This is a genomic window from Pseudomonas sp. NPDC089743 (assembly GCF_044748785.1).
GTDB lineage: Bacteria > Pseudomonadota > Gammaproteobacteria > Pseudomonadales > Pseudomonadaceae > Aquipseudomonas > Aquipseudomonas putida_X.
Map to the genome: position 1 here is coordinate 449,982 of NZ_JBIVGS010000002.1, position 225,019 is coordinate 675,000.

215 protein-coding genes, 3 tRNA genes, 5 pseudogenes and 1 riboswitch (2 of these 224 only partly in view) are annotated in these 225,019 nt (G+C 62.0%); of the genes and pseudogenes, 118 read left to right on the forward strand and 105 right to left on the reverse strand.

Annotation, left to right across the window (positions count from 1 at the left end; all coding sequences use genetic code 11):
* The 7 genes from ACIPZC_RS05520 to ACIPZC_RS05550 form a co-directional block, all read right to left on the reverse strand.
* On the reverse strand, positions 1-722 hold the 5' portion of the coding sequence (locus ACIPZC_RS05520) for a carboxymuconolactone decarboxylase family protein (protein ID WP_400625402.1). The gene continues 22 nt to the left of window position 1, outside the view; 722 of the gene's 744 nt are visible here — the first part of the coding sequence; the start codon lies at positions 720-722; its stop codon lies off the left edge, out of view.
* A gap of 7 nt (positions 723-729) precedes the next feature.
* On the reverse strand, positions 730-1,224 hold the full coding sequence (locus ACIPZC_RS05525) for a cupin domain-containing protein (protein ID WP_400625404.1): 495 nt from the start codon (positions 1,222-1,224) through the stop codon (positions 730-732).
* Positions 1,225-1,243: 19 nt separating this feature from the next.
* Positions 1,244-2,014 (reverse strand): glucose 1-dehydrogenase, encoded by a 771-nt coding sequence (locus tag ACIPZC_RS05530; protein WP_400625406.1) that lies wholly within the window; start codon positions 2,012-2,014, stop codon positions 1,244-1,246.
* Positions 2,015-2,048: 34 nt separating this feature from the next.
* A complete protein-coding gene (locus ACIPZC_RS05535) occupies positions 2,049-2,684 on the reverse strand; it encodes an NADPH-dependent F420 reductase (RefSeq protein WP_400625408.1) in 636 nt (211 codons plus the stop codon).
* Positions 2,685-2,790: 106 nt separating this feature from the next.
* Positions 2,791-3,948, reverse strand: coding sequence for an iron-containing alcohol dehydrogenase (locus ACIPZC_RS05540; protein ID WP_400625410.1), 1,158 nt, complete (start codon positions 3,946-3,948; stop codon positions 2,791-2,793).
* Positions 3,949-3,999: 51 nt separating this feature from the next.
* Positions 4,000-4,944, reverse strand: a complete 945-nt coding sequence (locus ACIPZC_RS05545) for an alpha/beta hydrolase (protein WP_400625412.1) — start codon at positions 4,942-4,944, stop codon at positions 4,000-4,002.
* Between the two features lie 42 nt (positions 4,945-4,986).
* Positions 4,987-5,430: a cupin domain-containing protein gene (locus ACIPZC_RS05550; RefSeq protein WP_400625414.1), complete on the reverse strand. Its 444-nt coding sequence runs from the start codon at positions 5,428-5,430 to the stop codon at positions 4,987-4,989.
* Positions 5,431-5,531: 101 nt separating this feature from the next.
* Here ACIPZC_RS05550 and ACIPZC_RS05555 point away from each other — a divergent pair, with 101 nt between their 5' ends.
* Positions 5,532-6,440 (forward strand): LysR family transcriptional regulator, encoded by a 909-nt coding sequence (locus ACIPZC_RS05555; protein ID WP_400625416.1) that lies wholly within the window; start codon positions 5,532-5,534, stop codon positions 6,438-6,440.
* Positions 6,441-6,500: 60 nt separating this feature from the next.
* Here the strand turns inward: ACIPZC_RS05555 and ACIPZC_RS05560 are convergent, their stop codons facing one another.
* Positions 6,501-7,706, reverse strand: coding sequence for an MFS transporter (locus ACIPZC_RS05560; RefSeq protein ID WP_400625418.1), 1,206 nt, complete (start codon positions 7,704-7,706; stop codon positions 6,501-6,503).
* 121 nt (positions 7,707-7,827) lie between these two features.
* Positions 7,828-8,724, reverse strand: a complete 897-nt coding sequence (locus ACIPZC_RS05565) for a LysR substrate-binding domain-containing protein (protein ID WP_400625420.1) — start codon at positions 8,722-8,724, stop codon at positions 7,828-7,830.
* A 124-nt stretch (positions 8,725-8,848) separates the two neighbouring features.
* Here ACIPZC_RS05565 and ACIPZC_RS05570 point away from each other — a divergent pair, with 124 nt between their 5' ends.
* Both ACIPZC_RS05570 and ACIPZC_RS05575 read left to right on the forward strand, forming a co-directional pair.
* Positions 8,849-9,673 (forward strand): dihydrofolate reductase family protein, encoded by an 825-nt coding sequence (locus tag ACIPZC_RS05570; RefSeq protein ID WP_400625422.1) that lies wholly within the window; start codon positions 8,849-8,851, stop codon positions 9,671-9,673.
* Between the two features lie 5 nt (positions 9,674-9,678).
* Positions 9,679-10,029 (forward strand): cyclophilin-like fold protein, encoded by a 351-nt coding sequence (locus ACIPZC_RS05575; RefSeq protein WP_400625424.1) that lies wholly within the window; start codon positions 9,679-9,681, stop codon positions 10,027-10,029.
* Between the two features lie 51 nt (positions 10,030-10,080).
* On the opposite strand, the gene ACIPZC_RS05580 is transcribed toward ACIPZC_RS05575, so the two are convergent.
* The 15 genes from ACIPZC_RS05580 to ACIPZC_RS05650 form a co-directional block, all read right to left on the reverse strand.
* Positions 10,081-11,025 (reverse strand): electron transfer flavoprotein subunit alpha/FixB family protein, encoded by a 945-nt coding sequence (locus ACIPZC_RS05580; RefSeq protein WP_400625426.1) that lies wholly within the window; start codon positions 11,023-11,025, stop codon positions 10,081-10,083.
* 16 nt (positions 11,026-11,041) lie between these two features.
* Positions 11,042-11,791: an electron transfer flavoprotein subunit beta/FixA family protein gene (locus ACIPZC_RS05585; RefSeq protein ID WP_400625428.1), complete on the reverse strand. Its 750-nt coding sequence runs from the start codon at positions 11,789-11,791 to the stop codon at positions 11,042-11,044.
* Positions 11,792-11,842: 51 nt separating this feature from the next.
* Positions 11,843-13,264, reverse strand: coding sequence for an aldehyde dehydrogenase family protein (locus ACIPZC_RS05590; protein ID WP_400625430.1), 1,422 nt, complete (start codon positions 13,262-13,264; stop codon positions 11,843-11,845).
* 19 nt (positions 13,265-13,283) lie between these two features.
* Positions 13,284-14,327 (reverse strand): TRAP transporter substrate-binding protein DctP, encoded by a 1,044-nt coding sequence (gene dctP / locus ACIPZC_RS05595; protein ID WP_400625432.1) that lies wholly within the window; start codon positions 14,325-14,327, stop codon positions 13,284-13,286.
* Positions 14,328-14,393: 66 nt separating this feature from the next.
* Positions 14,394-15,683, reverse strand: a complete 1,290-nt coding sequence (locus tag ACIPZC_RS05600) for a TRAP transporter large permease (RefSeq protein ID WP_400625434.1) — start codon at positions 15,681-15,683, stop codon at positions 14,394-14,396.
* Positions 15,680-16,360, reverse strand: a complete 681-nt coding sequence (locus ACIPZC_RS05605; protein WP_400625436.1) for a TRAP transporter small permease subunit — start codon at positions 16,358-16,360, stop codon at positions 15,680-15,682. The genes ACIPZC_RS05600 and ACIPZC_RS05605 overlap by 4 nt, the downstream gene beginning before the upstream one ends.
* 220 nt (positions 16,361-16,580) lie before the next feature.
* Complete coding sequence (locus ACIPZC_RS05610) at positions 16,581-18,065, reverse strand: aldehyde dehydrogenase family protein (RefSeq protein WP_400625438.1); 1,485 nt, start codon at positions 18,063-18,065, stop codon at positions 16,581-16,583.
* Positions 18,066-18,121: 56 nt separating this feature from the next.
* A complete protein-coding gene (locus ACIPZC_RS05615; protein ID WP_400625440.1) occupies positions 18,122-19,894 on the reverse strand; it encodes an NAD(P)-binding domain-containing protein in 1,773 nt (590 codons plus the stop codon).
* A gap of 119 nt (positions 19,895-20,013) precedes the next feature.
* Positions 20,014-21,117, reverse strand: a complete 1,104-nt coding sequence (locus ACIPZC_RS05620; RefSeq protein ID WP_400625442.1) for an amidohydrolase family protein — start codon at positions 21,115-21,117, stop codon at positions 20,014-20,016.
* A 64-nt stretch (positions 21,118-21,181) separates the two neighbouring features.
* Complete coding sequence (locus ACIPZC_RS05625) at positions 21,182-22,021, reverse strand: oxidoreductase (protein ID WP_400625444.1); 840 nt, start codon at positions 22,019-22,021, stop codon at positions 21,182-21,184.
* A 15-nt stretch (positions 22,022-22,036) separates the two neighbouring features.
* Positions 22,037-23,053: a branched-chain amino acid ABC transporter permease gene (locus ACIPZC_RS05630; protein ID WP_400625446.1), complete on the reverse strand. Its 1,017-nt coding sequence runs from the start codon at positions 23,051-23,053 to the stop codon at positions 22,037-22,039.
* A gap of 1 nt (position 23,054) precedes the next feature.
* Positions 23,055-23,918: a branched-chain amino acid ABC transporter permease gene (locus ACIPZC_RS05635; RefSeq protein ID WP_400625448.1), complete on the reverse strand. Its 864-nt coding sequence runs from the start codon at positions 23,916-23,918 to the stop codon at positions 23,055-23,057.
* A 2-nt stretch (positions 23,919-23,920) separates the two neighbouring features.
* The gene (locus ACIPZC_RS05640; RefSeq protein WP_400625450.1) at positions 23,921-24,631 is read right to left on the reverse strand and encodes an ABC transporter ATP-binding protein; all 711 of its coding nucleotides are present in this window, start codon (positions 24,629-24,631) and stop codon (positions 23,921-23,923) included.
* Positions 24,631-25,404, reverse strand: a complete 774-nt coding sequence (locus ACIPZC_RS05645) for an ABC transporter ATP-binding protein (RefSeq protein WP_400625452.1) — start codon at positions 25,402-25,404, stop codon at positions 24,631-24,633. Before ACIPZC_RS05645 ends, ACIPZC_RS05640 begins: the two co-directional genes overlap by 1 nt.
* Positions 25,397-26,659 carry an ABC transporter substrate-binding protein gene (locus ACIPZC_RS05650; protein WP_400625454.1) on the reverse strand — a complete coding sequence of 421 codons (1,263 nt, stop codon included), beginning with the start codon at positions 26,657-26,659 and terminating at the stop codon, positions 25,397-25,399. The genes ACIPZC_RS05645 and ACIPZC_RS05650 overlap by 8 nt, the downstream gene beginning before the upstream one ends.
* 131 nt (positions 26,660-26,790) lie before the next feature.
* Here ACIPZC_RS05650 and ACIPZC_RS05655 point away from each other — a divergent pair, with 131 nt between their 5' ends.
* Positions 26,791-27,666, forward strand: coding sequence for a LysR family transcriptional regulator (locus ACIPZC_RS05655; RefSeq protein ID WP_400625456.1), 876 nt, complete (start codon positions 26,791-26,793; stop codon positions 27,664-27,666).
* A gap of 94 nt (positions 27,667-27,760) precedes the next feature.
* Here the strand turns inward: ACIPZC_RS05655 and ACIPZC_RS05660 are convergent, their stop codons facing one another.
* From ACIPZC_RS05660 to ACIPZC_RS05670, 3 genes are read right to left on the reverse strand one after another with little or no spacing between them, the layout of a single operon-like run.
* Positions 27,761-29,833: an acetate--CoA ligase family protein gene (locus tag ACIPZC_RS05660; RefSeq protein WP_400625457.1), complete on the reverse strand. Its 2,073-nt coding sequence runs from the start codon at positions 29,831-29,833 to the stop codon at positions 27,761-27,763.
* Between the two features lie 28 nt (positions 29,834-29,861).
* Entirely contained in the window at positions 29,862-30,650 is a 789-nt protein-coding gene (locus ACIPZC_RS05665; protein ID WP_400625459.1) for an enoyl-CoA hydratase/isomerase family protein, read from the reverse strand.
* Positions 30,651-30,660: 10 nt separating this feature from the next.
* The gene (locus ACIPZC_RS05670; RefSeq protein WP_400625461.1) at positions 30,661-31,884 is read right to left on the reverse strand and encodes an acyl-CoA dehydrogenase family protein; all 1,224 of its coding nucleotides are present in this window, start codon (positions 31,882-31,884) and stop codon (positions 30,661-30,663) included.
* Between the two features lie 392 nt (positions 31,885-32,276).
* On the opposite strand from ACIPZC_RS05670, the gene ACIPZC_RS05675 reads away from it, so the two are divergent.
* The 5 genes from ACIPZC_RS05675 (at position 32,277) to ACIPZC_RS05695 (ending at position 37,065) form a co-directional block, all read left to right on the forward strand.
* Positions 32,277-33,932 carry a sigma-54 interaction domain-containing protein gene (locus tag ACIPZC_RS05675; RefSeq protein WP_400625463.1) on the forward strand — a complete coding sequence of 552 codons (1,656 nt, stop codon included), beginning with the start codon at positions 32,277-32,279 and terminating at the stop codon, positions 33,930-33,932.
* 236 nt (positions 33,933-34,168) lie between these two features.
* Complete coding sequence (locus ACIPZC_RS05680) at positions 34,169-34,573, forward strand: Zn-ribbon domain-containing OB-fold protein (RefSeq protein WP_400625465.1); 405 nt, start codon at positions 34,169-34,171, stop codon at positions 34,571-34,573.
* 14 nt (positions 34,574-34,587) lie between these two features.
* Entirely contained in the window at positions 34,588-35,751 is a 1,164-nt protein-coding gene (locus ACIPZC_RS05685; RefSeq protein WP_400625466.1) for a thiolase C-terminal domain-containing protein, read from the forward strand.
* Between the two features lie 35 nt (positions 35,752-35,786).
* Positions 35,787-36,251, forward strand: a complete 465-nt coding sequence (locus tag ACIPZC_RS05690; RefSeq protein WP_400625467.1) for a MaoC/PaaZ C-terminal domain-containing protein — start codon at positions 35,787-35,789, stop codon at positions 36,249-36,251.
* A 34-nt stretch (positions 36,252-36,285) separates the two neighbouring features.
* Positions 36,286-37,065 (forward strand): SDR family oxidoreductase, encoded by a 780-nt coding sequence (locus ACIPZC_RS05695; RefSeq protein WP_400625469.1) that lies wholly within the window; start codon positions 36,286-36,288, stop codon positions 37,063-37,065.
* Between the two features lie 117 nt (positions 37,066-37,182).
* Here ACIPZC_RS05695 and ACIPZC_RS05700 read toward each other — a convergent pair whose 3' ends face one another.
* Positions 37,183-37,995 (reverse strand): enoyl-CoA hydratase/isomerase family protein, encoded by an 813-nt coding sequence (locus ACIPZC_RS05700; RefSeq protein WP_400625470.1) that lies wholly within the window; start codon positions 37,993-37,995, stop codon positions 37,183-37,185.
* Positions 37,996-38,127: 132 nt separating this feature from the next.
* On the opposite strand from ACIPZC_RS05700, the gene ACIPZC_RS05705 reads away from it, so the two are divergent.
* The 18 genes from ACIPZC_RS05705 to ACIPZC_RS05790 all read left to right on the forward strand — a co-directional run bounded on the left by ACIPZC_RS05705 (position 38,128) and on the right by ACIPZC_RS05790 (position 59,254).
* A complete protein-coding gene (locus ACIPZC_RS05705; RefSeq protein WP_400625472.1) occupies positions 38,128-38,682 on the forward strand; it encodes a carboxymuconolactone decarboxylase family protein in 555 nt (184 codons plus the stop codon).
* Between the two features lie 163 nt (positions 38,683-38,845).
* On the forward strand, positions 38,846-39,409 hold the full coding sequence (locus tag ACIPZC_RS05710; RefSeq protein WP_400625474.1) for a DUF2889 domain-containing protein: 564 nt from the start codon (positions 38,846-38,848) through the stop codon (positions 39,407-39,409).
* Positions 39,406-40,635, forward strand: coding sequence for a multidrug effflux MFS transporter (locus ACIPZC_RS05715; RefSeq protein WP_400625476.1), 1,230 nt, complete (start codon positions 39,406-39,408; stop codon positions 40,633-40,635). The genes ACIPZC_RS05710 and ACIPZC_RS05715 overlap by 4 nt, the downstream gene beginning before the upstream one ends.
* A gap of 171 nt (positions 40,636-40,806) precedes the next feature.
* On the forward strand, positions 40,807-42,030 hold the full coding sequence (locus ACIPZC_RS05720) for a CaiB/BaiF CoA transferase family protein (protein WP_400625478.1): 1,224 nt from the start codon (positions 40,807-40,809) through the stop codon (positions 42,028-42,030).
* Positions 42,031-42,046: 16 nt separating this feature from the next.
* Positions 42,047-42,826 carry an enoyl-CoA hydratase-related protein gene (locus ACIPZC_RS05725; RefSeq protein ID WP_400625480.1) on the forward strand — a complete coding sequence of 260 codons (780 nt, stop codon included), beginning with the start codon at positions 42,047-42,049 and terminating at the stop codon, positions 42,824-42,826.
* Positions 42,827-42,881: 55 nt separating this feature from the next.
* Positions 42,882-43,649, forward strand: coding sequence for an enoyl-CoA hydratase/isomerase family protein (locus ACIPZC_RS05730; RefSeq protein ID WP_400625482.1), 768 nt, complete (start codon positions 42,882-42,884; stop codon positions 43,647-43,649).
* A gap of 1 nt (position 43,650) precedes the next feature.
* Positions 43,651-44,394: an SDR family NAD(P)-dependent oxidoreductase gene (locus ACIPZC_RS05735; RefSeq protein ID WP_400625484.1), complete on the forward strand. Its 744-nt coding sequence runs from the start codon at positions 43,651-43,653 to the stop codon at positions 44,392-44,394.
* Positions 44,395-44,406: 12 nt separating this feature from the next.
* Positions 44,407-45,573, forward strand: a complete 1,167-nt coding sequence (locus tag ACIPZC_RS05740) for an acyl-CoA dehydrogenase family protein (RefSeq protein ID WP_400625486.1) — start codon at positions 44,407-44,409, stop codon at positions 45,571-45,573.
* Between the two features lie 26 nt (positions 45,574-45,599).
* Positions 45,600-46,472, forward strand: coding sequence for a 3-hydroxyacyl-CoA dehydrogenase family protein (locus ACIPZC_RS05745; protein ID WP_400625488.1), 873 nt, complete (start codon positions 45,600-45,602; stop codon positions 46,470-46,472).
* Positions 46,473-46,475: 3 nt separating this feature from the next.
* A complete protein-coding gene (locus ACIPZC_RS05750) occupies positions 46,476-47,123 on the forward strand; it encodes a 3-hydroxyacyl-CoA dehydrogenase family protein (RefSeq protein ID WP_400625490.1) in 648 nt (215 codons plus the stop codon).
* Between the two features lie 7 nt (positions 47,124-47,130).
* Entirely contained in the window at positions 47,131-48,243 is a 1,113-nt protein-coding gene (locus tag ACIPZC_RS05755; protein WP_400625492.1) for a CaiB/BaiF CoA transferase family protein, read from the forward strand.
* A 154-nt stretch (positions 48,244-48,397) separates the two neighbouring features.
* Positions 48,398-49,918, forward strand: a complete 1,521-nt coding sequence (gene paaH, locus ACIPZC_RS05760) for a 3-hydroxyacyl-CoA dehydrogenase PaaH (RefSeq protein ID WP_400625494.1) — start codon at positions 48,398-48,400, stop codon at positions 49,916-49,918.
* Between the two features lie 49 nt (positions 49,919-49,967).
* Positions 49,968-51,665, forward strand: coding sequence for a class I adenylate-forming enzyme family protein (locus ACIPZC_RS05765; protein WP_400625496.1), 1,698 nt, complete (start codon positions 49,968-49,970; stop codon positions 51,663-51,665).
* A 244-nt stretch (positions 51,666-51,909) separates the two neighbouring features.
* Positions 51,910-53,262 carry an MFS transporter gene (locus ACIPZC_RS05770; protein ID WP_400625498.1) on the forward strand — a complete coding sequence of 451 codons (1,353 nt, stop codon included), beginning with the start codon at positions 51,910-51,912 and terminating at the stop codon, positions 53,260-53,262.
* A gap of 32 nt (positions 53,263-53,294) precedes the next feature.
* Positions 53,295-54,506, forward strand: coding sequence for a 3-oxoadipyl-CoA thiolase (gene pcaF / locus ACIPZC_RS05775; protein WP_400625500.1), 1,212 nt, complete (start codon positions 53,295-53,297; stop codon positions 54,504-54,506).
* Between the two features lie 27 nt (positions 54,507-54,533).
* Positions 54,534-55,760 carry an OprD family porin gene (locus ACIPZC_RS05780; RefSeq protein WP_400625785.1) on the forward strand — a complete coding sequence of 409 codons (1,227 nt, stop codon included), beginning with the start codon at positions 54,534-54,536 and terminating at the stop codon, positions 55,758-55,760.
* Positions 55,761-55,805: 45 nt separating this feature from the next.
* Positions 55,806-56,822, forward strand: coding sequence for an SMP-30/gluconolactonase/LRE family protein (locus tag ACIPZC_RS05785; protein WP_400625502.1), 1,017 nt, complete (start codon positions 55,806-55,808; stop codon positions 56,820-56,822).
* A gap of 38 nt (positions 56,823-56,860) precedes the next feature.
* Positions 56,861-59,254 carry a membrane-bound PQQ-dependent dehydrogenase, glucose/quinate/shikimate family gene (locus tag ACIPZC_RS05790; protein WP_400625503.1) on the forward strand — a complete coding sequence of 798 codons (2,394 nt, stop codon included), beginning with the start codon at positions 56,861-56,863 and terminating at the stop codon, positions 59,252-59,254.
* Between the two features lie 74 nt (positions 59,255-59,328).
* On the opposite strand, the gene ACIPZC_RS05795 is transcribed toward ACIPZC_RS05790, so the two are convergent.
* Positions 59,329-59,640: a winged helix-turn-helix domain-containing protein gene (locus ACIPZC_RS05795; protein ID WP_400625505.1), complete on the reverse strand. Its 312-nt coding sequence runs from the start codon at positions 59,638-59,640 to the stop codon at positions 59,329-59,331.
* Positions 59,641-59,894: 254 nt separating this feature from the next.
* Between ACIPZC_RS05795 and ACIPZC_RS05800 the strand changes: the two genes are divergently transcribed.
* Positions 59,895-60,995: an alkene reductase gene (locus tag ACIPZC_RS05800; protein WP_400625787.1), complete on the forward strand. Its 1,101-nt coding sequence runs from the start codon at positions 59,895-59,897 to the stop codon at positions 60,993-60,995.
* Between the two features lie 95 nt (positions 60,996-61,090).
* Here ACIPZC_RS05800 and ACIPZC_RS05805 read toward each other — a convergent pair whose 3' ends face one another.
* From ACIPZC_RS05805 to ACIPZC_RS05860, 12 genes are all read right to left on the reverse strand, one after another.
* On the reverse strand, positions 61,091-62,011 hold the full coding sequence (locus tag ACIPZC_RS05805; RefSeq protein ID WP_400625507.1) for a LysR family transcriptional regulator: 921 nt from the start codon (positions 62,009-62,011) through the stop codon (positions 61,091-61,093).
* A 56-nt stretch (positions 62,012-62,067) separates the two neighbouring features.
* Complete coding sequence (locus tag ACIPZC_RS05810; protein ID WP_400625509.1) at positions 62,068-63,240, reverse strand: MFS transporter; 1,173 nt, start codon at positions 63,238-63,240, stop codon at positions 62,068-62,070.
* A 236-nt stretch (positions 63,241-63,476) separates the two neighbouring features.
* Positions 63,477-64,901 carry an efflux transporter outer membrane subunit gene (locus ACIPZC_RS05815; RefSeq protein WP_400625511.1) on the reverse strand — a complete coding sequence of 475 codons (1,425 nt, stop codon included), beginning with the start codon at positions 64,899-64,901 and terminating at the stop codon, positions 63,477-63,479.
* Complete coding sequence (locus tag ACIPZC_RS05820; protein ID WP_400625513.1) at positions 64,891-68,043, reverse strand: efflux RND transporter permease subunit; 3,153 nt, start codon at positions 68,041-68,043, stop codon at positions 64,891-64,893. Before ACIPZC_RS05820 ends, ACIPZC_RS05815 begins: the two co-directional genes overlap by 11 nt.
* Before the next feature lie 10 nt (positions 68,044-68,053).
* Entirely contained in the window at positions 68,054-69,181 is a 1,128-nt protein-coding gene (locus ACIPZC_RS05825) for an efflux RND transporter periplasmic adaptor subunit (RefSeq protein WP_400625515.1), read from the reverse strand.
* A 312-nt stretch (positions 69,182-69,493) separates the two neighbouring features.
* Positions 69,494-70,204: a hypothetical protein gene (locus ACIPZC_RS05830; RefSeq protein ID WP_400625517.1), complete on the reverse strand. Its 711-nt coding sequence runs from the start codon at positions 70,202-70,204 to the stop codon at positions 69,494-69,496.
* On the reverse strand, positions 70,197-71,267 hold the full coding sequence (locus tag ACIPZC_RS05835) for an MsnO8 family LLM class oxidoreductase (RefSeq protein ID WP_400625519.1): 1,071 nt from the start codon (positions 71,265-71,267) through the stop codon (positions 70,197-70,199). The genes ACIPZC_RS05830 and ACIPZC_RS05835 overlap by 8 nt, the downstream gene beginning before the upstream one ends.
* A gap of 3 nt (positions 71,268-71,270) precedes the next feature.
* Positions 71,271-71,744 (reverse strand): nuclear transport factor 2 family protein, encoded by a 474-nt coding sequence (locus tag ACIPZC_RS05840; RefSeq protein WP_400625521.1) that lies wholly within the window; start codon positions 71,742-71,744, stop codon positions 71,271-71,273.
* A 250-nt stretch (positions 71,745-71,994) separates the two neighbouring features.
* Positions 71,995-74,382 (reverse strand): membrane-bound PQQ-dependent dehydrogenase, glucose/quinate/shikimate family, encoded by a 2,388-nt coding sequence (locus tag ACIPZC_RS05845; protein ID WP_400625523.1) that lies wholly within the window; start codon positions 74,380-74,382, stop codon positions 71,995-71,997.
* Between the two features lie 138 nt (positions 74,383-74,520).
* Positions 74,521-76,035, reverse strand: coding sequence for an aldehyde dehydrogenase family protein (locus ACIPZC_RS05850; protein ID WP_400625525.1), 1,515 nt, complete (start codon positions 76,033-76,035; stop codon positions 74,521-74,523).
* A 246-nt stretch (positions 76,036-76,281) separates the two neighbouring features.
* Positions 76,282-77,379 (reverse strand): alkene reductase, encoded by a 1,098-nt coding sequence (locus tag ACIPZC_RS05855; protein ID WP_400625527.1) that lies wholly within the window; start codon positions 77,377-77,379, stop codon positions 76,282-76,284.
* Between the two features lie 38 nt (positions 77,380-77,417).
* A complete protein-coding gene (locus ACIPZC_RS05860) occupies positions 77,418-77,924 on the reverse strand; it encodes a nuclear transport factor 2 family protein (protein WP_400625528.1) in 507 nt (168 codons plus the stop codon).
* Positions 77,925-78,114: 190 nt separating this feature from the next.
* Here ACIPZC_RS05860 and ACIPZC_RS05865 point away from each other — a divergent pair, with 190 nt between their 5' ends.
* The gene (locus ACIPZC_RS05865; protein WP_400625530.1) at positions 78,115-79,074 is read left to right on the forward strand and encodes a LysR family transcriptional regulator; all 960 of its coding nucleotides are present in this window, start codon (positions 78,115-78,117) and stop codon (positions 79,072-79,074) included.
* A 72-nt stretch (positions 79,075-79,146) separates the two neighbouring features.
* Here ACIPZC_RS05865 and ACIPZC_RS05870 read toward each other — a convergent pair whose 3' ends face one another.
* The 4 genes from ACIPZC_RS05870 to ACIPZC_RS05885 form a co-directional block, all read right to left on the reverse strand.
* Entirely contained in the window at positions 79,147-80,484 is a 1,338-nt protein-coding gene (locus tag ACIPZC_RS05870) for a carbohydrate porin (protein WP_400625532.1), read from the reverse strand.
* A 125-nt stretch (positions 80,485-80,609) separates the two neighbouring features.
* A complete protein-coding gene (locus tag ACIPZC_RS05875) occupies positions 80,610-81,464 on the reverse strand; it encodes an acyl-CoA thioesterase (RefSeq protein ID WP_400625533.1) in 855 nt (284 codons plus the stop codon).
* A 94-nt stretch (positions 81,465-81,558) separates the two neighbouring features.
* Complete coding sequence (locus tag ACIPZC_RS05880) at positions 81,559-82,335, reverse strand: enoyl-CoA hydratase/isomerase family protein (protein ID WP_400625535.1); 777 nt, start codon at positions 82,333-82,335, stop codon at positions 81,559-81,561.
* Between the two features lie 8 nt (positions 82,336-82,343).
* Positions 82,344-83,867, reverse strand: a complete 1,524-nt coding sequence (locus ACIPZC_RS05885; RefSeq protein WP_400625537.1) for a class I adenylate-forming enzyme family protein — start codon at positions 83,865-83,867, stop codon at positions 82,344-82,346.
* Between the two features lie 264 nt (positions 83,868-84,131).
* Here ACIPZC_RS05885 and ACIPZC_RS05890 point away from each other — a divergent pair, with 264 nt between their 5' ends.
* Positions 84,132-84,899, forward strand: coding sequence for an SDR family NAD(P)-dependent oxidoreductase (locus tag ACIPZC_RS05890; RefSeq protein ID WP_400625539.1), 768 nt, complete (start codon positions 84,132-84,134; stop codon positions 84,897-84,899).
* 34 nt (positions 84,900-84,933) lie between these two features.
* A complete protein-coding gene (locus ACIPZC_RS05895; protein ID WP_400625541.1) occupies positions 84,934-85,530 on the forward strand; it encodes a TetR/AcrR family transcriptional regulator in 597 nt (198 codons plus the stop codon).
* 42 nt (positions 85,531-85,572) lie between these two features.
* On the opposite strand, the gene ACIPZC_RS05900 is transcribed toward ACIPZC_RS05895, so the two are convergent.
* Genes ACIPZC_RS05900 through ACIPZC_RS05910 form a run of 3 tightly spaced genes read right to left on the reverse strand, consistent with a single transcriptional unit; the run spans position 85,573 to position 88,326 of the window.
* Positions 85,573-86,520 (reverse strand): hydroxymethylglutaryl-CoA lyase, encoded by a 948-nt coding sequence (locus ACIPZC_RS05900; RefSeq protein ID WP_400625543.1) that lies wholly within the window; start codon positions 86,518-86,520, stop codon positions 85,573-85,575.
* A 3-nt stretch (positions 86,521-86,523) separates the two neighbouring features.
* Entirely contained in the window at positions 86,524-86,925 is a 402-nt protein-coding gene (locus ACIPZC_RS05905) for a cupin domain-containing protein (protein ID WP_387530742.1), read from the reverse strand.
* 12 nt (positions 86,926-86,937) lie between these two features.
* Positions 86,938-88,326 carry an acetyl/propionyl/methylcrotonyl-CoA carboxylase subunit alpha gene (locus ACIPZC_RS05910; protein ID WP_400625545.1) on the reverse strand — a complete coding sequence of 463 codons (1,389 nt, stop codon included), beginning with the start codon at positions 88,324-88,326 and terminating at the stop codon, positions 86,938-86,940.
* Positions 88,327-88,511: 185 nt separating this feature from the next.
* Between ACIPZC_RS05910 and ACIPZC_RS05915 the strand changes: the two genes are divergently transcribed.
* The 8 genes from ACIPZC_RS05915 (at position 88,512) to ACIPZC_RS05950 (ending at position 96,631) form a co-directional block, all read left to right on the forward strand.
* Entirely contained in the window at positions 88,512-89,288 is a 777-nt protein-coding gene (locus ACIPZC_RS05915; protein WP_400625547.1) for an enoyl-CoA hydratase/isomerase family protein, read from the forward strand.
* On the forward strand, positions 89,225-90,817 hold the full coding sequence (locus ACIPZC_RS05920; RefSeq protein ID WP_400625549.1) for an acyl-CoA carboxylase subunit beta: 1,593 nt from the start codon (positions 89,225-89,227) through the stop codon (positions 90,815-90,817). The genes ACIPZC_RS05915 and ACIPZC_RS05920 overlap by 64 nt, the downstream gene beginning before the upstream one ends.
* Before the next feature lie 29 nt (positions 90,818-90,846).
* Entirely contained in the window at positions 90,847-91,059 is a 213-nt protein-coding gene (locus ACIPZC_RS05925; protein ID WP_243055284.1) for a biotin/lipoyl-containing protein, read from the forward strand.
* A gap of 18 nt (positions 91,060-91,077) precedes the next feature.
* Positions 91,078-91,923, forward strand: a complete 846-nt coding sequence (locus tag ACIPZC_RS05930; protein WP_400625551.1) for a fumarylacetoacetate hydrolase family protein — start codon at positions 91,078-91,080, stop codon at positions 91,921-91,923.
* Positions 91,924-91,995: 72 nt separating this feature from the next.
* Positions 91,996-93,345 (forward strand): MFS transporter, encoded by a 1,350-nt coding sequence (locus ACIPZC_RS05935; RefSeq protein WP_400625553.1) that lies wholly within the window; start codon positions 91,996-91,998, stop codon positions 93,343-93,345.
* Positions 93,346-93,423: 78 nt separating this feature from the next.
* Positions 93,424-94,578, forward strand: a complete 1,155-nt coding sequence (locus tag ACIPZC_RS05940; RefSeq protein WP_400625555.1) for an acyl-CoA dehydrogenase family protein — start codon at positions 93,424-93,426, stop codon at positions 94,576-94,578.
* 192 nt (positions 94,579-94,770) lie between these two features.
* Positions 94,771-96,123: an OprD family porin gene (locus tag ACIPZC_RS05945; protein WP_400625557.1), complete on the forward strand. Its 1,353-nt coding sequence runs from the start codon at positions 94,771-94,773 to the stop codon at positions 96,121-96,123.
* A gap of 247 nt (positions 96,124-96,370) precedes the next feature.
* Positions 96,371-96,631, forward strand: a complete 261-nt coding sequence (locus ACIPZC_RS05950; RefSeq protein ID WP_400625559.1) for an OprD family outer membrane porin — start codon at positions 96,371-96,373, stop codon at positions 96,629-96,631.
* 229 nt (positions 96,632-96,860) lie between these two features.
* Here ACIPZC_RS05950 and ACIPZC_RS05955 read toward each other — a convergent pair.
* Together ACIPZC_RS05955 and ACIPZC_RS05960 are read right to left on the reverse strand one after the other, a co-directional pair.
* Positions 96,861-98,080: pseudogene (locus ACIPZC_RS05955) on the reverse strand (MFS transporter).
* 68 nt (positions 98,081-98,148) lie between these two features.
* Positions 98,149-99,207, reverse strand: coding sequence for an alpha/beta hydrolase (locus ACIPZC_RS05960; protein WP_400625561.1), 1,059 nt, complete (start codon positions 99,205-99,207; stop codon positions 98,149-98,151).
* 238 nt (positions 99,208-99,445) lie between these two features.
* Between ACIPZC_RS05960 and ACIPZC_RS05965 the strand changes: the two are divergent.
* From ACIPZC_RS05965 to ACIPZC_RS05975, 3 genes and pseudogenes are all read left to right on the forward strand, one after another.
* Positions 99,446-100,003, forward strand: a pseudogene (locus tag ACIPZC_RS05965) (LysR family transcriptional regulator); the annotation flags it as partial.
* Between the two features lie 82 nt (positions 100,004-100,085).
* Entirely contained in the window at positions 100,086-101,069 is a 984-nt protein-coding gene (locus tag ACIPZC_RS05970) for an IS5-like element IS2000 family transposase (RefSeq protein WP_400625563.1), read from the forward strand.
* A gap of 334 nt (positions 101,070-101,403) precedes the next feature.
* Positions 101,404-101,775: a P-loop NTPase fold protein gene (locus tag ACIPZC_RS05975; RefSeq protein ID WP_400625565.1), complete on the forward strand. Its 372-nt coding sequence runs from the start codon at positions 101,404-101,406 to the stop codon at positions 101,773-101,775.
* Here ACIPZC_RS05975 and ACIPZC_RS05980 read toward each other — a convergent pair.
* The 4 genes and pseudogenes from ACIPZC_RS05980 to ACIPZC_RS05995 all read right to left on the reverse strand — a co-directional run bounded on the left by ACIPZC_RS05980 (position 101,658) and on the right by ACIPZC_RS05995 (position 105,675).
* Positions 101,658-102,520: pseudogene (locus tag ACIPZC_RS05980) on the reverse strand (branched-chain amino acid ABC transporter permease). The gene ACIPZC_RS05975 and the pseudogene ACIPZC_RS05980 sit on opposite strands and share 118 nt — an antisense overlap.
* A pseudogene (locus ACIPZC_RS05985) lies at positions 102,520-103,286 on the reverse strand (ABC transporter ATP-binding protein). Before ACIPZC_RS05985 ends, ACIPZC_RS05980 begins: the two co-directional pseudogenes overlap by 1 nt.
* On the reverse strand, positions 103,283-104,248 hold the full coding sequence (locus ACIPZC_RS05990) for an AMP-binding protein (RefSeq protein WP_400625567.1): 966 nt from the start codon (positions 104,246-104,248) through the stop codon (positions 103,283-103,285). Before ACIPZC_RS05990 ends, ACIPZC_RS05985 begins: the two are co-directional and overlap by 4 nt.
* A 20-nt stretch (positions 104,249-104,268) precedes the next feature.
* On the reverse strand, positions 104,269-105,675 hold the full coding sequence (locus ACIPZC_RS05995; protein WP_400625789.1) for an LLM class flavin-dependent oxidoreductase: 1,407 nt from the start codon (positions 105,673-105,675) through the stop codon (positions 104,269-104,271).
* A 407-nt stretch (positions 105,676-106,082) separates the two neighbouring features.
* Between ACIPZC_RS05995 and tauA (ACIPZC_RS06000) the strand changes: the two genes are divergently transcribed.
* From tauA (ACIPZC_RS06000) to ACIPZC_RS06025, 6 genes are read left to right on the forward strand one after another with little or no spacing between them, the layout of a single operon-like run.
* Positions 106,083-107,063 (forward strand): taurine ABC transporter substrate-binding protein, encoded by a 981-nt coding sequence (gene tauA / locus ACIPZC_RS06000; protein ID WP_400625569.1) that lies wholly within the window; start codon positions 106,083-106,085, stop codon positions 107,061-107,063.
* A gap of 58 nt (positions 107,064-107,121) precedes the next feature.
* Complete coding sequence (tauA, locus tag ACIPZC_RS06005; protein WP_400625571.1) at positions 107,122-108,093, forward strand: taurine ABC transporter substrate-binding protein; 972 nt, start codon at positions 107,122-107,124, stop codon at positions 108,091-108,093.
* A 30-nt stretch (positions 108,094-108,123) separates the two neighbouring features.
* A complete protein-coding gene (gene tauB, locus ACIPZC_RS06010) occupies positions 108,124-108,906 on the forward strand; it encodes a taurine ABC transporter ATP-binding subunit (protein ID WP_400625573.1) in 783 nt (260 codons plus the stop codon).
* On the forward strand, positions 108,903-109,736 hold the full coding sequence (tauC, locus tag ACIPZC_RS06015) for a taurine ABC transporter permease TauC (protein ID WP_400625575.1): 834 nt from the start codon (positions 108,903-108,905) through the stop codon (positions 109,734-109,736). Before tauB ends, tauC begins: the two co-directional genes overlap by 4 nt.
* A gap of 14 nt (positions 109,737-109,750) precedes the next feature.
* Positions 109,751-110,584 carry a taurine dioxygenase gene (tauD, locus tag ACIPZC_RS06020; protein ID WP_400625577.1) on the forward strand — a complete coding sequence of 278 codons (834 nt, stop codon included), beginning with the start codon at positions 109,751-109,753 and terminating at the stop codon, positions 110,582-110,584.
* A 10-nt stretch (positions 110,585-110,594) separates the two neighbouring features.
* Positions 110,595-110,819, forward strand: a complete 225-nt coding sequence (locus tag ACIPZC_RS06025; RefSeq protein WP_400625579.1) for a rhodanese-like domain-containing protein — start codon at positions 110,595-110,597, stop codon at positions 110,817-110,819.
* Positions 110,820-110,920: 101 nt separating this feature from the next.
* Here the strand turns inward: ACIPZC_RS06025 and ACIPZC_RS06030 are convergent, their stop codons facing one another.
* The 11 genes and pseudogenes from ACIPZC_RS06030 to thrS all read right to left on the reverse strand — a co-directional run bounded on the left by ACIPZC_RS06030 (position 110,921) and on the right by thrS (position 119,660).
* A complete protein-coding gene (locus tag ACIPZC_RS06030; protein WP_400625581.1) occupies positions 110,921-111,367 on the reverse strand; it encodes a GNAT family N-acetyltransferase in 447 nt (148 codons plus the stop codon).
* 10 nt (positions 111,368-111,377) lie between these two features.
* Positions 111,378-111,932: pseudogene (gene tnpC, locus ACIPZC_RS06035) on the reverse strand (IS66 family transposase); the annotation flags it as partial.
* A gap of 256 nt (positions 111,933-112,188) precedes the next feature.
* Positions 112,189-112,265 (reverse strand) — tRNA-Pro (locus ACIPZC_RS06040).
* A gap of 97 nt (positions 112,266-112,362) precedes the next feature.
* Positions 112,363-112,719 (reverse strand): MerR family transcriptional regulator, encoded by a 357-nt coding sequence (locus ACIPZC_RS06045; RefSeq protein WP_008100384.1) that lies wholly within the window; start codon positions 112,717-112,719, stop codon positions 112,363-112,365.
* A complete protein-coding gene (gene ihfA / locus ACIPZC_RS06050; RefSeq protein ID WP_003250679.1) occupies positions 112,700-113,002 on the reverse strand; it encodes an integration host factor subunit alpha in 303 nt (100 codons plus the stop codon). Before ihfA ends, ACIPZC_RS06045 begins: the two co-directional genes overlap by 20 nt.
* 4 nt (positions 113,003-113,006) lie before the next feature.
* On the reverse strand, positions 113,007-115,388 hold the full coding sequence (gene pheT / locus ACIPZC_RS06055; RefSeq protein WP_349974440.1) for a phenylalanine--tRNA ligase subunit beta: 2,382 nt from the start codon (positions 115,386-115,388) through the stop codon (positions 113,007-113,009).
* A gap of 31 nt (positions 115,389-115,419) precedes the next feature.
* Positions 115,420-116,436, reverse strand: coding sequence for a phenylalanine--tRNA ligase subunit alpha (pheS, locus tag ACIPZC_RS06060; protein ID WP_012313866.1), 1,017 nt, complete (start codon positions 116,434-116,436; stop codon positions 115,420-115,422).
* Between the two features lie 110 nt (positions 116,437-116,546).
* A complete protein-coding gene (gene rplT, locus ACIPZC_RS06065; protein WP_003250671.1) occupies positions 116,547-116,903 on the reverse strand; it encodes a 50S ribosomal protein L20 in 357 nt (118 codons plus the stop codon).
* Between the two features lie 28 nt (positions 116,904-116,931).
* Positions 116,932-117,126, reverse strand: coding sequence for a 50S ribosomal protein L35 (gene rpmI, locus ACIPZC_RS06070; protein ID WP_012313865.1), 195 nt, complete (start codon positions 117,124-117,126; stop codon positions 116,932-116,934).
* Between the two features lie 60 nt (positions 117,127-117,186).
* The gene (infC, locus tag ACIPZC_RS06075) at positions 117,187-117,738 is read right to left on the reverse strand and encodes a translation initiation factor IF-3 (protein ID WP_012313864.1); all 552 of its coding nucleotides are present in this window, start codon (positions 117,736-117,738) and stop codon (positions 117,187-117,189) included.
* Positions 117,738-119,660, reverse strand: coding sequence for a threonine--tRNA ligase (thrS, locus tag ACIPZC_RS06080; protein ID WP_241806482.1), 1,923 nt, complete (start codon positions 119,658-119,660; stop codon positions 117,738-117,740). The genes infC and thrS overlap by 1 nt, the downstream gene beginning before the upstream one ends.
* A gap of 334 nt (positions 119,661-119,994) precedes the next feature.
* Here thrS and ACIPZC_RS06085 point away from each other — a divergent pair, with 334 nt between their 5' ends.
* Complete coding sequence (locus ACIPZC_RS06085; RefSeq protein ID WP_400625586.1) at positions 119,995-120,297, forward strand: hypothetical protein; 303 nt, start codon at positions 119,995-119,997, stop codon at positions 120,295-120,297.
* A gap of 159 nt (positions 120,298-120,456) precedes the next feature.
* Positions 120,457-120,669 carry a cold-shock protein gene (locus ACIPZC_RS06090; RefSeq protein WP_012313861.1) on the forward strand — a complete coding sequence of 71 codons (213 nt, stop codon included), beginning with the start codon at positions 120,457-120,459 and terminating at the stop codon, positions 120,667-120,669.
* 101 nt (positions 120,670-120,770) lie between these two features.
* Here the strand turns inward: ACIPZC_RS06090 and ACIPZC_RS06095 are convergent, their stop codons facing one another.
* Positions 120,771-121,091: an I78 family peptidase inhibitor gene (locus ACIPZC_RS06095; RefSeq protein WP_267822791.1), complete on the reverse strand. Its 321-nt coding sequence runs from the start codon at positions 121,089-121,091 to the stop codon at positions 120,771-120,773.
* 285 nt (positions 121,092-121,376) lie between these two features.
* Here ACIPZC_RS06095 and ACIPZC_RS06100 point away from each other — a divergent pair, with 285 nt between their 5' ends.
* Entirely contained in the window at positions 121,377-121,589 is a 213-nt protein-coding gene (locus ACIPZC_RS06100; RefSeq protein ID WP_241806485.1) for a hypothetical protein, read from the forward strand.
* Here the strand turns inward: ACIPZC_RS06100 and ACIPZC_RS06105 are convergent.
* The 7 genes from ACIPZC_RS06105 to ACIPZC_RS06135 form a co-directional block, all read right to left on the reverse strand.
* Complete coding sequence (locus ACIPZC_RS06105; RefSeq protein WP_400625589.1) at positions 121,561-122,568, reverse strand: nucleoside hydrolase; 1,008 nt, start codon at positions 122,566-122,568, stop codon at positions 121,561-121,563. The genes ACIPZC_RS06100 and ACIPZC_RS06105 overlap by 29 nt on opposite strands.
* Positions 122,569-122,725: 157 nt before the next feature.
* Positions 122,726-123,124 (reverse strand): D-ribose pyranase, encoded by a 399-nt coding sequence (gene rbsD / locus ACIPZC_RS06110; protein ID WP_241806487.1) that lies wholly within the window; start codon positions 123,122-123,124, stop codon positions 122,726-122,728.
* Entirely contained in the window at positions 123,121-124,029 is a 909-nt protein-coding gene (gene rbsK, locus ACIPZC_RS06115) for a ribokinase (RefSeq protein ID WP_400625592.1), read from the reverse strand. Before rbsK ends, rbsD begins: the two co-directional genes overlap by 4 nt.
* Positions 124,030-124,038: 9 nt before the next feature.
* Positions 124,039-125,061 (reverse strand): LacI family DNA-binding transcriptional regulator, encoded by a 1,023-nt coding sequence (locus ACIPZC_RS06120; protein WP_400625594.1) that lies wholly within the window; start codon positions 125,059-125,061, stop codon positions 124,039-124,041.
* Positions 125,062-125,065: 4 nt separating this feature from the next.
* Positions 125,066-126,061 carry an ABC transporter permease gene (locus tag ACIPZC_RS06125; protein ID WP_400625596.1) on the reverse strand — a complete coding sequence of 332 codons (996 nt, stop codon included), beginning with the start codon at positions 126,059-126,061 and terminating at the stop codon, positions 125,066-125,068.
* Positions 126,058-127,611 carry a sugar ABC transporter ATP-binding protein gene (locus ACIPZC_RS06130; RefSeq protein ID WP_400625598.1) on the reverse strand — a complete coding sequence of 518 codons (1,554 nt, stop codon included), beginning with the start codon at positions 127,609-127,611 and terminating at the stop codon, positions 126,058-126,060. The genes ACIPZC_RS06125 and ACIPZC_RS06130 overlap by 4 nt, the downstream gene beginning before the upstream one ends.
* An 18-nt stretch (positions 127,612-127,629) precedes the next feature.
* Positions 127,630-128,586: a sugar ABC transporter substrate-binding protein gene (locus ACIPZC_RS06135; protein ID WP_400625600.1), complete on the reverse strand. Its 957-nt coding sequence runs from the start codon at positions 128,584-128,586 to the stop codon at positions 127,630-127,632.
* A gap of 342 nt (positions 128,587-128,928) precedes the next feature.
* Here ACIPZC_RS06135 and ACIPZC_RS06140 point away from each other — a divergent pair, with 342 nt between their 5' ends.
* Positions 128,929-130,017: an asparaginase gene (locus ACIPZC_RS06140; RefSeq protein ID WP_241806493.1), complete on the forward strand. Its 1,089-nt coding sequence runs from the start codon at positions 128,929-128,931 to the stop codon at positions 130,015-130,017.
* A 167-nt stretch (positions 130,018-130,184) separates the two neighbouring features.
* Positions 130,185-130,427: a DUF1654 domain-containing protein gene (locus ACIPZC_RS06145; protein ID WP_241806494.1), complete on the forward strand. Its 243-nt coding sequence runs from the start codon at positions 130,185-130,187 to the stop codon at positions 130,425-130,427.
* Between the two features lie 32 nt (positions 130,428-130,459).
* Here the strand turns inward: ACIPZC_RS06145 and ACIPZC_RS06150 are convergent, their stop codons facing one another.
* The 4 genes from ACIPZC_RS06150 to ACIPZC_RS06165 form a co-directional block, all read right to left on the reverse strand.
* Positions 130,460-130,885: a GTP pyrophosphokinase gene (locus ACIPZC_RS06150; protein ID WP_241806495.1), complete on the reverse strand. Its 426-nt coding sequence runs from the start codon at positions 130,883-130,885 to the stop codon at positions 130,460-130,462.
* Between the two features lie 216 nt (positions 130,886-131,101).
* On the reverse strand, positions 131,102-131,674 hold the full coding sequence (locus ACIPZC_RS06155) for an SPOR domain-containing protein (protein WP_400625603.1): 573 nt from the start codon (positions 131,672-131,674) through the stop codon (positions 131,102-131,104).
* Between the two features lie 152 nt (positions 131,675-131,826).
* A tRNA-Val gene (locus ACIPZC_RS06160) sits at positions 131,827-131,903 on the reverse strand.
* A gap of 160 nt (positions 131,904-132,063) precedes the next feature.
* Positions 132,064-132,140: transfer RNA gene (locus tag ACIPZC_RS06165), tRNA-Val, on the reverse strand.
* A gap of 201 nt (positions 132,141-132,341) precedes the next feature.
* On the opposite strand from ACIPZC_RS06165, the gene ACIPZC_RS06170 reads away from it, so the two are divergent.
* A complete protein-coding gene (locus tag ACIPZC_RS06170) occupies positions 132,342-133,625 on the forward strand; it encodes an FAD-binding oxidoreductase (protein ID WP_012313845.1) in 1,284 nt (427 codons plus the stop codon).
* Positions 133,626-133,685: 60 nt separating this feature from the next.
* Here the strand turns inward: ACIPZC_RS06170 and ACIPZC_RS06175 are convergent, their stop codons facing one another.
* Positions 133,686-134,429 carry a peptidase C39 family protein gene (locus ACIPZC_RS06175; RefSeq protein WP_400625605.1) on the reverse strand — a complete coding sequence of 248 codons (744 nt, stop codon included), beginning with the start codon at positions 134,427-134,429 and terminating at the stop codon, positions 133,686-133,688.
* Between the two features lie 156 nt (positions 134,430-134,585).
* Here ACIPZC_RS06175 and ACIPZC_RS06180 point away from each other — a divergent pair, with 156 nt between their 5' ends.
* Positions 134,586-134,765, forward strand: a complete 180-nt coding sequence (locus ACIPZC_RS06180; protein ID WP_241806497.1) for a hypothetical protein — start codon at positions 134,586-134,588, stop codon at positions 134,763-134,765.
* A gap of 252 nt (positions 134,766-135,017) precedes the next feature.
* On the opposite strand, the gene pobA is transcribed toward ACIPZC_RS06180, so the two are convergent.
* Positions 135,018-136,205: a 4-hydroxybenzoate 3-monooxygenase gene (gene pobA, locus ACIPZC_RS06185; protein WP_400625607.1), complete on the reverse strand. Its 1,188-nt coding sequence runs from the start codon at positions 136,203-136,205 to the stop codon at positions 135,018-135,020.
* Between the two features lie 130 nt (positions 136,206-136,335).
* Between pobA and ACIPZC_RS06190 the strand changes: the two genes are divergently transcribed.
* The 3 genes from ACIPZC_RS06190 to ACIPZC_RS06200 all read left to right on the forward strand — a co-directional run bounded on the left by ACIPZC_RS06190 (position 136,336) and on the right by ACIPZC_RS06200 (position 138,643).
* Positions 136,336-137,214 (forward strand): helix-turn-helix domain-containing protein, encoded by an 879-nt coding sequence (locus ACIPZC_RS06190; RefSeq protein WP_400625609.1) that lies wholly within the window; start codon positions 136,336-136,338, stop codon positions 137,212-137,214.
* A gap of 110 nt (positions 137,215-137,324) precedes the next feature.
* Entirely contained in the window at positions 137,325-137,723 is a 399-nt protein-coding gene (locus tag ACIPZC_RS06195; protein WP_012313840.1) for a MerR family DNA-binding transcriptional regulator, read from the forward strand.
* Positions 137,724-137,743: 20 nt separating this feature from the next.
* Positions 137,744-138,643 (forward strand): hydroxymethylglutaryl-CoA lyase, encoded by a 900-nt coding sequence (locus tag ACIPZC_RS06200; RefSeq protein WP_241806500.1) that lies wholly within the window; start codon positions 137,744-137,746, stop codon positions 138,641-138,643.
* 532 nt (positions 138,644-139,175) lie between these two features.
* Here the strand turns inward: ACIPZC_RS06200 and ACIPZC_RS06205 are convergent.
* The gene (locus tag ACIPZC_RS06205) at positions 139,176-139,694 is read right to left on the reverse strand and encodes an MgtC/SapB family protein (protein ID WP_241806501.1); all 519 of its coding nucleotides are present in this window, start codon (positions 139,692-139,694) and stop codon (positions 139,176-139,178) included.
* Between the two features lie 212 nt (positions 139,695-139,906).
* Between ACIPZC_RS06205 and ACIPZC_RS06210 the strand changes: the two genes are divergently transcribed.
* The 3 genes from ACIPZC_RS06210 to ACIPZC_RS06220 all read left to right on the forward strand — a co-directional run bounded on the left by ACIPZC_RS06210 (position 139,907) and on the right by ACIPZC_RS06220 (position 143,853).
* A complete protein-coding gene (locus ACIPZC_RS06210; protein ID WP_241806502.1) occupies positions 139,907-140,146 on the forward strand; it encodes a DUF3203 family protein in 240 nt (79 codons plus the stop codon).
* Positions 140,147-140,269: 123 nt separating this feature from the next.
* On the forward strand, positions 140,270-141,679 hold the full coding sequence (gene mapR / locus ACIPZC_RS06215) for a GntR family transcriptional regulator MpaR (protein ID WP_349974456.1): 1,410 nt from the start codon (positions 140,270-140,272) through the stop codon (positions 141,677-141,679).
* Between the two features lie 101 nt (positions 141,680-141,780).
* Positions 141,781-143,853 (forward strand): PAS domain-containing protein, encoded by a 2,073-nt coding sequence (locus tag ACIPZC_RS06220; protein WP_400625613.1) that lies wholly within the window; start codon positions 141,781-141,783, stop codon positions 143,851-143,853.
* Here ACIPZC_RS06220 and ACIPZC_RS06225 read toward each other — a convergent pair.
* Both ACIPZC_RS06225 and ACIPZC_RS06230 read right to left on the reverse strand, forming a co-directional pair.
* Positions 143,850-144,596, reverse strand: coding sequence for an SDR family oxidoreductase (locus tag ACIPZC_RS06225; RefSeq protein ID WP_400625615.1), 747 nt, complete (start codon positions 144,594-144,596; stop codon positions 143,850-143,852). The two genes, ACIPZC_RS06220 and ACIPZC_RS06225, sit on opposite strands and share 4 nt — an antisense overlap.
* Positions 144,597-144,696: 100 nt before the next feature.
* Complete coding sequence (locus ACIPZC_RS06230; RefSeq protein WP_400625617.1) at positions 144,697-144,990, reverse strand: DUF1330 domain-containing protein; 294 nt, start codon at positions 144,988-144,990, stop codon at positions 144,697-144,699.
* Positions 144,991-145,068: 78 nt separating this feature from the next.
* Here ACIPZC_RS06230 and ribBA point away from each other — a divergent pair, with 78 nt between their 5' ends.
* The 10 genes from ribBA (at position 145,069) to ACIPZC_RS06280 (ending at position 155,449) form a co-directional block, all read left to right on the forward strand.
* On the forward strand, positions 145,069-146,184 hold the full coding sequence (gene ribBA, locus ACIPZC_RS06235; protein ID WP_400625619.1) for a bifunctional 3,4-dihydroxy-2-butanone-4-phosphate synthase/GTP cyclohydrolase II: 1,116 nt from the start codon (positions 145,069-145,071) through the stop codon (positions 146,182-146,184).
* Between the two features lie 371 nt (positions 146,185-146,555).
* Positions 146,556-147,581, forward strand: coding sequence for a polyamine ABC transporter substrate-binding protein (locus ACIPZC_RS06240; RefSeq protein ID WP_241806508.1), 1,026 nt, complete (start codon positions 146,556-146,558; stop codon positions 147,579-147,581).
* Positions 147,578-148,495, forward strand: a complete 918-nt coding sequence (locus ACIPZC_RS06245; RefSeq protein ID WP_400625621.1) for an ABC transporter permease — start codon at positions 147,578-147,580, stop codon at positions 148,493-148,495. The genes ACIPZC_RS06240 and ACIPZC_RS06245 overlap by 4 nt, the downstream gene beginning before the upstream one ends.
* Positions 148,496-148,501: 6 nt before the next feature.
* Positions 148,502-149,311, forward strand: a complete 810-nt coding sequence (locus tag ACIPZC_RS06250) for an ABC transporter permease (protein WP_012313829.1) — start codon at positions 148,502-148,504, stop codon at positions 149,309-149,311.
* 19 nt (positions 149,312-149,330) lie between these two features.
* Entirely contained in the window at positions 149,331-150,479 is a 1,149-nt protein-coding gene (locus ACIPZC_RS06255) for an ABC transporter ATP-binding protein (RefSeq protein WP_400625624.1), read from the forward strand.
* Positions 150,480-150,667: 188 nt separating this feature from the next.
* Positions 150,668-151,834: a DUF1624 domain-containing protein gene (locus ACIPZC_RS06260; RefSeq protein WP_400625626.1), complete on the forward strand. Its 1,167-nt coding sequence runs from the start codon at positions 150,668-150,670 to the stop codon at positions 151,832-151,834.
* A gap of 28 nt (positions 151,835-151,862) precedes the next feature.
* Positions 151,863-152,077, forward strand: a riboswitch (cobalamin riboswitch).
* Between the two features lie 109 nt (positions 152,078-152,186).
* Positions 152,187-153,197, forward strand: coding sequence for an ABC transporter substrate-binding protein (locus ACIPZC_RS06265; protein WP_400625628.1), 1,011 nt, complete (start codon positions 152,187-152,189; stop codon positions 153,195-153,197).
* The gene (locus ACIPZC_RS06270; protein ID WP_400625630.1) at positions 153,197-154,213 is read left to right on the forward strand and encodes a FecCD family ABC transporter permease; all 1,017 of its coding nucleotides are present in this window, start codon (positions 153,197-153,199) and stop codon (positions 154,211-154,213) included. The genes ACIPZC_RS06265 and ACIPZC_RS06270 overlap by 1 nt, the downstream gene beginning before the upstream one ends.
* Positions 154,210-154,998, forward strand: coding sequence for an ABC transporter ATP-binding protein (locus tag ACIPZC_RS06275; protein WP_400625632.1), 789 nt, complete (start codon positions 154,210-154,212; stop codon positions 154,996-154,998). The genes ACIPZC_RS06270 and ACIPZC_RS06275 overlap by 4 nt, the downstream gene beginning before the upstream one ends.
* Before the next feature lie 16 nt (positions 154,999-155,014).
* Positions 155,015-155,449 (forward strand): pseudoazurin, encoded by a 435-nt coding sequence (locus ACIPZC_RS06280; protein ID WP_400625634.1) that lies wholly within the window; start codon positions 155,015-155,017, stop codon positions 155,447-155,449.
* A gap of 7 nt (positions 155,450-155,456) precedes the next feature.
* On the opposite strand, the gene ACIPZC_RS06285 is transcribed toward ACIPZC_RS06280, so the two are convergent.
* The gene (locus tag ACIPZC_RS06285; protein ID WP_400625636.1) at positions 155,457-155,957 is read right to left on the reverse strand and encodes a GNAT family N-acetyltransferase; all 501 of its coding nucleotides are present in this window, start codon (positions 155,955-155,957) and stop codon (positions 155,457-155,459) included.
* 117 nt (positions 155,958-156,074) lie between these two features.
* On the opposite strand from ACIPZC_RS06285, the gene ACIPZC_RS06290 reads away from it, so the two are divergent.
* From ACIPZC_RS06290 to ACIPZC_RS06300, 3 genes are all read left to right on the forward strand, one after another.
* The gene (locus ACIPZC_RS06290) at positions 156,075-156,539 is read left to right on the forward strand and encodes a hypothetical protein (protein WP_241803381.1); all 465 of its coding nucleotides are present in this window, start codon (positions 156,075-156,077) and stop codon (positions 156,537-156,539) included.
* 158 nt (positions 156,540-156,697) lie between these two features.
* A complete protein-coding gene (locus ACIPZC_RS06295) occupies positions 156,698-157,084 on the forward strand; it encodes a hypothetical protein (protein WP_400625639.1) in 387 nt (128 codons plus the stop codon).
* 123 nt (positions 157,085-157,207) lie between these two features.
* Positions 157,208-157,984, forward strand: a complete 777-nt coding sequence (locus ACIPZC_RS06300; RefSeq protein WP_267822727.1) for a ParA family protein — start codon at positions 157,208-157,210, stop codon at positions 157,982-157,984.
* A gap of 21 nt (positions 157,985-158,005) precedes the next feature.
* On the opposite strand, the gene ACIPZC_RS06305 is transcribed toward ACIPZC_RS06300, so the two are convergent.
* From ACIPZC_RS06305 to ACIPZC_RS06320, 4 genes are read right to left on the reverse strand one after another with little or no spacing between them, the layout of a single operon-like run.
* Entirely contained in the window at positions 158,006-158,740 is a 735-nt protein-coding gene (locus tag ACIPZC_RS06305) for an amino acid ABC transporter ATP-binding protein (RefSeq protein ID WP_400625641.1), read from the reverse strand.
* Positions 158,727-159,374, reverse strand: coding sequence for an amino acid ABC transporter permease (locus ACIPZC_RS06310; RefSeq protein WP_400625643.1), 648 nt, complete (start codon positions 159,372-159,374; stop codon positions 158,727-158,729). Before ACIPZC_RS06310 ends, ACIPZC_RS06305 begins: the two co-directional genes overlap by 14 nt.
* The gene (locus ACIPZC_RS06315; RefSeq protein ID WP_349974465.1) at positions 159,374-160,039 is read right to left on the reverse strand and encodes an amino acid ABC transporter permease; all 666 of its coding nucleotides are present in this window, start codon (positions 160,037-160,039) and stop codon (positions 159,374-159,376) included. Before ACIPZC_RS06315 ends, ACIPZC_RS06310 begins: the two co-directional genes overlap by 1 nt.
* A 22-nt stretch (positions 160,040-160,061) precedes the next feature.
* Positions 160,062-160,847, reverse strand: a complete 786-nt coding sequence (locus ACIPZC_RS06320; protein ID WP_400625791.1) for a transporter substrate-binding domain-containing protein — start codon at positions 160,845-160,847, stop codon at positions 160,062-160,064.
* A 277-nt stretch (positions 160,848-161,124) separates the two neighbouring features.
* Between ACIPZC_RS06320 and ACIPZC_RS06325 the strand changes: the two genes are divergently transcribed.
* From ACIPZC_RS06325 to ACIPZC_RS06340, 4 genes are all read left to right on the forward strand, one after another.
* Positions 161,125-161,808, forward strand: a complete 684-nt coding sequence (locus ACIPZC_RS06325) for a FadR/GntR family transcriptional regulator (protein WP_267822721.1) — start codon at positions 161,125-161,127, stop codon at positions 161,806-161,808.
* A gap of 184 nt (positions 161,809-161,992) precedes the next feature.
* On the forward strand, positions 161,993-163,330 hold the full coding sequence (locus ACIPZC_RS06330; RefSeq protein WP_400625646.1) for an MFS transporter: 1,338 nt from the start codon (positions 161,993-161,995) through the stop codon (positions 163,328-163,330).
* 191 nt (positions 163,331-163,521) lie between these two features.
* Positions 163,522-163,971: a type II 3-dehydroquinate dehydratase gene (gene aroQ / locus ACIPZC_RS06335; RefSeq protein WP_241803372.1), complete on the forward strand. Its 450-nt coding sequence runs from the start codon at positions 163,522-163,524 to the stop codon at positions 163,969-163,971.
* Positions 163,968-164,816, forward strand: coding sequence for a shikimate dehydrogenase (locus ACIPZC_RS06340; protein WP_349974466.1), 849 nt, complete (start codon positions 163,968-163,970; stop codon positions 164,814-164,816). Before aroQ ends, ACIPZC_RS06340 begins: the two co-directional genes overlap by 4 nt.
* A gap of 53 nt (positions 164,817-164,869) precedes the next feature.
* Here the strand turns inward: ACIPZC_RS06340 and ACIPZC_RS06345 are convergent, their stop codons facing one another.
* A complete protein-coding gene (locus ACIPZC_RS06345; protein WP_400625648.1) occupies positions 164,870-165,406 on the reverse strand; it encodes a thioredoxin family protein in 537 nt (178 codons plus the stop codon).
* Complete coding sequence (locus tag ACIPZC_RS06350) at positions 165,396-165,671, reverse strand: DUF2790 domain-containing protein (RefSeq protein WP_400625650.1); 276 nt, start codon at positions 165,669-165,671, stop codon at positions 165,396-165,398. Before ACIPZC_RS06350 ends, ACIPZC_RS06345 begins: the two co-directional genes overlap by 11 nt.
* A gap of 216 nt (positions 165,672-165,887) precedes the next feature.
* Here ACIPZC_RS06350 and ACIPZC_RS06355 point away from each other — a divergent pair, with 216 nt between their 5' ends.
* The 4 genes from ACIPZC_RS06355 to ACIPZC_RS06370 all read left to right on the forward strand — a co-directional run bounded on the left by ACIPZC_RS06355 (position 165,888) and on the right by ACIPZC_RS06370 (position 168,735).
* Positions 165,888-166,628 carry a response regulator gene (locus tag ACIPZC_RS06355; protein WP_400625652.1) on the forward strand — a complete coding sequence of 247 codons (741 nt, stop codon included), beginning with the start codon at positions 165,888-165,890 and terminating at the stop codon, positions 166,626-166,628.
* Positions 166,625-167,911 carry a sensor histidine kinase gene (locus tag ACIPZC_RS06360; RefSeq protein ID WP_400625654.1) on the forward strand — a complete coding sequence of 429 codons (1,287 nt, stop codon included), beginning with the start codon at positions 166,625-166,627 and terminating at the stop codon, positions 167,909-167,911. The genes ACIPZC_RS06355 and ACIPZC_RS06360 overlap by 4 nt, the downstream gene beginning before the upstream one ends.
* Positions 167,912-168,080: 169 nt before the next feature.
* A complete protein-coding gene (locus tag ACIPZC_RS06365; protein WP_400625656.1) occupies positions 168,081-168,215 on the forward strand; it encodes a hypothetical protein in 135 nt (44 codons plus the stop codon).
* A 16-nt stretch (positions 168,216-168,231) separates the two neighbouring features.
* Entirely contained in the window at positions 168,232-168,735 is a 504-nt protein-coding gene (locus ACIPZC_RS06370) for a DoxX family protein (protein ID WP_400625658.1), read from the forward strand.
* 72 nt (positions 168,736-168,807) lie between these two features.
* On the opposite strand, the gene ACIPZC_RS06375 is transcribed toward ACIPZC_RS06370, so the two are convergent.
* From ACIPZC_RS06375 to ACIPZC_RS06385, 3 genes are all read right to left on the reverse strand, one after another.
* Entirely contained in the window at positions 168,808-169,359 is a 552-nt protein-coding gene (locus ACIPZC_RS06375) for a DUF4174 domain-containing protein (protein WP_400625660.1), read from the reverse strand.
* A 247-nt stretch (positions 169,360-169,606) separates the two neighbouring features.
* On the reverse strand, positions 169,607-171,967 hold the full coding sequence (locus ACIPZC_RS06380) for a DNA polymerase II (protein ID WP_400625662.1): 2,361 nt from the start codon (positions 171,965-171,967) through the stop codon (positions 169,607-169,609).
* A 73-nt stretch (positions 171,968-172,040) separates the two neighbouring features.
* Positions 172,041-172,961, reverse strand: a complete 921-nt coding sequence (locus ACIPZC_RS06385) for a LysR substrate-binding domain-containing protein (protein ID WP_400625664.1) — start codon at positions 172,959-172,961, stop codon at positions 172,041-172,043.
* Positions 172,962-173,121: 160 nt separating this feature from the next.
* On the opposite strand from ACIPZC_RS06385, the gene ACIPZC_RS06390 reads away from it, so the two are divergent.
* The 8 genes from ACIPZC_RS06390 (at position 173,122) to ACIPZC_RS06425 (ending at position 178,727) form a co-directional block, all read left to right on the forward strand.
* Entirely contained in the window at positions 173,122-173,904 is a 783-nt protein-coding gene (locus ACIPZC_RS06390) for a YqcI/YcgG family protein (protein ID WP_400625666.1), read from the forward strand.
* Positions 173,905-173,906: 2 nt separating this feature from the next.
* Positions 173,907-174,533, forward strand: a complete 627-nt coding sequence (locus ACIPZC_RS06395) for a LysE family translocator (protein WP_400625668.1) — start codon at positions 173,907-173,909, stop codon at positions 174,531-174,533.
* Between the two features lie 40 nt (positions 174,534-174,573).
* The gene (locus ACIPZC_RS06400) at positions 174,574-175,668 is read left to right on the forward strand and encodes a hypothetical protein (protein WP_241803360.1); all 1,095 of its coding nucleotides are present in this window, start codon (positions 174,574-174,576) and stop codon (positions 175,666-175,668) included.
* Between the two features lie 198 nt (positions 175,669-175,866).
* Entirely contained in the window at positions 175,867-176,520 is a 654-nt protein-coding gene (locus ACIPZC_RS06405) for a sel1 repeat family protein (RefSeq protein WP_400625793.1), read from the forward strand.
* A gap of 96 nt (positions 176,521-176,616) precedes the next feature.
* Positions 176,617-177,318 carry an AzlC family ABC transporter permease gene (locus ACIPZC_RS06410; RefSeq protein WP_400625670.1) on the forward strand — a complete coding sequence of 234 codons (702 nt, stop codon included), beginning with the start codon at positions 176,617-176,619 and terminating at the stop codon, positions 177,316-177,318.
* Positions 177,315-177,629, forward strand: coding sequence for an AzlD domain-containing protein (locus ACIPZC_RS06415; protein ID WP_349974478.1), 315 nt, complete (start codon positions 177,315-177,317; stop codon positions 177,627-177,629). Before ACIPZC_RS06410 ends, ACIPZC_RS06415 begins: the two co-directional genes overlap by 4 nt.
* Positions 177,626-178,459: an AraC family transcriptional regulator gene (locus ACIPZC_RS06420; protein WP_241803357.1), complete on the forward strand. Its 834-nt coding sequence runs from the start codon at positions 177,626-177,628 to the stop codon at positions 178,457-178,459. The genes ACIPZC_RS06415 and ACIPZC_RS06420 overlap by 4 nt, the downstream gene beginning before the upstream one ends.
* A gap of 40 nt (positions 178,460-178,499) precedes the next feature.
* A complete protein-coding gene (locus tag ACIPZC_RS06425) occupies positions 178,500-178,727 on the forward strand; it encodes a hypothetical protein (RefSeq protein ID WP_012313790.1) in 228 nt (75 codons plus the stop codon).
* 33 nt (positions 178,728-178,760) lie between these two features.
* On the opposite strand, the gene ACIPZC_RS06430 is transcribed toward ACIPZC_RS06425, so the two are convergent.
* The 5 genes from ACIPZC_RS06430 to ACIPZC_RS06450 all read right to left on the reverse strand — a co-directional run bounded on the left by ACIPZC_RS06430 (position 178,761) and on the right by ACIPZC_RS06450 (position 184,155).
* Positions 178,761-179,249 (reverse strand): copper chaperone PCu(A)C, encoded by a 489-nt coding sequence (locus ACIPZC_RS06430; protein WP_349974479.1) that lies wholly within the window; start codon positions 179,247-179,249, stop codon positions 178,761-178,763.
* Complete coding sequence (locus tag ACIPZC_RS06435; protein WP_349974480.1) at positions 179,249-179,857, reverse strand: SCO family protein; 609 nt, start codon at positions 179,855-179,857, stop codon at positions 179,249-179,251. The genes ACIPZC_RS06430 and ACIPZC_RS06435 overlap by 1 nt, the downstream gene beginning before the upstream one ends.
* Positions 179,858-180,065: 208 nt before the next feature.
* A complete protein-coding gene (gene nfuA / locus ACIPZC_RS06440; RefSeq protein ID WP_012313787.1) occupies positions 180,066-180,650 on the reverse strand; it encodes a Fe-S biogenesis protein NfuA in 585 nt (194 codons plus the stop codon).
* Between the two features lie 58 nt (positions 180,651-180,708).
* Complete coding sequence (locus ACIPZC_RS06445) at positions 180,709-181,743, reverse strand: acyltransferase (RefSeq protein ID WP_349974481.1); 1,035 nt, start codon at positions 181,741-181,743, stop codon at positions 180,709-180,711.
* A gap of 111 nt (positions 181,744-181,854) precedes the next feature.
* The gene (locus tag ACIPZC_RS06450; RefSeq protein ID WP_400625674.1) at positions 181,855-184,155 is read right to left on the reverse strand and encodes a fatty acid cis/trans isomerase; all 2,301 of its coding nucleotides are present in this window, start codon (positions 184,153-184,155) and stop codon (positions 181,855-181,857) included.
* A gap of 171 nt (positions 184,156-184,326) precedes the next feature.
* Here ACIPZC_RS06450 and metH point away from each other — a divergent pair, with 171 nt between their 5' ends.
* Positions 184,327-188,034 carry a methionine synthase gene (metH, locus tag ACIPZC_RS06455; protein ID WP_400625676.1) on the forward strand — a complete coding sequence of 1,236 codons (3,708 nt, stop codon included), beginning with the start codon at positions 184,327-184,329 and terminating at the stop codon, positions 188,032-188,034.
* Between the two features lie 75 nt (positions 188,035-188,109).
* On the forward strand, positions 188,110-188,328 hold the full coding sequence (locus ACIPZC_RS06460) for a DUF2970 domain-containing protein (protein WP_241803351.1): 219 nt from the start codon (positions 188,110-188,112) through the stop codon (positions 188,326-188,328).
* 266 nt (positions 188,329-188,594) lie between these two features.
* Here ACIPZC_RS06460 and ACIPZC_RS06465 read toward each other — a convergent pair whose 3' ends face one another.
* Positions 188,595-189,671, reverse strand: coding sequence for an ABC transporter substrate-binding protein (locus tag ACIPZC_RS06465; RefSeq protein WP_400625678.1), 1,077 nt, complete (start codon positions 189,669-189,671; stop codon positions 188,595-188,597).
* Between the two features lie 215 nt (positions 189,672-189,886).
* Between ACIPZC_RS06465 and ACIPZC_RS06470 the strand changes: the two genes are divergently transcribed.
* The 7 genes from ACIPZC_RS06470 to ACIPZC_RS06500 all read left to right on the forward strand — a co-directional run bounded on the left by ACIPZC_RS06470 (position 189,887) and on the right by ACIPZC_RS06500 (position 198,279).
* The gene (locus ACIPZC_RS06470) at positions 189,887-191,539 is read left to right on the forward strand and encodes a nitrite/sulfite reductase (protein ID WP_241803349.1); all 1,653 of its coding nucleotides are present in this window, start codon (positions 189,887-189,889) and stop codon (positions 191,537-191,539) included.
* Complete coding sequence (locus ACIPZC_RS06475) at positions 191,523-192,017, forward strand: DUF934 domain-containing protein (protein ID WP_400625681.1); 495 nt, start codon at positions 191,523-191,525, stop codon at positions 192,015-192,017. The genes ACIPZC_RS06470 and ACIPZC_RS06475 overlap by 17 nt, the downstream gene beginning before the upstream one ends.
* Positions 192,018-192,253: 236 nt before the next feature.
* A complete protein-coding gene (gene dkgB, locus ACIPZC_RS06480; protein ID WP_349974485.1) occupies positions 192,254-193,057 on the forward strand; it encodes a 2,5-didehydrogluconate reductase DkgB in 804 nt (267 codons plus the stop codon).
* Between the two features lie 74 nt (positions 193,058-193,131).
* Positions 193,132-194,313, forward strand: coding sequence for an MFS transporter (locus ACIPZC_RS06485; protein WP_400625683.1), 1,182 nt, complete (start codon positions 193,132-193,134; stop codon positions 194,311-194,313).
* Between the two features lie 123 nt (positions 194,314-194,436).
* Positions 194,437-194,901, forward strand: coding sequence for a DUF1348 family protein (locus tag ACIPZC_RS06490; RefSeq protein ID WP_267822672.1), 465 nt, complete (start codon positions 194,437-194,439; stop codon positions 194,899-194,901).
* Positions 194,902-195,061: 160 nt separating this feature from the next.
* The gene (locus ACIPZC_RS06495; protein ID WP_400625685.1) at positions 195,062-196,975 is read left to right on the forward strand and encodes a tyrosine-protein phosphatase; all 1,914 of its coding nucleotides are present in this window, start codon (positions 195,062-195,064) and stop codon (positions 196,973-196,975) included.
* Between the two features lie 194 nt (positions 196,976-197,169).
* On the forward strand, positions 197,170-198,279 hold the full coding sequence (locus ACIPZC_RS06500) for a hypothetical protein (protein ID WP_400625687.1): 1,110 nt from the start codon (positions 197,170-197,172) through the stop codon (positions 198,277-198,279).
* A 57-nt stretch (positions 198,280-198,336) separates the two neighbouring features.
* Here the strand turns inward: ACIPZC_RS06500 and ACIPZC_RS06505 are convergent, their stop codons facing one another.
* A complete protein-coding gene (locus ACIPZC_RS06505; RefSeq protein ID WP_400625689.1) occupies positions 198,337-199,314 on the reverse strand; it encodes an AraC family transcriptional regulator in 978 nt (325 codons plus the stop codon).
* Between the two features lie 676 nt (positions 199,315-199,990).
* Between ACIPZC_RS06505 and ACIPZC_RS06510 the strand changes: the two genes are divergently transcribed.
* The 13 genes from ACIPZC_RS06510 (at position 199,991) to nuoN (ending at position 214,960) form a co-directional block, all read left to right on the forward strand.
* Complete coding sequence (locus ACIPZC_RS06510) at positions 199,991-200,404, forward strand: NADH-quinone oxidoreductase subunit A (RefSeq protein ID WP_003251427.1); 414 nt, start codon at positions 199,991-199,993, stop codon at positions 200,402-200,404.
* 10 nt (positions 200,405-200,414) lie between these two features.
* Positions 200,415-201,092 (forward strand): NADH-quinone oxidoreductase subunit B family protein, encoded by a 678-nt coding sequence (locus tag ACIPZC_RS06515; RefSeq protein WP_012313769.1) that lies wholly within the window; start codon positions 200,415-200,417, stop codon positions 201,090-201,092.
* 79 nt (positions 201,093-201,171) lie between these two features.
* Complete coding sequence (gene nuoC, locus ACIPZC_RS06520; protein ID WP_241803340.1) at positions 201,172-202,953, forward strand: NADH-quinone oxidoreductase subunit C/D; 1,782 nt, start codon at positions 201,172-201,174, stop codon at positions 202,951-202,953.
* A gap of 2 nt (positions 202,954-202,955) precedes the next feature.
* Positions 202,956-203,453 (forward strand): NADH-quinone oxidoreductase subunit NuoE, encoded by a 498-nt coding sequence (gene nuoE, locus ACIPZC_RS06525; protein WP_241803339.1) that lies wholly within the window; start codon positions 202,956-202,958, stop codon positions 203,451-203,453.
* A complete protein-coding gene (gene nuoF / locus ACIPZC_RS06530) occupies positions 203,450-204,826 on the forward strand; it encodes an NADH-quinone oxidoreductase subunit NuoF (RefSeq protein ID WP_012313766.1) in 1,377 nt (458 codons plus the stop codon). Before nuoE ends, nuoF begins: the two co-directional genes overlap by 4 nt.
* Positions 204,827-204,958: 132 nt before the next feature.
* Positions 204,959-207,673 carry an NADH-quinone oxidoreductase subunit NuoG gene (gene nuoG, locus ACIPZC_RS06535; RefSeq protein ID WP_241803338.1) on the forward strand — a complete coding sequence of 905 codons (2,715 nt, stop codon included), beginning with the start codon at positions 204,959-204,961 and terminating at the stop codon, positions 207,671-207,673.
* Entirely contained in the window at positions 207,670-208,677 is a 1,008-nt protein-coding gene (gene nuoH / locus ACIPZC_RS06540) for an NADH-quinone oxidoreductase subunit NuoH (protein WP_012273297.1), read from the forward strand. Before nuoG ends, nuoH begins: the two co-directional genes overlap by 4 nt.
* An 11-nt stretch (positions 208,678-208,688) precedes the next feature.
* Positions 208,689-209,237, forward strand: a complete 549-nt coding sequence (gene nuoI / locus ACIPZC_RS06545) for an NADH-quinone oxidoreductase subunit NuoI (RefSeq protein ID WP_003251442.1) — start codon at positions 208,689-208,691, stop codon at positions 209,235-209,237.
* Positions 209,238-209,247: 10 nt separating this feature from the next.
* On the forward strand, positions 209,248-209,748 hold the full coding sequence (nuoJ, locus tag ACIPZC_RS06550) for an NADH-quinone oxidoreductase subunit J (protein ID WP_086978409.1): 501 nt from the start codon (positions 209,248-209,250) through the stop codon (positions 209,746-209,748).
* 3 nt (positions 209,749-209,751) lie between these two features.
* Positions 209,752-210,060: an NADH-quinone oxidoreductase subunit NuoK gene (gene nuoK / locus ACIPZC_RS06555; RefSeq protein WP_003251446.1), complete on the forward strand. Its 309-nt coding sequence runs from the start codon at positions 209,752-209,754 to the stop codon at positions 210,058-210,060.
* Positions 210,057-211,910: an NADH-quinone oxidoreductase subunit L gene (nuoL, locus tag ACIPZC_RS06560; RefSeq protein WP_241803337.1), complete on the forward strand. Its 1,854-nt coding sequence runs from the start codon at positions 210,057-210,059 to the stop codon at positions 211,908-211,910. The genes nuoK and nuoL overlap by 4 nt, the downstream gene beginning before the upstream one ends.
* 40 nt (positions 211,911-211,950) lie before the next feature.
* Positions 211,951-213,483 carry an NADH-quinone oxidoreductase subunit M gene (gene nuoM, locus ACIPZC_RS06565; RefSeq protein ID WP_046787247.1) on the forward strand — a complete coding sequence of 511 codons (1,533 nt, stop codon included), beginning with the start codon at positions 211,951-211,953 and terminating at the stop codon, positions 213,481-213,483.
* Between the two features lie 7 nt (positions 213,484-213,490).
* Complete coding sequence (nuoN, locus tag ACIPZC_RS06570; protein ID WP_241803336.1) at positions 213,491-214,960, forward strand: NADH-quinone oxidoreductase subunit NuoN; 1,470 nt, start codon at positions 213,491-213,493, stop codon at positions 214,958-214,960.
* 74 nt (positions 214,961-215,034) lie between these two features.
* Here the strand turns inward: nuoN and ACIPZC_RS06575 are convergent, their stop codons facing one another.
* Positions 215,035-215,310, reverse strand: a complete 276-nt coding sequence (locus ACIPZC_RS06575) for an ogr/Delta-like zinc finger family protein (RefSeq protein WP_241803335.1) — start codon at positions 215,308-215,310, stop codon at positions 215,035-215,037.
* Positions 215,311-215,511: 201 nt separating this feature from the next.
* Between ACIPZC_RS06575 and ACIPZC_RS06580 the strand changes: the two genes are divergently transcribed.
* Entirely contained in the window at positions 215,512-215,898 is a 387-nt protein-coding gene (locus ACIPZC_RS06580; protein ID WP_400625695.1) for a helix-turn-helix domain-containing protein, read from the forward strand.
* Here ACIPZC_RS06580 and ACIPZC_RS06585 read toward each other — a convergent pair.
* Complete coding sequence (locus ACIPZC_RS06585; RefSeq protein ID WP_400625697.1) at positions 215,895-216,257, reverse strand: hypothetical protein; 363 nt, start codon at positions 216,255-216,257, stop codon at positions 215,895-215,897. The two genes, ACIPZC_RS06580 and ACIPZC_RS06585, sit on opposite strands and share 4 nt — an antisense overlap.
* 7 nt (positions 216,258-216,264) lie before the next feature.
* Positions 216,265-216,513 carry a response regulator transcription factor gene (locus ACIPZC_RS06590; protein ID WP_241803332.1) on the reverse strand — a complete coding sequence of 83 codons (249 nt, stop codon included), beginning with the start codon at positions 216,511-216,513 and terminating at the stop codon, positions 216,265-216,267.
* A 229-nt stretch (positions 216,514-216,742) separates the two neighbouring features.
* Here ACIPZC_RS06590 and ACIPZC_RS06595 point away from each other — a divergent pair, with 229 nt between their 5' ends.
* On the forward strand, positions 216,743-218,809 hold the full coding sequence (locus tag ACIPZC_RS06595) for a TonB-dependent receptor family protein (protein WP_400625699.1): 2,067 nt from the start codon (positions 216,743-216,745) through the stop codon (positions 218,807-218,809).
* Positions 218,810-218,836: 27 nt separating this feature from the next.
* Here the strand turns inward: ACIPZC_RS06595 and ACIPZC_RS06600 are convergent, their stop codons facing one another.
* Positions 218,837-219,901, reverse strand: a complete 1,065-nt coding sequence (locus ACIPZC_RS06600) for an AI-2E family transporter (RefSeq protein ID WP_400625701.1) — start codon at positions 219,899-219,901, stop codon at positions 218,837-218,839.
* A 130-nt stretch (positions 219,902-220,031) separates the two neighbouring features.
* Here ACIPZC_RS06600 and yegQ point away from each other — a divergent pair, with 130 nt between their 5' ends.
* From yegQ to ACIPZC_RS06620, 4 genes are all read left to right on the forward strand, one after another.
* Positions 220,032-221,393: a tRNA 5-hydroxyuridine modification protein YegQ gene (gene yegQ, locus ACIPZC_RS06605; protein ID WP_400625703.1), complete on the forward strand. Its 1,362-nt coding sequence runs from the start codon at positions 220,032-220,034 to the stop codon at positions 221,391-221,393.
* 115 nt (positions 221,394-221,508) lie between these two features.
* The gene (locus ACIPZC_RS06610) at positions 221,509-221,937 is read left to right on the forward strand and encodes a DUF411 domain-containing protein (protein WP_400625705.1); all 429 of its coding nucleotides are present in this window, start codon (positions 221,509-221,511) and stop codon (positions 221,935-221,937) included.
* The gene (locus ACIPZC_RS06615) at positions 221,937-222,374 is read left to right on the forward strand and encodes a YqaA family protein (protein WP_400625707.1); all 438 of its coding nucleotides are present in this window, start codon (positions 221,937-221,939) and stop codon (positions 222,372-222,374) included. Before ACIPZC_RS06610 ends, ACIPZC_RS06615 begins: the two co-directional genes overlap by 1 nt.
* A gap of 75 nt (positions 222,375-222,449) precedes the next feature.
* On the forward strand, positions 222,450-223,448 hold the full coding sequence (locus ACIPZC_RS06620; RefSeq protein WP_267822640.1) for an alpha/beta fold hydrolase: 999 nt from the start codon (positions 222,450-222,452) through the stop codon (positions 223,446-223,448).
* A gap of 50 nt (positions 223,449-223,498) precedes the next feature.
* On the opposite strand, the gene ACIPZC_RS06625 is transcribed toward ACIPZC_RS06620, so the two are convergent.
* Both ACIPZC_RS06625 and aguA read right to left on the reverse strand, forming a co-directional pair.
* Entirely contained in the window at positions 223,499-224,599 is a 1,101-nt protein-coding gene (locus ACIPZC_RS06625) for an extracellular solute-binding protein (protein ID WP_349974497.1), read from the reverse strand.
* Positions 224,599-225,019, reverse strand: the end of a protein-coding gene (gene aguA, locus ACIPZC_RS06630; protein WP_400625710.1) for an agmatine deiminase. It continues 689 nt past the right edge of the window; the window shows 421 of its 1,110 coding nt (coding positions 690-1,110); its start codon lies beyond the right edge, outside the window; its stop codon occupies positions 224,599-224,601. The genes ACIPZC_RS06625 and aguA overlap by 1 nt, the downstream gene beginning before the upstream one ends.

Below are 225,019 nucleotides of genomic sequence, written 5' to 3' on the forward strand. Positions count from 1 at the left end.
TGGCGCTGCAACGCAGCAGTGATACGGCGCCCGGCCTCAACTCCCACCTGGGTAGCGAGCACGTGCTCGGCCTCACGCAACTGCGCAACACTGATACCGGCATTGATGCCCATGCGGATATGCGCCTGCAATTGCGCGTCGACACCTGACATCGCGGCGAGCATCGCCACCGTGGCCAGTTCCCGGTTTTGCCAATTGAGGTTGTCACGTTCGAAAATGTCGCCAAACAGGTGGCTGCGCAAATACTCGTTAGCGACGGGAGCAAAATCGAACAGCGGCCCTTCAACTGTCGCCCCCGCCAGTTCAGTCTGATTAGCAGTACCTGCCGCCATCAATGCGTCACCTTTCGGCGCGGGGTGGCTAGGCTCGCTGCCTTGCGCATCATGAATACCCCTGGCCTCACGCGCCTTGACTACCTTCATCAACTCGGCCAACGCGTTCAGGCTGCGGGGAAACCCGGCGTAAGCATAGAGTTGCACCAGCACCTCACGGGCATCGCTAATGCTCATCCCGGCATCCAGGCCGTGCTCAAGTGCTTTGTTCAGCCCGTCGATGTCACCGACGGCGGCAAAAGCGGCAACCGGCACGAGTGCCCGCTGGCAGGCATTGAGGGTTTCACTTTGATTGGCGGTTGTACAAAGGCTCATGTTGCGACTCTCCTGAGCAGTGGCGACTTCGGTCAGTCCTCCCAGCCCCAGTGCGACGATTGCACCGATGGCCAAGCCAGGGCTAGTCCTGTTGCGTTTGGCTGTACTGCTCATCGCTCACCTTTTCCATCCAGTTGACATTTTTCCCATCCAGGCTGGGCGTGACAGCCAGATGCGTCATGGCAGTGGTCGATGCGGCGCCATGCCAGTGCTTCACCCCAGGCGGACACCACACCACATCCCCGGGACGGATCACTTGAATCGGCTTGCCCCACTCCTGGGTCAGGCCAACGCCGGAGGTAACCACCAGGCGCTGCCCAGCCGGGTGTGTGTGCCAGGCCGAGCGTGCGCCTGGCTCGAAGGTAACCAACGCGCCGGTGGTATTGATGTGTTCATCGGCCTGCCACACCGGGTCGATACGCGCGCTCCCGGTGAAGAACTGCGCCGGGACTACCACCGAAGCCTGTTCCCCGGCATGGATGATCTGCTGCGTATCGCCCCTGCCCTCAGCGGCCATCACCGCTGCAGACTGAAACATTGCGATGCAGGCGAAGGCTTTTATCGTTCGGTTACTCATCGTGTCGGTCCTCCTTGGATTAACGTGCGGTGTAGCCACCATCTACCGGTAGTGCAACGCCAACAATGAACGTAGAACCAGGACTGCACAACCAGAGCACCGCGTCTGCGATTTCCTGCGCGGTGCCCAGCCGGCGGATGGGCACGTCCCTCATCATCTCGTTCATCACTTCGGTTTCGCCCGCGAGCATGCCGGCGACCATCGGTGTCTCGATGATCCCTGGGCAGATCGCGTTGATGCGGATCCCTTTGTCCGCGTACTCCAGCGCCGCACTTTTGGTCATGCCCACCAGCGCATGCTTGGCCGCATGATAAGCCACCCGGCCAGGCACCCCCACCAAACCGCCGAGCGACGAATTGTTGACGATCGCCCCGCTGCCTTGGGCGCGCATCTGAATCAACTGATACTTCATGCACAGCCAGACGCCGCGCATGTTGATATCCGTAATGCGGTCGAATACCTCACTAGGCACATCGGCCGTTTCAACCGCCGGGCTTTGAATACCGGCGTTGTTGAACGCAGCATCCAGCCGACCGAAAGTGGCCACGGTCTTCTCGACCAACGCCTTGACGTAGTGCTCATCAGCGATATCGCCTGCAAATGCCAGCACGTTGTGGCCGGCGGCTGTCATCTCAGCGGCCACAGCCTGCAAGGCATCTTCGCGAATGTCAGCCAACGCCACCGCTGCGCCTGCCTCGGCAAAAGCGCGCGCAGCCGCTAGCCCCATACCCGAGGCCGCACCGGTGACAAGCGCGACTTGGCCACTGAAGTCATAGTTGATAGGTGCCATGATCAGCTCTCCTGAAAAAGTTGGTTTTGAACGCTCAGTAGCGCTCGAAGCGATAGGTCAACTCGGGGCCGCTACGGCCGCCGTAGGCCAATTGAGCAGTCAGCATTGCAAACGGTTCAATGTACCGAGCGATGCGCAACGGCCCCGCATCTTCGGGGGCGAAACCGGCATCGCTGATCAGCGCCACAGCCACACGACGCGCCGCCGGCTCATCACTGCAGTACAACAAGTTGGGGCGCACAGCCTGCTCCCTACGCTCATAAACAGGCAGCAGTACCTCGCTGGGCGTCGTCTGGAAGGTGGCGACAACCAAAGCCTGGGGCAAACGCCTGGCGAGCACCTCGGCACCGGATTGCTGATGAGCGACGACCAGTTCCGTGTCTGCCTCGTTCAGCGGTACGCAGCACGTCAGCACCACCTTGCCTGCCAACGTGCCCGCTTGAGCCAGCACGTCATCCAGCCGACTCCAGTGCACCGCCAGCAACACCACATCCGCTTGCGCAGCCTCGTGAACGGTGCCGGCCTTGGCTCCTGGCCCGGCATTGCGCGCCAGGGCCTGCAGGCGGCTGGCGCTGCGCGAATAGCTGAACACCACGGCATGCCCTGCTCGCGCCAGCACGGTGCCAATATTGCCGCCCATGCGCCCAGCGCCCAGAATGCCGATTTTCATGTGCTTGCTCCTGCGCTTGGTTAGCGGGGTTTGACCGTCGACGGCAGTGGCCATGGCGGCCAGCGTGAGGGCCGCGCCTGGGCTGACCGCCATTTGGACTCGTCAGTTACAGTGCCAACTTGAGAATTTCGACGACATCTTGCGGGGTGATATCAGCGTGCTCACCCAGCTGCACGAACTGATGCTCCTCGAGTTTGGCCACCACCGCTGGTATGAGCGTCGCGTCCAGGCCATACGCTGACAGCCGGGTCGCGACCCCCATACGCTCGAAGAACTGGCGAGTACACGCGATGGCCTGGCGGGCGATCAGTTCAGGCTCGGTTTCCTGGATATGCCACACTCGCTGCCCGTACTGGACCAGCTTGGCCTGTTTCTGGGCCAGTTTGTAGGTCCAGATGGCAGGCATCATGATCGCCAAGGTCTGAGCGTGATCCAGGCCGTGCAATGCCGTCAGCTCCTGCCCGATGAGGTGCGAAGCCCAGTCCCCGGGTACACCGGTCGACAACAGGCCGTTCAAGGCCATGGTTGCGCTCCACATCAAGTTGGCACGCACGGCATAGTCATCAGGCTCGGACAAGGCCTTAGGGCCTTCTTCGATGATGGTCGCCAGCAGCCCCTCGGCGAAACGGTCCTGTACTTTGGCGTTGACCGGATAGGTCACGTACTGCTCAAGTACATGCACCATCGAATCGACCACCCCGTTGGCAACCTGCCGGGCTGGCAGCGAACAGGTGGTGCGCGGGTCCAGGATGGAGAACTGCGGGCGAACATGGTCGGAATTGAAGAACAGCTTGTCTTTCGATGCGGCGCGGGTGATCACCGAAGTCGGGTTCATTTCCGAGCCGGTAGCTGCCAGGGTCAGCACGCAGCCGATCGGTAACGCGCCTGTTACCGCCGCACCAAAGCTGGCGATGATTTCCCAAGGGTCGCCCTGGTGGGCGGCGGCAGCGGCAATGAATTTGCTCGCGTCGATCACCGAACCGCCACCGACAGCCAGCACGAAGTCGACATGCTCGCGACGCGCCAGGCTTACCGCCTCGACACAGGTTTCGAAGTGCGGGTTGGCCTCGATACCGCCGAACTCAAGCCAATCGACCCCTTCCAGGGCTGCGATGACTTGCTCGAAGATGCCATTCTTTTTGATGCTGCCGCCGCCATAGACAATCAGCACGCGAGCCTTAGCGGGGATCTGCTCGCGCAAGGCAGCGATCTGCCCTTCACCAAAAAGGATGCGGGTATTGTTGAAGAAATTGAAGCTGTTCACGTTAATACGCCTTTCAGAGAAAGCCGGCCACTCAGGTGGCCGGCGCTCGGATCATTGCAGCGCTGCGCAGAAGAATGCCTGCAGCTTGTCGAAGGGGATCACGTCGGTACGGTCATACAGGTCCACGTGGTCCGAGCCCGGAACCACATAAAGCTCCTTGGGCTCATTCGCGGCGGCGTGGATATCCTCGCTATAGAAGCGAGAATGGGCATGTTCACCAACGATCAGCAGGATCGGCCGTGGCGAAATCCACGCCAGTTTGTCGAGCAGCGGGAAGTTCATGAACGGCAAGGCCGATGTCTGCGTGAACTGCGTGGTCGAGTTGGGGTGGTAACCACGAGGGCGGGAGTAGAACTCACCAAACTCTCGGCCAATGGGGTGCGTATCTTCGTTGATCTCAAGCGGCGCGCCGCGCGCGGCCAAGGCCACACGACCACTGGCAAACTCGTTCCAACGCTGTTCAGCCAATGCCTCCAGCGTCGCTTTACGCGCCTGCTCATCGAGGCTGCCGGCAAAGCCTTCGGCATGCATGCGCGAAATGTCGTAGAGGCTGACGGTGGCAACCGCCTTGATCCGCGGATCGACCTGAGCGGCGCTCAGACCAAAGCCGCCAGACCCACAGATCCCAATGACCCCAATGGCATTGCGGTCGATACCCGCCTGATTACCGAGGAAGTCAACGCCCGCGTGGAAATCCTCGACGAACAGCTCCGGAGAAGACATACGCCGTGGAAAACCGCTGGACTCACCATTGTGCGAAGCATCGAAGGTCAGGGCCACGAAACCACGCTGGGCCAGCTGGTTGGCATAGACGCCAGGCCCCTGTTCCTTGACGCCGCCATAGGGCGCGCCAATGATCAGTGCAGGCCAGTCTTGGCGGCTGGCGAAGTCAGCTGGCAAATAAAGATCGCCGGCCAGCTCAACGCCAAAACGGTTGCGGTAGGTGACGGGTTCACGGCGGACCTGATCACTGAGTTCAAAAATGTAATTACTCACGATCACCTCTTCTGGAAAGGTTTCTGGAAGGTTGGAGTGGTTTCAGTCTTTTTTCACCGGGCCGGCGAGGAACACTTCATCGGTTACCGGCTCAAGCCAATCGACCGGTTTACCGTCGAGGAACTCGTTGATTGCCACATGCTGCATGGCGGTGGTGTCAGTGGCACCGTGCCAATGGCGACGGCCGCAGTTGCACCAGATCAGATCACCAGGCCGAATTTCGGTCTTCGGGCCGTTCTCGCACTGGGTCCAGCCGACGCCATCGGTCACAAGCAGAGCCTGGCCCAGCGGATGGGTGTGCCAGTTGGTACGTGCACCGGGCTCGAAATTCACGACTGCGATGCCAACGCGAGCCGGCGCCGGCGCCGTGAAGATACGATCAATGCGAACACGTCCAGTGAACCACTCGCTTGGTCCCTCGATGGCCTTGGTCGAACCGGCTCGATGGATTTGCATGTCGGTAGCGGTTGGATCAGTAGTGCTCATGAGCTACTCCTCATTGGGTTGTGCATGAGTAAAATGTAGCGCGCCCTTATTGATTCGTGTATATGCAAAATACAGAAATCTGTATTAAGCAGGGCTTCACAATGCTATTGAGTAAAGTCGACGACCTCATCGTTTTCGTCGCCGTGGCGCGCGAGGGCAACTTCACCCGAGCAGCGGCACACCTGGGCGTTTCACCGTCGTCGGTCAGCCAGACCATTCGAAGCCTTGAGGAACAACTTGGCGTACGTCTTCTGACGCGCACCACGCGAAGCGTCACGCGCACCGAGGCAGGCGAGCGACTGCTGGCGCAAATTGCCCCCCTGCTCGATCAGATCGAAGAACACCTGAGCGCCGTCTCCGACTTGCGCCAACGCCCTTCGGGTACCGTGCGCATCACTGCAGACGAGTTCGCAGCCCGTTATGTACTATGGCCCAAGCTGCTCCCGCTGCTCAAAGACTACCCAGAAATCACCGTTGAATTGATTACCGACTATGGCCTCACAGATATCGTTGCCGAGCGTTTCGATGCAGGCGTGCGCCTGGGCGGCATCATCGATGCCGATATGGTCGCAGTGCCAATAGGGCCTGAAATGCGTATGGTCACAGTGGCCGCGCCCGAGTACCTGGCGCGCAACGGCACGCCCTCTCGCCCAGAACAACTCACCGCCTATCAATGCATCAATCTGCGCTTGCCGACCCACGGCGGCCTTTACCCATGGGAGTTCGGCAGCGGCGAAAACGAGTTTCGCGTGCGAGTCAATGGACCGTTGATCATGAACAGCGTGTTACAGATACACGATGCCTGTTTGGCAGGCGTTGGCATCGCGCAGTTGCCTGACGCACAGGTTCAGCATTCCTTGCACAGCGGCGCGCTAGCAGAAATCCTCAAGCCGTGGTCAGACCCCTTTGCTGGCTACCACCTTTACTATCCCAGCCGCAGGCAACAGACCGCTGCATTTCGCGTGGTCGTGGAGCATTTGCGCCAAGGCATCGCCCCCGCTGCACCCTAAGAGATAACCCAGCCCTTCCGCGCTGCGCTGTCGCGGAGCGAACAGAGCATCATGAGGTACTCACTGCGCCTCAGGCGTGTCCTTGCCCACCACGAAATGTCCAGGCAGTGCGCTGAGCAGCACCACAAGGCAGCCGCACAATGCCAGCAACGCATAGGCCGAAGCCACCTGCACCAGGCTGAAGTAAGCCGACAACTGCCCGGCAATCAAGGTCGGAATCGCCGCCCCGGCGTAAGAAGTGGCATAAATCACCGACAGCACGCTGGCACGTTCTTGCTGTGCCACTTCACCCACTACGGTCTGGATGCTGCCACTCAACGTCAGCCCTTGCGCGGTACCGGCAACCACGCTGGCAATCAAGAACGGCACGAGCAGGCCAGCCTTGAGCGACAGCAATACCGCGACCACACCCACGGCAAATACCAGGATGCCAAGGCGCTGGGCCATGCGGGCGCTCATCCGCCCGGCGAGCGAAGCGCCCAGCGCGCCAGGGGCCATGATCGAGGCAAACACCAGCGCCGCCGCCAGCGCGCTGGCCGAATGCAACTGCTCGCGCGCCATGGCCGGGCCAAAGGCCTGATAAAAACCACCCAACGCCCAGGTGCTGACAAACACGCATGCGGCCACCGGAAAGGCACGACGCGCCACGGCCGGCATACTGAAGTGCGGGCGCAGCGAGGCTATCACACCGGGCCGGCGCGCCAGTGTTTCGCGAGCGCAAAGCAACACGACCGCGCATACCAGCAACACTGCCAACACCACCAAGTAGGGCAGCACGCGCGGCCAGGGTGCGTACTCCACCAAGGCGCCGGCCATCATGCCCCCCAAGGTCAACCCCGTCATTGGCCCACAACTGATGATCGCTGGCGCCAACCAGGCTGGCGAGCGCGGGGCCCTGTCCACCAGCCAGGCCGCCAGGGCGGTCGAAGCCAAGCCACACGACAGCCCTTGCAGCCCACGGGCGACCAGCAGCGGCGTGGCTTGGTGCACCGTTGTCAGCAGCAGGCAGGCGCACATTGCCAACAGCAATGCCAACAGCGCCGGGAGGCGCCGACCCAGGTGGTTGGACAGGCGCCCGAACACCAACAGCGCGGTCACCGCACCGGCGAAATAGATCACCGAGCTAAGTGAAAGGTCGCCATAGGTCAAGCCGTCGACAGCTCGATAGCTGCCATAAAGCGGGATGGGAGTGGCCGAAGCCGCGTAGGTCGCTACTAGCGACGTGCTGGCCCCCACGAAGGAAAGCCGGTGATAGGCACTCGTCACCGTGCGCCTCCTGTGTTGAAGAAATCGAGCGTTGCCTGCAATTGGACAGCAAAACTCCCCTGTCGAAAAAGCCCGCTTCTTTTCATGGGGTCATGAACTACTTTCATCAAACCTCGCCCCCTTAGCGGTTGTAGCGCAATGCCTCGATCACCAACTTCAGCGCCTGGGAGGGCTGGCGCCGGCTAGGGTAATAAAGGTGGTAGCCCGACCACAGCGGACACCAGGCGTCCAGTACGCGCTGCAAACGCCCTTCGCGCAGGTGCGTCTCGACCAGCGTGAGCGGCACGTACCCCAGGCCAAAGCCTGCCAGAGCCGCGTCACGCACCTCATAGATGCCATTGAATACCAACTGGCCATCCACTCGAACTTTCACCTCACGCCCGTCTGCGTCGGCGAACTCCCAGGCATAGAGGCCGCCATGGGTGGGCAGGCGCAAGTTGATACAGCGGTGCTCGACCAGTTCATGCGGGGTGCTGGGCGCCGGGTGAGCGGCAAAGTATTGCGCGGTCCCCACCACCGCGAAGCGTTCATCCGGGCCAATACGCACGGCCACCATGTCCTGCGCCAACTGTTCGCCGAAACGCACCCCGGCATCAAAGCGCTGGCCGGCAATGTCGGTCAGGCCATAGTCGCAACTTAGCTCGACCTTGATGTCGGGATAATTGGCCAGAAAAACCGAAAGCTTGGGCCAGAGGATGTCGCGAATCGCGTAGTCCGTTGCGGTGATACGCACCATGCCGGCCGGTTTGTCCCGAAATTCGTTGAGCGCCAATACTTCAGCATCGATCTGGGCCATCTGCGAGGCGATGTTCCGATACAAGTGCTCCCCCGCTTCAGTGGGGGATACATTGCGGGTGGTGCGGTTCAGCAAGCGGATGCCCAGCTGGCTTTCCAGCGTGCGAATGGTATGGCTCAGCGCAGACTGAGAAACGCCCATCTGCGCTGCCGCCCGGGTGAAGCTGCCTTCACGTGCCACCGTGACGAAGGCCTGCAGACCGCTGTAGTGATCCCGCGCCATTTATGAAAAAACCTCATGATAGTTTTTCAACCAAGGCAGCTTATCGCATAAGGTCTCACTTGCAACAATGTCACTTTTGAAAGTCGGCGGCCCCTGCAAGGGCTGCACGCACGGTGGGGGACTCATGCGACCGAGAATCATCTGCCATATGGTCAGTTCAGTGGACGGCCGCCTGCACAGCGAGCGTTGGACCCCCATCGTAGCCAGCCAGGAACCCGGCCTGCTCATGCGGGTTTACGAACAAACTGCCGAGCGCCTGGGTGCGCAGGGCTGGATCGTCGGACGCCAGACCATGCAGGCAATGACCAACGGCTCGTCCCACGGCGCGCAACCGCCCTCGCCACTGCCCCGCAGCCCTCACCTGGGCCAGCGTAACGGCCGCAGCCTGGCGGTCGCGGTCGACCCCAGTGGCAAGCTGCATTACGGCGCCGATCATGTCGGCGGTGACCACGCCGTCGCCATACTCGGCGAACAGGTCAGCGACACGTACCTGCAGGAGCTCAGACAAGATGGCGTTTCCTATCTGTTCGCCGGTGCCGATGGCCATGACCTGGCCGGCGCCCTGACGACCTTGGGCAGCAGCCTGGGTGTGGACAGGCTGTTGCTCGAAGGCGGCGGACGTATCAACGGCGCCTTTCTCCAAGCAGAGCTGATCGATGAACTGAGCCTGCTGATCTACCCAGGCATCGACGGCCTGACGGGCATCCCCAGCATCTTCGATTTCCACGGCCAAGGTGAACAGGTCGCGCGCTGCGCCTGCTGTCTTGCGAGGCCCTGGAGGCCGGCTTCGTCTGGTTGCGCTATAACGTGGAACGTCTGCAGGCCAAGGCTTGAACAGCCTTGGCTGGAAGGCGTCGGCAGCGGGGCACGAAAGGCACGCGTGGCCGATGGAAAACCGCGGCTTCAGGCCGTGACGACAGCATCAGATTCTCAAAGGTTAACTAGGTAAGAACGATGAAAATCAACTTGTTGATCAACGGCCAGTCCGTACCTGCCACGCTGGATGACAACGCCGCAAGCAGAGACTTCCTGGCGCTTTTGCCATTGACACTCAAGCTCAGCGATTACGCCTCGACCGAAAAAATCGCAGACCTGCCCAAGAAGCTTTCCACCCACGGTGCGCCTGCCGGCTACGCCGCAGAAGCCGGTGACATCACGTATTACGCCCCGTGGGGCAATCTGGCGATATTCTATCGTCGCTTCCATCATGCCAGCGGGCTGGTTCGCCTGGGGCGGCTGGAAGCGGGGCTGGACCTGCTGCAAGGCCAGGGGTCGATCACCGTGACCATTGAAGCGAACGGCTAAAGGGATTGCTGACCTGCCCCTGGGTGCCAGCTGGCAACCCAGGGTGGCTCATCAGAACTGCTTTTCCAGCTCCGGCACGGCTTCGAACAGGTCGGCGACCAGCCCGTAGTCGGCCACCTGGAAGATCGGCGCCTCTTCGTCCTTGTTGATCGCGACGATCACCTTGGAGTCCTTCATGCCCGCCAGGTGCTGGATCGCGCCGGAGATACCGACGGCGATGTACAGCTGCGGGGCGACGATCTTGCCGGTCTGGCCAACCTGCATGTCGTTCGGCACGAAGCCTGCATCGACCGCGGCGCGCGAGGCGCCGACGGCGGCGCCGAGCTTGTCGGCCAGGCTGTACAGGTGGCTGAAGTTGTCACCATTGCCCATGCCACGGCCGCCGGATACGACAATCTTGGCAGCGGTCAGCTCGGGGCGGTCGGACTTGGCCAACTCTTCGCCGACGAAGGCCGAGATACCGGCATCGTGCGCAGCGCCTACAGCTTCTACGGCAGTCGAGCCACCTTCGGCGGCCACGGCGTCGAAGCCGGTGGTACGCACGGTGATGACCTTGACCGCAGCGCTCGACTGCACGGTGGCGATGGCGTTACCGGCGTAGATCGGGCGCTTGAAGGTGTCGGCCGATTCTACCGAGATGATCTCGGAGATCTGGTCGACGTCCAGCAGCGCGGCCACACGTGGCAGGAGGTTCTTGCCGTTGGTGGTGGCCGGGGCCAGCACGTGGCTGTAACCCTTGGCCCCGCCTTGTCCAACAAGAGCAACGATCAGCGGCGCGACGTTTTCCGGCAGCACATGGGCATAGGCAGCGTTATCGGCGACCAGCACCTTGGCCACGCCAGCGATCTTGGCAGCGGATTCAACGACGCCGCCAACGTTCTGGCCAGCGACCAGGACGTGGATATCACCACCGATCTTGGCGGCAGCGGCGACAGTGTTCAGGGTGGCCGGGGCTACGGCACCGGCTTCGTATTCAGCGACAACCAGGATAGTCATTTCTGGCTCCTCATAATCAAAGCACCTTCGCTTCGTTCTTCAGTTTCTCGACCAGTTCGGCCACCGACTTGACCTTGATACCGGCGCTGCGGGCAGCAGGCGCTTCGACCTTGAGGGTCTTGGTGGTGGAGGCCAGGGAAACGCCCAATGCATCTGGCGTGAGGGTTTCCAGTGGTTTCTTCTTGGCCTTCATGATGTTCGGCAGCGACGCGTAGCGTGGCTCGTTCAGGCGCAGGTCGGTAGTGACGATGGCCGGCAAGTTCAGCGAAACGGTCTGCAGGCCGCCGTCGATTTCACGGGTGACGTTCAGCTTGTCGCCAGCGGCTTCCACCTTGGAGGCGAAGGTGCCCTGGGCGAAGCCGGTCAGCGCGGCGAGCATCTGGCCGGTCTGGTTGTTGTCGCTGTCGATGGCCTGCTTGCCGAGGATGACCAACTGCGGCTGCTCCTTGTCGACAACGGCTTTCAGGGCCTTGGCCACGGCCAGGGAGTTCAGCTCGTCGGCGACTTCGACCAGGATGGCACGGTCGGCACCCAGGGCCAGGGCGGTACGCAGTTGCTCCTGGGCGGTGGTCGGGCCGACGGAGACGACGACGATCTCAGTCGCTACGCCCTTCTCTTTCAGGCGTACGGCTTCTTCCACGGCGATTTCGCAGAAGGGGTTCATGGACATCTTGACGTTCGCAAGGTCGACGCCGGAGTTATCCGCCTTGACGCGAACCTTGACGTTGTAGTCGACCACGCGCTTGAGCGCTACCAGCACTTTCATGGTGTTTTCCTTGTATCGGCTGCGGGTTGTGTCATTGATACCTCCAAAGCCCTAGAGAAAGCCGATGAGCGACTTCACTTCCAGATACTCCTCCAGGCCGAACACCCCCATTTCCCGGCCATTGCCGGACTTCTTGTAACCTCCCATCGGGGCAACGTTGTTCGACGGCGCGCCATTGAGAAACACGCGCCCGGCCTGGCAGCGGCGCGCGACCGCCAAGGTCTGCTGCTGGTCACGCCCGAAAATGTACGCACCCAGCCCATAATCCGTACCGTTGGCGATGGCCAGCGCTTCGTCGATATCGGCATAGGTCATCACCACCAGTACCGGCCCGAATATCTCTTCCTGGGCAAGGGTGTCGGTGGGCTTGACGTCAGCGAACACGGTCGGCCGGATATAGTACCCGTGCTCCAGCCCCTCGGGGCGCCCCGGGCCACCGCAGACCAGGCGCCCCCCCTCCTCCAGGCCGATGCCGATATGCCGCTGAATGCTCGCGAACTGACGCGCGTTGACCACCGGGCCCATGGTGGTGGCCGGGTCACGCGGGTCTCCAACGCGAACGTGACGCTCAACCTCCTCGCGCAACAGCGTCAGCAAATCTTCCAGCTGGCTGTGATGGACCAGAATCCGCGTAGGCGCATGGCAAGATTGCCCCGCGTTGGAAAAACCTCGGGTGATGTTCCACTTCGCGGCCGCCGCCAGGTCAGCGTCCGGCAAGATGATATTGGCGGACTTGCCACCCAACTCCTGAGACACCCGCTTGACTGACGCCGCGGCGGCTTCGGCAACCAGAATACCGGCACGGGTCGAGCCGGTGAACGACACCAGATCGATGCCGGGGTGGGCACTGATGGCATGACCCACTTCCGGCCCGTCGCCGTTGACCAGATTGAACACACCTTTTGGCACACCGGCCTCGTGCAGTATCTCGGCCAGCACCCTGGCGCTGGCCGGGGTGTACTCGCTGGGTTTGGCGACCACGGTGCAGCCAGCGGCAAGTGCTGACGCCAGCTTGATGCTGAGCAACTGGATCGGCCAATTCCAGGCGGCGATCAGGCCGCACACGCCAATGGCCTCCCGGCGGATCAGGTTGTCGCCTAACGCCACCTCGAATTCGTAGCTGTTCAGGGTCTCGATGGCTTGGCGGAAGCAGGCCAGGGCGGATCCGGTCTGCCCAGTCAGGCTCAACGGCGCGCCCATTTCCAGTGAGATCGCCTGCATCACATCGGCCTGGCGCGCGTCGAAAACCTCGACGATGCGCTGCAGCAGGGCAATCCGCTGAGCCTTGCTGGTCTGGCTATAAGAAACGGACGCCTGACGTGCAGCCTGTACTGCGCGATCGACATCCTCGGCGCTACCCAGGCTCACCGTGCCGTAGGGTTGTTCGGTGGCGGGGTCGATCAACTCGAAGCATCGTCGGCCCACAGGCTCGACCCACGCGCCGTCGATATAGAATTGACGATAATCTTTCATGCGGACTCCTTGTGGTTCTTCACTGCAGCGCGGTACTGCGCCGGGCAAGCAATTCGCGTTCGAAGGCGTTCAACACTTCGCTGCCCGGACGCCCCTTACGGTCCAGGCTGTGCGCCCAGTCCAACGGAACATTGACCAGCAGCTTGTCAAGCGTGGCTTTCTGCTCATCGGTCCAGCTGTAGATGGTCATGCCAGCCTCCTGCACCTGCGCCATGGCTGCCTTTTCGGCCTGCTCTGCGTGGTTGCAGAAGCTCTGCTCGCTCTTGATACCGGCCTCCACCAGCACCTGTTGGATATCCGCAGGTAGCGACTGGAACTTGCGTTCGGACATCACCGCGAAAACTCCAGGGGTTCCCAGGCTATAACCGGTCACCCCATACTTGGCGGCTTCATACAGGTCGTAATCGACTACCGACAGATACGACGACATCATCGAGTCAAGCGTGCCACGGGCCAGCGACTGCATCACCTCCGGCGATGCCATTTTCACCGGAACGCCGCCCAGGGTGGCAATGGACATGGCCATCGCCCCGCCAGCGTTGCGATATTTCAGGCCATGCAGGTCTTCGACGCGGGTGATCGGACGGCGTGATGCCGAGGGAACGTAGGGCGGGTAGACGTGGTAGCTGAGTACGCGAATACCGTTGGGCGCGTACTCATTTTCATAGATGAAGCCGCCGGGCTTGCCCATGCTACGCATGATCGATGCGCCCTCGCAGGAGGACTGGATCTTGCCAGGCAAGTCCAGCACCCCGAGCAGCGGCAGCTTGTCGCTGGCAACGCCGGTGGGCACCTCGGCAATGTCGATGACGCCGACCTTGACCAGATCCAGCAACTGGTTGGCCTTGCCCAATTGCTCGGCCGGGTAGAACTCGAACTTCACCCGCCCCTGCGAGCGCTCGGTGGCATCGGCCATGAGAATGTTGTCGCCGTACTTCACGCCAATATGGGTGGAGGGGGTAAAAGTGGCCAAACGCAGCACGATCGGCTCTTCGGCGCGCACGCCGAGCGTTATCAGTGGCAGTGCCAAAGTGCAGGCGACGAGCAACCCTGTACGTTTCATCGGAACCTTCCTTTAAACGTCTTGTTATTGTGGGGTAGCGATACGGGTCGACCCACCCGGGCGACATCAGGACTTCATGGTCGAGGGCAGCCAGGTGACAATGCTCGGCATCGCCACCAGCAATGCGATCAGTAACAGGTGCGCGATCACATGGGGCACCGAGCCACGGAATACGTCTGTCACGGGCATGCGGGTGTACTTGGAGATGACGAACACGTTCATGCCCATCGGTGGTGTCAGCAGGCCCACTTCGCCAATGACGATGGTCAGTACGGCGAACCAGATCGGGTCGAACCCCAATTGCTGGATCAGCGGGCTGACGATCGGTACGGTCAGCACCATCATCGCGATCAGGTCCATGAAGCAACCCAGGATCAGGTAGATCACCAGGATGCACAGCAGGATCGTCCAGTTCGAGACCCCCGACTGGGTGAGAAACGTGAACAGCCCCTGGGTGGACTGGGTCAGCGTCAGGTAGTAACCGAACACCTGAGCACCGATGATGATGAAGGCGATCATGCAGCTGGCCTCGGCCGCCTTGATTGCGGCGCGCAGCAGCTTTTTGGTTGGCGTGCGGCGCGTCACCGCCAGCCCCAGCGCCGCCAGGGCGCCGACCGCCGAGGCTTCAGTTGGTGTACCGATGCCCGCATAGATGACCACGGTGATCAGGCTGAACAACAGGATGAACGACCAGGCAAAGCGCAGCGAACTGATTTTTTCCCACCAGCTGTAGCGCTGTGCCGGTGGTGCGTGCTGCGGATTACGCCAAACCAGCACCGCCACCGTCAGCATGATGACGAGCGCCACCAGCACGCCGGGCACGATACCGGCGATCATCAGCTTCGCCACGCTGATATCAGCCAGCAGTGCATAGATCACCATCGCGCCACTGGGCGGAATGAGCATCGCCAGCGTACCGGAAATGGCCACCACGCCCGCCGCCAGACGGCGATCATATCCCTGCTTGATCATGCCCGGAATGCTGGTAGACGACAGCGTCGCCGCCGCTGCGGTACTTGAGCCTGAAATAGCCCCGAATGCCGCACCCGTCAGCGCCGTGGCGTGCGCCAACCCGCCCGGTGTCTTGCCCATCCAGACTTTGGCGATATTGAACATATCATCGCTGACGCCGCTGGCGATGATGAAGTTGGCCATCAGAATGAACATCGGAATCATGATGAATTCGTAGCTGTGCACCGCCGACAGCGGCGTTGCCGCGAGCACGCCGAAGACCGTATGGATGTCGCCGATCATGAACAACCCGACCGCGCCGGCCATCATCAATGAAAGCGATACCGGCAGGCCGATGACCAGCCCCAACAGCAGTACGCAGAGCCCTGTGACAACGACCATCATGCGTTCTCCTCTTGAGCCTGCTCATGGCCGTCGATCAACGACAGCGCCACCGCCTGTTCGCCGGTAAGCCCGGCCAGCAGGTTACAGACCGACATTTGCAGCAAGCGCAGGGTCAACACGACCACGGAAAACGCCACGCCCGCCTCGCTGACCCAGATAGGCCAGGCATAAGGCCCGGATGCGAACAAGCTGAGCACCCAGCTTTCATGGGCGATGGTGGTGATCTTCCAGGCCATCATGGCAATCATCACGGCAGCGAGCAGCAAAGCCAGGCCAATGATGACCTGGTGCAGCCGCGGCGGTAACATGCTGGCGAACAGGTCCACGCAGATGTGACCATTGCCTCGCAGCGTATGGGACAAGGCGAGAAACAACACGCCCGGCAGCAGATAAAGAATGGAAACATCGACCGTGAAGGTGAACGGTCGATTGAACGCGTACCGCGACAGCGCGTCGAGCGACACCAGAATCATCAGCGCGAAGATCAGCACCCCGACCGCCAGGATCATCTTGCCCTCGACCCAGCTCAGGCCACGATCCCAGGCACGCATGCCTTTTACCCAGCCTCGCAGCTCGCGCTGGGCAGGGTTAACCGATGACTGGGCGGCGCAGTAGCTGTAAGGCACCTTGTCGGGTCGGCTGCACTTCAGCGGCATAAGAGCCAGCGGTTGCTTCATGGAAGCCTCCTATCATGTGTTTCTTGTCGTTGTTGTAGTCATGACATGCCTAGCGTTTCGCTGCCCTGAGGCAGGTACCAGAGGGGAGCAAGAAGCAAGCCAATGCCCGCGCAAAGGTTGCAACCCGGCCCCGCCTAGCTCCTGCCCTGCCACGCTCGATCACCAGGGTGCTCGCGTGTAGTTGTCGTGAACAAGCGACTGCACGTGGCGAATACATCCATCACAGGGTGATCGCCATCTGCAGGATGGTCTTGTTGACCCGGTAGCAGTCGAGCGTCTCCTCGCCGCCCTCGGTGCCGATGCCGCTCTCGCGCATTCCCCCAAAAGGCGACTCGGCCCCTGGGCTGCCGAAGTTATTGATGGCCACCGAGCCGCAGCGCAGTTCGCCGGAAACATACGCTGCCTGCTCCAGGGAGTTGGTGAATACATAGCCAGCCAGGCCGACAGACAAGCTGTTGGCGATCTGCAGGCCATGTTCGAAATCACGCATGGGCAGGCAAAGTGCCAACGGCCCGAAGGGCTCCTCGCTCATCGCTCGGGCATTCTCGGGTACATCGCAGAGGACCGTGGGCGCATAAAAGCAGCCCTGCTCTGCGACCCGCTCTCCACCGGCTGCCACTCGTGCCCCACGCGCCACCGCGTCTTGCACCAAGGCATCCACTGCGGCCACCCGCTGCGCGCTGATCAACGGGCCAACCTGAACCCCCGGCTCGAAACCGTCGCCCACGCGCAGGTTCGCCGCCGCCTCGGCAAAGGCGGCCACGAACGGCGCATACAGACGGTGATGAATGATGAAACGTGATGGCGATACACACAGCTGGCCGGCCATGCGGAACTTGGCAGCGACCGCCAGCTGGGCCACCGCGACTGGGTCGACATCCTCGCCTATCAACACCGGGGCATGCCCGCCCAGTTCCATGAGCACAGGTTTCATGCCCGCTGCGGCAAGGCGGGTCAATTGCTTGCCAACCTCCACCGAGCCGGTCAGGGTGACCATCTGGATCACATCCGATGCGATCAACGCCGTGGAAACCTGCGCCGAGTCACCGAATACCAGGTTGAGCACCCCGGCCGGCAGGCCGGCATCCATGAAACACCGAGCGAACAAGCAGACAACCCCAGGCGTTTCCTTGGCCGGCTTGATGATCACCGAGCAACCCGCCGCCAGCGCACCACTGATCTTGCGCGCAGGTGAACTCAACGGCACATTCCACGGAGTGAAGGCGGCTACTGGCCCCACCGGCTCCTTGCAGGTATAGAGCTGCATCGGCGCCGGTGCCGGAATCACCTTGCCGTGGCTACGCAGCAACTGCTCGGCATCCCATTCCAGGAAGCTGGCGGAGCGGTCGATTTCGCGGCGCGCATCCGGCAAGGGCTTGCCCTGCTCCAACGTGATCACCGGGGCAATCTGTTCGGTACGCTCGCGCAACAGCGCAGCAGCGCGGCGCAGCAGTGCCGCACGCTCCCCGGGCGCAGTGCGGCGCCAGGTGTCGAAGCCTCGGTCCGCCGCCGCCAAGGCGGCCTGCAGATCATCCGCCGTCGCCCCGGGGATGTCGCCAAGCACCGTGTCATCGCTGGGGTTGCGCACGGTGTAGCAGGCAGGGCGATCGTGTATCCACTCCCCGCCTATCAGCAGGCCGATGCGTGGATACTCGGGGCGCACGGCGGCACCCGAAGGGCGCTTGCCCAGGGTCATCTCGTTCATTTTTCAGATCCTCTGTATGCAGCCTTGCCGAATGTCGGCAGAGTCTGTGTGGGGTTTCAGTCCTGAGTACGCTGGGGGATGCCGAGGCAGTCCTGGCTAGCGTGAATACCGTGCAGGTCTGCGGCGCTGCGATAGCGCTGCAATGCGCAACCGAGCAGGGTCATCGGCGTGGCACTGGCCAAGCCCAACCCTACCAACGCCTGCAAGTCGCAAAGCGCCTGCTGCAGTGTTGCGTCACTTGCAGGTGAAACCGCCGGTTCCAGCAGGCGCTGGCATTCGCGGCTCCAAGCGGAGCCCTGATTGATCACGGTGGCCATGACTGGTTCTGCCAGCCCCAAACGGCGCCCGACAGCCACGCTTTCGTTGACCACCAGACGGTTGCACAAACCCACCGCATTGATCACCAGGCGTACCACGCCAGCCTGGCCAACTTCACCGCAGTCGATCAAAGGCTGGCGAAACACGCTCAGCACATGCCTTACCCGGGCCGACTGGGCTGCCTCGGTGGCATACAGCAGGCTGTCTGCTCTGGCGGCTGCCTGCTGTGGCAAACAGGCTTCGCACAGAACAATGCCTCGCAGGCGCAGGGCCGCTGCCAGTGGCGGCCAGTGTGCAGGCGGGCGCGCAGTGAAGTCGATGAGCAGCCGGGGCTCGCCCTTGACTGCTGCGCCATGCATCGGCAACTGCGCGAGTAACTGCTCGCTATCCAGCCCGCAGGCAATCACCACCGGGTTGTCGGCAAACAGCGTGGACAAACAAGTGACCGGCTTAGCGCCGTCGCGGGCGAAGGCCTGCATCCATTCATCCGGCAGGTCGCATACCTGCACCGTCTGCTCGGCCAGCAAGCGGCGTACGAACGCGCCACTGGCGAATTGCCGGCCGACGATACCCACACCATTCATTGCCCACCGACCCTCTGGCGCCTCGCCTTGCACAGCCGCCAGGCCGTCGACCAGACGCACGCCGGCCAGCGACTCACTGAAACCAACCAGATCGTCCAGGCAGGCCTGCTCGCTGAGCAGGCTGAGCGCCATCTGCATGACGCTGCGCGCCAGGCTCCCCATGGGCATTGCCGCCTCGACCTCTAGCCCCAGGCTCAGTGCCTGATTGAGATCCTTGATCATCAGCTGCAACGCAAAATCGCTTGAAGGCCGGCCTTCGAGCAGCGCAGTGAGCAAATGACGCGACGTGAAATTCTGCGCCCAGCTGGTGTTGAGTGCCTCGCTCAACACCACCAGCGGAACGCCCAGCTTGCGCCCAAGCGCCACCAGCTCCAGGGTCGAGATACGGTAACCGGCATTGATGATGTTGTTGACCAGCTTGAGCGCCTGGCCATCGCCAACCCGTTCGCTGCAGTGATAGACCCGCGGGCTGATCATCTGCAGCACTGGCAGGGCGCGGGCACAGTCAGCGGCCTGGCCAGCCAGCATGATCGTGATGGTGCCGGCCTGGGCCGCCGGCACGCCACCGGCGACTGGGGCGTCCACCAGTGAGCAGCCGCGCGCGCGCAGCCGATCGGCAAAGGCGCGCGTCTGCGCTGGAATACCGCTGGTCTGGTCGATGATCAATGTACCCTCGCGCAGGTGCGGGTAAAGCCCGCCTGGGCCGAACAACACCTGTTCGACGTTGGCGCTGCGTGGCAGGCACAGCAGAATCACCGAACACTCCTGGGCCAACTCCGTGAGGCTTGGTACCGCATGTGCGCCTTGGGCTGCCAGCGTGGCCACGGCTTGCTGATTGAGATCGCAGACCTGCAGCGGATGATGGGCGAGCAGTTGCCGGGCCAGCGCACTACCCATAGCGCCCAAACCGATGTAGCCAATTGTCATTGTTGTTCTCCTGTCCCTTCGGCCAGCGCATGGCGGTGTGCGGTTCGCGCCTGCCCTACCTTGTCGAGCAAGCTTGATGCCAGCCTTGCGCCCTTCTGTTCCGGGGACTGCCCGCACCTTCACCCCGCCACTGTCGCCGGTGCCGACATCGGCTGTGCGTGAACGCTACACGCCGCGTCGCTCAGACCATAGACACGTTGCGCCGTACCGCTGTAGATCAGGGACTTTTCCTCGACCGAACAGCCGGCCGTGATGCGCTTGAACAAGTTCCATACGGTGCGATAAGCGAAACCGGCCTTGTCCACCGGGAAGTTCGAAGAGACCATGCAGCGCCCGGCGCCGAACAGCTCGACGCAGGGCTCAAGGTAGGGCCGCCACAGTTCGGCCAGGGCCTCGGAACCGAGCGGCGCGGCGTGCTGAGTGAAGTCGTAGTTGCCAATGTTCATCAGTAGGCCGCCCATCTTCACCGAGACGTTCGGGCACGTGGCCAGCTCGCGCAGGTCGCGCAGCCAGCGTTGATGGTTGTCACGCTCGTGGCCGGCGTAGGCACCGTGGCCAACGGGGCTGCCGCAGTGGATGAGGACGATCTGCACCTGTGGGTGCGCCCGCGCCAGGGCCGTGACGTCGGGCATCTGCGGGTGGTAGATGCTGGCATCGAAGGCCAGCCCCAACTCGCCCAAGCGCTGGATGCCGCGACCGAATGCGGCATCCAGATACAAGCCTGCGCGGTCGGCGCTGTATTGGCCCTTGACGACCGGGTCGGCGTCCCACTTGGCGCGCTGACGAATACCTACCAAGCGACCATCGGCCACACGCAGGTGTTCCTCCAGTGCTTGCGCGGTGCGTTCGCCCTGGCTCAGATCGGCATAGCCGACGATGCCCGCCGCCACCTGTGTACGCGGCTCGGCTCTGGCGGCCGATTGCCGCGCCAGGTCCACGGCGAATTCGGTCTCGCCAGCGTACTTGAGGTGCTCAGGCCCCGTTTCGCGATAACGCTGGAAGCACTCGACGAACACCGAGGCCTGTACGTTATGGCCGCTGACGGCCAGGTCGGCGAGGTACTCGTCGAGAAAGTAGCGATGGCCCTGAAACGCCCACAGGTGCAAATGGGTATCGATGATCGGCAGCTCAGGCTCCAGCACCGGCTCAGCAGCGGCGCGGGCCAGCCACTGCTCGTCGGGCGCCTGAATGGTGGCGAAGATGCTGTTCTTGTTGTTGTTCATACCTGTCAGCCTCTGTGTGGTTCGGCCCGGCAGGCCCTCGAAAAGGAGCCTGCCGGGGTAGCGATCAATCCAATGCTCGCGTGGAAAGCGAAAGCGGCTCCCAGTGGTCCAGCTCGGCACTGACGGCGGCGATGTCGTCGCGGATCAACGACAGGCTGTCAGGCCCCAGTGGCAGGCGCAGGGGCGGCTGCTCGGCGGCGACCAGTGCGCAGAGCGCAGGGCCGAACTTGGCCGGGTCGCTTTCCTGTTTGCCATGGCGCTCCTGCACGTAATGCTTGATGCGTTCGTTGGTTTCCCGGTAGTCGCCGTCATCGATCAGCGCGGTGATCAGCGACGGGCCCGCGAAGTCGCTGCGGAAACCGCCCGGCTCGATGATCGTGACGTTGATGCCAAGATGACGGATCTCGTCGGCCAGTGCCTCGGAATAACCCTCCACAGCGAACTTCGACGCGCTGTAAAGGGAAAAGCCCGTGGCACCGCGATAACCGGCCTTGGACGACAGGTTGATGATGTGCCCGCTGCGCTGGCGGCGCATCACCGGCAGCACGGCGTGGGTCATCTCCACCAGGCCGAAGAAGTTGACCTCGAACAGCGGCCGGTACTTCTCGGCTGGCGTGGCCTCGGCCACTGCCAGCAGGCCGAAACCGGCGTTGTTGACCAGGACATCGATGCGTCCGAAGGCTTGCTCGGCCTGCGCGACCACCTCCTTGAAACGGCCGTGGTCACGGGCATCGAGGTGGAAGGCGCGCAACTGCTCGGGATAGTCGGCCAGCAGGCAGTGCGAGCCATCCTCGGCCAGCACGGTGACGATGACGTTGTCGCCTTGCTCCAGTGCGGCACGCGCGGTGGACAGGCCCAGGCCTTTGTCAGCGCCGGTAATCAACCAGGTACGGGGAGTCTGCATGGCAATTCTCTCTTGTCAGTCGAGGGGTAATGAGTCGCGCAGCGCCGTGGCTTTGCCGCCCGACGCTGTGTGTGACGTGGCGCTTGGCCCATGGCGTCGGCTGCGCCAGACGCTTCGCAGCTCGCCGACCACACCGCGGCGCAGCAGCAGCACGCAAAGCACGAACACGCTGCCGGTAAGCACCGGCGCCGGGAGTGCGGAGGTGACCAGCAGGCTCTCCAGGCTGACCACGATCAGCGCGCCGATCAGTGGCCCGAAAAAGGTCCCGAGGCCGCCGAGCAAGGCCATCAACACCACCTCGCCACTGAGGTGGAAGCTCACGTCGTCCAGTGTCGCCAGTTGGAACACTAGCGCCTTCATGCCGCCGGCCAGCGCCGCCAGCAGCGCCGAGATGACGAACACGATCAGTTTGTAGCGGGCCACCGGATAGCCGAGGGAGCTGGCGCGGTCCTCGTTCTCGCGGATGGCCAGCAAGATGTGCCCGAACGGCGAATGGAGGGTGCGCCAGATGACCAACATGCCACTGATGAACAGCAGCAGCACCAAAGCGTAAAGGTTTGCAGTCTGGTTCAGATCGATCAGGCCGAACAGCTCGCCACGCGGCACGTTCTGAATGCCGTTCTCGCCGCCGGTGAAGGGTGCCTGATGGGCGATGAAGGCCACCAGTTGGGCCATTGCCAACGTGATCATGGCGAACTCGATGCCACGCCGGCGAATGGCCAGCGCCCCGATCAACGCGCCCAACGCCGCCGCCATGACCATACCGAACAGCACCGCCAGCAGCGGATCGAACCCCCAGACCTTGGCCGCATGCGCGGTCAGGTAGGCACCGGTGCCAAGAAACGCAGCGTGCCCAAAGGACAACAGGCCGACATAGCCGAGCAGCAGGTTGAAGGTTGCCGCGAACAGCGTGTAGCACATCAGCTTCATCACAAAGACCGGGTAGACGAAGGCGGGGGCAATGATCAGCAACAGCACCACCAAGGCGGCGGCAATGGCCGTTGCACGGTTTTCAACGCGTGCATTACTCATTTCAGGCACTCCTCGCGAACAGGCCACCGGGACGCACCAGCAGCACCAGCGCCATGACCACGAACACCGCCAGGGTGGCGCCCGGTGGGTAGAAGAACTTGGTCATACCCTCGACCATACCTAGCAGGTAACCGGTCGTGACCGCACCGAAGACCGAGCCCATGCCGCCAATGACCACCACCCCGAACACCAGAATGATCAGGTTGGAGCCCATCTGTGGGCTGACCTGCAGGATCGGTGCGGCCAGTACCCCGGCCAGCGCAGCCAAGCCCGCCGCAGCAGCGAACGTCAGGGTCACCAGCCGCGACACATTGACCCCGAATACCTGCACCAGCGCGGCATTCTCGGTGGCCGCGCGCATGTAGGCGCCCAGCGTCGAGCGCTCGATTAACGCCCAGGTACCCAGGCATACCAACAGCGATACCGCGACCACGAACAGGCGGTAATACGGCACATAGACGAAACCCAGGTCGACCGCGCCGCGTAACAGTTCCGGTACCGGATAAGCTCGCCCCGAGGATCCAAAGCCGTACCGGAACAGGCCCTCGATCACCAGGGTAAGGCCGAAGGTGAGGAGAAACCCGTAGAGCGGATCGAGCCCGTGCAAACGGGTCAGCAGGGTACGCTCGAGAACACCGCCGATCACCGCCACCACCAGCGGTACCAGCAGCAACGCCCACCAAAAGTTCAGGCCGGTGTGCTGCAGTAATAGCCAGGCAAGGAAAGCGCCAACCATGTACAGCGCGCCGTGGGCAAAGTTGATGATGTGCAACAGGCCGAACACCAGGGCAATACCCAGCGACAGCATGGCGTAGAACGAGCCGTTGATCAGGCCCAGCAGCAGTTGTCCGAAAAACAGTTCCATGGTTACACCCCCAAGTACTTGTGCAGGGACGCTGCGTGCTGATCGAGTTCGTGGCGCTGCAGCGAATCGACGACCGTGCCGTGTTCCATGACGTAGAAACGGTCGGCCAGCTGCGCCGCGAAGCGCAGGTTCTGCTCGACCAACAGAAGGGTGTAGCCCAGGCCCTTGAGGTGAAGCAGCAGCTCGCCAATACGCTGTACGATCACCGGTGCCAGACCTTCGGTGGGCTCGTCGAGCAGCAGCACCCGAGCGCCTGTGCGCAAGACACGGGCAATGGCCAGCATCTGCTGTTCGCCGCCAGAGAGCTGGGTACCGGCGCTGTATCGGCGCTCCAGCAGGTTGGGGAACATCGCGTAGAGCGCCTCGAGCGACAACCCTTGATCATTGATGCTCGGTGGCAGGCGCAAGTTTTCCTCCACCGTCAGGCCAGCGAAGATACCGCGCTCCTCCGGTACGTAACCCAACCCGGTGCGGGCTATGCGGTGCGCGGGTAGGCGCATCAGGTCGGTGCCGCCCAGGTCGATGCTGCCCTGACGACGGCGGACCAACCCCACCAGGCTGCGCAGGGTGGTGCTTTTACCGGCACCGTTGCGCCCGAGCAGGGTCACGGTTTCGCCCTGGCGCACGTTCAGCGAGACGCCAAACAGCGCCTGACTGTCGCCGTACCAGGCGTGCAGGTCTTCGATATTCAGCAATGCAGTGGCAGCGTTCATCAGGCGACCTCCTCGGTACCGATGTAGGCTTCGCGCACCCGCGCGTCATTCGACACGCTCTGGTAGTCGCCTTGGGCGATCAACTCACCGCGTTGCAGCACGCTGACCGTGTCGCACAGATCGCGCACCACCGAGAGATTGTGCTCGACCATCAGTACCGTGCGGCCAGCGGCAACGCGCCGGATCAGCTCGACCACCGGCTCGATGTCCTCGTGCCCCATGCCGGCCATGGGTTCGTCGAGCAGTAGCAGGCGGGGCTCCAGGGCCAATGTGGTGGCGATCTCCAGCATGCGTTTGCGCCCATAGCTGAGGTTGCTGGCCTGAGCCTCGGCCAGCTCGCCAAGGCCAACGGCCTCAAGAAAGGCCTGGGTGCGCGCGTCGAGCTGCCGCAGGCAGGCTGACGAGCGCCAGAACTGGTGAGCCAGGCCTGCCTGGCGCTGCAGCGCCAGGCGCACATTCTCATGCACGCTGAGCTGCCCGAACACGGCGGAAATCTGAAACGAGCGCACCAGGCCAGCCCGTGCCACAGCCTCCTGGCCATGGGTGCTGATGTCCTGGCCGGCGAAGTGGATCTGGCCTGCGCTCAGCGGCAGAGCGCCGCACAGCAGGTTGAACAGCGTGGTCTTGCCGGCGCCGTTCGGGCCGATCAGCGCATGCACGCTGCCCTCGTGGATATCCAGATCCACGCCATTGACCGCGACAAAGCCACGAAACCCTCGCACCAGCCCGCGTGCGCACAGGATGGGCGCCTTGGCTTGAGTATGCTCAATCATGTGCGGCCTCCTGCGGCCTGGCTGCTGCCAGGCGCTGGCTATCTTCGAGCAGGGGGCAGTCACTCTGTGCCAGAGGCCGGTCGACTTGGCTGCCGGACAGGGTGGCCAAGATGTTCGAGTAGTCGCCGTCACCGGCGGATTGATCGGGCGATTTCAGCCGGGTCAGGTACATCTCGTGCGACATCAGGCCGTCCGCACGTACGTGGCCGTCCTTGGCGAAGGCATCGTTGATCGGCATGCGCTTGAGCTGCGCCATGACCACGTCAGCCTGATCGGTGCCAACCGCTTCGATGGCTTTGAGGTAACTGCGCACCGAAGAATAGGTGGCGGCCTGCATTTCGGTCGGCACGCGGCCCTGATTGCGCGCAGCGAAGGCTTCGCCCCAGGCACGGGCCTGATCATCGCGGTACATTTCGTACCAAGACAGGGTCTGCAACCCCTCCATGATCTGCAGGCCGGTGGCCTTGATCACATCCTTGGTCAGCGCCGCGGCCAGCAATTGCACGCCCGGCGTCAGGCCGAATTCCTGGGCTTGACGCGCCGCCGTCGCCAGGTCGACGCCGGCATTGGCCAGCATGATCGCCTTGGCGCCCGAGGCACGGGCCTGCAAAAGATACGAACTGAAGTCGGTGGTGTTCAGCGGATGGCGCACATGGCCGACGACCTTGCCGCCGGCCTGCTGCACGGCCTGTTCGAACACCGAGGAAATGGACTCGCCAAGGGCATAGTCGACCGCGATGATGAAAAAGCTGTCCATGCCCTGCTCGACCATCTGCCGGTTGACCACATTGTGCGCCGCGGCCCAGGCGTTGTACTGCCACTGTGCGGTGCGCGGCGTGCAAGCCGCCCCCGTGATAGAGGCCGAAGCGGAGTTATGCAGAATGAGCTTTTCACGCGTCTGCACCAGGCCACTGATGGCCAGACTGACTGCAGAATTGGCGATATCGGCGATCATGTCCACACCATCGGCGTCCAACCACTTGCGGGCGATGGCGGCGCCGACGTCGGTCTTGTTCTGGTGGTCGGCCGTGACGATTTCCACCGGCACGCCGAGCACGCGATTACCGAACTCCTCGGCGGCCATGCGCGCGGCAATGGCAGAGCCCTCACCGCTGACATCGGCGTAGGGGCCGCTGCGGTCGTTGAGAATACCGATGCGAATAACATCGTCGGAGAAGCGCGGCGCCTCGGCCTGGGCCTGTAAACTGGCCAGCGCAAGCATGCCGGCATACAACAGCGGGGGGCATCTTTTCATATTGAGACCTGCGGTTATTGTTTTTATAATTGAGCCGTTTCAATAAATCGCAACTGCAGGCTTCACGCTAAACCGGATCCGACCACAAAGATAATTATATATTCATTTCATCCTTCAAGGTTGCGCCTATCATGACCAACGATCAACTCAAGGCATTCATTGCGGTGGCCGAAAAAGGAAGTTTTCGCGCCGCGGCGCAACATATTTACAAAACCCAACCCTCTGTGAGCGCGGCCGTGGCCGCACTGGAAGAACAGTTCGCCCTACGGTTGTTCAACCGCGAACACTACCGGCCTGAACTCACGGTCGAAGGCCAGGTGTTCTATGACCAGGCCAAGCGGCTTATCGCCCAGGTTGACGAACTGGAGTCCCTGGGGCACCGCCTGGCACTGGACACGCAGCCTTCGCTTTCGATCTCGATGACGGCCATGTGCGCTTTTCCGCCCGGGCTCGAGCATATTCGCAACTTCTGCGAGCGCCATCGGCACCTGCAACTCAACCTCACCACCCGCCACCTCGCCGAAGTGCTGATGCAGCTTGACGAAGGCAAGGCGGACCTGGCCATAGGCCCACAGCAGCAAGACCTGCAGGATCGTTATGAACATGTCGAACTGACACGTGTCAGCATGCTCACCGTGGCAGCACCTGGCTTCGTCGAGCACGAACCAGGCAGTGAAATACCTCAATTGAAGCTGCGTGACCGGCCTCAGGTCCTACCGGTGGACCGCAAGGCCTACGTCAACGTCATTGCCGGCGGTACACGCTGGTACGCCAACGACTACATGATGATGAAAGCGTTGCTGGTGGCAGGCATGGGTTGGGCACGCATGCCCAGGCATATGGTCGAAGCTGAACTCGCCGACGGCAAATTAGTGCCATTGCGTATTGAACGGTTCAACTTCAGCAATCAAATCCCCATTTACCTGGTGCGCAACAAACAGCGCCCGCTACCACAACTTGCGCAGGCACTATGGGACGAAATGCTACAACTTCCAGCTGAAAGCTGAAGCGCTTTAACCCTGACTTTTAGTTACCACGTCACGCACAGGTTCATTCAAGTTGAAACTGTGCGTGGCGTATCAGGCCACTGGCAGCTCCCGCTTACTTGACCAAGGCGTCCACGGTATACACGCCCTCCCCCACAGCACGCACCAATACCGGGTTCATTTCAAACTCGGCGATAGGCTCACTGGCCAGGAAGAGATCACCGAAACGCACCGCCGCACTGGCCAGCGCATCGACATCTGCCGGCGGATTGCCACGAAAGCCTTGCAGCAGGGTCCACAGTTTGAGCCGGCGCAATGCCAGCTTGACCTGCTCGGCCGAGACCGGCAGCGCCAGATGCACCACATCCTGGTACAGCTCCACCGCCACTCCACCGCTTCCGATGGCCAGCACCGGACCAAAGTCTGTGTTACGCAGGCAGGACATCACCACTTCCACACCGCCGGAAAGCATTTCCTGTACCAAAATGCCGGCCTCTGGCTTAGCCAGTTGGCGTCGGTAAGCGCGAGCCAGGGCGTCCACCTCTTCCATGCTCGAGACCCGCAGCTTGACCAGGCCGAGTTCGGTCTTGTGTTCCGACTCGCTCGGCAACACTTTGACCACCAGTGGCAGGCGCAGGTCTGCGCAGGCGCGGGCGGCCTGGTCATCCGGCCCAAGAATGACCCATTTGGCTGGGGTGATGCCGCTGTCGCTGCACAGTTGCATGGTCTGTTGCCAGTCCGCCGGAAACGCATGCGCAGTGGCCGCGCAACGCTGCGGCAGTTTTGGCAAGCGCTGCATGCGTTCGCGCTGGTACAGCCAGGCCAGTGAGCGGGTCGCCAGCGACGGGTCGGCGCACAACAGCGCACCGGCCTTCAGGTACTGCTGGCGGGTCTCGGTATCGGGTACGTCGCCGATGAAACTGAGGAATACCGGCACCTGGCTGGCCGTCTGCCTGAAAGCATCGGCATTCGGGTCCAGGTGGCGCCGGCCGCTGGCCGAGAACTGCACGATCACCGCTTCGGTGCGAGGGTCGGCAGCCACGGCCGCGCAGCTGTCGCGGAACAGGTTCGGCAGGCTATTGATCTGGCCGGTCAGGTCGATCGGGTTTTCCTTGCGGGCGAACGCCGGCAGCACCGTATACAGGCGGTCGATGGTTGCCCCGGTGAAGGTGGCCATCGGCACGCCGTAATCATGGCTGTGGTCGGCCAACAGTGCGCCGGCACCGCCAGAGGCACTCATGATCGCCACCCCGCCCTGGGCGTCGCCACTGACCCGTGGGTTGGGCAAGTAGGCCAGCACTTCCACGGCCGACAACGCATCTACCAGGCTGTCCACCTCGATGATCCCGGCCTGGGCGAAGACATCGGCATACACCACATGGGACGAGGCGATCTTGCCAGTGTGCGAGGCAGTGGCGGCCTGGCCGCTGGCGGAGCGGCCGGCCTTCAGCGCGACGATCTGCACCCCCCGCGCGCGCGCACGCTCAGCCACCGGCAGCAGGCGCTGCGCCTGGTCCAGGCCCTCCAGGTAAAGCACCACCACGCGCACGTCGTCCTGCTCGACGATGGCCTCCAGGGCATTGATGACATCGAGCGCGGTTTCGTTGCCGACACTGACGATATACGAGCAACCAATACCGTTGATGTCCAGCGACCGGCCGATGGCCCCTGCCAACGCCCCACTCTGGCTGATCACTGCGATAGGCGCATGGCGCACGGCATCCATGCGCAACGCCGCCGGGCTGAACGTCAGCAGGGTCTTTGCACGCACCGACCACACGCCGTTGCAGTTGGGGCCGATCACCGCCACCTGATGACGTTGCGCGGCATCGGCCAACTGACGCGCCAGTTCGTCCCCTCCTTCCACTTCCTCGAAACCGGAACTGAATACGATGGCGTTGCCGATACCCTTGGCGCCGCATTCCTCGATCACCCCGGGCACGGTCGCGGCCGGGGTGATGATCAGCGCCACGTCCGGCGTTTCCGGCAGATCGGCCAGCGACGCATAGGCGGGCAGGCCCTCTACCTCGCCATGGCTGGGGCTGACCGGGTAAACCCGGCCAGTGAAACCATGCTTGAGCAGCACCTTGACCAGGGTATTGCGTGGATTGCCGGGCTTGGGCGAAGCGCCAACGATGGCCACGCTCTGCGGGCGCAGGAAAGCGTCGAATGTGTTCTTGTCTGTCATGTCCTTCATCCACTCGGTGAGGGCTGAATCAACGCCCTTTGAACTGTGGCGTACGTTTTTCCCGGAAGGCGTTGACCGCTTCCTGGTGGTCTTCGCTGGTGCGTACGATGGGCAGGTTGGCAGCAACCATCTCCTGCGCGGTGGCCAGGTCCTTGTCCAGGCCAAAGCGCATCACCCGCTTGATCAACTGAACCGCCAGCGGCGCGTTATCAGCGACCTTGCGGGCGAACAGATAGGTCTGCTCCATCAATTGGTCATCGGCAAACACCCGGTTGACCAGGCCGATGCGCTCGGCCTCGCGGGCATCCACCCAGTCACAACCCCAGAACATCTCCAGCGCTTTGGCCACACCCACGATACGGGGTAGCAGGTAGGCGCCACCCACCCCCGGAATCAGGCCCATGCGCGCGTAGGTCTCGGCAAAGCCGGCACTTTGCGCGGCAAAGCGGATATCGCAGGCCAGCGCGATATCCAGCCCGCCGGCCGTGGCAAAGCCGTTGAGCGCGGCGATCACCGGCTTGTCCAACTCGGCGATCTTGCGCGGCAGGCGCTGCACGCCGTCACTGACCCGCGCCTTGATCTGCGCCGGGCTCTGCCTGGCACTGGCCTCGAAGCCGCCGACGTCGCCGCCGGTGGTGAAAGCGCGACCGGTCCCGGTAATCACCACCACGCGCACCTCGGGGTCGGTGCGGCACTGCTCCAGTGCCGCCAACCAGTCTTCGAGCATCTCATCGGTAAAGGCGTTGAGCTTTTCCGGGCGATCGAGCGTGATGGTGGCAATGCCGTCCTCGATGTGGAATTTCAGCAACTGCGACATGCACGCCTCCTCACTTGAGCTCATTGGCGACATCGTGCTTGCGGATGTCGCGCAGGCCGGTGCGGCCATGGTGACGGTCAGCCAGCTTGTACCCCAGCGCGTCCTCGGCAATCATGATCTTCTGCACGTTGGCCGAACCTTCGCCCGTGAAGAACATGTCCGAATAGGCGCGGTAATAAGACACCGGGTACTCCATCGCCAGGCCGTAACCGCCAAAGATCTGCATCGCCTTGTCGGCGCACAGCTTGGCGGTCTGCGACGCGTGGTACTTGGCGATCGCGGCGATACGGTTAGAGGGCAGGCTGTCGTCCATCATCATCGCCGCCTTGTACACCAGCGCCCGGCTGGCTTCGATGGCGCAGGCCATCTCGGCGATTTCCGACTGGATCATCTGGAAGCGCCCAATCGGTTGGCCACGCAGTTCACGCTCGTTGGCGTAGCGCACGGCCTCTTCAAAGCAGCGACGGGCCACGCCGAGGGCCTTGGCGGCTACGCCAACACGTCCGGGCTGCAACGTGCGCATGATGATCTTGAAGCCGTCGCCCTCTTCGCCCAGCCGGTCCTCGACCGGTACGACGAAGTCGTCGAGGTAGACGATGTTGGTGCGGAACGACTTGGACAGCCCAAGGCAATCGATCGGCTGCGCCGTCCAGCCGGGGAATTTTTTCGGCTGCACGATGAAGGCGGTAACGCCCTTGGCCCCCGCCTCGCGGTCGGTCTTGGCCAGCAGCACGCCGACGTCGCATTCGTTGGCGATCGACGCCCACATCTTCTGCCCGCTGATACGGTATACGTCGCCATCGCGGCGGGCGAACGTCTTCATGTTACCGGCGGCATCGGAGCCGCCACCGGACTCTGTCAGCGACATCATGCCGATGGTCTTGCCGGCAATCAGGTTGGGCACGTACTTCATGATCTGTTCGCTGCTGCCGCCAAAGTAGATCGCACTCGGGCAGGTCGAACCTTGCTGGTTGTTGCACGAAGAGAAGCGCACGTCGTTGCGCACCATCTCCTCCTGAATGACCGCAGCCGCCAGATAACCCATGTCACTGCCGCCGACCGATTCGGGGAACACCGCCCCGTACAAGCCCGCCTCGCCGGCTTTGCCGACCAGCGCCCGGGGAAATTCGCCACGCGCTTCGTAGCCGTCCATCACCGGAGCGACCTCCGTGCGCATGAAGCGGTTGACCATGTCGCGAACTGCCTGGATTTCTTCCGACATCGACTGATCCATGCTTTGTGCCTCCTCGGCGTTGATCTTGTTATTTAAAGCGTTGCCAGTTGCAACATGACCGGTTCAGAGCATGGCACTGTAGCGGCCAACCTCACTGAACTGTCCGCGCCACACACACCTTGCACAGCGTCATCGTTGAGCGCTTGCGCCCGGGCGTGCGGCATCACGTTCGAACGCCTGGGTCACCCTATGTGGCTTCGACGTTGCCGAGTCTAACGAAGCAAGTTACAGGCCATTTTTATTTTTCCCTTATATTTCATCAGGATAAACGGCAAACACGCATTCACGACCGCGCGATCTGTTGCTCATGCAAGGGGCTGCGTGTATTTATCGAAAACACTATAAGAAATCCCGGCCGTATCGCTGCCTGCGGCGGCCCCAGGAGATATTCGATGCCTCGAGATTCCCGAACCTATGGCCTGCTCGTGCTCGACGAAGCCGGCCGGCCACAGCTGCGCTGCGGTGTTGCACTGGATGACGCACTGCTCGCCCAGATCCTGCCCCAGGTACGCGATGGCAAGCGCCAGCTCACCGGCATATCGCAGGGCGGCAGCGATTATGTCGTGGCCGCCCTGCCGCTGGCTGGACAGGGTAGCGCCGTGCTGATCCAGGTTTGCGACGGCGCCGACGAACTGGTCGATTTCCTTGGCACGGTGGATTTTGCGCCAGACATCCTCAACCAACTGCTGACCAGCCCGTTCGATGGCATGACGGTGGTGGACCGTGACGGCTGCATCGTTTACATCAGCCCCGTGCATGAGAAATACTTCGGCCTCGATCGCGGCGCCGCGACCGGGCGGCACGTCACCGAGATCATCAAGAACAGCCGGCTGCATGTCGTCGCGCGCAGCGGCCAGCCGGAAATCGGCCAGATGCACAAGATGCACGGCCAGAACCAAAACGTCAGCGACCGGATCGTCAGCCGCTTGCCCGTTCAACGTAACGGCGAGGTGGTCGGTGCCATCGGCCGGATCATGTTCAAGGGACCAGACCAGCTATTGGCGATGAGCCGTGAGATCTCGGCGTTGAAGTCCGAGGTCGAATACTACAAGCGCGAGGCCAAGCTGCTGCGCAAGCCCAGCTACGAAATCGACGACATCATCGGTGACAGCAAAGCACTCAAGCAGCTCAAGGCCGACATGCGTCGCGTGGCCAGGCTCGATGTACCGGTGCTCATCCTCGGTGAAAGCGGTACCGGTAAAGAGCTGGTAGCCCAGGCCCTGCACCAGTTGAGTCAGCGCCGCGAAAAACCCATGGTCATGGTCAATGCCGGTGCCTTACCGGAGAACTTGGTAGAGAGCGAGCTGTTCGGCCATGAGGCCGGCGCCTTCACCGGGGCCAAGAAGAACGGTCGCCAGGGCAAGTTCGAAGCCGCGCACAATGGTTCGCTGTTTCTCGACGAGATCGGCGAGATGCCATTGGAAATGCAGGTAAAGCTGCTGCGCGTGCTGCAGGACGGCTCTTTCGAGCGGGTCGGTGGGGACGAACGCAAATTTTCCAACTTCCGCCTGATCGCCGCCACCAACCGCGAGCTGGGGCGGATGATCGAAGAGGAAACCTTCCGCCTTGACCTCTACTACCGCATCAGCGGGGTGACCCTGCATGTGCCACCGCTGCGCGAGCGCCTTGAGGACATTCCGGCACTGGTCGATCACTTCATCCGCTCGTTCGCCACGCGGCAGAACCTGTCACGGGTCAAGGTGCACCCTGAGGTTTACGACTACCTGCAACGCCAGCAGTGGCCGGGCAACATCCGCCAGCTGCAGCATGAGGTCGAGCATGCGCTGATCTTTTGCGACGGCAACGAGCTCGCCGTGGACAACTTCCCTCACGTCGACATCTTCGCTGAGCAGAAAAGCAAGCCGCGCAGCCAGGCCGCAGTCAGCGAGGCCGGTGAAGAGCTCAAAACGACCCTGGACCGCGTCGAATTGCTCACCATCAGCGAAGCCATGACCCGCCACCGGGAAAACAAGAAGCGCGTCGCCGAGGAACTGGGCATCTCTCGCTCCTACCTGTACAAGCGTTTGCGCGACCTCGAAGACTCCTGAGTGGCGCTGTCCGGTCACGCCCGGGCGTGACCGGAACTGTTCGCCACGCGGCCACCGTGTCGATCCAGACGACACCCATCTGTGTCCTTCCACCCTTCCCTGACCTTCGCCAGCCCCTCTGCGACGAGACTTTGCGGCCAATTCACGGGAGCTGGCGCGGGCCTTGCTATTTCCCAGTCGAGATGCGCCTTGGGTGGTTCGCCCAGCGCCTGGATACCCCGACTGGAGAGCGCCACATGGCTATCCCGCTGCCTACGCCCATCGCCAACGCCGACAGCCAGCCCTACTGGGATGCTGCCCGCGATGGCCGCTTAATGATCCAGCACTGCACCGACTGCGGCAGTGTGCACTTCATGGCCCGCCAACTCTGCCCCAGTTGCTGGTCGCAGCACCTGGAATGGGTGCCCAGCCAAGGTACTGGCAAGGTCCACAGTTTCACCATCATCCGCCGCGCCTCGCTGCCAGCCTTCACCGCACAGGTGCCTTACGTGGTGGCCCTTATCGAGCTGGACGAGGGCCCGAGCATGGTCAGCAACATCGTCGGCGCCGACGCCCTCGACGTGCAGATCGATGACCGCGTGCAGGTCACCTTCGAAGCACGCGGCGACGACGCGCGCATTCCCCAGTTCAGCCGCACCTGAAGCGAGGCCGCTCCATGCTCAAGAACAGGATTGCCATCGCCGGTGTCGGCGAGTCCGATATCGGCAAGCTGCCCCACATGACAGGGCTGGGCCTCAACGCCCAGGCCGCGAAACGTGCACTGGACGATGCTGGGCTGACGCCGGCCGATGTCGATGGTGTGCTCACCGCATACTCCTTGACCGAACCGTATTTCATGCTCGGGTCGGTGCTCTGCGAATACCTCGGCATCCAGCCGCGGCTTAACGCCTCGATGGTGGTCGGCGGCGCCAGCCCAGCAGTGATGTTGCATCACGCTGCCCAAGCGATCGCAACGGGGCAGGCCAGCGTGGTGCTGGTCTGTGCTGGCGAGAATCGCGCTACCGGGCAGAGCCGCGACGCTGCGGTGGCCTCGCTCGCCGCCGTTGGCCACCCCTACTTCGAACAACCCTACGGCACCTCCATTCCCGGCTTCTACGCGATGATCGCGCAGCGCCACATGCACGAGTACGGCACCACGCGCGAGCAGATGGCCAGCGTCGCCGTACATACGCGCAGCAACGCCCTGCTGCACCCCAATGCGCAGATGAAAAGCCCACTGACCCTGGAGCAGGTGCTGCAAGCCAAGCCCATCGCCGACCCGCTGGGCATGTTCGATTGCTGCCTGATTTCCGATGCCGGCGGTGCGTTCGTGGTGACCAGCGCCGAACGCGCCCGCGACCTGAAAGCAAGACCTGTGTACCTGCAAGGCATTGGCGAGCACCATACCCATGAGCACCTGATGTGCGCGCCCAGCCTCACCCGCTTCGGCGCCAGCGAATCGGGCCGGCGCGCCTACCAGATGGCCGGCCTTGGCCCGCAGGACATCGACTTCGCCGAACTCTACGACTGTTTCACCATTGTGCCGATCATCGAGCTGGAAGAGCTCGGCCTGTGCGATCCCGGCCAAGGCGGTGCCTTCTTCGCCGCAGGCCACGCTGGAATCGAGGGCCGCCTGCCGGTCAACACCCATGGCGGCATGCTCTCCCACGCCCACGCGGGGGCCGCGGGCGGGCTGTTTGGCATCGTCGAAGCGGTGCGGCAGTTGCGCGGCGGCCTCGGCGCGCGCCAAGTGGCGGGTGCCGAGGTCGGCCTGGTGCACAACGAAGGCGGCATCCTGTCCTCGCACTGCACGCTGATTCTGTCCAACCAGCCCCTGTGAACTCATTGCACAACGACAACAACGAGAGGTATCGCATGCCCGACTCGCAACCGCGCGGTCACTACTTCGAGGACTTCGAGGTCGGCCAGGAGTTCGTCAGCCCGGCCCGCACCGTGACCCAGACCGACATCGTCAACTTCGCCTGCCTGTCTGGCGACTTCAACGAAGTGCACACCAATTTCGAGTACTGCAAGAACACCCCTTTCGGTGAGCCGATAGCCCACGGACCGCTGGTCTACTCGATCATGGGTGGCCTGCAGTACGCCAGCGGGATCAACGACGGCACGCTGCTGGCGCTGCTGCAGATCGACGCCTGGCGCATGCTCGCGCCGGTCAAGCATGGCGACACCATCCGCTTGCACCAGCGCGTGCTGGAAAAGAAAGAAACCAGTAAGCCCGACCGTGGCGTGGTCACCCTGGCACGCCGCTGCATCAAGCACGATGGCAGCGTCGTCCAGGAAATGACCGCCACCCTGCTCTATCGCCGCCGCCAACCATGACGGCCACAGCCCCTCACTTTCGGAGTATCACGATATGTTCGACAACACTACCCTCAAGGATCGTGTGGCCCTGATCACCGGCGGCGGCAGCGGCATCGGCCTGGAAATCGCCAGCCAGTACGCGCGTCTTGGCGCCAAGGTGATGCTCGTCGGGCGCCAGCAAGACCGCCTGCAGACCGCCGTGGCGGTGATTCGCGACCAGGGCGGCAGCGCTGAGTACCGACAGACCGACGTGCGCGACTATGATCAGGTCAAAGCTGCGGTAGACGCCACCGTGGCACGTTTCGGCGCGCTGGATATCCTGGTCAACAACGCCGCCGGCAACTTCGTCTGCCCCACCGCTGAACTGTCGCCCAACGGCTGGCGCACGGTGCTCGACATCGACCTGAACGGCACCTTCTATGGCTGCCACGCCGCCTACCCGCACCTCAAGGCCTCACAATACGGCGGCTCGATCATCAGCATCATCACCATGCTTGGCGTCACTGGTTGGCCCGGTGCGGCGCATGCCGCCGCCGCCAAGGGTGGCATCCTGTCGCTGTCGCGCACACTGGCAGTGGAATGGGGCGACGACCAGATCCGCGTCAATACCATCTCCCCAGGCCCCATCGGTGATACCGAAGGCGTACGGCGCATGTACATCGAGAAAGGCAACGGTGAGCGCGAGGCACGCAAGACTGCCCTCGGCCGATTCGGTGGCAAAGCCGATATCGGCCATGCCGCGGTCTACCTGGCCAGCGACCTGGCCGGCTATGTCACCGGAGAGAACCTGATCGTCGACGGCGGCCGCTGGTTGAAGTACGTGGCCGGCTGAACCATCGCACCGCCACTACGCCGGGGCAGTGCTCCGGCGTTTTTTCGTGCGTTTGCAAGGGTGGTCACGCAGAAAAAGCCCCGGCGACCTCTCGGCGCCAGGGCTTTGCACAGTGCCTCAGTCCAGCGGGCGCAGCACACCCGACTCGGCCGCGCCGGCAAAGTCTGCCGGGCGCTTGTCGATCGCGGCGGCCAGGCCCTCGCGAAACTCCGGGTTGGACATGGCCAGCACCTGACCGAAGCCCTCGAAGGCGAACATATCCTGCAGCGAGGTTTCGAAGCTGCGTGCCATCAGGGTCTTGGCCAGGCCCATGACTTCTGCCGGCCCCTGCGCCAAGCGCTCAGCTTCGGCCAGGCCGGCCGCTTCCACCGCTTCGTCATCCACCACCTGGGCGACGATGCCCAGCTCATAGGCTTGCTGTGCGCTCAAGCTGGCGCCGCTGAACAGCAGTTTCTTCGCTTGGGCCATGCCGATCAGGCGTGGCAGGTGGTACATGGTGCCAATGTCCGGGACTGTGCCGAGGCGGAAGAAGCCCGTGACGAACTTGCTGCCGCGCCCGGCGATCACCACGTCACCGGTCAGCGCCAGGCCCATGCCGCCGCCTACAGCGTGACCGCGTACGCCGACCACCACGGGTTTGTCCAAGGTGATCAGCGGTAGCAGCCAGCGGCTCAGATTGCGAAAGCGCCGGTGCACCGGCCACGGTTCGCATTCGGCCTTGAGCTGATTGAAGTCGCCACCGGAGCAGAACGTCGGCCCTTCACCTGTGAGGAACACGGCGCGTACACCGCGATCCTGTTCGGCCAATTCAATGGCCTCGCCCAGTTGCCGGCGCAAGGTAGCGGACAGCGAATTACGGGTGGCCGGGCTGTTCAGGCGAATCACCAGCACGCTGCCCATGCGCGATGTGGTTACCAGCGGGTCGGTCATGGTTTGCTCCCCATGTTGTTGTTATCCGTCGTCGCTGTCGCTGTCGCAAGTGTCGTGCCAGTATGCGCAAGGACAAGCAGAGGCACATCCATTGCTAGCCTCGCAGTACCACTGAACGCCACAGGAGTTCTCATGCCGTTTCTCAAATCCCTGCCCGAAGATGCCGGCCCGCCGCACCTGTTCAAACGCTACCCGCAGATATACCGGCCCTGGGCCGAGATGAGCGAGGCGCTGATGAACGGTGAATGCTCGTTGACCCCTGGCCAGCGTGAACTGCTGCTGGCCTATGCAGCAGGCGTCTGCGGCTGCACGTTCGTCTATCACGCGCATGCCGAGGTAGCCTATGCCCACGGCATCGAGCCGGGGTTGCTCGAGGCGCTGCTGGAAGACCCGCACAGTGCGCCGGTGGTGCCAGAGCTTGCCGTGCTGCTGGCCTATGTCGGCAAGCTCAGCCTGGCGCCCGACACCATCGTTCAGGCCGATGTCGATGCCGTGCTGGCCGCTGGCTGGGACGAGCAGGCCTTGCATGCGGCCATTGTCATCAGCGGCCGCGCCGCCTTGATGCAGCGCCTCGTTCAAGGCCTGGGTTTCACCCCACTGAGCCGCGAGGTGTATGCCGATCATGCGCGGCGACGGGTCGAGCGGGGCTACGTGCAGCTCTATCCGCAGTTTCGCGAACCGTCCTGAGCCCTTCGGGTGTCGTCGCCAGCGACAGTGATTGCCCGCACAAGACACAGTCTCGCCTCTGCGCTTGCGGGGCCGGTGTACGCCAGGGGCGCTGCCGGGGGTTTACAGGCGGTGGCACGCTTTCTGCGCGTGGCGAGGGATTGCCACGCCGGAGAATGTGCTTATGCCCCTGTCCACTGCTGCCAGCCGCCGCGAGATCCATCACCGCGCGATCGATATGCGGGTCTATTCCCGTGACGACGGCCTGTTCGATGTCGAAGCCCGTCTGCAAGACCGCAAGCCTTTCCCGCTGCAACGCCCACTCAATCCCGAGCCGATTGCCGCAGGCGATGCTCTGCATGACTTGCGGCTGCGTTTCACGGTAGGCAATGACTGCGTGATACGTGCCATCGAAGCCGCTGCCGAGGCCACCCCCTACAGCATCTGCCGCGGCGCCGAAGCAAGTCTGGGTGTGCTGGTTGGCGAGCAGATCGGTCCAGGCTGGTCGCGGCGCGTGAAGGCGCACTTGCGCGGTACGCGCAGCTGTACACACCTGATGGAGCTGCTGATCCCGATGGCCACCGCCACCCTGCAGGGGTTGCGTGCACTCGACGAAGGGCGCAATCAACGACGTGACGCACAAGGAAAGCCGCCACAAATGGATACCTGCTATGCCTACAGCAGCCAGCGCGAGGTGGTGCGCACCTTGTGGCCCGAGCATTATCGCGCGCAGGGTGAGCCAGAATGAGTAGCCCATCCTGCAGCAGCCACGCGACAAGCCCTGCCGTTACAGGCCGGATGAGCGAGCGCCGGGTCAGCCTGCTGTGCGGCCTGCTCGCCACTTTGGGGCCGGTTTCGCTGACCATCTACCTGCCCTCGGTCAGCGAAGTGACCCGTTACTTCGCCACCGATCAGGCCCATGTTCAGCTGTCGATATCGAGCTTCTTCGCCGGTTTCGCCCTCACCCAGCTCGTGTGCGGCCCGCTGTCCGACCGTTATGGGCGCAAACCGGTGGCTATCGCCTTTCTGCTGATCTACCTGGCAGGCAGTGCCCTGGCACTGCTGGCGCAAAGCATCGAAAGCCTGATCGCCGCACGGGTGCTGCAAGGGGTCGGCTCGGCGGTGGGGATCGCCCTGTCGCGGGCGATCGTTCGCGATCTGTTCGTCCGTGAGCAGGCAGTGCGCATCCAGGCCGGGGTCGGTATCGCCATGTCCGCCGGCCCGGTGCTGTCGCCAACGCTTGGCGGCGCCATCGTCACGCTGGGCGACTGGCATCTGGTATTCGTGGTCATGGCGGCGTGGGGCCTGACAGTGTTGCTGACCGTGCTGACCATGCTTCGCGAGACCCGGCCGCTGCCTGCGAGTTCATTGAGCCCTGCGCACATTGCCGGGACTTATCGGCGGGTATTGGCCACCCCGCGTTTTTTGCTGGCCGCGCTGGTGCTGGCCGGCACCAATGGCACCATCTACGCACAGGCCTCGGTGCTGCCGCTGGTCATGATCGATCAGTTGCGGTTGGCACCTTACCAGTTTGGCCTGTTCATGCTGTTCCAGGCGCTGGCCTTCGTGGGTTGCTCACTGCTGCTGCGGCGCTGGGTCGGGCGGGTGTCAGTGCGGCGCATCTACAGTATCGGCCTGACCCTGATGATGCTCTCTTGCCTGAGCCTTGCCGTCGCCCTCCTCTGGCTGCAGCCGAACGTGTGGTTGATGGCCGTGCCGCTGCTGCTGTGTGGCGCAGCCGTCGCCTGCACCATGCCGACCATGGTGGTCACCGCACTGGATGCCTTCCCCAGCAGCCATGGTGCGGCCTCGGCCGTACTGGGCTGTATCCAGATGGGCGCCGGCATGATCGGTGGCTATCTGGCGGCGCAGTTCTTGGACCCGGCACTGGCGCTGGCGATGATCACCTGCGCGATGGGTAGCATCGCGCTGGTGTGCGGCGTCGGCCTGCGCCGCCTGCTGCGGCCATTGTGAGTGTTGTCGTGGCGAACACCCGCTTGTGCGGTGTGCGCGGCACGCACAGCCAGAGCCGCTGGGGGCGGGCCAAAGGCCGCTTAAAATATCCAACCTATTGATATAACTGTAAAAAAATAAAATGGCATAGCGCTTGCGTTGTGAAGGGCAACAACAAGAAGGATGCCTCCGATGCTAGCCAATGACTTGCCTGAAGGTCGCCACGAACCTGCCTTCGCCATCTTGAACGGCGTTCGCGTCGTCGACCTCACCACCTCCGTCGCCGGCCCCTACGCAACCATGCTGCTTTCGGACTTTGGCGCGCAGGTCATAAAGGTCGAGCGCCAAAGCGGTGACGACGCTCGCTACTGGGGCCCGCCCTTCGTCGATGGCGAGTCGCTGTGGTTCCTCAGCGTCAACCGCAACAAGCACAGTGTCTGCCTGAACTATGCCGATGACGAAGGCCGGCGGGTCCTCGACGCGCTGCTCGACAGCGCCGATGTGGTGGTGACCAACCAGACCCCCGACGTCCAGCGTAAGCTGGGTATGCGCCCGGAAGACCTGCGCAAGGGCCGCGAAAAGCTGATCGTCGCCAGCATCACCGGCTTCGGCCTGTCTGGCAGCAAGTCGCGCCTGCCCTGCTACGACCTGATCGCTGAAGGCTACAGCGGCATCATGGACCTGACCGGCCCCGCCGACGCCGAGCCACAGAAGGTCGGCGCCCCGGCCGCCGACATGCTCGCCGGCAGCGACGCTGCGATGGGTGTACTGGCCGCCCTGCTGCGCCGGCACGGCACGGGCCAGGGCTGCGTAGTGGACGTGTCCCTGAGCGAAAGCATGATCCGCTTCACCTCGCCACGCATCGTCCCCTACTTGGGCTCGGGCGAGGTGTCACGGCGCAGCGGCGGGCGTGACAGTGTCATCGCCATTTACCAGACCTTCGAAACCGCCGACCTGCCAATGACCCTCGGCCTGGGCAGTGACCGCATCTGGCAGCGCTTCTGGGAGCTGTTGCAGCGCCCCGACCTGTGCACCGACCCGGCGTTGGCCAGCAATGCCCAGCGCCGCGCTCGGCGCGAGGAGATCGTCGAGCAGATCCAAGCCATCCTGCTGGGCAAGCCGCGCGCCGAGTGGTTGCGCTTGCTGGCCGAGGCTGGCGTGCCGGCCGGGCCGATCTACCGCGTGGACGAAGTCACCGAAGACCCGCACTTTCAGGCGCGAGAGCTGTTCTTCCAGATTCCGCGTAACGGTCACGCCCTGCCCCAGGTTGGCCTGGGCATTCACCTCGACGGCAAAGCCGCCGGCTACTTCGCCGCGCCGCCACGTCTGGGCGAGCACACCGAACAGATTCTCCAGGGCTGCCTCGGCTACGACGAGCAACGCCTGGCCGAACTGCGTAAACGCAACGTCATCTGATCGTCAGGAGCAACCCATGCATTACGAAACCATCCTTTACCGTGAAGACGGGCCCATCGGCACACTGACCCTGAATCGCCCGGAAGACGGCAACATGTTCAACAAGACCATGTGCCTGGAGATTCGCGATTGCATCGAGGCAGTGCGCTGCGAGACCCGCACCCGGGTGCTGGTCATCACTGGCGCGGGCGACCGTTTCTTCTGCGCCGGCGGCACCAAGGACGGCCTCGAACAGACTCATTTGTACGCTGGCGTACTACCGACGCTGGAAATGTACGACGCCATCGAACGCCTGCAAAAACCGGTGATTGCCAGCGTCAATGGTTACGCAGTGGGCGGCGGCAACGTGCTGCAGGTGGTCTGCGACCTGGCAATCGCCAAGGAAAGCGCGGTGTTCCGCCAAGTCGGACCGATGGTCGGCAGCTTCGATGCCGGCTATGGCACCTGGTACCTGGAAGACCTGGTGGGCAAGCGCCGGGCCAAGGAAATGTGGTTTCTCAACGACAAGCTCAGCGCTCGCCAAGCACTGGAGTACGGCCTGATCAACCGCGTAGTGCCCGACGATGAGCTGGAAGCGGCGACCCGCGAGATGGCATTGACCATCGCCGAGCGGGGCGCTTTCGCCCTGGCCTCGCTCAAGGCGGCCTTTACTGCCCGGCACAACGGCGTTGCCGGCTTGGCGCGGGTGTCCCACGACCTGCTGCTGCGCCCCTACCTCGACACCGAAGAAGCCCACGAGCTGAAGCAATCCTTCGCTGAAAAGCGCAAACCCGACGCCGGGCGCTTCGGCCACTGACGCCTGCAGGGCGCCGGTTCCAACGGAGCCGGCCAGCACAACAAGAGGCTTATCCATGACCGTCAGACTGACCCGGGAAGGCGCCTACGCCTACCTGACCCTGAACCGTCCCGAAGCGCTCAATGCGCTGAGCTTCGCCATCATCGGTGAAATCGGCGCCGCGCTGGACGACGCCGCCCAATGGGACATCCGTGCGTTGATCATAACCGGTGCTGGCGACAAGGCGTTCTGCGCCGGTGCCGACATCAAGGAGCTGATGGACCGCCCGCTGGCCGAGCAGAAACGCGGTGCTGAACTGGGCCAGGCGATCTTCGCCCGTCTTGACCGCTTTCCAGTACCGTCCATTGCCGCTATCGACGGCTTTGCCTTTGGCGGCGGGCTGGAACTGGCTTTGGCCTGCACCTTCCGCGTAGCCGGCCCACGTGCGCGCCTGGGCCTGCCCGAGGTCAAGCTCGGGCTGATTCCTGGCTACGGCGGCACCCAGCGCCTGCCACGGCTGATCGGCGAAGCGCGGGCGCTGGAGCTGATCCTCAGCGGACGCACGGTGAAAGCCGAGGAAGCCCTGCACATCGGTCTGGTCAACCGACTCAGCGACGGCGACGTGGTGGCTGCCGCCAGCGCCTTCGCTGATCAGTTCAGCACTTACAGCCTCATGGCCTTGGGCTTTGCCCGCGAGGCGGTACAACGCGCACTGTCCACGCCGCTGAGCGAGGGCCTGCGCATCGAGGCCGACCTGTCGACCCTGGCCTACCGCACCGCTGACGCCGAGGAGGGCATGCGCGCCTTCGTCGACAAACGCACGCCGACCTTCAAGGACCGTTGAGATGACGCCACACAACATTTTTCTGACCGGCGCCAGCCGGGGCATCGGTGCGGTCGTGGCGCTGGAGTTGGCTCGCCGAGGCCACCGTGTCGGCTGCGTTTCGCGCAGCGGCCTTGGCCCGGAGTCGCTGAGCGTGCCCGCCCCGTTGCGCGAGCGCCTGGTGCTGCTTCAGGGCGACGTGCGCGATGGCGCGTCCATCGCTGCCGCCCTGGAACGCTTTCACGCCGAAGCTGGGCCGATTACCGGCCTGATCAACAACGCTGGCATTCACAAGGAGGGCCCGGCGAAACACCAGGCGCTGACGGAGTTCGACGAGGTGCTGCTGACCAACGCCAGTGCCACCTTCGCCGTGTGCCAGCAGGCCTATCCCTACCTGGAGCGCGCTGGCGGAGGGCTGATCGTCAACATGGGCTCGTTCTTCGACAAGCTCGGCGTGCGCCGCAACGCCGCCTACGCCGCCTCCAAGGCAGCCACCGCAGCCATCGGCCGCTGCCTGGCAGTGGAGTGGGCGGCGAAGCAGATCCGTGTGCTGACCGTGGCGCCCGGCTACATCGAAACCGACCTGAACCGCGACTTCCTCCACGCCGAGAAGACCCGTGACTACCTCGCCTCACGCATTCCGGTCGGCGGTCCGGCCCAGGCACAGGAGGTGGCCAACCTGATCGGCCTGCTGTTCGCCGAACCGCTGCCCTACCTCACCGGCGAAACCCTCTACCTCGATGGCGGCCAGGGCATGGCGCTCTAGGAGATGCAGACAATGAACCTGATCGAACGATTGGACCAGCACTTCGATCTGCCTGAAGACGAGGCGCTGCTGCTGGACTCGGTGAAGCATTTCGCCCGCGAGCAGATCGCCCCGCGTGCGGCGCACTTCGATGAAAGCAAGGCATTCCCCTGGGCCAACATCGAGGGCATCAACGCCCTCGGCCTCAACGCCATGTTCATCCCCGAGGCTTACGGTGGCGCGGGGCTATCCTACCGGGTGTACCTGGCCTGCGTGCGCGAGATCAGCGCCGCCTGTGCCAGTACCGGGATCATCTGGGCGACCAATTACCATGCGATGAAGCCGCTGATCGAGTTCGGCAGCGAGGAACAGAAAGATCGCCTGCTGCCACGCATCGCCGAAGGTGGCCTGGCAGCGCTGGTGATCACCGAGCCGGACGCGGGCTCCGACGCCACCGGCATGCGGACCAGCATTCGCGAAGACGGCGACGATCTGATCCTCAGTGGCGCCAAAACCTTCATCACCAACGGCGACGTCGCCGACCTTTACCTGGTGTTCGCCAAATGGGCGGACGAGCCGGACCCGCGCAAGGCCATCTCCTGCCTGATCGTCGAGAAAGGCACGCCCGGGCTCAGCGTGGCGCGGCTGGAAGACAAGCTCGGGCACCGCGCCTCGAGCACCGCCACGCTGAATTTCGATGAGTGCCGGGTGCCTCGGCGCAACCTCATTCGCGGCCCCGGCGAAGGCCTGCCGATGCTGCTGGCTTCGCTCAACAAGTCGCGCCCAAGTGTCGCCGCGCATGCGCTGGGCATCGCCCACGCCGCGTTCGACGACGCCGTGGCCTACATCAACGGTCGTCGTCAGTCCGGCAAGCGCATCGTCGAATTCCAGGGCATCCAGTTCCTGCTCGCCGACCTCGCCTCGGAGCTGGCCCTGTGCGACGCCTGGCTGCTGCATGTGGCGCGGCTGGTCGACAGCGGGGTGAACGACATCGGCGTCGAGGCCTCGACGCTGAAGCTGCGCGCCACCGACCTGGCCATGCGCATGACCACCGAGGCTATCCAACTGCATGGCGGTTACGGCTACTGCAAGGAGTACCGCGTCGAGCGGCTCATGCGGGACGCCAAGATCACCCAGATCTGGGAAGGCACCAACCAGATTCATCGGCAAATCATCGGCCGCAGTTTCATCGAGCGCTGAGCGCCGACGCTAATTCAGGAGGCAACATGTCCAATCTTTCCATCGCCGTTGCCGGCTGCGGCACCATGGGCACCGGCATCGCCATTGTCGCCGCACGCGGCGGTTTCCCGACCGTGCTCTATGACGTGGATGCCGGCCGCCTTGAGCAGGCCCGCGAACAGATGGCCGCGTTCTTCGCCAAGTCGGTGGCGCGCGGCAAACTCACCGAGCAGCAGGTCGATGCGATCATGGCCCGCGTCAGCCTGGCTACCCGCCCCGAGCAAGTCGCCGATTGCGGCCTGGTGATCGAGGCGGTGTTCGAGGACCTGGCGGTCAAGGCCAAGCTGTTCCAGTCGCTCGACGCGGTATGTTCACCGCAAACCCTCTTCGCCTCCAACACCTCGACCCTGTCGATTACCGAGATCGCGGCCGTATCCGGTCGCGAGGACCGCTTCGTCGGCATGCACTTCTGCTTGCCGGCACAGCTGATGAAGCTGGTCGAAATGTCCCCGGGGATCAATACCCGTGCCGACGTGTTCGAGCGTGCCTGGGCGATCTGCGAGCAGATGGGCCAGCGCCCGGTGAAAACCCAGGACCAACCCGGCTTCATCCTCAATTGCTTTCTGGTGCCGTTCAACAACGATGCCATCCGCCTGGTCGAGCAAGGCGTGGCCGAGCCGGCCGACATCGACGAAGCGATCAAGGGTGCGCTGGGCTACGCCATGGGGCCTATGGAGCTGCTCGACCTGGTCGGCCTCGACACCCAGGTGCTGCTCTGCGAGGCGCTGCACGGCATCACCCACGAGCCGCGTGCGGCCTGCCCGCCGTTGCTGCGGCGAATGGTGGCAGCCAAACGTCTGGGGCGTAAGACGCAGCGCGGTTTCCACGACTATTCCTCCAGCCAGATATTCGGGAGCTGAGCCATGGCCCATAGCCTTCTGCAAGCCGGCGAAAGCCGTTCTTTCCCTACCCCCCACACGCTGCTGGAACAGGCCAGCGATGGCGGCGAGATCCTGTTGATCATTGGCGCCGATGCCGGCGAGGCTTACCGCGCGCTGTCCGAGCCTGAGCGCTACCGATTGATCCTGATCGAACTGGGCTGCGAGTGCCTGGGCCAGCACACCGGCGAGTCGCGCGGCAACGAGGGCAGCCATGTCCTCGGTTTTGCCCGCTACCGCTTGGGCCAGGCTGAACCCACCGCGTTGGTCGAGATCGTTCGCCAGCCGGCCACACCGCCGCAGGCCATTGCAGCGGCCCGCGCATTATTTAGCGAACACGGCCTGCGCACGGCAGTGTGCGGGGATTTCCCTGGGCGCATCGTCGACCGCCTGGTGCGGCCGTACTACAACGTGGCGTTGTCGCGCCTGGATGCCGGCCTGGCCAGCGCCGACGACCTGGACCTGACGTTGCGCCTTGGCTTGGGCTATCCGGAGGGACCGATCGAACGCCTGGAGCGTACCGGCCTGGCCGACCACTGCGCGGTGAGCGAAGCGCTCTACCACGCCCTGGGGGATGCCGCTTATGCACCGGCGCGGCGGGCGCGGGTGGCCCGTGCCCGTGATGCAGGCTGAGGCGCCCATGGGCCTGCTACCGCCGCTCGACGCGCTGCGGGTGTTGGATTTCAGCACGCTGTTACCCGGCCCGTGTGCCAGCCTGTTGCTGGCCGAGGCTGGGGCCAAAGTGCTGAAAATCGAACGGCCCGACGGCGAGGAGATGCGCCACTACGAACCGAAGGTGGGCGCCGACAGTATCAACTTCGCGCTGCTCAACCGGGGTAAGCACGCCCTGGCCATCGACCTCAAGGCGGACGACGCACTGGCCAGGCTGACCCCGCTGATCGAGCAAGCCGATGTTCTGATCGAGCAGTTCCGCCCCGGCGTGATGCAGCGTCTGGGGCTAGGTTACACGACGCTGCGTGAACTCAACCCACGCCTGATCTACTGCTCGATCAGCGGCTGGGGGCAGAACGGCCCCAAAGCGCAGCGTGCCGGTCACGACCTCAACTACATGGCCGAAAGCGGTGTGCTGGGCCTGACCGGCAGCGCCGCTGGCGAACCGGTACTGCCACCGCTGCTGGCCGCAGACATCGCAGGGGGGGCGTACCCGGCGGTGATCAACATCCTGCTGGCATTGCTGCGCCGCCAGAGCAGCGGCCAGGGCTGCCACCTGGACATCGCCATGGCCGAGAACCTGCTGCCCTTCCTCTACTGGGGCCTGGGCAATGGTTTCGCCTGCGGGCAATGGCCTGGCATGAGCGATGCCACCGTGACTGGCGGCTCGCCGCGCTACCACCTCTATCGTACCCGCGACGGCCGGTTTCTCGCTGCCGCGCCGCTGGAAGAGCGTTTCTGGTCGCGCTTCTGCGACCTTATCGAGCTCCCGACCGACCTGCGTGCCCCTGGAGTCCACGCCGCAAGGGTCACGCAGGCGGTCGCCGAGCGCATTGCCGGCCATGACGCCGCGCATTGGCAACAGTGTTTCGCCAACGAAGACGTGTGCTGCTCCATTGTCGCCACGCTGCACGAAGCGGTGAACGATGCCCAGTTGCACGCCCGTGGCGTGTTCGACCGCCAGTTGGCGGTGGCAGACCGGCAAATGCCGGCGCTGCCCACCCCGATCCTGGCCGCGTTTCGCAGTGCGCCGGCAGTCGCCGGCGCGCCAGGCCTGCGTCCGCCTGAGCGGACACCCTGAAGGCGCCATGGCTGGGCACTGAGCGTACTCATCGGCAAGGCGTGACTGCGGGGGCGTCCTTCGCACTTTAACGACGCCGCCAACACACGGGAGCGGGTCCGTCGGGGCCGGCACCCGGGCGAGGCGGTGCTGAACCAGCAACAAGGAGCTTGAAATGGCAGCGCTCGAACAATCCGTTGTGGTCGCCGTGGTCGGTGCCGGGGCCATGGGCGCAGGTATCGCCCAAGTCGCCGCGCAGGCCGGTCATTCGGTGATGTTGTATGACCTGCGCGAAGGCGCCGCGGCCGCAGCCCGTCAGCAGTTGCTGGCGGCACTGGGCAAACGCGTGGAAAAAGGCCGCATGGGCCGTGAGCAGGCGGCGCAGATCAGTGAACGCCTACAGGTCGTCGAGCAGTTGGCAGACCTTGCCGACGCCGGTCTGGTGGTCGAGGCCATCGTCGAGGACCTTGCGGCCAAGCGTGCGTTGTTCGCTCAACTGGAGGCGCTGGTGCCGCCACGAACGCTGCTGGCCACCAACACCTCTTCGATCTCGGTCACCACCATCGCAGCTGGCCTGATGCACCCCGAGCGGCTGGCCGGACTGCACTTCTTCAATCCTGCACCGGTGATGGCACTGGTCGAAATCGTTTCTGGCCTGGCCACCTCGCAGGCCACTCGGCAGACCCTCCATGCCACCGCCGAGGCGTGGGGCAAGCAACCGGTGCTGGCCCGTTCGACCCCTGGCTTCATCGTCAACCGAGTGGCACGCCCGTTCTATGCCGAAGGCTTACGCCTGCTCGAAGAGGGGGTGGCCGATGTCGCCACCCTCGATGCGCTGCTGCGCGAGGGCGGAGGGTTCCGCATGGGGCCCTTCGAGTTGACCGACCTGATCGGCCAGGACGTGAACGCAGCGGTCACCCGCTCGGTGTTCGATGCCTATGCCCATGACCCACGCTTTCGCCCTTCACTGATTCAGCAAGAACTGGTCGCTGCCGGGCGCCTCGGGCGCAAGAGCGGCCAGGGCTTCTACGACTACCGCGAAGGTGCCGAAAGCGCCGAAGCAGCCTCTATCAAACCGACGCAGGCGCCCCAACGGGTGCGCATCGAAGGGAATCTGGGCCCGGCGCAGGCGCTGATAGGGGCTTTGCAGGGCGCCGGAATCGTCTGCGAGCAAGCCTGCGGGGCTGGCGTGATACGCCTGCCCGGCGCCACCCTGGCACTCACCGACGGCCGCAGCGCCACCGTGCGCGCGGCCGAGGAAGATCTGCAGGACCTGGTGCTGTTCGATCTCGCGCTGGATTACGCCAAACCCGGCCGGCTGGCGCTGGGCAAGGCCGATCAGGCCGATGAATCGGCCCTGTACGTGGCTGCCGGCCTGTTTCAATCACTTGGCTGGCAGGTCTCGGCGATCGACGACACCCCCGCACTGGTGGTCATGCGTACCGTGGCCATGCTTGCCAATGAGGGTGCCGATGCCGTGATGCAAGGGGTTGCGAGCGCGACCGATGTCGATCGCGCCATGCGCTACGGCACCAATTACCCGCGCGGCCCGCTGGCCTGGGCCGACAGCATCGGCGTGCGCCTGGTGCTGCATGTGCTGAGCATGCTGCAAGAGCACTACGGCGATGACCGTTACCGGCCATCGGCGCTGTTGCGCCGCCATGCCATCACTCAACGCCGCCTGCTGGACCGCTGAGCCACAGGCGTGATGCGGCCATAACGACAAGAACAACCGGAGACCTCCGATGCGCTCGATCCTCATGACCCTGCACGACCCGGCCGTGGCCCGCGACTATTATCAGCGCGGTCTTTGGCAGCAGGACACGCTCTACACCCTGGCGCGGCAGCACGCGACTCGCCAGCCAGAACGCTATGCCGTACAGGACCGCCATCACCGCCTGACGTGGGGCGAACTGGTGCGCTGGGCCGATGCCCTGGCCGGCGACCTGCACGACGCCGGCCTTGCAACCGGCGATCGCGTGGCAGGCTGGCTGCCCAGCCGAGTGGAGTGCCACGTCCTGTACCTGGCCTGCTCACGCAATGGTTACGTGTGCTCGCAATCACTGCATCAGAACCACACCGTCGAAGACGTGTTGACCCTCCTCGAGCGCGGCGGGGTGGCCGCTTTCGTCGGCCAGCCGGGTTATGGCGCCGACGGCCAGAACAAAGACATTTTCGCCCGCCTCACGGCGCAAGGGCTGCGCCGCCTTTACGCGCTGCCGGCCGCGCCGGGCAGCCAAGGCACGCTGCCGGCAGGCACGCGGCCGTTCCCTGCGATCGACGCCCAACTGCCATTGCCTGCGCTGGACGATAACCCTGACAAGGTCGTCTACCTGGCCTACACCTCCGGCACCACCGGCCAGCCCAAGGCCTTGATGCACAGCGACAACACCTTGCTGGCCAACGGCCGAGCGTTGGTGGATGACTGGGGCATGAGCAGTGAAACGCGCACCCTGTGCCTCGGCCCGGTAAGCCACCATATCGCCACGGTAGGTTTCGAACAGATGCTGATCACCGGCGGCGAGCTGGTGCTCAACGATTACGCCCCCGGCACCCAGGCGATCGACCGTATCATCGAGACCGGCGCCGATTACCTGATGGGCGTGCCTACCCATGCCATCGACATCCTTCAACAGATGACCGAGCGCGGCCTGCAGCGCCTGGGGCAGGTCCGGGTGTTCTACATGGCCGGTGCGGCCATCCCGCCCGAAATTGCCCGACGCTTGATCGACCTGGGCATCACCCCGCAGAACATTTATGGCATGTCGGAAAACGGCTCGCACCACGGCACCGTGCCCAATGATGACATCGACACCCTTACCCGCAGTGTGGGCCAGGCCGTAGGCCGGCGTAATCCGGCCTACGAGATCCGCATCTGGAAGGCCGATGACCGCGACCTTGAAGCGGCGCCAGGAGAGGTCGGTGAGATCGGCGGGCGTGGCGCCACGCTGATGCTTGGCTACTTCGGCAACCATCAGGCCACCCAGGGCTCGTTCAACCGCGGCGGCTGGTTCATGAGTGGCGACCTGGGGCGCATCGACGCACTGGGCAATCTGGAAATCGTCGGCCGCTCCAAGGATTTGATCATCCGTGGTGGTCACAACATCTACCCGGCCGAAATCGAGAACCTGGTATTGCGCCATCCGCAGGTGGCCAAGGCCGCAGCCTTTCCGGTGCCCGACGAACGCCTTGGCGAGCGGGTCTGCCTGGGCATCATTGCCGAGCCCGGAAGCCAGCCGGATGCCCAGAGCCTGCTGGCCCACCTGCACCAGGCCGGGCTGTCGAAATATGACATGCCGGAGTACTTCCTGTGCGCCGAGGCATTCCCGCTCACGGCCAGCGGCAAGATTCTCAAGCGTGAGCTGACCGAACAGGTGCGCCGGGGGCTGATCGTCCCCCAGCCGGTACGCTGGCGCGCCGACCCGACGGTGATTCCGGCCTGAGCGCCGCCCTGGACACTCTCAGCGCGGTCTGGCCGTCGAGTGTCCACCACATGCACAGGCGTGTACGGGGCAACACCACCCTCCTCTGCACGCCTGAAAACAATCCTTTCGAATCAATAGGTCAGGCCACCGAAAAGGTTGGTACGGGGCTTGCTCATACCCTGTCGAGGCGCGTCGGGCTCGAACGACCGCGCAGGATGAATCCACAAGCACAACAACATGACATCCACTCGGAGCACCACTGATGGCTAATACACAGCCGGCCCCAGGCCAGCCGGTGTCGATCGTCAAGATCGCCACGGCCAGTTTCATCGGCACCCTGATCGAATACTTCGATTTCTTCCTGTTCGGTACTGCCGCAGCGCTGATCTTCAACAAGGTGTTCTTCCCCAACCTCGACCCGCTGGTCGGCACCCTCGCGGCCTTCGGGACCTTTGCTGCGGCTTTCATCGCGCGACCACTGGGCGGCATCGTGTTCGGTCACTTCGGTGATCGCCTGGGGCGCAAAGCGATGCTGGTGCTGAGCCTGTTGATGATGGGCATTGCCACCCTGGCGGTGGGCCTGATGCCTAGCTACGAGCAGGTCGGCCTGCTTGCCCCTACCCTGCTGGTACTGGCGCGGCTGGTGCAGGGCGTGGCCATCGGCGGCGAGTGGAGCGGCGCCGTGTTGATGGCAGTGGAGCATGCGCCGCCGCGTCAGCGTGCCTTCTACGGCAGTTGGCCACAATGCGGGATCCCTGCGGGGTTGGTGCTGGCAACGGCGTCCTTCTACCTGGTGCAGTTGTTGCCCGATGAGCAGATGTTCGCCTGGGGCTGGCGTTTGCCATTCATTGCCAGTGCGCTGCTGGTGGTGCTGGGCCTTTATATCCGGCTGAAGATCGGCGAGACGCCGGCATTCAAGCAGGTCAAGCAACAAAAAGCCGAAGTGCGTTTTCCGGTCGTGCAGGTGGTTACCCGTGCCTGGCGATCGGTGCTGATCACGATGTTCTCCATGGCGGCAGCCAACATCCTGTTCTATATCGCCACCGTGTTCGCCCTCAAATACGGCTCGCAGACGCTCGGTCTGCCACGCGCCACGCTGCTTGGCGCGGTGTGCCTGGCATCACTGATTCAGATCGGCACCATTCCATTGTTTGCCCTCGCTGCCGATCGCTACGGTCGTCGCCCGGTGCTCATGGCCGGATCGCTGGCCACCGCCGTGCTGGCGTTTCCATTCTTCTGGCTGATCGACAGCGGCCAACCGCTGAACATCTATCTGGCGATGATCATCGCCCTACCGGTGCTGCACGCATCCACCTATGGGCCGCTGGCCAGCTTCGTTCCTGAACAGTTCGAGACGCGCGTGCGCTACACCGGGTCGGCCATCGGTTACCACGTCGGGAGCCTGCTGTGCAGCGGGCCGGTGCCCTTCGTCGCGGCCGGGTTGTATGCCTGGGCGGGGTCATCACTGCCGCTGTCGCTTTACATCCTCGGCGGTGGTCTTTGCACCCTGGTGGCCGTGGCCTGTGCCAACGAGAAGAACGCTGCCGTGCCGGCAATGGGCGGGGCTGATACGGCGGCCCCCGCCTCACCCGGTGAACGTGCGGTACGCACCTGACCCTCTTTCCATGACTGTGAGCGAGAACCCACATGACCCAAGACGTGTTCATCTGTGACGCCATACGCACCCCTATCGGCCGGCTCAACGGTGGCCTGGCGGGCGTGCGCGCCGACGACCTGGCGGCCATCCCTCTGCGCGCGCTGGTCCAGCGCAACCCACAGGTACAGTGGAGCGAGCTGGACGAAGTGTTCATGGGCTGCGCCAACCAGTCCGGCGAGGACAACCGCAACGTCGCGCGCATGGCCCTGCTGCTGGCCGGCCTGCCCGCCAGTGTGCCGGGGGTGACCGTCAACCGTTTGTGCGCCTCGGGCATGGAGGCCATCGGCAGTGCCTACCGTGCCATTGCCTGTGGCGAGATGACGCTGGCGATCGCCGCCGGGGTTGAGTCGATGACCCGCGCCCCCTATGTGCTGGGCAAGGCCGACAGCGCGTTCGGGCGCGCGCAAAAACTGGAAGACACCACCCTAGGCTGGCGTTTCGTCAACCCGGCCATGCAGGAGCGTTACGGTGTGGACAGCATGCCCGTCACCGCTGACAACGTTGCCGAACTGCATGGCATCAGCCGGGCCGATCAGGATGCCTTCGCCCTGCGCAGCCAGCAACGAGCGGCAGCAGCGCAAGAAAGCGGGTACTTCGCCGAGGAGATCGTCCCGGTGCGTATCGCTACGCGCAAAGGCGAGCAGTGGGTCACCCGGGACGAACACCCGCGTGGCGACACCAGCGCCAGCGCGCTGGCAGCGCTCAAGCCGGTCAATGGTGCAGGCAAGTGGGTGACCGCCGGCAACGCCTCCGGGCTCAATGACGGCGCCTCGGCGATGATCCTGGCCTCGGCCGAAGCCGTACGCCGCCATGGCCTGACGCCACGCGCACGCATCCTGGGCATGGCCAGTGCCGGGGTCGAGCCGCGGGTGATGGGCATCGGCCCTGTGCCGGCGGTACGCAAGCTGCTTGCTCGCCTGCAGATACAGATTGACGCCTTCGATGTCATCGAACTCAACGAAGCCTTCGCGGCCCAGGGCCTGGCAGTGCTGCGCGGGCTCGGCGTGGCCGATGACAGCGACAAGGTCAACCCCAACGGCGGTGCGATCGCACTGGGCCACCCGCTGGGCATGAGCGGTAATCGCCTGGTGCTGACGGCGCTACACCAGTTGGAGACGGGTGGCGGTGAGCTGGCACTGGCCACGCTCTGCGTGGGTGTCGGTCAGGGCCTGGCCATCGCGATCCGCCGTGAACCACGCTGACACACAGCCTGCCGAACCGCAGCGGGCCTGCCTGCCCGTCCTGGAGGACTCCTGGAGATAACACTGAGCTGCAGCAGCCTGGCCTTGGCCGACTTCGTCGATGACGCCAAAGGCAGCCTCGAACTGCGCAACTTCTATATGAATCGAGATTTCCGTCAGCCTGGGAGCATCGAGCCGCAACACGATTGGGGCCAAGGCATGACGTTGCGCCTGCAGTCAGGCTTCAGTGAAGGAACGGTGGGGTTCGGGGTCGATGCCCTGGGCCAGCTCGGGGTCAAGCTCGACTCAGGCAAAGGCCGTGCCTCCGGTAACTCGGTGCTTCCCGTCGACAGCGACGGAACACCACGTGACGAATACGCGTCATTGGGCTTGACCGCCAAGGCGCGTTACTCGCACACCGTACTCAAGCTGGGCACCGTTCAACCAACGTTGCCGATCCTGCTCTACAACGACTCGCGAATGCTAGCCGGCACGTATTCGGGCGGTATGCTCAACAGCGAAGAGATCGATGGCCTGACCATCAACGCCGGGCGTTTGACCAAGACAAAGCTGCGCAACAGCAGTAGCAATGACGACATCGGGCACTATGGCGGCGCACGCAGCGATCATCTCGACTTCGCCGGTGGCACCTATCAAATCGCCCCAGACCTCGCCCTTAGCTACTATTACGCCGACCTCGCGGACATCTACACCCAGCACTACGCTGGCGTACTGCATACGCTGCCGCTGGGCGAGGGGGTAAAGTTGACCACCGACCTGCGCTATTTCGACAGCCGCGATACCGGGCAGGCCCGCGCCAGCCGCATCGATAACGGCAATTTCAACGGTATGCTCAGCCTTAGCGTGGGTGGCCACAAGTTCAGCGGCGCCTACCAGAAAATCAGCGGTGACGGTTACTTCCCGTTCGTCCTGGGCAGCGATCCGTACATCGTCAACCTGGCAACCTTCAATACGTTCAACCGCCCCCACGAGCGCTCGTGGCAAGTGCGGTACGACTACAACTTCGTGGCGCTGGGCCTGCCTGGGCTGACGTTCATGACCCGCTACATCCGTGGCGACCATGCCGATGACGGTGTGGTCAGCAACGGGACCGAGTGGGAACGGGATACGGATATTGCCTACGTGGTACAGAGTGGTCCGCTGAGTGGGCTGGGGTTAAAGTGGCGTAACGCCACGGTGCGCTCCGGCAACGGTCTGACCAACGAAGTCGACGAGAACCGGGTCATCATCAACTACACCATTGCGCTGTTCTGAAACATGGATGGATTTTCTTTCTCAGGAACAAGAGTACCTCACAGGATGCGACGCTTACTGACAGTACCTCTGACCCTCGCACTGGCCGGGTGCATGGGCACTCACCCGGTCGACGGGCAGGAACGTGCCACCGCGCGACCCTCGGCCAGCCAAGCCTCCATACCCCAAGCCGAGTCCGGCCTGCCGGCCATCATTGCACAGCACTGGCTGCAAGTATCCACTGCCCCAACCGTGCTCGAAGGGCCCAGCCTGGACCGAGCCGGCAACCTCTTCCTGACCGATCCCCTGCAAGGGCGAGTGTGGCGGGCGGGCAAAGATGGCGAGCTTCGCGAAATCGGTGATTTCAAGGGGAGCGGGCCGGGCGGTACGGCGTTTCATCGCGACGGCCGTCTGTTCGTCGCCGTCACCGCTGAGCACTTCACCCAAGGCTGGATCCTGGCCATGCAGCCGGACGGCTCGCAGCCACAGGTGATCGTGCCCAAAAGCAAGGGGTTCGTCCCCAACGATCTGGTGTTCGATCGCGACGGCGGCCTGTACTTCACCGACTTCCGCGGCTCGTCGACCGAACCCACCGGCGGCGCCTACTACCTCTCGCCCGACGGTTCCACCATCACGCCGGTGCTCGCACACCTGGCCAGGGCCAATGGCATCGCCTTGTCGCCGGACGGTTCGATGTTGTGGGTCACCGAGCATGGCAACAACCGGCTCCACCGCGTTCGCCTGCAAAGCGCGACGCGCCCAGCCGACAATGGCACCACGGTGCCCTACCATTTCATAGGGCCGCCGCCTGATTCCCTGCGCGTGGATCGTCATGGCAACGTGTACGTCGCACTCAACGGTCAGGGCCGTGTGCTGATATTCGCCAACAACGGCGTGCCCATCGCGCAAATCCTACTACCGGGTCGCGAGGCGGGCCGCTACCTCGACACGACCAACCTTGCGCTCGACGACCGAACCGGCACACTCTATGTGGTCTCAGGCGACCGCCGCACGGACAGCGGCGCCGCGGTGTTCAAGGCCCAGGGGCTGGCCCCTGGCCTGCGGTTGTTTGGGCACCCGTGACCTTGCTGCACCCATCATCTTTGCAAGGAGCTTATACGATGACATCACACCGCAACGTCTCTGCCTGGCTGCGCCGCGTGCTCGCCACGCTGTTCCTGGGGTTCGGCACAAGCCTGTTGATCGGCGGGGGGACGCTTGCCCTGAACGCCGGTTCGCTCTACTACCTGATCGCCGGGGCGCTGCTCGTCGTCATCGGCGTGTTGCAGTGGAGGCGCCAGCCTATGGCTTGGCTGCTGTACTGCCTCACGCTGGCCGGCACGGTCGCCTGGGCACTCTGGGAAGTTGGCTTCGACGCCTGGCAACTGGTGCCGCGCCTGGGCCTGCTGGCAGCGCTGGGCGTGTTGTTTCTGCTGCTCGAGTACGGCCAAGCGCCGCGTCTGGTACGCGCTCAGGGAGTGCTCGGCCTGGTAGGGCTCTGCCTTGCTGGCGTGACAGCCGGCGCGCTGCTGCATCGCCTGCACCCGTCCACCAGCGAGGATCCGCTCTATCGCGCGGGCACGGCCGAACGCTATCCGGTGCGAAGCGCTGCGCTAGTGCCCGGCCACGACGGCTGGCCGGCGTTCGGCAACGATCAGGGTGGCAGTCGCTTCAGCACGGTGGATCAGCTTACGCCGAACAATGTCGATCAGTTGCAAGTGGCATGGGAGGCAGATGTAGGGCCTGCATCGCCGGGCCCGAACATGGGGTTGGAAGTGGTCCCCGTCATGATCGACGATACGCTCTACGCCTGTAACGGCAACAACCGGGTTTTCGCGTTCGATGCGGAAACCGGAAAAGAGCGCTGGCACACCGATATTTCCAGGGGCGTCGAGGCCTCGGGCAAGCCGTGCCGAGGGGTGTCCTACTACCGGGTGCCCAATGCGAGCGGCCTCTGCGCCGAGCGCATCTTCGCCGCCAATCAGACTCCCGCACTGGTCGCGCTGGATGCTCGAACCGGTGAATTCTGCCCTCAATTCGCGCAAAAGGGCTTGGTCGATCTACGGCGTGACATCAAGCCCTACCCCCATGGCCTTTACTACGTCAGCTCGGCACCACTGGTGATTCGCGGCAAGGTGGTGGTCGGCGGAGGTATTCCCGACGGCCAATACTGGGGCGGCCCCTCCGGCGTGATCCGTGCCTTCGACGCGGTGACCGGTGCGCTGGCCTGGGCTTACGACTCTGGCGCGCCGGAACGCCTCGGCCAGCCACCACAGGGTGAGGTATACACGCCCTCGTCACCGAACAACTGGGCGCCCACGAGCGCCGATGAAGCGCTTGGTCTGCTGTTTCTGCCCATGGGCAATGCCACACCCGACAACTACGGCGGCCAACGCCGCCCAGGCGATGAACACGTCGCCAGTTCGGTGATCGCGCTCGATGCCGAAACCGGGCGCCTGCGCTGGCATTTCCAGACCACCCATCATGACATCTGGGACTACGACGTGGCTGCGCAGCCCACGTTGGTGGACCTCACCGTCGACGGCGAACGGCGCCCGGCGCTGATCCAGGCCACCAAACGCGGCGAGGTGTTCGTGCTCGACCGTGTCACGGGTAAACCGCTGTTTCCTGTCGAGGAGAAAAGCGTCCCCCAGGGAGGTACCGTGGAGGGGGAATGGCTGTCGCCCACACAACCCTTTTCAACACACCTTCCGGCGTTTCGGCGGCCGACCATGGAGGAGCGGGACATGTGGGGGGTGACCCCGATCGACCAGATGCTGTGCCGTATCGCGTTTCGTGAGTCGCGCTATGAAGGGCACCTGACACCTCTGCAACTCGACAAACCGGTCCTTATCGACCCGGGCTCATCGGGTGGCGTGAATTGGGGTGGCGTCTCCTTGGATCTCGACCATAACGTCATGGTCACCAACTGGATGCGCCTCACCGACCGCGTGACCGTGGTATCGCGCAAAGAAGCCGAAGCACGCAAGTTCCAGCTCGCCAATGGCCAAGGCCCGGGTGGTGACGCCCAGCGGCCAATGCTCAATACGCCTTATGGCGCCTACGGCACGCCATTCTTGTCGGTACTGGGTACCCCCTGCAACGCGCCGCCGTGGGGGTTGATCTCGGCGGTGGATCTGTCCACCGGAAAACTGCTGTGGACCCGCCCACTGGGCACCGCTCGGGACACCGGGCCACTGGGCATCCCTGCGATGCTCCCCGTGACCATCGGCACCCCCATGACGGGCGGCTCCATCATTACCCGTGGCGGGTTGATCTTCATCGGCGCCACCGCCGAACGTACCTTCAGGGCGCTGGATGTACGCACCGGCAAGACCCTGTGGTCGGCACGCCTGCCCGGCGGCGGCAACGCGACACCTGTCACCTACCTCGGCGCGAAAAGCGGACGCCAGTTCGTGGTGATCGCCGCTGGCGGGAGGAAGTCACTGAAGACTAGGCTCAGCACCAAAATCGTTGCGTATGCCCTGCCTGACGAACCTGCCGCCACGCCCTGAAGTATCGCCATCAAGCCAGCACCGTGGTTGGGCGTAACGGCTGCAACGGGGTGGCAGGGAGGCCACCCGAACGCCTATTCAGCCGTTGTACAGAGCCTTAGGCCCAGGCCACGGTGGGTTACGATCCTGGTCGAGGAGTCCAGCCCCCGAAGCACCTGCCTAAGGTAGTTGAGCTGCACTTCCAGGCGTTTGGTGCCGGGATCGAAATGCACCCCCCACACATCCTGGAAAATACGCTTGCGGCTGACAATGGCGTCACCGTGGTGCACCAACAAGGTCAGCAGTCTGAACGACGTTCTTTTGATGATCACCCGTTTGTCTTTACAAAGGGCTGCCCGTTGCAGGATGTCAAGGTTGAGGTCGGCAAAGGCGAGGTCATTGATCATGGGCGGGCCTTACGGTCATGTAGCGTCGAGCGCTTCGGGAATCAGCCTTGACGGCTTATCCGACGATACCTTCATCCAACAGGTGCATCCATTGCGAATAAACGCGCCTCCGATTCATTTTATGAATCGCTGGACGCCTTTGATTGTGGAACCAGATTCCACAGTGCTCAGCCTCGAACACCGATTATATTGACCGGAAAGCCCTGTACAGTGCCAAGGAACAGTGGTTTGGAAGATACGCTCGAGAGCTAACGATGAGTCTACTTTTTGCCCCCTATGATCTGGCTGGGCTAACGCTCAGTAACCGTGTCGTCATGGCGCCAATGACCCGCGCTCGTGCCGAAACGACCATTCCGGATGAGATGACGGTCCTTTACTACCAGCAGCGCGCAAGCGCGGGCCTGATCATCAGCGAAGGTGTGCCTGTGTCGCTTCAAGGCCGCGGCTATCTTTTCAATCCCGGTTTGTATACCCAGGAACAAGCCGATGGCTGGAAAAAGGTCACTGACGCCGTGCATGCGCGTGGGGGGAAGATTTTTGCTCAGCTGTGGCATGTCGGGCGCGTCTCCCACACCACCCTGCAGCCTGAGGGTGGAGCCCCTATCTCTGCCAGTGCCAAGCAAGCTGCGAACTCCATGGCCTATGCCTATGACGAAAATGGCCAACCTGGCCCCATGCAGGCAAGCCTTCCCCGGGCCCTTTCGCTGGAAGAAATCGCGGGCATCAAAGGTGATTTCGTCCGTGCAGCGGTGCGTGCAATTGAGGCTGGGTTCGATGGCGTGGAAATTCATGGCGCCAATGGCTACCTGTTCGAGCAGTTCATCAACCCTACCGTCAACGACCGAACGGACGCCTACGGCGGCTCGATCATGAACCGCATCAAGCTTCTGCTGGAAACGATCGACGCGGTGGCGGCGCAGATCGGTACCCACCGGGTGGGCGTACGCATCTCACCGTTCGGGCGCCTGTTCGATATGGCCCCGTTCGAAGACGAAGCGCAGACCTGGATGACCACGGCATCTGAGCTGCAAAAACGCCAGATCGCCTACGTGCACCTGAGCGACCAGTTGACCATTGGCGCAGAACGCATGCCTGCTGGCTTCGCTCAGCGTTTCAGAGCGTCGTATAAAGGCACGCTGATCGCCGCCGGAGGCTTTGATCACGCATCCGCTGAAAACGCCTTGCAGAGCGGCGATCTTGACTTGATCGCATTTGGTCGCCCTTTCATTGGCAACCCAGACCTGGTGGAGCGGATGAAAAACGGCTGGCCGGTGATCGAGCCCGACCGCACGACCTTTTACGGCACCCCGGGTGGAAAAGGCTACATCGATTACCCCTGTTTCACCCCGCAATGACCATGATTGCGGGCGTATGCCCTGGCAAAGGCGGTACTTAGCACCAGGAAAAGGCGACCCAGAAGGGTCGCCTTTTCCTGGTGCCTGCCGCCGACTCAGTCGGGACGGAAAACCTTGGCGTCCCGCTGCGCCAACTCAAGCAGGGCATCGACGATCATGCGCACCTTGGGCTGGATATAGCGGGTCCGTGGCCAAATGACGTGAATCGGCATCTCAGCGCCTTCGTATTGCTGCAGAACAGGAATCAAGCGCCCCTGCTCAACCTGATCCTGGACAAGCCAGGTCGGCAGTTGTGCCAGCCCTCCCCCGGCAAGCGTCATCTCCAACAGCATCTCGCCATCGCCCATCTCGTGCTTCACGTACACTTCCTGTTCAACGGCATGGCCTTTTTCGTCCAGCAGCATCCAGGTTTTGCGCGTGCCGTTTCGCCAGCCAACGATGCAGTCATGCACCAGCAAGTCTTCGCGTGTCTGGGGTACGCCACGCCGCTTGAGGTAGTCCGGTGTCGCGCAGATCAGCAAGCTTTGGCTGCCGAGCTTTCTGGCGACGATTTCACCGTCATCCTTGAGGTTGCCGATCCTCACCACCAGATCGACGCCATCGTTGATGATGTCTACCAGGCGCTCACTGAAGCTCACCGAAAGGTCCAACCTCTGGTATCGAACCGACAGCTCGATCAGTGTGGGCAGAATGTGCCGACGGCCGAACGCCGCTGGGAGATCGACCCGAAGACGCCCGACTGGCTCCTGCTGCCCCGTGGTGAGGAAGCTTTCCGACTCTGCCAGTTCATCGATCGCTCGCAGGCAACTGGCCAGAAACGCTTCGCCCTCACTGGTAAGAATCAAACGCCGGGTTGTGCGATGAAGAAGCTTCACACCCAGGCGCGCCTCCAGGCGTGTCACGCTCTTTCCGACCGCCGAACTCGTTACGCCTAATTCAAGCGCAGCTGCGGTAAAACTAAGGGTATTGGCAGAGGTGACAAACTCTCTGATGCCGTCAAAGGTATTCACCGACATTATGGAATCTCAAGATCAAATTCTGGGTTTCATGAGGGGCAGCCTCACCCGCTGAGTTACCCTGCAGGCCGGCGTGGCTCAAGGTTCCAGGGCAGAAGCCAGGCAAGCGCTGCCCCGACCACCGCCAGCATCACGGCTGAAGCCCTGACGAGGCCTAGCAGGTCCACTGCCACGCCCATCGCAATGATGCCCAGAGCGCTTCCCAGGTAGCCCGCCAGGTAGAACAGCGACCCGAGCGCCGCGCGATGCGCACTCGGCGCGAGCGTTGTGAAAATCCCCATCGCCCCTACGAACGTAGCACCGTAGCCAACGCCCGCAAGCACCGTAAACACGACGAACACCAGCGGCTGATGCAGGTACAGCGCCGCCAGACACCCCAACCAGGCCATAAAGAGTAGCGCCCCCCCGTACCTCATCGCATGAGCGGCGTTCACGCGCCGGCAAACGAATTGCGTGAGGCCGGCGATCGCCTGGAATGCCGTGACCAGCAGGCCGGCCGAGGCGTGGCTACCTGACGAGGCGCTGCTCATGGTACTGAGCAGCATCGAAGGCCCCAGTGCCACGAAGACCGACCCCACCGTCCAGGCAACCACAAGAATGAACGAAATCCGGGTGAAGGCCGGCCAGTTACCCTGCATCTGCTGCCGCAGGGCCGTTCGCGGCGCTTCACTGCCAGCAGGCTTGGACAACGGCTGAGCGGCCGTGTCGTTCCACGCCAGGCGGCATAAGCCGATCGCCGTCACAATGGCCAAGCTTGCGTTAAGTATGAAGGGGCTAAGGGTTGGGTAGAACCCCAGGCCCAATGCCAGTGAACTCAGTACAGGGCCAAGCGCTGCACCACAGGTGAACGAAATGGTCGCCAGCACTGCGGCATGGCGCTTGCGGTCTTGTGCGTCGAACCCTACCAGGGCCGCATTTGCACTCCCAGTCAGCGCTCCAGTGCCGATACCCGCCAGAAAGCGCCCCATGAAAAGCCCCGTCAGCTCGGTTGAGACGGCAAATACCAAGGACCCCGCTGCGACGACGAACAAAGCAGGCACGAGCACCAGGCGCCGGTCAGCCAAACGGTCTGACAGCGTGCCTAAAAGGCCCAGCGCCAGCAGTACGCCGATTGCATAGACAGCGAAGAGCATGGTCAACGTGGTCGAGGAGAAACCCAGGTTGTCCTGATACAGCGCATAAAGCGGAGACGGGGCCGTGCTTCCAACGAGGGCGCTGAGTATGGCCATGGACACAAGCCACCGTGCCTTGACCAATGAGTGATGCGCAGGCAAGCGTACAACCCGTTTTCAAGTGGAGGAGCACCCACTATACCGATACTTAGCCTGCTAAGCATCGCTTCGAAGGTTAATTTTTCGCCTGGCGCACGTTACCGCTTCCACGCCCTGGCCGCTATTGATTCCCGGGAAAAAGAAGGCGCCGCGCGGGCGCCTTGAAATACGCCTACCAAAGGAAATCGGCGTAATTACTGCTGCGCGACGTCTGGACCAGTCGGAGGCGCGGACCAGCCGCCCCCAAGCGCTTTGTAAAGCTGCACTTCGGACGTGAGCTGGGCGAGGCGGTCGACCAACAATTGCTGTCGCGCAGTCAACCATTGACGTTGGGCATCGAGCAGGGCCAGGTAACTGTCGACACCTTCGTCATAGCGCCGCTGAGCCATCTGGTGGTATTGCTCGGTGGTTCGTACCAGGTCACGCTGGCTTTCCAGTTGTTCATCCCAGGTGCCCAGCGCCGCCAAGCCATCGGCCACCTCGCGAAACGCGGTCTGGATGACGGATTCGTAGTGGGCGACCTCGATCGCTTTCTGGATCTTCGCGTAGTCCAGGCTCGCCCGCAGACGTCCACCATTGAAGATGGGCAGGTGGATTTGCGGAACGAAAGCCCAAGTCTCTGAACCTGCGTCAAACAGGCCGCTCAATCGACTGCTGGCTGTCCCCGCCCCTGCGGTCAGCGTAATGCTCGGGAAGAAAGCAGCCCGGGCGGCGCCGATATTGGCGTTGGCGGCAATCAGTTGATGCTCGGCAGCCCGGATGTCCGGACGCTGCTGCAACAGCGCTGCTGGCAGGCCAGCAGGGATTTCAGACAGCATGGCATCGTCCAGGTCCGCGGCCTTCAGGTTTGCAGGAATGTCGGTTCCGAGCAAAAGCCTGAGCGCATTCGCATCCTGTGCAACCTGCCGAGTGAAGGCGTGCACCTGCCCACGGGCGCTGTCGACCAACGTTCTTGCCTGGTGCACGTCGAGCTCTGAAGCAGTACCTGCCTCGCTGCTTGCTTGCACCAGCGCCAGATTGTGCCTGAAGTTCTGCAGGGTCGATTGCGTAACGCTCAGAAGTTGCTGATCGGTACGCCATGTGAAATAGGCGACTGCAACGTTGGCGACCAACCCGAGCTGCACGCTACGCTGCGTGTCTTCGCTGGCCAGGTACGTCTGAAGTGCACTCTGATCCAGGCTGCGCACTCGGCCCCAGACATCCAGTTCGTAGCTCGTCAGCCCCACCTGGAGGCTGTTGTCTCCCGTAGTGGTCGGGCGCCCACTGGCGGAAAGATCGCCGGGCGTCCGAGAGCGCCCAGCATTCGCGCCAATGCCGATGTCTGGTAGCAGCGCTGCACCCTGAATACGGTACTGAGCACGGTAGGCAGCCACATTCAACGCGGCTTTTCGCAGATCACGGTTGTTGATCAGCGCCAGATCCACCAGCGTATGCACTGCAGGGTCTTTGAAGAAATATTGCCAGTCGATCTGCGCAGCATTCCCCGAAGGCTGAGCCGCATAGGCGGCCCACTCCGGAAAGTTGCTGGGCACAGGTGCTTCAGGCCGCGTGTAGTCCGGTATCAGGCTGCACCCACCCAGTACCATCGCCAGCACCAGCAGGAGTGGCTTATGCTTCATGACGATCCCCCTCGTGGGTGGCGACACGCACAGCCCCGCGTCGTCCGGATTTGAACAGTTTCGTGACCGCCACGTAGAACAGCGGCACGAAGAAAATGGCCAAGAAGGTTGCTGCGAGCGTACCGCCGACCACGGCCGTGCCGATCGAGTGCTGACTTCCGCTGCCGGGCCCGAAAGCGCGGGCAAGAGGCAACGTGCCCATCACGAATGCGATGGAGGTCATGACGATCGGACGCAGACGCATGCGTGCTGCCTCCGTTGCAGCTTCCACCAACGTCCGGTCTTGGTTCTCGTACAGGTCTTTGGCGAATTCGACGATCAGAATCGCGTTCTTTGCCGCAAGCCCCATCGTGGTCAACATCCCCACCTGAAAGAAAACATCGTTGGAAAGCCCGCGCCCAAGCGTTGCAGCCACTGCGCCCAGGATACCCAGCGGCACGACGAGCATGATCGACACCGGTACCGACCAGCTTTCATACAGTGCTGCGAGACACAAGAAGACCATCAGCAACGAAAGCACATAGAGCATGGTCGCTTGGGAACCTGCCGCGCGCTCTTCATAAGAGAGCCCAGTCCAGGCCACCCCGAAGCCATTGGGTAGCTTTGCTGAAATACGCTCGATTGCAGCCATGGCATCGCCAGTGCTGTAGCCTGGAGCGGGTTGCCCCAATAGCTCTACAGAGGGAATACCGCCGTAGCGCTCAAGCTTCGGAGAGCCGTATGTCCACTGTCCGGTGGCAAACGCAGAGAATGGCACCATCTGCCCGGCAGCATTGCGCACATACCACTTGTCGAAGTCTTCCGGGGAGATGCGCGCATCCATTTCGCCTTGGACGTAAACCTTTTTCACTCGCCCTTTGTCAATGAAGTCGTTGACGTAGCTCGAGCCCCAGGCGACCGACATAGTGTCGTCGATCGATTGGATCGAAACCTGTAGCGCGCGTGCTTTTTCGTCATCGATCGTGACTTGGTACTGGGCTTCGTCATCCAGGCCGTTAGGCCGCACGATGGCCAGTGCAGGCTCCTGTTCCACCCATTTCAGCAGTTGGTTGCGAGCCTCCATCAGCGCGGCATGGCCGTGGGCGCCGTTATCCTGAAGGAACAGGTCGAACCCTGTTGCGTTGCCCATTTCCATGATCGCTGGTGGCACGATCGACACCACATTGGCATCGCGCACGGTGCTGGCGAATCGGGTGATACGCTGAGCAATGGCAAATGCCGACTGCTGACTGCTTTTGCGCTCTTCAAACGGCTTGAGCCGTACCCAGATGACCGCTGAGTTCTGCCCCCGACCAGCGAAGTTGTAGCCACTGATATTGAACGCCGAGGTCACGCCCTCCTTCTCATCCTCCAGCAGGTACCGGCGAACCTCATCAAGGACCGCTTCGGTCCGTTCGGCGCTGCTGTTCGGGGGCGTCTGGATCTGCACGACCAGCAAGCCCTGGTCTTCATCTGGCAGGAAAGCAGATGGAAGATGACGGAACATCAAAGCGACACCCACCAGCAACAGTGCATAGATCGCAAAGGTTCGCTTGGGATTGCGCAGAATGGTAGAGACCGACGATGCGTACCGAGCGGTATTTCGCTCGAACATGCGGTTGAACCAGGCAAAGAAACCTTTCTGCTTTTTGCCCCCACCGGCATGGGCCTTGAGCAGGGTTGCACAAAGCGCCGGGGTGAAGACCAGTGCCACCAGGACAGAGAGCCCCATCGCCGTGATGATCGTGATGGAAAACTGGCGGTAAATGATCCCTGCTGATCCGCCGAAGAAGGCCATGGGCATGAATACCGCACTGATCACCAGGCCGATACCCACCAATGCACCGGAAATCTGCTGCATGGACTTGTAGGTGGCCTCGCGCGGCGAGAGGTGCTCCTCTTCCATCAAGCGCTCGACGTTTTCCACGACCACGATCGCGTCATCTACTAGGAGGCCGATCGCCAAAACCATGGCGAACATCGTCATCACGTTGATGGTGAAGCCGCAGGCGTACAGCACACCGAAGGTACCCAACAATACAACTGGTACAGCGAGCGTAGGAATCAAGGTTGCCCGTATGTTCTGCAGGAACAGGAGCATCACCAGAAACACCAGGACAATGGCTTCGAACAGTGTATGCACCACCGAGTCGATCGAGGCCTTCACCGACGGGCTGGTGTCATAAGGGTAAACCACCTCTACATTCGGCGGGAGATAAGCCTTGAGCTGGTCGACCGTGTGTTTGACCCGCTCCACGGTTTCCAGCATGTTCGCGCCGGTTGCCAGGCGCAACGCGATACCGGCTGCCGGTTTGCCGTTGTAGTTGACGTCGTAGGAGTAGGTCTCGTTGCCGAGCACCACTTCGCCCAGGTCCTTCAGGCGAATCTGAGCGCCATCGGGCTGCACCTTGACCAGGATCTCTTTGAATTCATCGGCCGTCTTCAGCCGCGTCTTGCCGATTACAGTCGCGCTGAGCTCCACGCCCTTGCGCGTAGGCAGCCCCCCGATGGAGCCCGAAGACACCTGCACATTCTGCGCCGAGATGGCTGCAGTGACGTCACTGGGCATTAGCTGATAGCTGTTGAGTTTTGCGGGATCCAGCCAGATACGCATCGCGTTCTGGAAGCCGAACACGAAAAAGTCACCTACGCCCTGGGTGCGCGACAGCGGGTCCTGGAAGCTCGACACAATGATGTTTCCGAGGTCGCCGTAGCTGAGCTTGCCATCTTTGGAGTAAATGCTGACCAGCAACATGAAGTTGGCCTGGTACTTCACCACTCGGATGCCTTGGCGCTGTACCTCCGCCGGCAGGTTGGGCGTTGCAAGCTGCAGCTTGTTCTGCACCTGGACCTGGGCGATGTCAGGGTTTACGCCTTGGTCGAACGTCACTGTGATTTCGACACTGCCATCGCTGTTCGCAGCGGAGCTGATGTAACGAAGCCCATCCAGGCCGTTAAGCTGCTGCTCGATGACCTGCACCACGGTGTCTTGTACCGTCTGGGCAGACGCGCCGGGGTAGGTGACGGTGATCTGAACGGCTGGTGCCGCGATATTGGGGTATTGGTTGACCGGAAGGCTGTGAATGGCCAAAGCCCCACCCAGCATGATCGCGAGGGCGATCACCCAGGCGAAAATCGGGCGGTCAATGAAAAAGCGGGACATCATCAACCTCTCAATTTGCGGTCAAAGCCGTGTTCAGGTGCACGTTCGAAGCAGGCTCTGCCTCAACCACCGAATCCGGCTGGACGAACTGAAGCCCCTCGGTAATCACTCGCTCACCCGGTTGCACGCCACTGTCGACCAACCACGCGTTGCCAACCGTGCGAACGGTTTCCAGGTCTCGCTGTTCGACGTGATTATCCGCAGTGATCACCCAGGCGGTTGCCACGCCTCTGCTGTCTCGTATGACAGCTTGCTGTGGCACCAGCATGGCCTTTTCGCGTACGCCCTCCTTCACCTGGGCATGGACAAACATGCCAGGCAGCAACGCGCGGTCGGGGTTGGGGAAGACTGCGCGCAAGGTCACAGAGCCTGTCCCTTGATCGACACTGACCTCAGAAAACTTCAAACTACCGGTCAATGGATAGGCGCTGCCATCATCCAGCGTGAGGCTCACCTCAGCCTGGTCTGTGCCGGCGTTCTTCAGGTCGCCCGCTTTGATTGCCCGCTTCAGCGCAAGAATACGGGTGATGGGTTGAGTGACATCGACATAGATGGGGTCAAGCTGGTTCACTGTGGCCAGCGCACTGGTTTGGCCCTGGGTGACAAGCGCACCTTCCGTTACCGCAGAGCGGCCAATTCGGCCGGTGACGGGAGACAGCACTTTTGTGTACTGCACGTTGATATCCGCTACCCGTTTATCCGCTTCCGCCTGGCGCCAGGCTGTCACGGCGTCGTCGTACTGCTGCTGGCTGACCGCCTTGGCTTTGAGTAGTCGCTCGTAACGATTCGCGAGGTTGCGCGCACTGTGCAGGTTGGCCTCGGCCCGCGCTTGTTGGGCCAGGTAAGTCCGCGGGTCGATTTGATAAAGCGGCTGGCCCTGTTTGACTTCGGAGCCTTCAACGAAAAGGCGTTGCTGAAGAATACCGTCGACCTGCGGGCGTACCTCTGCAACCCGGTAAGCGGACGTTCTGCCAGGCAGGTCGGTGCTGAGCGTCAGCGGTGCCGCATTGATCTGGTAATAGCCCACCTTGAGGGCTGCAGGCCGGGCGCTTTGGTCCTGTGCCGGGCTACAGGCTGCCAGTAATGAAACCGACAGTGGCAGTAGCGCTAACGTGGCCCGTGAAAACGATCTGTTCATAAACTCTCCGCTACCTGCATGCGGACACGCACGCGCTCGCTCAAGCCCGGATTCGCAAGGCTCGCACGGGTAGGTATGTGAAATGGGAATGAAGGGTGACGCTTGAAGCCCAAGGGCTCATCGCCGTTGGTGGGCATTCTACGGCTCATCCCCAAGGTGATTAATTGGATTAAATTCCATTCATTTAATCCTCACATTCCGCAATTAAACGTTGCCGGGTTGACACGTTGCCGGCCTATCCAGGCGAGCATTGAAAAGGGCGGGGGAATCAAGGGCACCCGGAAAGCGGCGTGGCACTAAAGAGAGGGGGCGCTACGCAGCGTCGACCGCGTCGAGGGTTGGCAGTGGCTGGGCGACATTGTCGGAAAAGTGCAGCCGTGCATTGCGGAGCAGACCATCCACTCCAATGACACTCACGACAGCGTCGTAAGCCGGGCTACCCTCGGGGGCCGCAGCAACGGCACTGATGAGCTGAACTTCGTGCCCCAGGGCCACGAACAGTGCGTCATCTTCGTCGGTGATCCCACCCAGCGCGGCATGCAGGCGAGCCAATACACGATTGACTGCCCAAGAGGTTTCGTAGCGCTCTTTTGTGTTGGGGAGAATCGGCGTCTTGTCGAGCGCAATGAACCGCGGCGACGGCGAGGCGAAATCTATACGGGTTTCGTAGCTGATGATGGCCCCCTGCATTCGAGCCTCGCCCGGGGCTTGGTAAGCAACGATCATGTCCAGCAGACCATCGCCATTACCGGCAATCGAAAAGCTGGAGTGTATGATGTGATGCGAGCTGACCTCATCAGGCACCGCAGCGAACCAGGCCTGCAAGGATTCATGCTCGTTGGCAAACATATGGTTCAGGCGGTGGCCTGAAAGCTGAACATTTGGGTGAAACAGGGTGAGGTGCAGGCCCATGCCTCCACCGGGCGCCTCAAAGAAAGCAAACCAGCGATGGGCCATGGACAGCGCGATGTGATGTGCTCTGGAAATGGGCACGCTGGCCCCCGGCAACTTGTGCTCACCCATGGCCCCCCTCCTTCAGGCCTTCTCCGGCCAAGGGGCTGCCACACTCTGACCTGCGCGTGAGCATCGAGCGGGCAAGGCTGGTGACAGCGTTTAGCCGTGCGCCCTCACCCGGCATCATCAGGTTGATCATGACTTCGTCTGTCTGGTAGGCCGCCGCGAGTTCACTCAGTTGCGCTGCCACCTCATCTGCAGTGCCGTAGATCAACCGACCTTCATTTCGCCTGCGAGTCGCCAACTCTCCAGCCGACCAATGATGCGCTCGGGTGGTGTCGAGCGATGGCACTCGATCCAAAGGGTTGGCACTTTCCGCGTACGCCAACCAGAGGTGGAACGCCGACGCATATTCCTCAGCTTGCTCGGCTGTTTCGCCTACAGCGACAAAGACGGCAACCACCACAGAGGGCTCGCTGCCAAAGTCGGAGGGGACGAAGGCATCGCGATACGCTGCTGCTGCCCGAGGACCGTCGCCCCTCGGGTTGATGAAATGCGCGAATGTAAAGCCTAGCCCAGCACTGGCGGCTACTTCAGCGGTTGCCCCCGATGCCCCCAAGACAAAGGGATGGGGCGCCTCGCGAGTCACAGGCTGCGCGCGCATACCCGCATAACGCGAGTTGGCTTTGTGGTTGCCCGTCACAAAGCCCAGCAGGTCAGCGACTTTCTGCCCGTAGGGAATCGAGCCGCTTTTTTCATCATTGAGCGCCATGCTGGTTCGGCGATCAGCACCTGGTGCACGCCCGAAGCCCAGGTCGATTCGGCCGGGGAAGAGTGCTTCGAGCAACTGGTAGTTTTCAGCAATCTTCAGGCTGCTGTAGTTGGGCAACAGCACGCCCCCCGAACCTACCCGAATACGCGTGGTGGCTGATGCTATACGCGACATGAGGATTTCAGGCGAATTGCTCGCCGTCGCGGCTGCACCATGGTGCTCCGAGACCCAGAAACGCTGAAAGCCGCTCTGCTCCGCGAGTTGAGCCAAACGAACGCTTGCAGCAAGTGCATCCGTTGATTGAAGGTGCTCATCGACCGGAGAATAGTCAAGAATGCTCAGTTTTAAATGCGGGGACATTGTTCACGCTCCCGCCACCGAGGCTACAGGTGGCTGTTCGCTGCGCTCTGGCCAGACGACCTCCAGGCGGGTGCGGGTGATTCGCCACTCACCGTCGATACGCGCGTATTCGTCAGCATAGAGCCCCAGCAACAGCAGTGGGTTTGGGTCAGGCTTCGAGGCGGTTTCAAAGTCGATCAAATAGCAGCGACCTTCAGCGGTATCGGGCCCGGTCAGTTTGATCCAGTGATTCGCGATTGCATGCATGAAGGGGTAGCTCCCCTGCTTGTCACGGTCGAACAGTGTGAAGGCATCCTTCAAGCCCGAACGAATCGCCTCGATCCCCTCCATCTTGCCGACAGTCACCTCTACTACCGCATCAGCAGCAAATACGTTGTCAAGGGCGTCAATGTTGTTGCTGTCGAGCAGGTGGGCGTAGCGGGTTCTGAGGTCGCGAATTTCTTCTCGATCAAGCAGGCCTTTGATAACGCTGTCCATGGGCTGTTCCTCTGTAATCAGTACGCGATGAAGGTAAGCAACGAGCGCAGGTTCGTTGCCGCATTCTCAGAATGCCTACTGTAATTACGAAGTCGCCAAAGATAATCGACTTTTGATTCCAAACATTTTGGAATCATAGGAAGAAATAGAGAAAGCGCACCCACGTGGCGCCGTGTTCGGTTGGCGTCAGGGGGTGGAAAGATCGTTGCACCAGGTGCCTGCCCCGCGGCCGGGGCAGGCACTGGGACTACTACTGTTTCTTCGGCAGTGCGTATGCGATCAGCAAATCGCTGCGGTCCATGGAGCTGCGAGCCCCACCGGCACTGACCACGACGAACTGGCGAGCGCTCGACGGCGACACAAAGGTCATCGGGGTCGCCTGAGACCCTACAGGCATGCGAGCCTTCCAGAGCTCTTGGCCAGTGGATTGATCGTAAGCCCGCAGGAAATAGTCCTGGGTGCCGGCAAAAAAGACCAGGCCAGACCGCGTCGACACCGTGCCGCCGATAGTCGGCATACCAATAGGGAACGGCGCCCGTACTTTCACGCCAGCAATGGCGGTGTCCTGCACGGTACCTGCGGGCCGCTGCCAGATGACCTGACGTGTCTTCAGATCAATGCCTGTCACGGTACCGTAGGGAGGGGCCTGGCACGGCACATCTATCGGGGAAACGAACGAGGAATTGTTCACCACGAACGGCGTACCGCGCATGGGTGCAAACTCGGAGTGCGGCTTGCCGTTGCCATGGGTTTCGTGATGGTCGCTTGGGATCAACTGCACGCGCAGGGGAATGCGGATGTCGTTGACGACCATCACACCCGTATCTTCGTTGATCGAGACACTGCCCCAGTTCATACCGCCAAAATTACCAGGGTGCTGAAGGCTGGCAGTGGTGCCCGGCGGTGTGAAAGCGCCATCGTATCGCAACGACTTGAACTGGATGCGGCAAAGCAACTGATCGTAGAGGGTCGCGCCCCACATGTCTTGCTCAGTCAGTTCTGCCTGGCCGATGTAAGGCATACCGACCGAGAACGGCTGGGTCGGCGCGGTTTTGTCGCCCGACAGCTCTTGTTGCGGTACCTCACGCTCGACCACTTCGGTGATGGGTTCACCGGTCTCCCGATTGAGCATGAAGATGTTGCCGCTCTTGGTCGTCTGGATCAATGCCGGTTGAGTACCGCCTTGACCATCCGGTACGTCATACAGGGCAGGTTGTGACGGGATGTCATAGTCCCAGATATCGTGATGGACCGTCTGATAAGCCCAACGCTCTCGCCCGGTCTTGTAATCCAGCGCAACGACAGAGGAGGCATAGCGGTTGGCAGCCTCAGAGCGATGCCCACCCCAGAAATCCGGGGTAGAGTTACCCAGCGGAATATAGACAAGCCCCAGCGTGGAGTCGTAGGCAGCGGTCGACCACATGTTCGGCGTACCGCGGGTGTACGTCTGACCCGGTGGCGGGTACTTGGTGATCGAGGGGTTGCCCAGATCCCAAGCCCACTCCAACTCACCGGTGGCAGCGTTGAACGCACGGATGACCCCCGAAGGTTCGTTGGTTTCCAGGTTGTCGTAGACCCACCCCCCGACAATCAAGAGGTTACCCGCTACGGTAACGGGAGAGGTGCCCATGTAGTAGGTGGGTTTGATCTCGCCCATGCCCTGCTTGAGGCTGACTTGACCATCGGTACCGAAGCTTTGGCACGCTTGCCCTGTCTTGGCATCCAGTGCGATCAGGCGCGAGTCCAACGTCGAGAGAATGACCCGCTGCGGGCAATCCTGAACGGCGCTCGAGGCGCTGCGCACGGCATCCGAGACCTCAGTGGCGTCGTAATAGCTGACACCACGGCAACGGTTCCAGACCTTGAGGTTTTCAACCTTGGCATCGTAGCGCCAGATTTCCTTGCCGGTGTTCGCATCGACCGCAAAGACCTTGTTCAAAGGCGTGCAGATGTAAAGCGTGTCACCCACCTGAACTGGCGTGTTCTGGTTTTCAGAACCAGTATCGGCGATCTCTCCGGTACGGAACGTCCACGCGACCTCAAGGTCGGCAACGTTTTCTGGCGTGATCTGCTCGAGCGGTGCGAACCGCGTTCCGGTCGGTGTACGCCCGTAATGTTGCCAGTTGCCGTTCACTGCTTTATCGGCAGCAACACTGGCGACCGCAGGGCGAGCCTCCCCCCGGATAACCCCATGAGGGAAGAACATCGCAATGAAGCCGGCGACCAGCAACACAGCGGTGACCCCCGCGCCTCCCAGCCACACCTTCTGGCGCGGCGCGAAGCCCACCTTCGAGGCCAGCAGCAGAACCGGAATCAACAGGACCAGGAAACCCGCGAGGCGTGGCACCATTGGCCAGAACTGCAGCCCGACTTCGAAAAGCGACCAGACGATGGTGGCTGCAGTGAGGCCTAGGTAGACCCAGACACCCAGCTTCCTCCGCTGGAAGAAACCGTAGGCCGAGACAACCAGCGAAACGCCGATAATGAGGTAGTAAAGGGATCCACCCAACCAGGCCAGGTATATCCCACCCACGAGCAATGGCGCGGCAAGCAACAAAAGCAAACCGCCGAACCAGAGGGGTAGTTTAGACAGGACATGTGTATTCACTTGATCAGTGACGTCTTTTTCAAATTGCATGTGCGCACCTATTGTTTTTTTTCGCGCTTTGGGCTCGTACACAGAGCAGAACCCAGGCCACCCAAACTCGGGTAGCCTGAGAACCTATTGCGACGCAGTCTTGGTGAGGTTCATGTCACTCACCAGGCGGGTAAATGCTCAGCTCTTGAGCAGCACAGCGACCGATTTGGTCTCGGTGTAATGCTCCAGCCCACTGAGGCCCATTTCCCGGCCGATGCCAGACTCCTTGAACCCACCAAAGGGCAGCGATGGGTCTATCTGGTTATGGCTGTTGACCCAGATGATCCCTGCCCGGATGCGCGCAGCAAGTGCATGGGCCTGGGTCACGTTCTGCGTCCAGATACTGGCTGCAAGCCCGTATTCGGTGTTATTGGCTTCGCGAGCCAGGTCATCCAGGCTCTGATTGGAGATTTTCATCGCGCTGATCACCGGGCCAAAGATTTCTTCCCGGTAAACCGTCATGCGAGGGTCAACGTTGGCGAGCAGCGTGGGCTTGTAGAAGAACCCATCCCCGCCCACCTCACTGGCACCGCAGATTACCTTCGCACCTTCACTGACACCGCTGCGCACGAGTTGACTGACGCGGCCAAGCTGCCGCTGAGAGATCAGGGGGCCAATCTGCGTGGCGCGATTCAGCCCGTGCCCCAGCTTCATCTCGGAAATGAATTCAGCGACGCCATTGATGACATCGTCGTATACATCTTCGTGGATATAAAGCCGGGAGCCTGCGGTGCAGGCCTGGCCACTGTTCAGCATCACGGCTTGAGCGACCCCAGGAATGGCCGTCGACAGATCGGCATCCGGGAACACGATGACAGGGCTCTTGCCGCCCAGTTCCAGGGTAACGCGCTTGAGCGTCTTAGCTGCCGCAGACGCGATTGCCTTGCCAGTTGCCGTGCTCCCCGTGAACGCGATCTTGTCCACCCAAGGGCTGTCGACCAGCGCAGCGCCGCAACGACCATCCCCCGTGACTACGTTCAACGTACCCGGCGGAAGCCCTGCTTCCTCGCAAATGGCCGCCAGACGCAACGCCGTGAGCGGGGTGTCTTCGGCCGGCTTGAGCACAATGGAGCAACCCGCCGCCAGCGCAGGTGCAAGCTTCCACGCGGCCATCAGCAGAGGAACGTTCCAAGGGATGATCTGCCCGACCACACCGACGGGCTCGTGGGTCGTGTACGCATGCCATTCGCCGGCCAGGCCTACCGGTACGGACAGCCCGTTGAGCTTGGTGCACCAGCCCGCGTAGTAGCGGAAATGCTCGGCTGAGTTGCGGACGTAGGCGTCTTTCACGATGCCGTAGGGCGAGCCCTCATCGAGCACTTCAAGCTCTGCCAGCGTCTGTGAGTATTTGTCGATCAGCTCGCCAATGCGCCACAACACCTTGCTTTTTTCAGACCCCGAAAGGTTGCGCCAAGCACCAGAGTCGAATGACTTTCGGGCAGCGCTGACGGCTTTGTCGACGTCGGCTTGATCACCGTCGGCAACCTCAGCGATGACTTTTCCCGTCGCCGGGTCGAATACTTTTCTTCTCTCGCCGCTCTGGGCGTCTTGCCACTGACCGTCGATGAACAGCTTGTGGGATTTACTCAGGAAGCTGGTAGCTTCGCTCGAGATGGCAGGGTAAGAGAGATCGATCACATCGTGCGCAGGCATAGCATCTTGCTCCGGCTCTAGAGGGTTCGAAGAAACCTCATGTTGTAATTGGGTTGCCGCTACCGAACCTAACCAATTCTGCGATGCATGGCCAATGGAAAATGTGTGGATTTAGATGCAAAAAACGTATCGCGGGAGACGCCAGGCCCCTCCTGCGACCGAACCCAATCCAGAACGTAAAAAAGCAGTGGACACGAATGCCCACTGCCCCTTCGCCAGGCCCATGCTAAAGCCCGCGCGCGCCCCTCAGGAGTGGCCGCCGTAGGGCGGATAGTCAATGTACCCTTCGTCCCCGCCGCCGTAGAAAGTCGCACGGTTGAACGGGCTCAGCGGCAGACCGCGCCTGAACCGCTCCACCAGGTCGGGGTTGGAGATGTAGGGGCGACCGAAAGCAGCGAGGTCCACGAGCCCGTCGTCCATCATGGCCTGCGCAGTTTCTTGTGTAAGCGAACCTGCGAACATCAAGGTGCCCCGGTAAGCGTCGCGGAATTCGCGCACAAATTCACGATTCATGAAGTTTGCGCACAGCGAATCCTGGTCACTCAAATGCACATAGGCGAGGTCGCGCGAACTCAATGCTGCCGCCGCCGCCAGCCACGTTTCACGTTCATCCGCAAATGCCGGCATGCCTGACAGGCGCCCGAAAGGTGCTACTCGCAGGCCCACGCGGTGGCTGCCGATCGCCGCGCAAACCAAATCTACCGTCTCCAACAAGAAGCGCAGCCTGTTCTCGATGCTCCCACCGTACTGGTCAGTGCGCGTATTCAACCCACCATTGATGAACTGCTCGAAGATATAGCCGTTGGCGCCGTGAATCTCGACACCATCAAACCCTGCAAGGATGGCATTTTCAGCGGCCTTGACGAAGTCCTGCGACACCCGAGCGACCTCAGCGGCAGGCAATGCACGCGGGCGCGTCACCTGCACCTGACCTGGCTCGCCATCGGCGTCATAGCCATAGCAGGTGGTGTTTTCGGCCACGGTATCGACCGAAGAAACGGGCGAGCCGCCGTTGGGCTGCAAAGAGGTATGAGAGATACGACCAACGTGCCAGAGCTGAATGAAAATCTTGCCCCCCGCGTCGTGAACCTGGTCGGTGACACGCTTCCAGCCAGCGATCTGTTCGGCTGAAAAAATGCCAGGAGTGAACAGGTAGCCTTGGCCCTCCTGAGTGATCTGAGCCCCTTCCGTGATCAGCAGACCTGCACCGGCGCGCTGGCGATAGTACTCAGCGGTGCTTGCATTGGGCACGGTGTCCTTGGCTCTTGACCGGGTCATGGGTGCCATGACGACACGGGAGGTCAGTGGAGTGCCCGATAGATTGTAGGGAGTCAACAATGTCATCTTTTACCTCTGCGAATTCATGCCACGGTACGTCGGGCTTACCAGGACTCTTTTTTGAAAGGCGCCTCAACCCAACCTTTTGTCCACGGCGAGGACTGTTCGATCGTTCCGGTCATGGATTGGAACCGCCACTCACCCTGTACTTTCACCACGTGATCGGTGTAATGACCCGCGAGCAGAAAGGCTTCGTCTTTACCGCCGGCAACCTCGCTGCGCATCGTCAGCAAGCAGACCAGATTGAAATGGGCAACGGCACGATTACCCCGATCATTGAATTCAATGCGCGGCGCAAATATGTCGTGCTGGCTCCAGACGATGCCATTACTCAGGTTTTTACAATGCGCCCGGATGGCAGCTTGACCACGCACTTCACCGCCAACGCCTTTGATGATCCATTCCCCTGTTTCACAGAATAAGCCGGCAATACCATCTGGGTCGTACCCATTATCGAGATGAAAGGCATATTGGTATTTCAGCGTTTTGATTTTCTCCCGGTCTTCCAGTCGTTCTAGACGCTGTTCGAGCGTGAGAGGTTGTGCCGACATAGGTGGTTGCTCCTTGTTGTTATTGGTTATCCAACCCTGTGCACGGGAGAGGAATACCGCCGACCGATGATGAGACCGAAAGTGCCGTACACACCTTGCAACCGTAGCCACCGACGCAATGTTTGACTAATAGAGTTTTATGCTTTATTGATGCAAAAACCGAATCACAACAATAAAATAGCCAAATGCCATGAATCTTTCCCTTGCCAGCCCCGGTGCAAAAACCTATAGCCTTTTCAAGCGGTTGAAGTACCGTCATTTGTTCATGTTGACGACCTTGGGTAACTGCCAGAATCTGCATCGGGCTGCCGAGACGCTTAACATGTCTCAGCCCACCCTTACCCGCATGCTGCAGGAAGTGGAGGATGCGTTTGGCTGCGCACTTTTCGAACGCCAACCTCGAGGCGTCGTGCCTACCCCCGTGGGTGAAGCACTGTTGAAGTTCGCCCATTCAGCGCTCAACAGCCTGGATCGGTGCGTGGAAGACCTGACGGCCAGGGCGGAAGGCGGCTACGGCCATCTAGCCGTAGGCGTTGTCATGGGCAGCGCACTCGATCGAGTGGTATCGACTATCGCCACCCTGAAACGCGCCTCTCCTCAGTTGGGCATCAGGATGATGAGCGACACCAGCGACCTGCTGATAGAGATGCTGGAACAGGAGCGACTGGATGTGGCGATCGCACGCTTGGGGACCCCGAGCGATCGCTCCCGATTCGACTTCGAGCCCCTCGGTAACGATCGTCTGGTCATGGCTGTACGAAGTGGGCACCCGCTGGCAACGCATGCCCCTGCAAAGATGGAGGACATCCTTCAGAAGTGGACGTGGCTTCTTCAGCCCGCGGCGAGCCCTGGGCGAAAAGCTGTGGAGCGCTGGTGGGCGGACAGGGATCTGCTACCCCCTTCTAAAACGATCGAGTGCTCCTCTATCTGGGCGATGCTGCAACTGGTGCAATTGACAGATGCGGTCATGGTGTTAAGCGAAGCAGTGATCAGCGATCACGCCCGCACAGGGCTGATCACGGTCCTCAAAGGGTACGTAATCGAGGGCTTGCCACCGTATGGAATCATCTTGCGCAAGGGCATGGGAAGAAGCCGAGAACTTCAGAGCTTCTTGAGCCACCTGCAACAGGCTGCGCCTTTCGAAGGCTGACGGGCGTGCGCGCATCAAGGGCCCTGCGCGAACAGCACTTGGCCCCTGTGCACCCCAGCCAGAACCCTCAGACTAGAAGCTTGCTCTTACCATCAAACCCAGTAAGAATGCGTTATCGACCTCGTTGACTGCGCCAGGATGAACGATGTACTGCACGTTGGGGCGCACCGTCAGCCAGTCGGTAATCTTCACACCGTAATAGATCTCGCTACTGTATTCATCGGTCTGGATGGGTGTAAAACGCGGGTCGTCGTAATCGGTGACGTTATTGTAACGGTTGACATCATGCTGGTGCGCCGTGACATTTGAGGCAACGCTCAAGCCACCTACCGCAACGCCAATTGCGTCGTTGGGGCGTGAGGCGAACGGGCCATTGATGACAAGGCCGACATTGTAGTGCCTTGCGACGAAACCGGTATCCCGATCATTCCAGAATCCTTCTGAAAAGACCTCGATCTTGCGCTGCCGGTCTCCACCCACATACCCCACCGTCTGACGTGCGACATACCACCAGCCTTTACGACCACGGTGCGACTGGTAGCGAGTATCGGGCGCGAACGCATGCTCACCACCATCGTCGTTGTAGCGTAGGTCATCGGCATCAGTGGTGTTATAGAAGGCGCCTAACCTGAACTCCGCGGGCAGGCCAAGTAATGCGCGTTTGGGTGTCCAGATAACCTCCAGCGGAATGAGGGCGCCCTCCGCGCCACTGGTACTCACTTTGAAGGCATTGTCATTCTCTAAAAGGGTTGGATTCTGCTCGAAGACCCCGGCCTGGACAGCGACATCATCGAAGAATTGATACCGCGCTGCGGCCGCCCACTGACCGATCGGAAAGTTGTACCAGTCATCCCCGTGCCAGTTGCCGCCGGAATTCCCGCAAAATATCAGGTTTTGAAAATCGCAATCAAATTGACCAAATGCCTCAGGCCCGAATCGCCCAACTCTGAAATACGCGTCGGGTGCGCCCAGGCGGGTTTCCAAGTAAAGCTGGGATAACCGGGTAACACTGCCGCGCCCATACACATTCTGCGTCTGGGTCAATGAGCCTGAGCGCGGGTCAGTCAACCGCTCCTTGGCCAACTCTTCGCCATTACGATTAACGAAGGTCAATACAAATGCTGAAGAAGAGACGCCCAGCAGTTTGTCCAGATCGGCACTGACCGAGAATATATACTGATCCGCGTAGGCCAGTTTCTTGTCCTTGTCATAGCCCCCTTTCGCATTGTAGGCACTGTCACTTCTGTAATTGATGTCGACGTCGAAACCTTTCTGATGCAGTTCGTTTCTCAGCCCACCCCAATCCCCGAACATCCAGGGTGTTGAAGCGGCAACCGACGCTGCAGGCACACTAAAAAACAAGGCAACCGCCGCGCTCGCGCAGGTCACCTGAGGCGCAGAATTTTTCATTGTTGTTATGTCCCTTCTTAATAGCACCCAGGAGGCGCCGTTATTATTGTTGAGTCAGAAGAGTTTTATGGGGACGCAAAAAAAAACAGCGCCCCCTCCCCACAGGAGGCCGCCATCATGAAACATCAGAGCTTCCTGATCAGTCCTTCTTGTGCAACGGAAGCAACAAGCCGCCCTTGCTGATCAAAAATCGAGCCGCGCGACAGCCCTCGGCCCGCCCCACTCCAGGGGCTGTCATTGACATACAGGAGCCACTCGTCCACGCAGCAATCACTGTGGAACCAAATGGAATGGTCCAGGCTGGCAACTCGCATGTCTCGCTGCATGTCGGAAACGCCATGCGGCAACAAAGACGTAATCAGCAGGGCCGTATCACTGGCATACCCCAGCAAGCTTCGGTGCACGTCTGGATCGCGAGTCGAGAGTGGCGCGAACCTGAACCAAAAACGCTTGTGCGGCGCGCGCGGCTTGGGAGCGCTAGGGTCAATGGCCTCTACCGGTCGGATCTCCAGAGCGTTGGCGGCTTCGTAGCGGCTTTTGATCTCTGCAATCAACTCCGGGTCCCCGGCCAGCAAGTCCAGTTCAGTCGGCAAGGTCGATGCAACGGCGACCTCGGGGGCGCAACGCTGGTGGTGAAATCCCTCTTCGACAATATGAAATGAACCATCCCCAACGAAAATCACTTTCGAGTCTTGCCAGGCGGTGAGCCGCCTGCGGCTGAAGCTTCGACCATCCTGAACGGTCTCGACCTCATACATCACCGGCGCATCCGCACGCCCAGGGCGTACGAAATAGCCGTGCAAGGAATGCAGTTTCTTATCTGCCAACACCGTACGCGTCATCGCCATCGCGGCCTGGCCCAACACCTGCCCACCAAAGAGCTGAGGTAATCTCAGGTCTTGGCTCTCACCTTTGAATACATTGGCCTCCACCTCCTCCAACGCGAAAATGGCGGCTAACCTCTCTGCCGGCGTACTCATCTGGACTTGCCCCTGTGACGGGCGCCTGTACAGGCAAAGGGTGCAAGGCAACTTGCCCCCTAACGCCCATGCAACGCCCGTTATGTGCCGTACCTCAATGGCCGTTGTAGTTGGGCTCGCGTTTTTCGGTGAACGCCGCGATCCCTTCCTTGAAGTCTTCACTCAGAAGAATTCGACGGAAAGCCGTGCGCTCCAACTCCAGCGCAGCATCGAGGCCGCAGTCGGCGCCGCGTCGTATCACTTGCAGCGAAGCGCGAACAGCCAGCGGGCCATTTCTGGTGATGCCGTGGGCAATTTCCAACACGCGCGGCAGAAGATTTTCCGAAGTGGTGAGCTCACTCACCAACCCTTCGGCGAGCGCACGCTCGGCGGTAATAGGCTCGCCGGTCAGCACCATTTGAGTCGCCAGGGCACTGGGGACCACCCGCGACAGCCGAGTAACACCGCCGGCACCAGCGATGACACCCCATCGCGGCTCCGGCAGGGCGAACTTGGCATAATCCACGGCGATGCGCAGGTCGCAGGCCAGAGCGATTTCAAGCCCCCCCGCATAGGCAAGGCCGTTGATGGCGGCAATGATCGGCTTGGTCGTTGGCGAACCACGATTGATACCGCAAAAGTCCCCATCGTCCAGCTCCTTCACCGCCCGCTCGCGCAGGTAAGGCAGGAAGGTACCGATGTCAGCGCCTGAACAGAAAGCCTTGGTCCCGGCACCGGTCAACACCACAACCTGGATCTGGTCATCAGCATTGATCCGAGACCAGATCTCCTGAAAGGCCAGATGCGTGTTCAGGTCAATAGCGTTCATGGCCTGGGGACGACTGATCGTCACCAGGGCGACACGACCTTGTTTTTCGAAGTCGATAGCCATGTTAATCCTTATTGGCCCTGTGGCTCGAAACGTTGACGGAGCTCGCGCTTGAGAATCTTGCCGTTATGGTTGAATGGCATGTCTGCATAGGCGATGAACTCGACACGCTTGGGCAACTGGTAGCTCGCCAAGTGCTCACGGGCATGCGCGACGAGCAGTTCGGCATCACTGACAACCCCATCGTGCAGCACGATGATTGCGGTAACCTCCTCACCCCAGCGCTCGTTGTTCAAGCCGATCACTGCCACTTCGCGAACGTGGTCGTGCTTGGCCAGCACCGCCTCGACTTCCTGCGAATAGACGTTGAGCCCGCCGGTTTTGATCATGTCCTTCAGGCGATCGTAGAAATACACGAAGCCGTTGGCATCCATGTGCGCCAGGTCGCCCGTGTGCAGCCAACCGTCCTGGTCGATCGCATCAGCCGTCGCATCAGGGCGGTTGTGGTAACCCAGCATGATGGTAGGGCCCCGCAGCACGATTTCTCCGATCTCGCCTGCAGGGGCAATGTTGCCCTTGTCGTCGACGATGGCCACCTCCACGTTCTGGAAAGCCCGGCCAATCGAGCCGCGGGCGCGTTCGTAATCCTCTTCCTTGAGCACCGTCGCAATAGGGCCCGCTTCAGTGAGGCCGTACTGGTAGTAAATTTTCACGCCAGGAATACAGGCTTTCATGGCACTGCGGTCGTTTGCGGTAAGAATGCCGCTGCCTACGTACCACCGGGTCATGGAGCTGACATCGAGCGCCTTGGCCAGCGGGTGCAAGACGAACTCTCGGGCCAGCGAGGGCGGCATGAAGGTATTAGTGACGCGCTCTTTGCTGATGACGCGCAACACGTCTTCAGTGGCATATTTTTCAAGCAGCGTGGCAGTAGCCCCCAGGTACAGGTGCGGAAGCAACCAGCAATTGAGCGCCGCAGAGTGGTGCAACGGCGTAGCGATCAGGGTGTTGTCGCCCTCCTCCATGTCAGTATCGATGATTTCATTCAGCGAGTTCCAGAACAGGTTGGCATGGCTCAGCAGCACGCCCTTGGATCGCCCGGTCGTGCCACCGGTGTACAGAATCACCGCAGGGTCATGCTCGCTCAGGGAGCCTGCAGGGTGGGGTTCGTCAGCATGATCGGCCTTGAAGGCCTCCAGCGACTCCAGCCGCACGACTGGCAGTTGCAGCCGCTCCAGCAACCCAGCAAAGGCTTCAGCGTGCGGCTCGGAGATGAACAGTACTTTTGAACCGCTGTCCTCGAGCATCATGGAAATCTGCTCAGGCGTTTCCCGGTAATTCAGTGGTACAGCCACCGCACCGATCTTGACAGTACCGTAGAACGCCTCGACCCACTGGCGACTGGAGCTGGCCAGGAAGGCGACCTTGTCGCCATGCGAAACGCCATGCGCGCACAGCGCGTGGCCTACCCGGTTGGCACCGGACTCAAACGCCGAGTAGGTCGTGCGCCCCGCCTTGTCGATCAGGGCCACCTTGTCGGGGAAACGCTTGGCATTATGGGTGATATGCCCACCCAGCAGCATACGGCTAGACATAATTAATCCTCTTGTAATTGTTCTGAAGCTTCACAAACGCGCGAAGCGCCGCGCAGCCTGTGAGCTGTATGGACGCTCAGAATAACTAACCTTCGTTAGTTTGCAAGGGGGTAAGACCACTGTTTTTAGAACAAAAACACCTACAAAACAGCCAAATAGAGGGCGAAAATTAAGACAAAATACGGCAAAAGTCCTTGTAATTCGGGGCGTACAGGCTAAAAATAACGATCGTTAGTTTCTAATCCAAAAAATACAGGATCGACCATGACCAACCTGTCCCTACGCCTTGACGATGCCATCGTTCTCATCACCGGAGGCGGCCGAGGCAACGGAGCGACGCTCGCTCACGGCTTTTCGGCTGCCGGCGCGACGGTGATCGTCGCAGACATCGATTTGAACACTGCAACAGCTACCGCTAAAACCCTATCCGACAATGGTGGCAATGCTCACGCGTATGCACTGGATGTGTGCGATGAGCACGAGTGCCGCGCACTCGCAGAACGCGTACAGCGGGAGGTTGGCAACATCACTGCCTTGGTGAACAACGCCGGATTGCTGTTTCGTACCCCGTTCGCCAGCGATCAAAGCCCAGAACAATGGAAGCGAACGCTGGCCGTGAACGTAACCGGCATGTTCAACACTACCCATGCCTTCCTGCCACAGTTGAAGGCCACCAAAGGCTCCATACTCAACATTGGCTCCATCCACAGCTTCACCGCCGGCCTGTCATCGCTATCGAGCTATATCACGTCCAAGGGCGCGGTACTCCAGTTCACCAAGGCGTTGGCTTCGGAACTTGCAGCAGACGGCATCCGCGTAAACGGGTTAGCCCCCGGATCCTTTCCAACCGCGATGTCGCAAGACACCCGCCAGGATGCCGCCAAGCTCCAGACATTCCTCAGCCATGTCCCGATGGGGCGCACCGGTGAGCCACACGAACTGGTCGGCCCGGCGGTATTCTTGACCTCGCACCTGGCAAGCTATATTACTGGTGCGATGCTACCTGTGGATGGCGGCTACCTGACACGTTGAGCCGCCCTCCCACCCTTGAAGAGACAGTGACCTAATGCGACCCGTAGGCGCGAAACGAGAAATCACCGAGCTGGCCATTCATACTGCCGGCGTGGATTTGATAGCCACTTATGGCTATGAGGCCATGACCCTGAGGGCACTTGCAGAGAAGGTCGGCATCAAAGCCGCTTCGCTCTACAATTACTTCAGCAACAAGCAAGAGTTCCTGGCAACCGTTCTCAAGGCGGTGATGCGTGACCTGCTGATGGAGTTCACCGACAAGGTGGACCTTCAGCCAACGACGTATCAGCGCTTTGAGGCCATGGTCGGTGTGCACCTGCATTTCCATACAGAGCGCCGCAAGGAGGTCTTCATCGGCAACATGGAGCTTCGAAGCCTCGATGAAGACAACTACCGCATGGTGACCCGGCTACGCTCGGAATATGAACGCCGGGTGCGCCAGATCATTGAAGATGGCGTGAAGGAAGGCATCTTCAATGTCTCTGATTGCAACCTCACGACAAAAGCCCTGATCTCCATGCTCACCGGTATCTGCACCTGGTACCAGCCCGGCGGCAAGCTTGAGCTTGAAGAGCTTGCACGCCAGCACATAGAGCTTGCGCTTCGAATGGTTGGCTTCGAACGGGCCTGAAAAAACCCACCTGCGAAGGTGGGTTTTTCATACCTGCGGTCTTTATGCCTTTTTGTAGCGCGCCAAACTGCCGCCATGCATGACCTTGCCCGGAAGCTGGCGCCCGAAGATGTCTTCGGCCTGGTGAGCCACCTTTATCAGCGCATCGAGATCAACGCCCGTCTCGATACCCATCTCCTCGCACATGAACACCAGGTCTTCGGTGCAGATGTTGCCCGCCGCACCGCGGTGGCCTGCGAATGGACAACCACCCAGGCCCGCACATGAACTGTCGTACTTGGCCACGCCCAACTTGAGGGCGGCGTATACGTTAGCCAGCCCCGTTCCACGGGTATCGTGCAGGTGCAAACCCAGCGCCAGATCAGGCCACTTTTCGCGAACGGCGCCGATGGTTCTTTCCATCATCAACGGGTTGGCCCAACCCACCGTGTCGGCAAGATAGACCCCCTTGAGCTGCACATCCGCTTCAGCAGCGAGATCCAGGACCTCTCCAACCATTCGCACGACCTGCGCAATAGGCATGTAGCCTTCGTAGTTACACCCGAATGCCGTCATGACATAGCCCCACTCCACAGGCACGCCATGCTCCGCGTAAGACTTCAACCAGGCGCGCTGCTCATCCAGCGTTTGCTCGATGTTCTTGTTGGTGTTGTTGACCGAAAACGCTTCCGAGGCGGTTACACGGATAGCACCAATGATATCGAGCTGGGACTTGTAAGCGCGCTCCAGCCCCTGCTGATTCAACCAGAGACCGGTGTAGCGCACACCCGGCTGCTTCTTGATCGCCGCCGCCAACTGATCGGCATCCGCCATGCCAGGCACGCGCTTTGGATTGACGAACGAAACACAGTCAATCTGCTTCAGGCCGGTTTGCGCCAGGGCCTCGATCAGCTCGACCTTGCGACTCAACGCAATAGGGTTCGCCTCGATCTGGAAGCCTTCGCGCGGGCCTTCCTCGTTGATCCAGATATGCTTTGGAAGATCGCTCATTTCTTACTCCAGATTCTGACCTGCGTGTTCGCCCTCAAGGAACTTGTTCGGGCGCAAGAAGAATGAAAGCACCAGCGCCCCATTGGGCGATCGGGCCAAATGCTGATTACCGCGAGGGCGCCAGACGAAGTCACCCGCAACCACCTCTCCCTCGTCATCGACGATGCTGCCTTCCAGCACGTAGGTCTGCTCAACCTCTACATGCTCATGCAGTGGCAGGCGCGTGCCAGGCGCCCAGCGAAACAACGCGGTGAGAAGACCGCTTTCTTTGTCCTGCAACAGGATCTTCATGTCGATGCCGGGTGTAGGCGTGGGTTTCCAGGGAAGCGACTCGACATTGATGTAGCGCGAGGCCAGCTCGGAGAGCCCCTCGATGCCGGGCACGTTTGGAGTAGTAACAGCCATGTCGATTTCTCCTTAAGCGGATTGTTCTGCAGCAACCGCGAACAGGCTTCCGCTGTGCTCATCAATGAAACGGGTGTGCACCTTCGCCTCTAGGTAAGCCGGTTCGGCCAGTACGCGAAGCAGGAATTGGCGATTGGTCTTGAGCCCCGAAATCTTCAACTCGGTCAAGGCTTTCTCAAGCCGAGAGACCGCCTGGGCACGGTCTTTGCCATGGGCGATGATCTTCATGATCATTGGATCGTAGAACGGTGTGATACGGTCTCCGGCGACAAACCCACCATCGATGCGCACACCTTCAATTTGAGGCACCTCGAGCGCTTCAATCAGGCCCGGCGCAGGCATGAACTTCTTCTCGGGCGACTCGGCGTACAGCCGTGCCTCAATGGCATGACCACTGCGCTGGATCGACTGCTGGGTCAGATCGCGGGCCACATCCTCACCCAGGGCATGCCGAATCTGCGCCTCCACCAGATCAACGCCCGTAACCGCTTCGGTAACCGGGTGCTCAACCTGAATCCGCGTATTCATCTCCAGGAAGAAGTACGACTTGGAGGCATCGTCATACAGGAACTCCACGGTACCAGCGCCGTCGTAGCGGCAGAGTCGGGCCAGGTTGACAGCGGCTTCAGCCATCTGCGCCAGCACCTCGACGGGAACATTGGGCGCTGGCGACTCCTCCAGCACTTTCTGATAGCGGCGCTGGATCGAGCAATCGCGCTCGAATAGATGCACAGCCTCGCCGTTGCCGAAACCAAACACCTGGACTTCGATATGGCGCGCGCTTTGAATCAGCTTTTCAAGGAATACAGTGCCGTCGCCGAATGCCCGCTCGGCCATACGCTGAGTTGCCGCGACGGCCTCAACCAGCTCAGCGGGCGAATGGACAGGCTTGAGCCCGATACCGCCCCCCCCTGCTGAAGCTTTGACCAGCAGCGGGTAGCCCACCACTCTTGCGGCGTTGATCAGTGCTTCGGGGTCTTCGGCAGTCACGTTTTCTGCCGCAGGCTGCACGGGCACACCTGCTTTGATGGCCAAATGCCGGGAGCGCTGCTTGTCTCCCATTGCTTTGATCACCTCTGCGGTCGGCCCAATGAAGGTAATACCAGCAGCGGCGCAAGCGTCGGAGAAGTCGGTGTTTTCAGACAGGAAGCCGTAACCGGGGTGCACCAGAGTTACGCCATTGTCTTTGGCTACACGCAATACCTTTTGCGCATCAAGGTAGCTTTCCGCCGCTTTGGACGGGCCAATCAGAAACGCCTCATCAGCAGCCTTCACATGCTGCGCTTGGGCATCCGCTTCGGAATACACCGCGACGGTAGGAATTCCTAGAGCTTTGGCGGAGCGAATCACCCGGCAAGCGATCTCGCCGCGATTCGCGATCAGTAATTTTTGTTCTGTCACGATCATCTCCTAAAACTAACAGTTGTAAGTCACCTACCTTGATACATCTGCCTCCGCCTGCGCACCACATTCTTTGGGCGTAGCGTCCACAGATCGAAAAGCGACGACCAGGCTTGTGCTGGAAACAAAGCCTAGCTATATTCTCGAAAACTAACAACGGTTAGTAAAACAAAAAGGAGAACCCCTTGAGCACAACTCAGCTCCTGGTCGAGCGCCAAGGCCCCCGCGCCACCGTCATTCTGAGCAATCCGCCCAAGCGAAATGCGATTGCCACCGCCACTGCCAGCAACCTGGTAGATACGCTGATACAACTGGATGCCGAGCAGGACATTCGCGTCATTGTCATCACAGGCGAAGGCGAGTGCTTCTCCTCCGGCGGCGATCTCGACGAATTTCTGTCGACCGTTGATGCGGGCGGTACTCAGCTGTGGGAGACCGGTGAACCTTGGCAACGGCTTTTCAGCGTAATCCCGACCCTGAGCAAGCCGGTCATTGCCCGCGTTGTCGGCCCTGCCATGGCTGGCGCGTGCGGCCTGGTCGCTGCATGCGACTTTGCCTATTGCACCGAAGGCGCCAAGTTCGGCTCTCCGGAAGTGAAAATCGGGCTTTTCCCGCTTTTCATTCTTCCTGCGCTGCTAGGCCGCCTGGGACAGCGTCACGCCCTGGATCTGGCCCTTACCGGCCGCACCATCAATGCCCAAGAGGCCTACCGCATGGGGCTCGTCAATCAAGTTGCCACGGCTGACGAAATCGATGCCTTGGTAGACCAGTTGGTGAAAACGTTCACACACCTGGAACCCGCCACTGTTCGTCGGGGCAAGCACGCATTCAACAAAATCTCGTCCGTTGGCCTGATCGAAGGTTTGGAACTGGCCCGCGGCCTGCGCCCAGCCTTCATGTGCTCCGACGAGCTGCGTCGCGGCATCGAGAATTTTTTCGCCAAGAAAGAGGTGAAGGCATGAGCGGTTACGAAAACGTAAAAGAACTGCAACGTCGCGTTGAAATCGCACGCGCGGGCGGTTCAGACAAAGCAAAAGAAAAACACCAGGCTCAGGGTAAGATCCTCGTACGCGATCGCCTCAACATCCTCTTCGATGACGGTGAGTACCTCGAGGACGGCCTGCTTGTTGGCGCATCTCGGGGAATGCCTGGCGACGCCGTGGTAACTGCAGTGGGCAAGATCAACGGCCAGGAAGTCGCTGTGATTGCAAACGACATGACCGTCAAAGCAGGCACGTGGGGCTACCACACCTTCCGCAAAATCGTGCGAATGCAAGAAATAGCGGTCGAGGCCAAGATGCCGATCATCTACCTCGTGGACAGTGCCGGCGCTCGAATCGACAGCCAGTTCGACTGCTACCTCGGACGGATCGCCTGGGGCAACATCTTCTACACACAAGTGCAGATCTCGGGCGTGGTGCCCCAGGTCTGCGTCATGTTCGGCCCTTCCCCTGCCGGCTCAGCCTATGTCCCGGCGCTGTGCGACCTGGTCATCATGGTCGACAAGCAGGCAACGGCTTACCTGGGCTCTCCGCGCCTGGCTGAAGCGGCAATCGGCGAGAAGGTCACCGAAGAACAAATGGGCGGTGCTCGCATGCACTGTGCCATAAGTGGCCTGGGAGACTACCTGGCACAGAATGAAGAAGAAGCCCTCAAGGCCGCTGCAGACTACCTGCGCTTCTTCCCAAGTCACAACAGCCAGCTCCCTCCTTTGCGCGAACCGAAGCAGCCGGCCTCCCAACGCTCGATCACCGAAATCGTTCCAGCGGACCAGAACCGTCCGTTCGAGGTGCGCGAACTGGTTGAATCACTGGTCGACGAGGGCTCGATTTTTGAAGTGAAGGCGCTCTTTGCCAAAGAGATCTACACCGCCTTCGCATACCTAGGCGGCCGCCCTGTCGGGATTATCGCCAACAACTCGAAGAACAAAGGCGGCGTTTTGTTCAACGACAGCGCAGACAAAGCGACCCGTTTCATCTGGGCTTGCAACGCCTTCAACATTCCACTGCTGTTCCTGCAGGACATCAGTGGCTACATGATCGGCAGTGCCGTGGAGAAAGCGGGGATCATCCGTCACGGCGCCAAGCTGCTGCATGCGGTGTGCGAAGCGAAGGTGCCACGGATCTCCGTCATGGTTCGCAAAGGTTACGGCGGAGGCTACCTGGGTATGTCGGGCGGCCCGACCATGCCTGATGCACAGCTCGCCCTGCCAGGCGCAATGCCGGCACTGATGGGCCCAGAGGCTGCCATCAACGCCATCCACTACAACGAGATCCAGGCGCTGGAAGGCGAAGCGCGAGCAGCCTTCATCGATGCAAAGCAAAAGGCCTACGCCAAGGACATCAACGCGTTCGACCCTGCCGATCAGTTCTCCTTCGAAGCCGTCGTCGATCCCGACGAGCTGCGCGACGAACTGATCAAGCGCTTTGCACTGTACAGCCGCCGCGACATTCCTCGTATCGACCGTCGCAACGGCATCTACCCGGTTTAACCCTAAGACAATTAGAAAGGATTTAGCTGATGAGCGAAATCAAGGCACCCATGGCCGGAAACATTTGGAAGATCAACGTCCAGGTGGGGCAAGAGGTCAACTTCGGCGATGAGGTCATCATCATGGAGTCCATGAAGATGGAGATTCCGGTAGAGGCCGATGACTCGGGCGTCGTTAAAGAGATCAAGGTCGTAGAAAACGATACCGTCGACGACGGGCACGTTCTGATTGTCCTGGGTTAATCCTGAGAGATTTTGTCGATGAAAATTGCATCCTTCATCTATGACGGGCGCAGTTCGTACGGTGTCGTCAATGGCGACACCATTTCGGACGCTGGCGCAGTGCTCGGTCAATGCTATTCCGATTTGCGCTCCGTTCTAGAGTCCAGTAACGGTTTAGCTGAACTCGCTGCGTTGCGCGATGCGCCGGTTCTGAGTAAAGAACAGGTTCAATGGCTTCCAGTCATCCCAAACCCCGACAAGGTTCTGTGCGTTGGCCTGAACTACCTCAAGCACATTGTCGAGACTGGCCGCGAAGTACCAAAGCACCCCACCCTGTTCACGCGATTCGCGAGCGCCCAAGTTGGTCACGACCAGCCACTCATCCAGCCCAGGGCATCCACCGCTTTCGACTTTGAGGGCGAGTTGGCGATCGTGATCGGCAAAGCGGGTCGGCACATCTCGAAAGAGAACGCTCTGCAGCATGTAGCGGGTTACAGCCTCTTCAACGACGGATCGATTCGTGACTGGCAACGACACACCCTTCAGTTCACTGCGGGTAAGAATTTTGTCGGGAGCGGTAGCTTTGGCCCTTGGCTGGTCACCAAAGAGGAAATCACCGATATCAACAGCCTTGTCCTGGAAACGCGCTTGAACGGCGAGGTAGTACAGCGTGAAGGTCTTGACGACCTGCTGTTCAAAGTTCCTGAGTTGATCGAGTACATCTCAACCTTCACCGAGCTTCTGCCTGGGGATGTGATCGCGACTGGAACCCCCGGTGGCGTGGGTGCATTCCGTACCCCGCCACTCTGGATGAAACCTGGTGATGTTGTTGAAGTTGAAGTGGAGGGAATCGGAACACTCAAAAATACCGTAAATGCTGAGTAAGACCTAAATGGTGAAAGGCGTCCACGCGCGCCTTTCATTCGAAGTCCGCACAATAACAACACTGGACTCACCATGAAATCGACGATCGACGCCTCCAGCTGGAGCCTTGCTGAAGCAACCGCAATCAATCGTGTGCTTTTTCGAAAAATAGCACTGCGCGTCATCCCTCTGATTTTTGTCGCCTACATCTTCGCCTTCCTTGATCGGGTGAATATCGGCTATGCGAAGCTTCAGATGCTCCCCGACCTAGGCTTGACGGAAAGCCAATACGGCTTTGCAGCCGGCATCTTTTTCATTGGCTACGCCCTCTTTGAGATCCCTAGCAATCTGCTGCTAGACAAGATAGGCGCCCGAAAAACCATGACGAGAATCATGGTGCTCTGGGGGCTGGCATCGGCCGCCACCATGCTTGTTACCACCGCCCAGCAGCTCTACATCTTGCGCTTGCTGCTTGGGATCTTTGAAGCAGGCTTCTTCCCTGGTGTGATTCTCTATCTGAGCTACTGGTTCCCAAGCTATATGCGCGGTCGAGTGACCGGCACCCTTCTGCTTGCAACGCTGGTCGCCCCCATCCTGGGCGGCCCAATCTCAGGCCTCATCATGGAGTCAATGAATGGTGTTTCTGGCCTGGCGGGATGGCGGTGGCTCTTCTTGCTGGAAGCTGTACCCATCATCTTCATCGGGATCGCATGCTTCCTTTTGCTTTGCGATAAACCCGAACAGGCGCACTGGCTCAGCACCGAGGAGAAGGCTCTGCATCAAGAGCTGATGGCTCATGACAAGTCAACGCTCGACCCAGAAGCAGTCAACCCACACAGTGGTGAGGCGATATTCAGCGCTCTCATCGACCCGAAAGTGTATGTCCTGGCATTTCTCTATTTCAGCTCTGCTCTCGGCACCTACGCGTTCAATTTCTGGCTGCCGACTACTATCCAAAAGCTCGGCGTTTCCAGCATCACCCACATTTCGCTCTACGCAATGATCCCGTTTACCTGCGCCGCCCTCGGGATGATGTTGATCGGCCGCAGCTCTGACCTCAGACGCGAGCGACGAATGCATTACTGCATCAGCATCTTGTTCGGCGCAGCAATGCTATCCCTCTCTACCCTTTCTACCTCCCTCCCCCTGTCCCTAGCCCTATTGGGTGGGGCAGCGTTCGGATTCAGTGGGGCAATCATCGTCTGCTGGGCAATTCCAGCGACATACCTCAAAGGCAAAAGCGCGCCAGCTGGGATTGCATTGGTCAGCTCGCTCGGCTCGCTCTGTGGTTTTGCAGCGCCCGCGATCATTGGCATCGCGCGCGAACTGACGGGTAAGGACCACGCCGGCATGTATGCGATCAGCCTGATCATGGTGATCGCAGCCCTCTGTATGCTCACGCTCATGCCTAAACATGCCCTTGCTGTCGGTAAACCTGACTGACAGATTTCCACTCCAGCGGCCGGGAAGGCACGTAGCCCCCGGCTCCTTTGCAACCAGCAAGAAGCCCAGGAGAGTAGGATGTTTTTGAAGCTATCCGAAGAAGAGCAACTGTTCTGCGATGCAGTGGAAGGCACCATCAAGCGGGTGGCACCTGTTGAGCATGTCCAGAAGCTGGATAATGCCAAGAAATTCGATTTCGACTTACATAGAGCACTGGCTGAGCTCGGCGCCTGGGGCGTGGGTATCGGCGAGGAATGTGGGGGATCCGGTGGTACGCCTAAGCTCCAAGTTCTGACCTTGGAGGCGCTAGGTCGCAGGGCAACCTCCATGGCAGTCTTCGGCGTCGTTCAGTTCATGGCTACTCGACTCCTCAGCCAATACGGAACTCCGCAGCAGCAAGATCAATACCTGGCGAGACTCTGCGCCGGCGAGATCAAAGCATCGTTCTGCCTGACTGAAGAAGGCGGTGGCACTGACATCCTGCAGGCGATGCGCACCAAGGCCAAGCGAGTCGATGACGGTTGGCGACTAACCGGTAGCAAATATTGGATCAGTGGCGCAATCCACGCTGACCTGCTCATTGTCCTCGCTCGCACCGGCGAGCACCGCTCGCGCGGCGTAACCCTGTTCCTCGTCGATAAGTCAGCACCTGGCGTTTCGGCAACAGAGATCAATACCTTCGCTATCAACAGCTACGACACCTGCTCTGTTGCCTTCGACGACGTAAAGCTCTCGGATGACGCAGTACTGGCCGACGTAGATCAAGGCTTCATCCAAGTGTTGAGCACGCTCAACTCTGAGCGTCTGAACGCCGCTGCAGTCGCTGTTGGCATTGGTCGGGGCGCTCAGCAACTGGCAGTCGATTACGCCAAAGATCGTAAAGCATTCGGCCGACCCATCGGTCAATTCCAAGCGCTGCAGCATCGGCTGGTATACGCCGGCGTTGCACTAGAGCAGGCTTGGCTCACCACCCAACTGGCTGCGATTGCGCAGGAGCAAGGTGATCAGAATACCGAGGTTTCCAGCGCCATCGCAAAGCTTGCCGCCAGTAAAGCTGCCAACGAAGCGGTGAGGGTCGGCATGGAGTCGATGGGCGGAGCAGGCTTTGACTTGGAATATCCGATGCAACGCTACTATCGAGATATCCGCCTCTACTCTTTTGCACCACTGACCGATGACATGCTCGCAAACCTGCTAGGTGAACGCTGGCTCGAGTTACCTCGATCATTTTGAGATCAAAACCTAGCGGTTGGTACTAAAGCGTCGTTATTCCAACCTCAATGCCGCAGGCATGCCTGCATGCCTGCATAATATTTCGCACACGCGCTAATGGATTAGCAACCTCAAACGACAATTTTTGACCATAGAAAACCTCATATAAATGCGTTACCTCTCCAAACAAAAAAAATAAGGAAGGTACCTAAGATGTCACGCCATTGCGCAATGCTGATGGGCGCTCTCTGCATCTCATCATTTCAGGCAACTGCAGCGGAAAATCCATTATTTGATGACGCAAAACTGCGCTTTACCAATAAGAATTTTTTCTTCCATCGAGATTTCCGTAACGGCAGTTCAAGTGCTACCGGAACAAACGCCTTCAAGCCTGTTAACGAAAGAAATGGATACGCACAGGAGTGGGCCCAAGGCTTTCTTGTGGACTTTCAGTCCGGTTTTACACCCGGAGCAATCGGTCTTGGGTTAGATGCCAATGCAATCTTAGGCCTCAAGCTGAGTGCAGGAGGCGGTACCGCAGGCTTGCGACTCCTGCCCATCGACGGCGATGGCAAGCTTGGCGATGATTATTCTAGGGTTGGTGCCGCTCTGAAGCTTCGGGCATCAAAAAGTACGCTGAAGTATGGCGAACAGATGCCAATGACACCTGTACTGGCGGTGAATACTGTTCGGCTATTTCCCAGCGCCGCCACGGGGCTTCAGTTGAACGTCAACGAATTTGACAATTTCACTCTGGAGGCAGGCCACTACACGAGACAGACCGGGGTTGACTCGTCCAACAGCGACGATAAATTCACAACCGACTACGCCCTAAAGCGTGGAGGTACCGCGATCACTTATTACTCTGCTAGTTTTATCGGTGGCCGCTACCAGCAAGGGAATCTATCGGTAGCCCTCTATGCAGGTCAGCTAGAAAATGCCTGGCATCAATACTATGGCAACACTAAATACAGCTACGCCATTGACGAAAGCAAAAGAATAGATTTCGACTTAAACATTTACCGTACGTTGAACTATGGCAAAAGCCTCGCGGGCCCCATAAACAATACCTCCTGGTCATTTTCCACTGCCTACACCAACGGTGGCCACACACTCTCAGTCATTCACCAGAGGATCAACGGTGACGAGCCCCTGGACTGGATCGGCTTTGGCACCATGGGCGGCACCATCACGATAGGCAACGCGGTTCAGTACGCAACGTTCACGGAAGCCAACGAGAGGTCGTGGCAACTGAGGTACGACTACGACTTCGCAGCTTTAGGCATACCAGGGCTTAGCTTCATGACCAGGTATGTCAGGGGGGATGGGATGGATAACTCGCACAGTCACAACCCCTACTACACCGCTCGCTACGTGTATGACACCGACAAGGACAACAAGCATTGGGAGAGAAATTTCGACATCAAGTACGTGATCCAGTCCGGGCCTGCGCGCGATATGTCGTTTCGCCTGAGGCAATCTACTCACCGGGCTACCAGCGGCTACAGGTACCTTGACATCGATGAGGTCAGGCTGATTACCGAGTTTCCAATCAACATTTTCTAAGCTTGGGCGCCATTGGCGCCCAAGCCACTCAGGGGGGGCAGCCAGCAGCTATTCAGTCGATCTGCATCTGCTCGTCCAGTGGCAACGCGCCACTTCACCGCGGTCTGATATTTTCTCTCTCACGGTCTATGTCTTGGCATTCCTCTATTTCAGTTCTGCTCTGGGCACCTACGCGTTCAACTTCTGGTTGCCGACGACGATCCAGAAACTCGGTGTATCCAGCATCACCCACATTTCGCTCTAAACCATGATCCCCTTTACCTGCGCCGCCCTGGGGATGATTCTGATCGGTCGCAGCTCTGACCTGCGACGCGAACGACGCATGCGTTACTGCATCAGTATGACCCCTATACTGGCAATGAACACAGTCAGGCTGTTCCCCAGCGCCGCGATGGGCTTGCAATTGAACATCGACGAGTTCGACACCGTCAGCCTGGAGGCAGGGCATTTCACACGCCAGACCGGCGTCGACACCTTCAACAGCGACGACAAATTCACCACCGACTAATCCCTCATCGGTCGCGAATTCGGCCGGGCAGCCATTGAAGGGTTCACCGAAACAAAATCGGTGTGCATCAGTTACTTAGGCTCTCAGCCCAATGCGATGCCCCAAAGGGCCGGTTTGAACGGGCCGGCCCTTTGGGTTCTATGCCGACAAGGCGCTACTGAGCGCAGCCCCGCTGCTAATTTCGATGCATGGTGAATCCCAGAGGCGCATGAACGCTTGCCTCTGAGCCTCATGCCAAGCGCGGCGCCTGTGATCGAGCAGTGAGAGCCGTCAAAAGCGCTGCGACCAACAGAACGACCGCGCTCGCGATAAAGGTGCTTCGGTACCCACTCGCGTCGAACAGCACACCGCCGACCGTTGATCCCAGTGCGATGCACAACTGGATGACCGCTACCATCAAGCCACCACCCGCCTCTGCGTCTTCTGGCAGCGCCTGGGCTACCCAGCTCCACCACCCGACTGGAGCGGCAGTGGCCATCAAGCCCCACAACCCTAGCAGAACAGTTACAGGAGCGACCCAAGCGCCCAGGGGGATCAGTGTGAGAGCGATCGCGGCCATCAACGTCGAGATAATGATCAGCGTTCGGTAGAGACCCTTTCGGAGGAAAGTACCGATCAGGGCGGTGCCGATGAAACCCGCCACCCCGATGATCAGCAGAATGAACGACAGTGTGGTGATATTCACATGTGTTACGGTTTCAAGAAAAGGGCGAACGTAGGTGAACAGAGCGAACTGGCCCATAAAGAATGCACCACTGGCTGCCATGCCCAGGGCCACAGGCGGCTTTCTGAGCAACCTGAACACATTGCTGGAGGCGGACCGACCCGGAGCAGCTTTCATGGAGGGCAAGCTGAACCACTGCCAAGCCAGAACCAGAAGGGCAACCGGCACCAAGGCCAAAAAGGCGCCCCGCCACCCAACCATAGCCCCCAGATAACTTCCCATGGGGCAGCAATAACCGTTGCAAGAGCATTCCCGCTGTTGAAGATCGCAAGTGCTTTGGGCACCTGGTCGCTGGGGACTAGCCTCATGGCCGTTGCTGCGGACATCGACCAGAAGCCCCCAATCACCACACCAACGAGTGCGCGACCGACCATGTAGGCTTGGTAATTCGGGGCGAGTGCGACAAGTGCTCCCGACACGCCCATCAACGCGGTCAAGCCAAGCAGCACTGTCTTGCGGTCCATACCGCCGGCGATCCACGTGATCGACAGACTGGTGAGCACCGCGAAGGCACCTGAAATCGCGATACCTTGGCCCGCCATCCCTTCGGTGATACTCAGGTCGGCGGCAATCGGTGTGAGCAGACTCACCGGCATGAATTCGGAGGCGATTAGCGCAAAAACGCAGAGCGTCATTGCGAATACGCCACTCCAATAGGCCTGCGGCTGACTGTCAGCATTAGACGTCGCGAGGCCGGAAGTGGCGTTGTTCGTTTGATTGTTCATGGATTACTCGTGGTCTATACCAACGCCACTTGCACCATGCGGGCGCCAGCGGCGTTGGCAGCTTAGGATCAAGCCAGGTGTTGCTGGAAGAACGCTGACAGCTTGTCGAAGGGGATCTTGTCCATGCGGTCATACAGATCCACGTGATCTGCGTCTGGGACAATCAACAGCTCTTTGGGGTTCGATGCCGCCTTGAAGGCATCCTCGGAGTAGTAACGCGAGTGAGCGCTCTCCCCAGCAACCAGCAAAATTGGGCGTGGAGCGATCATTTCGATGTTGGCGTACATCGGGAAGTTGAAGAACGACACCGGTGTGGTTGCAGTCCACGCCGTCGTCGAGTTCACCCCTCTAGGGTGGAATCCGCGAGGAGTACGGTAGTAATCGAAGAATATCGCCAGTACCGGATCCGGATTCTTCGGCAGCGTTTCTGGCAATACACGCCGGCCCTTCACAATATTGCCATTTTCATCGAACGGTACCTCGTGATAACCCAACGCGGGTTCACCGAGCTCTGCATCAGCCCAGCGCTGCTGGCTCAGGTAGTCGATCACCTTGTGGCGTTGCTCGGTGGTGTAACTATCCTGGTAGCCACGGCTCATGCTGCGGGACATGTCGTACATGGACGCCGTGGCGACCGCTTTGATTCGGGAGTCGCTTGTGGCTGCGGTCAGCGCCATCCCGCTGTAACCACAGATGCCGATGACGCCTATGCGATTGCGGCCGACATAGGGCAACAGCCCGAGGAAGTCGATAGCTGCGCTGAAGTCTTCGGTGTTGATATCCGGGGATGCGATGTTACGGGTTTCGCCACTGCTTTCACCTGTGAAAGAAGGATCGAAGGCCACAGTGACAAAGCCGCGCTCAGCCATCGCCTGGGCGTACAGGCCGGAAGCCTGCTCTTTAACGGCCCCGAAGGGACCACTGATTGCCAACGCTGGGAGTTGCGTGCCGGCAGTGTTCTTGGGGCGGTAGAGGTCGGCGGCCACGGTGATGCCATAGCGATTCTTGAAGGTCACTTTCTTGTGGTCAACCTTGTCGCTCTTAGGGAAGGTCTTGTCCCACTTATTGGCGAGGGGCGAGCTACTTTCGGCCAGAGCGCCCTGTGCAAGCGCTGCACCAACGGTCAATGCAGCGACGCCAGTGCTGTCATCCTCAACACGGTGCGGCGTCCAACGCTGGGCATACCCGCGGCTGGACGGTCCAGGTTACCTTCAGTAAGCTCGAGCATGAGAGTCTCCATTGATTGCAACAACTTTAAGTATCGGGGCGCACAATGGTCTACCCTGGGCCGCCGCTTTACTAGCTACTTAATGCTTACAGAAGCTATAAGCTAAGCTAATCAATAATCTGTGGGATACTGGCGACATGGCCAAACGCAATTTCAATGAGCTACTTTCATTCGTCACTGTTGCCCGCGAGAGAAATTTCACGCGAGCAGCTGCGCTGCTGGGCGTGACCCAATCGGCCCTGAGTCAAACCGTGAGCGGCCTGGAGGCGCGCTTGCAGATTCGGCTGTTGACACGCACTACCCGCAGCGTCTTACTGACCCTTGCCGGTGAGCGTCTGCTGAGTGCTATAGGGCATCGATTCGATGAAATCGAGTTCGAACTGGAAGCGCTGACAGACATGCGTGACAAACCTGCAGGCACGATCAGGATTACAAGTGGCGATCACATCTTGCGGACGACCCTGCTGCCCAAGCTCACACCGTTTTTACTTGAACATCCCGACATAAACATCGAATTTGACGTGAGTTACGACCTTCGGAACATCGTCGAAGAGCGTTTCGATGCCGGTGTTCGCTTGGGCGACACAATCGATAGAGACATGATTGCGGTGCCCATTGGCCCACAGTTACGTATGGCCGTTGCTGCCTCCCCTGAGTACTTCGCACAGCACCCGAAGCCGAAGACACCTAAGGATTCTCCGATCAAGTCAGCACAGGCCATCTGACCTGTGCTGAAATAGCCCTCCGTCCAACTGCCTTCTACAAGCCCGCCATCCCATGAGTCAGATGAGCTTTTCCGATTTCGAGTACGCCGGCAAGCGCAAGCAAACCCGTCGCGAGCGTTTCCTGGCCGAGATGGAACAGGTGGTTCCGTGGAGTGGACTGGTGGCGTTGATCGAGCCTCACTACCCAAAGGCTGGCGGTGGCCGCAAGCCTTATCCTCTGGAAACCATGCTGCGCATTCACCTGCTGCAGAATTGGTTCTCTTTGAGCGATCCCGCCATGGAAGAGGCGCTGTACGAGATCACTTCGATGCGCCAGTTCGCTCGTCTGACGCTCAGCGCTCCGATCCCCGAAGACACGACGATCATGAACTTCCGGCACCTGCTGGAGAAGCATCAGTTGGCAGCCGGCATTCTGGAAACCATCAACAATTACCTGCAAGACAAGGGCCTGTCGTTGCGCCAGGGCACCATTGTCGACGCTACCATCATCCACGCGCCCAGTTCGACCAAGAACAAGGAAGGCAAGCGCGATCCTGAAATGCATCAAACGAAGAAGGGCAACCAGTACTATTTCGGCATGAAGGCCCACATCGGCGCGGATGCTGAATCGGGTCTGGTGCATCACGTTCATGGCACCGCCGCGAACGTAGCTGACGTGACGGAGGTCGCTCAGCTATTGCATGGCGAAAAGAATGTCGTGTGTGCGGATGCGGGTTACACAGGTGTGGAAAAGCGGCCAGAACACGAGGGACGGCAGGTGATATGGCAGGTCGCTGCCCGCCGCAGCACCTACAAACACTTGAGCAAACGCAGCGTGCTCTACCAAGCCAAGCGCAAGATCGAAAAGGCCAAGGCGCAAGTGCGTGCGAAGGTGGAGCACCCGTTCCGGGTGATCAAACGCCAGTTCGGCTATGTAAAGACTCGTTTTCGCGGCTTGGCCAAGAACACGGCGCAACTGACCACGCTGTTTGCCCTGTCGAATCTGTGGATGGTGCGCAGGCAATTATTGCCTGCTGCGGGAGAGGTGCGCCCGTGAGTCCGGATAACCAAGGCTTTGCCTTGGTTATCCAATAATCGGCGACTGAAAAGCGGGCTTTTCGGCATCCCTAAACCGCACATTTCCGACTGATGAGCAACTTGTTCGGAGTTTCCCTAGAAGCCGGCAGGTAGTGGCCTAGCGCCACTTTCGCACAGACAGTACAACCCCCTCTGGACACTGTCTATCGGCTACCCCATGATTTCTTGCGACATGTCACCATCCCGGGCGCTCACGATTTCGCACATGTCGCCGCGTCCACTGGCCTCAAACAGCAGCGACCAGTATGCTCACCTGACAATAGCCATTTGCCATACTGATAAGGGATGATCGTATGCTCGATTCCCGCCGCACTCTGCCTGCAGTGCTGGATCGCCACATTGAAACCGAAGACCAAGACGCCTTTGGCCATCGGCATTACGCTCAAGCATTGCGCTGCTTGGTCGAGGAAGAAGGCCACAAGCCACCTTTCAGCATCGGCTTGCTGGGCGGCTGGGGTACCGGCAAGAGCTCGGTCAAAGAACTACATACTCGCGCGCTCGCAGATGACACGTCAGTAGCCGGCGGGCGTCGACCTAGAAGCCAACGCTACAGAAGCATCACCTTCAACGCCTGGGGGTTCGGGCACTTGGCGCAGAAGCTTACGGTAACCTCAAAAAATTGCTGCTCGACGATGGCACCAATGATGAGCTGCGGGCCGATGTAGGCTTCGGCGAGGTTCTCGGCGGCGCCGACGATGGCTCCGCCAATCGAGGTGAAGCCGCCGATGATCAGCACCGGCAGTGCCTTGAGCACCACCAGCGAGAGCGAGAACTGCACGCCCTGGCGCGCGCCCCAGAGCAGCCCGGCCACCAGCCCGACCATTCCTGCCACGGCCCAGACGATCTGCCAGATGCGGTTGAGGTTGATGCCCAGCGACAGTGCCGCGCGGGTGTCGTCAGCCACCGCGCGCAACGCCACACCGATGCGGGTCTTGTTGAACAGCAGCGCCAGGACCACCACCAGCAAGGCGCAAACGCCCGAGGCGACCAGATCGAACTGGCTGAACATGATCTCGCCGACGAACAGCGGGACGTCCTCGATGCCCAGATCCAGCGCGCGCACCTGGGCGCCCATCAGGCCCTGGGCCAGACCCTCGATGATGAACGACAGGCCAAGGGTGGCCATGAACAGGTGATCTGCGAGCGATTAACCAGGGGCCGCAGCACCAGGCGCTCGATCAGCAGCGCACCGACGATCATCACCAGCACGGTCAGGGCCAACGCTAGGGCGAACGGCAAGCCCTGCTCATGCAGGCTGACGAAGGTCAGCGCAGCGAACAGCAACATCGCGCCCTGGGCGAAGTTGAACACGCCGCTGGCCTTGTAGATCAGCACGAAGCCGATGGCCACCAGCGAATACAGGGTGCCGGCAAGCAAGCCGCCGATCAGGGTTTCCAGGAAGAAGTTCATCAATGCGGCGCTCCCAGGTAGGCGGCGATCACATCGGGATTGGCCTGCACCTCGGCCGGCGTGCCATCGCCGACCTTGCGTCCGTAGTCCAGCACCACCACGTGGCTGGACAACCCCATGACCACCTGAATGTCGTGTTCGATGAGAATCACCGTGGTGCCGAGATCACGGTTGATATCGGCGATGAAGCGGCTCATGTCCTGTTTCTCCTCGGCGTTCATCCCCGCCATCGGCTCGTCGAGCAGCAGCAGGGTCGGCTGCGCGATCAGCGCACGGCCCAGTTCCACACGCTTCTGCAGGCCATAAGCCAGGCTGCCCACGGCAACGTCGCGCCAGGGTTGCAGCTCGAGGTACTCCAGCACCTGCTCGGCGCGTTCAGCGAAAACGCGCGCTTCACGCCGGCACGTGGCAGGCCGAGTGCCTGTTCGAGAAAGAAACTGCGCTGGAAACGCGACAGACCGGTGAGCAGGTTGTCCAGCACGCTCATCTTCTTGAACAGCGCATTGTTCTGGAAGGTACGGCCGATCCCCAGCCGCGCCGCCTGCAGCGGATGCGGCCGGCGCAACGGCTCGCTGGCGAAGAACAACTGGCCGGCATCGGCCCGGTAGACACCATTGAGGATGTTCAGCAGCGAGCTCTTGCCGGCGCCATCCGGCCCGATCAGGGCGCAGATCTCGCCGCGCCTGACGCTGAAGGACAAGCCGGAAATCGCCTTCACGCCCTTGAAAGACAACGACACGTTACGCACTTCCAGCAAGGCGCTCATGCCGCGCGCTCCAGATATTCATGCAGCCATGACAGGCGTGCCGGGCCTTGTAGCGCCACGCTGGCAGGCGCACTCGGCACCTCGATCCGGCGCAGGCGATGGAAGCCAAGCAGTCGCCGTACGCGCTGTTTCAGCCAGCGACGCAAACCTTGGTGCGGGTTCTCCAGCGTCCAGTCACACAGGCGCCACCGCCAACTGCCTGGTGGCGCCAGACGGGCATCGATTTCGCCAGCCAGCGCCTCGACCCGCGCGGCGGACAACAGCAACCCGGTCGGGGCGATTTCGCGGCGGTCGCGTCCGGCTGACTCGCTGGTTTCCGGGAAGGCCAGACCTTCACCCTGCTCCAGCCAGCGGCTCAGCAAATGCCCCAATCCCCCACGCCATTCGGTGCCCTCATCGACCCACAGCACGTCCTCTTCGGCGACCTGCGCCCAACCCTGGCGCTGCGCCACCGGCGCCTCGCCGACAAACAACACCGACAGCGGCTGCACCTGCCACAAACCGTTGCTCACGGCATTGGCTTGGGCGGAAAACAGACGCAGGGGCCACAGCTCGACAAGGCCGCTACCCAACCAGTGCGACACATCTTCACGGCGCTGGACGAAGGCGAACGTCGGACGCGCCTGGCGCAGTTGCCGTTGCAGTTCATCGCCACGGCTGTCGCGGCCAATCACCAGGCTCTGGCCACCAAGCTGATGAGCCGCCAGCATCAGCAGGCTCGGCTCGAAGGCACCGCTCAATGCCAGTCGCGCGCCAGGGGTGAAACCCTGCTGGCGCAAGCCATCGGCAACCCGCTCGACCTCACGCAGCACATCGATCCAGCGCCAGGCCTTCCACGCGCCAAGACGGCGATGGCGCAGGGCGATTTGTGTCGGCCGCTCTCTGGCCCAGCGTTGCAGCGCCGTCAGGGCACTGTAGGCCACTACGTAGGGCAACGACAGATAGTGTTCATGAATACTCATGCGATTTCTCCCCTGCCGATTCAGGCCGGCTCAACCAGGCTGACACTGGCGGTTTCGCGCGGCTGGCTGAGGTCGCGATAGCCGGCGCCAGGGTGGTTGGCGGGCAGTCGCGGGCCATCACCGAACAACTTCTCGCGCAGGGTGCCGCTGCGATATTCGGTCTTGAACACGCCGCGTTTCTGCAACTCGGGCACCAGCAGCTCGACCACGTCACGGAAGGTTTCGTGGGCCAGGACGTAAGCCAGGTTGAAACCGTCCACGTCGGTTTCCTCGACCAGGCCTGCAGTTCGTCGGCAACGGTCTGCGCACCTGCCGACGATCAGCGGGCCGAAGCCGCCAATGCCCACCCAGTCGGCCAGTTCCTGCACAGTCCATTGCTTGTCTGGGTCGGCGGTGGAGAAGGTTTCCACTGCCGACTGAATGGCATTGGTATGGATATGCTTGAGCACCTGGTCAGGCCGGTACTGGCCGAAGTCGATACCCATCCAGCCGGAGATCAGCGCCAGCGCACCTTCGTAGCTGCTGTAGGACTTGAGCTCCTGCCACTTGGCCTGGGCCTTGGCGTCGGTCTCGTCGACGATCACCGTCTGCAGGTTGAAGATCAGCACCTTACGCGGGTCGCGCCCGGCCTCGGCAGCGCGGCGGCGGATGTCGGCCACGGTTTTCTTCAGGATCACCTTGGACGGTGCGGCGACGAACACGCACTCGGCGTGCCCGGCAGCGAAGTCCTTGCCACGGCTCGACGCCCCCGCCTGGTAGAGCACCGGCGTACGCTGCGGCGATGGCTCGCAGAGGTGGATACCGGGCACCTGGAAGTGCTTGCCTTGGTGGCGGATCTCATGAACCTTGCTCGGATCGCTGAAAATGCGCTCGCGATCACGCACGACCGCGCCCTCCTCCCAGCTGCCTTCAAACAGCTTGTAGAGCACCTCGAGGTATTCGTCAGCGTAGTCATAGCGCGCATCGTGGTCGCTCAGCGCCTTCTGCCCGAGGTTGCGCGCGCCGCTGTCGAGGTAGGAGGTGACGATGTTCCAACCGATGCGGCCCTTGGTCAGGTGATCGAGAGTCGACAAGCGTCTGGCGAAGGGATACGGGTGCTCGAAGGTGAGCGAGGCGGTAAGGTCAAAACCAAGGTGTTCGGTGACCAGCGCCATCGGTGTGATCAACGCCAGCGGATCATTGACCGGCACCTGGGTCGCCTGACGGATGGCCGCATTGCCATTGCCGCCCAGCACATCGTAGATACCGATCACGTCGGCAATGAAGATGCCGTCGAACTTGCCGCGCTCCAGCAACTTGGCCAGATCCGTCCAGTAGTCCAGATCCTTGTATTGCCAGGCGCGATCCTTAGGGTGCCTCCAGAGGCCGGGCGACTGATGGCCGAAACAGTTCATCTCGAAGGCGTTCAAACGAATTTCACGTGGTATGGGGGACTCCTGCTCGATGGGCTCGGCACCAAGTTTCGGCGCCTCTCAGCACTTGCATGACAGGATTCATGCCAAAAATTAAATTCTTTAAAAACAGGAACTTATAAAATCTAGCAAACAGGAAAAATGCCTGCACAAGGTCATCCCTGTTGATTCGCTGCCCACCCACCAACAGTCGCTCATGCCCCTCGTTCAGGTGCTATGGAAGGCTGCAGCAGCCAGGCAAGAGCACGCCTCACATTCGAACCGATTAATATAAAAGTATTCTAAAAAAATATTTATCTATTCCATTTTATACAGATAATCTTGCTCCACCGGACCGCCGGACACCCTGACAACACCTGAACACCGTCCCGCGGCTCGGCATCCTCGTTAGAAGGGCCAGCCCGCCTTCGAGGAGCACCCGCATGACCCCGTTTCCCTTCGTGCGCCGCGTCCTGGTCGCACTGACCCTGTCGAGCGCGACCCTGGCCGCCCAGGCCGCCGACGTCACCGTTGCCTACCAGACCACCGTAGACCCGGCCAAGGTCGCCCAGGCCGATGGCGCCTACGAAAAGGCCGCCAAAGCCAAGATCGACTGGCGCAAGTTCGACAGCGGCGCCGAGGTGATCACCGCGGTCGCCTCCGGTGACGTGCAGATCGGCTACGTCGGCTCCAGCCCGCTGGCGGCCGCCGCCACCCGACAACTGCCGGTGCAGACCTTCCTCATCGCCACGCAGATCGGCGCCGCCGAGGCACTGGTCGTACGCAACGGCAGCGGCATCGACAAACCGGCCGACCTGATCGGCAAGAAGGTCGCCGTGCCGTTCGTTTCCACCGGCCCCTACAGCCTGCTGGCCTCGCTCAAGCACTGGAACATCGACCCCAGCAAGGTGCAGATCCTCAACCTGGCGCCACTGGCGATCACCGCTGCCTGGCAGCGTAGCGACATCGACGCCACCTACGTCTGGGATCCGGCGCTGGGTGTGGCCAAGGAAACAGGCAAGGTGCTGATCACCTCCGGCGAACTCAGCGAGCTGGGCGCCCCGAGCTTCGATGCCTGGATCGTGCGCAAGGACTTCGCCGAGAAGCATCCGGAGATCGTGCGTGCCTTCGCCAAGGTCACCCTCGATGCCTACGCCAACTACCGCAAGGATCCGCAAGCCTGGCTGGCCAACCAGTACAACATCGCCAAGGTGGTGAAACTCTCCGGCGCCAAGGCCGAGGACATCCCGCTGCTGCTGCAGGGCAACGTCTTCCCGCTGGCCGCCGACCAGGTGACCGCCCTCGGCGCGCCGACCACCCAGGCCGTCAGCGCCACCGCGGGTTTCCTCAAGGAGCAGGGCAAGGTGGACAAGGTGCTGCCTGACTACGCGCCCTACGTCAGCAATCAGTACATCACTAACTAAGCCATGTTTTCCGGGCGGCCAGGCCGCCCGGTCTCCTTTCATGCCCGGAGTCCATTCTATGCCCCGTATCCATCGCCTGTTCGCAGCCGTGGCCGCCGCTGCGTTCGCCTCGTTCAGCCAGGCTGCCGACCTGACAATCGCCTACCAAACCGGCATCGATCCGACCAAGGTCGCTCAGGCCGACGGTGCCTATGAGCAAGCCATTGGCCAGAAGATCGACTGGCGTCGCTTCAACAGCGGCGCCGAAGTGGTCACTGCTATCGCCTCCGGCGACGTGCAGATCGGCAACCTCGGTTCCAGCCCACTGGCAGCCGCCGCCAGCCGTAACCTGCCTATCGTCACCTTCGTCGTCGCCGCGCAGATCAATGCCGCCGAGGCGCTGGTAGTACGCAATGGCAGCGGTATCGAGAAACCCGCCGACCTCACCGGCAAGACTTTGGCTACGCCGTTCGTGTCCACTTCGCAATACAGCCTGCTCGGCGCCCTCAAGCACTGGCAGATCGATCCGGCCAAGGTGCGCATCGTCAACCTCAACCCGGCCGAGATCAACGCTGCCTGGCAACGCGGCAACATCGACGGTGCCTTCGTCTGGTCGCCGGCACTGGGCGAGATCAAGAAAACCGGCAAGGTGCTCACCGACGCCGCCGAAGTCGGCACCTGGGGCGCACCGACCTTCGAGGTCTGGGTCGCGCGCAAGGATTTCGCCGAAGAGCACCCCGAAGTGCTGGAGCAGTTCGCCAAGGTCACCCTCGACAGCTTCGCCCGCTATGCGGCGGAGAAAGACCAGTGGACAGCCGACTCCGAACCGGTGCGCAAGATCGCCGCGCTGACCGGTTCCAACCCAGAAGACGTACCCGAGCTGCTGGCCGGTTCCGCCTTCCCGGATCGCCAGCAACAACTGGCCCTGCTCGGTGAGCGCACCGCTGGCGACATCGCCGCCACCGCCGCCTTCCTCAAGGAACAGGGCAAGGCCGACCGCGTGCTACCGGATTACTCGCCCTACGTCAGCAGCCAGTACATCAAACCCTGAACCCGCGCCTGCCTTGAAGAGAACCTGAACATGGCCCTACTCGAACTGGAGCACATCAGCGCACAGTACCCGGGCGCCGCCAACGCGGTATTGAGCGACCTGTCCTTCAACCTCGGCCCCGAGCAACTGCTGGTCGCCCTCGGCCCCTCCGGCAGCGGCAAGACCACCCTGCTCAACCTGATCGCCGGCTTCGTCTCTCCCAGCGCCGGGCGCATCAGCCTCGATGGCAAGCCCGTCGCGGGGCCTGGTGCCGAGCGTGGCGTGGTGTTTCAGGACGACGCCCTGCTGCCTTGGCAGAACGTGCTGGAGAACGTCGCCTTCGGCCTGCAGCTGGCCGGCGTGGGCCGTGCCGAGCGCGAGGCCAAGGCGCGCGAACTGCTCGCCCTGGTCGACCTGGCCGGCTTCGAGCAGCGCCACATCTGGGAACTCTCCGGCGGGCAGAAACAGCGCGTAGGCCTGGCCCGCGCACTCACCACAGACCCGCGCGTACTGCTGATGGACGAGCCCTTCGGCGCCCTCGACGCCTTCACCCGCGAGCAGATGCAGGAGCTGTTGCTGCAGGTCTGGCAGCGCACGCACAAGCCGGTGTTCCTGATCACCCATGACATCGAGGAAGCCGTGTTCCTCGCCACCGATCTGGTGCTGCTGGCGCCCAACCCCGGACGCATCGTCGAGCACCTGCGGCTGGACTTCGGCCGCCGCTACGCCGCAGGCGAAAGCGCCCGCGCGATCAAGTCCGACCGCGCCTTCATCGACACCCGCGAGCACGTGCTCGCCCAGGTCTTTGCCCAACGCCAGGGGAACCGAGCATGAGCAGCTACGAATATGTCTACGCCAAGACGCCCGAAGAACAGCGCACGGTGAAACCGCGTCGTGAACTGAGCCTGCTGACCATCAGCAGCCTGAGCATCGCCAGCCTGCTCTGGTTGTGGTGGGCGGCAACCAGCGCCGGGCTAATCGAGCCCCTGTTCCTGCCCAGCCCGCAAGCCGTGCTCACACGCGGCTGGCAACTGCTCGGCGAGGGCTACATGAACGCCAGCCTGTGGCAGCACCTGAGCGCCAGCCTCGGGCGCATCGGCCTCGGCCTGCTGGCTGCTGTGCTCACCGCCGTACCGCTGGGCATCGCCATCGGCCGCCACCGCATCGTGCGCGGCATCTTCGACCCGCTGATCGAGTTCTACCGGCCGATCCCGCCGCTGGCCTACCTGCCACTGATCGTCATCTGGTGCGGCATCGGCGAGCTATCCAAGGTACTGCTGATCTACCTGGCGATCTTCGCCCCGGTGGCTATCGCCACCGCCACCGGCGTGCGCAACGTCGACCCGACCAAACTGCGCGCCGCGCAATCGCTCGGCGCCACGCAGGCGCAGCTGATCCGCCACGTGATCCTGCCCAGCGCCCTGCCGGACATCCTCACCGGCATCCGCATCGGCCTTGGCGTGGGCTGGTCGACCCTGGTCGCCGCCGAGCTGATCGCTGCCACCGAAGGCCTGGGCTTCATGGTGCAGTCGGCGGCGCAGTTTCTGGTCACCGACGTGGTGATCCTCGGCATCCTCGTCATTGCCCTGATCGCCTTCGCCCTGGAGTTGGGCCTGCGCGCCCTGCAACGCAAACTGGTGCCATGGCACGGCCAGGCGCATTGAGAGAGCCCCCCGACATGACCTTGCATATCACCCCGCTCAGCCCGGCACTCGGCGCCCAGGTCAGCGGCATCGACCTGCGCCAGCCCCTCACTGCCAGCCTGCGCCAGCAAGTCGAAGACGCCCTGCTGCAGCATCAGGTGCTGTTCTTTCGCGATCAGCCCATCGAGCCACAACAACAGGCTGCACTCGCCGCCCAGTTCGGCGACCTGCACATCCACCCGCTCTACCCCAACGTGCCCGAGCAACCTGAAATCCTCGTGCTCGACACCGCCGAGACCGATGTGCGCGACAACGCCATCTGGCACACCGACGTCAGCTTTCTGCAAACCCCGGCCCTCGGCGCGGTACTCGCCGCCAAGCACCTGCCGCCATACGGCGGCGATACCCTCTGGGCCAGCAGCAGCGCCGCCTATGACGCCCTGTCGCAGCCGCTGAAGCAGTTGCTCGACGGCCTCACCGCCACCCACGACTTCACCCGCTCTTTCCCGCTGGAGCGCTTCGGCAGTACACCCGAAGCCCTGGCGCACTACCACGAAGTGCAACGCACCCACCCTCCCGTGGTGCACCCGGTGATCCGCACCCATCCGGTTACCGGGCGCAAGGGCCTGTTCGTCAACGACGGCTTCACCAACCGCATCAACGAACTGGAAGCGGCCGAAAGCGACGCCCTGCTGCGCTTTCTCTTCGCCCACGCCACCCGCCCGGAATTCACCATCCGCTGGCGCTGGCAGGAAAACGACGTGGCCTTCTGGGACAACCGCATCACCCAGCACTACGCCGTCGACGACTACCGTCCACAATGCCGGGTGATGCATCGCGCTACCATCCTGGGCGACAAACCCTATTGAGAGGTACCCCATGGCCGAACATGACGAAGAGTTCCTGCGCCGCGCGGCACAGGCCAAGAGCCGCATCGTGCAGATCGGCCCGCAGCAAGCGCGAGCACAAATTGCTGAAGGCGTAACCCTACTGGACGTTCGCAGTGATTCAGAATTTCACGAAGGGCATATAGACGGTGCACTCAACTTGAGCGCGGATGAGTTCGACAGCCGTATCGAAAACCTGCTACCGGACAAACAGTGATCTGGTCAAGTAATTTTGGACACCGGTTAAGGGTAAGCGTCCGGCCAATCCACCTCATGCAGAATCGTCATCTTGGGCCAGTCTGTTGAGGCCGCGTCCGGCTATGTAAGGTCTTTTTCGAAGTAAACGCGATTGAAGCCATCCTCCGTGCGCTCTGCTACTTTCACATAACCAAGCCTAGGATATATCGAGAGGTTGTCTGTCATCTTTGCATTGGTATGTAGACAAACGGCGTTCACACCACGCTGTCGGGCGGCATTTTCACAAAAGCTAATCAGCCTCTTTCCAACCCCACATCCGGCTGCGCTCGGAAGGACTGCCACATTCTCCAACAGGAAATACCCATCCTTGACATAAAACACAATAAAGCCTTGAAACCCGTTCTGGCCGTCCGTCGCAACATAGACCACTCCTGCCGCTATCTGCGCGACGAAATCGGCGATCATTGGGGCTGGCTTGCGCCCGATTACTGGCACATAACGAGCGTAGGCTTGTTCAGCGCAATTTCTAATATCGGGCTCATCACTTGCGTCGGCTAGCCGGATCATATTGCTTTCCTTAACGACTTTTATACTGCCAAGCTCCAGCCCACTGATGCGGCAGCAGTTGCTCAATTTCACTGGCCCGCTGAGTCGGCAGCCGCATCAGCACATCCTTGAGATAGGCATGTGGATCCTGCCCGTTCAAGCGTGCTGACTGGATCAAACTCATGATGGCCGCAGCCCGCTTACCGCTGCGCAGGGATCCCGCAAACAACCAGTTCGAGCGTCCGAGTGCCCACGGACGTATCTGGTTCTCGACCTGGTTGTTGTCGATGGGCACAGCCCCATCGTCCAGGTAACGCGTCAGCGCTACCCAGCGTTTCAGGCTGTAGTCGAGGGCTTTAGTTGTGGCTGATCCGTTGGGCACCAGGTCGCGCTGGGCCAACATCCATTCATGCAGCATTTTGCTGATCGGTATCGCCATTTCCTGACGTCTTCGCCAACGGTCTTCGTTGCTCATGTCCTGAGCCTGGCGTTCAATCTCGTACAAACCGCCAATTGAGTGCAGCGCCTGTTCGGCCAGCTGGCTTTTGTTAGCGACATGCAGGTCGAAAAACTTGCGGCGAGCATGACCGTCCCTCTTCGTAGCAGTCCTTTAGTATTAGCCCCTTGCATGAAAGCATCAAGGCAACTAACGGCGGACTGGCGTTGAGGTGTCCGCGTGAAGGCGTGCTCACGGACAGAGCATCGCTGGAGGCTCATGCAACGCTGCCACGCCGAGGGTTGAGCGCTTTTTACGAGTAGGGGTATTTCTGCGTGACCTTAATTTATCACCGCCCATAAAAAAATCCAGCCACCGCTAAGTGACTGGATTCTTTGGAGTTATTTGGTCGGGACGGAGTGATTCGAACACTCGACCCCTTGCACCCCATGCAAGTGCGCTACCGGGCTGCGCTACGCCCCGACTACATTCTCATAACCTCTGAGAACGATGAAGAATCTACCCTAACCTTTTGATAAATGGAAGCTTTTTTTCAAAAATTTCCATTCATCGGCCAAACTCACTTCTTCAACACCACCAGCACATCCTCCAACTCGACAATCATCTGCCGAATCAGCTGCTTGTACTGGCTTGACTCATCCTTCACCTCATCACTGGAGAGCCGCAACCGCGCCCCGCCAATGGTGAACCCCTGGTCATACAGCAGCGCGCGAATCTGGCGGATCATCAGCACGTCTTGGCGCTGATAATACCGCCGGTTGCCCCGCCGCTTCACAGGGTTGAGCTGAGGGAACTCCTGCTCCCAATACCGCAGCACGTGTGGCTTTACGGCACACAACTCGCTGACTTCACCAATGGTGAAGTAGCGTTTGCCCGGTATGGGGGGCAGTTCGTCGTTATGGCTTGGTTCCAGCATAGGCCTCAACCCGGGCCTTCAACTTCTGCCCTGGACGAAAGGTGACGACGCGCCGTGCAGTGATCGGGATCTCTTCCCCTGTTTTGGGGTTGCGGCCCGGCCGCTGGCGTTTGTCGCGAAGGTCGAAGTTGCCGAAACCGGACAACTTGACCTGCTCGTTCTCTTCAAGTGCGTGCCGAATTTCTTCAAAAAACAGCTCGACCAACTCCTTGGCCTCACGCTTGTTAAGCCCCAGCTCCTCGTACAGCCTTTCGGCCATCTCAGCTTTCGTCAGAGCACCCATGCCGTTATTTCCTTAACGTGGTGTTCAACCTTTGTTCAAGCGAGGTGAGGATATTGTGCAGGGTAGTATTCACCTCATCGTCGTTAAGAGTGCGCGATGGATGCTGCCAGGTCAAGCCGACGGCCAGGCTTTTTCTATCAGGATCAATACCTTTACCCTGGTAGACGTCAAACAGCCTGAGGTCTGTAAGCCATTCGCCTGCATTGTCACGAATTACTTCAAGCACGGCGCTGGCGGCGACGTCACGGCCGGCGATCAGGGCCAGGTCGCGACGGGTTTCCGGGAACTTGGAGAGCTCGCTGAATTTCGGCAGGCGGCCTTCGACCACATCACCCAATACCAGCTCGAAGACGAACACCGGGCGGTCCAGGCCCAGGGCCTTGGCGACTTCCGGGTGCAGGGCGCCGAGGTAACCGACTTCCTTGCCGTCGCGCTGGATGACAGCGGTCTGGCCTGGGTGCAGGGCGGGGTGTTTGCCGGCGGCGAAGGTGAAGTCGCTCAGGGCGCCCGAGTAGCCCAGCAAGGCTTCGACGTCTGCTTTTACATCGAAGAAGTCGATGCTGTCACGGCCGTTGGCCCAGCCTTCTGGCAGGCGGCTGCCGGTGACGACGCCGGCGATCATCGGCTGCTGCTTCAGGTCACCCAGCTGGCCGACGAAGCGCAGGCCGCTTTCGAACAGGCGCACGCGGTCTTGCTGGCGGTTGAGGTTGTGCTGCATGGCTTTGACCAGGCCTGGCCACAGCGAGGCGCGCATGGCGGCCATGTCGCTGGAGATAGGGTTGGCCAGCAGCAGCGGCTCTACACCAGGGGTGAACAGCTCGAACAGCTTCGGGTCGATGAAGCTGTAGGTGATGGCTTCCTGGTAGCCGCGGGCGACCAGCAGGCGGCGCAGGTTGGGCAACTCACCGCGGGTTTCGGGGTTGGCCTTGGGCGCCAGGCGCGCTTGCGGGTAACGCACTGGCAGGCTGTTGTAGCCGTACAGGCGGGCCAGCTCTTCGATCAGGTCGACTTCCAGGCTGATGTCGAAGCGGTGGCTTGGCACCTTGACGGTCCACTCCCCTGCCCCGCTGGCCGTGGTGGTCAGCTCCAGGGCGTTGAGCATCTGCTCGACCTGGGCGGCCTGCAACTCCATGCCGAGCATCTGGGTGATGCGTTCGGCGCGCAGGGTCACCGGGGCGACCTGCGGCAGGTGCTGTTCACTGACGGCTTCGATGATGGGGCCGGCTTCGCCGCCGACAATCTCCAGCACCAGCGCGGTGGCGCGCTCCATGGCTTCGCGGGCCAGTTGCGAGTCGACGCCGCGCTCGTAGCGGTGCGAGGCGTCGGTGTGCAGGCCGTATGAACGGGCCTTGCCAGCAACGGCGATCGGCTCGAAGAAGGCGCTTTCGAGGAACAGGTCGCGGGTTTTTTCGGTGTTGACGCCGCTGTGCTCGCCACCCATCACGCCGGCAATGGCCAGGGCACGGGTATGGTCGGCGATCACCAGGGTGTCGGCGCGCAGGGCGACTTCCTGGCCGTCGAGCAGCACGAGCTTCTCGCCCTCTTCGGCCATGCGTACGCGGATGCCGCCATTGATTTCGGCGAGGTCGAAGGCGTGCATCGGCTGGCCGAGTTCCAGCATCACGTAGTTGGTGATGTCGACAGCGGCGTCGATGCTGCGCACGTCGCTGCGGCGCAGGCGTTCAACCATCCACAGCGGCGTGGGCTTGCTGAGGTCGACGTTGCGGATGACGCGGCCCAGGTAGCGTGGGCAAACGGCTGGGGCACTGACCTCGACCGGGCGCACTTCGTCGTGGGCAGCCGGTACGGCCGGCACCACAGGGCGGGTGACCGGTACGTTGTACAGAGCACTGACGTCGCGGGCCAGGCCGGCCAGCGACAGGCAGTCACCGCGGTTGGGGGTCAGGCCGATCTCGATGCTGGCGTCGTCCAGGTTCAGGTACTGGCGAATGTCTTCGCCTACCGGGGCGTCGCCAGCCAGTTCGAGCAGACCGTCGTTTTCTTCGCTGATCTGCAGTTCTGCTGCCGAGCACAGCATGCCGAAAGATTCGACGCCGCGCAGCTTGGCCTTCTTGATCTTGAAGTCGCCCGGCAGTTCGGCACCGATCATGGCGAACGGGATCTTGATGCCGGCGCGCGCGTTGGGGGCGCCGCAGACGACCTGGAAGGTTTCCTGGCCGTTGCTGACCTGGCAGACGCGCAGTTTGTCGGCGTCGGGGTGTTGTTCGGTGGCGAGGATTTCGCCCACGACGATGCCGCTGAACTGGCCGGCAGCGGGGGTTACGCTGTCGACTTCAAGGCCGGCCATGGACAGGCGGGCGACCAGTTCATCACGGGAGACTTGCGGGTTTACCCAACCGCGCAGCCACTGTTCACTGAATTTCATGCTGTTCTCCTGAAAGTTGCGTCGATTGGGCCTAGCGGAATTGGGCTAAGAACCGCAGGTCGTTGTCGAAGAACAGACGCAAATCGTTGACGCCGTAGCGCAGCATGGCCAGGCGCTCGGCACCCATGCCGAAAGCGAAGCCCTGGAATTCTTCAGGGTCGATGCCGGACATGCGCAGCACGTTCGGGTGCACCATGCCGCAGCCCAGCACTTCCAGCCAGCCGGTTTGCTTGCACACGCGGCAGCCTTTGCCGGAACACATCACGCACTGGATGTCGACTTCGGCGGACGGCTCGGTGAAGGGGAAGAACGACGGGCGGAAGCGCACGGCCAGTTCTTTTTCGAAGAACACGCGCAGGAACTCTTCGATGGTGCCCTTGAGGTCGGCAAAGTTGATGTCGCGATCGATCAGCAGGCCTTCGACCTGGTGGAACATCGGCGAGTGGGTGATATCCGAGTCGCAGCGGTAAACGCGGCCCGGGCACACAATGCGGATGGGCGGCTGGGTGGACTCCATGGTCCGCACCTGCACCGGCGAGGTGTGGGTGCGCAGCAGCATGTTGGCATTGAAGTAGAAGGTGTCGTGCATCGCCCGGGCCGGGTGGTGGCCAGGGATGTTGAGCGCTTCGAAGTTGTGGTAGTCGTCTTCGACCTCGGGCCCTTCGGCGATGCCGTAGCCGATATGGGTGAAGAACTGCTCGATGCGTTCGAGGGTACGGGTGATCGGGTGCAGGCCACCGGTGGCCTGGCCACGGCCTGGCAGGGTCACATCAATGCATTCGGCGGCCAGGCGAGCGCTGAGCTCGGCTTCTTCAAAGGCTGCCTTGCGTGCGTTGAGCACTTCGGTGACGCGCTCTTTGGCGTCATTGATCAGCGCGCCAACTTTCGGGCGCTCTTCGGCTGGCAGGTTGCCCAGGGTCTTCATCACCTGGGTCAGTTCGCCTTTCTTGCCCAGATACTGAACCCGGATCTGTTCCAGGGCATTGATGTCTTCAGCGCGCTCCACGGCCTCAAGGGCTTGGGAGACCAGCGCGTCCAGGTTTTCCATGTACAGACTCCAGATACGAAAATAGGGGAAGAGCTTTGAAGGCTCTTCCCCTATCGATGACGTTTTACACCCGACAGCGCAGAGCGCTGCCGGATGATTGTCGTGGGTACTTAAGCCAGAACGGCTTTAGCTTTCTCGACAATTGCAGCAAACGCCGCTTTTTCGTTCACTGCCAGGTCAGCCAGAACCTTACGGTCGATTTCGATCGACGCCTTTTTCAGGCCAGCAATCAGACGGCTGTAAGACAGACCGTTGGTGCGGGCACCGGCGTTGATACGAGCGATCCACAGTGCGCGGAACTGACGCTTCTTCTGGCGACGGTCGCGGTAGGCGTATTGGCCTGCCTTGATGACTGCCTGCTTGGCTACGCGGAATACGCGCGAGCGTGCACCGTAGTAACCTTTAGCCAGTTTCAGAATTTTTTTGTGACGCTTACGAGCGATAACGCCGCGCTTTACACGAGCCATGAGTAACTTCCTCTATCTTTGACCAGAATTAACGAACGCGCAGCATGCGCGCGACTTTCGCGACGTCAGACGGGTGCAGCAAGCTGCTACCACGCAGTTGACGCTTACGCTTGGTCGACATTTTGGTCAGGATGTGGCTCTTGAAAGCGTGCTTGTGCTTGAAGCCGGTAGCGGTCTTCAGGAAGCGCTTCGCAGCACCGCTCTTGGTTTTCATTTTTGGCATGTTGGAACTCCGCATTCGATAAAATTACACATAATCATCAGGCCTGCCGTGCCCGGGAGATTACTTCTTTTTCTTGGGGGCGATGACCATCATCAGTTGGCGTCCTTCCATCTTCGGATGCTGTTCGACGGTGCCGTATTCGGCGAGGTCAGCTTCAACCCGCTTCAACAGCTCCATACCCAGCTCCTGGTGGGCCATCTCACGACCACGGAATCTCAGAGAGATCTTGGCCTTGTCCCCATCGGTAAGGAAACGTACCAGGTTGCGTAGTTTTACCTGGTAATCCCCATCCTCCGTCCCTGGACGAAACTTGATTTCTTTGATCTGGATCTGCTTCTGGTTTTTCTTGGCTTCGTTAGCCTGCTTCTTCTTTTCGAAGAGGTGCTTGCCGTAGTCCATGACCTTGCAGACAGGCGGTACCGCGTCTGCAGAGATTTCAACCAGGTCCAGCTTCGCTTCATCAGCGATACGCAGCGCTTCATCAATCGAGACGATGCCAACCTGCTCGCCGTCTGCGCCAATTAACCGAACCTCGCGGGCCGAGATATTCTCGTTGATCGGGGCCTTCGGTGCAGCACGTTTATCGTTTCTCATTTCACGCTTAATAGTCATTACTCCGATTCTTGGCGACCACGCCGGGAAACCGCATGTGTCAGAAGCTCAACGAACTGGGCGACGGGCATGGAGCCCAGGTCTGCACCTTCGCGAGTACGCACAGCGACGGTTTGCGTTTCGACTTCGCGGTCCCCTATAACCAAAAGGTACGGGACCTTGAGCAAAGTATGCTCGCGGATTTTAAAGCCGATCTTCTCATTTCTCAAGTCCGACTTGGCACGGAAACCGCTACCGTTCAGAGATTTCTCAACCTGAAGGGCGAAATCCGCCTGTTTGTCGGTGATGTTCATGATCACGGCCTGGGTCGGTGCCAGCCACGCCGGGAACACGCCGGCATAATGCTCGATGAGCATGCCGATGAAGCGCTCGAACGAGCCGAGGATGGCGCGGTGCAGCATCACCGGGCGCTTGCGCGCGTTATCTTCGGCGATGTAGCTGGCATCCAGGCGCTCTGGCAGGTTCGGGTCGTACTGCAGGGTACCACACTGCCAGTTACGGCCCAGGCAGTCGCGCAGGGTGAATTCGATTTTCGGGCCGTAGAAGGCACCTTCACCTGGCTGGTATTCCCACTCCAGGCCGGATTCGTTCAGGGCGTCGGCCAGTGCACCTTCGGCACGGTCCCAAAGCTCTTCGGAGCCCACGCGCTTGGCGGGACGGGTGGAGAGCTTCATGGCGACGTCGGTGAAACCGAAGTCCTTGTACACGTCCAGGGTCAGCTTGATGAAGTCGGCGGCTTCTTTCTTCACCTGGTCTTCGGTGCAGAAAATGTGCGCGTCGTCCTGCACGAAGCCACGCACGCGCATGATGCCGTGCAGCGCGCCGGACGGCTCGTTCCGGTGGCAGGCACCGAACTCGGCCAGGCGCAGCGGCAGGTCGCGGTACGACTTCAGGCCCTGGTTGAACACCTGCACATGGCACGGGCAGTTCATCGGTTTTACCGCGTAATCACGGCTTTCCGACGACGTGGTGAACATGTTCTCGGCGTAGTTGGACCAGTGGCCGGAACGCTCCCAGAGGATGCGGTCGACAACCTGCGGGGTCTTGATTTCCGAGTAGCCGTTTTCGCGCTGCACCTGGCGCATGTACTGCTCGAGCACCTGGTAGACGGTCCAGCCGTTGGCGTGCCAGAACACCATGCCCGGCGCTTCTTCCTGCAGGTGGAACAGGTCGAGCTGCTTGCCGATCTTGCGGTGGTCGCGTTTCTCGGCTTCTTCGATGCGCTGGATGTAGGCAGCCAGCTGCTTCTTGTCAGCCCAGGCGGTACCGTACACACGCTGCAGCTGCTCGTTCCTGGCATCGCCACGCCAGTAGGCGCCGGACAGCTTGGTCAGCTTGAATGCCTTGAGGAAGCGGGTATTGGGCACGTGCGGGCCACGGCACATGTCGACGTATTCTTCGTGGTAGTACAGGCCCATGGCCTGCTCGTCTGGCATGTCTTCGACCAGGCGCAGCTTGTAGTCTTCGCCACGGGCCTTGAACACGTCGATGACTTCGGCACGCGGGGTCATCTTCTTGATGACGTCGTAATCTTTTTCGATCAGCTGCTGCATGCGCTTTTCGATGGCGGCCAGGTCTTCAGGGGTGAAGGGGCGCTCGTAGGCGATGTCGTAATAGAAGCCTTCGTCGATGACCGGGCCGATGACCATCTTGGCGGTCGGGTACAGCTGTTTCACCGCGTGGCCGACCAGGTGGGCGCACGAGTGACGGATGATCTCCAGTCCCTCTTCATCTTTAGGGGTGATGATCTGCAGGGTGGCGTCGTGGGTGATCAGTTCGCAGGCATCGACCAGCTTGCCGTCGACTTTGCCGGCCACGGTGGCCTTGGCCAGGCCGGCACCGATCGAAGCGGCGACATCGGCTACGGATACCGCGTGATCAAACGCGCGTTGACTGCCATCGGGAAGAGTAATAGTGGGCATGGCGCCTCCTCTCCTAGTGGTGACCCCTACCAAAGGTCACGTGGGTTGGGATGAGCCAGTACAAGATCCGACCTGCCTTCCTTGAAGGAAGCCTGCCTCACAGTGGCAGAAGCCTTTCGGCTTGCCAGGGGGACCTGAGTGACTGGAAAGTAAAAGATAGCTGCACGCTGCACGTGTGTAGCTGCAAGCCGGGCATGCTAGCACGGGGGTTGCATGGCAGCGCAGAAATATTTGGAATTTACGCGGTAGCGGTGAACTTACACGGAAAATTTCCAATCAGACTTTGGGAAGCAACCTACTCTTGATGAGACCTTAACCCAAGGAGTGTCTGGTTATGCGAGTTCCGTCTCTTCTGGCCCTGGCGGCCGCTGGCGCCCTGCTGCTGCCCATGGCAGCCAACGCTGGCAACTTCCCTGCCGGCAAGGAGGGTGCCTACATGACGCAATGCAAGCAGGTGGCGCAAAGCCAAGGTGTCGACGCCGCAACTGCAGCCAAGCATTGCTCGTGCGGCGCGCAAGCCATCAAAGAAAATTTCACCGATAAGGAGATCGAAGACCTGGACAGTAAGGACGGCGTTGACGCCAAGCTGATGCAGAAGGCACAGACCATCGTGCAAGCGGCCTGCAAGCCGAAATGAGCCATGCGCGGAGGGCTTTCCGGGCTTTATTTGCCCTGGATCAGCATCCTGCGAAGGTAAAAGACGCTACAGGCGCAGAATTAGACTATTATGGTGTCCGTGCTCCGTAGCCTCGGCCACATTGCACCACTGAAAATTAAATGTTCTGGAGATTCACCCATGTCCAATCGCCAACAAGGCACCGTCAAATGGTTCAATGATGAGAAAGGCTACGGCTTCATCACCCCAGCAGGCGGCGGCGACGACCTGTTCGTTCACTTCAAAGCCATCGAATCCGACGGCTTCAAGAGCCTGAAAGAAGGCCAGACTGTTTCCTTCGTTGCCGAAAAAGGCCAGAAGGGTATGCAGGCTGCGCAGGTTCGTCCGGAGTAATTCGGATAGCTGTAAAAAAACCCGCCCTTGTGGCGGGTTTTTTTATGGGCTTTACCAAGGCAGCGCAAATTTGCCTGCGCAGGAGCGGCCCTGGGGGCGCATCAACCGCAGTTGACGCGGGTCACCTTGCCCTGCTCGTCCACATTCAGGTTCAGACGCTCGGAGCGGTACTCCAGGGTCACCACGTCATGCGGCTTGAGGATACGCGCCATCTGCGAACCACTGGCCTTGCGCGCCTGCTCAAGCAGGTCGGCACTGCCTTGCTTGCCAATGGCGAAATCGGCGCCGCTGGCCTCGCAGCGCCCGTCGTTGCCTGCAGGTGCAGCCGGGGCGCTGCCGCCGTCAGAGTTGCCACCAGTGCTGCAACCAGCCAGCACCGCAGCGACCAGCAAGGTTGCCAGGGAAGCACGGGTACGGAACATGAATCCTCCTAAATAGATATGGGAACTGTCTGTTCCGACAGTTCCACCCTGAATTCGTTGCAAAACCGCCCAAGTCTGCCTGAACTCACCGTGCGTGGCGAAAGGCAATCGTGACCGGATTTTGCACCACGCAGTTGGTTTGCTTGGGCAGGCTTTTTATTCTTAAGTCGAAGATCCATTGACGCAAAGTGATGATTTACTTTAAGAAGTGCAGGCACAGTGCCTGCTGCGAACGCCAGGGTCAGGTGTTCGCCCCTCCGCTACGGGCCCAAACGAGAGCCTTTCATGAGCCACCACAGCATCGACGCCGACATCAAGGTCAAATGGGCGGAGGGCCAGAGCGCCTACAGCCCCAGTACGCCAGAAGAGCTGGTATTGATCGCCCTGGACCTGCTGGTGCGCGACCTGGGCAGTGAGGCGGCGCGCAGCTTCATCGACCAGGTGTTCGAGCGCTATGCACCGCACGCCGCTATGGCAATCGAGCCAGGCGCGCGCTGAGCAGGTCGAAAAAGCCCTGGGCATCGCCCTCGCCCACCCACATTACATTGGCCGGCTGCTTGAGCACGCCGTACCAGTCGGCGACGGTCTGGCCGAAGCTCGGGCCCTCGCGGCTGTCGACACTCATGTGGATGCGCCGCCCGCTGAACAGCTCAGGCTTGAGCAGATAAGCAATGACGCTGGCGTCATGCACCGGGCCGCCGGGCATGCCGTACAGGTCCATGTCGTGCTTGATGTACGCATTGAGGATGTCTACCACACGCTTGCTGGCCGGGTTGTTCACGGCTGCCAGCTGCTTGAGTCGGGCGTCGCTGGTGAGCAGCTTGTGGGTGACGTCCAGCGGCAGGTAGGTCAGTGACACGCCGCTGGCCAGCACCACCTCGGCGGCGTGCGGGTCGGCGTAGAGGTTGAATTCTGCCACCGGGGTGATGTTGCCGCCGTTGAAATGGGCGCCGCCCATTACCACCACTTCCTTGATGCCTTTGGCGATGTCCGGGCGCTGGATCAGTGCCAGGGCCAGATTGGTCTGCGGGCCGAGCATGGCCACGGTGATGCTGTGGGGTTCGGCAGCGCCGAGGGTGTCGACCAGGTACTGCACGGCATTGCCTGGGGCCAGGGGCTGTTTCGGTTCATGCACCGGGACACCGGTCAGGCCCTCTTCGCCATGCACCTGGGCAGCGTAGATCGGCGTGCGCAGCAACGGGCGCCCTGCCCCGGCATACACCGGGATGTCTTCACGGCCGGCCCACTCGCGGGCCAGGCGGGCATTGCGCGACGTTTTGTCGAGCCGCACGTTGCCAGCGACGGTGGTGATAGCGCGAATGTTGAGCTCGTCCGGCGAAGCCATGGCCAGGAACAGCGCGACCACATCGTCGGCGCCGGGGTCGGTGTCGATGATCAGGTCGCGAGGTGCGGCCTGGAGCGTGGTGGTGGCAGCTGCGGCCATGAGGGCGAGTCCTTGTAGCAGGGGTTTGAGCATGGGGCACTCCTGTTGCCTTGTGGTGAAACGGTTGGGGCCGCTTTGCGGCCCATCGCCGGCAAGCCGGCTCCCACTTGGAATTGCGTCGGCTTTGGGCAAGCCGGTGACTTGCACAGGTAAAGCGCAGGCCTGAAGAACTGCGCGGTCGCGGTGGGAGCTAGAAGGTTACCCCGGCTATAAGGGCGATATTGCTGTAGGGCTGGCACTCGCCGGTACGCACCACGGCGCGGGCACTGCGCGACAACCCCTTGAATTGCTCATGGCTCAGCCATTCACGCTTGCCGAGCTTGCCGCGCAGGCGCTCGATCTCGACCAGGCCGGGCGGCACGACCTTCTGCATCTCTTCGGCCAGCACATGGCGCTCCACCTGCATCTCGCTGAGCACGGCGCGCAGCACGCTGGCGAAATCGGGAATGCCCGGTGTCAAGGCCAAGTCGATCAGCTCGACCCCAGGCGGCACGGGCAACCCGGCATCGCCGATCACCAGGATGTCGCCATGGCCCAGCCCGGCAATGGTGCGTGACAGGGCAATATTGAGCAGCGCGGTCTTTTTCATGGGGCCAGCTCCGCCAGGGTCGGGATCGAGGGCTGTGCCCCGGCGCGAGTGACGGACAGCGCCGCAGCGCGCTGGCCAAAGATGATCGCATCATCCTCCCCCAGGCCACGCACCAGCGCGGCTGCAAAACCGCCGACAAAAGTGTCGCCCGCTGCCGTGGTGTCCAGCGCTTTGACCTGCGGCGCAGGGAAGTGCCGGCTGCCGTCACGGCTGACGAACAACGCGCCCTGCGCGCCGAGGGTGACGATGACCTTGCCGGCCCCCATCTGCAGCAGGCGTTCGCCGGCGCGGCGGGCGCTGGCCACGTCGTCCACTGGCGCACCGGTCAGTGCCTCGGCCTCGCTTTCGTTGGGGATGAGGTAATCGATATGGGCCAGCCACTGGGCGGGCAACGGGCCGGTCGCCGGGGCGGGGTTGAGCATCACCGTCTTACCCAGCTCACGCCCCCTGGCCAGGGCCCAGGCCACCGTGTCGGCAGGCACTTCGAGCTGGCAGATGATCACCTCGGCAGCCTGCAGCAGTGCGTCGAACCGCTGCACGCTTGCCGGCGTCAGTTGGCCGTTGCCGCCGGGGATGATGACGATGCAGTTCTGGCTGGCGGCATCCACGGTAATCAGCGCCACGCCACTGGAGACGCCCGGGCACGCGCTCACTGCCTGGCAGTCGATGCCTTCCACTTCCAGGGCCTGGCGCAACTGCTGGCCGTAGGCGTCATCGCCGACGTTACCGACCATCGCCACGCTCGCGCCCAGGCGGGCTGCGGCCACCGCCTGATTGGCGCCCTTGCCGCCCGGTACGGTGAAAAAGCTTTCGCCGGCCACTGTTTCGCCTGCACGTGGCAGCCGCTCGGCGCGGGCTACCAGATCCATGTTGAGGCTACCGACCACCACTACCTTGGCACTCATGGGCATTCCTTAGCGGTAATCATTGAACAGATCCGGGCGCGGCCCGGTGGACTCACGCAGCACGATGCGCGGGGCGACGATGCGCTGCTCTGCGCCTTCGCGCCGCGGTGCGGCGATACGCGACAGCAACAGCGCCGCTGCACTTTCACCGAGCTCACGGATCGACTGGCCGACGGTGGTCAGCGGTGGGTACACATAGCGACTGAGCTCGATGTCGTCGAAGCCGATCACCGACAGCTCGCCCGGCACGCTGATATTGCGCTCGGCAGCCGCACGCAGCACGCCAAAGCCGATCATGTCGTTGCCGGCGAAAATCGCTGTGGGCCGCTGGCCATCGAGCAGTTGCGCGGCCGCCGCATGGCCACCGGGGCTGGTGAAGTCGCACTGCAGGATGTGCGCACCGTGCACGGCCACCTGCGCCTCGGCCATGGCACGGTGGAAGCCGGCCAGGCGCAGTTGGCTGACGCCGGTCGCGGCCGGGCCGCCGATATAGGCGATGTCGCGGTGGCCAAGCTCCAGCAGGTGCTGGGTGGCCAGGTACGCGCCCTGCTCGTGATCGATGCGCACCAGGTCGGCGTCGACGCCTTCCAACGCGCGGTCGACGATGACCATCGGGGTACGCACGCAGGCCAGGCTCTGCAGCAGGTCACTGTCCTCGCCCACCGAAGCCACCACCAGGCCGTCGATGCGCTTTTCCAGCAGCACGCGCAGGTAGCTGCGCTGCTTCTGTGGGTTGTCATCGGAGTTGCAAAGGATCACGCAATAGCCGTTTCGCTCGCAGGCATCTTCGATGCCGCGCGCCAGCTCGGCGAAATATGGGTTGACGCTGTTGGGCACCAGCAGCCCGATGGTGGCCGTGGTGCGCGCCTTGAGCGAGCGCGCCACGGCGCTGGGCACGTAGTCGAGCTCGACGATGGCCGCTTCGACCTTCATCCGCACCTGTTCGCTGACCGGGCGGGTCTTGTTCAGTACATGGGACACCGTGGTGTAGGAAATACCCGCGAGTGCCGCGACATCTTTGATGGTTGCCATGTTTTCAGTTCCGCCGGCCTGCTCGCCGGCTACGGTAGGTGTCGAGCACCACGGCGATGACGATGACCGCCCCGGTGATGATGCGTTTGGTGGGTTCTGAAGCGCCGATCTGTGCAAGGCCTGCGGCCAGCACCGAGATGATCAGCACGCCGAAGAACGTGCTGATCACCGAGCCGCGCCCGCCCATCAGGCTGGTGCCGCCGATCACAACAGCGGCGATCACCTGCAGCTCCAGGCCAGCCCCCGCATTGGGGTCGGCGGCCTCCAGACGGGAAATCTGGAACAGCGCGGCCAGCCCAGCCAGCAGGCCCATCAGGGCGAACACCAGCACCTTGTAGGGGCGCGGGTCGATGCCGGCCAGGCGCACGGCCTCTTCGTTGGTGCCGATGCCGATCAGGTGGCGGCCGAACACGGTCCGGGTCAGCACCAGCTGGGCGAGGACGATCACCAGCAAGGCAATGATGAAGGCCGGCGAGATACCGTAGGCGACGGGGTTGGAGAACCAGGCGTAGGCATCGCCGATGTAGGCGGTGCGCGAGTCGGTGAACTGGTAGGCCAGGCCGCGGGCCATTTCCAGCACGCCGAGCGAGACGATGAACGACGGTATGCGCCAGGCCACTGTGACCGCCCCGGTGACGCTGCCGGCCAGCGCGGCGACGGCCATGCCGAGCAAGGCGGCCGGCAGCACGCTCCACCCCCAGCCGAGGATGGCCACGCTGACGGCCGATGCCGCCAGCGCCAACACCGAGCCCACAGACAGGTCGATACCGCCGATGATCAGCACGAAGGTCATGCCCACGGCCAGCACCATCAGGTCAGGGATCTGGTTGGCCAGGGTGCTGAAGGTGGCGTATGACCAGAAGTGGCTGCTGAGCAACGAGAACAGCACGATCATCGCCAGCAAGGCGCCCGCCAGGCCCAGGTAGGTGCCGAGGCCGAAGTAGGTGCCGCTGCGGCGCACGGGGGCGCCGGCCTGTGTGTCGAGAGGTGTGGTTTTCATACATCCATCCTGGGCGCTGCGTCGTGCAGCAGGGCGTCACGTTTCTGGTAGCCGGCGAAAGCGGCGGCAAGGAGCTGGTCCTGGCTCCAGTGGTCGCGCTCGAAGGTGTCGATCAGGCGGCCGGCCGACAGCACTGCGATGCGGTCGCAGATCAGCATCAGCTCGCGCAGGTCGCTGGACACCACCACCAGGGCCTTGCCCTGGCGCGCCAGCTCGGCCAGCAAGCCATAGATATCGAACTTGGCCCCCACATCGATGCCGCGGGTGGGTTCATCGAACAGCAGCACCTGGCAGTCACGCTCCAGCCAGCGGCCGATCACCACCTTTTGCTGGTTGCCGCCGGACAGCTCGCCGACCACCTGGGCGGCATTGGCGCTGCGGATGCGCATGGCGGTGATCTGGCGTTCGGCCAGGGCCTTTTCGGCGTCGCCGTCGACCACCCCGGCGCGGGACAGCGCAGCGAGGTTGCCCAAAGCGATGTTGGCGCTGATCGATTGCGTCAGCAGCAGGCCTTCGCCTTTGCGGTCTTCAGTGATGAGCGCGATACCGGCCTCGACCGCTGCCTTGGGCGAATCGATGGTCACCGCCTTGAGCGGCTGGCCGATTTCAATGCTGCCGCTGTCGGCGCGGTCGGCGCCGAAGATCAGCCGCAGCAACTCGGTGCGGCCGGCACCTATCAGCCCGGAGATGCCGAAGATCTCCCCTGCCCTGACCTGCAGCGACACCTCTCGCACCTTGTCGCCGCGGCACAGCCGGTCGACCTTGAGCAACGGCGCGCCGATCTGGCGGCGGCCCAGGTCGATGTGTTCGCCCAGCTCGCGGCCGACCATCAGGTTGACCAGCTCGGCACTGCTGTAGCGCTGGATCGGCTCGTCGCACACCAGCTTGCCGTCGCGCAGCACCACGATGCGCTGGGCCACGCGCTGGAGCTCCTCCAGGCGGTGCGAGATGTAGACGATGGCCACGCCGCGCTGGCGCAGGCGCTCGATCTGGGTGAACAGCAGTTCCACCTCGCGGGCGGTGAGCATGGCGGTGGGTTCGTCGAAGATCAGCACATGGCAGTCGCCGATCAGGTTGCGTGCGATCTCCACCATCTGCTGGTGGCCGATGCCCAATTCGCCCACCGGGGTGTCCGGGTCGATGGCGTCCAGGCCGACCTGGGCCATGGCGGCCGTGGCCAACTGGCGCAGGCGCTTCTGGCTGATCCAGCCGAAGCGGCTGGGCAGGTTGTCGAGGAACAGGTTTTCGGCCACGGTCAGGGTCGGCAGCAGGTTGAGCTCTTGCATGACCATGCGCACGCCAAGGCGCTCGGCGGCGTTGCGGCTACCAGGTGCATAGGGCTGACCGCGGAAGGTCATGTGCCCGGTGGTGGGTGTTTCCAGCCCGCTGATGAGCTTGGACAGGGTGCTCTTGCCCGCGCCGTTCTCGCCGGTCAGGGCCAGCACTTCGCCGGCGCGCAGGGCCAGGCTGACGTCGCCCAGCACCGGTTGCGTGTAGCGCTTGCCCAGGCCGCTGGCAGCGAGCAGCACTTCATTGGCCGTTACAGGCATGGCCATGTCTCCTGGCCGTCAAGGCTTGGTGATGAGTTCGACCGGGGTCTGGATGACGTTGTCGGCGTCCACGTTCGGCTTCTGGCCTTTGAGCATCTGCAATGCCGCCTGGATGCCGTACACCGCCTGCTGGCTGGCCGCCTGGTCGAGGGTGGCGAGTACGCGGCCGTCCTCGAGCATGGGCTTGATGGCGTTGATGTTGTCGTAGCCCACCACTTGCACCTTGCCGGTCTTACCGGCCGCGCGCACGGCCGATACGGCGCCCAGGGCCATGCTGTCGTTACCGGCCAGCAGTGCCTTGAGGTCGGGATATTCGTTGAGCATCGCGGCGGCGACGTTGTTGCCTTTGTCGATTTCCCAGTTGCCCGATTGCACCGAGACGATCTTCATCTGCGCTGCTTCCATGGCATCCTTGAAGCCGGCGGTGCGCTGCTGGGCATTGGTGGTGGTCGGCACGCCTTCGATGATGCCGACCTGGTCACCGGCCTTGAGCTTCTCCTTGGCCAGGTAATCACCTACCAGGCGTGCGCCCTTGCGGTTGTCGGGGCCAACGAAAGGTACGCTGAGGTTCTTGCTCTTGAGTACGTCAGGGTCCAGGCGGTTGTCGATGTTGACCACAGTGATGCCGGCGTCCATGGCTTTCTTGATCACAGGCACCAAGGCTTTGGAGTCGGCCGGTGCGATTACCAGGGCGTTGGCGCCGGTGGCGATCATTTGTTCGACGATGCGGATCTGGTTGCTGGTGTCGGTCTCGTCCTTGATGCCATTGGCCACCAGGTCGAATTCGTTGGCGTGGTCTTTCTGGTAGGCCTTGGCGCCATCTTCCATGGTGCGGAAGAATTCGTTGGCCAGGGACTTCATCACCAGAGCGACCTTGGGTTTGTCTTCCGCATGGGCAGCGCCGAGTGGCAGGGCAAGCGACAGCGAGGAAATGACGGCGAGCGCCAGCAGACGACCGGGGAACGGCAGTTTCATGGGAGATGACTCCGAATCTTGTGGTTTTTATCGGATCGCAAACGTTTGCGTTGGCTAACTATGGAAACAGGACGCGGTTTTGTCAAATCCGTTTCGCTGGCAATGGCTGCGTTACTTATGCCGCAGATTATCTGGGATTTTTCCGATAAACCGAACAGCTTTTCCTATTTTTGTTCGGATTTCCGAACCAAGCGGCCCGCCTGCGGCGCCTTGAGGGTAATCCCGGCCCCCAGCCACCGCGGCGCGCAGCGAATTAAGGCGCCCAGACAAGGATGGTACGAAAACTGCCTTGCACCCTGTGCGACACAGCACAATCTCACTTAGGAAGAGAGAACAATAATTATGAATGCTGCACTGAAGTCCTTCGCACCCAGCGCCCTGGCGCTGCTGCTGATTCTGCCAACCACCGCTTCGGCCAAAGAAGCCCAAACCCAGCAGCAGCTGGCCAACGTGGTCATCCTCGCCACCGGCGGCACCATTGCCGGCGCCGGCGCCAGCGCTGCCAATAGCGCCACGTACCAGGCGGCCAAGCTGGGCATCGACAAGTTGATCGCCGGCGTGCCAGAGCTTGCCGACATTGCCAACGTGCGCGGCGAGCAAGTGATGCAGATCGCCTCCGAAAGCATCAGCAACGACGACCTGCTCAAGCTGGGCAAACGCGTCGCCGAACTTGCCGAAAGCAAGGACGTGGACGGCATCGTCATCACCCACGGCACCGACACCCTGGAAGAGACCGCCTACTTCCTCAACCTGGTAGAAAAAACCGACAAGCCGATCGTGGTGGTGGGCTCCATGCGCCCGGGCACGGCCATGTCGGCCGATGGCATGCTCAACCTGTACAACGCCGTAGCCGTGGCCAGCGACAAGCAGTCCCGAGGCAAGGGTGTACTGGTGACCATGAACGACGAGATCCAGTCCGGCCGCGATGTGAGCAAGGCGGTCAACATCAAGACCGAAGCCTTCAAGAGCGCCTGGGGCCCGATGGGCATGGTGGTGGAAGGCAAATCGTACTGGTTCCGCCTGCCGGCCAAGCGTCACACCGTCAACTCGGAATTCGACATCAAGCAGATCAGCAGCCTGCCGCAGGTCGACATCGCCTACGGCTACGGCAACGTGACCGACACGGCCTACAAGGCATTGGCACAGAACGGCGCAAAAGCCCTGATTCATGCCGGAACCGGCAACGGGTCGGTGTCCTCGCGGGTGGTGCCGGCACTGCAGGAGCTACGCAAGGAGGGTGTGCAGATCATCCGCTCGTCGCACGTCAACCAGGGCGGTTTCGTGCTGCGCAACGCCGAGCAGCCGGATGACAAGAACGATTGGGTTGTAGCCCACGACCTTAACCCGCAGAAGGCGCGGATCCTGGCGATGGTGGCAATGACCAAGACCCAGGACAGCAAAGAGCTGCAGCGGATTTTCTGGGAATACTGATCGCGGCATGACTGGGGCCGGTGGGCTGGCTTAGCCGGCCCTTCAACCGGCTTCATTCCCCATGTATCGGCCACCCGCGGTCCTCCGCTTTTTTACCTTACACGCAGTTGCGAAATACCCTACAGTGAAATACTGTATGCGCATACAGCAAAACAAGGAAAAGCCCCGTGGCCAGTACCGCCCCTGCAACGCCGAGCAGTTATGAACTGATGGGTACGCGCATCCAGAAGATCATCAACAGCCCCATCGCTCAACGTAGCCGCGCCGCCCTGATCTTCCGCCTGGAGCAGGAGTCGCCCGACGATTGGGAAACCCTGCTTGAGGAGATCGCCGAGAACGACAACGTCACCCTCGCCCACCGCGATGATGGCGGCGTGCAGATTTTCTGGACGGTGCCCAAGGACGACTGACTCGCACGGGCCTGGGCGATGCGAATCTGGGCCTAGGCCAGCGCCTGCAGGTAAGCGCTGGCCTGCTGATAACGAGCCAGCCGCCTCAGGTCGGCCGGGCCTGGGCGGGCGATGCGTGAAAGATCGCTGTTGTCGGCCAGGTCGGCCATTTTGACGGTACGCGCCAATGGGTCGCAGCCCAGGCGCACCACGAAGTCCTCGTAGCTTTCGCCATCACGCCGGCTCAAGGCCAGCAAAGCGGCCAGGATCTTGAGCGTGAAACCCTCGCGGGCCAGGTCGGAAAGCGTAAGCGGCGTGTCTTCGATCACATCGTGAAGCACAGCGACAATGCGCTGCTCGGGCGTGGACACCCGCATCATCACCCGCAAAGGGTGCAGGATATACGCCGCACCGCCTTTGTCGTATTGCCCTTCATGCGCCCTGGTGGCCACCAGGATGGCCCGCTCCAGTGTAGACATGAGGCCCTCCCCGCTTCAAACCGTCTCCCAAACAAGCATAGACCGGTCGGGTTACAGATGACAGGCGTCTGTTCCGGCGCTTTCACAGGCGGTGACAAGGGACTACTCGCCCCGGTACAGGCCAGGCAACTCGATGCATGGCAGCGGCTGGGCCAGTGCTCGCCGGCAAGCCGGCAGCCACCCAGGCCATGCTACGAAGGGCGCGGTACGCTGTTATCAGCGCTGCGCGCCGTGCTGGATGACAACCGAATCCGTACCCAGCTTGGCCATGACCTCCGCCTTGCGTGCCTCGGCTTCCTCTTTGGTGGGGAACGGCCCCAGCAGCACCACCGGCTTGCCATTGCGGTATTCGACCGAGGATGGGATGCCCTTCTCGATCAGGCGGGCGGTCATGTCGCTCAATGCCCCCATGTTGGCGCCCTGGATCACCTCGACATCCCAGCCTTGAGGGGCAGGCTGATCGGCAAGGGCCTCGGCGCGGCGCTGCAACTCAGCGCCCCCGCAGATTTCGCGAATACGCAGGTTGTTGCCATTGTCGTCGACGATGATGTCGTACTGGCCATCGTCACCCTTGATGGCGACGTAGCTACGGTAAGCTTCGTACTGCCCGGCATCGTCTTTGCCACGCACCTGCCCGCAAATGGTGCCCTTGGTGTCGATCCGCACGTTGCCGAACTTGGCGGTGCTGGGGTTGTGCAGGTGCTCGGCCACCTGTTTGTGCACACCTTCAACCTCATTCTCACAGCCCACCAGGGCCAGCACTGCCATTACCACTGCCAGTTTGCGCACGCGTGTATCTCCCGTTTCGAAGCGGCGAATTCTAGCATGGCGACCCCTGACCCGGACCGCGATCATACGTTACACCTTGCTACATACCGGCCATCTGCCAGAAACGCACAATGCAAAAAGGGCGATCCTTTCGGATCGCCCTTTCTGATGTTTGGTAGGCACAATTGGACTCGAACCAACGACCCCCACCATGTCAAGGTGGTGCTCTAACCAACTGAGCTATGTGCCTGTCGTGTGGTGCGCATATTAGTCACCGAATGCGTACCTGTAAAGCGTTTTTTTTCAAAAAAATCAAAAACTTTCAGCAGCCTGCCGGCCTGGGTGACGCGGCCGCCTATAAAAGCGAGACACAAAAAAGGCGACCCTTTCGGATCGCCTTCTCTGATGTTTGGTAGGCACAATTGGACTCGAACCAACGACCCCCACCATGTCAAGGTGGTGCTCTAACCAACTGAGCTATGTGCCTGTCGTGTGGTGCGCATTCTACGCATTCCAAAACCGCTGTCAACACTTTTTTTTGCGCTAACCTACTGAATCTTAACCTCTTTATAGAGAAGCGCCGACCAAGGAGCAGTAAAGGATTTTCAACGGACGACTAGCGGGTGTTTATTATTATTGATAGCATCGGTACATTCGTTAAAAATATAAAACACGAGGTTTCTCGAGCATGGCCAATACCCCCTACCCCCAGTCCTACTACGCCGCCTCGGCCAACCCGGTGCCGCCACGTCCGGCGCTGCAGGGTGAGGTGGAAACCGATGTGTGCATCATCGGTGCAGGCTATACCGGCCTGTCCAGCGCCCTGTTCCTGCTGGAGAACGGCTTCAAGGTGAGCATCGTCGAAGCGGCGAAGGTCGGCTTCGGTGCGTCGGGCCGTAACGGCGGCCAGATCGTCAACAGCTACAGCCGTGACATTGACGTCATCGAGCGCACGGTCGGCCCCAAGCAGGCGCAACTGCTGGGCCACATGGCCTTCGAGGGCGGGCGCATCATCCGTGAACGCGTAGCCAAGTACAACATCCAGTGCGACCTGAAGGACGGTGGCGTGTTCGCTGCGCTGACGTCCAAACAGATGGGCCACCTGGAATCGCAAAAGCGCCTGTGGGAACGCTTTGGCCACAATCAGCTGGAGCTGATGGACCAGAAGCGCATCCGTGAAGTGGTCGCCTGCGACAGCTATATCGGCGGCATGCTGGACATGAGCGGCGGCCACATCCACCCGCTGAACCTGGCCTTGGGCGAAGCTGCCGCCGTCGAGTCGCTGGGCGGCATCATCTATGAGCAGACCCCGGCCATCCGCATCGAGCGTGGCGCCAACCCGGTCGTGCACACCCCACAGGGCAAAGTGCGCGCCAAGTTCATCATCGTTGCCGGCAACGCTTACCTGGGCAACCTGGTGCCAGAACTGGCGGCCAAATCAATGCCTTGCGGTACTCAGGTGATCACCACCGAGCCCTTGGGCGAGGAACTGGCCCGCACCCTGCTGCCGCAGGACTACTGCGTCGAGGACTGCAACTACCTGCTCGACTACTACCGCCTGACCAGCGACAAGCGCCTGATCTTCGGCGGTGGCGTGGTCTACGGTGCACGCGACCCGGCCAACATCGAGGCGATCATCCGCCCGAAGATGCTCAAGGCCTTCCCGCAGCTCAAGAACGTCAAGATCGACTACGCCTGGACCGGCAACTTCCTGCTGACCCTGTCGCGTCTGCCACAGGTTGGCCGTATCGGCGACAACATCTATTACTCGCAGGGTTGCTCGGGCCACGGCGTCACCTACACCCACCTGGCGGGCAAGGTGCTGGCCGAGGCACTGCGTGGCCAGGCCGAGCGCTTCGACGCGTTCGCCGGCCTGCCGCACTACCCGTTCCCGGGCGGCCAGATGCTGCGCGTACCGTTCAGCGCCCTGGGAGCCTGGTACTACAGCCTGCGCGACCGCCTGGGCTTCTGATGCTGCTGCCATCACTGGCCTGATCGCCGGCTTAGCGAGGATCAGGCCAGGGTTGGTGGCTTACCTTTGCAGGCTGGCCACGGCTTGCTTGGCCGCCAGTTCCTGGCCCGCGCGGGCCAGTTCATCGGCAGCCTGCAGCCAGCGCTGCCGGTCCACCTGGGCCGGCAGTTGCCGCGGCGGCTGAACCAGTATCGCCCAGCTCCCCTCTTGCGCCCACGCCGACTTGAAATCGTCGAAGGCCATCATCTGCCGCCGGTGCATCCCCGCACGCAGCAGCACCCGCTGCTTGTAACGGTCAAAGCCGATCAGCACCGCATAGCGCGGCTCGCTCCACCACGCCGAACCTTCCTGAAAACGCACCAGCACCGGGTTGCCTGCAGCCACTTGGGTCAACAGAGCGTCCAGCTGTTTGTCCAGCGGGTACACGACCCTGCCGTAATCGCGCGCCACGCGGGGGATGCCGGTGCCCAGTGACTCGGCGCCCTGGGGCAGGTTCAGCGGCTTGTCCAGCAGCCCCGGGGTGATCGGCGCGCCCTGCTGCGAGAGCAACGCCGCCAGCGCCATGGCCCCACTGTGGTTGGCGTTGCCTCGGTAGAACGGCACGCTGCTGATCTCGACCCGCTGCGCAACGCCCTTGACGGCGGCCGGGGGCGTGCCGGCACAACCTGAGAGGCTGGCGGCCAGCAGGCAGGCCACTACCAGGCGGCGCGGCTCGAAAAACCGGGACTTGAAGGAAATTTGCACCATGGACACTCGCTTGTTCTGACGCCAGGCTGCCAACGCCCGGCCTTGGCCGACGATCATAGGATGCCAGTCGACGCGGGTATAGCCCGCTGCGGGCTTGGAACCAAACGAACCAAGCAATAGACCTTCGATAGATGGAACGTCACGCGGCGGGAGCTAGACTAAAGCAATATCTGGAGGGTGAGCCGAAAGCTGACCCAAGAGAAGGAGGTAGACATGAGCCTGACCATGGCAATCCTCATGCTGGTAGGTATGTGGCTTAGCGTCGCTGCTGCCATGCTCTGGGGTGTACTACGCATCGTGCGGCGTCATGCACAGCACCACCACCTGCCACCGCAGGTTCCGGCCAAGCAGCAGCCGATCAATCGGGCGCGCCGTCACGCACAGGCGCATTGATCTTCGCAATTACCCAAGCCCATCGCCGGCAAGCCGGCTTGTATGGACTGCCCCCGCAAGCTGGATACTGATCCAGCCTTGGGGGGCAGCCCAGGCTTTGCACTGGTTTCAACCGCAGCGCAGTACCTGTAGGAGCCGGCTTGCCGGCGATGGGCTGCGCAGCAGCCCTGATCACGCTAACTGACGGCCATTGGTCTGGAGCCCTCTTGTTTGCTCGCAAGCCCCGCGGGGCCCTCACGTCATGCCCCGCCCCTACACCACCTCTTCGAACGGCAACCCGACGTAGTTCTCGGCAATGTTCACCAGCCCCGCAGGCGAAGACAGGAAGTACTCACGGTCCGCCTCCTGCATCTTCTGCTCCCAGGCATCCTTGTGTTCACCAAAGTCATGCAGCAATTGGGTCATGAACCAACTGAAGCGCTCGCCTTTCCACACGCGGCGCAGGGCCAAGGGCGAGTACTGCTGCAGCAGGTCGGTACGCCCTTCGCGATAGACCTTGACCAGGATACGGTACAGATAATTCACGTCCGAAGCCGCCAGGTTGAGGCCCTTGGCCCCGGTGGGCGGGACGATATGGGCCGCGTCACCGACCAGGAACAGGTGCCCGTACTGCATCGGCTCGACCACCAGGCTGCGCAAGGGCGCAATGCTCTTTTCCAGCGCCGGGCCGGTGACCAGGCGCTCTGCCACATCTTCGGGCAAGCGGGCCTTGAGTTCGGTCCAGAAACGCTCGTCGGACCAGTCCTCCACGCGTTCATCCAGCGGCACTTGCAGGTAGTAGCGGCTGCGGGTCTGCGAACGCTGACTGCACAGCGAAAAACCACGCGGGTGATGGGCATAGATCAATTCGTGGTTCACGGGCGGCGTATCGGACAGCATCCCCAGCCAACCGAACGGATACACGCACTCATAATGCTTGAGCACACCTTCGGGGATGCTCTGGCGCGACACACCGTGGAAGCCGTCGCAGCCGGCGATGTAATCGCAGTCCAGGCGGTGGGTCTGGCCGTCCTTCTCGTAGGTAACGTAGGGCCGTTCGCCCTTGAGCTCGTGGGGCCGCACATTGCTGGCCGAATAGATGATCGGCGCACCACTGGCCTCGCGCGCCTGCATCAAGTCCCGCGTCACCTCGGTCTGGCCATAGACCATGACCGTCTTGCCTCCGGTCAGGCCCTTGAGGTCCAGCCGTTGCCGGCGGCCACCGACAAGCAACTCGACACCCTCGTGCACCAAGCCTTCACGGTCCATGCGCTCGGCAACACCTGCCTCACGCAGCAGGTCGACAGTCCCTTGCTCGAGCACGCCGGCACGGATGCGGCCAAGTACATAGTCAGGTGTCTGCCGCTCAAGAATGACCGTGTCGATTCCGGCCTTGTACAGCAGTTGACCCAGCAGTAGGCCAGACGGACCTGCACCGATGATTGCAACCTGAGTTTTCATTGTTGTTCTCTCGTGTTATTAGATTTCTACTTGCATTTTTACGGGCTGCGCAGGCGGATTAGCTGTGCTATCCGATGGGAAAACTGCACTTTTGTAAAAAGCGTTCGATTAACGGACAGGTCAGTTCTTGATGAAATCGTCACTCCCCGGCGTCCCGCTGTTTCAGCTGTATGGCGAAAACCAGGCATGGCCCGGCACGGACCTGCTGCATTGCGAGTCGATCCCGGCCCGCAGCCGCCTGCACCATTGGGAAATCAAACCGCACCAGCACGCCGAGCTGTTTCAGTTGCTGTATGTGCAACGTGGCCAGGCGCAGGTAGAGATCGAGGGCGTGCGCAGTGCCATTGGCGAAGCGGCAATCCAGGTGGTACCCCCGCTGACCGTGCACGGGTTTCGCTTCAGTGCCGATATCCAGGGGCATGTACTGACCTTCGGCACCGCGCTGGTAGCCAACCTTGAGCAGCGCCTGGGCGCACCGCTGGGGGTGCTGGCCAAGCCTGCCTGTTACCCGCTGGGCAAGGACCGCGTGCGCCTGCGCGGCCTGATCGACACACTGCAGCAGGAGTACCAGGGCCATGCCCCGGCACGCGCGCCCATGCTCGAAGCCCTGGTGACCGCGCTGATGGTGTGGATCAGCCGTCGCCAGCAATTGGGCCAGGCGCCCCGCAACCGAGACGAACGTGACCGTCAGTTGCTGGGGCAATACCTGCGCCTGGTCGAAGCGCACTACCGTGAGCACCTTTCGGTGGAGGACTTCGCCGCGCGGTTGAAGATCCCGAGCCTGCAGCTCAATCAGCTGTGCCGGGCCTTGAGCGGGCAGACCGCACTGCAACTGGTGCATCAGCGGCTGCTGCTGGAGGCACGGCGCAACCTGATCTACACGCGGATGAGCATCGGGCAGTTGTCGGACAGCCTGGGGTTCAGTGACCCGACCTACTTTGCGCGGTTCTTCAAGCGCTTGAGTGGGCAGACACCCAATGGTTACCGTCGCTCGGTCCAGCCCGATTGACTGCAAATGCCTCTACTGGACGGCCAAGAGCGACGCCTGCGCAACACCCTGCTTGACGTTTACGTCAACCTGCATTCAGGATACCGTCATACTCCACGCCGAGCCCACGCATGAGCACCCAGACCTACAGCATCTCCGACCTGTCCCGCGAGCTGGACATCACCACCCGCGCCATCCGTTTCTATGAGGAACAGGGCCTGCTCAGCCCGGAGCGTCGTGGCCTGGAGCGCATCTATTCGGCACGCGACAAAGTCAGCCTGAAGCTGATCCTGCGTGGCAAGCGCATCGGTTTTTCGCTGGCCGAATGCCGTGAACTGATCGAACTCTACGACCCCAGCAGCGGCAACCTCAAGCAACTCAACAGCATGCTGGCCAAGATCACCGAGCGCCGCGCCCAGCTTGAGCAACAGATGCTGGATATTCACCAGATGCAACTGGAGCTGGACACTGCCCAGGAACGTTGCGAACAGGCCCTGGCCGCAACCCTGAACAATAACGACAACCGTTGACCCGCCACAGGAACCCCACCATGCCTTTGCCCGAAAAAGTCCGCCTGGTCGAAGTCGGCCCCCGCGACGGCCTGCAGAACGAAGCCCAGCCCATCAGCGTTGCTGACAAGGTGCGCCTGGTCGACGACCTTACCGACGCCGGGCTGGCCTACATTGAGGTCGGCAGTTTCGTTTCGCCCAAGTGGGTGCCGCAGATGGCCGGCTCCGCCGACGTGTTCGCCGCTATCAAGCAACGCGAGGGTGTTACCTATGCGGCGCTGGCGCCCAACTTGCGGGGTTTCGAGGACGCCCTGGCGGCCGGGGTGAAGGAAGTGGCGGTGTTCGCCGCTGCCTCCGAGGCGTTTTCCCAGCGCAACATCAATTGCTCGATCAGCGAAAGCCTCAAACGTTTCGAGCCGATCATGCTGGCGGCGCGCAGCCACGGTGTGCGGGTGCGCGGTTACGTTTCCTGCGTGCTCGGCTGCCCATATGAAGGCAAGGTCAGTGCAGAACAGGTCGCCCCCGTGGCCAAAGCCCTGCATGAGATGGGCTGCTACGAAGTGTCCCTGGGTGACACCCTCGGCACTGGCACCGCAGGTGCTACCCGCAAACTGTTCGAAGTCGTCTCGGCGCACGTGCCGCGTGAGCAACTGGCCGGCCACTTCCACGATACCTACGGCCAGGCCCTGGCCAACGTGTATGCCAGCCTGCTCGAAGGTATCAGTGTGTTCGACAGCTCGGTGGCGGGCCTTGGGGGTTGCCCCTATGCCAAAGGTGCCACGGGCAATATCGCCAGCGAGGACGTGGTTTACCTGCTACAGGGGCTGGGGATTGAAACCGGCATTGACCTGGACCGCTTGATCGCTGCGGGGCAGCGGATCAGCGAGGTGCTGGGCCGGGCCAACGGCTCACGTGTGGCGCGAGCACGCAGCGCACAGTGATTCACACGGTCGTCACAAATGTGTGGGTGAGTGTTACCGCCCCCACAGGCCTCAGCAAAAAATCGGGTAACAGGGAAACAATTCGACAGAATTTCACGCCACCCGAATTGGGCGATTCAGCTCAAGCCATTGATTTACAACAGTTTTCAAAAGTTGGCACGGCGCCTGCTATATCTTTCGTACAACAACAACAAAAAATGCGACACCCAATAAAAACAACATGTACCGGCTCTGACATAACAAGAACAACACGGCAGAGGCGCAGCAAGCAGATTTTTTTGGAGTAGACACGCTTTTCAGGGGTTCGCCCCGCGGTCTGGCACAGAACAATAAAACTACCACAAGGTAGCGGCAGCCAGCATCGGATCCTCAGGATGAAAGCAGGTCAGCGCTCAAAAAAATACGTTTGCTCTTGACCCCGGTTGGGGGTCACTCGCAGCACCAAGGCAAGCCTACAAAAACAATAAAAGGTCGGCCTTCAATAATAAGAAAAGAGCAGGCAACAACGCTTTGAGGGGAGCTTCGGCTCCCCTCAGTGCTTCCTGACATCCTCCTCCTGCTGCTTCTCCTCGTCCTGCCCCTCCACCTTCTCCACCATTATCGGCATCGTGGCCAGTACCAGCAGTGAAAGCACTGTGCTGATCAGCGCCGTCGCCTCACGCCCCATGCCTGCAGCGGTACCGATGGCGGCCGTCATCCACAGGCCGGCAGCCGTGGTCAGGCCTTTGACGTGGCTGGTGTCGCGACCATTACCTTTGAGGATGGTGCCCGCACCGAGAAACCCGATACCGGCGACGATACCCTGGATCACCCGGCTCAAGGCCTGCTCGTCGGCACCGGCCATGCTTGGCGCCAGCACGAATAACGCGGCGCCCATCGACACCAACATATGTGTACGCACCCCAGCGGACTTGCCTTTGTGCTCACGCTCGAAGCCCAGAATGGCCCCCAGACTGGCGGCCATCAACAGGCGCAGGATGATACGGGTGACTTCACGCACTTGCGTGATATCGGCGAATTCGGCTTGTATGGTTTGCCAGATCACGTCCATGAAAAATTTCTCGCGGTCATGCTAGTGGCCGGCCCTGGCGCCGTTTCGCGGCTGAGTTCGCGCTCACAGCGCAGTCTTCAGAGCCGCGTACGGCAGGGCTCTTTGAGGGTGGACCGCCGCCGCCCCCACAAAGTGCCCCGCCCGGCGGTTTGATGCAGCAACCGTTGAGTGCCTGCGGTCACAGCTGTAACTGCAACCCGGAGGACTAGCCCATGCCCGTCGAAATCGAAGAAAGCACCCGCCGCTGCACCCTCATAGGCGAAGACCTGCGCATCGAAGGTGATGGCCCGGACATTGAGATCATTACCGATGAACAGTTGCGCATGTCCGTGGCACTGTTGGCAGGCCAGCGTGTGCCGATCACCGAAGCCGAAGCCGACGCGCTGACCGTAGCCGGCGCCGTGGACAGCCGAAAGCATTTGAAGGCGAGCGTTCCTGGCTCGGTAATCTAGAGTGGCTGAAGCACCGACCAGCAACTGATCCGGTTTTTGGTGCATGGCCTGAGCCTGTACTGAAAACCGCTTCGGGGCCATAGTGGGGGGTGACTTGCCTGTTCACCCTGCTGCCGAGCCTTCATGAAACGCTATGAACGATTCGCCGATGACATTGCCGAACTGATCCGCTCTGGCGTGCTCGGCCCCGGCCAGCGCGTGCCATCGGTGCGCTACGCCAGCCAGACACACGGCGTCAGCCCGTCGACCGTGTTCCAGGCTTATTACCTGCTCGAACGCCGCGGGCTGATCCGCGCTCGGCCGCGGTCAGGGTATTTCGTCACTGCCCATGCACCGCGTCACTTCTGCGAGCCACAGCCACTGGAGCCGCTGAGCGAATCGACTGACGTGGATGTCAGCGCCCTGGTGTTCTCGATACTCGAATCGATCAAGGACCCGAACACCGTGCCGTTCGGCTCAGCGTTCCCCAGCCCGGAACTGTTCCCGCTGCAGCGCCTGTCGCGCTCGCTGGCCAGCGCCAGCCGGGCCATGGACCCACGCATGGTGGTCACCGACCTGTCACCGGGCAACCCGCAACTGCGCCGGCAGATCGCCCTGCGCTACATGGTTGGCGGGATGATGCTGCCCATGGAGGAGTTACTGATCACCAACGGCGCGCTGGAAGCACTGAACCTGTGCCTGCAGGCGGTCACCGAGCCGGGTGACCTGGTGGCGGTCGAGGCACCGGCCTTCTACGCCTGCCTACAGGTGCTGGAACGGCTCAAGCTCAAGGCGGTGGAAATACCCGTGCAGCCACGCGAGGGCATGGACCTGGCCGCCCTCGCCCAGACCTTGGAAAAGCACCCGGTCAAAGCCGTGTGGTGCATGACCAACTTCCAGAACCCGGTGGGCGCGAGCATGCCCGAGGCGAAGAAACAGGCATTGGTAACATTGCTGCAGCGCCATCAGGTGCCGCTGATCGAGGACGATGTCTACGCCGAGCTGTATTACTCGCAACAGGCGCCCAAGCCTGCCAAGGCCTTCGACACTCAAGGCCTGGTCATGCACTGCGGCTCATTCGCCAAGAGCCTGGCGCCCGGTTACCGGATCGGCTGGGTAGCCGCAGGGCGCTTTGCCCAGAAGATCGAACGACTCAAGCTGATGACCTCACTGTGCGCCTCGATGCCGGCCCAGGCGGCCATTGCCGACTACCTGGAACACGGTGGGTATGATCGCCACTTGCGCAAACTGCGCTATGCCCTGGAAGGCCAGCAAGCCAACATGCTCGCCGCCATCTCGCGCTATTTTCCGGCGCAGACGCGAGTCAGCCAGCCTTCTGGCGGCTACTTTCTGTGGCTGGAACTGCCCGAACGGATAGACGCGCTGAAGCTGTTCCACATGGCCCTGGCCCAAGGCATCAGCATCGCGCCGGGGCCCATATTTTCGCCCACCCGCCGCTTTGGCAACTGCATCCGCCTGAACTACGGCACCCCGTGGAGCGACACCGCCGAGCGGGCCATGGCAACCCTAGGCCGCATCATCCGCTCGTTCTGACTGCAAAATGGGGATTCGGGCGTAACCTGGCAAAATTACGAGTAGGCGTAGCAGCGCCACAGCGTTAAAGTCTTCACCACGCACTGCTGCCGGACGCTGCCATGCCTGTGAACGAGATGCTTGCCCTGCGCGAAGAAATCGCCACCTTGCGCCAACGTATCACGCAGCTGGAAGCCGAACTGCAGCAGCATTCGCCGTTAGGCCTGGATGTTTACCGCTTTCTGTTCAATACCATGGACGAAGGCTTCTGCATCATCGAATTCATTGACGGCCCCCATGGCCCGCTGAGTGATTTCGTGCACGTGCTCGTCAACCCCGCCTATACCAAGCACGCCGGCATCGCGGACGCGACCGGCCAGAAAATGCGCGACATATTGCCTGATGAAGCCGACGCGTGGGTTGCCCGTTACGGTCCCGTGCTGCACACCGGTGCCCCCCAGCAATTCGAACAGGAACTACGAGCCAGCGGCCGCGTTCTGTCAGTAAGCTCTTTTCGTATCGAGCCGCCGGAGCGCCGGCAGGTTGCGGTGCTGTTCAAGGATGTGACCGAGCGGTGCAACAGCGAGCAGGCGCTTGCGCAGCTCAATGCACACCTGGAGCAACGGGCAAGCGAAGCCATGGCACAGCGCAGCCTGTTCGCAGAGCTTATCGACCAGAGCGCAGCCAACGTGCACGTGCTCGACAACGGCATGCACTGGCTGGCCGTCAATCGCAAGGCCAGAGAGGACTTTCGGTTCCTGTATGGCCATACACCGGTGGTTGGCGCTTACATGCCGTCGCTGATGGGTGACAATGCCGCAGATCGCGAGACGATCCTGCCCTTATGGCGACGGGCACTGCAGGGCGAGCAGTTCACCGAGATCGGTGCATTCGGCCAGCAACCAGACCAGCGCCATTATGAACTGCGCTTCAATGCCCTGCGTGACGCTGCTGGGGCCCCGGTGGGCGCTTACCTGTTCGCCTACGACATCAGCGACCGCGTGCAGGCGCAACAACGCCTTGCCAACGCAGAGCAGGCCCTGCGCCAGGCGCAAAAGATGGAGGCCGTCGGGCAACTCAGCGGCGGCATCGCACATGACTTCAACAATTTGCTCGGCAGCATCCTCAATACCCAGGAACTGATCCAGCTGCGCCTGCAGCAACAGCGCTATACCGAGCTGGACAATTTACTCGACATGTCCAACAGCACGGCCAAACGCGCCTCATCCCTGGTGCAACGGCTGCTGGCATTCTCGCGCCAACAAACCCTGCAACCCCGCGCCACGGAGGTGGCAGAGCTGCTAGGCGGCATGCAGGAGCTGCTACGCCGAACGATCGGCCCCTCCATTTCCCTGCACAGCCGGTTCGCTCCTGAACTATGGCCCACCTTCATCGACCCGCCACAGTTGGAAAGCGCCCTGCTCAACTTGTGCATCAATGCACGTGACGCGCTGCCTGACGGGGGTGTCATCAGCATCCATGGTGACAACGTGGCGCTGGACAATGATCAGGCACGCCCTTTGGGGTTACCCAGCGGCGACTACGTGCGCCTTAGCGTTGTCGACAACGGCTGCGGGATGAGCGAGGAAGTGATTGCACGTGCCTTCGACCCTTTTTTCTCCACCAAACCCATCGGCAAGGGCAGCGGCCTGGGGCTGTCGATGACCTATGGTTTCGTGCGCCAGTCCGGTGGGCAGTCACGCGTGCTTTCGCAACCCGGCATGGGCACACGTGTGGAATTGTACCTGCCGCGCCATCACCAGCAGCCCACGGCGCAGCCCCAGGCGCCCAAGGCCAGCGCTCTGGATCAACACCGTGCCAACGGGCAGCGCATCGTGCTGGTGGAAGACCAGCTCGCCCTGCGCGTGGTGATCAGCGAGGTACTGCAAGAGCAGGGTTACCGGGTCAGCGCCTTCGAGAATGGGCGTGGCGCCTTGGCACACTTGGAACACAGCGAACGGCCGGACCTGCTGATAAGCGACATCGGCCTGCCCGACGGCCCCAACGGTCGCCATGTGGCGGAGCACTACCGGCGGCAGCACCCCGACCTCAAAGTGCTGTTCATTACCGGCTATGACAACACTGCGGCGCTGGGAGGCGGCCCGCTACTCAAAGGCGCTCATGTGCTGGGCAAGCCGTTCGAGCTGGACGTGCTGGCCGAGTGCGTGCAGCAACTGCTGAGCGGTGGCGATTAGCGCCCGCCGCCAAGGTCGAGAAAGCTGCCAGTGGAATAGGACGCCTTGTCCGACAGCAACCAGAGAATGGCCTCGGCCACTTCTTCCGGGCGACCGCCACGCCCCATGGGCAAGCCAGGTTCCAGCTTGGCGACACGGTCGGGGTCGCCGGACAGGGCGTGGAAGTCGGTATGAATGTAGCCTGGGCGCACGCCATTGACCCGCACACCCTCACCTGCCACTTCCTTGGCCAAGCCAACGGTGAAGGTATCGAGGGCGCCTTTGGACGCGGCGTAGTCCACATACTCGTTGGGTGAGCCCAGGCGTGCCGCCCTTGATGACACATTGACGATGGCCCCACCTTGGCCACCGTGGCGGCGGGCCATGCGCAGCAAGGCGTGCTTGGCACAAAGCATCGGCCCGACGACATTGGTTTTCATCACCTTGAGCAGGCGGAACTCCGACATGTCTTCCACGCGGCTCTGCTGGCCGATGGTGCCCGCGTTGTTCACCAGTGCGGTGACGGGGCCGAGCGCTTCATCGACGCGGTGGAACAGCTGGATCACCTCGTCCTCGACACTGGCGTCTGCACGCACACAAATCGCCTGGGCGCCGAGTGCGCGGACCTGGGCAAGAATGGCGTGCGCGGCCTGGTCATCGGCGTGGTAGTTGATGCAGATGCGGTAACCCTCACGGGCAGCCTGCAGCGCGGTGGCGGCGCCGATGCCACGGCTGGCGCCGGTGATGACAATGACTTTCTCCATGGGCCTGCCAAATCACGTGGGAACATAGGTTCGACAATAGGGGAAAAGCCAGCCTCTTGGAATGACCCAGCACAACAGCTCAGGCAATTTCGCCCCGCGCTCAGGGCTCGACCCCTTCGACGATGATCACCTCAGCCTTGGCCACGCCGTGACGATGGCTGCACGCTTGTTGGTACAGCTCGGATCGATAGCAGGCCAGCGCCTGTTCGTAGGTCTGGAACTCGATCACCACGGTCCGCTGGGGCGTCGACCGCCCTTCCATCGCCTCGCTGCGCCCGCCCCGGGCCAGGAACCGTCCGCCGAATGCGGCAAAGGCGGCGGGCGCCCTTTGGGTGTACTGCTGATACTGCTCGGGGTCGGTCACGTCCACGTGGGCAATCCAATACGCTTTCATCCGCTACTCTCCTGATGCAAAACTATTTGTGTATGATGGTATACCATAATAATCACCCATTCACAGTGAGCGTTCAGCATGGCTTTCAACACGATCGAAGCACTCCTCGAGGACTACCGCCAAGGCAAGATGGTGCTGCTGGTGGACGACGAGGATCGGGAGAACGAGGGCGACCTGCTGATCGCCGCCGAGCGCTGTGACGCGCAGGCCATCAACTTCATGGCCCGCGAAGCGCGGGGCCTGATCTGCCTGACCCTGACCGACGAGCATTGTCAGCGCTTGGGGCTGGAGCAGATGGTACCGGCCAACGGCAGCGCGTTCAGCACCGCCTTCACCGTATCCATCGAGGCGGCCACGGGGGTGACCACGGGCATTTCTGCGGCTGACAGGGCGCGCACCGTGGCCGCAGCCATGGCCGCCGATGCCCGCCCGGCGGATCTGGTGCAGCCCGGCCACATCTTCCCATTGCGTGCCCGCGAAGGCGGTGTGCTGAACCGCGCCGGCCATACCGAGGCGGGTTGCGACCTGGCACGCCTGGCCGGTTTTGCCCCGGCTTCGGTGATCGTCGAGGTGCTAAATGATGACGGCACCATGGCCCGCCGACCGGACCTGGAAGTGTTCGCCGCCCGGCACGGCATCAAGATCGGCACCATCGCTGACCTGATCCACTATCGCCTGAGCACCGAGCAGACCATCAAGCGCATCGGTGAGCGCGAGTTGCCGACCGTGCACGGCACCTTCCGCCTGGTGACCTATGAAGACCGTATCGAAGGCGGTGTGCACATGGCCATGGTGATGGGCGATATCCGCCGCGAGCAGCCGACGTTGGTGCGCGTGCACGTCATCGACCCGTTGCGCGACCTGGTCGGTGCCGAGTATGCCGGGCCGGCGAACTGGACCTTGTGGGCTGCGCTGCAGAAGGTCGCGGAGGAAGGTGCCGGGGTGGTGGTGATCCTGGCCAACCATGAATCATCCCAGGCACTGCTCGAACGCATCCCGCAACTGACTCAGCCGCTGCGTCCGTACCAGCGGGGCCAGTCGAAGGTGTACTCGGAAGTCGGCACTGGCGCGCAGATTCTCCAGGACCTGGGCGTCGGCAAGCTCCGCCACCTGGGCCCCCCGCTCAAATACGCGGGCCTGGCGGGCTATGAGCTGGAAGTGGTCCAGAGCATCCCCTTCCCAGCCCAGAGCTGAAAGCTCCAAGCCGCAAGCCGCAAGCTGCAAGCTGCAAGCCGCAAGCTGCAAGCTGCAAGCTGCAAGCTGCAAGCAAAAGCAAAAGCAAAAGCAAAAGCAAAAGCCGATCTGCGGCACGACGCGATCCGCTTCTACTTGCAGCTTGCAGCTTGAAGCTTGGAGCTCAAAGAAGAGTGATGGCCGGTAGCCTCCCCCTCTTGCCAAAATCTTGGAATACCATAATATGATATCCCGTAGACCTTGAAATCGCAGGCCGCTACCTACACTTACCCAACGGCCACCGACACTTTGTTTTAGCTGCTCCCCGAATACTGTTGGCGGGCGCACTACCAGCCCCGCCTCGAATAACAAAAAGCAACGAGGGCGTAACCATGCTGTTGAGCAAACGTGTAACCGCAGTGCTGTCCGCCAGCCTGCTGACCCTGGCATGTCAGGCGACCCAGGCCGCTGACAGCCTCAACTTCGTCAGCTGGGGCGGTACCACCCAGGACGCCCAGAAAGAAGCATGGGCCGTACCTTTCAGCAAATCGACCAACATCAAAGTGGTACAGGACGGCCCGACCGACTACGGCAAGCTCAAAGCCATGGTCGAGAGCGGCAACGTGCAGTGGGACGTGGTCGACGTGGAAGCCGACTTCGCCCTGCGTGCCGCCAGTGAGGGCCTGCTCGAACCCCTCGATTTCACCACCATCGCGCGCGACAAGATCGACCCACGCTTCGTCTCCGACCATGGCGTCGGTTCGTTCTTCTTCTCGTTCGTGCTCGGCTACAACGAAGGCAAGCTCGGCGCCAACAAGCCGGTGGACTGGACCGCCCTGTTCGACACCAAGACCTACCCCGGCAAACGCGCCCTGTACAAGTGGCCGAGCCCCGGCGTACTGGAACTGGCCCTGCTGGCTGACGGCGTGCCGGCTGACAAGCTCTACCCGCTGGACCTGGACCGCGCCTTCAAGAAGCTCGACACCATCAAGAAAGACATCGTCTGGTGGGGCGGTGGGGCCCAGTCGCAGCAATTGCTGGCCTCCGGTGAAGCCTCGCTTGGCCAGTTCTGGAACGGCCGCGTCTACGCCCTGCAGCAAGATGGAGCGCCAGTGGGCGTGAGCTGGAAGCAGAACCTGGTCATGGCCGATTTCCTGGTCATCCCCAAGGGCGCCAAGAACAAGGACGCGGCCATGAAGTTCCTGGCCCAGGCCAGCAGCGCCGAAGGCCAGGCCGATTTCGCCAACAAGACCGCCTACGCGCCGGTGAACCTGGACAGCGTGGCCAAACTCGACAAAGACCTCGCGCAGAACCTGCCGACCGCCTACGCCCAGGACCAGGTAACCCTGGACTTCGCCTACTGGGCCAAGAACGGCCAGGCCATCGCCGCGCGCTGGAATGAGTGGTTGGTGAAATGAAAGTCGCCATCAACGCCCTGCAAAACGCGCAAGGTGCCCCCACGGGCGCCGGCGCCCCCGGGACGGCCCCGCGCCGCGTGAGCCTCGCCCAGCGCTGGAAAGGCAGCCGCAACCTGTTGCCTGCCCTGCTGTTCCTTGGCCTGTTCTTCTTCGCCCCGCTGATCGGCCTGTTGCTGCGTGGGGTGCTGGAGCCCGTACCGGGGCTGGGCAACTACGAGCAGCTGTTCGCCAACTCGGCGTATGCGCGGGTCTTGTTCAACACCTTTTCGGTTGCCGGCGTCGTCACCCTGATCAGCGTGTTGCTGGGCTTCCCGCTGGCCTGGGCAATCACCCTGGTGCCCAACGGCTGGGGCCGCTGGTTGCTGAACATCGTGCTGTTGTCGATGTGGACCAGCCTGTTGGCGCGCACTTACTCGTGGCTGGTGCTGCTGCAGGGGTCGGGGGTGATCAACAAGGCGTTGATGGCGCTGGGCATCATCGATGCCCCGCTGGAAATGGTGCACAACCTGACCGGCGTGGTGATCGGCATGAGCTACATCATGATCCCGTTCATCGTGCTGCCACTGCAGGCGACCATGCACGCCATCGACCCGATGGTGCTGCAGGCCGGCTCCATCTGCGGCGCAAGCCCCTGGACCAACTTCTGGAAGGTGTTCCTGCCGCTGTGCCGCTCGGGGCTGTTCTCCGGTGCGCTGATGGTGTTCGTCATGTCGCTGGGCTACTACGTCACCCCGGCCCTGCTGGGTGGCGCGCAGAACATGATGCTGCCCGAATTCATCATCCAGCAGGTGCAATCGTTCCTCAATTGGGGCCTGGCCAGCGCCGCCGCCGCACTGCTGGTGGTCATCACCCTGGTGCTCTTCTACCTGTACCTGAAGCTGCAACCGGAGTCCCCGGTCGGCAACGCGAGGTAAACCGCCATGCTTCTGTCTCCCAATGCCATGGGGCGCCCGCTGCGCACGGGCCTGTACCTGACCACCGGCGTGATTGCGGCCTTCCTGCTGCTGCCGGTCGTTTTCATCATCCTGCTGTCGTTCGGCTCTTCGCAATGGCTGGTATTCCCGCCACCAGGCTGGACCTTCAAATGGTATGCCCAGTTCTTCGCCAACCCTGAGTGGATGGACGCCGCCCTGGCCAGCTTCAAGGTCGCCGTGCTGACCACCATCGCCGCCGTGCTGCTGGGCCTGCCTACCGCATTCGCCCTGGTGCGTGGCCGCTTCCCTGGCCGCGAAATGCTCTATGGGCTGTTCACCATGCCGATGATCGTGCCGCTGGTGATCATTGCCGTGGCGGTGTATGCACTGTTCCTGAAGCTCGGCTACACCGGCACGCTGTTCGCCTTCGTGGTCAGCCATGTGATCGTCGCCCTGCCCTTCACCATCATTTCGATCATCAACTCGCTCAAGCTGTTCGACCAATCGATCGAGGACGCCGCGGTCATCTGCGGCGCCTCGCGCCTGCAGGCGATCTTCAAGGTGACCTTCCCGGCCATTCGCCCGGGGATGATCGCCGGCGGGCTGTTCGCCTTCCTGGTCTCGTGGGACGAGGTGGTACTGAGCGTGATGATGGCCAGCCCCGACCTGCAAACCTTGCCCGTCAAGATGTGGACCACCCTGCGCCAGGACCTGAGCCCGGTGATCGCCGTCGCCTCGACGCTGCTGATCGGCCTGTCGCTGTTGGTCATGGTCATTGCCGCCGCCTTGCGCCGGCGCACCGAAACGAACGCCTGAGCGCCCGGAGAAAACAACAATGAGTGCAGTGATCAAAGACAACGCGCACAACAAGACCCTGGTCAGCCTGCGCGGCCTGAACAAGCATTACGGTGACTTCACCGCCGTGGATAATCTGGACCTGGAAATCCAGGACGGCGAGTTCCTCACCTTCCTCGGCTCCAGCGGCTCGGGCAAGTCCACCACGCTGTCGATGCTGGCCGGGTTCGAGACGCCCAGCAGCGGCGAGATTCTGGTCGAGGGGCAGTCGCTGGTGAATGTGCCACCACACAAGCGCGACATCGGCATGGTGTTCCAGCGCTACTCGCTGTTCCCGCACCTGAATGTGCGTGACAACATCGCTTTCCCCTTGGCCATCCGCAAGCTCAGCGCTGGCGAAACCCAGAAGCGGGTCGATGCCATGCTCAAGCTGGTGCAACTCGAGGCGTTCGCCCATCGCAAGCCTTCGCAGATGTCGGGCGGCCAGCAACAGCGGGTGGCGATAGCCCGCGCCTTGGTATACGAACCTCGTATTCTGCTGATGGACGAGCCCCTGGGCGCACTGGACAAGAAACTGCGCGAAGACCTGCAGGATGAACTGCGCCAGCTGCACCGCAGGCTGGGCATCACCATCGTCTACGTCACCCACGACCAGGAAGAAGCCATGCGCCTGTCCCAGCGCATCGCCATCTTCAGCCACGGCAAGATCGTCGGGCTGGGCACCGGTTATGACCTCTACCAGAATCCACCCAACGCCTTTGTCGCGTCGTTCCTGGGCAATTCCAACTTCCTGCGCATCACGGCCACCAGCAACGGCGCTGGCAGCTTCGAAGGCCAGCCGGTGGCGATCCGCCTGACGCCTGGCCTGGCGGCGGGGCAAGATGCGTTGATCATGGTTCGCCCGGAAAAGGCCCTGGCACTCACCACCGAGCAAGCTGCACGCCAACCGTTGCCAGCGGGCTGGAACGAAGTGATTGCCAAGGTCGGCGAAGTGCTGTTCCTCGGCGAAAGCCAGACCTGCCATGTGATGACCCCGGGCGGGACCGAACTGACCGTGAAAGCCCTGTCGGCTGCGGGGATGTCCATGCAGCCTGGCGATACCGTAAAAGTCCGCTGGGCGGTTGCAGATGCCTGCATCTACACCCAATGGGCGCAAAGCGACCTGAGCAAGTCGGCCGGCGCGCACTGAGGGTCAGCGGTAGATGGATGATTGACGCGCATCGTGGCCAATGGTCACATGCGCGCCAGTTCCAGGTGCCCGGCGCTGACCCGCGGCGATGAGGCCTGCACCACCACTGCAAAAATCACTACCGTCCGCAGGTGAAAATGTTAGAAAATAACATTTCATTTGACACTCAGCCTGCCTGCGATACCTCCATGACAAGCTCCGCCGCCACCCCAACCCTGCTCACCCAGCGCCTGCAGAGCATCGATGCCCTGCGCGGTCTGGTGATCCTGTTCATGCTGCTCGACCACGTTCGCGAAACCTTCTTCCTGCACCACCAGGTCAGCGACCCGATGAGCATCGACACCACCGAACCGTCGCTGTTCTTCAGCCGCACCCTGGCCCACCTGTGCGCCCCAGTGTTCGTCCTGCTGACCGGCCTGTCGGCCTGGCTGTACGGCGAGAAGTATCAGGGCCGCAGCGATGTTTCGGCGTTCCTGTTCAAGCGCGGGCTGTTCCTGGTGGTGCTGGAGTTCACCCTGGTGAACTTCGCCTGGACCTTCCAGGTGCCCCCCAGTGTCATCTACCTGCAGGTGATCTGGGCCATCGGGGTAAGCATGATCGCCCTGTCGCTGCTGGTGTGGCTGCCACGCCCGGCGCTGATAGTGCTGGGCGCAGTGATCATCGCCGGCCACAACCTGCTCGACGGCCTGCACTTTGCCACCGAGTCGGCGCTGCATGTGCCGTGGGCGATCCTGCATGACCGTGGCTGGCTGGAACTTTCTGACAGCCTGCGCCTGCGCACCTCCTACCCGGTACTGCCGTGGATCGGCGTGATTGCCTTGGGCTATGGCCTGGGCCCATGGTTCGCCCGTGGCAGCGATGCCGGCCAGCGTCAGTACCGCCTGCTGCTGGCAGGGGTCATCGCCCTGCTCGGCTTCATGGTGCTGCGCATGCTCAATGGCTACGGCGAGGCGCCGTGGAGCGGCTACCCGACGCTTACCCAGACCGTGATGAGTTTCTTCAACATCACCAAATACCCGCCCTCGTTGCTGTTCCTGGCCCTGACCCTGGGCTGCGGCCTGCTGCTGCTGCGCGCCTTCGAACGTGCAGGGCAAACACGCTGGATCGGTGCCCTGGCGGTGTTCGGCGCGGCGCCGATGTTCTTCTACCTGCTGCACCTGTATGTGCTGAAACTGCTGTACCTGGCCAGCGTCGCCCTGTTCGGCCGCAATCACGGCGATTACTTCGGGCTCGACGGCATGGGCGCGGTGTGGCTGGGCGCTGTGCTGCTGGCCGTGGCGCTGTACCTGCCGGTGCACTGGTTTGCCAGACTCAAGGCGCGCCGCCGCGACATCACCTGGCTCAAGTACTTCTGATTCAGCGTTTTCACCGGCTGCCTGATGGTCTACCATGCGGGCCGCCGGTTTCCACCACGGAAACAATAGTCCACGGAAACAATAGGGAATCCCAAGCCGCCCAGGCGCGCCAAACGGAACTGCCCCCGCAACTGTAGGTGCCGAGCCCGCTCCATCGATGCCACTGGATCCGCTGATCCGGGAAGGCCGGAGCCGGGTGATGACGCACCAGTCAGGAGACCTGCCGGCTTACATCTACCAACCGGCGGGGTGTCCGGGATTGGCCATCAGAGTTGCCCCTGTCGCATGAGGGGCTCGGCGATGCCTGTCCGCGCGTTCCTTCCGTGAACTGTCCGATAGGAGATCGCCCCGCATGCTGTCCCGTTTCGCCACCCTGCTTGTCGGCCTGAGCCTCACGGGCGCGGCACAGGCCGCCGCCACGCATTATCCGCTGACCGTGGACAACTGCGGCATGCCGCAAACCTTCGCCCACGCCCCCGCACGCGCTGTGACCATCGGCCAGGCCGGCACCGAAATCCTCTACTTGCTGGGGTTGGGCGACAAACTGGCCGGCACATCGCTGTGGTTCAACAATGTGTTGCCCGAGTACAAGGCGCAGAATGACAAGGTGCCACGCCTGGCCGACAACGACCCAAGCTTCGAAGCGGTGGTGGGCAAGCGCCCCGAACTTGTGGCCGTACAGTTCGAATGGATGGTTGGCGCCCAGGGCGTGGTCGCGACCCGTGAGCAGTTCAACGAACTGAAGATTCCCACCTACCTGCTGCCCTCGGACTGCGAAGGCAAGGACAACCTGGTGGGGGCCGATGGCACGCGGCTGCAGGCGTTTCAGGTCCAGAGCATTTACAAGAGCGTCAGCCAGCTGGCAGAAATCTTCGACGTCCAGGACCGTGGCGCGGCACTGAACAGCGACCTCCAGGCACGCCTGGACGGCGCCAGGCAACAACTGGCCGGCAAAGACCTGAGCCAGACCTCTGCGCTGTTCTGGTTCTCCAGCGCCGACCTCGACATCGACCCCTACGTCGCGGGCCGCCAGGGCGTGGCAGACTTCATGCTGCGCACCCTGGGTGTGCGCAACGTGGTCGAGTCCACCGAAGAATGGCCCACGGTGGGTTGGGAAACCCTCGCCAAGGCCAACCCGACGTGGCTGATCATCGCCCGCATGGATCGCCGCCGCTTTCCGGCCGACGACTACCAGAAGAAGCTCGACTTCCTGCACAGCGACCCGGTAACCAAGCACATGGATGCCGTGAAAAACAACCGCATCATCATCCTCGACGCCGATGCCATGCAGGCCGGTATCCGCCTGTTCCGGGGCCTGCAAACCCTGTCGGCAGCCTTCGCCAGCGGTAAAGCGGCGCCGTGATGAAGCGTCTGTTGCCCTGCTCTGCACTGGCCCTGATGGCCCTGCTCGGCGCGTTGCTCGCCGGCACTGCCATCGGCGAGACCAACGTGTCACCCCGCGTGGTGTACCAGGTACTGGCCAACCAGCTGTGGCAGGCCGGTTACCCGGTCGACCCGATCGACGCCGGTATCGTCTGGAACTACCGCCTGACGCGCACGCTGGTCGCCGCCGCCTGCGGCGCAGGGCTGGCGACCTGTGGGGTGATCCTGCAGGCCCTGCTGCGCAACCCGCTCGCCGAACCCTACTTGCTGGGCCTGTCAGCCGGGGCATCGACCGGCGCCGTGCTGGTGGGCCTGCTGGGCCTGGGCAGCATTGCCCTGAGCATGTCCGGCGGCGCCTTCGTCGGCGCCGTCGCAGCCTTCGCACTGGTCCTGGTGCTGGCCCGCGCAGCTGGCCCGAGCAGCAACAACGCCCAAGTGATCCTGGCAGGGATTGCCGGCTCGCAACTGTTCAACGCCCTGACGGCGTTTCTGATCACCAAATCAGCCACCGCCGAGCAGGCTCGCGGCATCCTGTTCTGGCTGCTGGGCAACCTCAGTGGCGTGCGCTGGCCATCGGTATGGCTGGCCATGCCGGTGGCACTGTTCGGGCTGGTGGTGTGCCTGTGGCACCGGCGCACACTGGACGCCTTCACCTTCGGCGCTGATTCGGCGGCGTCGATGGGCATCGCGGTGCGGCGCAGCCAATTGCTGCTGATCAGCTGCGCGGCGCTGGTGACGGCGGTGATGGTGTCCATCGTCGGCGCCATCGGTTTTGTCGGGCTGGTCATCCCGCATGCCCTGCGCCTGTTGCTCGGCCCAGGCCACAGCCGCCTGCTGCCGGCCAGCGCCCTGGGCGGTGCGCTGTTCCTGATCGCCGCAGACATGCTTTCGCGCACGCTGATCCCGGGCCAGGTGATCCCGGTAGGGGTGGTCACAGCGCTGATCGGCGCACCGGTGTTTGCGCTGATCCTGGTCAGCCGCAGGGGGCGCGCATGACGGCCATGACACCGCCGAAAGTCGCTCCGCTCGCCTGCCAAGGCTTGGGTTTGCAACTGGCTGGCAACCCCGTGCTACGCGACATCAACCTGACGGTCGTCGCGGGTGAAACCCTTGGCATCGTCGGCCCGAATGGCTCCGGCAAATCGTCCCTGCTCAAATTGCTGGCCGGGCTGCGCACGCCGCATAGCGGCAGCGTGCAATTGCTCGGCGAGCCGCTTGCACGCCTGCCGCGTCGGCGCATCGCCCAGGCCTTGGCGCTGGTCGAGCAACAGGCCGACACCCTAGACGCCATCAGCGTGTTCGACGCCGTGGCGCTAGGGCGTACCCCATGGTTGTCCGCCCTGGCGCCGTTTTCCCAGGAGGATCGTACGATCGTCGAGCAGGCCCTGGCCGACCTCGATGCCTCGCACCTGCGTAGCCGTATCTGGGGTTCGCTGTCCGGTGGCGAACGCCAGCGCGTACACATCGCCCGCGCCCTGGCCCAGCGCCCACAGGTGCTGCTGCTCGATGAGCCGACCAACCACCTCGACATCCAGCATCAGCTGAGCCTGCTGCAACAGGTACAGGCGTTACCGGTCACCACCCTGGTGGCCCTGCACGACCTGAACCAGGCACTGACCTGCGACCGCGTGGCGGTGCTCGAACACGGCCGCCTGGTCGCCCTCGGCGATCCGCTTGAGGTGCTGACCCCCGAGCGTTTGCTGAGCACCTTCGGCGTACACGCCCGCTACCTCACCGACCCCTTCGACGGCGCGCGCATCCTGCGCTTTCGCGCCCCCTGAACCAGGAAGCTCCGGCATGCTGTTGCGCACTACCGTCCTGCTGCTCGCCAGCGCTGTGCTACCTCTCGCCGCGCTGGCCGAGGTGCACGAAGTGAAGATGCTCAACCGCGGGGCGGCAGGCTCGATGATCTACGAGCCCGACCACCTGCGTATCGCTCCGGGTGATACGGTACGTTTCGTGCCGACCCAGAGCGGCCACAACGCAGCCAGCCTGCCTGGGTTGCTACCGGAGGGCGCCGTGGCCTTCAAGAGCAAGCTGAACCAGCCCTTCGAGCAGACCTTCACGGTGCCAGGGGTGTACGGCATCCAGTGCATCCCGCACCTGGCGATGGCCATGGTGATGCTGATCCAGGTAGGCGATGCCCGCTTGACCGAATTGCCAGCGGCGTTGCCTGCCCGGGCACGCACGCGCCTGGCAGCTCAACTGCAGCAGCTGGAGGCCGGCCAATGACCGGTTCCTAAAGCGCCTGCCACTGCTCCATGTGCGTAGTCAGCCACACCGGGTCATCCTCTACGTCGACCACCACAAAGCCCTGGCGCTCCCAGAACCGGATCGCACCCGGCAGAAACGGATGGGTGTGCAGGTACAGGCAGTCGACACCTGCCTCGACCGCGTGCGTACGCAAGGCTTGGAACAACGCCGCGGCCAGGCCGTTGCGCCGGTAGCCGGGCAGCACGAACAGGCGCACGATTTCAACGACGCGTTTGCCGTCATAATCGAGCTGATGAAAGCGATGGTCGTAGGGCAGGTAGCCGATGGTGGCGATCAAGGTGCCGTTATCCCGGGCTTCCAGAAAATGCCCGTCGCCATCGAGGTAGGTCGCCTCGAAATCGGCCAGGTCTTTGGGCAGAGGTGAATGGGCGAGCATGGGGAAGAGCTCCCGGCGGGCCTTGTCGACGAAGGCTACGACTTCATCGATGGCGTCACGGCCGGGTGTTTGGAAAGTCCAGTCGGGCATGGGATCGAAGCGATGGCCTGGTAAAAGGTTCCCTACCCTACCGCATCGGACGGCCCAATGCATGGCCGGCCCGATCTCGCTATACTCCTCGCCCTAGAACGCGCCCAAGGCCAGCCCATGCCCCGCCTCTGCAAGTTGTTGCTGCCGCTGTTGTTTGCCGCTGCCCTCACCGCCTGCGACCAGAAACCGACCCGCGAAGAGCAGATCGTGGCCATGCTGCCGCTGCAGGAAGCCTACGAGCACAACATAGACCGCATGGCGTCGCTGCTCACCCGCACTCACCCGCAACTCGACGAAGAGACAATCCGCAGCGTGCTGCGCAAGCACCTCACGGTCGAGGACCAGCGCCAGGACCTGTTCAAGCTCTACAGCGAAAAGAACTTCAGCGACGCCGAGTTCGCCACCATCGTCCAGGTCACCCGCGACCCCGCCAAGGCCCAGGCCCTGGAGCAGACCGAGGACGGCCAGCGGCTGAGCGCCAAGCTTACCCGGCTGATGCGCGAGACCGCACGCGACGAGAAGGCCCAGGCGCTGGCACAGAAGCGCTTGCAGCAGGTGGAGGACGAGCTGAATGGGTTGTAACCGCGCAGTACTGTAGGCGCTGCGACCCTCTCACTGGGAGTGGCGCAGGCGCACAGCGAAGCTGACAGGCGTTCAATGGCGGCCACCCGTCGGTTGCACGGCACCTCCCACCCCGCCGGCCAGCCGAAGATTGGGTAATCACTTTACTGGAGATCACCATGAAACGGTTGACCCATCATGCGCTGCTGCTCGCCCTTTGCCTGGGCGCCGGCACATCCGCCGCCTTGGCGGCGACCGACATCAACGACAACGGTAACTCGCCCCCAGGCCCTGGCACGATGGCAGTCGACAAGGGTGGTGCGACGGGCGCGGGTGTGCCTGCCGATGCCACCGGCAGCGGAACGGGCAGCAACGACACCGACAACACTGGCGGAGATGGCACTACCAAAGGCGCGCAGAGCAGTGGATCCCAGGGCTCCGGTGGGGCTTCAGGCTCTGGCAGTGGTAGCGGCGGTAGTGGTAGCGGCGGTAGTGGTAGCGGCAGCAGTGGAAGCGGCGGTAGTAGTAGCGGCAGCAGTGGAAGCGGGTCAGGGAGCGGCGGCTGAGCAGGTCCCGCGGAGGCCGGGTTTATCGTGACCAGATGTAACGGTCGCTGTCATAAAACTGTCGTGTATTGGTCATAGGATTGACCCCAACCTGACATTTCTCTCTTCATGGATGAGCGTCCAATGCGTCGTGTGGTTTTCAATCAGAAAGGTGGCGTGGGCAAATCCAGCATCGCCTGCAACCTTGCCGCCGCCAGTGCAGCCGAAGGTTACCGCACGTTGCTGGTGGACCTCGACGCACAGGCCAACGCCACCTACTACCTCACTGGCCTGGCCAACGACGCCATCCCCGCCGGCATCGCCGACTTCTTTCGCCAGACGCTGTCGCCCGTCACCGCTGCGGGCAAGAAGCACCGCGTGGCAATCACCGAAACCCGTTACCGCAACCTGCACCTGGTGACCGCCAGCCCCGACCTCAGCGACTTGCAGAGCAAACTGCAGAGCAAGTTCAAGATCAACAAGCTGCGCAAGCTGCTGCTGGCGCTGAGCGAGGATTACGAACGGATCTATATCGACACCCCGCCTGCGCTCAATTTCTATACCCTCAGCGCCTTGGTGGCGGCTGAGCGCCTGTTGATCCCGTTCGACTGCGACAGCTTCTCGCGCCAGGCGCTGCACAGTGTCATGGCCCAGGTCGAGGAACTGCGCCTGGACCACAACCCCGCGCTGCACGTGGAAGGCGTGGTGGTCAACCAGTTCGCCGGCCGCACAGCATTGCATCAGACGTTGGTTGACCAACTGCGCAGCGAGGGCATGCCTGTGCTGCCGGTGTATTTGAGCAGCTCGATCAAGATGCGAGAGTCGCACCTGGCGTCGGTGCCGCTGGTACACCTGGCACCGCGGCACAAACTGGCGATGGAGTTCGTCGACCTGCTGGACGTGCTGGAGCGGGCGGCCTGAGCTGCAGCCGCCGCGGCAGGCTCAGGCCGATATCACCGAGCCGATGAAATTGGCCAGCTCGGCCGTTTGCGGTGCAGCGAACACTTCACGCGGGTTACCCACTTCATGCACCTTGCCATGGTGCATGAACACCAGCTTGTCGCCCACTTCGCGGGCAAAGCGCATCTCATGGGTGACCATGATCAAGGTCATGCCTTCGCTGGCCAGCTGGCGCACCACGCCCAACACCTCATTGACCAGCTCGGGGTCGAGCGCCGAGGTGATTTCGTCGCACAGCAGCACCCTGGGCGACATGGCCAACGCCCTCGCGATCGCCACCCGCTGTTGCTGGCCACCGGAAAGCCGATCAGGGTAGGCATCGAACTTCTCCGCCAGGCCTACCCGCGCCAGCATCTGTTCAGCCAATTGGCGCGCTTGAGCCCTGTTGGCCTTCTTCACCACCTGGGGCGCGAGCATCACGTTCTCGCCCACGCTCAGGTGCGGGAACAGGTTGAACTGCTGGAACACCATGCCCACCTTCTGCCGCAGGGAACGCAGGTCGGCGCGGCCGGCATCGAGGTACTCGCCGTCCACTTCGATCACGCCATCGCTGATCGACTCCAGGCCATTGAGGGTGCGCAACAAGGTACTTTTGCCCGAGCCGCTGCGGCCGATGATCGCGACCACCTCGCCCTCTTCGATGCTCAGGTCGACGCCCTTGAGCACATGGTTGTCACCGTAGTATTTGTGCAGCGCGGACACTCTAAGCAGGGGCATGCAGCCTCCTTTCCAGATAACGGGCGCTCAGCGAGAGCGGGTAACAGAGGATGAAGTAACCCAGCGCAACCAGGCCATAGACCATGAACGGCTCGAAGGTGGCGTTGGCCAGCATGCCGCCGGTCTTGGTCAACTCGGTGAAACCGATGATCGAGGTGACGGCAGTACCTTTGACCACCTGCACCGAAAAGCCCACGGTCGGCGCGACGGCGATGCGCAACGCCTGTGGCAGGATCACATGGCGCAGTTGCTCCATGCGGCTCATTGCCAGGCTACCGGACGCCTCCCACTGGCCGTTTGGAATGGACTCGACACAACCACGCCAGATCTCGGCAAGAAACGCACTGGTGAACAGGGTCAGGGCAATGGCTGCCGCCATCCAGGCAGACACATCCAGGCCGAACAAGGCAATGCCGAAAAACACCATGAACAGTTGCATCAGCAATGGTGTGCCTTGAAACAGCTCGATGTAACCGCGCGCCAGGCCACGCAGCCACGGCCATTGAGAAATGCGGGCGACCAGCACCAGCAGCCCGGCCAAGCCACCGCACAAGAACGCCACCAGCGACAACAGCAAGGTCCATTGCAGGCCGATCAGCAGGTTGCGCAGGATGTCCCAGAAGGTGAAGTCCATTAGCGTCTCCCCATCAGCAGACGTTGCCCCAGCCATGCCAGCAATTGGCGCAGAGCGATGGCCATGACCAGGTAGAGCACGGTGGTCAGCAGGTAGGTTTCGAATGCGCGGAAGTTGCGCGACTGGATGAAGTTGGCGGCGAACGACAGCTCCTCGGTGGCGATTTGCGAGCACACCGCCGAGCCGAGCATGACGATCACGATCTGGCTGGTCAGTGCCGGCCATACCTTGGCCAGGGCCGGCTGCAGCACCACATGCCGAAAGGCCTCGAAGCGGCTCATGGCCAAGGCCGCGGCAGCTTCCAGCTGGCCTTTGGGAATGGCCTGAATGCCCGCCCTGATGATCTCGGTGGAGTAGGCCCCCAGGTTGATCACCATGGCCAGCACCGCCGCCTGCCACTCGGTCAGGCGAATGCCCAGTGCCGGCAGGCCGAAGAAGATGAAGAACAGCTGGACGATGAAGGGTGTGTTGCGGATCAGTTCCACGTACAAGCCAAACAGCGTGTCGAAGGGCCGCACACGCCAGGCGCGTACACCCGCGCCGAGCACGCCGATGGCCACGCCCAGCAAGGTGCCGACCGCCGTAAGCTGCAGGGTGAACCAGGCGCCCTTGAGCAACAAGGGGGCCTGGGCCAGCACAGGGGCGAAGTCGAATTCATAGGCCATGGTGGCAGGCTCCGGGTACAGCTCAGAGGTCGGCCGGCAGCGGCTGCTTCAGCCATTTTTCGGCATTGCGATTAAGGCTGCCGTCAGCCTTGGCGGCTTCGAGCGTGGCGTTCACTCTGTCCAGCAGCGCCGGCTCGTTCTTGGCCAGCCCCACATAGACAGGCGAGTCCTTGAGCTTGACCTTGACCACAGGCACCTTGGCCGGGTTCTTCTGGGCAATGGCGGCCATTACCACGCTGCCGCTGGCGATCAGTTCGACCTGGCCGGAGAGGTAGGCGGCGATGGTCGAGTTGTTGTCTTCAAAGCGCTTGATCACCGCGCCCTTGGGCGCTACGGCGCTCAGTTCCATGTCCTCGATCGAGCCGCGGGTAACGCTGATGGTCTTGCCAGCGACAGCGTCGATACCGGCGATGTCCACCTCGGCCGGGCCGAACACGGCCAGGTAGAACGGTGCATAGGGCCGGGAGAAATCGATCACCGCCGCACGTTCCGGGTTCTTGCCGAGGCTGGAAATCACCAGGTCGACCTTGCCGGTGGTGAGGAACGGGATGCGGTTGGTGCTGTTTACCGGGGTCAGGGCCAGCTTCACACCCAGCTTGTCTGCCAGCAGTTGTGCCGTGTCGATGTCCAGGCCACGGGGTTTGAGGTCTGGCCCTACCGAGCCGAAGGGGGGGAAGTCCTGGGGCACTGCCACCTTGAGCACGCCACGGGCGCTGATGTCGGCCAGGGCATCAGCCTGGGCGGCTGGCAGCACGAGGGCGCTGCTGCAGAACAGGCTGGCCAGGAACAAGGTGCGGAATGTCTTCATGGTGTGGCCTCGCAGGTAACCAGGGAAAGTGTGCTGGCTGGCCAGTGCACGGGCCATGCCAAAAACCCTGCGGCCCCTGGTACAACGTGCTCAAGCCCTGTGCTGAACGGTCTTACTGGTCTGAACAGTTGCCTGGCCGTGCGCCTGAGCTGCCGTCGTCACGCCCCGCTTTTGTGCAAGGCCGCATTCGCCTGCTTCAGGGCGGAGCAATGCTTGCAAGCGGCTGTCAATGGCCGTAAAAAGCCAAGGTCATCGCCCTCCGACCGGTCTGAACAGTATGCTCGACACCCTACCCCGCGCCGTCCCCGAACAGGCCCTGCAAGGCATCCGCAAATTGATCGAAGACGGCGGCTATCAGCCCGGCGATGCGCTGCCCTCGCAGCGCGACCTTGCCGAGCAGCTGGGGGTCAGCAGGGCCTCTCTGCGAGAAGCGCTGTCCTCGCTCAGCGCGCTGGGCTTGGTGAGCGTGCAGCCGGGTAAAGGGGTGTTCGTGCAAGCGCCAACGCCTTCGGCATTTGCCTGGCCTTATGCCGAACAGGTTTCGGCGAGCGACACCTTCCAACTGCGCTACGCCTTGGAGGGTTTCGCCGCTGGGCAGGCGGCGCTGGCGCTCACCGCTGACGACATCGATCGCCTGGAGCTGAACGTGGAGGCGATGCATCAGGAGTTGCGCGCGGGCCGCTTCGAAGCCGCCGCACGGCTGGATTTCGCCTTCCACCAACAGTTGCTGCAAGCCTGCGGTAACCACGCCATGCTGCAGGTGATCACCGCCAGCCAGGAGATCTTCCTGGAAAGCCAGAAGCTGCCCTTCATCCGCCCGGAACGGGCGATGGAAACCTGGCAGGAACATCGCAAGATCCTGCGCGCCCTGGCCCGCCGCTCACAGGCGGCGGCGCAAAAAGCGATGCAGGAGCATATTCGCAACGCGGCTTCGCGCACCGGGGTGGTGTTCTCGGTTTAACCCCCGCTGACTGCCGAGGCTTGGCCACCCAAGGGTCTCACGCGGTCAAAACAGATATCTGGGCGTCGTCCTCGAAAAAGCGCCCTTTCGCTCACACCGGTTTACTGCCTGCAACAACAACGACGACGCGGCCAGACCGCCTCGCTAATCCGCCAGGCTGCCTTTGAAACCGGAGCGTATCCACATGTCCGCATCTCACGAGGTATCCCCCGCCACCCTGCGCCGGGTCATCGCCGCCTCGGCCATCGGCAACTTCGTCGAATGGTTCGACTTCGCCGTCTACGGCTTTCTCGCAACGATCATCGCCAGCCAGTTTTTCGCCAGTGGCGATGCCAGCGTGGCCTTGCTCAAGACCTTCGCCGTTTTCGCCGTGGCCTTCGCCTTGCGGCCACTGGGCGGGATCGTGTTCGGCGCACTGGGTGACCGGCTGGGACGCAAACGTATCTTGTCACTGACCATCCTGCTGATGGCCGGCTCCACCACACTGATCGGCCTGCTGCCGACCTACGCCAGCATCGGCCTTGCCGCGCCCGCGCTATTGACCCTTGCGCGCTGCCTGCAGGGGTTCTCGGCAGGCGGTGAGTATGCAGGTGCCTGTGCCTACCTGATGGAACACGCACCGCAAAACAAGCGGGCCTTCTATGGCAGCTTCGTGCCCGTGTCGACCTTCTCGGCCTTCGCCTGCGCGGCGGTGATCGCCTTCGGCCTTGAGGCGAGCCTGTCGGCCGAAGCGATGGCGGCCTGGGGCTGGCGCATACCGTTCCTGGTGGCTGCGCCGCTGGGCCTGGTGGGCCTGTACCTGCGCTGGCGCATGGAGGAAACTCCAGCGTTTCGCGAGGCCATCGCCCAAGGCAAGACCCATGAGCATTCGCCACTCAAGGACACGTTGCGTAACCATGGCCGGGCCATCCGCAACCTGGGTGCCTTCATCTCGCTCACTGCGTTGTCCTTCTATATGTTCACCACCTACTTCGCCACCTACCTGCAGATGGTCGGCAACCTGACACGCGCCCAGTCGCTGCTGGTGACCACGGTAGCGCTGGTGTTCGCCGCCATCGGTTGTCCGCTGGCCGGCGCGTTCTCCGACCGCGTCGGGCGGCGCAAGACCATTGGTTTCACCTGCCTGTGGGTGATGGTGTGTGTATTCCCGGCCTATTGGCTGGCCAGTTCCGGGTCAGTGCCCGCCGCGCTGCTGGGGGTCATCCTGTTGGCGGTAGGCGCACTGTCCAGTGGTGTGGTGACCGCCGCATTGCTGTCGGAGAGTTTCCCGACCCACACGCGCTACACCGCTTCGGCGATTACCTACAACGTGGCCTATACGCTGTTTGGCGGCACCGCACCGTTGGTGGCGACCTGGCTTATCGGGCAGACCGGTAGCAGCCTGGCACCGGCGTTCTATCTGGTGGCCATCGCGCTGGTGGCGCTGGTGGGCGGGTTGGCGTTGCCGGAAACATCGCGAATATCGTTGCATGAAGAGACCCCTGACGGTGAGGTGGGTCGCGGGGTTGCCAACAGCCTCTGAGATGTGGGGCTGCATTGCAGCCCCATAGCAGCGACAAGCATCGCTTTCAAGGGGCGCACCCGCGCTGAAAACGCCGTGTTCGGGGTTCGATAATCGCCCACTTTCCACGCTGCGACACTCAACCCAATTGACGAAACTAACCAGGTGGTACAAACATACGGGCATTCAACAACAACAAAGTGATGCCCGCCATGAAGCCCCTTATCCTCGTGCTCAACGGCCCCAACTTGAACATGCTGGGTACTCGCGAGCCTGCGCAGTACGGCCGTGAAACCCTTGCTGACCTGGCCCAGAGCTGCGCAGACACCGCGCAGGCCCACGGCCTGGAAATCGAATTCCGCCAGACCAACCACGAAGGCGATCTGATCGACTGGATCCACGCTGCCCGTGGTCGCTGCGCCGGTATCGTGATCAACCCCGGTGCCTGGACCCACACTTCGGTGGCCATCCGCGACGCGCTGGTCGCCAGCGAGGTGCCGGTGATCGAAGTGCACCTCTCCAACGTGCACAAGCGCGAGCCGTTCCGCCACCTGTCGTTCGTCTCCTCGATCGCGGTGGGTGTGATCTGCGGTTTGGGCAGCCACGGCTACCGCATGGCTCTGGCGCACTTCGCCGAAATGTTCCAGGAGCAGCCAGCATGACTCAGCCGGCCATCCTCGCCGGCCTGATCGGCCGTGGCATTCAGCTGTCGCGCACCCCTGCCCTGCATGAACATGAAGGCGATGCGCAGGACTTGCGCTACCTCTATCGCTTGATCGACGCAGACCAGCTGCAACTGCAAGACAGCGCCTTGGCGCAATTGCTCGAAGCGGCCCAGCACACCGGCTTCACTGGGCTCAATATCACCTACCCGTTCAAGCAGGCGATCCTGCCGCTGCTCGACGAGCTGTCCGACGAGGCCAGGGGTATCGGTGCGGTCAACACCGTGGTGCTCAAGGACGGCAAGCGTGTGGGCCATAACACCGACTGCCTGGGCTTCGCCGAAGGCTTGCGCCGCGGCTTGCCCGACGTCGCGCGCCGGCAGGTGGTGCAGATGGGTGCGGGCGGTGCTGGCTCGGCTGTGGCCCATGCGTTGCTGGGCGAAGGTGTCGAGCGGCTGGTGCTGTTCGAAGTGGATGCAGCGCGCGCCCAGGCGCTGGTCGACAACCTCAACGGCCATTTCGGCGCAGGCCGGGCCGTTGTGGGCACGGACCTGGCGGCCGAGATTGCCGAGGCGGACGGGCTGGTCAACACCACGCCGGTCGGCATGGCCAAACTGCCGGGCACACCGCTGCCGGTCGAGCTGCTGCATGCCCGGCTGTGGGTGGCGGAGATCATCTATTTCCCACTGGAAACCGAGCTGCTGCGTGCGGCACGGGCACTGGGCTGCCGCACCCTGGATGGCAGCAACATGGCCGTGTTCCAGGCGGTGAAAGCGTTCGAACTGTTCAGTGGCCGTCAGGCTAATGCCGAGCGCATGCAGGCGCATTTCGCCAGCTTCAGTTGAGCCCGTTACCGTCCCTTTCGCGGGTTTTAACCGCGAAATGGACGGTAAACACCTCAGTCTTTTTCATCCAGCAACGCCTTTATCAACGTCTCCTGCCCGTCGTAGTCACCTTCGCCAACGTGCACATGCCGCACCTGGCCCTGGCGATCGACGAAGTAGTGCGCCGGCCAGAACTGATTACCCCAGGCATTCCACACCCGATGTTCGTTGTCCACCGCCACCGGGTAGGCGATTTGAAGGCTGGCCACCTTGTTTTTCAACTGACCGACGTCATGCTCGTAGTCATACTCCGGCGTATGTACGCCCACCACGACCAGCCCCTGATCGGCGTAGCGCCGCGCCCAGTCGTTGACATGTGGCAGGCTACGCTGGCAGTTGATGCAGTCCCACGTCCAGAAGTCCACCAGCACTACCTTGCCCTTGAGTTGCGCGGCATCCAGCGCTGGCGAGTTGAGCCACTCACTGGCCCCCGACAGCGACGGCATGGCCCCGTAACTGCCGCGGGCCGCCAAGTGGCCGGCCAGCCCCAGGCCAAGGAGCGCCAAGGCCACACCGCCCACTTTCAGCAGCATGCGGCGCTCAGTTGTCATGGCAGCCACTCGTGGCATAGGTACGGTATTGCAGGCTTTGACGCTGGCCTTGGGAGTCGAGGTAGTCCATGCGGGTATTGACCAGGCCACAGGCATCGCTTTGGTCATCCTTCACCGACAGCACTTTGTGTATGTCCAGCCGGTCGCCATAGCGGTACTGCATGACGCTGGCATCCTCCATCGGCTGTGTGGTTGCCTGGGCAGCCAGGGCGCCGAGGCTGAGGACAGCGAACAGGTTGGCGCTGGCGAGGGTTTTCACGTTCATGGCATCTCTCCTGACAGCTTCTGAGGGTGGGGAGTGGTGCTCCCCGGTCAGAGCCATTTCACGCGTGCCAGGTATCAGGCATGTGTCGCCTGACCCTGCGCCCTGCCTCCTGCTGTATCTGTCGCACGGCCAGATACACTGCAATACAAACCTCTGCAGGCAAGCTCATACCTGCTCGGTACACTGCGCTCATTCCCCTTGCACAGGACCCCACCGATGGAACATGTCGATCACATCCTGATCGTCGACGACGACCGTGAAATCCGCGAACTGGTCGGCAATTACCTGAAGAAGAACGGCCTGCGCACCAGCATCGTCGCCGACGGCCGGCAGATGCGAGCTTTCCTGGAAGCCAACAGTGTCGACCTGATCGTGCTCGACATCATGATGCCGGGCGATGACGGCCTGCTGCTGTGCCGTGAGCTGCGCGCCGGCAAGCACCGCACTACGCCAGTGCTGATGCTGACCGCGCGCAACGACGAGACCGACCGCATCATCGGCCTGGAGATGGGCGCTGACGACTACCTGACCAAGCCATTCTCAGCCCGCGAATTACTGGCCCGCATCAACGCGGTGCTGCGCCGCACCCGCATGTTGCCGCCCAACCTGACCATCAGCGAAAGCGGCCGCCTGATCGGTTTCGGCCAGTGGCGCCTGGACACCACCGCGCGCCACCTGCTTGATAGCGCAGGCACGCTGGTGGCTCTCAGTGGCGCCGAATACCGCCTGTTGCGCGTGTTCCTCGACCATCCACAACGGGTGCTCAGCCGCGAACAGTTGCTCAACCTGACCCAAGGCCGCGAGGCCGATATCTTCGATCGCTCCATCGACCTGCTGGTCAGCCGCCTGCGCCAACGCCTGGGCGACGACGCGCGCGAACCCAGCTGCATCAAGACGGTGCGCAGCGAAGGTTATGTGTTCTCGCTGCCCGTGCAACTGCTCGAGTCGCCATCATGAAGTGGCCGCGCACCCTCGCCTCGCGCCTGGCGCTGATCTTCATCACCGGGCTGGTGCTGGCCTATGGGCTGTCGTTCAGCCTGCAGGCCTATGAGCGCTTTATCAGCAGCCGCTCGATGATGCTCAGCAACCTGGAACAGGACGTCGCCACGTCAGTGGCCATCCTTGACCGCCTTCCCGCTGCTGAACGCCCCGCCTGGCTGCCCCGCCTGGAGCGGCGCACCTACCGCTATCGGCTGGACACTGGCGTGACCGGCGCGGCGATGCCAAGCGATGACCCACCCATGGCTGCCGATTCGATCGTCAAGGCCATCGGCAGCCAGTATCGCCTGACCTTCCAGGAGATACCCGGCCCGAACGCCCACTTCCAGGCGCACCTGCGTCTGGCCGACGGCGCGCCGCTGACCATCGATGTCACCCCGGCAGCCGTGCCGATCGCCACATGGCTGCCGCTGGTGTTGCTCATACAGCTTGCCGTGCTGCTGTTCTGTACCTGGCTGGCCGTGCGCCTGGCCATCGGCCCGCTGACCCGCCTGGTCAAGGCGCTTGACGACCTCGACCCGGACAAGCCCGGCATGTTGCTGGACGAAAGCGGCCCGCGCGAAGTGAAATATGCCGCCGTCGCCTTCAACGCCTTGCAGGCGCGCATCGCTGCCTATCTCAAGGAGCGCATGCAGTTGCTGGCAGCGATTTCCCATGACCTGCAAACCCCGATCACACGCATGAAACTGCGGGTCGAGGTAATGGACGAGGGTGTGGAGAAGGACAAGTTATGGCATGACCTGGATGCCATGGAGCATTTGGTCCGCGAAGGCGTAGCCTACGCCCGCAGCATGGATATCAACACCGAGCCGCCCTGCCGCATCGACCTCGACGCGTTCCTCGACAGCGTGGTGTTCGATTACCAGGACAGCGGCGCGCAGGTCGAGCGCCATGGCACTACCGGCCGTTTGCTGGAAACGCGCCCGCATGCGCTGCGCAGGGTGTTGATCAACCTGCTTGACAATGCCCTGAAGTTCGCCGGCAAGGCTCAATTGGAGGTCAGCCATGAGCAGGGACGTATCCTGATCCGCGTGCTGGATGAAGGGCCTGGCATCCCCCAGCAAGCGCTCAGCGAAGTGCTCAAACCATTCTACCGGGTGGAAAGCTCGCGCAACCGCAGCACCGGCGGCACCGGCCTGGGCCTGGCAATCGCCCACCAACTGATCCAGGCCATGGGCGGGCAATTGGTCCTCAGCAACCGCCAGGGCGGCGGCCTGTGCGCACAGATCGAGCTGAAGTGAAACCCTGCAGGCCTTGACGCGGCGCTGCGCGCCTGACTGCAGGGGTGACATTGCCCTACACCTCATGTCACTCCTTTCTGATACACAACACAGCCTGCACCGACACACTGCCGGTACGTCGTACCGCCACACTCCCGGTCACACTTTGACACACCGGGAGATTTTTTCGATGAGAGCCATCGCCCTTCCCTCTGGCTGGGGGCTGTTCGCCGCCCAGGCCGGCCTGCTCATGACCGCCATCGCCCTCAGGCTCACCGCCAAACTGGCGCTTTACCAGCGCCGCAACGCCACCGCTCTTTCCTGACGGAGTAGCACAGCCCATGACCACGCTAAAACGCACCTCGAGCCCCCTGGACTGCCTCGCAGGCTGGGGAGCGGATTTGCCATTACGGCTGTTTCTGGCCTGGGAATTCTTCGAATCCGGCCTGGAAAAATTCAACGGCAGCAACTGGTTCGGCGATATACAGGGGCGCTTCCCCCTGCCCTTCAGCCTGCTGCCAGCGGAGTTGAACTGGCACCTGTCGATGTGGGCCGAACTGGTCCTGCCGTTGCTCCTGCTGCTAGGCCTTGGTACACGGCTGGCGGCGGCGGGGCTGGCATTGGTAACCGTGGTAGCGATCGTTGCGCTGCACTGGCCTGCACACTGGTCGGACCTGGCCGAACTGGCCAAGGGTTACGCCATCACCGATCTAGGCTTCGGGGCCTACAAGCTGCCTCTGATCTACCTGGTTGCATTGCTGCCCTTGCTGCTCAAAGGTGCCGGTAGGCTAAGCGTTGATCACTGGATCAAACGGCACATCGCGGCGCAGGCCAAGGCAACCTGAAATGCAAAGGGCCCGGACCGTAAAGCTCACGAGCCCTTTGTGTTTCGCCAAGCGTGATACGCGTGGCGGATATCAGTCTTCCAGTGGCTTGGGCGGTGCTGCCGGCTTGGCCGGTTTGGCGGGTTTGCTGTCCTTGGCCTTGGGCTCCGCTGCCGCAGCGACAGGCTCCGGTGCAGTCATGGCCTTTTCGCTGGCTGGCAACTCATCGACTGCTTTGATGATGGCCTTGGCGTCGATCTTTTCGTTTGTTTCGTCATCCTTGAGCATGTGGCGCTCACCATCCTTGCCAATCAGGATGACCTTGGTGCCCTTGCTGGCACCAAGCTTGAGCTCACGTATCAGCGCCATGGTGGTCTGCTGCTCAAGGTTCTTGTCGTCACGCTTGCCCATCATTCTGGCGACGCTGTAAACCACCAGGCCACGCTCCTTGAACGCGGCCTGAGTGGCAGGGTCTTTCAAGTCCCTGTTCAGCCCCTGCAAGGTCGGGTCGGCGGTACTGGGGGCAATGATCACCAATGGCCGTGCCTTGCCCAGTTCCTTGGCCAGCGGAGCGTCGCTGTCGGCGGCGAACAGGGGGCCGGTGACGGCGAGCAGGGTGGCGAGGGTCAGTGACCGGACGAGCATACGCATCTCCTTATTGTCTCGATAAACCAATGACTACAGATCACGGAGAAAAATCCGACCCGGAGCCTAAACCACTTCGAACATCAGAGGGCCAGGGAAAAGTAACTGGCGGTTTCCGATGAGGCGCGATGCCAGGATGGCAGAATTTTCGCAAACAGCCGATGCCCAGATTCAGCATAGCCCAAAGCCACTAACGGCAACCTTGCGCGCCCTGTTTCGCTCACCTGAGGGGGCGCTTAGCCGGCACTTAGAACAGCAACAGTTGGCGGTCGGTCAACGCTGCAAAGTCATCACCGACAAAGGGCAGGATGGCATCGGCCACAGGCTGTAGCTGGCGGCTGAGGTAGTGGTCGTAATCGATCGGCGACTGCAGGTTTTCCATGGGCTCTGGGCCGGCCGTGGTGATCACGTAACTGATCCAGCCGCCATTCTGGTATTGCCGGGCACGCCCAAGCCGGCTGTTGTACTCATCAGCCAGGCGTGCGGCGCGCACATGCGGCGGGACATTGCGCAGGTAGTCGGCCAACGGGCGACGCAGGCGTTTGCGGTAGATCAGCAGCTCATCCAGCTCACCTGCCAGGGTCTGCTGCACGAACCCGCGCACATAGTCACGATAGGGCTGCCCCCGGAAAATCCGCCCGTACAAGGCCTGCTGGAACTGCCGGGCCAAGGGCGACCAATCGGTGCGTACCGATTCCAGGCCTTTGTACACCATGTCTTCGCTGCCGTCGGCACGCTGAACCAGGCCGGCGTAGCGCTTCTTGCTGCCCTCGTCGGCGCCGCGGATGGTCGGCATCAGAAAGCGCCGATAATGGGTCTCGAACTGCAACTCCAGCGCGCTTTCCAGGCCCATGGTTTCACGCAGGTGCTGCCGCCACCACTGGTTGACCTCGGCCACCAGCGCGCGGCCGGTGCGCGCCGCAGCCTCTTCATCATGTGCACCCTTGAGCCAGACGAAGGTAGAGTCGGTGTCGCCGTAGATAACGTCGTAGCCGCGTGCCTCGATCAGCGCGCGTGTCTGGCGCATGATCTGGTGCCCGCGCATGGTGATCGAAGACGCCAGGCGCGGGTCGAAGAAGCGGCAACCGCTTGACCCAAGCACCCCGTAAAACGCATTCATGATGATCTTGAGTGCCTGCGATAGCGGTGCGTTGCCTTCACGCTTGGCCTCCTCCCTGCCCTGCCACACCCGCTCGACGATGGCGGGCAGGCAATGCCGGGTGCGCGAGAAACGCCCGCCGCGAAAGCCTTCGACGGCGTGCACGTCATCCGGCTGACGCAGGCCTTCGACCAGGCCCACCGGGTCGATCAGGAACGTCCGGATGATCGAGGGGTACAGGCTCTTGTAGTCGAGCACCAGCACCGAGTCATACAGCCCTGGGCGCGAGTCCATGACAAAACCGCCCGGGCTGGCCTCATCCGGGCGACTGCCCAGGTTGGGCGCGACGAAGCCCAGCCGATGCATGTGCGGGATGTACAGATGACAGAACGCTGCCACCGAGCCACCGCTGCGGTCCACCGCCAGCCCAGTCACCGACGAGCGCTCCAGCAGAAACTCCAACAGCCGGGTATGCGCAAAAATCCGCGTCACCAGTTCGCAATCCTTGAGGTTGTAACGCGCCAACGACGGCTTGTCCTCAGCAAACATGCGGTTGATCTCGTCCATGCGCTGGTAAGGCGTATCAATCGCCTTGCCTTCCCCCAGCAAGGTCTGCGCGACGTTTTCCAGGCTGAACGAAGGGAAGCTCCAGGTGGCCGAGCGCAGCGCTTCGATGCCATCGATCAGCAAGCGGCCGGGCGCATCTGCAAACACGTGGCCCCGGTTGGCGTGGGCGCGCACAGTCATGGGCGCACCGTTACGCCCCAGGTTCAACGGCACCTGCAGCAGCTTGGCGTGCTCATGCAACAGGCGCAGGTCGAACTGGACCAGGTTCCAGCCAATGATCGCATCCGGATCGTGCCTGGCCATCCACTGGTTCAGGCAGTCGAGCATGGCCGCCCGGTCGTTGCAGTAATGCAGGTCGAAATCCACGGCGTCGGGCTGGCCATTGGCAGGCCCAAGCATGAATACCTGCCGCTGCCCGCAGCCTTCCAGCGCGATGCTGTACAACTCGCCGCGCTCGCTGGTCTCGATGTCCAGCGACACCAGGCGTAGCGGCGGGCGAAAGTGCGCCAAGGGTTTGAGCTGGGCCTCGCAGATGACACCGTGGGCATCAGGCTGACCAGTGAATTGCACGGCGGCGGTGATGAAGCGCTCCATCAGGTAGCGCTCGGGCGGGCGAATATCCGCTTCGAACACCTCGACACCGGCACCGCGCAAGCGCTGCTCCAGTTGCATGAGTTGCCGGTGCTGACGGCAATACACGCCCAGCACCGGACGATGTTGGAAGTCCTGCAGGCGCAGGGGCCTGATTTCCACACCGGCCTCGCCCGCCAGCAACAGCCGCGCGTGTTCGACCTGCGATTGCAGGATGAACGCCACCGACTCCTGCGGGGCCAGACGCAACAGCCGCGGCCCCTGGTCGGTGGCCAGCCAGAACTCCACGCAGGTGCCTTGGGGCGTGTCATGCCAATGCCGGGTCAGGACAAAGCCCTGCTGCAACTCCACTGCGTTGTCCTCGGTGCTACGGATAGGTCGAATGGGAGGATTCTACCCGTGCGCGGGGTGGCTGTGCGGGCAATCAGCCATACAGGTAGTTGATATCCTTGTACGCCAACGGCGGCACCTGCCCCAGCAGAAAGTCACGCAGCTTGTGCATTTGCCGCGCCTTGGGGCTGGATTTGAGCCAAGTCATGTAATACCCGTCCCCGGTCGCCACGGCATGCTTGAACGGGGTGACCAGCCGCCCTGCGGTAAGGTCGGCACTGGCCAGCACCAGGTCGACCACGGAAATGCCCAGCCCCTGCTGGGCCGCAGAAATGCCCTGGTCGAGGGTGTCGAACACCTGGCCCTGATCGATGCTTATGTCCAGGGCATCCATGCGCGCCAGCCAGCGCCGCCAGTCGCGCCGGTCCGGTGAAGGGTGCAGCAGTTCGCACTGGCGCAGGTCACCCAGTGCCGGCTGCTCATGCGCCATATAGTCTGGGTGGCACACCGGGATCAGCCATTCGTCGAACAGCTTGAAACTCTCGATGTCGGCGGCGAACCGGCCGTTGGACAGGAGAAAGGCGCAGTCGTAAGGCTCGGAGTAGAAGTCCACCGTGTCGATGTCCATCCACACGCTCGACAATTGGACGCTGCAGCTGTCATCGACTTTCTTGAAGGCATCCAGCGCCCTCAGCAACCAGCGCACCGTCAGCGTCGAGGGCGCCTTCAAGCGCAGGCCGTAGCGGTCCTGACGCAGCAGTGCACAGGCGTTCTCGATGATCTTGAAGCCGACTTTGAGCTCCTGGGACAGCAGGCGCCCATGCTCGGTGAGGCTCAACTTGGGCCCACGTCGCTCGAACAGGTCGCAGCCGAACAGGCTTTCGAGGGTCTTTATGTGGTGGCTGACGGCGCCTTGGGTCAGGGCCAGCTCTTCGGCCGCGCGGGTGAACGACCCGTACCGTGAGGCCACCTCGAAGGCACGCAGCGCGTGCAAGGCCTGGATCCGTTCCGACATGATGCCCCCGAAGCATGAGTGAGACTAATGGCAGGTCATAGTACCACGCGTTTTACAACGCCAGGTACGCCCCAGAAAATGCAGGTAAACAACAAAGATAAGCCAATAACCTGCCTGCATGTGTCTTGAACGTTCTACTCATTAAACGCCTGGGGAAATCATGTTTACGGGTTATGGAAACTGCTATCGCCTGGACGCGCTAGAGCTGGCCGCTGAACATGTCCGGAACACGCAGCACTGGACGCACAAAACGATACAACATTTTCGCACCATCCTCGCCAACCCCGACTTTCCATGCCTGTTCGGGCGCAAGGCGGTGGCCGGTGAATCCTGCCACATCCTCTTCGCCCGCGCTGAACAGCTCGCCGATGACATCGCTCAAGGGCTGGCCGAATACGTGCGCACCATAGCACCGGTGCCGGTCAAGCAACGCATCGGCAGCCCGCTGGTGGTGTTTCTCGAAACGGCCGCCGACAGCAACCTGGCCGAACAGCAGGCGCTGGCCTGGAAGGTGCTGCGCGGGGTTCATGCCCGTGACCCGCACCCGTGGCCGCAAGCGATCCCAGCCGACCCCCACGACAGTGGCTGGTCGTTCTGCTACGCCGGCATGGCGCTGTTCATCAACATGAATTTTCCCGGCCACCATCAGATGAAAAGCCGCAACCTGGGCAATCACATCACCTTCGTCATCAACCCGCGGGAAAACTTCGACGAAGTGGCCAATGCCGCCACCGAGAGCGGCAAGCGCATCCGTGCACGCATCCGCGAACGCGTGCAGCGCTACAACGACGGCGTGATGCCCGACAGCCTGGGCTTCTTTGGCCAGGCCGACAACTTCGAATGGAAGCAATACCAACTGCAGGAAGCAGGCTCGCTCAACCCATCGCGCTGCCCCTTTCATGCCCACGTCCACGCAACACCAGACACCCAGATCGAGAACTGACCGTGAATACCGCACTGACCGCTACCTACGCCCTGACCGTACTGCTGCTGATCGCCACACCCGGCCCGGTCGTGGCATTGATCGTCAACACCGCCGCGGCCTCTGGCTCACGCAAGGCCATGTTCACCGCTGTCGGCACCAACTGGGCTTCCCTGGTGCTGATCGGCGCCGCGGCCTGGGTCATCCTCACCAGTGCAGCGATCGACAAGGCCTGGCTCAGTGGCATGAGCCTGCTCGGCTGCCTGTTCATTGGCTACATCGCCGTAGGCACCTTGCGCGAATGCCTGCAGGCGCCTGCCTGCGAGGCGCTTGAGCATCCGGCAAGAGCCGGGCGGGGCGGTTTGTGGCAAGGGTTCATGGTCGGTATTTCCAACCCCAAGGACATCATTTTCTTCATCGCCTTCTTCCCACAGTTCATCCAGATCACCGAATCGTTCGGCAAAAGCATGATGGTGCTGTCCCTGCTGTGGGTGGCCATCGACTTCGCCGTGCTCAGCCTTTACATCTTTGCCATCGGCAAGATCGCCTCGCAGCGTAGCAACCGGGTGATTTCGCTGGCCTCGGGGGTTGCCCTGTTGCTCATCGCAGTCGGTGGCCTGGCCTACAACATCAAGGAGCTGGCGGGCTGACGCCTCGGTGCGACGCCACGCCGGACAACAAGGAGCGCCCATGAACCCGTCCAGTAGCGCAACATTCGGCCCGGGCCTGCCTGCGCCACTGTCGCTCGACTACCAGCGTTTCCTGCAACTGGGCAGCCGCCGTGCCCCGCACACCCTGCATGTGCACGAAAGCGGCTACCGTTCCGGCACCATCAACACCGATGCGCTGGGTTTGCGCTACAGCCATTGCGCCGGCAAGCGATTTTCGGCCGGCGAATATGGCGGCACCGGCCGTGTCAATTTGCTCGTCGGCGGTTCGACCGCCTTGGGGATCGGTGCCAGTTCCGATGAGCATACGGTGGCCTCGCACCTGTCGATGCTCACCGGGGAGGTGTGGTTGAGCCTCGCTGGCTGTGGGCTCAATGCCAGCCAGGAACTGCTGCTGTTTCTCACCCACCAGCATCGCTTCAGCGAAATCGGCCACGTGGTGGTGCTCAGCGGCCTCAACACCTTGGCCCACGAGGGCCTGGGCGAAATGCTAGGCGGCCCGCACGCTGCGCTGCATGCCAAGGCCTATCAGAACTACCTGAACAGCTTCAACGAAGGCGCGCTACCTGCCAGCCCGGCACGCCGGGACTCGCTGTGGCAACGCCTTGGCCAGGCCCTGGCCCCGCGTCGGCAGGTGCCGCCCCCTGCCTGGCCATTATCCGCCCCACAGAAACGCCTGGCACACGCTGCCGACTGCATCGGGCGTACCTTGAGTCAATGGGAACGCTTGCTTGCCGACAGCCACGCCACCCTCACCTTCATTCTCCAACCGCTGCTGCCGTGGTGCCGTGAAACGCTGCCTGCCGGAGAGCGAGCCATGCTATCGGCACTGGAACAGCAACCGACCAACTTCGACCGGCTGCTCGAAGGCGCCTTCGACAGTCAGCTGCACATGGCCTTCTTCAGGCGCATCAAGAGCCAGGCGGATCCGGTGCCGTGTTACGACATGAACAGCATGCTGAGCAGCTCCCCTGCCTTCGGGGCCGAGCTGTTCATCGATCGCTTGCACCTGAACGATCTGGGCAACGATGCACTGGCCAAGGTCATCACCGCCAAACTGGGCCTGGCCCAGGAAAAACATGCCCAACGCAAGGTCGCCCCGGTCAAGCTCGTCTGACAAATGTGCGTTGCCCTTTCGGTAGCACCATCCGGTTGGCTAGAATAGGCCATCGTTCCGATACGCTTGAGGCGCACGTGTACTTGTGATGAACACCCGAGCCGACTACCAGTATCTTTCTGCTTATCCGGGCTGCGGTGCCAGTGGGGCCTGCCTGTGAGTGGTTTCGCCCGCGTGCCCGCACTGCTCATCTCGCTGATGCCGTTTGCCGCACAAGCGCTCGACGTGCGAATCGACCCGCATGCCGACTTGCTGTATCGCCAGGCCCTGCCACTGCTGGAGCAGGCCGATAATCCAGAGGATGACGGCAACACCCTGCGCACTGCCATTGGCGGCGACCCGGAACTCAAACGCCAGGGCCAGGCCATGGCCCGCACGCTGCCAACTGCGGTAGCCCTGCTTGAAAAGTCAGTGGAGCTCGGCCATCCCGTGGCCCAATACCGCCTGGCCCTGTACTACACGACCTACCTGCCTGCGGCGCAAATCCCTGATGCTGCCTGCCCGCTGCTCAAGGCCAGCCTGCAGCAGGGCTTTGCCCCGCCCGCTACGGCGATCGCCACCTGGTGCCCACCGTATAACGCCAGCCCCCGTTACCGCGAGGCGCTCGAAGCGATACCAGGCATGGCCACGCTGTATGCGCCCTACTACCCGCAACCGGCCACACGCCTGGCTTGCAGCCGCAGCCAGCCACAAGGTCTGGAAATGCAGTGGGGCCGCCAACGCGACTATCAGGCTGAGGTGTATCGGTTGCTGGGCGACCTGGACCCACAGCATCGCCGGGACTTGCTGCAAAAGGCGGTGGAGATCAATGGTTGCGCAGCAGCACAACGGCGGTTGACCAGCCAGCGTTGATCATTGCTACGGCAGTGGCAAACCAGCAAGATCGTTCAAGCCACCTGGCCCACCCTCTGGCATGCTGCGCTGCCGAACAACAGTGTTGCAGCCATCATGCAAAGCAGTCCGCCCATCGCTCGCCAAGCTTTTCTGCACGGCGCCATCGCCATTCTTCCGTTATCACTGGCCGTCGCGCCTTGGGGCCTGCTGGCTGGCTCGATGGCCATCGAGGCCAACCTCAGTGCCTGGGAGGGTCAGGGCCTGTCGGCGATCGTGTTCGCGGGCGCCGCGCAACTGGTGGCCATCGGCATGCTCAAGGGCGGCGCCAACCTGCTGTCGATCTTGCTGACCACCCTGCTGCTGACCTCGCAACATCTGCTTTACGGCTTGTCGATGCGCCCGGTGCTGTCGAACCAGCCGCTGCGCTGGCGCCTGGGCTTGGGTTTCCTGTTGACCGATGAGTTCTTCGCCTTGACCAGCCACTATGACCAACAGCAATTCAACCGCTGGTACGCGCTGGGAGTCGGCCTGACCTTCTATGTGGCCTGGAACCTGTTCACCCTGGCCGGGATCGTGCTGGGCCAGAACATCCCGCACCTGGACCAGCTGGGCCTGGATTTTTCCATTGTCGCCACCTTTGTCGCCCTGATCGCCCCACTGGTGCGCAACCTCGCCACGCTAGTGTGCGTGGCGGTGGCGCTGTTCTGTTCAGTGCTTTTCAGCTACTGGCATTGGGAAACCGCGCTGGTGGCCGCCGGCCTGCTGGGCATGGCTGCCGGTTTCGTCTGCCAGAAATTTTCCGGAGGCCGCGTATGATCTGGCTACTGATCTTCGCCATGGGCGCCGTCGTCTTCCTCAATCGCTACGCGTTCCTGGAGCCGCGCCTACCGCTGCGCCTGAGCTCCAATGCCCGGCAGTTTCTAGGCTTTGCCGTGCCGGGCATGCTCACCGCGATTTGCGGGCCAATCGTCTTCCTGCCCGGCCATCAGCTGGACTTGAGCCCGCTCAATCCCTACCTGCTGGGGGCTGTAGTGGCCATCGTGCTGGTGCTGTTGACCCGCAGTGTATTGCTGAGCATGCTGGTGAGCATGTTGATCTTCTTCCTGCTGCGCAGCTGGCTGACATGAGCACGCCCCTGCGCGAACAGACCCACCTTTGGCAGGCGCCCGCCCTGGGCGATGTCGAGATGTTGCATGCGCGCTACATTCAGCAACGCTTCGCCCCGCATGTTCACGAAGGTTATGTGTTCACCGTGATCGAGTCGGGTGCCCAGCGCTTCTGGCACCGCGGCAGCGAGCACCTGGCGCCGGTGGGCAGCATGGTGCTGATCAACCCGGACGAGCTGCATACCGGCGCTACCGCCCATGAGGCTGGCTGGCGCTACCGCGGGTTCTATCCGGACCATGAACGGGTGACCGGGGTGCTCGACGAGCTGGAACTGGGCCGCCACGGCATGCCCAGCTTCAAGGACAGCGTGATCCAGGACCCGGCCCTGGCCATCGCCTTCAGCAAGCTGCATCAGCTGTCCGAAGCCAGCGCCAGTGCCCTGCAGCAACAGACGGCCTGGCGCCAGGCGGTTCTGGCCCTGGTTCAACGACACGGGCAATGCGCTGAACCCGCGCCCCCTGGCCACGAACCACTGGCCGTAGCCCGCGCCCGCGAGCTGCTGGAGAGCCAACTGGCAGAGCCGCCATCGCTCGAAGCGCTGGCGGGCGCGGTCAATCTATCGCCGTTCCATTTCGCCCGGGTGTTCCGCCAAGCCACCGGCCTGCCGCCGCATGCCTGGCTCAAGCAACGGCGCCTGGCCCGCGCCCGGGAAATGCTCAAGCGCGGCCTGGCTGCGACCGACGTGGCTTTCAACCTGGGCTTCGCGGACCAGAGCCACCTCAGCCGGCAATTCAAGCAAGCCTTTGGCGTCACCCCAGGCGCCTATCGCACCGCCTGCCTGCACGGGTAACTGCTGCTACACTGACTAGGCTGAATTGGAGGTTCCTGCCATGTCCGAAAGAGAGCTCACCACCCTCATATCGTTGATGAACCAGCGCCAGGCCTGCCTGAGCAGTGCCTGCAAAGAGATCGCCGACTGGATCGACCGGCAGGGTGATGTGCCTGCCGCTGGCAAGATCCGCGCGAGTCTCAAGGCCCTGGAGGCCGACGAAGCCCAGGTCCGCAAGACCTTGACCTCGCTGACCCTGGAACGGCCCTTGCCACGTTTTCGTAGCTGAATGAAGTGGGGCCGCTTAGCGGCCCCGGGTCAATCAGTGCTTCATGTGCATGTGGTCGTGCCCGCCGCCCATCTCGGCGTTGAGCGCCCGTACCTCTGCCTGCACTTCCAAGGTTTCCTTGCCACCCTTGGCATCTTCCACGGTCAAGGTCAGCGGGACTTTGTCGCCTTCCTTCACCTGCTTCGTCAAACCCATCAACATCACGTGATAGCCATTGGGGTCCAGGCTCACCGGCTTGCCGGCGGGCAACTGCACGGCTTCGACCTGCTTCATGCCCATCACATCACCGTTCATGGTCATCTCGTGCACTTGCACAGTCTTGGCCACTGGCGATGCCACCCCTGTCAGCTTGCTGTCGCTGCTGGCAGTCAGGGTCATGAACGCACCGGTGGACTGCTGGTGCGGTACGCTGGCACGTACCCAGGCATCACTTACGGTGGTCTCGGCCAAAGCCGGCAGCGCCAGCCCCAGCAAGGCGATAGCGGCCAGGCCGCGCTTGAACGGGTGCAGTGAAACAGCCATTAGCAGATCTCCATCAGGGTGACCAGGTCTTCGGCGCATTCCTTGGCGTTCAGGGAATGGCCCAGGCTCAGGCGCAGGGTGCCACGCGTATCGTAGACGTAGCTGGTGGACGAATGAGAGATGGTGTACGTGTCACCGGCCGGGACTTTCTCGTAGAACACCTTGAACTCCTTGGCCACCTCGGCGATTTCCTCCGGCGTACCGGTAAGGGCCATGAACGAGGGGTCGAAGGCCTTGACGTAGGCGTCGAGCACCTCGGGGGTGTCGCGCTCAGGGTCCAGGGTGATGAACACCACCTGGAACAGCTCGCGGTCGCGGCCACGGAGCAGCTTGCGGATTTGCGCCGCGCGCGCCAGGGTGGTCGGGCAGACTGCCGGGCACTGGGTGAACCCGAAGAAGATCATCGGCATGCTGCCGTAGAAGCTCGACAGGGTGACGACGTTGCCCTTGGTATCCTTGAGGCGGAACTTGCGCCCCAGGATTTCGTTGCTCATGTTCTTGCCGTACTCGAACTCGAGCCCTCGGGCCGGGTTGCAGCCTGCCAGCAGGCCGAGCCCGAGAACGCCCATCCCGGCGACAACTGCGCGCCGGGTCAACAGATCATTCATGGAACCATCCTTTAAAGGGAAGGTGCCGACCCTCGGGACGGGCCGGCCGAAAAACCGGGGCATTCTGGCATGACACCCCAAGCGGTTCTACCCGACCAAGGCGGTGGTGGCTTGCAGCCCTTTAAACACGGGCTGCGGCCTGTTGTCGCAGGGGTTGAATCCGTAACAGTTTGTTGCTAGCAGGGTGTTGCCAACGCTGAACTACCGATCAGTAGTAGGCGTTTTCCTTCTGGGTGTGGTCAGTCACATCCCGCACGCCCTTGAGCTCTGGAATACGTTCGAGCAGGGTCCGCTCGATGCCGTCCTTGAGGGTTACGTCAGCCTGACCGCAGCCTTGGCAACCACCACCGAACTGCAGCACTGCAATGCCGTCGTCGACCACATCCACCAGGCTGACCTGGCCACCGTGGCTGGCCAGGCCCGGGTTGATCTCGGTCTGCAGGTAATAGTTGATACGCTCGTTGATCGGGCTGTCTTCGTTGACCATTGGCACTTTGGCGTTCGGCGCCTTGATGGTCAGCTGGCCGCCCATGCGGTCGGTGGCATAGTCGACCAGCGCGTCTTCCAGGAACGGCACGCTGACGGCATCCAGGTAGGCCGTGAAGCTCTTCAGGCCCACGGCGGTGTCGTCAGGCTTTTCTTCGCCTGGCTTGCAGTAGGCAATGCAGGTTTCGGCGTACTGGGTGCCCGGCTGGGTGATGAATACGCGGATGCCGATGCCAGGCGTGTTCTGCTTGGAAAGCAGATCGGCCAGGTAATCATGGGCGGCGTCGGTAATGGTTATAGCGCTCATGTAAGTTCCTCACAGACTTGCGGCCAAGTGTACGCCAACCTGGCCTTCGAACAAAGTCCTAGCATTTGACTCGGGAAAGAGCAAATGCCGGCGTTTGCTCCCGCGGCGCCGCCAGCCACGCCTGCATCCGCCGGTAAAGGCCCCGCTCCAGCCACTGGTAGCTGAACCACGACATTAGTCCAATGGACGGCACGCACAGGGCAAAGACCAGGTAGGGATTGAGGTGCAGGCGCTGGCTGGCGAACCAGCCCGCGTACAGTACCAGCACGTGGATCAGGTACACCGAGTACGAGCAGTCGCCCAATGCCTTGAGTACCCGATTGCCCTGGAAGTACGGCTCAAGCGCTACGAATGCCAGCACGATCAGTGCGCTGGGAAGGCCCCAATGCAAAAGGCGCTGGGAGGCGTCCAGGTGGTAGATCGCATAGACGGCCACCCCCAGCAATGCCAGCGGCAACCACAGCGCTTCACGCACCAGGCCGCGGCGGTACAGCACACCGATGCCGATACCGAGCAGAAATTCATAGATGATGCCGTTGTTGTAGAAGCGGCTGAGCACGCCAACGCGGCCCAGCACTTCGCTGACCAGCAGCAGCGCAGCGGTCACCAGCAGCAATTGGTGGCGCTTGCGGACCAGGAATGCCAGGCCGAACAGAAGGTAGAAGAACATCTCGAAGTTCAGCGTCCAGCCCACGTTCAACGTCGGGTACAGGCCGTAGCCACCCGGGTTCTCTGCCGGAATGAACAGCAACGACAGCAACAGGTGATGCCAGGTGAATGCCTGGTGCGGCATCCATTGGCTGAAGGCCAGCAGCACGAGCGCCATCAGCAGGGTGTAGAACCAATAGGCAGGGACGATCCGCAACGCGCGGTTGAGCAGAAACTGACGCGGCTCCACGGGTTTGTCGCGGGTCGAAAGGTAGATCACCAGCCCGCTGATGACGAAGAAGATGTCGACACCCACGGCGCCGCGGGCAGTGAGCAATTGGCCAACGGGGCCAGTGGCATGGAAGTCGAAAAAGATCTGCATGAAATGGTGGCAGACCACCACCCAGGCGGCGAACGCCCGCAGTGCCTGAAGCGAATACAGCATGGATCACCCTGCGATTGCCTTGGTGCATTGAGGCCACGTTGGGCTGCCTGGCAGCCCCGGACCGTCCAACCTTTCCGACCGCAGGTGTGCCGGAAAGGTCAGCGCAACCGATCAGAGGTTCTCGTAGCGGTTCATGTCCAGCACCCCGGCTTCCAACGGTTGGGTTTCCTTGATATAGGCGCTCAGGTCGTGGAAGTAACGCCAGAACTGCGGGTGGCTGCGGCGCACGCCCCAGCGCATGACGATACGTTCGAACCTGGCCGAATCATCGCGCGCATATTCCATGTCTTCGACGAACTCTGGCACATCTGCCGCCGGGATGTTGAAGATGAAGTTCGGGTAACTGCTGAGCACCCCGGGGTACAGGGTCAGGGTATCGAGCCCCGGCTGGTAGCGCGCGGCCTCGCCCAGCAGGAACGCGACATTGCTGTGGGCACGGTTGCGCAGCAGGCTGTAGACCTGGCGCTGACCGCCCTGCCCTTCGATGCGCAACATCGTGGCTTCCGGTAACTGATCGATCACCTTCAGGCCCGCGGCCGGGCGAGATACCAGGCGGCTGAGCGACTGCTCGACGTTACGGAATTCTTCGTTCATCTGCGGCCGCGAACAATAGGCACCCTGGCACCGGTTGATCGGGTCAGGTGCGGCATTCAGGCTGCCGGTGCGTTGCAGCAGCTTGAGGCCGAAGTCACGCTTGGGGTCGCGCGGGTCGAGCCTGATGCCGCTTGGCGTGTCGGTGTCGATGTCTTCATAGTCGAGCCACATCTTCACCTTGCCACCGTTCTGGTACCAGTCGCTGAGAATGGCACCACGCTCATCCGCCGGCATCAGGCGCAGGAAATTGACCTCGGCACCGTTGCGGATCAAGTCGAAATACAGCCGCGTCTGCAACTGGTGCGAGACATTGCCGAAGACATCGAAATTGACCGCCAACTGGTAATAGGTACGTTCGAACAGCGGGTAGTCGAACAGCCACAGGGTCAGCGGCACATCGCCGACCAGGCCCTTGGTCACTGACGCGCTGTCGAAGTGGCGGAAGATGCTGAGCAGCGCATTGTCGTTGCCGGCCCACAGGGTCGACCAGCCAGGCGCTGGCATTTCGGCGTAGGCCTGGCGACGCAGCTTTTCATACTCGTTGCGCTTGTCACGATAGGCATGCCACAGGTTGAGCACACTGCCCACGTCGTCGATCTGGCCCGGCATGGCGAGCAACGGTGTGGCCTGGCCACGGTACGCAGCATCGGTAATGTAGCGGTCGTGCGCCGGCTCCTGGAACAGCGCCCAGAAGTTATCGCGAATCACATCGGTAGCGATCTGCCCACGGCACACCGGCCCGCGAATGAAGGTGCGGACGAAGTATTCGGCGTTATCCAGCATGAACTGGTAGCGCGCCACCGCCGGGATCGCCTCGAAGGTCTCGAACGGGTTGGCGCGGTGGCGCGGCCCATAGCCCGGCAGCGCACTGGCGTGCCAGTCACCGGCATAGAACAGCTGCTTCACGCGCTTGAGCTTTTGCGGCCCCATCGGGTAAGTGATGTGGGTCTTGTGCACGATCACGCCCTGCACTGGAATCAACCGGTAATAGAAGTCGGTACCCGGCGGATCGTTGGGGCGGCGCGTGGCAATCACGTCGACCGGCTGGCCGCTGGGCGTGCGCGAACGCACCCACTGGAAGAAGTGGCCCTGCTCGCCACCGACGAAATGGATGTGCGCCAGGAACAGGTGCTCGTACAGCCAGCGCCCCACCAAGGCCTCGGTAGAGCCTGGTCGATTGAGCAGTTCTTCCCAGTCGGCGATCTGTTTTGCCTCGGCCGCGCTGGGTTGAATGGGCTGATACTCGACCGGCGCACCTGCCGCCAGCCACGCTTGCAGGGTCTGGTATTGCTTGTCGGTCAGGCCGGTGACAGCCAATGGCATACCCTCTTTGGGGTGGGCGCCGGCGTAGGCATCGAACTCATGGGGCAATGGGCACATGTTGTTGCGCTCAAGCCCCAGGACGATGTCGTCGGGCAGCTTGGCGTTGGGGGTAAGCGGGGCCTTGTGCCCCAGCTCCAGCATGCGGGCCATCAACGCAGCCTGGCTACCCTGGCTGTCGAGCACCGAATAGAAGCCCTTCTTGCGCCACTGCTCTTCGCTGTGCGCGTCGTAGAAAAGCCGCGTGGTCGGGACTGCCTTGCTCCTTTCACCCTGGTACACCGGTACCTTGGTTGCACCGCGCACAGCCCCTTCCGGGCTCTCCAGCTTCAACTGGCAAGCAGCGTCGTTACAGGCATGGCAGGCCACGCACTTCTCGGTGAAAATCGGTTGAATATCCCGGGTGTAGGAAATTACCGCGCTCGATTGGGGGGCTTGTGCGAGCGCGACACTGCTGAGCAGCAGCGCGAGAGCGCCGACAAGAAAACGATGCACCATGTGCCGAAAGTCCTGGGTTCTAGTAAAGCCATCACGTTTTTGCCGTGTCGGGCGTGGGTGCTTCATGGCGCAACATGAACGAAATTCATGCGAATGGCCGGTGCGCCTAAAAACCGCGCAGCTTTGTTATGATTCCGCACCTTCTGATATTTGCCCGACCAGGTAGTTCCTATGTCCGACCGCAGCGCTCGTCTCCAAGCACTCCAGCACGCACTCAATGAGCGCATCCTGATCCTCGACGGCGGCATGGGTACTATGATCCAGAGTTACCGCCTCGAGGAACACGACTATCGTGGCACGCGCTTCGCCGATTGGCCAAGCGATGTTAAAGGTAACAACGACCTGCTGCTGCTCAGCCGCCCCGATGTCATCGCTGCCATCGAGAAGGCGTACCTGGACGCCGGCGCCGATATTCTGGAAACCAACACCTTCAACGCCACGCAGATTTCCCAGGCCGACTACGGCATGGAGTCGCTGGTCTACGAGCTGAACGTCGAGGGCGCGCGCATCGCCCGCCAGGTGGCGGATGCCAAGACCCTGGAAACGCCCGACAAACCGCGTTTCGTTGCCGGCGTGCTCGGCCCCACCAGCCGCACCTGCTCGATTTCCCCAGACGTCAACGACCCCGGCTACCGCAATGTCACCTTCGACGAACTGGTGGAGAACTACATCGAGGCCACCCGCGGCCTGATCGAGGGTGGCGCCGACCTGATCCTGATCGAGACCATCTTCGACACGCTCAACGCCAAGGCGGCGATCTTCGCCGTGCAGCAGGTGTTCGAAGATGACGGCATCGAACTGCCGATCATGATCTCCGGCACCATCACCGATGCCTCGGGCCGCACCCTGTCCGGCCAGACCACCGAAGCGTTCTGGAACTCGGTACGCCATGCCAAGCCGATTTCCGTTGGCCTGAACTGCGCACTGGGCGCGAAGGACCTGCGCCCTTACCTCGAAGAGCTGTCGACCAAAGCCGACACCCACGTGTCTGCCCACCCCAATGCCGGCCTGCCGAACGCCTTCGGCGAGTACGACGAAACCCCGGCCGAGATGGCTGCGGTAGTCGAGGAGTTCGCAGCCAGCGGGTTCCTCAACATCATCGGCGGTTGCTGCGGTACCACGCCCGGGCACATCCAGGCCATCGCCGAGGCCGTGGGCAAATACAAACCACGCCAGATTCCGCAGATCGCCAAGGCCTGCCGGCTGTCGGGCCTGGAGCCGTTCACCATCGATCGCCAGTCGCTGTTCGTCAACGTCGGTGAGCGCACCAACATCACCGGCTCCGCCAAGTTCGCCCGGCTGATCCGCGAAGATAATTACACCGAAGCGCTGGAAGTCGCCCTGCAGCAGGTAGAGGCCGGTGCTCAGGTGATCGACATCAACATGGACGAAGGGATGCTCGACTCCCAGGCTGCCATGGTCCGTTTCCTCAACATGATTGCAGGCGAGCCAGACATCTCTCGCGTGCCGATCATGATCGACTCGTCCAAATGGGAGGTGATCGAAGCGGGCCTCAAATGCATCCAGGGCAAAGGCATCGTCAACTCGATCTCCATGAAAGAGGGCGTCGAGCAGTTCAAGCATCACGCTCGCCTGTGCAAACGCTACGGCGCGGCCGTGGTGGTGATGGCCTTCGACGAGGTCGGCCAGGCCGACACCGCCGCCCGCAAGAAGGAAATCTGCCAGCGCAGCTACGATATCCTGGTCAATGAAGTCGGCTTCCCGCCGGAAGACATCATTTTCGACCCCAATATCTTCGCCGTCGCTACCGGCATCGAAGAGCACAACAACTATGCCGTGGATTTCATCGAGGCCTGCGCCTACATTCGTGACCACCTGCCCTATGCGTTGAGCTCGGGCGGCGTGTCCAACGTGTCGTTCTCGTTCCGCGGCAACAACCCGGTGCGCGAGGCGATCCATTCGGTGTTCCTGTTCCACGCCATCCGCAACGGCCTGACGATGGGTATCGTCAACGCTGGCCAGCTGGAGATCTATGACGAGATCCCGGCCGAGCTGCGCGAGCGGGTCGAGGACGTGGTGCTCAACCGCACGCCTGAAGGTACCGATGCGCTGCTGGCCATCGCCGATGATTACAAAGGCGGGGGTGCCACCAAGGAAGTCGAAAACGAGGCCTGGCGCTCACTGCCGGTAGGCAAGCGCCTGGAACATGCGCTGGTCAAAGGCATCACCGCACACATCGTCGAAGACACCGAGGAGTGCCGCCAGCAATGTGCGCGCCCGATCGAAGTCATCGAAGGGCCGCTGATGAGCGGCATGAACGTGGTTGGCGACCTGTTCGGTGCGGGCAAGATGTTCCTGCCCCAGGTGGTCAAGTCGGCGCGGGTGATGAAGCAGGCCGTGGCCCACCTGATCCCGTTCATCGAGGCCGAAAAAGGTGACAAGCCCGAAGCCAAGGGCAAGATTCTCATGGCGACGGTCAAGGGCGACGTGCACGACATCGGCAAGAACATCGTCGGCGTGGTCCTGGGCTGCAACGGCTATGACATCGTCGACCTCGGCGTGATGGTACCGGCAGAGAAGATCCTGCAGACCGCCCGCGACGAGAAGTGCGACATCATCGGTTTGTCCGGCCTGATCACGCCGTCACTGGACGAGATGGTTCACGTTGCCCGCGAAATGCAGCGCCAGGGCTTCGAGCTGCCGTTGATGATCGGCGGCGCCACCACGTCCAAGGCCCACACGGCGGTCAAGATCGAGCCCAAGTACAGCAACGATGCAGTGGTCTATGTGACCGACGCCTCCCGCGCAGTGGGTGTGGCCACCCAGTTGCTGTCCAAGGAGCTCAAGCCTGACTTCGTTGAAAAAACCCGCCTGGACTATGTCGACGTGCGTGAGCGCACTGCCAACCGCAGTGCCCGCACCGAGCGCCTGAGCTATGCGCAGGCAGTGGCGGCCAAGCCGAAGTACGACTGGGCCGCTTATCAGCCGGCCGCCCCTGCCTTCACAGGCGTCAAGGTGCTGGACAACATCGACCTGCGCACCCTGACCGAGTACATCGACTGGACGCCGTTCTTCATTTCCTGGGACCTGGCCGGCAAGTTCCCACGCATCCTCACCGATGAAGTGGTGGGTGAAGCGGCGACCTCGCTGTACAACGATGCCCGCGGGATGCTCGACAAACTGATCGACGAAAAGCTGATCAGCGCGCGCGCCGTGTTCGGTTTCTGGCCTGCCAACCAGGTTGCCGATGACGATATTCAGGTCTACGGCGACAATGGTCAGACCCTCGCCACGTTGCACCACCTGCGCCAGCAGACCATCAAGCCCGATGGCAAGCCGAATTTCTCCCTGGCCGACTTCGTCGCGCCAAAGGACAGCGGCGTCACCGACTACATGGGGGGCTTCATCACCACCGCCGGCATTGGTGCCGAGGAAGTGGCGAAGGCTTACCAGGACAAGGGCGACGACTACAGCTCGATCATGGTCAAGGCCCTCGCCGACCGCCTGGCCGAGGCGTGCGCCGAGTGGCTGCACGAGCAGGTGCGTAAAGAGCACTGGGGTTATGCGCGTGACGAACACCTGGACAACGAAGCACTGATCAAGGAACAGTACCGCGGCATCCGTCCTGCCCCAGGCTACCCGGCCTGCCCGGACCATACCGAAAAAGCCACGCTGTTCCGCCTGCTCGATGGCACGGCCATCGGTGAAACCGGCCCCAGCGGCGTGTTCCTTACCGAGCACTTCGCCATGTTCCCGGCCGCCGCGGTCAGCGGTTGGTACTTCGCTCACCCACAGGCGCAGTACTTTGCCGTGGGCAAGGTCGACAAAGACCAGATCGACAGCTACAGCGCACGCAAGGGCCAGGATGTCAGCGTCAGCGAGCGCTGGCTGGCACCGAACCTGGGCTACGACAACTGACCTGTGCGGGGCCGCTTTGCGGCCCCATCTTCCATCTACACTGTCCCTGATTGCCTCTTGAATTGCGGAGCCAACATGGACGATTCCAGCCAAGGCAAACCCCCTACCTTCTGGCAGATGCTGCACAGCATCCTCGCCGCCGCGCTGGGTGTGCAGAGCGGTAAAAACCGCGCGCGCGACTTCACCCATGGCAAGGCCAGCCATTTCATCGCGCTCGGCGCACTGTTCACCTTGGTGTTCATCCTGGTCCTGATCGGCCTGGTACAACTGGCGCTGCACCTGACCGCCCGCTGAAACGCAACCCGCCCGCGCAATTCCCTTGCGCGGGCGGCTCAGGTTGCATCATGGTCTGGAGCCAGGGCTATTGGTGGCTGACCCAGTACACGGCAGTGACCACCACCAGGACGATCAGGCAGAGGATCGCCCAGGCATCGACGCTGCTGTCAGCTTTGCGGGCCTTGGTTGTATTTCCCATTGCATTGCCTCTTGTAGTGGTTATGGGAATGCACTTCACAACCAGCAGTTAAGACGAGCAATGCCCTTCTCTCAAGCAGGGTTTTTCAGTAGTCGACAGGTGACGTCAGGAAGGGGTAACGGTAGGCAGGCGGGCGCCCTTCGGCGCTGAAGCGCTGAAAGTCCACACCAAAGTCGTCCTGCTCCGCCAGTTTGAGCCAGCGTTTGGCCTTGAGCGGATCGACCGACTGCAACACAGGCAGCACATGGTCGCGCTTTGCGTCCCGAGCGATATCCACACCATGGGCATCGTCATGCAGCATGACCATGGCCCAGCCGCCAAGACTGAAATGCCCACCCATCAACACCCCCAGGCGCCCATCGATGCGCGCGCGCAAGGCCTCGGGGGAACTGTTGATGGCGCTGAACACCACATCTCGTCCAGGCTTGCGCCCCGCAGCTTCGAACGCGCGCATGGCGCCGAACGCCATTTCGTCGTTGGCCGACCACACCAACTGGGTGTCCGGGTAGCGCTGCAACAACTGCTGCGCCTGTTCAAAGGCGCGCTGCCGGTCCCAGCCGCCGTAGACCACCTGCCGCAGGCGCACCTGAGGGAAGTCGGCCAGGGCGCGGCGCATGCCTTGTTCACGCAACTGCGAGGCGGGCGTGGTCTTGATCCCGGCGAACGCTACCAGGTCCACAGGCGTGTTACTGCGCGGCAGCAAGGCGACCATCTGGTGCAGCATCTGGTAGCCGGCCTGCTCGTCATTGGCCGTCAAGGTTCCCAATAAAGCGCCGTACTTTGTGGGCTGAGCTTCAATGCTGTCCGCTTGACTGGCAGTCAGCCCGTTGCTGACCATCAACAGCTTGACCCCGCTACCTTGCGCCAAGCGGATGATTTGCGGCGCAACGTATCGCTCGTTGACCAGCACCAGGTATTCCGGGCGCTGCGGTCCGTTGAGCACAGCCCGCGCCTGGTCAAGTGCGCGCTCGGCATTGCGCGCGCTGTATTGCACCTGCAGCGTCATGCCCAAGTCGTCGGCGGCCGCCTGCATGAAGCGCGAGTAGCTGGCCCAGAACGTCTCACCGGGCAGCCCCGGGTTGAGGAACACCACCGAAGCGGCCTGAGCGCTGGCTGCCAGCGGCAGGCTCAGGCACAAGCTGTAGCACAATGCCTTGAGCATGCGGTTACATCCTTACCAACAAACCCACGAGTATAAACCTGCGGCACTGAGTGACGGACAAATGCCAGTCAATCTCACTTAGTTCGTTTGGTTCTTTTCATATGCAAAAACATCACTTTAGCGCATAAACGCAACCTGATATCGTTTCCCCGCTCCGAACCGGAGTGCGCGGCCGTGCGCGCGAATAGCTGCATGCAGCCTGAGACAGGACTTTTATGTACGTATACGACGAGTACGATCAGCGGATCATCGAGGACCGCGTCAAGCAGTTCCGTGATCAGACCCGCCGCTACCTGGCCGGTGAGCTGAGCGAAGAAGAATTCCGCCCTCTGCGCCTGCAGAACGGCCTCTATATCCAGCGTTTCGCCCCGATGCTGCGCGTCGCCGTGCCCTACGGCCAGCTGAACGCCCGCCAGGTCCGCACCCTGGCCAAGATCGCCCGCGATTACGACAAGGGCTACGCCCATATCTCCACCCGCCAGAACGTGCAGTTCAACTGGCCGGCACTTGAAGATATTCCAGACATCCTTGCCGAACTGGCCACCGTGCAGATGCACGCGATCCAGACCAGCGGCAACTGCCTGCGCAACACCACCACCGACCAATTCGCCGGTGTGGCCGCAGACGAAGTCATCGACCCGCGCCCCTGGTGTGAAATCGTTCGCCAGTGGACCACCTTCCACCCAGAGTTCGCCTACCTGCCGCGCAAGTTCAAGATCGCCATCAACGGCTCCAAGGAAGACCGCGCCGCGATCGAAGTGCACGACATCGGCCTGGAACCGGTGCGCAACGCTGCCGGTGAGCTGGGCTTCCGTGTGCTGGTCGGTGGTGGCCTGGGCCGCACCCCGGTGGTCGGTTCGTTCATCAATGAATTCCTGCCGTGGCAGGACCTGATCAGCTACCTGGACGCCATCCTGCGCGTGTACAACCGTTACGGCCGCCGTGACAACAAGTACAAGGCGCGGATCAAGATTTTGGTCAAGGCCCTGACCCCAGAAGTGTTTGCCGAGAAGGTCGAGGCCGAAATGGCCCACCTGCGTGGCGGCAGCACGACCCTGACCGAAGAAGAAGTGCAGCGTGTTTCGCGCCACTTCATCGACCCGGACTACCTGGCCCTGGACAACGTCGACTACAGCGCCCAGGACGCCGAGAACCCAGGCTTCGCCCGCTGGCGCTCGCGCAACACCCGTGCCCACAAGCGCCCTGGTTACGTGGCCGTGACCCTGTCGCTCAAGCCCACCGGCGTCGCCCCGGGTGACCTCACCGACAAACAGCTGGACGCCGTGGCGGACCTGGCAGAGCGCTACAGCTTCGGCTTCCTGCGCACCTCGCACGAGCAGAACATCATTCTTGCCGACGTCGAGCAGCGTCAGCTGCATGCCCTGTGGCTGGAGCTGCGCGAAGGTGGTTTCGCCACGCCGAACATCGGCCTGCTGACCGACATCATCTGCTGCCCGGGCGGGGACTACTGCTCGCTGGCCAACGCCAAGTCGATCCCGATCGCTGAATCCATCCAGCGCCGCTTCGACGACCTGGACTACCTGTTCGACATCGGCGAGATCGACCTGAATATCTCCGGTTGCATGAACGCCTGCGGCCACCACCACGTCGGGCACATCGGTATCCTTGGCGTGGACAAGAAGGGCGAGGAGTTCTACCAGGTGTCCCTGGGTGGCAACGCCGCACGTGACGCGAGCCTGGGCAAGATCCTCGGCCCGTCCTTCGCCCAGGATGACATGGCCGACGTGATCGAGAAGCTGATCGCCGTGTACGTTGAACAACGTACCGAGGAAGAGCGTTTCATCGACACCTACCAGCGTATCGGCATCGACCCCTTCAAGGAACGCGTCTATGCAGCGAATCATTAAGAACAACCAGATCGTCGACGAAACCTGGCACCTGCTGCCCAAGGAAACCACGATCGACGAGCTGACCAACTGCGACGACTACATCGTCCCCCTGCAACTGTGGCGTGACCATGCCCACCTGCTCAAGGCCCGCGACGGTGGCCTGGGCGTGTGGCTGGACAGCGATGAACAAGCGGAAGAGATCGGCGACGACGTGCAGCACTTTCAGGTCATCGCCCTGAACTTCCCGGCCTTCACCGACGGGCGCAACTATTCCAATGCGCGCCTGTTGCGTGACCGCTACCAGTTCAAGGGCGAGCTGCGCGCCATAGGCGACGTGCTCCGTGACCAACTGTTCTACATGGCCCGCTGCGGTTTCGATGCCTTCGCCATCCGTGCCGACAAGAACCCGGAAGATGCCCTGCAGGGGCTGAAGGACTTCTCGGTGACCTACCAGGCCGCCACCGACGAGCCGCTGCCGCTGTTCCGCCGCCGTTGATCGTCACTCGGCATGGCCACCGCAGGGTGGCCGTGCCTGCCTGCCCCAGCAAAGGTGTTTACCGCACCTGATTCACGAGCCAGCCGATGATTCGTGATTTCAGCGCAAAAGACCTTGGCATTGCCCCGTCTTAATCAACGCCTGCAAAACCTCCACACTGCTCCCCATTCGAACGACTTGGGCACCCGGGCACCTAAGCTCTGGCTCAACCCCAATCACTCAGCAGGAGCAGCCCCATGAGCATTCCATCCTTCGGCCTTGGCACCTACCGCCTCACCGGCCAGGCCGTCATCGATTCGGTCAAGTCAGCCCTGGCGCTGGGCTATCGGGCCATCGACACAGCGCAGATCTACAAGAACGAAGCCGACGTCGGCCAGGCCATTGCCGAAAGCGGCGTAGCGCGCAGCGAGCTGTTCATCACCACCAAGATCTGGGTCGACAACTATGCTGCAGACCGGCTGGTCCCCAGCTTGCGCGAAAGCCTGGCCAAACTGCGCACCGACTACGTCGACCTGCTGCTGATCCACTGGCCAGCCCCAGGGAATGGCATCGAACTGGCCGAGTACATGAGCGCCTTGGCCGACGCCAAGAAACTCGGCCTGACCCGTCAGATCGGCGTGTCCAACTTCAACATCGAACTCACCCGCCAAGCCATCGACGTGGTCGGCCAAGGTGAAATCGCCACCAACCAGGTCGAGCTCAGCCCCTACCTGCAAAACGCCAAGCTGGCTGCCTACCTCAAGGACCAGGGCATCACCGTCACCTCGTACATGACCCTGGCCTACGGCAAAGTGCTCAAGGACCCAGTGCTGGCCGAGATCGCCAGCAAGCACAAGGCCACCGTCGCCCAGGTGGCCCTGGCCTGGGCCATGCAGCTGGGTTACGCAGTGATCCCCTCCTCCACCAAGCGCGAGAACCTGGCCAGCAACCTGCTCGCCTGCAGCCTGAAACTGGATGCCGAGGACATGGCGCGCATTGCCTCGCTCGAGCGCAATGGCCGTGAAGTCAGCCCGGATAGCCTGGCGCCCGCCTGGGACTGATGAACCCTGCAGGTCGGCACCGGCCCGTTCCCGGCCGGTGCGACTGCTCATTGACCTTTCAATCGGAGCTCCTGATGAGCACGCTTTCCCCAAAACGGGTTCTGTTTGCCCTGGCGATCGGCGCCTTCGGCATCGGCACTACCGAATTCACCCCGATGGGCCTGCTGCCGGTGATCGCCCAAGGCGTCGAAGTCAGTATCCCCAGCGCGGGCATGCTGATCACCGCCTATGCCATCGGCGTAATGGTCGGCGCACCGATCATGACCCTGCTGTTCAGCCGCTTTGGCAAACGCGCCGCACTGATGGCGCTGATGGCCATCTTCACCCTCGGCAACCTGCTCTCGGCACTCTCGCCGGACTACTACACCCTGCTCGCGTCGCGGCTGGTCACCAGCCTCAACCATGGTGCTTTCTTCGGCCTGGGCGCGGTCGTGGCCGCCAGCGTGGTGCCCAAGGACAAACAGGCCAGTGCCGTGGCGACCATGTTCATGGGCCTGACCATCGCCAATATCGGCGGTGTGCCTGCGGCGACCTGGGTCGGCCAGCAAGTCGGCTGGCGCATGGCCTTTGCCGGTACTGCAGTGCTCGGCCTGCTGGCGATGGCCGCCCTGTGGTACGCGCTGCCCAAAGGTGAGCGTGGCAGCGTGCCCCACGTGCGCAAAGAGCTGGCGGTCATCGCCCGCCCCAGCGTGCTGCTGGCGATGGCGACCACGGTGCTTGGCGCCGGCGCCATGTTCACCCTGTACACCTACGTAGCACCGGTACTGGCGGCGCTGACGGGCGCTTCAGACAGCTTCATCACGCTGGGCCTGGTGCTGATCGGTGTCGGCTTCACCTTGGGTAACAGCCTGGGTGGGCGCCTGGCCGACTGGTCACTGGATGGCGCTGCGCGCATTTTCCTCGCCACCCTGGCGCTGATCATGTTGCTGATGCCGCTGGTACTGGGCAGCCACATCGGCGCCGCCATCGCACTGCTGGTCTGGGGCGTGTTCACCTTCGCCGTGGTGCCGCCCTTGCAGATGCGCGTCATGACTGCCGCCATAGAGGCACCAGGGCTGGCATCATCGATAAACGTCGGCGCCTTCAACCTTGGCAATGCCGTTGGCGCGGCCTTGGGTGGTGCGGTGATCAGCCTGGACCTGGGTTATGCAGCAGTGCCCATGGCGGGCGGCGTGCTGGCGGCGGTGGCCCTGGTACTGGTCTGGCTGGGCGGGCGCGGCAAGGCTGCAGACAAGGCCCTGGGCGCTGCGATTTAGCGCACTGGCGGGGCCCTGCATTGTTCCACCGGGCGCAATTATGAAGTGCCCGTCGCAGCCATTCCCCACCCTGCAGCGGGGGCAGTACTCTCCTCTACGCCAACCACCGCCAAGGAGTTACCCATGTCCCGCCCTCCGTTGCCGCCGTTTACCCGCGAAAGCGCCATCGAAAAGGTCCGCCTGGCCGAGGATGGCTGGAACAGCCGTGACGCCGCCAAGGTATCGTTGGCCTACACCCCCGATACCGTGTGGCGTAACCGCGTCGAGTTCCCCCGCGGGCGTGCCGAGGTTCAGGCCCTTCTGACCCGCAAGTGGAACCATGAACTGGAGTACCGGCTGATCAAGGAGCTGTGGGCATTCACCGACAACCGCATTGCGGTGCGCTATGCCTACGAGTACCGCGACGACAGCGGCCAGTGGTTCCGCGCCTATGGCAACGAAAACTGGGAGTTCGCCGCCGATGGCCTGATGCACAACCGCCATTCGAGCATCAACGAGCAGCCCATTGCCGAAGCGGACCGCAAGTTCCACTGGCCCCTGGGGCGCCGCCCGGACGACCATCCGGGGCTCAGCGAACTAGGGCTCTGACCACCCGGCCGGGAGCCTGACTGCGGCCGCAAGGCCAGACAGAACACGCAGGCCCCGGCCAAATCGCGCAGGCTTTTGCGTGCAGCCTTGATATGTAACATTCAGTTTCATATTGCCCACGGAGAGTGGCCACACCACATACCCCTCCGAGGCCTCTGCCGTGCTGCAACGTCTGTTCTGCTCCCTGTCCATGCTCACACTCGCAATCTCCGCCGCCCATGCCGCCGATGCGCTCGATACGCCGCGCCTGGCTGGCATTGACAACTTCCGCGACATCGCCGGCACCACATCGGCGTACGGCACAAGTCATGATGGGGTGATGCGCAGCGGCGTGTTCTATCGCACCAATGCCCTGACCCCCACTGCCGCTGACCTTGCCGTGCTCAACGGCCTTGGCATCAGCGATGTATACGACTTGCGCACCCCAAGCGAAATCGCCGCCACGCCCGACACCCTGCCCGCCGGCGCCAGCTACACCAACATCGACATCATCGGCAGCACCACCTCGGGCGCGGACATCACCAACATGTCGTTCACCAGCGCTGCCCAGGCACGCGCCATGATGCAAGAGACCAACCGCGCCTTCGTCAGCGATGCCGGCATGCGTGGGCAATTCTCGGTGCTGTTCAACGAGCTGGCCAGTGCCGACGGCGCCGCCTTGTTCCACTGTACCGCGGGCAAGGACCGTACAGGCTGGACCGCCGCCGTGCTGCTGAGCATCGCAGGCGTAGACGACGCGACGATCATGGACAACTACCTCGCCACCAACGACTACACCGCCGCCCGCGTGGCGGCCACACTGGCAGCCATGCCGGCCAGCATGGCCGAAATCTACGCCCCGCTGCTGGGCGTCGAGGCCAGCTACCTGCAGGCCGGCCTGGATGAGGTGACTGCCGCATACGGCAGCATGGACAACTACCTCAAGCAAGGCCTGGGGCTTACCCAGGAAACGATCTATGTGCTGCGCGGCAAAATGGTGCGCTATGGCACGTTACCCGGTGAAGCTGGCATGCTCGGTAACGCCGCGGCGGGCGCGCAACTGCTGCGCCAACTGCAGGACACGTCGCTGTCAGGCACCTACAGCGCCTACAACTATTACCTGCAATCGGCCATCGATGCCGGCACGCTGGGCGGCGTGGAGTCCACCGTGGGTGGGCAGGTGCATGCCGATGCGGCCAGCTACCTGCTGCGCCTGGGCGCCCTGATCGACCGCGCCGCCGCGCCCTTCGCCGACGGTACCGACCTGAAGGTTGGCCAGTCGCGCCTGTGGAGCAGCGCCTTGGCCGGTTACCTGGGCACCGACGGCTCCTCCAGTGTCGCCAGCAGCAACGAACACAGCCAAGGCCTGATGATCGGCATGACCCAACGTTTCTCCGAGCAGCTCAGCGGCCACGCAGGTTTCGGCTACAGCAGCGGTAACGTTGGCGGCGCAGGTGGCGAGGTTGATACGGACCTGACTTTCCTGAGCCTGGGCGCCCGCTTCGCGCCGGGCGGCCTGGAACAGGGCCTGTTCATCGACACCGATGCCAGCGCCGGCTACCTCGACTATTCCAGCAAGCGCGACCTCACAGGCGGCCTGGGCACGGCCAAAGGCGACAGCCACGGTACCCTGGCCGGTGCCAGCCTGGCCGTGGGCTATCGCCTGAACACCAACCACGTGGTGCTGGAGCCGAGCCTGGGTGTACGCATCAGTCACGTGGACGTGGCCGGGTTTAGCGAAAAAGGCAGCGAATTGGCGCTAGAGGTGGACGACTTGCAGCAGACCCGCCGTAGCGCGATGGCCAGACTCGAGGCGTCCTTCATGCCGTTCAGCATGGGCCGTTGGCAGTGGGTGCCCGGCGTGCAAGTGGGCTATGAGCATGCGCTGGGCGACCACGAGGTCGAAAGCGAGGGCCACTTGCTGGGGCTGGATATCGAGCAGCGCGCCGCCTTCGACAATCGTGACCAGTTCAACGCTGGCGTGAGCCTGATGGCCAACCTTGGCGCGCTGAGTATTGGCGCCGATCTAGCGGCGTTGGGCGGCGGTGACAGCCATGGGGCCAGTGGCAGCCTGAAAGCCAGCTACGCGTTCTGACAGTTGCCGGGGCTGCCGCGTGGCCCCCACGGCTGCACACCCCGATTCTCGAGGGTGTGCCTACTGGCCAAGATGCCGGCCCCTTCAATGGCGGTCATGTCGAACAGCTACTGCCAAAAATGCCAGTTTCTGTTCTCGCTTGCTGCGATTACGCTTTGCTGCGCAACGTTCCCATTCCCACAAGGACAGTGCCCATGGAAAAGCGAGCAATCATCACGCTGGTAGTCGGCTTGGCCAGTGCAACGCCTCACGCACCAGCAGCTGAACTGCCAGGACGCATCGCGGCCATCGAACATCACACGGCGGCGTGTTTCGCCCCTGGAACCCCCGTCAACTGTGAAGTGTCGGCAGTGGTTGAAAGCAATGGAAAACTGCTCTTGGCCAACGACAAACGCTTGCCCGCCCCAGGCGGGCCAGCCCTGTTCACCCTTGACATCGAGCAGGGCAAAATCAGTGGTGAGCCTACCGTGCTGCCTGGGAAGGCATTAAGAGAAGCCGATAAATACGAGGCACTGACCAAGACGCTGGATGGCCGCTACATGATCGCCAGCACCGCCTTCAACAAAGCCGGCACCGACGAAGATCCGAGCAGCGACATTCTCAACACGATCCTGTACTGGCCCGTGGACGACCCTGAGGCGGCAAAGCCCCTGTCGCCCACATCGCGCAGCGGGGTCACAAGCTCGATTTCACTGCGCGAACAGATCGAGAAGGCGATTGGCGCGTCTTACTATCAAATCGAAGCAATCACCATGGCGCCGAGCGAGCCGGCGAAGGCAAAGACGGCAGACGGCCAACTGATCATCGGCATTCGCAGGCACGGAAACGACAAAACTGACGCGCATTTCGGCTTCACACTCATCTCAGCGCATGTGAAGTTCAAAGAGGGAACCTTGGCGCTTGTGGAAGCGTTCAAATCCGTCCAGAACTTCAACGTCCAAGCCCAGGGCCACACAGTCGGGCTGTCCGGCATCGAGTATGACCGGTTCAACAAAGACAGGCTTTATGCGGTTACCAGCTACGAGGAAAAATCCGTGGATGCTGCTAACAAGCCAATTACCAAGATAGGCGGGTTTCTATGGGTCGTACCGTTTGCAGCGGGTAAGCCTGGCACGCCGCAACTGGTGACCCGCGAAGACGGCTCCACACTGAGGTTCAGCAACAAGCCAGAAGGTGTCGAGGTGCTGGATGCACACCAGATAATCGTCGTTCACGACGATGACCGGGTTGAGGTGCAAACCTCCGAGGCGGGCATCGAACGGGGCGCCAATGAGTTCGCCTACAGCAAGATCAGGTTCCCCTGAGCGCATCCATTGCAAGCAGCGCGTGATCTGATTCGCAGCACGGCCCACTGCCGCAGGTCATGGGTCATGCCTGCGCCTGACCTGTGCCGGAGGCAAACCAAACGCCGCTTTGAAATACTGGGCAAACCGCCCCGCATTGGTGAAGCCGAAGCGTAACGCCACCTGCTCCACCGACGTACCCTGCTCGCTTGCCAGCACCTGACGCGCCTGCTCCAGCCGCACCTGCCGCTGATACCCGACTATCGAAGTGCCCGCAAACCGTCGAAAGCCCTCCTGTAACGCCCGCACGCTGACATTGGCCAAGCTAGCCAACTCGCTGCTACTGCTCAGGCTCGCGGGATGTTCACGGATATAGGCCATGGCCAGTTTCACATGGCGCGGCGCTGGCAATGGAGCCGGCCTGTGCAGCGCTTCGCGGTAATTGTGCGGCCAGGCTTGCAGCAGTGCGTCGACCAGCATTTCCTGCAACCGCAGCGGCATCAGCAGGCCGGTATTGATCAATTGATCGAACTCAGTCCCCGTGGCCAGTTCGAGCAAGGCACGGATGCCCTGGAAGCCTGGCGCGGCAAGGTCCACTACCGGCGCGAAACGTATCGGGGCCGCCAAGGGCCGCTCCAGCAGTGCCGACAGCCGCTCGGCAAATACGCCCCGGCGAATCGACATGCCACACTGGGCATGATCATCGGCGATGCGGACCGAGCGTATCTCGAGCTTGTCGACAGCGAGCCCGACCTGCGCGCCGCCGATTGACTCGTCGCGATGGTCGAAGATGATCTTGCCTGCAGTAGGCAGTACAAAGGTGATTTCGTCCTGCGGGCTGGGCAGGACGATGCGAAAGTCACCCTGGTAATGCAGGCGCCTTACGCTCATGCCCTCGAAGCGGCCATACACCCCGCCGATGGAAATACCCTCGCCCAGTGGCGGTACGTCGGCATACAGGTTGCCATAGAGCTGCGTGAACAAGGCGCCGAAATCATCGCTGTGCATGTCGGCGCAACGGAGCAGGAAGGGCTTGCGAGGCGTGGCGGGGTGCACCTGATGGCTTTCCTTTTGCCGCGGGACGGGACCGGCACGCTAGCAGGCATTCGTGACACAGGCATGACACCCGAAGCCCCGGCAATCCGCAGAATCCGGACTATGCTTGAACCAGCCCGGTAGCAGGAGCAACCCAGCCAGCAGCTATGGACGATTGCATCGGTGTCGGCGCTTTTCATTCATGTGCACGGGCGAGCCACAGCCCGACTTGTCCACTGGCCACTGCACCCTGCACATCTCTACCCACTCGAAAAACATTGACCCAGAGCGGTGCAGCGAGTGTCCAACACTGATAGAACGATAGCGGCGCGCAATTGCAAGAGGGGGGCAACGGCCTATGAACTTAACAAGGCTCAATCGCATTAACTCCAATCGGCCGCCGCAAACGATATTAATTATCATTACTAAAACTACAATCTGTTACCACGCACAAGAAACATAATTGACAAAACCAGGCCGAATCCCCGAATTTCAAGGCTTTCAGCCAGTTACGAGCATGTTTTGTTCTTAATCCTACGAATAAATTTGCGACAGAAATTTTACTTGCAACAGGTTTACCCATAAAATCAGCGCGATTGATTCAGCTGCGACATTTGGTCACTGCACCTGCGACACCACGTCGCCGCTCTACTTATTTCAGACTGCAGAGCTGGGTCTCTGTATAAGGATTTCTAGCATGTCCGATTCGGCAGGACTCATCGCCCACAACTGGGGCTTTGCCATCTTCCTCCTGGGTGTCGTCGGCCTGTGCGCCTTCATGCTCGGCCTGTCCAGCCTGCTCGGTAGCAAGGCCTGGGGCCGCGCCAAGAACGAACCCTTCGAATCCGGCATGCTGCCCGTGGGCAGCGCCCGCCTGCGTCTTTCCGCCAAATTCTATCTGGTCGCGATGCTGTTCGTGATCTTCGATATCGAAGCCCTCTTCCTCTTTGCATGGTCTGTGTCCGTCCGCGAAAGCGGCTGGACCGGATTCGTCGAAGCGCTCGTTTTCATAGCAATTCTGTTGGCAGGTCTTGTCTACCTTTGGCGCGTCGGGGCACTTGATTGGGCTCCCGAAGGTCGCCGCAAGCGGCAAGCGAAGCTGAAACAATGAGGCTTTGGCAATGCAATACAATCTCACCAGAATCGATCCGGATGCGCCCAATGAGCAGTACCCGGTCGGCGAGCGGGAAACCGTTACCGACCAACTGCTAGAGGACCAGGTCCACAAGAACATCTACATGGGGAAACTCGAAGATGTGCTGCGTGGCGCGGTCAACTGGGGTCGCAAGAACTCCCTCTGGCCGTACAACTTCGGCCTGTCCTGCTGCTACGTGGAAATGACCACGGCCTTCACGGCGCCCCACGACATCGCCCGCTTCGGCGCCGAAGTCATCCGGGCCTCGCCGCGTCAGGCCGACTTCATGGTCATCGCCGGTACCTGCTTCATCAAGATGGCGCCGATCATCCAGCGCCTGTATGAGCAGATGCTCGAACCCAAATGGGTCATTTCCATGGGGTCGTGCGCCAACTCCGGTGGCATGTACGACATCTACTCGGTCGTTCAGGGGGTCGACAAGTTCCTCCCCGTGGACGTCTACGTGCCTGGCTGCCCGCCACGCCCTGAGGCTTTCCTGCAAGGCTTGATGCTGTTGCAGGAGTCGATCGGCCAAGAACGACGCCCGCTTTCCTGGGTTGTTGGTGATCAAGGTATTTACCGTGCCGAGATGCCAGCCCAGAAAGACCTGCGTCGTGAGCAGCGCATTGCAGTAACCAACCTGCGCAGCCCCGACGAAGTCTGATCCAGCGACCTGCCGCCCGCTCCCCCTGGAGCCGGCGGCCTGGCTTCATTCTTAACGTTGACCCAAAGCGACCGAGACCATGACAGCGGACAACGCTATTTATATTCCGCCCTACAAGGCAGACGACCAGGATGTGGTCGTCGAACTGCACAACCGTTTTGGCGCCGAAGCATTCGTCGCCCAGGAAACCCGCACCGGCATGCCCGTGCTGTGGGTCAAGCGCGCCCAGCTCAAAGAGGTGCTCAGCTTCCTGCGCGGCGTTTCCAAGCCTTACAGCATGCTGTACGACCTGCACGGCGTGGACGAACGCCTGCGGACCCAGCGCCGTGGCCTGCCTGCCGCCGATTTCAGCGTGTTCTACCACCTGTTGTCGGTCGAGCGTAACAGCGACGTGATGATCAAGGTGTCGCTCAGCGAAGGCGACCTGAACCTGCCGACCGTGACCGGCATCTGGCCGAACGCCAACTGGTACGAGCGCGAAGTCTGGGACATGTTCGGCATCGACTTTGCCGGCCACCCGCACCTGAGCCGCATCATGATGCCGCCGACCTGGGAAGGCCACCCGCTGCGCAAGGACTACCCGGCCCGCGCCACCGAGTTCGACCCCTACAGCCTGACCCTGGCCAAGCAGCAGCTTGAAGAGGAATCGGCACGTTTCAACCCGGAAGCCTGGGGCATGAAGCGTCAGGGCGCCAACGAGGACTACATGTTCCTCAACCTCGGCCCCAACCACCCTTCGGCGCACGGTGCGTTTCGTATCGTGCTGCAGCTGGACGGCGAAGAGATCGTCGACTGCGTACCGGACATCGGCTACCACCACCGTGGTGCCGAGAAAATGGCCGAGCGCCAGTCCTGGCACAGCTTCATCCCCTACACCGACCGTATCGACTACCTCGGCGGGGTGATGAACAACCTGCCGTACGTATTGGCGGTAGAAAAGCTGGCCGGTATCCAGGTGCCGCAGAAGGTCGACGTGATTCGCATCATGCTCGCCGAGTTCTTCCGCATCACCAGCCACCTGCTGTTCCTGGGTACTTACATCCAGGACGTCGGCGCCATGACGCCGGTGTTCTTCACCTTCACCGACCGTCAGCGCGCCTACACCGTAATCGAAGCGATCACCGGTTTCCGCCTGCACCCGGCCTGGTACCGCATCGGCGGCGTCGCTCACGACCTGCCACGTGGCTGGGACAAGCTGGTCAAGGACTTCGTCGAGTGGCTGCCCAAGCGCCTGGACGAATACACCAAGGCCGCGCTGCAAAACAGCATCCTCAAGGGCCGCACCATCGGCGTTGCTGCCTACAACACCAAAGAGGCGCTGGAATGGGGCACCACCGGTGCCGGCCTGCGCGCCACCGGCTGCGACTTCGACCTGCGCAAAGCGCGCCCCTACTCCGGCTACGAGAACTTCGAGTTCGAAGTGCCGCTGGCCCACAACGGCGATGCCTACGATCGCTGCATGGTCCGTGTCGAGGAGATGCGCCAGAGTATCCGCATCATCGACCAGTGCCTGCGCAACATGCCGGAAGGCCCGTACAAGGCGGATCACCCGCTGACCACGCCGCCGCCGAAAGAGCGCACCCTGCAGCACATCGAAACCTTGATCACGCACTTCCTGCAAGTCTCGTGGGGCCCGGTCATGCCGGCCAACGAGTCGTTCCAGATGATCGAAGCGACCAAGGGCATCAACAGTTACTACCTGACGAGCGATGGCGGCACCATGAGCTACCGCACCCGGATCCGTACCCCGAGCTACCCGCACCTGCAGCAGATCCCTTCGGTGATCAAAGGCAGCATGGTCGCCGACCTCATTGCGTACCTGGGCAGTATCGACTTCGTTATGGCTGACGTGGACCGCTAAGCATGAACAGCACGCTTATCCAGACAGACCGTTTCGCCCTGAGCGAAACCGAGCGCTCGGCCATCGAGCACGAAATGCACCACTACGAGGACCCGCGTGCGGCGTCCATCGAAGCCTTGAAGATCGTCCAGAAGGCGCGCGGCTGGGTGCCGGACGGCGCCATCTACGCCATCGGTGAGGTGCTGGGCATCCCGGCCAGCGACGTCGAGGGTGTGGCCACTTTCTACAGCCAGATTTTCCGCCAGCCTGTGGGCCGCCACATCATTCGTGTGTGCGACAGCATGGTCTGCTATATCGGCGGCCACGAGTCGGTGGTCAGCCAGATCCAGAGCGAACTGGGCATCGGCCTTGGCCAGACCACTGCGGACGGGCGTTTCACCCTGCTGCCGGTCTGCTGCCTGGGCAACTGCGACAAGGCCCCGGCGCTGATGATCGATGACGATACCTTTGGCGACGTGCAGCCTGCTGGCGTTTCCAAGCTGCTGGAGGGCTACGTATGACCATCACTTCCTTCGGCCCGGCCAACCGCATCGCGCGCTCGGCCGAAACTCACCCGCTGACCTGGCGCCTGCGTGACGACGGCGAGCCGGTGTGGCTCGACGAGTACCAGGCCAAGAACGGCTACGCTGCCGCCCGCAAGGCGCTGGCAGAAATGTCCGCCGACGACATCGTGCAGAGCGTCAAGGACTCCGGCCTCAAGGGCCGCGGCGGCGCGGGCTTCCCGACTGGCGTGAAGTGGGGCCTGATGCCCAAAGACGAATCCATGAACATCCGCTACCTGCTGTGCAACGCGGATGAAATGGAGCCCAACACCTGGAAGGACCGCATGCTGATGGAGCAACAGCCCCATCTGCTGGTCGAGGGCATGCTGATCAGCGCCCGCGCCCTGAAGGCCTACCGCGGCTACATCTTCTTGCGTGGCGAGTACACCACCGCGGCGAAGAACCTCAACCGCGCCATCGATGAAGCCAAGGCTGCCGGCCTGCTGGGCAAGAACATCCTTGGCTCGGGCTTCGACTTCGAGCTGTTCGTGCACACCGGCGCCGGGCGCTACATCTGCGGTGAAGAAACCGCACTGATCAACTCGCTGGAAGGCCGCCGCGCCAACCCGCGCTCCAAGCCGCCCTTCCCTGCCGCCGTAGGCGTGTGGGGCAAGCCGACGTGCGTGAACAACGTCGAGACCCTGTGCAACGTGCCGGCCATCGTCGCCAACGGCAACGACTGGTACAAGTCGCTGGCCCGCGAAGGCAGCGAGGACCACGGCACCAAGCTGATGGGCTTCTCCGGCAAGGTGAAGAACCCGGGGCTTTGGGAGTTGCCGTTCGGCGTCACCGCCCGCGAGCTGTTCGAAGACTACGCCGGCGGTATGCGCGACGGCTTCAAGCTCAAGTGCTGGCAGCCAGGCGGCGCCGGTACCGGCTTCCTGCTGCCCGAGCACCTCGACGCGCAGATGTACGCCGGCGGCATCGCCAAGGTTGGCACCCGCATGGGTACGGGCCTGGCCATGGCGGTCGACGACAGCGTCAACATGGTTTCGCTGCTGCGCAACATGGAAGAGTTCTTCGCCCGCGAATCGTGCGGCTGGTGCACACCTTGCCGGGACGGCCTGCCGTGGAGCGTGAAGATGCTGCGTTCCCTGGAAAACGGCCAGGGCCGCGCCGAAGACATCGAGACCCTGCTGGGTCTGGTCAACTTCCTCGGCCCAGGCCGTACCTTCTGCGCTCACGCACCCGGTGCCGTCGAGCCGCTTGGCAGTGCCATCAAATACTTCCGCTCGGAGTTCGAGGCCGGTGTGGCGCCTGAAAGCGCTGGCACCCTGCGCCCGAACCTGGCCAAGCCTATTCAGGCCGGGCCGATTGTAGTCGGCGCATAAAAAGATAGAACGCGGGTGGTCCGTGCCACCCGCCAGCCTGCAGGCCGGCCCGAACGATTCGCGGCGGGCCGCAGGCTCACAGATTTCCATTAGCCACGCCCGCTCACGCGGGCCAACGAAGAACTTTGAACAATGGCCACTATCCACGTAGACGGCAAAGCGCTCGAAGTCAACGGTGCAGACAACCTGTTACAGGCGTGTCTGTCGCTCGGCCTCGACATCCCCTATTTCTGCTGGCACCCGGCGCTTGGAAGCGTTGGTGCCTGTCGGCAGTGTGCGGTCAAGCAGTACACCGACGAGAACGACACCCGTGGTCGTATCGTCATGTCCTGCATGACCCCTGCCTCCGACGGCACCTGGATTTCCATCGACGATGACGAATCCAAGGCGTTCCGCGCCAGCGTCGTCGAATGGCTGATGACCAACCACCCGCACGACTGCCCAGTGTGCGAGGAAGGCGGCCACTGCCACCTGCAGGACATGACGGTAATGACCGGCCACAACGAGCGCCGCTACCGTTTCACCAAGCGAACCCACCAGAACCAGGACCTCGGCCCGTTCATCGCTCACGAGATGAACCGCTGCATCGCCTGCTACCGCTGCGTGCGCTACTACAAGGACTACGCCGGCGGCACCGACCTGGGTGTCTATGGCGCCCACGACAACGTGTACTTCGGCCGCGTCGAAGACGGCGTACTGGAAAGCGAGTTCTCCGGCAACCTGACCGAGGTCTGCCCGACCGGTGTGTTCACCGACAAGACGCACTCCGAGCGCTACAACCGCAAGTGGGACATGCAGTTCGCCCCAAGCATCTGCCACGGCTGCTCCAGCGGCTGCAACATCAGCCCGGGCGAGCGTTACGGCGAACTGCGCCGGATCGAAAACCGTTTCAACGGCTCGGTCAACCAGTACTTCCTGTGCGACCGCGGCCGCTTCGGTTATGGCTACGTCAACCGCACCGACCGCCCACGCCAGCCACGCCTGGCCGATGGCACCAAGCTGGGCCTGGACGCTGCGCTGGACAAGGCTGCCGACCTGCTGCGCGGCCGGACCATCGTGGGTATCGGCTCGCCCCGCGCCAGCCTGGAAAGCAACTACGGCCTGCGTGAACTGGTCGGTGCCGATTACTTCTATTCGGGTATGGAAGCCGGTGAGCTGGCTCGCGTACGCCTGGCCCTGAACGTGCTCAATAGCAGCCCGCTGCCAGTGCCGACCCTGCGCGACATCGAAGACCACGACGCTGTGTTCGTGCTCGGCGAAGACCTGACCCAGACCGCTGCCCGTGTCGCCCTGGCCGTACGTCAAGCCACCAAGGGCAAGGCCGAAGCCATGGCCGAGGCCATGAAAGTGCAGCCCTGGCTGGACGCTGCGGTGAAGAACATCGGCCAGCACGCGCTGTATCCGCTGTTCATCGCCAGCCTGGCCGAAACCAAACTGGACGACGTTGCCGAAGAATGCGTGCACGCCGCCCCTGCCGACCTTGCGCGTATCGGCTTCGCCGTGGCCCACGCCATCGATCCGAGCGCCCCGGCCGTAGCAGGCCTGGACGACGAAGCCAAGGCCCTGGCCGAGCGCATCGCCGGCGCCCTGGTAGCGGCCAAACGCCCGCTGGTGGTTGCCGGTACTTCGCTGGCCGACCCTGCACTGATCGAGGCAGCTGCGAACATCGCCAAAGCCCTGAAGCTGCGCGAGAAAAACGGCTCGCTGAGCCTGGTCGTACCTGAGGCCAACAGCCTTGGCCTGGCCATGCTCGGCGGCGAGTCCGTCGATGCCGCGCTGGATGCGGTCATCAGCGGCAAGGCCGACGCCATCGTGGTGCTGGAAAACGACCTGTACACCCGCGTACCGGCCGCCAAGGTCGATGCTGCCCTGGCAGCGGCAAAGGTCGTGATCGTCGCCGACCACTCCCACACCGCCACCCTGGAGCGCGCCCACCTGGTGCTGCCGGCGGCCTCGTTCGCCGAAGGCGACGGTACCCTGGTCAGCCAGGAAGGCCGTGCCCAGCGCTTCTTCCAGGTGTTCGACCCGCAGTACCTGGACAGCAGCATCCTGGTGCACGAAGGCTGGCGCTGGATGCACGCCCTGCGTGCCACGCTGCTGAACAAGCCCGTCGACTGGACCCAGCTGGACCACGTCACCAGCGCCTGCGCCGAGGCCGCCCCGCAACTGGCCGGCATCGTCAACGCAGCACCTTCTGCGGCATTCCGCATCAAGGGCATGAAGCTGGCCCGTGAGCCGCTGCGCTACTCCGGACGCACCGCGATGCGCGCCAACATCAGCGTGCACGAACCTCGTACCCCGCAGGACAAGGACACCGCGTTCGCCTACTCCATGGAAGGTTACTCGGGCTCTGCCGAACCGCGCCAGCAGGTGCCGTTCGCCTGGTCGCCGGGCTGGAACTCGCCGCAAGCCTGGAACAAGTTCCAGGACGAGGTAGGTGGCCACCTGCGTGCCGGTGACCCGGGCGTGCGCCTGATCGAATCGCACGGTGATCGCCTGTCCTGGTTCGATACCGTTCCGGGCGCCTTCAACCCGGCCCGTGGCACCTGGACCGCAGTACCGTTCTTCCACCTGTTCGGCAGCGAAGAAAGCTCTTCCCGCGCTGCGCCGGTTCAGGAGCGCATCCCTGCCGCTTATGTGGCGCTGGCCAAGTCCGAGGCCGACCGCCTGGGCGTCAACGAAGGCGCGCTGCTGAGCCTGAACGTGGGCGGTGTGGCCCTGCGCCTGCCGCTGCGCATCAATGAAGAACTGGGCGCTGGCCTGGTCGCGCTGCCCAAAGGCCTGGCCGGCATCCCGCCGGCCATCTTCGGTGCACCCGTCGAAGGTCTGCAGGAGGCAGCACAATGAGCTGGTTCACCCCCGAAGTGATCGATGTGATCATCCAGGTCGTCAAGGCTATCGTCGTGCTGCTGGCCGTCGTGGTCTGCGGCGCCCTGCTCAGCTTCGTCGAGCGCCGCCTGCTGGGCTGGTGGCAGGACCGCTACGGTCCTAACCGTGTCGGCCCGTTCGGCATGTTCCAGATCGCCGCCGACATGCTGAAGATGTTCTTCAAGGAAGACTGGAACCCGCCCTTCGTCGACAAGATGATCTTCACCCTGGCGCCGGTCGTGGCCATGAGCGCCCTGCTGATCGGCTTCTCGATCATCCCGATCACCCCAGGTTGGGGCGTTGCCGACCTGAACATCGGCCTGCTGTTCTTCTTCGCCATGGCCGGCCTGTCGGTGTACGCGGTGCTGTTCGCCGGCTGGTCGTCGAACAACAAGTACGCCCTGCTGGGCAGCTTGCGTGCCTCGGCCCAGACCGTGTCGTACGAAGTGTTCCTGGGCTTGGCGCTGATGGGCGTGGTGGTGCAGGTGGGCTCGTTCAACATGCGTGACATCGTTGAATACCAGGCCCAGAACCTGTGGTTCATCATTCCGCAGTTCTTCGGCTTCTGCACGTTCTTCATCGCCGGCGTCGCCGTGACCCACCGTCACCCGTTCGACCAGCCAGAAGCCGAGCAAGAACTGGCCGACGGCTACCACATCGAGTATGCCGGCATGAAATGGGGCATGTTCTTCGTCGGTGAGTACATCGGCATCATCCTCATCTCGGCGCTGCTGGTGACCCTGTTCTTCGGTGGCTGGCACGGCCCGTTCGGCATCCTGCCGCAAGTGCCGTTCCTGTGGTTCGCGCTGAAAACCGCGTTCTTCATCATGCTGTTCATCCTGCTGCGCGCTTCGATCCCGCGCCCACGCTATGACCAGGTGATGGACTTCAGCTGGAAGTTCTGCCTGCCGCTGACCCTGATCAATTTGCTGGTGACCGCTGCGATCGTGCTTTACAACACGCCAGCCGTCGCGGCCCAGTGAGGATTTGACCCATGTTCAAGTATATCGGCGACATCGTTAAGGGCACCGGCACTCAGCTGCGCAGCCTGGCAATGGTGTTCTCCCACGGGTTCCGCAAGCGCGACACCCTGCAGTACCCCGAAGAACCCGTGTACCTGCCACCACGCTATCGTGGCCGCATCGTCCTGACCCGCGACCCCGACGGCGAGGAGCGCTGCGTGGCGTGCAACCTCTGCGCGGTGGCCTGCCCGGTCGGCTGCATTTCGCTGCAGAAGGCCGAGACCGAGGACGGGCGCTGGTACCCGGAGTTCTTCCGCATCAACTTCTCGCGCTGCATTTTCTGCGGCCTGTGCGAGGAAGCGTGCCCGACCACCGCGATCCAGCTGACTCCGGATTTCGAAATGGCCGAGTTCAAGCGTCAGGACCTGGTGTACGAGAAAGAAGATCTTCTGATCTCCGGCCCCGGCAAGAACCCTGACTACAACTTCTACCGTGTTGCGGGTATGGCGATCGCTGGCAAGCCGAAAGGCTCTGCACAGAACGAAGCCGAGCCGATCAACGTGAAGAGCTTGCTCCCATAAGGACAGAAAGATGGAATTCGCTTTCTACTTCGCATCCGGGATCGCCGTGGTCTCCACCCTTCGGGTGGTGACCGGTACCAACCCCGTGCACGCCCTGCTCTACCTGATCATTTCGCTGATTTCCGTGGCAATGATCTTCTTCTCTCTGGGTGCGCCGTTCGCAGGCGCCCTGGAAGTGATCGCCTACGCCGGCGCCATCATGGTGCTGTTCGTCTTCGTGGTGATGATGCTCAACCTCGGGCCGGCCTCGGTCGCCCAGGAGCGCGGCTGGCTCAAGCCCGGTATCTGGGCAGGGCCGGTGATACTTGGCACCCTGCTGCTGCTGGAACTGCTGTACGTGCTGTTCGTCACCCCGAGCGGCGCCGGCATCAGCGGCACCACCGTGGGCCCGAAAGAAGTGGGCATCAGCCTGTTCGGCCCGTACCTGCTGGTGGTCGAACTGGCCTCGATGCTGCTGCTCGCGGCAGCCGTCACCGCCTTCCACCTGGGCCGCAACGAGGCGAAGGAGTAAATCATGGGTGCTATCCCTCTCGAGCATGGGCTGGCGGTCGCCGGCATCCTGTTCTGCTTAGGTCTGGTTGGCCTGATGGTCCGCCGCAACATCCTCTTCGTGCTCATGAGCCTGGAAGTCATGATGAACGCCTCTGCCCTGGCGTTCGTCGTCGCCGGTGCCCGTTGGGTCCAGCCCGACGGCCAGGTGATGTTCATTCTGGTGATCAGCCTGGCAGCCGCCGAGGCCAGTATCGGCCTGGCGATCCTGCTGCAGCTGTATCGCCGCTTCCACACTCTCGACATCGATGCTGCCAGTGAGATGCGCGGATGAACCTTCTCTTCCTGACTTTCGTCTTCCCCCTGATCGGCTTCTTGCTGCTGTCGTTCTCGCGCGGGCGGTTCTCGGAGAACCTGTCTGCCCTGATCGGCGTCGGCTCGGTCGGCCTCTCGGCCGCCGTGGCGGCCTACGTCATCTGGCAATTCAATGTCGCCCCGCCTGAAGGCGGCGCGTACAGCCAGCTGCTGTGGCAGTGGATGTCGGTGGACGGCTTCGCGCCGAACTTCACCCTGTACCTGGACGGCCTGTCGGTCACCATGCTCGGCGTGGTCACTGGCGTCGGCTTCCTGATTCACCTGTTCGCGTCCTGGTACATGCGTGGCGAAGCCGGTTACTCGCGCTTCTTCTCCTACACCAACCTGTTCATCGCCAGCATGCTGTTCCTGATCCTGGGCGATAACCTGCTGTTCATCTACTTCGGCTGGGAAGGCGTGGGCCTGTGCTCGTACCTGTTGATCGGTTTCTACTACAGCAACCGCAACAACGGTAACGCGGCACTCAAGGCCTTCATCGTCACCCGTATCGGCGACGTGTTCATGGCCATCGGCCTGTTCATCCTGTTCGCCCAGCTGGGCACCCTGAACGTGCAGGAACTGCTGGTGCTGGCACCACAGAAATTCCAGGCTGGCGACACCTGGATGGTGCTGGCCACGCTGATGCTGCTCGGTGGTGCGGTGGGTAAATCGGCACAGCTGCCCCTGCAGACCTGGCTGGCCGACGCGATGGCAGGCCCTACCCCGGTTTCGGCACTGATCCACGCCGCCACCATGGTGACCGCAGGCGTGTACCTGATCGCCCGCACCAACGGCCTGTTCCTGCTGGCGCCGGACATCCTGCACCTTGTAGGTGTGGTCGGTGGCGTGACCCTGGTACTGGCAGGCTTCGCTGCGCTGGTGCAGACCGACATCAAGCGTATCCTCGCCTACTCGACCATGAGCCAGATCGGCTACATGTTCCTGGCGCTGGGCGTGGGTGCCTGGGACGCGGCAATCTTCCACCTGATGACCCACGCCTTCTTCAAGGCCCTGCTGTTCCTTGCCTCGGGTGCGGTGATCGTTGCCTGCCACCACGAGCAGAACATCTTCAAGATGGGCGGCCTGTGGAAGAAACTGCCGCTGGCCTACGCCAGCTTCGTGGTCGGTGGTGCCGCCCTGGCCGCCCTGCCGATCCTGACCGTCGGCTTCTACTCCAAGGACGAGATCCTCTGGGAAGCCTTCGCCAGCGGCAATACCGGCCTGCTGTACGCCGGCCTGGTCGGTGCGTTCATGACCTCGCTGTACACCTTCCGCCTGATCTTCATCGCCTTCCATGGCGAAGCCAAGACCGAGGCCCACGCCGGCCACGGCATCAGCCACTGGCTGCCGCTGGGCGTGCTGATCGTGCTGTCGACCTTCGTTGGCGCCTGGATCCATCCGCCGCTGGCAGGCGTGCTGCCTGAAAGCGCAGGCCATGCCGGCGGTGAAGCCAAGCACTCGCTGGAGATCGCCTCGGGCGCCATCGCCATCGCCGGTATCCTGCTGTCGGCCCTGCTGTTCCTGGGCAAGCGCCGCTTCGTCAGCGCCGTCGCCAACAGCAGCATCGGCCGGGTCCTGTCGGCCTGGTGGTTCGCGGCCTGGGGCTTCGACTGGATCTACGACAAGCTCTTCGTCAAACCTTATCTGCTGATCAGCCACATCCTGCGCAAGGACCCGGTTGACCGCAGCATCGGCCTGATCCCCCGCATGGCGCGTGGCGGCCACGTCGCCATGAGCAAGACCGAGACCGGTCAGCTGCGCTGGTACACCGCCTCGATCGCCGTTGGCGCCGTGCTGGTACTCGGTGCGGTGGTAGTGGCTGCGGTATGACTATGAATCTTGCGACTTTGCCAAAGGAAACCAACCCGTCATGATTTTGCCTTGGCTGATCCTGATCCCTTTCATCGGCGGCTTCCTGTGCTGGCTGGGTGAGCGCTTCGGCTCCACCCTGCCGCGCTGGATCGCGCTGCTGACCATGTCCCTGCTGCTCGGCATCGGCCTGTGGCTGTGGGGCACCGGCGACTACACCCTGGCGCCTGCACCGGGCGCCGAACCTGCCTGGGCACTCGAATACAAGGTCGAGTGGATCAAGCGCTTCGGCATCAGCATCCACCTGGCCCTCGATGGCCTGTCGCTGCTGATGATCCTGCTCACCGGCCTGCTCGGTGTGCTCTCGGTACTGTGCTCCTGGAAAGAGATCCAGCGCCACGTCGGCTTCTTCCACCTCAACCTGATGTGGATCCTCGGCGGCGTGGTCGGTGTGTTCCTGGCACTGGACCTGTTCCTGTTCTTCTTCTTCTGGGAAATGATGCTGGTGCCGATGTATTTCCTCATCGCGCTCTGGGGTCACAGCTCGGCAGACGGCAAGAAGACGCGGATCTACGCCGCCACCAAGTTCTTCATCTTCACCCAGGCCAGCGGCCTGATCATGCTGGTGGCGATCCTTGGCCTGGTGCTTGTCAACTACAACACCACCGGCGTGCTGACCTTCAACTACAGCGACTTGCTCAAGGCCGAACTGCCGGCGGGCGTCGAGTACCTGCTGATGTTGGGCTTCTTCATCGCCTTCGCGGTAAAGCTGCCGGTGGTGCCGTTCCACTCCTGGCTGCCTGATGCACACGCCCAGGCACCGACCGCAGGCTCCGTGGACCTGGCGGGCATCTTGCTGAAGACAGCCGCCTACGGCCTGCTGCGCTTCGCCCTGCCGCTGTTCCCCAACGCTTCGGCCGAGTTTGCACCGATCGCCATGACCCTGGGCCTGATCGGCATCTTCTACGGTGCCTTCCTGGCCTTCGCGCAGACCGACATCAAGCGCCTGATCGCCTTCTCCAGCGTTTCGCACATGGGCTTCGTGCTGATCGGTATCTACTCCGGCAGCCAGCAGGCCCTGCAAGGCGCGGTGATCCAGATGCTGGCCCACGGCCTGTCGGCTGCCGCGCTGTTCATCCTGTCCGGCCAGCTGTACGAGCGCCTGCATACCCGTGACATGCGCCAGATGGGTGGCCTGTGGCACCGCATCGCCTACCTGCCCGCCATCAGCCTGTTCTTCGCCGCTGCATCGCTGGGCCTGCCAGGCACCGGCAACTTCGTTGGCGAGTTCCTGATCCTGATCGGCAGCTTCGCCAGCGTGCCGTGGATCACCGTGATCGCCACCACCGGCCTGGTCTTCGGCTCGGTCTACTCGCTGATCATGATCCACCGTGCCTACTTCGGCCCAAGCAAGAGCGACACCGTGCTGGCCGGCATGGACGGCCGCGAGCTGATCATGGTGCTGGGCCTGGCGGTGCTGCTGATCGTGCTTGGTGTGTACCCGCAGCCGTTCCTCGACACTTCTGCCGCCACCATGAGCGGTGTGCAGCAGTGGCTTGGCTCCGCTTTCACTCAACTCGCTTCGGCCCGGTAAGAGCGCTATGGAATTCACCACTCAACACTTCATCGCATTGGCGCCGATGCTGATCACCACCATCACCACAGTGGTGGTGATGCTGGCGATCGCCTGGAAGCGCAACCACTCGCAGACCTTCCTGCTGTCCACCGTGGGCCTGAACCTGGCCCTGCTGTCGATCCTGCCGGCGCTGAAGGTCGCGCCGCTGGCGGTGACCTCGCTGGTCACCATTGACAAGTTCGCCTGCCTGTACATGGCGATCGTTCTGGTGGCCACGCTGGCCTGCGTCACACTGGCTCACGCCTATCTGGGTGAAGGCGCCAAGGGTTTCCCGGGCAACCGTGAAGAACTCTACCTGCTGCTGCTGATGTCGGCCCTCGGTGGCCTGGTGCTGGTCAGCGCCAACCACCTGGCCGGCCTGTTCATCGGCCTGGAGCTGCTGTCGGTGCCGGTCTACGGCCTGGTGGCGTATGCCTTCTTCAACAAGCGTTCGCTGGAAGCCGGTATCAAGTACATGGTGCTGTCGGCCGCAGGCTCGGCCTTCCTGCTGTTCGGCATGGCCCTGCTGTATGCCGATGCCGGCAGCCTGAGCTTCGACCAGATCGGCAAAGCCCTGGCCGCCACCAGCATGCCAAGCCTGCTGGCGCAACTGGGCCTGGGCATGATGCTGGTCGGCCTGGCCTTCAAGCTGTCGCTGGTACCCTTCCACCTGTGGACCCCGGACGTGTACGAAGGCGCCCCGGCACCGGTCGCCGCGTTCCTGGCCACCGCGAGCAAGGTCGCGGTGTTCGCTGTGGTGGTACGCCTGTTCATGCTCTCCCCTGCTGCCAGCAGCGGCGTGCTGAGCACCGTGCTGGCGGTGATTGCGGTCGCCTCGATCCTGGTCGGTAACCTGCTGGCGCTGACCCAGAGCAACCTCAAGCGTCTGCTCGGTTACTCGTCCATCGCCCACTTCGGCTACCTGCTCATCGCCCTGATCGCCAGCAAGGGCCTGGCCATGGAAGCGATGGGCGTGTACCTGGTCACCTACGTGATCACCAGCCTGGGTGCCTTCGGTGTCATCACCCTGATGTCCTCGCCTTACGGCGGCCGTGATGCCGATGCGCTGTACGAGTACCGCGGCCTGTTCTGGCGCCGCCCGTACCTGACCGCAGTGCTGACCGTGATGATGCTGTCGCTGGCCGGTATCCCGCTGACCGCGGGCTTCATCGGCAAGTTCTACATCATCGCCACTGGCGTCGAGTCGCACCTGTGGTGGCTGGTCGGTGCCCTGGTGGTCGGTAGCGCCATCGGCGTTTACTACTACCTGCGCGTGATGGTCACCCTGTACCTGGTCGAGCCGAACCTGCGCCGCCACGATGCGCCGCTGAAGTGGGAACAGCGCACTGGCGGCGTGATGCTGCTGGCGATCGCCATTCTCGCCTTCGTCCTGGGCGTATACCCGCAGCCATTGCTGGACATGGTCCAGCAGGCTGGCCTGCAACTGATCGGCTGATCAACCCGGCAATACCAAACACCCCGCTTATGCGGGGTGTTTTTTTATCTGCGCTGCATGCCGTGCCGGCTACGCTAACCTTCCGTTTGCCTGCCTGGCGCAACATCTTCACTGCGGCGCAGTGCCGTCCTGCGTACATCACTGCTGGCCGATGGCAAGTACACATCCGGATTAGGCATCCCACTGGGTGACAGTTCATGGGTCATTTCGAACTCGGCCCTCACCGACCAGCCACAGGCCTCTGTGGTGCATTGCAAATAGGCCACTCTGAGGAAAATGTGGCGCCCTTCGCTGGTGCGTATGCGCATCCGGCTATGGCAATGGGGGCAGACCAACTTGTAAGTACTCACGGTAGATACCTGTAAAGGCCGAGCGATGGCATAGGCTGTAAGGTTGATCGTCCATTTGTGTCAGTATTGCCTACGGTATAAGAAGGGATTTTCATCAAACTGCTGTTCATGCCGATAATGTTCCTCATTTTGCAGGGTTATTATTCATAACGAGTAGTTTAAGCCTAGGGAATGTCATTAAACCAGCTATGGATATCTGTTATGAGTAGCCGCTTTTTCGCCTCGGTGCTGACTCGCCTCAAGCAAATTACCCAGTCCGAAAGCGACGCCCAACTGGCCCGAGCGCTGGGTGTAAGCCCACAGACGCTGAGCAGTTGGAAGGTACGGGACAGCATCCCATACTCATTATGCGTAGATATTGCCCGGCAGCATGCTTGCTCGCTGGACTGGCTGCTGATGGGTGAGCGCGGGCGTACCTTGCACACCGCGGAAGGCTGGGAAGATGACATGCTCGAACGCTTGCGCAGCCTGTCATGCGCCGACCGCGAGGCCACGCTGCTGTACATCAAGGACAAGCAGCGCATCCAGGCGTTGGAGAAGAAACTGGATGCACTCGCCTACCGCCTGCCGGATACCTCCGAGGGTTAACCGCGACGGCGCCAACGCTGGACGATTTCTCGAAGGTCCACCGATTCGAGCCATACCATGACCTTGAGGCTGATCGGCACCACCACGACCGCCGCCACGAAAGCAGCCATGCCGCGGGAAAGCATGGGGGCCAAGCCTTGCAACAGCGGTTCGAACAGGTAACCCACGCCAACGCTGAGCAGGGCCAGCAAGGCTTGCTTGCCCATCGTAAGCCGCTTGCGCGAAACGATGACTAGCCGATCCCGCACCGCGCTGACCAGCAAAGCGCCCAACACTGCACCGAAAAGCACCCGCCCATCGCGCTCGAGCCACGGTACGACGCTGGACAAAGCGCCTTCAATCAATGCGACTTCATTCATGAGTGCCTCACTGCTCTGCGAGCATGCCGTAGCGAATGGCCTTGATCACGGCGGCGACGCGAGTGGTTACATCGAATTTGCGCAGGATATTGCCCACATGGAAATTCACCGTCGATTCCTGGCACTGCAGGATCTGACCGATTTCCCACGAACTCTTGCCATAGGCACACCACAGCAATACCTGCTGCTCTCGCGGGGTCAGGCGAATAGGCGTATCCACTTGGCTACCTTCGCTCTGTCGCGTATTGGCTTTCATCACCGAACTCCAAACAATCATGGCCAGTTCACGTCAGCTATGGGACTGACGCGGTAGGACTCCACCATACGAATCGCAAAACACCCGTGCCATTCATACGCTTTGTAAACCGCCGTCCTACACACTCGTCCTCAATGGCTGCTTTCAATTAACTGAAACTCTCCGTGCTCTGCGCGGCGTTTCGCTCGTCACAACGCCGTTGCCTACCCTTTTCACCTGGAGTTGTACGATGCGCCCCGTGTTGCCCCCCTCGCCCTGCATTGGCCTTGCGGCCCTTTTCGCTGTCGCCCAGCACGTGTCTGCCGCACCTGCGGTCGAGCTGGGTGAGGTGCTGATCAGTGACGAAGCACACAGCGAACTGGAAGACGCCCGCGAGCGTCTGCAGGCAGTGCCTGGCGCCAGCAACCTGGTGGACATGCAGCGCGTGGGGCAAGGACGGGTGGCCAGCAACCAGGACGTGCTGGCCTACCAGCCGGGGGTGTTCGCCCAGTCGGCCGGTAACGATGGCATCAAGCTGTCCATCCGCGGCTCAGGCATCAACCGTGCACCCGGGGCACACGGTTCAGGGGTGTACACGCTGTTCGACGGCCTGCCGCTGACTGGCCCGGGCGGTACCCCTTACGAGCTGTTCGAGCCGCTGTGGCTGAGCCGCGCCGACGTGTTGCGAGGGGCGAACGGCTTCGATCAGGGCGCGCTGGCGCTGGGCGGCGCAATCAACTACGTAACGCATACCGGCTACGATGCCGCACCGTTGCAGGTGCGCTACGAGGCCGGCAGCCGTGGCTATCAGCACAGGCACATCAGCTCTGGTCAGGTTTTGGGCAACCTCGACTATTACGTAGCACTCACCGACTCGGAATACGACGGCTACCAGGCGCACAGCAGCGGCAGTGCCAAAGGCATCGCAGCCAACGTTGGTTATCGGTTCAACCCCAACCTGGAGACGCGCTTCTACCTGCGCTACCGGGAAACCGAGAACGACCTGGCCGGGCGCCTGACCAAGGACCAGATCAAGCACCACCCTCGTGCCGCCAACGCCGCCTACCTGGCGCGTGACGACAGCCGGCCGCAACCGGGCAGCACCTGGGTGGCCAACAAGACCACCTTCTACCTCGAGGACGATGCCCGTGTGGAGGCCGGGCTGGTGTACCACGACTTCCCCATGGACCTGCGTGAAGGCCCGATGCGCCTGAAGGTCGCCTATACCGATGTCAGCGGCACGCTGAACTACATACGCCGCGACACCCTGCTGGGCCACCAGAGCAACACCACCGTGGGCTGGCGAACCACCAAGCACCTACCCAACAGCGGCGCATCGCAGTTCGCCCGCAGCACGGGCGACAACTTCGGCGCACGCAGCCGCGATTTCAGCTACCAGGGGTCGGATACCGTCCTGCACGTCGGCAACGATCTGGAGCTGATCCCTGACCTGTGGCTGACCACTGGCCTGGCGATGATCTACACACGCCGTGAAAGTGCGGTCACCTATCCGCAGGATGGCGGCAAGGTGAGCCAACATGACTGGGACTATGCACCGCGCTTGGGCCTGCGCTATGACATCGACCCGCAGTTGCAGGTGTACGGCAACCTGAGCCGGTCCGTGGAGCCACCCCACCCATGGTCACTGATCTGGAGCTCCACGGTCGCCACGCAGCCGATCGAACTGCAAAACCAGACCGCCACCACGCTGGAGCTGGGCGCGCGCGGCGATTCGGCGCTGGGCCGCTGGGACCTGGCCTGGTACTACTCGCAAGTGCGCCATGAACTGTTGGCCGTCGAAATCGAGGCGGGGCTCCCGGCCAAGGAGGTCAATGCCAGCGCCACGGTGCACCAAGGCGTGGAGGCCGGCCTGGACAGCACCCTCTGGGAGCACCCTGGCACGGGTAAGCTCAGTTTGCGCCAGGCCTACACGTTCAGCGATTTCCACTACCGGGACGACGATACCTTCGGCGACAACCGCCTGCCTGGGATTCCCATGCATTACTACCAGGCCGAACTGCGCTACGACTGGCCAAGCGGCTTCTATGCCGGGGTCAACACGCAGATGGCGTCCAAGGTGCAAGTCGATTACGCCAACAGTTACCACGCCGATGCCTATGCACTGCTCGGTGCGCGGCTGGGCTGGGACTCGCCGAAACAGGACTGGCAGACCTGGCTTGACCTGCGCAACCTGACCAACGAACGCTATGCGGCGACAGTCACGCCGGGGTACGACGATGCCGGGCAGGACATTGCCCGGTCGACGCCTGGGGAAGGGTTTGGCGTCTATGCCGGGGTTTCATACAGTTTCCGTTGAGGCCGGCATGGGCTGCGCGGCAGCCCCCTATTGAGGCAACTGCACCTGCGGTTTGGTCGCGGCGAAAATCCCCCAACTGGAAATGAAGAGCGCCGCGATCAGCGGCCCGATCACGAACCCGTTGAGGCCGAATACGGCCAGCCCACCCAAGGTGGACACCAGAATCAGGTAGTCGGGCATCCGCGTATCCTTGCCCACCAGGATCGGCCGCAACAGGTTGTCCACCAGGCCAATCACCAGCACGCCGAAGGCGGTCAGGATCACCCCCTGCAAGATCGCCCCGGTCAACAGGAAATACGCCGCCACCGGTGCCCAGATGATCCCCGCGCCCACTGCCGGCAGCAGTGACAGAAACGCCATCAGCACCGCCCAGACCAGTGCGCTCGGTATATCCAGTACCCAGAAGATGAAACCGCCCAGGGCGCCCTGGGTGATCGCCACCAGCACATTGCCCTTGACCGTGGCGCGCACCACACGGTTGAACTTCAACTGCAGGCGGCGCTTCTGGTGCTCTGGCAGCGGTACGGCCAGGCGTACCCGCCGCGCCACCTCTGCGCCCTCACGCAGAAAGAAGAACAGCAGGTAGAGCATGATGCCGAAGCTGATCAGAAACTCGAAGGTACCCTGGCCAAAACTGAAGGCCTGAGTGGCCAGTATCTCGCTGCCCTGGGTGGCCCATTTGGTGATTTTGTCGCGCAACCCTTCCAGGTTGCCCATGCCCATGCTGTCCAGGCTGTGCTGCAAGAAAGGCGGCAGCATGTTCATGCCGCGCTCGACATAGCCGGCGATATCCAGCTCCCCGCTCTCGATACGCTGGTAAAGGGTAGCGCCCTCCTGCACCAGCAAGGCGCTGGTGACGATCACTGGCAAGATGGCTACCAACAGGCAAATCAGCAAGGCGGTCGCCGCCGTCAGGTTACGTCGCCTGCCGAAGCGGATCAGCAGGTTCCGCTGCAGTGGCGCGAACAGGATGCCGAGGATCACCGCCCAGAAGATGGCGCCATAGTACGGCAGCAGGATCCAGCCGAAGGCAATGGTCACCAGCGCCAGCAATACTGCCAGGGCCTTGTTCTGCAAAGCGGTTTGGTTCATGGCGGTTCCTCGTGAGTGCTGGACGTTAGTGCACACTACCCGGGCAAAAGTGCCACCCCGGTGTTGATTCAAATCAATTCATCCGCCGCATGCGGGCCTTACCATCCGTGCCTTTTGTCCCGGTGCACATATGAACGCTCCTGCCAAGCCTGAATTGCTGGCCCCTGCCGGCACCCTCAAGACCCTGCGCTATGCATTCGCCTATGGCGCCGACGCGGTCTACGCCGGCCAGCCACGCTACAGCCTGCGGGTGCGCAACAACGAATTCGACCATGCCAACCTGGCGCTGGGCATCCAGGAGGCTCATGCACGGGGCAAGCGCTTTTACGTGGTGGTCAACATCGCGCCGCACAACGCCAAGCTCAAGACCTTTCTCAAGGACCTGGCGCCCGTGATCGACATGGCGCCCGATGCACTGATCATGTCCGATCCCGGCCTGATCATGTTGGTGCGCCAGCACTTCCCGCAGATAGCTGTACACCTCTCAGTACAGGCCAATACGGTCAACTGGGCCAGCGTGCAGTTCTGGCAACGCCTGGGCTTGAGCCGGGTGATCCTGTCGCGGGAACTGTCACTCGAAGAAATCGGCGAAATCCGCCAGCACGTGCCGGACATGGAACTGGAAGTGTTTGTCCACGGCGCCCTGTGCATGGCCTATTCTGGCCGCTGCCTGCTGTCGGGCTACCTCAACAAGCGCGATGCCAACCAGGGCACATGCACCAACGCCTGCCGCTGGAAGTACAACGCCACCCCAGCTACTGAAAACGCGGCCGGCGACATCGTGCGCGAGGTCGAGCCGACATTGGGCCTGGGCGCACCGACCGATCAGGTGTTCCTGCTGCACGAAAGCAACCGCCCCGGTACCGAGATGCCCGCCTTCGAAGATGAACATGGCACGTACATCATGAATGCCAAGGACCTGCGCGCCATCCAGCACGTCGAGCGGCTGGCGGCCATGGGCGTGCACTCCCTGAAGATCGAAGGCCGCACCAAGTCGCACTTCTACTGCGCCCGTACCGTGCAGTCGTACCGCCAGGCCATAGACGATGCCGCCGCCGGGCGCCCGTTCGACAGAGCCCTGATGGATAACCTCGAATCGCTGGCCCAACGGGGCTACACCGAAGGTTTCCTGCGTCGCCATGTGCATGACGAATACCAGAACTACCAGCGGGGCAATTCGCTGTCCGAGCGCCAGCAGTTCGTCGGCGAACTGACCGGTGCCCGGGTGGACGGCCGTGCCGAAGTCAAGGTGAAGAACCGCTTCGCAGTAGGCGATCACCTGGAGCTGATGACCCCGCGCGGCAATTATCATTTCGACCTGCACAACCTGTACGGCCGCCAGCAGCAGGCCATCGACGTGGCGCCCGGGGACGGCCATGTGGTCTACCTGCCGATCCCGGAGCAGGTAGCGCTGGAATACGGCTTGCTGATGCGCGACCTGTGCCAGGACGAACTGGCTGACAAAAATGTAATGTCCGGTTCAGCCAGCTGACAGCTGCTGGTGAGGATCATGCCAGCGTACATCGCGCCTGAAAGCCGCCTGCGCTATCCTGCAGCTCATTTGCATGGCGGGCCGGCGCCTGCCTGACCACAGGAGTCGTTTGACCATGCTGCATAAACACCTGATCGCGCTCGGCCTGCTGGCCATCACCGGGCTGGCCCAGGCTGGCGAAACCATCGACGTCTACCGCGACCCCAACTGCGGTTGCTGCAAGGCCTGGATCAGCCACCTCCGTGACAACGGCTTCACCGTCAACGACCATGTCGAGCCGAACATGAGTGCCGTGAAGCAGCGGCTGGGCGTGGCGCCGCGGCTGGCTTCGTGCCACACCGGGGTGATCGACGGCAAGTTCGTCGAAGGCCATGTCCCGGCCGAGCAGGTGCGCCTGCTGGCCAAGCGCAACGACCTCATCGGCCTGGCCGTGCCCGGCATGCCGGTGGGCTCGCCAGGCATGGAAATGGGGGATCGCAAGGACGCCTATCAGGTCATCGGGGTAACCCGCGATGGCCAGGACAGCGTTGTCGCCAACTACTGATGCTGAGCCTCTGGGCGCTGTTTCTCAGCGCTTTTGGCGCCGCCACCCTGCTGCCGCGGCAGTCGGAGGCGGTGCTGGTGGGCCTGCTGCTGCGCCAACCTGGCGCCTGGCTGACCCTGTTGCTGGTCGCCACCCTGGGCAACGTGCTGGGCTCGGTGGTCAACTGGCTGCTGGGGCGGGCCATCGAACACTTGCGCGACAAGCGCTGGTTCCCGTTCAGCGCCCGCCAACTGGAACGTGCCCAGCAGCGCTACCAGCGCTGGGGGCAATGGTCATTGCTGCTGAGCTGGATGCCGGTGATCGGCGACCCGTTGACGCTGATTGCCGGGATCATGCGTGAGCCGTTCTGGCGTTTCCTACTCCTGGTAACCCTGGCCAAGGGCGGGCGTTACCTGGTCTTAGCGGTGATTACCCTGGGTTGGTTTCATGCCTGGTAACACCTTTAACGTTTAAGGTGCCTTTACGGCTGTTACAGTCGCCAATTCCTACATGGTCCTACACGGAGTGCCCCCATGCTACGCGCAACCGCCCTGGCCCTGGCCTGCCTCATCGGCGCCCCTGCCATCGCCGCCGAATCCCCCACTTACGGCAAGCAGCTCGAAGGCTTCAGCTACCCCCACCCCCTCAAGCATTTCGACTTCCAGTCCCAGGGGCAGAGCCTGCAGATGGGCTACATGGACGTGCCTGCCAAAGGCCAGGCCAACGGCCGCAGCGTGGTGCTGATGCATGGCAAGAATTTCTGCGCCGCCACCTGGGAAACCACCATCGATGCCTTGAGCCAGGCGGGTTACCGGGTCATCGCGCCCGACCAGGTCGGCTTCTGCACTTCAAGCAAGCCAGGCTATTACCAATACAGCTTCCAGCAGCTGGCCAGCAACACCCATGCCCTGCTGGAGCACCTGGGCGTCAAGCAAGCGATCATCCTCGGCCATTCCACCGGCGGCATGCTCGCCACCCGTTACGCCTTGATGTACCCGCAACAGGTCGAGCGCCTGGCCATGGTCAACCCGATCGGCCTGGAAGACTGGAAAGCCCTCGGCGTGCCCTACCGCACGGTCGACCAGTGGTATGCCCGCGAGCTCAAGCTCGATGCCGACGGCGTGCGTGAATACGAGCGCAAGACCTATTACGCCGGGCGCTGGAAACCTGAGTACGAGCGTTGGGTGCAGATGCTGGCGGGGCTGAACAAGGGCCCTGGGCATGAAGCCGTGGCGTGGAACTCGGCGCTGATCTACGACATGATCTTCACCCAACCGGTGTACCACGAGTTCAAAGACTTGAAGATGCCGACCCTGCTGCTGATCGGCGACCAGGACACCACGGCCATTGGCAGCGACATCGCACCGCCCGAGGTCAAGGCGCGGCTGGGCAAGTACAAAGAGCTGGGGCCGCACGTGGCCAAGCTGATTCCCCAAGGCGAGCTGGTGACCTTCGAGGGCATGGGGCACGCACCGCAGATCGAGGAGCCACGGCGCTTCAACACCACCCTGATCGACTGGCTTGGGCGCTGAAGCGTTAGCAGGGGCGCTATGCGCCCCTGTGGGCCGGCGAGCGGTGCCGGTCAACCCCTGCCGCTTTTCAGCCGGCTGAACGCTCGCGTCAGTTCACGGTTGAACGCCTTGCCGTTGTCGTTCTTGCCATACAACCGTGCCCTCACCTGCGCCGGCGGATAAGTGCCAGGCGCGTTGCGGATCTGCGGGTCCACCAACCCGTCCGCCGCCGTGATCGCGTTGGCGTAATGGATGGTATCGGTAATCGGCGCAATCACCTCTGGCCGCATCAGGTAGTCCAGCAGCTTCCAGGCTGCCTGGGGATGCGGGGCATCCTTGGGCACCACCAATGCATCCAGCCAGATCAGCGTGCCCTCCTGCGGGATGCTGTACGCCAGGTTGAACGCCTTGCCCGCCTGCTGCGCCTGGGCCTGGGCGATCGCCACGTTGCCGTTCCACGACATCGCCACGCAGGTTTCGCCGTTGGCCAGGTCATTGATATTGCGGTCGTTGTCGAAGTAGCGGATATACGGCCGAATTTTTCGCAGTTGCAGTTCTGCAGCTTTCAGGTCCTCCAGGCGCTGCTGATTGATGTCCAGGCCCATGTAGCGCATCACCGCGGCGAACACCTCGTTGGGGTCGTTGAGCAGGCTGACCCCACAGTCGGCGAATTTGGCCACCACGTGCGGGTCGAACAGCATGGCCCAGCTGCCTACCGGCGCGTCAGCCATGCGCGCCGTCACAGCCTGCTGCTGGTAACCCACGCCGGTGGTACCCCAGGCGTAGGTCCCGGCATAACGGTTGCCAGGGTCGTACATCGCCATGTGCTGGCGAAACTCCTCACCGATACCCGCCAGGTGCGGTAGCTGCGCCTTGTCCAAAGGCTGCAGCGCACCGCTGGCTATCGCCCGGCTCAGGTGCTGGCCGGCACTGAGCACCACGTCGTAGCCACTGCCGCCGGTGAGCAACTTGGTCTCTGCGGTTTCCAGCGAGTCGAAGTGGTCGGCAACCACACGGATGCCGGTTTCCTTCTCGAAGTTGGTCAGCGTGTCCGGGGCAAGGTATTCGCCCCAGATATACAGGTTGACGGTTGGCTGCTCTGCGTCGGCCGCCTGGGCCGCCGACACCGCGCAGCCCAGCGCGAGCGCAGCCGCCAGCAGGGTCGGTTTCATCAGCGACGGCCTCCGGCATATTGCGGCATGGTGATGCAGGCGACATTACCGCCACCTAGCAGGATTTCCCGCGAGTTCTCAATGCCAATGATGCGGTGGCCAGGGAACAACTCGGCCAGGGTGGCTTGAGCAACACTGTCATTGCGGTCACCGAACAGCGGCACGACGATGGCCGTGTTGCCGGCGTAGTAGTTGATATACGACGCACAGATCTGCGTGCCGGCCTTGCGCACGTGAGTGCCTTCGACCTGGTCCAGGCCGGCAGCTTCCTCGGCCGTCCACTGCAGCACCTCGGGCTGGGGCAGTTTGTGAACCTTCAACTCCCGCCCGCGGGCATCGCGGGTACTGCGCAGTATGTCGTACGCCTCCTGGTAGATCTCCCACTGCGGGTCGTTCCGGTTGTCGGTCCACTGCAGCACC

Bases quoted from the DNA above. Each gene is read 5' to 3' on its own strand.
- ACIPZC_RS05525 (WP_400625404.1), bottom strand. From the start codon at position 1,224: ATGAGTAACCGAACGATAAAAGCCTTCGCCTGCATCGCAATGTTTCAG.
- ACIPZC_RS05530 (WP_400625406.1), bottom strand. From the start codon at position 2,014: ATGGCACCTATCAACTATGACTTCAGTGGCCAAGTCGCGCTTGTCACC.
- ACIPZC_RS05535 (WP_400625408.1), bottom strand. From the start codon at position 2,684: ATGAAAATCGGCATTCTGGGCGCTGGGCGCATGGGCGGCAATATTGGC.
- ACIPZC_RS05550 (WP_400625414.1), bottom strand. From the start codon at position 5,430: ATGAGCACTACTGATCCAACCGCTACCGACATGCAAATCCATCGAGCC.
- ACIPZC_RS05555 (WP_400625416.1), top strand. From the start codon at position 5,532: ATGCTATTGAGTAAAGTCGACGACCTCATCGTTTTCGTCGCCGTGGCG.
- ACIPZC_RS05565 (WP_400625420.1), bottom strand. From the start codon at position 8,724: ATGGCGCGGGATCACTACAGCGGTCTGCAGGCCTTCGTCACGGTGGCA.
- ACIPZC_RS05570 (WP_400625422.1), top strand. From the start codon at position 8,849: ATGCGACCGAGAATCATCTGCCATATGGTCAGTTCAGTGGACGGCCGC.
- ACIPZC_RS05575 (WP_400625424.1), top strand. From the start codon at position 9,679: ATGAAAATCAACTTGTTGATCAACGGCCAGTCCGTACCTGCCACGCTG.
- ACIPZC_RS05580 (WP_400625426.1), bottom strand. From the start codon at position 11,025: ATGACTATCCTGGTTGTCGCTGAATACGAAGCCGGTGCCGTAGCCCCG.
- ACIPZC_RS05585 (WP_400625428.1), bottom strand. From the start codon at position 11,791: ATGAAAGTGCTGGTAGCGCTCAAGCGCGTGGTCGACTACAACGTCAAG.
- ACIPZC_RS05590 (WP_400625430.1), bottom strand. From the start codon at position 13,264: ATGAAAGATTATCGTCAATTCTATATCGACGGCGCGTGGGTCGAGCCT.
- dctP (WP_400625432.1), bottom strand. From the start codon at position 14,327: ATGAAACGTACAGGGTTGCTCGTCGCCTGCACTTTGGCACTGCCACTG.
- ACIPZC_RS05600 (WP_400625434.1), bottom strand. From the start codon at position 15,683: ATGATGGTCGTTGTCACAGGGCTCTGCGTACTGCTGTTGGGGCTGGTC.
- ACIPZC_RS05605 (WP_400625436.1), bottom strand. From the start codon at position 16,360: ATGAAGCAACCGCTGGCTCTTATGCCGCTGAAGTGCAGCCGACCCGAC.
- ACIPZC_RS05610 (WP_400625438.1), bottom strand. From the start codon at position 18,065: ATGAACGAGATGACCCTGGGCAAGCGCCCTTCGGGTGCCGCCGTGCGC.
- ACIPZC_RS05615 (WP_400625440.1), bottom strand. From the start codon at position 19,894: ATGACAATTGGCTACATCGGTTTGGGCGCTATGGGTAGTGCGCTGGCC.
- ACIPZC_RS05620 (WP_400625442.1), bottom strand. From the start codon at position 21,117: ATGAACAACAACAAGAACAGCATCTTCGCCACCATTCAGGCGCCCGAC.
- ACIPZC_RS05625 (WP_400625444.1), bottom strand. From the start codon at position 22,021: ATGCAGACTCCCCGTACCTGGTTGATTACCGGCGCTGACAAAGGCCTG.
- ACIPZC_RS05630 (WP_400625446.1), bottom strand. From the start codon at position 23,053: ATGAGTAATGCACGCGTTGAAAACCGTGCAACGGCCATTGCCGCCGCC.
- ACIPZC_RS05635 (WP_400625448.1), bottom strand. From the start codon at position 23,918: ATGGAACTGTTTTTCGGACAACTGCTGCTGGGCCTGATCAACGGCTCG.
- ACIPZC_RS05640 (WP_400625450.1), bottom strand. From the start codon at position 24,631: ATGAACGCTGCCACTGCATTGCTGAATATCGAAGACCTGCACGCCTGG.
- ACIPZC_RS05645 (WP_400625452.1), bottom strand. From the start codon at position 25,404: ATGATTGAGCATACTCAAGCCAAGGCGCCCATCCTGTGCGCACGCGGG.
- ACIPZC_RS05650 (WP_400625454.1), bottom strand. From the start codon at position 26,659: ATGAAAAGATGCCCCCCGCTGTTGTATGCCGGCATGCTTGCGCTGGCC.
- ACIPZC_RS05655 (WP_400625456.1), top strand. From the start codon at position 26,791: ATGACCAACGATCAACTCAAGGCATTCATTGCGGTGGCCGAAAAAGGA.
- ACIPZC_RS05660 (WP_400625457.1), bottom strand. From the start codon at position 29,833: ATGACAGACAAGAACACATTCGACGCTTTCCTGCGCCCGCAGAGCGTG.
- ACIPZC_RS05665 (WP_400625459.1), bottom strand. From the start codon at position 30,650: ATGTCGCAGTTGCTGAAATTCCACATCGAGGACGGCATTGCCACCATC.
- ACIPZC_RS05670 (WP_400625461.1), bottom strand. From the start codon at position 31,884: ATGGATCAGTCGATGTCGGAAGAAATCCAGGCAGTTCGCGACATGGTC.
- ACIPZC_RS05675 (WP_400625463.1), top strand. From the start codon at position 32,277: ATGCCTCGAGATTCCCGAACCTATGGCCTGCTCGTGCTCGACGAAGCC.
- ACIPZC_RS05680 (WP_400625465.1), top strand. From the start codon at position 34,169: ATGGCTATCCCGCTGCCTACGCCCATCGCCAACGCCGACAGCCAGCCC.
- ACIPZC_RS05685 (WP_400625466.1), top strand. From the start codon at position 34,588: ATGCTCAAGAACAGGATTGCCATCGCCGGTGTCGGCGAGTCCGATATC.
- ACIPZC_RS05690 (WP_400625467.1), top strand. From the start codon at position 35,787: ATGCCCGACTCGCAACCGCGCGGTCACTACTTCGAGGACTTCGAGGTC.
- ACIPZC_RS05695 (WP_400625469.1), top strand. From the start codon at position 36,286: ATGTTCGACAACACTACCCTCAAGGATCGTGTGGCCCTGATCACCGGC.
- ACIPZC_RS05700 (WP_400625470.1), bottom strand. From the start codon at position 37,995: ATGACCGACCCGCTGGTAACCACATCGCGCATGGGCAGCGTGCTGGTG.
- ACIPZC_RS05705 (WP_400625472.1), top strand. From the start codon at position 38,128: ATGCCGTTTCTCAAATCCCTGCCCGAAGATGCCGGCCCGCCGCACCTG.
- ACIPZC_RS05710 (WP_400625474.1), top strand. From the start codon at position 38,846: ATGCCCCTGTCCACTGCTGCCAGCCGCCGCGAGATCCATCACCGCGCG.
- ACIPZC_RS05715 (WP_400625476.1), top strand. From the start codon at position 39,406: ATGAGTAGCCCATCCTGCAGCAGCCACGCGACAAGCCCTGCCGTTACA.
- ACIPZC_RS05720 (WP_400625478.1), top strand. From the start codon at position 40,807: ATGCTAGCCAATGACTTGCCTGAAGGTCGCCACGAACCTGCCTTCGCC.
- ACIPZC_RS05725 (WP_400625480.1), top strand. From the start codon at position 42,047: ATGCATTACGAAACCATCCTTTACCGTGAAGACGGGCCCATCGGCACA.
- ACIPZC_RS05730 (WP_400625482.1), top strand. From the start codon at position 42,882: ATGACCGTCAGACTGACCCGGGAAGGCGCCTACGCCTACCTGACCCTG.
- ACIPZC_RS05735 (WP_400625484.1), top strand. From the start codon at position 43,651: ATGACGCCACACAACATTTTTCTGACCGGCGCCAGCCGGGGCATCGGT.
- ACIPZC_RS05740 (WP_400625486.1), top strand. From the start codon at position 44,407: ATGAACCTGATCGAACGATTGGACCAGCACTTCGATCTGCCTGAAGAC.
- ACIPZC_RS05745 (WP_400625488.1), top strand. From the start codon at position 45,600: ATGTCCAATCTTTCCATCGCCGTTGCCGGCTGCGGCACCATGGGCACC.
- ACIPZC_RS05750 (WP_400625490.1), top strand. From the start codon at position 46,476: ATGGCCCATAGCCTTCTGCAAGCCGGCGAAAGCCGTTCTTTCCCTACC.
- ACIPZC_RS05755 (WP_400625492.1), top strand. From the start codon at position 47,131: ATGGGCCTGCTACCGCCGCTCGACGCGCTGCGGGTGTTGGATTTCAGC.
- paaH (WP_400625494.1), top strand. From the start codon at position 48,398: ATGGCAGCGCTCGAACAATCCGTTGTGGTCGCCGTGGTCGGTGCCGGG.
- ACIPZC_RS05765 (WP_400625496.1), top strand. From the start codon at position 49,968: ATGCGCTCGATCCTCATGACCCTGCACGACCCGGCCGTGGCCCGCGAC.
- ACIPZC_RS05770 (WP_400625498.1), top strand. From the start codon at position 51,910: ATGGCTAATACACAGCCGGCCCCAGGCCAGCCGGTGTCGATCGTCAAG.
- pcaF (WP_400625500.1), top strand. From the start codon at position 53,295: ATGACCCAAGACGTGTTCATCTGTGACGCCATACGCACCCCTATCGGC.
- ACIPZC_RS05785 (WP_400625502.1), top strand. From the start codon at position 55,806: ATGCGACGCTTACTGACAGTACCTCTGACCCTCGCACTGGCCGGGTGC.
- ACIPZC_RS05790 (WP_400625503.1), top strand. From the start codon at position 56,861: ATGACATCACACCGCAACGTCTCTGCCTGGCTGCGCCGCGTGCTCGCC.
- ACIPZC_RS05795 (WP_400625505.1), bottom strand. From the start codon at position 59,640: ATGATCAATGACCTCGCCTTTGCCGACCTCAACCTTGACATCCTGCAA.
- ACIPZC_RS05800 (WP_400625787.1), top strand. From the start codon at position 59,895: ATGAGTCTACTTTTTGCCCCCTATGATCTGGCTGGGCTAACGCTCAGT.
- ACIPZC_RS05805 (WP_400625507.1), bottom strand. From the start codon at position 62,011: ATGTCGGTGAATACCTTTGACGGCATCAGAGAGTTTGTCACCTCTGCC.
- ACIPZC_RS05810 (WP_400625509.1), bottom strand. From the start codon at position 63,240: ATGGCCATACTCAGCGCCCTCGTTGGAAGCACGGCCCCGTCTCCGCTT.
- ACIPZC_RS05815 (WP_400625511.1), bottom strand. From the start codon at position 64,901: ATGAAGCATAAGCCACTCCTGCTGGTGCTGGCGATGGTACTGGGTGGG.
- ACIPZC_RS05820 (WP_400625513.1), bottom strand. From the start codon at position 68,043: ATGTCCCGCTTTTTCATTGACCGCCCGATTTTCGCCTGGGTGATCGCC.
- ACIPZC_RS05825 (WP_400625515.1), bottom strand. From the start codon at position 69,181: ATGAACAGATCGTTTTCACGGGCCACGTTAGCGCTACTGCCACTGTCG.
- ACIPZC_RS05830 (WP_400625517.1), bottom strand. From the start codon at position 70,204: ATGGGTGAGCACAAGTTGCCGGGGGCCAGCGTGCCCATTTCCAGAGCA.
- ACIPZC_RS05835 (WP_400625519.1), bottom strand. From the start codon at position 71,267: ATGTCCCCGCATTTAAAACTGAGCATTCTTGACTATTCTCCGGTCGAT.
- ACIPZC_RS05840 (WP_400625521.1), bottom strand. From the start codon at position 71,744: ATGGACAGCGTTATCAAAGGCCTGCTTGATCGAGAAGAAATTCGCGAC.
- ACIPZC_RS05845 (WP_400625523.1), bottom strand. From the start codon at position 74,382: ATGCAATTTGAAAAAGACGTCACTGATCAAGTGAATACACATGTCCTG.
- ACIPZC_RS05850 (WP_400625525.1), bottom strand. From the start codon at position 76,035: ATGCCTGCGCACGATGTGATCGATCTCTCTTACCCTGCCATCTCGAGC.
- ACIPZC_RS05855 (WP_400625527.1), bottom strand. From the start codon at position 77,379: ATGACATTGTTGACTCCCTACAATCTATCGGGCACTCCACTGACCTCC.
- ACIPZC_RS05860 (WP_400625528.1), bottom strand. From the start codon at position 77,924: ATGTCGGCACAACCTCTCACGCTCGAACAGCGTCTAGAACGACTGGAA.
- ACIPZC_RS05865 (WP_400625530.1), top strand. From the start codon at position 78,115: ATGAATCTTTCCCTTGCCAGCCCCGGTGCAAAAACCTATAGCCTTTTC.
- ACIPZC_RS05870 (WP_400625532.1), bottom strand. From the start codon at position 80,484: ATGAAAAATTCTGCGCCTCAGGTGACCTGCGCGAGCGCGGCGGTTGCC.
- ACIPZC_RS05875 (WP_400625533.1), bottom strand. From the start codon at position 81,464: ATGAGTACGCCGGCAGAGAGGTTAGCCGCCATTTTCGCGTTGGAGGAG.
- ACIPZC_RS05880 (WP_400625535.1), bottom strand. From the start codon at position 82,335: ATGGCTATCGACTTCGAAAAACAAGGTCGTGTCGCCCTGGTGACGATC.
- ACIPZC_RS05885 (WP_400625537.1), bottom strand. From the start codon at position 83,867: ATGTCTAGCCGTATGCTGCTGGGTGGGCATATCACCCATAATGCCAAG.
- ACIPZC_RS05890 (WP_400625539.1), top strand. From the start codon at position 84,132: ATGACCAACCTGTCCCTACGCCTTGACGATGCCATCGTTCTCATCACC.
- ACIPZC_RS05895 (WP_400625541.1), top strand. From the start codon at position 84,934: ATGCGACCCGTAGGCGCGAAACGAGAAATCACCGAGCTGGCCATTCAT.
- ACIPZC_RS05900 (WP_400625543.1), bottom strand. From the start codon at position 86,520: ATGAGCGATCTTCCAAAGCATATCTGGATCAACGAGGAAGGCCCGCGC.
- ACIPZC_RS05905 (WP_387530742.1), bottom strand. From the start codon at position 86,925: ATGGCTGTTACTACTCCAAACGTGCCCGGCATCGAGGGGCTCTCCGAG.
- ACIPZC_RS05925 (WP_243055284.1), top strand. From the start codon at position 90,847: ATGAGCGAAATCAAGGCACCCATGGCCGGAAACATTTGGAAGATCAAC.
- ACIPZC_RS05930 (WP_400625551.1), top strand. From the start codon at position 91,078: ATGAAAATTGCATCCTTCATCTATGACGGGCGCAGTTCGTACGGTGTC.
- ACIPZC_RS05935 (WP_400625553.1), top strand. From the start codon at position 91,996: ATGAAATCGACGATCGACGCCTCCAGCTGGAGCCTTGCTGAAGCAACC.
- ACIPZC_RS05940 (WP_400625555.1), top strand. From the start codon at position 93,424: ATGTTTTTGAAGCTATCCGAAGAAGAGCAACTGTTCTGCGATGCAGTG.
- ACIPZC_RS05945 (WP_400625557.1), top strand. From the start codon at position 94,771: ATGTCACGCCATTGCGCAATGCTGATGGGCGCTCTCTGCATCTCATCA.
- ACIPZC_RS05950 (WP_400625559.1), top strand. From the start codon at position 96,371: ATGATCCCCTTTACCTGCGCCGCCCTGGGGATGATTCTGATCGGTCGC.
- ACIPZC_RS05970 (WP_400625563.1), top strand. From the start codon at position 100,086: ATGAGTCAGATGAGCTTTTCCGATTTCGAGTACGCCGGCAAGCGCAAG.
- ACIPZC_RS05975 (WP_400625565.1), top strand. From the start codon at position 101,404: ATGCTCGATTCCCGCCGCACTCTGCCTGCAGTGCTGGATCGCCACATT.
- ACIPZC_RS05990 (WP_400625567.1), bottom strand. From the start codon at position 104,248: ATGAGTATTCATGAACACTATCTGTCGTTGCCCTACGTAGTGGCCTAC.
- tauA (WP_400625569.1), top strand. From the start codon at position 106,083: ATGACCCCGTTTCCCTTCGTGCGCCGCGTCCTGGTCGCACTGACCCTG.
- tauA (WP_400625571.1), top strand. From the start codon at position 107,122: ATGCCCCGTATCCATCGCCTGTTCGCAGCCGTGGCCGCCGCTGCGTTC.
- tauB (WP_400625573.1), top strand. From the start codon at position 108,124: ATGGCCCTACTCGAACTGGAGCACATCAGCGCACAGTACCCGGGCGCC.
- tauC (WP_400625575.1), top strand. From the start codon at position 108,903: ATGAGCAGCTACGAATATGTCTACGCCAAGACGCCCGAAGAACAGCGC.
- tauD (WP_400625577.1), top strand. From the start codon at position 109,751: ATGACCTTGCATATCACCCCGCTCAGCCCGGCACTCGGCGCCCAGGTC.
- ACIPZC_RS06025 (WP_400625579.1), top strand. From the start codon at position 110,595: ATGGCCGAACATGACGAAGAGTTCCTGCGCCGCGCGGCACAGGCCAAG.
- ACIPZC_RS06030 (WP_400625581.1), bottom strand. From the start codon at position 111,367: ATGATCCGGCTAGCCGACGCAAGTGATGAGCCCGATATTAGAAATTGC.
- ACIPZC_RS06045 (WP_008100384.1), bottom strand. From the start codon at position 112,719: ATGCTGGAACCAAGCCATAACGACGAACTGCCCCCCATACCGGGCAAA.
- ihfA (WP_003250679.1), bottom strand. From the start codon at position 113,002: ATGGGTGCTCTGACGAAAGCTGAGATGGCCGAAAGGCTGTACGAGGAG.
- pheT (WP_349974440.1), bottom strand. From the start codon at position 115,388: ATGAAATTCAGTGAACAGTGGCTGCGCGGTTGGGTAAACCCGCAAGTC.
- pheS (WP_012313866.1), bottom strand. From the start codon at position 116,436: ATGGAAAACCTGGACGCGCTGGTCTCCCAAGCCCTTGAGGCCGTGGAG.
- rplT (WP_003250671.1), bottom strand. From the start codon at position 116,903: ATGGCTCGTGTAAAGCGCGGCGTTATCGCTCGTAAGCGTCACAAAAAA.
- rpmI (WP_012313865.1), bottom strand. From the start codon at position 117,126: ATGCCAAAAATGAAAACCAAGAGCGGTGCTGCGAAGCGCTTCCTGAAG.
- infC (WP_012313864.1), bottom strand. From the start codon at position 117,738: ATGACTATTAAGCGTGAAATGAGAAACGATAAACGTGCTGCACCGAAG.
- thrS (WP_241806482.1), bottom strand. From the start codon at position 119,660: ATGCCCACTATTACTCTTCCCGATGGCAGTCAACGCGCGTTTGATCAC.
- ACIPZC_RS06085 (WP_400625586.1), top strand. From the start codon at position 119,995: ATGCGAGTTCCGTCTCTTCTGGCCCTGGCGGCCGCTGGCGCCCTGCTG.
- ACIPZC_RS06090 (WP_012313861.1), top strand. From the start codon at position 120,457: ATGTCCAATCGCCAACAAGGCACCGTCAAATGGTTCAATGATGAGAAA.
- ACIPZC_RS06095 (WP_267822791.1), bottom strand. From the start codon at position 121,091: ATGTTCCGTACCCGTGCTTCCCTGGCAACCTTGCTGGTCGCTGCGGTG.
- ACIPZC_RS06100 (WP_241806485.1), top strand. From the start codon at position 121,377: ATGAGCCACCACAGCATCGACGCCGACATCAAGGTCAAATGGGCGGAG.
- ACIPZC_RS06105 (WP_400625589.1), bottom strand. From the start codon at position 122,568: ATGCTCAAACCCCTGCTACAAGGACTCGCCCTCATGGCCGCAGCTGCC.
- rbsD (WP_241806487.1), bottom strand. From the start codon at position 123,124: ATGAAAAAGACCGCGCTGCTCAATATTGCCCTGTCACGCACCATTGCC.
- rbsK (WP_400625592.1), bottom strand. From the start codon at position 124,029: ATGAGTGCCAAGGTAGTGGTGGTCGGTAGCCTCAACATGGATCTGGTA.
- ACIPZC_RS06120 (WP_400625594.1), bottom strand. From the start codon at position 125,061: ATGGCAACCATCAAAGATGTCGCGGCACTCGCGGGTATTTCCTACACC.
- ACIPZC_RS06125 (WP_400625596.1), bottom strand. From the start codon at position 126,061: ATGAAAACCACACCTCTCGACACACAGGCCGGCGCCCCCGTGCGCCGC.
- ACIPZC_RS06130 (WP_400625598.1), bottom strand. From the start codon at position 127,611: ATGCCTGTAACGGCCAATGAAGTGCTGCTCGCTGCCAGCGGCCTGGGC.
- ACIPZC_RS06135 (WP_400625600.1), bottom strand. From the start codon at position 128,586: ATGAAACTGCCGTTCCCCGGTCGTCTGCTGGCGCTCGCCGTCATTTCC.
- ACIPZC_RS06140 (WP_241806493.1), top strand. From the start codon at position 128,929: ATGAATGCTGCACTGAAGTCCTTCGCACCCAGCGCCCTGGCGCTGCTG.
- ACIPZC_RS06150 (WP_241806495.1), bottom strand. From the start codon at position 130,885: ATGTCTACACTGGAGCGGGCCATCCTGGTGGCCACCAGGGCGCATGAA.
- ACIPZC_RS06170 (WP_012313845.1), top strand. From the start codon at position 132,342: ATGGCCAATACCCCCTACCCCCAGTCCTACTACGCCGCCTCGGCCAAC.
- ACIPZC_RS06175 (WP_400625605.1), bottom strand. From the start codon at position 134,429: ATGATCGTCGGCCAAGGCCGGGCGTTGGCAGCCTGGCGTCAGAACAAG.
- ACIPZC_RS06180 (WP_241806497.1), top strand. From the start codon at position 134,586: ATGAGCCTGACCATGGCAATCCTCATGCTGGTAGGTATGTGGCTTAGC.
- pobA (WP_400625607.1), bottom strand. From the start codon at position 136,205: ATGAAAACTCAGGTTGCAATCATCGGTGCAGGTCCGTCTGGCCTACTG.
- ACIPZC_RS06190 (WP_400625609.1), top strand. From the start codon at position 136,336: ATGAAATCGTCACTCCCCGGCGTCCCGCTGTTTCAGCTGTATGGCGAA.
- ACIPZC_RS06195 (WP_012313840.1), top strand. From the start codon at position 137,325: ATGAGCACCCAGACCTACAGCATCTCCGACCTGTCCCGCGAGCTGGAC.
- ACIPZC_RS06200 (WP_241806500.1), top strand. From the start codon at position 137,744: ATGCCTTTGCCCGAAAAAGTCCGCCTGGTCGAAGTCGGCCCCCGCGAC.
- ACIPZC_RS06205 (WP_241806501.1), bottom strand. From the start codon at position 139,694: ATGGACGTGATCTGGCAAACCATACAAGCCGAATTCGCCGATATCACG.
- ACIPZC_RS06210 (WP_241806502.1), top strand. From the start codon at position 139,907: ATGCCCGTCGAAATCGAAGAAAGCACCCGCCGCTGCACCCTCATAGGC.
- mapR (WP_349974456.1), top strand. From the start codon at position 140,270: ATGAAACGCTATGAACGATTCGCCGATGACATTGCCGAACTGATCCGC.
- ACIPZC_RS06220 (WP_400625613.1), top strand. From the start codon at position 141,781: ATGCCTGTGAACGAGATGCTTGCCCTGCGCGAAGAAATCGCCACCTTG.
- ACIPZC_RS06225 (WP_400625615.1), bottom strand. From the start codon at position 144,596: ATGGAGAAAGTCATTGTCATCACCGGCGCCAGCCGTGGCATCGGCGCC.
- ACIPZC_RS06230 (WP_400625617.1), bottom strand. From the start codon at position 144,990: ATGAAAGCGTATTGGATTGCCCACGTGGACGTGACCGACCCCGAGCAG.
- ribBA (WP_400625619.1), top strand. From the start codon at position 145,069: ATGGCTTTCAACACGATCGAAGCACTCCTCGAGGACTACCGCCAAGGC.
- ACIPZC_RS06240 (WP_241806508.1), top strand. From the start codon at position 146,556: ATGCTGTTGAGCAAACGTGTAACCGCAGTGCTGTCCGCCAGCCTGCTG.
- ACIPZC_RS06245 (WP_400625621.1), top strand. From the start codon at position 147,578: ATGAAAGTCGCCATCAACGCCCTGCAAAACGCGCAAGGTGCCCCCACG.
- ACIPZC_RS06250 (WP_012313829.1), top strand. From the start codon at position 148,502: ATGCTTCTGTCTCCCAATGCCATGGGGCGCCCGCTGCGCACGGGCCTG.
- ACIPZC_RS06255 (WP_400625624.1), top strand. From the start codon at position 149,331: ATGAGTGCAGTGATCAAAGACAACGCGCACAACAAGACCCTGGTCAGC.
- ACIPZC_RS06260 (WP_400625626.1), top strand. From the start codon at position 150,668: ATGACAAGCTCCGCCGCCACCCCAACCCTGCTCACCCAGCGCCTGCAG.
- ACIPZC_RS06265 (WP_400625628.1), top strand. From the start codon at position 152,187: ATGCTGTCCCGTTTCGCCACCCTGCTTGTCGGCCTGAGCCTCACGGGC.
- ACIPZC_RS06270 (WP_400625630.1), top strand. From the start codon at position 153,197: ATGAAGCGTCTGTTGCCCTGCTCTGCACTGGCCCTGATGGCCCTGCTC.
- ACIPZC_RS06275 (WP_400625632.1), top strand. From the start codon at position 154,210: ATGACGGCCATGACACCGCCGAAAGTCGCTCCGCTCGCCTGCCAAGGC.
- ACIPZC_RS06280 (WP_400625634.1), top strand. From the start codon at position 155,015: ATGCTGTTGCGCACTACCGTCCTGCTGCTCGCCAGCGCTGTGCTACCT.
- ACIPZC_RS06285 (WP_400625636.1), bottom strand. From the start codon at position 155,957: ATGCCCGACTGGACTTTCCAAACACCCGGCCGTGACGCCATCGATGAA.
- ACIPZC_RS06290 (WP_241803381.1), top strand. From the start codon at position 156,075: ATGCCCCGCCTCTGCAAGTTGTTGCTGCCGCTGTTGTTTGCCGCTGCC.
- ACIPZC_RS06295 (WP_400625639.1), top strand. From the start codon at position 156,698: ATGAAACGGTTGACCCATCATGCGCTGCTGCTCGCCCTTTGCCTGGGC.
- ACIPZC_RS06300 (WP_267822727.1), top strand. From the start codon at position 157,208: ATGCGTCGTGTGGTTTTCAATCAGAAAGGTGGCGTGGGCAAATCCAGC.
- ACIPZC_RS06305 (WP_400625641.1), bottom strand. From the start codon at position 158,740: ATGCCCCTGCTTAGAGTGTCCGCGCTGCACAAATACTACGGTGACAAC.
- ACIPZC_RS06310 (WP_400625643.1), bottom strand. From the start codon at position 159,374: ATGGACTTCACCTTCTGGGACATCCTGCGCAACCTGCTGATCGGCCTG.
- ACIPZC_RS06315 (WP_349974465.1), bottom strand. From the start codon at position 160,039: ATGGCCTATGAATTCGACTTCGCCCCTGTGCTGGCCCAGGCCCCCTTG.
- ACIPZC_RS06320 (WP_400625791.1), bottom strand. From the start codon at position 160,847: ATGAAGACATTCCGCACCTTGTTCCTGGCCAGCCTGTTCTGCAGCAGC.
- ACIPZC_RS06325 (WP_267822721.1), top strand. From the start codon at position 161,125: ATGCTCGACACCCTACCCCGCGCCGTCCCCGAACAGGCCCTGCAAGGC.
- ACIPZC_RS06330 (WP_400625646.1), top strand. From the start codon at position 161,993: ATGTCCGCATCTCACGAGGTATCCCCCGCCACCCTGCGCCGGGTCATC.
- aroQ (WP_241803372.1), top strand. From the start codon at position 163,522: ATGAAGCCCCTTATCCTCGTGCTCAACGGCCCCAACTTGAACATGCTG.
- ACIPZC_RS06340 (WP_349974466.1), top strand. From the start codon at position 163,968: ATGACTCAGCCGGCCATCCTCGCCGGCCTGATCGGCCGTGGCATTCAG.
- ACIPZC_RS06345 (WP_400625648.1), bottom strand. From the start codon at position 165,406: ATGACAACTGAGCGCCGCATGCTGCTGAAAGTGGGCGGTGTGGCCTTG.
- ACIPZC_RS06350 (WP_400625650.1), bottom strand. From the start codon at position 165,671: ATGAACGTGAAAACCCTCGCCAGCGCCAACCTGTTCGCTGTCCTCAGC.
- ACIPZC_RS06355 (WP_400625652.1), top strand. From the start codon at position 165,888: ATGGAACATGTCGATCACATCCTGATCGTCGACGACGACCGTGAAATC.
- ACIPZC_RS06360 (WP_400625654.1), top strand. From the start codon at position 166,625: ATGAAGTGGCCGCGCACCCTCGCCTCGCGCCTGGCGCTGATCTTCATC.
- ACIPZC_RS06365 (WP_400625656.1), top strand. From the start codon at position 168,081: ATGAGAGCCATCGCCCTTCCCTCTGGCTGGGGGCTGTTCGCCGCCCAG.
- ACIPZC_RS06370 (WP_400625658.1), top strand. From the start codon at position 168,232: ATGACCACGCTAAAACGCACCTCGAGCCCCCTGGACTGCCTCGCAGGC.
- ACIPZC_RS06375 (WP_400625660.1), bottom strand. From the start codon at position 169,359: ATGCTCGTCCGGTCACTGACCCTCGCCACCCTGCTCGCCGTCACCGGC.
- ACIPZC_RS06385 (WP_400625664.1), bottom strand. From the start codon at position 172,961: ATGTCGGAACGGATCCAGGCCTTGCACGCGCTGCGTGCCTTCGAGGTG.
- ACIPZC_RS06390 (WP_400625666.1), top strand. From the start codon at position 173,122: ATGTTTACGGGTTATGGAAACTGCTATCGCCTGGACGCGCTAGAGCTG.
- ACIPZC_RS06400 (WP_241803360.1), top strand. From the start codon at position 174,574: ATGAACCCGTCCAGTAGCGCAACATTCGGCCCGGGCCTGCCTGCGCCA.
- ACIPZC_RS06405 (WP_400625793.1), top strand. From the start codon at position 175,867: ATGCCGTTTGCCGCACAAGCGCTCGACGTGCGAATCGACCCGCATGCC.
- ACIPZC_RS06410 (WP_400625670.1), top strand. From the start codon at position 176,617: ATGCAAAGCAGTCCGCCCATCGCTCGCCAAGCTTTTCTGCACGGCGCC.
- ACIPZC_RS06415 (WP_349974478.1), top strand. From the start codon at position 177,315: ATGATCTGGCTACTGATCTTCGCCATGGGCGCCGTCGTCTTCCTCAAT.
- ACIPZC_RS06420 (WP_241803357.1), top strand. From the start codon at position 177,626: ATGAGCACGCCCCTGCGCGAACAGACCCACCTTTGGCAGGCGCCCGCC.
- ACIPZC_RS06425 (WP_012313790.1), top strand. From the start codon at position 178,500: ATGTCCGAAAGAGAGCTCACCACCCTCATATCGTTGATGAACCAGCGC.
- ACIPZC_RS06430 (WP_349974479.1), bottom strand. From the start codon at position 179,249: ATGGCTGTTTCACTGCACCCGTTCAAGCGCGGCCTGGCCGCTATCGCC.
- ACIPZC_RS06435 (WP_349974480.1), bottom strand. From the start codon at position 179,857: ATGAATGATCTGTTGACCCGGCGCGCAGTTGTCGCCGGGATGGGCGTT.
- nfuA (WP_012313787.1), bottom strand. From the start codon at position 180,650: ATGAGCGCTATAACCATTACCGACGCCGCCCATGATTACCTGGCCGAT.
- ACIPZC_RS06445 (WP_349974481.1), bottom strand. From the start codon at position 181,743: ATGCTGTATTCGCTTCAGGCACTGCGGGCGTTCGCCGCCTGGGTGGTG.
- ACIPZC_RS06450 (WP_400625674.1), bottom strand. From the start codon at position 184,155: ATGGTGCATCGTTTTCTTGTCGGCGCTCTCGCGCTGCTGCTCAGCAGT.
- metH (WP_400625676.1), top strand. From the start codon at position 184,327: ATGTCCGACCGCAGCGCTCGTCTCCAAGCACTCCAGCACGCACTCAAT.
- ACIPZC_RS06460 (WP_241803351.1), top strand. From the start codon at position 188,110: ATGGACGATTCCAGCCAAGGCAAACCCCCTACCTTCTGGCAGATGCTG.
- ACIPZC_RS06465 (WP_400625678.1), bottom strand. From the start codon at position 189,671: ATGCTCAAGGCATTGTGCTACAGCTTGTGCCTGAGCCTGCCGCTGGCA.
- ACIPZC_RS06470 (WP_241803349.1), top strand. From the start codon at position 189,887: ATGTACGTATACGACGAGTACGATCAGCGGATCATCGAGGACCGCGTC.
- ACIPZC_RS06475 (WP_400625681.1), top strand. From the start codon at position 191,523: ATGCAGCGAATCATTAAGAACAACCAGATCGTCGACGAAACCTGGCAC.
- dkgB (WP_349974485.1), top strand. From the start codon at position 192,254: ATGAGCATTCCATCCTTCGGCCTTGGCACCTACCGCCTCACCGGCCAG.
- ACIPZC_RS06485 (WP_400625683.1), top strand. From the start codon at position 193,132: ATGAGCACGCTTTCCCCAAAACGGGTTCTGTTTGCCCTGGCGATCGGC.
- ACIPZC_RS06490 (WP_267822672.1), top strand. From the start codon at position 194,437: ATGTCCCGCCCTCCGTTGCCGCCGTTTACCCGCGAAAGCGCCATCGAA.
- ACIPZC_RS06500 (WP_400625687.1), top strand. From the start codon at position 197,170: ATGGAAAAGCGAGCAATCATCACGCTGGTAGTCGGCTTGGCCAGTGCA.
- ACIPZC_RS06510 (WP_003251427.1), top strand. From the start codon at position 199,991: ATGTCCGATTCGGCAGGACTCATCGCCCACAACTGGGGCTTTGCCATC.
- ACIPZC_RS06515 (WP_012313769.1), top strand. From the start codon at position 200,415: ATGCAATACAATCTCACCAGAATCGATCCGGATGCGCCCAATGAGCAG.
- nuoC (WP_241803340.1), top strand. From the start codon at position 201,172: ATGACAGCGGACAACGCTATTTATATTCCGCCCTACAAGGCAGACGAC.
- nuoE (WP_241803339.1), top strand. From the start codon at position 202,956: ATGAACAGCACGCTTATCCAGACAGACCGTTTCGCCCTGAGCGAAACC.
- nuoF (WP_012313766.1), top strand. From the start codon at position 203,450: ATGACCATCACTTCCTTCGGCCCGGCCAACCGCATCGCGCGCTCGGCC.
- nuoG (WP_241803338.1), top strand. From the start codon at position 204,959: ATGGCCACTATCCACGTAGACGGCAAAGCGCTCGAAGTCAACGGTGCA.
- nuoH (WP_012273297.1), top strand. From the start codon at position 207,670: ATGAGCTGGTTCACCCCCGAAGTGATCGATGTGATCATCCAGGTCGTC.
- nuoI (WP_003251442.1), top strand. From the start codon at position 208,689: ATGTTCAAGTATATCGGCGACATCGTTAAGGGCACCGGCACTCAGCTG.
- nuoJ (WP_086978409.1), top strand. From the start codon at position 209,248: ATGGAATTCGCTTTCTACTTCGCATCCGGGATCGCCGTGGTCTCCACC.
- nuoK (WP_003251446.1), top strand. From the start codon at position 209,752: ATGGGTGCTATCCCTCTCGAGCATGGGCTGGCGGTCGCCGGCATCCTG.
- nuoL (WP_241803337.1), top strand. From the start codon at position 210,057: ATGAACCTTCTCTTCCTGACTTTCGTCTTCCCCCTGATCGGCTTCTTG.
- nuoM (WP_046787247.1), top strand. From the start codon at position 211,951: ATGATTTTGCCTTGGCTGATCCTGATCCCTTTCATCGGCGGCTTCCTG.
- nuoN (WP_241803336.1), top strand. From the start codon at position 213,491: ATGGAATTCACCACTCAACACTTCATCGCATTGGCGCCGATGCTGATC.
- ACIPZC_RS06580 (WP_400625695.1), top strand. From the start codon at position 215,512: ATGAGTAGCCGCTTTTTCGCCTCGGTGCTGACTCGCCTCAAGCAAATT.
- ACIPZC_RS06585 (WP_400625697.1), bottom strand. From the start codon at position 216,257: ATGAATGAAGTCGCATTGATTGAAGGCGCTTTGTCCAGCGTCGTACCG.
- ACIPZC_RS06590 (WP_241803332.1), bottom strand. From the start codon at position 216,513: ATGAAAGCCAATACGCGACAGAGCGAAGGTAGCCAAGTGGATACGCCT.
- ACIPZC_RS06595 (WP_400625699.1), top strand. From the start codon at position 216,743: ATGCGCCCCGTGTTGCCCCCCTCGCCCTGCATTGGCCTTGCGGCCCTT.
- ACIPZC_RS06600 (WP_400625701.1), bottom strand. From the start codon at position 219,901: ATGAACCAAACCGCTTTGCAGAACAAGGCCCTGGCAGTATTGCTGGCG.
- yegQ (WP_400625703.1), top strand. From the start codon at position 220,032: ATGAACGCTCCTGCCAAGCCTGAATTGCTGGCCCCTGCCGGCACCCTC.
- ACIPZC_RS06610 (WP_400625705.1), top strand. From the start codon at position 221,509: ATGCTGCATAAACACCTGATCGCGCTCGGCCTGCTGGCCATCACCGGG.
- ACIPZC_RS06615 (WP_400625707.1), top strand. From the start codon at position 221,937: ATGCTGAGCCTCTGGGCGCTGTTTCTCAGCGCTTTTGGCGCCGCCACC.
- ACIPZC_RS06620 (WP_267822640.1), top strand. From the start codon at position 222,450: ATGCTACGCGCAACCGCCCTGGCCCTGGCCTGCCTCATCGGCGCCCCT.
- ACIPZC_RS06625 (WP_349974497.1), bottom strand. From the start codon at position 224,599: ATGAAACCGACCCTGCTGGCGGCTGCGCTCGCGCTGGGCTGCGCGGTG.